This is a genomic window from Planococcus sp. MB-3u-03 (genome assembly GCF_002833405.1).
Taxonomy (GTDB): domain Bacteria; phylum Bacillota; class Bacilli; order Bacillales_A; family Planococcaceae; genus Planococcus.
In genome coordinates this window covers 2,928,569-3,159,254 of the sequence record NZ_CP025135.1, presented here as the reverse complement: position 1 = coordinate 3,159,254, position 230,686 = coordinate 2,928,569, and the positions used below count along the sequence as shown (strand labels likewise).

At 45.0% G+C, this 230,686-nt stretch carries 223 protein-coding genes, 13 pseudogenes and 4 riboswitches (1 of these 240 only partly in view); of the genes and pseudogenes, 159 read left to right on the top strand and 77 right to left on the bottom strand.

Translation table 11 applies throughout. The features are described 5' to 3' along the window. The 3 genes from CW734_RS17025 to CW734_RS17015 all read left to right on the top strand — a co-directional run. Positions 1–136, top strand: the 3' end of a protein-coding gene (locus tag CW734_RS17025) for a MarR family winged helix-turn-helix transcriptional regulator (RefSeq protein ID WP_101191933.1). Its footprint begins 290 nt before the window's first position; the window shows 136 of its 426 coding nt (coding positions 291–426); its start codon lies beyond the left edge, outside the window; the stop codon is at positions 134–136. Positions 137–362: 226 nt separating this feature from the next. Next, complete coding sequence (locus tag CW734_RS17020; protein WP_101191932.1) at positions 363–1,700, top strand: NtaA/DmoA family FMN-dependent monooxygenase; 1,338 nt, start codon at positions 363–365, stop codon at positions 1,698–1,700. Positions 1,701–1,818: 118 nt separating this feature from the next. Next, positions 1,819–3,255 carry a DHA2 family efflux MFS transporter permease subunit gene (locus CW734_RS17015; RefSeq protein WP_101191931.1) on the top strand — a complete coding sequence of 479 codons (1,437 nt, stop codon included), beginning with the start codon at positions 1,819–1,821 and terminating at the stop codon, positions 3,253–3,255. A gap of 192 nt (positions 3,256–3,447) precedes the next feature. On the opposite strand, the gene CW734_RS17010 is transcribed toward CW734_RS17015, so the two are convergent. Together CW734_RS17010 and CW734_RS17005 are read right to left on the bottom strand one after the other, a co-directional pair. Beyond that, complete coding sequence (locus CW734_RS17010) at positions 3,448–4,170, bottom strand: NADPH-dependent F420 reductase (protein ID WP_101191930.1); 723 nt, start codon at positions 4,168–4,170, stop codon at positions 3,448–3,450. A 595-nt stretch (positions 4,171–4,765) separates the two neighbouring features. Continuing rightward, positions 4,766–5,290 (bottom strand): cysteine hydrolase family protein, encoded by a 525-nt coding sequence (locus CW734_RS17005; protein ID WP_101191929.1) that lies wholly within the window; start codon positions 5,288–5,290, stop codon positions 4,766–4,768. 142 nt (positions 5,291–5,432) lie between these two features. Continuing rightward, positions 5,433–5,617: riboswitch (cobalamin riboswitch) on the top strand. Positions 5,618–5,722: 105 nt separating this feature from the next. Here CW734_RS17005 and CW734_RS17000 point away from each other — a divergent pair. Then, positions 5,723–7,243 (top strand): cobyric acid synthase, encoded by a 1,521-nt coding sequence (locus CW734_RS17000; protein ID WP_101191928.1) that lies wholly within the window; start codon positions 5,723–5,725, stop codon positions 7,241–7,243. Between the two features lie 314 nt (positions 7,244–7,557). Next, positions 7,558–8,040 (top strand): cyclophilin-like fold protein, encoded by a 483-nt coding sequence (locus CW734_RS16995; protein WP_198551097.1) that lies wholly within the window; start codon positions 7,558–7,560, stop codon positions 8,038–8,040. An 89-nt stretch (positions 8,041–8,129) separates the two neighbouring features. Here the strand turns inward: CW734_RS16995 and CW734_RS16990 are convergent, their stop codons facing one another. Next, the gene (locus tag CW734_RS16990) at positions 8,130–8,702 is read right to left on the bottom strand and encodes a DapH/DapD/GlmU-related protein (RefSeq protein ID WP_101191927.1); all 573 of its coding nucleotides are present in this window, start codon (positions 8,700–8,702) and stop codon (positions 8,130–8,132) included. A 31-nt stretch (positions 8,703–8,733) separates the two neighbouring features. Further along, positions 8,734–9,468 carry an SDR family oxidoreductase gene (locus tag CW734_RS16985; RefSeq protein ID WP_101191926.1) on the bottom strand — a complete coding sequence of 245 codons (735 nt, stop codon included), beginning with the start codon at positions 9,466–9,468 and terminating at the stop codon, positions 8,734–8,736. A gap of 123 nt (positions 9,469–9,591) precedes the next feature. On the opposite strand from CW734_RS16985, the gene CW734_RS16980 reads away from it, so the two are divergent. Beyond that, positions 9,592–10,473, top strand: a complete 882-nt coding sequence (locus CW734_RS16980) for a LysR family transcriptional regulator (protein ID WP_101191925.1) — start codon at positions 9,592–9,594, stop codon at positions 10,471–10,473. A 74-nt stretch (positions 10,474–10,547) separates the two neighbouring features. Here the strand turns inward: CW734_RS16980 and CW734_RS16975 are convergent, their stop codons facing one another. The 5 genes from CW734_RS16975 to CW734_RS16955 form a co-directional block, all read right to left on the bottom strand. Continuing rightward, positions 10,548–12,623, bottom strand: coding sequence for a GAF domain-containing sensor histidine kinase (locus CW734_RS16975; protein ID WP_101191924.1), 2,076 nt, complete (start codon positions 12,621–12,623; stop codon positions 10,548–10,550). Between the two features lie 492 nt (positions 12,624–13,115). After that, on the bottom strand, positions 13,116–14,585 hold the full coding sequence (gene nhaC, locus CW734_RS16970; RefSeq protein ID WP_101191923.1) for a Na+/H+ antiporter NhaC: 1,470 nt from the start codon (positions 14,583–14,585) through the stop codon (positions 13,116–13,118). A 245-nt stretch (positions 14,586–14,830) separates the two neighbouring features. Beyond that, the gene (locus tag CW734_RS16965; protein WP_101191922.1) at positions 14,831–15,598 is read right to left on the bottom strand and encodes an ABC transporter permease; all 768 of its coding nucleotides are present in this window, start codon (positions 15,596–15,598) and stop codon (positions 14,831–14,833) included. Further along, positions 15,595–16,485 carry an ABC transporter ATP-binding protein gene (locus CW734_RS16960; RefSeq protein WP_101191921.1) on the bottom strand — a complete coding sequence of 297 codons (891 nt, stop codon included), beginning with the start codon at positions 16,483–16,485 and terminating at the stop codon, positions 15,595–15,597. Before CW734_RS16960 ends, CW734_RS16965 begins: the two co-directional genes overlap by 4 nt. Continuing rightward, entirely contained in the window at positions 16,460–16,711 is a 252-nt protein-coding gene (locus tag CW734_RS16955; protein ID WP_101191920.1) for a PLD nuclease N-terminal domain-containing protein, read from the bottom strand. Before CW734_RS16955 ends, CW734_RS16960 begins: the two co-directional genes overlap by 26 nt. A 180-nt stretch (positions 16,712–16,891) precedes the next feature. On the opposite strand from CW734_RS16955, the gene CW734_RS16950 reads away from it, so the two are divergent. Beyond that, on the top strand, positions 16,892–17,410 hold the full coding sequence (locus tag CW734_RS16950; RefSeq protein WP_101191919.1) for a helix-turn-helix domain-containing protein: 519 nt from the start codon (positions 16,892–16,894) through the stop codon (positions 17,408–17,410). A gap of 129 nt (positions 17,411–17,539) precedes the next feature. Here CW734_RS16950 and CW734_RS16945 read toward each other — a convergent pair whose 3' ends face one another. Continuing rightward, entirely contained in the window at positions 17,540–19,198 is a 1,659-nt protein-coding gene (locus tag CW734_RS16945; RefSeq protein ID WP_101191918.1) for a M4 family metallopeptidase, read from the bottom strand. 409 nt (positions 19,199–19,607) lie between these two features. Between CW734_RS16945 and CW734_RS16940 the strand changes: the two genes are divergently transcribed. Continuing rightward, positions 19,608–20,078 carry a peptide-methionine (S)-S-oxide reductase gene (locus tag CW734_RS16940; RefSeq protein WP_101191917.1) on the top strand — a complete coding sequence of 157 codons (471 nt, stop codon included), beginning with the start codon at positions 19,608–19,610 and terminating at the stop codon, positions 20,076–20,078. 21 nt (positions 20,079–20,099) lie between these two features. Then, on the top strand, positions 20,100–20,492 hold the full coding sequence (locus CW734_RS16935; protein ID WP_101191916.1) for an ion channel: 393 nt from the start codon (positions 20,100–20,102) through the stop codon (positions 20,490–20,492). Between the two features lie 61 nt (positions 20,493–20,553). Here the strand turns inward: CW734_RS16935 and CW734_RS16930 are convergent, their stop codons facing one another. Together CW734_RS16930 and CW734_RS16925 are read right to left on the bottom strand one after the other, a co-directional pair. Then, on the bottom strand, positions 20,554–21,915 hold the full coding sequence (locus CW734_RS16930) for a GGDEF domain-containing protein (RefSeq protein WP_101191915.1): 1,362 nt from the start codon (positions 21,913–21,915) through the stop codon (positions 20,554–20,556). A 389-nt stretch (positions 21,916–22,304) separates the two neighbouring features. Further along, a complete protein-coding gene (locus CW734_RS16925) occupies positions 22,305–23,186 on the bottom strand; it encodes an amidase (protein WP_232787119.1) in 882 nt (293 codons plus the stop codon). Positions 23,187–23,230: 44 nt separating this feature from the next. Further along, positions 23,231–23,322, bottom strand: a riboswitch (cyclic di-GMP riboswitch). 634 nt (positions 23,323–23,956) lie between these two features. On the opposite strand from CW734_RS16925, the gene CW734_RS16915 reads away from it, so the two are divergent. From CW734_RS16915 to CW734_RS16900, 4 genes are all read left to right on the top strand, one after another. Continuing rightward, positions 23,957–25,888: a fructose-1,6-bisphosphatase gene (locus CW734_RS16915; RefSeq protein WP_145990625.1), complete on the top strand. Its 1,932-nt coding sequence runs from the start codon at positions 23,957–23,959 to the stop codon at positions 25,886–25,888. 457 nt (positions 25,889–26,345) lie between these two features. Next, positions 26,346–26,645, top strand: a complete 300-nt coding sequence (locus CW734_RS16910) for a TIGR04104 family putative zinc finger protein (protein WP_101191912.1) — start codon at positions 26,346–26,348, stop codon at positions 26,643–26,645. Positions 26,646–26,855: 210 nt separating this feature from the next. Further along, positions 26,856–27,089: a hypothetical protein gene (locus CW734_RS16905; RefSeq protein WP_145990621.1), complete on the top strand. Its 234-nt coding sequence runs from the start codon at positions 26,856–26,858 to the stop codon at positions 27,087–27,089. 39 nt (positions 27,090–27,128) lie between these two features. Further along, the gene (locus CW734_RS16900; protein WP_101191910.1) at positions 27,129–27,401 is read left to right on the top strand and encodes a hypothetical protein; all 273 of its coding nucleotides are present in this window, start codon (positions 27,129–27,131) and stop codon (positions 27,399–27,401) included. Between the two features lie 56 nt (positions 27,402–27,457). Here CW734_RS16900 and CW734_RS16895 read toward each other — a convergent pair whose 3' ends face one another. Further along, the gene (locus CW734_RS16895) at positions 27,458–28,351 is read right to left on the bottom strand and encodes an SDR family oxidoreductase (protein ID WP_101191909.1); all 894 of its coding nucleotides are present in this window, start codon (positions 28,349–28,351) and stop codon (positions 27,458–27,460) included. Positions 28,352–28,554: 203 nt separating this feature from the next. Here CW734_RS16895 and CW734_RS16890 point away from each other — a divergent pair, with 203 nt between their 5' ends. Together CW734_RS16890 and CW734_RS16885 are read left to right on the top strand one after the other, a co-directional pair. Then, entirely contained in the window at positions 28,555–29,040 is a 486-nt protein-coding gene (locus tag CW734_RS16890; RefSeq protein ID WP_101191908.1) for a tetratricopeptide repeat protein, read from the top strand. Positions 29,041–29,058: 18 nt separating this feature from the next. After that, positions 29,059–29,802: a MerR family transcriptional regulator gene (locus CW734_RS16885; RefSeq protein WP_232787118.1), complete on the top strand. Its 744-nt coding sequence runs from the start codon at positions 29,059–29,061 to the stop codon at positions 29,800–29,802. Here CW734_RS16885 and CW734_RS16880 read toward each other — a convergent pair. Continuing rightward, entirely contained in the window at positions 29,792–30,490 is a 699-nt protein-coding gene (locus tag CW734_RS16880; protein WP_374703204.1) for a CPBP family intramembrane glutamic endopeptidase, read from the bottom strand. The two genes, CW734_RS16885 and CW734_RS16880, sit on opposite strands and share 11 nt — an antisense overlap. Before the next feature lie 240 nt (positions 30,491–30,730). On the opposite strand from CW734_RS16880, the gene CW734_RS16875 reads away from it, so the two are divergent. The 9 genes from CW734_RS16875 (at position 30,731) to CW734_RS16840 (ending at position 35,966) form a co-directional block, all read left to right on the top strand. Further along, positions 30,731–31,582: a mechanosensitive ion channel family protein gene (locus tag CW734_RS16875; protein ID WP_101192241.1), complete on the top strand. Its 852-nt coding sequence runs from the start codon at positions 30,731–30,733 to the stop codon at positions 31,580–31,582. Positions 31,583–31,733: 151 nt separating this feature from the next. After that, the gene (locus CW734_RS20140) at positions 31,734–32,030 is read left to right on the top strand and encodes an RNA polymerase sigma factor (protein ID WP_101191906.1); all 297 of its coding nucleotides are present in this window, start codon (positions 31,734–31,736) and stop codon (positions 32,028–32,030) included. A gap of 328 nt (positions 32,031–32,358) precedes the next feature. Next, on the top strand, positions 32,359–33,015 hold the full coding sequence (locus CW734_RS16865) for a potassium channel family protein (RefSeq protein ID WP_101191905.1): 657 nt from the start codon (positions 32,359–32,361) through the stop codon (positions 33,013–33,015). Positions 33,016–33,188: 173 nt separating this feature from the next. Then, the gene (locus CW734_RS16860) at positions 33,189–33,743 is read left to right on the top strand and encodes a dihydrofolate reductase family protein (RefSeq protein ID WP_101191904.1); all 555 of its coding nucleotides are present in this window, start codon (positions 33,189–33,191) and stop codon (positions 33,741–33,743) included. A gap of 86 nt (positions 33,744–33,829) precedes the next feature. Further along, positions 33,830–34,033 carry a helix-turn-helix domain-containing protein gene (locus tag CW734_RS16855; RefSeq protein WP_101191903.1) on the top strand — a complete coding sequence of 68 codons (204 nt, stop codon included), beginning with the start codon at positions 33,830–33,832 and terminating at the stop codon, positions 34,031–34,033. A gap of 34 nt (positions 34,034–34,067) precedes the next feature. After that, positions 34,068–34,559 (top strand): immunoglobulin-like domain-containing protein, encoded by a 492-nt coding sequence (locus CW734_RS16850; protein ID WP_101191902.1) that lies wholly within the window; start codon positions 34,068–34,070, stop codon positions 34,557–34,559. A 130-nt stretch (positions 34,560–34,689) separates the two neighbouring features. Further along, on the top strand, positions 34,690–34,947 hold the full coding sequence (locus CW734_RS19790; protein WP_332871009.1) for a GNAT family N-acetyltransferase: 258 nt from the start codon (positions 34,690–34,692) through the stop codon (positions 34,945–34,947). A gap of 2 nt (positions 34,948–34,949) precedes the next feature. Continuing rightward, positions 34,950–35,186, top strand: coding sequence for a GNAT family N-acetyltransferase (locus tag CW734_RS19785; protein ID WP_332871053.1), 237 nt, complete (start codon positions 34,950–34,952; stop codon positions 35,184–35,186). A gap of 27 nt (positions 35,187–35,213) precedes the next feature. After that, the gene (locus CW734_RS16840) at positions 35,214–35,966 is read left to right on the top strand and encodes an SDR family oxidoreductase (protein WP_374703203.1); all 753 of its coding nucleotides are present in this window, start codon (positions 35,214–35,216) and stop codon (positions 35,964–35,966) included. 63 nt (positions 35,967–36,029) lie between these two features. Here CW734_RS16840 and CW734_RS16835 read toward each other — a convergent pair whose 3' ends face one another. Continuing rightward, entirely contained in the window at positions 36,030–37,361 is a 1,332-nt protein-coding gene (locus CW734_RS16835; RefSeq protein WP_101191900.1) for a TrkH family potassium uptake protein, read from the bottom strand. Positions 37,362–37,480: 119 nt separating this feature from the next. Then, positions 37,481–37,629, bottom strand: a riboswitch (cyclic di-AMP (ydaO/yuaA leader). Positions 37,630–37,875: 246 nt separating this feature from the next. Here CW734_RS16835 and CW734_RS16830 point away from each other — a divergent pair. After that, the gene (locus tag CW734_RS16830) at positions 37,876–38,715 is read left to right on the top strand and encodes an aldo/keto reductase (RefSeq protein WP_101191899.1); all 840 of its coding nucleotides are present in this window, start codon (positions 37,876–37,878) and stop codon (positions 38,713–38,715) included. Positions 38,716–38,734: 19 nt separating this feature from the next. On the opposite strand, the gene CW734_RS16825 is transcribed toward CW734_RS16830, so the two are convergent. Both CW734_RS16825 and CW734_RS16820 read right to left on the bottom strand, forming a co-directional pair. Further along, on the bottom strand, positions 38,735–39,649 hold the full coding sequence (locus tag CW734_RS16825; protein WP_180956226.1) for a GAF domain-containing protein: 915 nt from the start codon (positions 39,647–39,649) through the stop codon (positions 38,735–38,737). Between the two features lie 254 nt (positions 39,650–39,903). After that, positions 39,904–41,043: an MFS transporter gene (locus CW734_RS16820; RefSeq protein ID WP_232787117.1), complete on the bottom strand. Its 1,140-nt coding sequence runs from the start codon at positions 41,041–41,043 to the stop codon at positions 39,904–39,906. On the opposite strand from CW734_RS16820, the gene CW734_RS16815 reads away from it, so the two are divergent. The 10 genes from CW734_RS16815 to CW734_RS16775 all read left to right on the top strand — a co-directional run bounded on the left by CW734_RS16815 (position 41,028) and on the right by CW734_RS16775 (position 46,027). Next, positions 41,028–41,564 (top strand): hypothetical protein, encoded by a 537-nt coding sequence (locus CW734_RS16815; RefSeq protein ID WP_180956234.1) that lies wholly within the window; start codon positions 41,028–41,030, stop codon positions 41,562–41,564. The genes CW734_RS16820 and CW734_RS16815 overlap by 16 nt on opposite strands. Positions 41,565–41,696: 132 nt before the next feature. Next, the gene (locus CW734_RS16810; RefSeq protein ID WP_101805629.1) at positions 41,697–41,894 is read left to right on the top strand and encodes a hypothetical protein; all 198 of its coding nucleotides are present in this window, start codon (positions 41,697–41,699) and stop codon (positions 41,892–41,894) included. 52 nt (positions 41,895–41,946) lie between these two features. After that, positions 41,947–42,444, top strand: a complete 498-nt coding sequence (locus CW734_RS16805; RefSeq protein ID WP_101191896.1) for a DinB family protein — start codon at positions 41,947–41,949, stop codon at positions 42,442–42,444. A gap of 92 nt (positions 42,445–42,536) precedes the next feature. Next, positions 42,537–42,911, top strand: a complete 375-nt coding sequence (locus tag CW734_RS16800) for a YciI family protein (RefSeq protein WP_101191895.1) — start codon at positions 42,537–42,539, stop codon at positions 42,909–42,911. A gap of 119 nt (positions 42,912–43,030) precedes the next feature. After that, the gene (locus CW734_RS16795; RefSeq protein WP_101191894.1) at positions 43,031–43,564 is read left to right on the top strand and encodes a GNAT family N-acetyltransferase; all 534 of its coding nucleotides are present in this window, start codon (positions 43,031–43,033) and stop codon (positions 43,562–43,564) included. A gap of 57 nt (positions 43,565–43,621) precedes the next feature. After that, a complete protein-coding gene (locus CW734_RS16790) occupies positions 43,622–44,308 on the top strand; it encodes a phosphopantothenoylcysteine decarboxylase domain-containing protein (RefSeq protein ID WP_101191893.1) in 687 nt (228 codons plus the stop codon). A 46-nt stretch (positions 44,309–44,354) separates the two neighbouring features. After that, positions 44,355–44,708 carry a cupin domain-containing protein gene (locus tag CW734_RS16785; RefSeq protein WP_101191892.1) on the top strand — a complete coding sequence of 118 codons (354 nt, stop codon included), beginning with the start codon at positions 44,355–44,357 and terminating at the stop codon, positions 44,706–44,708. Between the two features lie 43 nt (positions 44,709–44,751). Further along, positions 44,752–44,907, top strand: coding sequence for a hypothetical protein (locus tag CW734_RS19780; RefSeq protein ID WP_332871008.1), 156 nt, complete (start codon positions 44,752–44,754; stop codon positions 44,905–44,907). Continuing rightward, positions 44,901–45,263: a GNAT family N-acetyltransferase gene (locus tag CW734_RS16780; protein WP_332871007.1), complete on the top strand. Its 363-nt coding sequence runs from the start codon at positions 44,901–44,903 to the stop codon at positions 45,261–45,263. Before CW734_RS19780 ends, CW734_RS16780 begins: the two co-directional genes overlap by 7 nt. Before the next feature lie 161 nt (positions 45,264–45,424). Continuing rightward, a complete protein-coding gene (locus CW734_RS16775) occupies positions 45,425–46,027 on the top strand; it encodes an MEDS domain-containing protein (RefSeq protein ID WP_157824185.1) in 603 nt (200 codons plus the stop codon). Between the two features lie 66 nt (positions 46,028–46,093). Here CW734_RS16775 and CW734_RS16770 read toward each other — a convergent pair whose 3' ends face one another. Next, positions 46,094–47,221: a 2-methylaconitate cis-trans isomerase PrpF family protein gene (locus CW734_RS16770; protein ID WP_101191890.1), complete on the bottom strand. Its 1,128-nt coding sequence runs from the start codon at positions 47,219–47,221 to the stop codon at positions 46,094–46,096. Between the two features lie 128 nt (positions 47,222–47,349). On the opposite strand from CW734_RS16770, the gene CW734_RS16765 reads away from it, so the two are divergent. Together CW734_RS16765 and CW734_RS16760 are read left to right on the top strand one after the other, a co-directional pair. Then, a complete protein-coding gene (locus CW734_RS16765) occupies positions 47,350–48,225 on the top strand; it encodes a LysR family transcriptional regulator (protein WP_101191889.1) in 876 nt (291 codons plus the stop codon). A 154-nt stretch (positions 48,226–48,379) separates the two neighbouring features. Next, the gene (locus CW734_RS16760; protein WP_058382540.1) at positions 48,380–49,687 is read left to right on the top strand and encodes a CitMHS family transporter; all 1,308 of its coding nucleotides are present in this window, start codon (positions 48,380–48,382) and stop codon (positions 49,685–49,687) included. Positions 49,688–49,957: 270 nt separating this feature from the next. Here CW734_RS16760 and yyaC read toward each other — a convergent pair whose 3' ends face one another. Further along, the gene (yyaC, locus tag CW734_RS16755; protein ID WP_232787115.1) at positions 49,958–50,557 is read right to left on the bottom strand and encodes a spore protease YyaC; all 600 of its coding nucleotides are present in this window, start codon (positions 50,555–50,557) and stop codon (positions 49,958–49,960) included. 266 nt (positions 50,558–50,823) lie between these two features. On the opposite strand from yyaC, the gene CW734_RS16750 reads away from it, so the two are divergent. The 3 genes from CW734_RS16750 to CW734_RS16740 are packed head-to-tail and all read left to right on the top strand — an operon-like array spanning position 50,824 to position 53,348. Next, positions 50,824–51,585, top strand: coding sequence for a hypothetical protein (locus CW734_RS16750; protein ID WP_145990619.1), 762 nt, complete (start codon positions 50,824–50,826; stop codon positions 51,583–51,585). After that, positions 51,582–52,808 carry a glycosyltransferase family 2 protein gene (locus tag CW734_RS16745; protein WP_101191887.1) on the top strand — a complete coding sequence of 409 codons (1,227 nt, stop codon included), beginning with the start codon at positions 51,582–51,584 and terminating at the stop codon, positions 52,806–52,808. The genes CW734_RS16750 and CW734_RS16745 overlap by 4 nt, the downstream gene beginning before the upstream one ends. Continuing rightward, entirely contained in the window at positions 52,809–53,348 is a 540-nt protein-coding gene (locus tag CW734_RS16740; protein WP_101191886.1) for a GNAT family N-acetyltransferase, read from the top strand. It abuts the gene before it with no gap. A gap of 89 nt (positions 53,349–53,437) precedes the next feature. On the opposite strand, the gene CW734_RS16735 is transcribed toward CW734_RS16740, so the two are convergent. Both CW734_RS16735 and CW734_RS16730 read right to left on the bottom strand, forming a co-directional pair. Beyond that, on the bottom strand, positions 53,438–53,848 hold the full coding sequence (locus tag CW734_RS16735) for a GNAT family N-acetyltransferase (RefSeq protein WP_101191885.1): 411 nt from the start codon (positions 53,846–53,848) through the stop codon (positions 53,438–53,440). A gap of 126 nt (positions 53,849–53,974) precedes the next feature. Then, complete coding sequence (locus CW734_RS16730; protein ID WP_101191884.1) at positions 53,975–54,733, bottom strand: alpha/beta fold hydrolase; 759 nt, start codon at positions 54,731–54,733, stop codon at positions 53,975–53,977. A 157-nt stretch (positions 54,734–54,890) separates the two neighbouring features. On the opposite strand from CW734_RS16730, the gene CW734_RS16725 reads away from it, so the two are divergent. The 6 genes from CW734_RS16725 to CW734_RS16695 all read left to right on the top strand — a co-directional run bounded on the left by CW734_RS16725 (position 54,891) and on the right by CW734_RS16695 (position 59,270). Beyond that, positions 54,891–55,523 (top strand): histidine phosphatase family protein, encoded by a 633-nt coding sequence (locus tag CW734_RS16725; protein ID WP_101191883.1) that lies wholly within the window; start codon positions 54,891–54,893, stop codon positions 55,521–55,523. A gap of 34 nt (positions 55,524–55,557) precedes the next feature. Beyond that, on the top strand, positions 55,558–56,106 hold the full coding sequence (locus CW734_RS16720; RefSeq protein WP_101191882.1) for a GNAT family N-acetyltransferase: 549 nt from the start codon (positions 55,558–55,560) through the stop codon (positions 56,104–56,106). Positions 56,107–56,361: 255 nt separating this feature from the next. Continuing rightward, a complete protein-coding gene (locus CW734_RS16710; protein WP_101191880.1) occupies positions 56,362–56,907 on the top strand; it encodes a nucleoside/nucleotide kinase family protein in 546 nt (181 codons plus the stop codon). 321 nt (positions 56,908–57,228) lie between these two features. Next, positions 57,229–58,653 (top strand): anion permease, encoded by a 1,425-nt coding sequence (locus CW734_RS16705; RefSeq protein WP_101191879.1) that lies wholly within the window; start codon positions 57,229–57,231, stop codon positions 58,651–58,653. Positions 58,654–58,708: 55 nt separating this feature from the next. Continuing rightward, positions 58,709–59,056: an ASCH domain-containing protein gene (locus tag CW734_RS16700; RefSeq protein WP_101191878.1), complete on the top strand. Its 348-nt coding sequence runs from the start codon at positions 58,709–58,711 to the stop codon at positions 59,054–59,056. 34 nt (positions 59,057–59,090) lie between these two features. Continuing rightward, positions 59,091–59,270, top strand: coding sequence for a hypothetical protein (locus CW734_RS16695; protein WP_101191877.1), 180 nt, complete (start codon positions 59,091–59,093; stop codon positions 59,268–59,270). A gap of 86 nt (positions 59,271–59,356) precedes the next feature. Here the strand turns inward: CW734_RS16695 and CW734_RS16690 are convergent, their stop codons facing one another. Beyond that, complete coding sequence (locus CW734_RS16690; protein ID WP_101191876.1) at positions 59,357–60,214, bottom strand: SDR family oxidoreductase; 858 nt, start codon at positions 60,212–60,214, stop codon at positions 59,357–59,359. Between the two features lie 187 nt (positions 60,215–60,401). On the opposite strand from CW734_RS16690, the gene CW734_RS16685 reads away from it, so the two are divergent. From CW734_RS16685 to proS, 6 genes and pseudogenes are all read left to right on the top strand, one after another. Then, positions 60,402–60,836 carry an Rrf2 family transcriptional regulator gene (locus tag CW734_RS16685; RefSeq protein WP_101191875.1) on the top strand — a complete coding sequence of 145 codons (435 nt, stop codon included), beginning with the start codon at positions 60,402–60,404 and terminating at the stop codon, positions 60,834–60,836. Positions 60,837–60,977: 141 nt separating this feature from the next. Continuing rightward, positions 60,978–61,683 (top strand): annotated as a pseudogene (locus CW734_RS16680) (class I SAM-dependent methyltransferase). Positions 61,684–61,721: 38 nt separating this feature from the next. Beyond that, entirely contained in the window at positions 61,722–62,969 is a 1,248-nt protein-coding gene (locus tag CW734_RS16675) for an MFS transporter (RefSeq protein WP_101191874.1), read from the top strand. Positions 62,970–63,028: 59 nt separating this feature from the next. Continuing rightward, the gene (locus tag CW734_RS16670; protein WP_101191873.1) at positions 63,029–63,523 is read left to right on the top strand and encodes a GNAT family N-acetyltransferase; all 495 of its coding nucleotides are present in this window, start codon (positions 63,029–63,031) and stop codon (positions 63,521–63,523) included. Positions 63,524–63,553: 30 nt separating this feature from the next. Then, entirely contained in the window at positions 63,554–64,045 is a 492-nt protein-coding gene (locus tag CW734_RS16665; RefSeq protein WP_101191872.1) for a GNAT family N-acetyltransferase, read from the top strand. Positions 64,046–64,370: 325 nt separating this feature from the next. Then, on the top strand, positions 64,371–65,801 hold the full coding sequence (gene proS, locus CW734_RS16660; protein ID WP_101191871.1) for a proline--tRNA ligase: 1,431 nt from the start codon (positions 64,371–64,373) through the stop codon (positions 65,799–65,801). A gap of 43 nt (positions 65,802–65,844) precedes the next feature. Here proS and CW734_RS16655 read toward each other — a convergent pair whose 3' ends face one another. Then, a complete protein-coding gene (locus tag CW734_RS16655; RefSeq protein WP_101191870.1) occupies positions 65,845–66,714 on the bottom strand; it encodes a cation diffusion facilitator family transporter in 870 nt (289 codons plus the stop codon). Between the two features lie 209 nt (positions 66,715–66,923). On the opposite strand from CW734_RS16655, the pseudogene bsh reads away from it, so the two are divergent. Further along, positions 66,924–67,897, top strand: a pseudogene (gene bsh / locus CW734_RS16650) (choloylglycine hydrolase). A 164-nt stretch (positions 67,898–68,061) separates the two neighbouring features. Further along, complete coding sequence (locus CW734_RS16645; protein ID WP_101191869.1) at positions 68,062–68,271, top strand: hypothetical protein; 210 nt, start codon at positions 68,062–68,064, stop codon at positions 68,269–68,271. A 115-nt stretch (positions 68,272–68,386) separates the two neighbouring features. Here the strand turns inward: CW734_RS16645 and CW734_RS16640 are convergent, their stop codons facing one another. Together CW734_RS16640 and CW734_RS18420 are read right to left on the bottom strand one after the other, a co-directional pair. After that, positions 68,387–69,928 (bottom strand): FUSC family protein, encoded by a 1,542-nt coding sequence (locus CW734_RS16640; protein WP_198551096.1) that lies wholly within the window; start codon positions 69,926–69,928, stop codon positions 68,387–68,389. Further along, complete coding sequence (locus CW734_RS18420) at positions 69,925–70,125, bottom strand: hypothetical protein (protein WP_157824183.1); 201 nt, start codon at positions 70,123–70,125, stop codon at positions 69,925–69,927. Before CW734_RS18420 ends, CW734_RS16640 begins: the two co-directional genes overlap by 4 nt. A gap of 602 nt (positions 70,126–70,727) precedes the next feature. On the opposite strand from CW734_RS18420, the pseudogene CW734_RS16635 reads away from it, so the two are divergent. The 11 genes and pseudogenes from CW734_RS16635 to CW734_RS19500 all read left to right on the top strand — a co-directional run bounded on the left by CW734_RS16635 (position 70,728) and on the right by CW734_RS19500 (position 82,611). Continuing rightward, positions 70,728–71,710, top strand: a pseudogene (locus tag CW734_RS16635) (ketoacyl-ACP synthase III). A 326-nt stretch (positions 71,711–72,036) separates the two neighbouring features. Beyond that, on the top strand, positions 72,037–73,374 hold the full coding sequence (locus tag CW734_RS16630) for a M20/M25/M40 family metallo-hydrolase (protein ID WP_101192238.1): 1,338 nt from the start codon (positions 72,037–72,039) through the stop codon (positions 73,372–73,374). A gap of 24 nt (positions 73,375–73,398) precedes the next feature. Beyond that, positions 73,399–74,844, top strand: a complete 1,446-nt coding sequence (locus CW734_RS16625; RefSeq protein ID WP_180956228.1) for a M20/M25/M40 family metallo-hydrolase — start codon at positions 73,399–73,401, stop codon at positions 74,842–74,844. A 198-nt stretch (positions 74,845–75,042) separates the two neighbouring features. Further along, positions 75,043–75,954, top strand: a complete 912-nt coding sequence (locus tag CW734_RS16620) for a DUF5996 family protein (RefSeq protein WP_101191867.1) — start codon at positions 75,043–75,045, stop codon at positions 75,952–75,954. Positions 75,955–76,152: 198 nt separating this feature from the next. Then, complete coding sequence (locus tag CW734_RS16615) at positions 76,153–79,197, top strand: cell wall-binding repeat-containing protein (protein ID WP_101191866.1); 3,045 nt, start codon at positions 76,153–76,155, stop codon at positions 79,195–79,197. Positions 79,198–79,265: 68 nt separating this feature from the next. Next, the gene (locus CW734_RS16610) at positions 79,266–79,556 is read left to right on the top strand and encodes a hypothetical protein (protein ID WP_101191865.1); all 291 of its coding nucleotides are present in this window, start codon (positions 79,266–79,268) and stop codon (positions 79,554–79,556) included. 12 nt (positions 79,557–79,568) lie between these two features. Further along, positions 79,569–80,114, top strand: a complete 546-nt coding sequence (locus tag CW734_RS16605) for a GNAT family N-acetyltransferase (protein WP_101191864.1) — start codon at positions 79,569–79,571, stop codon at positions 80,112–80,114. Positions 80,115–80,168: 54 nt separating this feature from the next. Next, the gene (locus CW734_RS16600; protein WP_101191863.1) at positions 80,169–80,549 is read left to right on the top strand and encodes a hypothetical protein; all 381 of its coding nucleotides are present in this window, start codon (positions 80,169–80,171) and stop codon (positions 80,547–80,549) included. Positions 80,550–81,365: 816 nt separating this feature from the next. Beyond that, positions 81,366–81,758, top strand: a complete 393-nt coding sequence (locus CW734_RS16595; RefSeq protein ID WP_058382602.1) for a hypothetical protein — start codon at positions 81,366–81,368, stop codon at positions 81,756–81,758. 77 nt (positions 81,759–81,835) lie between these two features. Further along, positions 81,836–82,453 (top strand): PAS domain-containing protein, encoded by a 618-nt coding sequence (locus tag CW734_RS16590; RefSeq protein WP_101191862.1) that lies wholly within the window; start codon positions 81,836–81,838, stop codon positions 82,451–82,453. 23 nt (positions 82,454–82,476) lie between these two features. Continuing rightward, the gene (locus CW734_RS19500) at positions 82,477–82,611 is read left to right on the top strand and encodes an STAS domain-containing protein (protein ID WP_257968679.1); all 135 of its coding nucleotides are present in this window, start codon (positions 82,477–82,479) and stop codon (positions 82,609–82,611) included. 55 nt (positions 82,612–82,666) lie between these two features. Here CW734_RS19500 and CW734_RS16585 read toward each other — a convergent pair whose 3' ends face one another. Beyond that, the gene (locus tag CW734_RS16585) at positions 82,667–83,275 is read right to left on the bottom strand and encodes a type 1 glutamine amidotransferase family protein (RefSeq protein ID WP_101191861.1); all 609 of its coding nucleotides are present in this window, start codon (positions 83,273–83,275) and stop codon (positions 82,667–82,669) included. Between the two features lie 91 nt (positions 83,276–83,366). Next, positions 83,367–83,606, bottom strand: a complete 240-nt coding sequence (locus CW734_RS16580; RefSeq protein ID WP_101191860.1) for a hypothetical protein — start codon at positions 83,604–83,606, stop codon at positions 83,367–83,369. Positions 83,607–83,908: 302 nt separating this feature from the next. Between CW734_RS16580 and CW734_RS16575 the strand changes: the two genes are divergently transcribed. The 3 genes from CW734_RS16575 (at position 83,909) to CW734_RS16565 (ending at position 85,822) form a co-directional block, all read left to right on the top strand. Then, complete coding sequence (locus CW734_RS16575) at positions 83,909–84,322, top strand: Rrf2 family transcriptional regulator (protein ID WP_101191859.1); 414 nt, start codon at positions 83,909–83,911, stop codon at positions 84,320–84,322. Beyond that, on the top strand, positions 84,319–85,170 hold the full coding sequence (locus tag CW734_RS16570; RefSeq protein ID WP_232787114.1) for an NAD(P)/FAD-dependent oxidoreductase: 852 nt from the start codon (positions 84,319–84,321) through the stop codon (positions 85,168–85,170). The genes CW734_RS16575 and CW734_RS16570 overlap by 4 nt, the downstream gene beginning before the upstream one ends. Before the next feature lie 100 nt (positions 85,171–85,270). Then, positions 85,271–85,822, top strand: a complete 552-nt coding sequence (locus CW734_RS16565) for a class I SAM-dependent methyltransferase (RefSeq protein ID WP_157824182.1) — start codon at positions 85,271–85,273, stop codon at positions 85,820–85,822. A 74-nt stretch (positions 85,823–85,896) separates the two neighbouring features. Here the strand turns inward: CW734_RS16565 and CW734_RS16560 are convergent, their stop codons facing one another. Further along, complete coding sequence (locus tag CW734_RS16560) at positions 85,897–86,472, bottom strand: alpha/beta hydrolase (protein ID WP_101191857.1); 576 nt, start codon at positions 86,470–86,472, stop codon at positions 85,897–85,899. A 42-nt stretch (positions 86,473–86,514) separates the two neighbouring features. Between CW734_RS16560 and CW734_RS16555 the strand changes: the two genes are divergently transcribed. Next, entirely contained in the window at positions 86,515–87,459 is a 945-nt protein-coding gene (locus CW734_RS16555; protein ID WP_101191856.1) for a VOC family protein, read from the top strand. Positions 87,460–87,522: 63 nt separating this feature from the next. Here CW734_RS16555 and CW734_RS16550 read toward each other — a convergent pair whose 3' ends face one another. Continuing rightward, complete coding sequence (locus CW734_RS16550; RefSeq protein ID WP_101191855.1) at positions 87,523–87,897, bottom strand: hypothetical protein; 375 nt, start codon at positions 87,895–87,897, stop codon at positions 87,523–87,525. Between the two features lie 142 nt (positions 87,898–88,039). On the opposite strand from CW734_RS16550, the gene CW734_RS16545 reads away from it, so the two are divergent. Beyond that, positions 88,040–88,339 (top strand): RNA polymerase alpha subunit C-terminal domain-containing protein, encoded by a 300-nt coding sequence (locus CW734_RS16545; RefSeq protein WP_101192236.1) that lies wholly within the window; start codon positions 88,040–88,042, stop codon positions 88,337–88,339. Positions 88,340–88,383: 44 nt separating this feature from the next. Here CW734_RS16545 and CW734_RS16540 read toward each other — a convergent pair whose 3' ends face one another. The 3 genes from CW734_RS16540 to CW734_RS16530 form a co-directional block, all read right to left on the bottom strand. Continuing rightward, positions 88,384–88,761, bottom strand: a complete 378-nt coding sequence (locus CW734_RS16540) for a hypothetical protein (protein WP_101191854.1) — start codon at positions 88,759–88,761, stop codon at positions 88,384–88,386. 163 nt (positions 88,762–88,924) lie between these two features. Further along, positions 88,925–89,320, bottom strand: coding sequence for a hypothetical protein (locus CW734_RS16535; protein WP_101191853.1), 396 nt, complete (start codon positions 89,318–89,320; stop codon positions 88,925–88,927). A gap of 57 nt (positions 89,321–89,377) precedes the next feature. Beyond that, positions 89,378–89,893, bottom strand: a complete 516-nt coding sequence (locus CW734_RS16530) for a TetR/AcrR family transcriptional regulator (protein WP_101191852.1) — start codon at positions 89,891–89,893, stop codon at positions 89,378–89,380. Positions 89,894–89,991: 98 nt separating this feature from the next. Between CW734_RS16530 and CW734_RS16525 the strand changes: the two genes are divergently transcribed. Together CW734_RS16525 and CW734_RS16520 are read left to right on the top strand one after the other, a co-directional pair. Further along, the gene (locus CW734_RS16525; RefSeq protein WP_101191851.1) at positions 89,992–90,813 is read left to right on the top strand and encodes an SDR family oxidoreductase; all 822 of its coding nucleotides are present in this window, start codon (positions 89,992–89,994) and stop codon (positions 90,811–90,813) included. Between the two features lie 136 nt (positions 90,814–90,949). Then, positions 90,950–91,258: a hypothetical protein gene (locus tag CW734_RS16520; RefSeq protein ID WP_101191850.1), complete on the top strand. Its 309-nt coding sequence runs from the start codon at positions 90,950–90,952 to the stop codon at positions 91,256–91,258. A gap of 46 nt (positions 91,259–91,304) precedes the next feature. Here CW734_RS16520 and CW734_RS16515 read toward each other — a convergent pair whose 3' ends face one another. After that, positions 91,305–92,078, bottom strand: coding sequence for a class I SAM-dependent DNA methyltransferase (locus CW734_RS16515; protein ID WP_101191849.1), 774 nt, complete (start codon positions 92,076–92,078; stop codon positions 91,305–91,307). Between the two features lie 176 nt (positions 92,079–92,254). Here CW734_RS16515 and CW734_RS16510 point away from each other — a divergent pair, with 176 nt between their 5' ends. The 6 genes from CW734_RS16510 (at position 92,255) to CW734_RS16480 (ending at position 96,060) form a co-directional block, all read left to right on the top strand. Beyond that, a complete protein-coding gene (locus CW734_RS16510) occupies positions 92,255–92,986 on the top strand; it encodes a metallophosphoesterase family protein (RefSeq protein WP_101191848.1) in 732 nt (243 codons plus the stop codon). Positions 92,987–93,088: 102 nt separating this feature from the next. Further along, the gene (locus tag CW734_RS16505) at positions 93,089–93,493 is read left to right on the top strand and encodes a DUF4181 domain-containing protein (protein ID WP_101191847.1); all 405 of its coding nucleotides are present in this window, start codon (positions 93,089–93,091) and stop codon (positions 93,491–93,493) included. 29 nt (positions 93,494–93,522) lie between these two features. Then, complete coding sequence (locus tag CW734_RS16500) at positions 93,523–93,795, top strand: hypothetical protein (RefSeq protein WP_101191846.1); 273 nt, start codon at positions 93,523–93,525, stop codon at positions 93,793–93,795. Between the two features lie 19 nt (positions 93,796–93,814). Then, on the top strand, positions 93,815–94,330 hold the full coding sequence (locus tag CW734_RS16495) for a hypothetical protein (protein WP_101191845.1): 516 nt from the start codon (positions 93,815–93,817) through the stop codon (positions 94,328–94,330). Positions 94,331–94,662: 332 nt separating this feature from the next. Beyond that, complete coding sequence (locus tag CW734_RS16485) at positions 94,663–95,109, top strand: GNAT family N-acetyltransferase (protein WP_101191843.1); 447 nt, start codon at positions 94,663–94,665, stop codon at positions 95,107–95,109. Between the two features lie 198 nt (positions 95,110–95,307). Next, a complete protein-coding gene (locus CW734_RS16480; RefSeq protein ID WP_101191842.1) occupies positions 95,308–96,060 on the top strand; it encodes a CPBP family intramembrane glutamic endopeptidase in 753 nt (250 codons plus the stop codon). 194 nt (positions 96,061–96,254) lie between these two features. Here the strand turns inward: CW734_RS16480 and guaC are convergent, their stop codons facing one another. Further along, the gene (gene guaC / locus CW734_RS16475; RefSeq protein ID WP_101191841.1) at positions 96,255–97,238 is read right to left on the bottom strand and encodes a GMP reductase; all 984 of its coding nucleotides are present in this window, start codon (positions 97,236–97,238) and stop codon (positions 96,255–96,257) included. Positions 97,239–97,361: 123 nt separating this feature from the next. Next, positions 97,362–98,156 (bottom strand): DUF817 domain-containing protein, encoded by a 795-nt coding sequence (locus CW734_RS16470; RefSeq protein ID WP_101191840.1) that lies wholly within the window; start codon positions 98,154–98,156, stop codon positions 97,362–97,364. A gap of 230 nt (positions 98,157–98,386) precedes the next feature. Between CW734_RS16470 and CW734_RS18415 the strand changes: the two genes are divergently transcribed. Together CW734_RS18415 and CW734_RS16465 are read left to right on the top strand one after the other, a co-directional pair. After that, on the top strand, positions 98,387–98,551 hold the full coding sequence (locus tag CW734_RS18415; RefSeq protein WP_157824181.1) for a hypothetical protein: 165 nt from the start codon (positions 98,387–98,389) through the stop codon (positions 98,549–98,551). A gap of 410 nt (positions 98,552–98,961) precedes the next feature. Beyond that, positions 98,962–99,996 (top strand): hypothetical protein, encoded by a 1,035-nt coding sequence (locus CW734_RS16465; RefSeq protein WP_101191839.1) that lies wholly within the window; start codon positions 98,962–98,964, stop codon positions 99,994–99,996. 277 nt (positions 99,997–100,273) lie between these two features. Here the strand turns inward: CW734_RS16465 and CW734_RS16460 are convergent, their stop codons facing one another. Further along, entirely contained in the window at positions 100,274–100,765 is a 492-nt protein-coding gene (locus CW734_RS16460) for a hypothetical protein (RefSeq protein ID WP_101191838.1), read from the bottom strand. A 39-nt stretch (positions 100,766–100,804) separates the two neighbouring features. Next, positions 100,805–101,182 carry a hypothetical protein gene (locus CW734_RS16455; protein WP_101191837.1) on the bottom strand — a complete coding sequence of 126 codons (378 nt, stop codon included), beginning with the start codon at positions 101,180–101,182 and terminating at the stop codon, positions 100,805–100,807. A 133-nt stretch (positions 101,183–101,315) separates the two neighbouring features. Here CW734_RS16455 and CW734_RS16450 point away from each other — a divergent pair, with 133 nt between their 5' ends. The 6 genes and pseudogenes from CW734_RS16450 to CW734_RS19295 all read left to right on the top strand — a co-directional run bounded on the left by CW734_RS16450 (position 101,316) and on the right by CW734_RS19295 (position 110,628). Continuing rightward, positions 101,316–101,714, top strand: coding sequence for a (deoxy)nucleoside triphosphate pyrophosphohydrolase (locus CW734_RS16450; protein ID WP_101191836.1), 399 nt, complete (start codon positions 101,316–101,318; stop codon positions 101,712–101,714). A 21-nt stretch (positions 101,715–101,735) separates the two neighbouring features. After that, positions 101,736–104,636 (top strand): annotated as a pseudogene (locus CW734_RS16445) (DUF3427 domain-containing protein). A gap of 219 nt (positions 104,637–104,855) precedes the next feature. Then, a complete protein-coding gene (locus CW734_RS16440) occupies positions 104,856–106,349 on the top strand; it encodes a type I restriction-modification system subunit M (RefSeq protein ID WP_101191835.1) in 1,494 nt (497 codons plus the stop codon). After that, on the top strand, positions 106,349–107,653 hold the full coding sequence (locus CW734_RS16435; RefSeq protein WP_101191834.1) for a restriction endonuclease subunit S: 1,305 nt from the start codon (positions 106,349–106,351) through the stop codon (positions 107,651–107,653). Before CW734_RS16440 ends, CW734_RS16435 begins: the two co-directional genes overlap by 1 nt. A 39-nt stretch (positions 107,654–107,692) precedes the next feature. Then, complete coding sequence (locus CW734_RS16430; RefSeq protein WP_232787113.1) at positions 107,693–109,720, top strand: type I restriction endonuclease subunit R; 2,028 nt, start codon at positions 107,693–107,695, stop codon at positions 109,718–109,720. 38 nt (positions 109,721–109,758) lie between these two features. Next, positions 109,759–110,628 carry a type I restriction enzyme endonuclease domain-containing protein gene (locus CW734_RS19295; protein ID WP_232787112.1) on the top strand — a complete coding sequence of 290 codons (870 nt, stop codon included), beginning with the start codon at positions 109,759–109,761 and terminating at the stop codon, positions 110,626–110,628. Between the two features lie 36 nt (positions 110,629–110,664). Here CW734_RS19295 and CW734_RS16425 read toward each other — a convergent pair whose 3' ends face one another. The 7 genes from CW734_RS16425 to CW734_RS16395 all read right to left on the bottom strand — a co-directional run bounded on the left by CW734_RS16425 (position 110,665) and on the right by CW734_RS16395 (position 119,685). Next, entirely contained in the window at positions 110,665–111,390 is a 726-nt protein-coding gene (locus tag CW734_RS16425; protein ID WP_101191833.1) for a M48 family metallopeptidase, read from the bottom strand. Between the two features lie 876 nt (positions 111,391–112,266). Continuing rightward, positions 112,267–112,566, bottom strand: coding sequence for a hypothetical protein (locus CW734_RS16420; protein ID WP_101191832.1), 300 nt, complete (start codon positions 112,564–112,566; stop codon positions 112,267–112,269). A gap of 408 nt (positions 112,567–112,974) precedes the next feature. Continuing rightward, positions 112,975–114,402, bottom strand: coding sequence for an SIR2 family protein (locus tag CW734_RS16415; RefSeq protein WP_157824180.1), 1,428 nt, complete (start codon positions 114,400–114,402; stop codon positions 112,975–112,977). Between the two features lie 416 nt (positions 114,403–114,818). Beyond that, complete coding sequence (locus tag CW734_RS16410; protein WP_101191830.1) at positions 114,819–116,636, bottom strand: M3 family oligoendopeptidase; 1,818 nt, start codon at positions 116,634–116,636, stop codon at positions 114,819–114,821. Between the two features lie 227 nt (positions 116,637–116,863). Then, positions 116,864–117,676, bottom strand: coding sequence for an AAA family ATPase (locus CW734_RS16405; RefSeq protein ID WP_101191829.1), 813 nt, complete (start codon positions 117,674–117,676; stop codon positions 116,864–116,866). Then, the gene (locus tag CW734_RS16400) at positions 117,669–119,111 is read right to left on the bottom strand and encodes a Mu transposase C-terminal domain-containing protein (protein ID WP_101191828.1); all 1,443 of its coding nucleotides are present in this window, start codon (positions 119,109–119,111) and stop codon (positions 117,669–117,671) included. Before CW734_RS16400 ends, CW734_RS16405 begins: the two co-directional genes overlap by 8 nt. A gap of 19 nt (positions 119,112–119,130) precedes the next feature. Further along, entirely contained in the window at positions 119,131–119,685 is a 555-nt protein-coding gene (locus CW734_RS16395; protein WP_101191827.1) for a recombinase family protein, read from the bottom strand. A 332-nt stretch (positions 119,686–120,017) separates the two neighbouring features. Here CW734_RS16395 and CW734_RS16390 point away from each other — a divergent pair, with 332 nt between their 5' ends. Continuing rightward, entirely contained in the window at positions 120,018–120,641 is a 624-nt protein-coding gene (locus tag CW734_RS16390) for an NUDIX domain-containing protein (RefSeq protein ID WP_101191826.1), read from the top strand. A 238-nt stretch (positions 120,642–120,879) separates the two neighbouring features. Further along, a complete protein-coding gene (locus CW734_RS16385) occupies positions 120,880–121,443 on the top strand; it encodes a recombinase family protein (protein ID WP_101191825.1) in 564 nt (187 codons plus the stop codon). Positions 121,444–121,473: 30 nt separating this feature from the next. On the opposite strand, the gene CW734_RS16380 is transcribed toward CW734_RS16385, so the two are convergent. Both CW734_RS16380 and CW734_RS20135 read right to left on the bottom strand, forming a co-directional pair. Continuing rightward, on the bottom strand, positions 121,474–122,247 hold the full coding sequence (locus CW734_RS16380) for a hypothetical protein (protein ID WP_101191824.1): 774 nt from the start codon (positions 122,245–122,247) through the stop codon (positions 121,474–121,476). After that, positions 122,244–122,549 carry a helix-turn-helix domain-containing protein gene (locus tag CW734_RS20135; protein ID WP_442956976.1) on the bottom strand — a complete coding sequence of 102 codons (306 nt, stop codon included), beginning with the start codon at positions 122,547–122,549 and terminating at the stop codon, positions 122,244–122,246. The genes CW734_RS16380 and CW734_RS20135 overlap by 4 nt, the downstream gene beginning before the upstream one ends. Positions 122,550–122,912: 363 nt before the next feature. Between CW734_RS20135 and CW734_RS16370 the strand changes: the two genes are divergently transcribed. Both CW734_RS16370 and CW734_RS16365 read left to right on the top strand, forming a co-directional pair. Further along, positions 122,913–124,079: a ThiF family adenylyltransferase gene (locus tag CW734_RS16370; protein ID WP_101191822.1), complete on the top strand. Its 1,167-nt coding sequence runs from the start codon at positions 122,913–122,915 to the stop codon at positions 124,077–124,079. Continuing rightward, a complete protein-coding gene (locus CW734_RS16365) occupies positions 124,069–124,452 on the top strand; it encodes a ubiquitination-like system serine protease family protein (protein ID WP_101191821.1) in 384 nt (127 codons plus the stop codon). The genes CW734_RS16370 and CW734_RS16365 overlap by 11 nt, the downstream gene beginning before the upstream one ends. 564 nt (positions 124,453–125,016) lie before the next feature. On the opposite strand, the gene CW734_RS19290 is transcribed toward CW734_RS16365, so the two are convergent. From CW734_RS19290 to CW734_RS16340, 5 genes and pseudogenes are all read right to left on the bottom strand, one after another. Continuing rightward, positions 125,017–125,316: a class I SAM-dependent methyltransferase gene (locus CW734_RS19290; protein ID WP_232787111.1), complete on the bottom strand. Its 300-nt coding sequence runs from the start codon at positions 125,314–125,316 to the stop codon at positions 125,017–125,019. Positions 125,317–125,579: 263 nt separating this feature from the next. Further along, positions 125,580–126,993: pseudogene (gene lpdA / locus CW734_RS16355) on the bottom strand (dihydrolipoyl dehydrogenase). A 229-nt stretch (positions 126,994–127,222) separates the two neighbouring features. Further along, a pseudogene (locus CW734_RS16350) lies at positions 127,223–129,600 on the bottom strand (heavy metal translocating P-type ATPase); the annotation flags it as partial. A gap of 47 nt (positions 129,601–129,647) precedes the next feature. Next, a pseudogene (locus CW734_RS16345) lies at positions 129,648–129,991 on the bottom strand (ArsR/SmtB family transcription factor); the annotation flags it as partial. A gap of 80 nt (positions 129,992–130,071) precedes the next feature. Then, positions 130,072–130,683 carry a CadD family cadmium resistance transporter gene (locus CW734_RS16340; RefSeq protein ID WP_101192235.1) on the bottom strand — a complete coding sequence of 204 codons (612 nt, stop codon included), beginning with the start codon at positions 130,681–130,683 and terminating at the stop codon, positions 130,072–130,074. Between the two features lie 447 nt (positions 130,684–131,130). Between CW734_RS16340 and CW734_RS16335 the strand changes: the two genes are divergently transcribed. After that, positions 131,131–131,979: a cation diffusion facilitator family transporter gene (locus tag CW734_RS16335; protein ID WP_101191820.1), complete on the top strand. Its 849-nt coding sequence runs from the start codon at positions 131,131–131,133 to the stop codon at positions 131,977–131,979. A 188-nt stretch (positions 131,980–132,167) separates the two neighbouring features. Here the strand turns inward: CW734_RS16335 and CW734_RS16330 are convergent, their stop codons facing one another. The 3 genes and pseudogenes from CW734_RS16330 to CW734_RS16320 form a co-directional block, all read right to left on the bottom strand. Beyond that, positions 132,168–134,081: a heavy metal translocating P-type ATPase gene (locus tag CW734_RS16330; protein WP_101191819.1), complete on the bottom strand. Its 1,914-nt coding sequence runs from the start codon at positions 134,079–134,081 to the stop codon at positions 132,168–132,170. Positions 134,082–134,362: 281 nt separating this feature from the next. Then, complete coding sequence (locus CW734_RS20130) at positions 134,363–134,491, bottom strand: transposase (protein WP_101191818.1); 129 nt, start codon at positions 134,489–134,491, stop codon at positions 134,363–134,365. Between the two features lie 464 nt (positions 134,492–134,955). Beyond that, positions 134,956–135,282, bottom strand: a pseudogene (locus tag CW734_RS16320) (ArsR/SmtB family transcription factor). A 330-nt stretch (positions 135,283–135,612) separates the two neighbouring features. Here CW734_RS16320 and CW734_RS16315 point away from each other — a divergent pair. Further along, positions 135,613–137,061, top strand: a complete 1,449-nt coding sequence (locus tag CW734_RS16315; protein WP_232787110.1) for an N-acetylmuramoyl-L-alanine amidase — start codon at positions 135,613–135,615, stop codon at positions 137,059–137,061. Between the two features lie 163 nt (positions 137,062–137,224). Here the strand turns inward: CW734_RS16315 and CW734_RS16310 are convergent, their stop codons facing one another. Continuing rightward, a complete protein-coding gene (locus CW734_RS16310) occupies positions 137,225–137,473 on the bottom strand; it encodes a hypothetical protein (protein ID WP_225218477.1) in 249 nt (82 codons plus the stop codon). A gap of 315 nt (positions 137,474–137,788) precedes the next feature. On the opposite strand from CW734_RS16310, the gene CW734_RS16305 reads away from it, so the two are divergent. Further along, on the top strand, positions 137,789–139,276 hold the full coding sequence (locus CW734_RS16305) for an alpha-amylase family glycosyl hydrolase (protein WP_101191817.1): 1,488 nt from the start codon (positions 137,789–137,791) through the stop codon (positions 139,274–139,276). 383 nt (positions 139,277–139,659) lie between these two features. Further along, on the top strand, positions 139,660–141,093 hold the full coding sequence (locus CW734_RS16300; RefSeq protein ID WP_101191816.1) for a murein hydrolase activator EnvC family protein: 1,434 nt from the start codon (positions 139,660–139,662) through the stop codon (positions 141,091–141,093). 402 nt (positions 141,094–141,495) lie between these two features. Here the strand turns inward: CW734_RS16300 and CW734_RS16290 are convergent. Further along, positions 141,496–141,869, bottom strand: a pseudogene (locus CW734_RS16290) (ArsR/SmtB family transcription factor). Positions 141,870–142,076: 207 nt separating this feature from the next. On the opposite strand from CW734_RS16290, the gene CW734_RS16285 reads away from it, so the two are divergent. The 13 genes and pseudogenes from CW734_RS16285 to CW734_RS16235 all read left to right on the top strand — a co-directional run bounded on the left by CW734_RS16285 (position 142,077) and on the right by CW734_RS16235 (position 152,820). After that, the gene (locus CW734_RS16285; RefSeq protein ID WP_101191814.1) at positions 142,077–142,643 is read left to right on the top strand and encodes a copper resistance CopC family protein; all 567 of its coding nucleotides are present in this window, start codon (positions 142,077–142,079) and stop codon (positions 142,641–142,643) included. Further along, positions 142,640–143,734, top strand: coding sequence for a copper resistance D family protein (locus CW734_RS16280; RefSeq protein ID WP_101191813.1), 1,095 nt, complete (start codon positions 142,640–142,642; stop codon positions 143,732–143,734). Before CW734_RS16285 ends, CW734_RS16280 begins: the two co-directional genes overlap by 4 nt. Before the next feature lie 28 nt (positions 143,735–143,762). Next, positions 143,763–144,449 carry a DsbA family protein gene (locus CW734_RS16275; RefSeq protein ID WP_101191812.1) on the top strand — a complete coding sequence of 229 codons (687 nt, stop codon included), beginning with the start codon at positions 143,763–143,765 and terminating at the stop codon, positions 144,447–144,449. Beyond that, the gene (locus CW734_RS16270; RefSeq protein ID WP_101191811.1) at positions 144,449–144,889 is read left to right on the top strand and encodes a disulfide oxidoreductase; all 441 of its coding nucleotides are present in this window, start codon (positions 144,449–144,451) and stop codon (positions 144,887–144,889) included. The genes CW734_RS16275 and CW734_RS16270 overlap by 1 nt, the downstream gene beginning before the upstream one ends. Positions 144,890–144,993: 104 nt before the next feature. Then, on the top strand, positions 144,994–145,701 hold the full coding sequence (locus tag CW734_RS16265) for a cytochrome c biogenesis CcdA family protein (RefSeq protein WP_101191810.1): 708 nt from the start codon (positions 144,994–144,996) through the stop codon (positions 145,699–145,701). Positions 145,702–145,729: 28 nt separating this feature from the next. Continuing rightward, positions 145,730–146,266 (top strand): thiol-disulfide oxidoreductase ResA, encoded by a 537-nt coding sequence (resA, locus tag CW734_RS16260; RefSeq protein ID WP_101191809.1) that lies wholly within the window; start codon positions 145,730–145,732, stop codon positions 146,264–146,266. 13 nt (positions 146,267–146,279) lie between these two features. Beyond that, complete coding sequence (locus CW734_RS16255) at positions 146,280–147,938, top strand: cytochrome c biogenesis ResB family protein (protein WP_101191808.1); 1,659 nt, start codon at positions 146,280–146,282, stop codon at positions 147,936–147,938. Then, positions 147,935–149,114 (top strand): annotated as a pseudogene (gene ccsB, locus CW734_RS16250) (c-type cytochrome biogenesis protein CcsB). Before CW734_RS16255 ends, ccsB begins: the two are co-directional and overlap by 4 nt. Before the next feature lie 371 nt (positions 149,115–149,485). After that, positions 149,486–149,626: a hypothetical protein gene (locus CW734_RS19285; RefSeq protein WP_232787109.1), complete on the top strand. Its 141-nt coding sequence runs from the start codon at positions 149,486–149,488 to the stop codon at positions 149,624–149,626. A gap of 33 nt (positions 149,627–149,659) precedes the next feature. After that, the gene (locus CW734_RS19280) at positions 149,660–149,914 is read left to right on the top strand and encodes a hypothetical protein (protein WP_232787108.1); all 255 of its coding nucleotides are present in this window, start codon (positions 149,660–149,662) and stop codon (positions 149,912–149,914) included. Continuing rightward, the gene (locus CW734_RS19275; RefSeq protein ID WP_232787107.1) at positions 149,911–150,186 is read left to right on the top strand and encodes a hypothetical protein; all 276 of its coding nucleotides are present in this window, start codon (positions 149,911–149,913) and stop codon (positions 150,184–150,186) included. Before CW734_RS19280 ends, CW734_RS19275 begins: the two co-directional genes overlap by 4 nt. A 497-nt stretch (positions 150,187–150,683) precedes the next feature. Then, positions 150,684–151,229, top strand: a complete 546-nt coding sequence (locus tag CW734_RS16240; RefSeq protein ID WP_232787284.1) for a recombinase family protein — start codon at positions 150,684–150,686, stop codon at positions 151,227–151,229. Positions 151,230–152,424: 1,195 nt separating this feature from the next. Continuing rightward, positions 152,425–152,820, top strand: coding sequence for a hypothetical protein (locus CW734_RS16235; protein WP_157824179.1), 396 nt, complete (start codon positions 152,425–152,427; stop codon positions 152,818–152,820). 248 nt (positions 152,821–153,068) lie between these two features. On the opposite strand, the gene CW734_RS16230 is transcribed toward CW734_RS16235, so the two are convergent. Further along, complete coding sequence (locus CW734_RS16230; protein WP_101191806.1) at positions 153,069–154,001, bottom strand: hypothetical protein; 933 nt, start codon at positions 153,999–154,001, stop codon at positions 153,069–153,071. A 539-nt stretch (positions 154,002–154,540) separates the two neighbouring features. Between CW734_RS16230 and CW734_RS16225 the strand changes: the two genes are divergently transcribed. The 5 genes and pseudogenes from CW734_RS16225 to copZ (CW734_RS16200) all read left to right on the top strand — a co-directional run bounded on the left by CW734_RS16225 (position 154,541) and on the right by copZ (CW734_RS16200) (position 158,975). Continuing rightward, positions 154,541–155,023 carry a hypothetical protein gene (locus tag CW734_RS16225; protein ID WP_101191805.1) on the top strand — a complete coding sequence of 161 codons (483 nt, stop codon included), beginning with the start codon at positions 154,541–154,543 and terminating at the stop codon, positions 155,021–155,023. A 1,305-nt stretch (positions 155,024–156,328) separates the two neighbouring features. Next, positions 156,329–156,466, top strand: a pseudogene (locus CW734_RS16215) (IS1595 family transposase); the annotation flags it as partial. 88 nt (positions 156,467–156,554) lie between these two features. Continuing rightward, positions 156,555–157,118, top strand: coding sequence for a hypothetical protein (locus CW734_RS16210; RefSeq protein WP_101191803.1), 564 nt, complete (start codon positions 156,555–156,557; stop codon positions 157,116–157,118). Positions 157,119–157,712: 594 nt separating this feature from the next. Then, positions 157,713–158,717 carry a type I glyceraldehyde-3-phosphate dehydrogenase gene (gene gap / locus CW734_RS16205; protein ID WP_068870869.1) on the top strand — a complete coding sequence of 335 codons (1,005 nt, stop codon included), beginning with the start codon at positions 157,713–157,715 and terminating at the stop codon, positions 158,715–158,717. A 51-nt stretch (positions 158,718–158,768) separates the two neighbouring features. Then, on the top strand, positions 158,769–158,975 hold the full coding sequence (copZ, locus tag CW734_RS16200) for a copper chaperone CopZ (protein WP_068870867.1): 207 nt from the start codon (positions 158,769–158,771) through the stop codon (positions 158,973–158,975). 441 nt (positions 158,976–159,416) lie between these two features. On the opposite strand, the gene CW734_RS16195 is transcribed toward copZ (CW734_RS16200), so the two are convergent. The 7 genes and pseudogenes from CW734_RS16195 to CW734_RS16165 form a co-directional block, all read right to left on the bottom strand. Further along, on the bottom strand, positions 159,417–160,121 hold the full coding sequence (locus CW734_RS16195) for a hypothetical protein (RefSeq protein WP_101191802.1): 705 nt from the start codon (positions 160,119–160,121) through the stop codon (positions 159,417–159,419). A 24-nt stretch (positions 160,122–160,145) separates the two neighbouring features. Next, positions 160,146–161,585: an MATE family efflux transporter gene (locus CW734_RS16190; protein ID WP_101191801.1), complete on the bottom strand. Its 1,440-nt coding sequence runs from the start codon at positions 161,583–161,585 to the stop codon at positions 160,146–160,148. Positions 161,586–161,907: 322 nt separating this feature from the next. Further along, a pseudogene (locus tag CW734_RS16185) lies at positions 161,908–162,105 on the bottom strand (asparagine synthase (glutamine-hydrolyzing)); the annotation flags it as partial. 188 nt (positions 162,106–162,293) lie between these two features. After that, positions 162,294–162,773 carry a TVP38/TMEM64 family protein gene (locus CW734_RS16180; RefSeq protein ID WP_101191800.1) on the bottom strand — a complete coding sequence of 160 codons (480 nt, stop codon included), beginning with the start codon at positions 162,771–162,773 and terminating at the stop codon, positions 162,294–162,296. Positions 162,774–162,989: 216 nt separating this feature from the next. Next, positions 162,990–164,072: a D-alanyl-D-alanine carboxypeptidase family protein gene (locus CW734_RS16175; RefSeq protein ID WP_101191799.1), complete on the bottom strand. Its 1,083-nt coding sequence runs from the start codon at positions 164,070–164,072 to the stop codon at positions 162,990–162,992. A 25-nt stretch (positions 164,073–164,097) separates the two neighbouring features. Then, positions 164,098–165,549 (bottom strand): UDP-N-acetylmuramoyl-L-alanyl-D-glutamate--2,6-diaminopimelate ligase, encoded by a 1,452-nt coding sequence (locus CW734_RS16170; protein ID WP_101191798.1) that lies wholly within the window; start codon positions 165,547–165,549, stop codon positions 164,098–164,100. A gap of 199 nt (positions 165,550–165,748) precedes the next feature. After that, positions 165,749–166,336 (bottom strand): YdhK family protein, encoded by a 588-nt coding sequence (locus CW734_RS16165; RefSeq protein ID WP_101191797.1) that lies wholly within the window; start codon positions 166,334–166,336, stop codon positions 165,749–165,751. Positions 166,337–166,715: 379 nt separating this feature from the next. On the opposite strand from CW734_RS16165, the gene CW734_RS16160 reads away from it, so the two are divergent. The 5 genes from CW734_RS16160 (at position 166,716) to CW734_RS16140 (ending at position 171,396) form a co-directional block, all read left to right on the top strand. Continuing rightward, entirely contained in the window at positions 166,716–167,423 is a 708-nt protein-coding gene (locus tag CW734_RS16160; protein WP_068872625.1) for a cytochrome c biogenesis CcdA family protein, read from the top strand. A gap of 38 nt (positions 167,424–167,461) precedes the next feature. Next, positions 167,462–168,007: a thiol-disulfide oxidoreductase ResA gene (gene resA, locus CW734_RS16155; RefSeq protein WP_101191796.1), complete on the top strand. Its 546-nt coding sequence runs from the start codon at positions 167,462–167,464 to the stop codon at positions 168,005–168,007. A gap of 322 nt (positions 168,008–168,329) precedes the next feature. Further along, complete coding sequence (locus CW734_RS16150) at positions 168,330–169,238, top strand: F510_1955 family glycosylhydrolase (protein ID WP_101191795.1); 909 nt, start codon at positions 168,330–168,332, stop codon at positions 169,236–169,238. A 99-nt stretch (positions 169,239–169,337) separates the two neighbouring features. Further along, positions 169,338–170,741: a sensor histidine kinase gene (locus CW734_RS16145; RefSeq protein ID WP_101191794.1), complete on the top strand. Its 1,404-nt coding sequence runs from the start codon at positions 169,338–169,340 to the stop codon at positions 170,739–170,741. Further along, on the top strand, positions 170,719–171,396 hold the full coding sequence (locus tag CW734_RS16140) for a response regulator transcription factor (protein WP_029595517.1): 678 nt from the start codon (positions 170,719–170,721) through the stop codon (positions 171,394–171,396). The genes CW734_RS16145 and CW734_RS16140 overlap by 23 nt, the downstream gene beginning before the upstream one ends. 59 nt (positions 171,397–171,455) lie before the next feature. Here the strand turns inward: CW734_RS16140 and CW734_RS16135 are convergent, their stop codons facing one another. Then, positions 171,456–171,788 (bottom strand): four-helix bundle copper-binding protein, encoded by a 333-nt coding sequence (locus CW734_RS16135; protein ID WP_084632964.1) that lies wholly within the window; start codon positions 171,786–171,788, stop codon positions 171,456–171,458. A gap of 263 nt (positions 171,789–172,051) precedes the next feature. Here CW734_RS16135 and copZ (CW734_RS16130) point away from each other — a divergent pair, with 263 nt between their 5' ends. The 8 genes from copZ (CW734_RS16130) to asnB all read left to right on the top strand — a co-directional run bounded on the left by copZ (CW734_RS16130) (position 172,052) and on the right by asnB (position 180,516). Continuing rightward, positions 172,052–172,255 (top strand): copper chaperone CopZ, encoded by a 204-nt coding sequence (gene copZ / locus CW734_RS16130; RefSeq protein ID WP_029336157.1) that lies wholly within the window; start codon positions 172,052–172,054, stop codon positions 172,253–172,255. 137 nt (positions 172,256–172,392) lie between these two features. Next, entirely contained in the window at positions 172,393–174,531 is a 2,139-nt protein-coding gene (locus CW734_RS16125; protein ID WP_101191793.1) for a heavy metal translocating P-type ATPase, read from the top strand. Positions 174,532–174,980: 449 nt separating this feature from the next. Beyond that, positions 174,981–175,280 (top strand): MATE family efflux transporter, encoded by a 300-nt coding sequence (locus CW734_RS19270; RefSeq protein ID WP_232787283.1) that lies wholly within the window; start codon positions 174,981–174,983, stop codon positions 175,278–175,280. A 362-nt stretch (positions 175,281–175,642) separates the two neighbouring features. Further along, the gene (locus CW734_RS19265) at positions 175,643–176,254 is read left to right on the top strand and encodes an MATE family efflux transporter (RefSeq protein WP_232787105.1); all 612 of its coding nucleotides are present in this window, start codon (positions 175,643–175,645) and stop codon (positions 176,252–176,254) included. Between the two features lie 158 nt (positions 176,255–176,412). Beyond that, the gene (locus CW734_RS16115; protein ID WP_101191792.1) at positions 176,413–177,123 is read left to right on the top strand and encodes a response regulator transcription factor; all 711 of its coding nucleotides are present in this window, start codon (positions 176,413–176,415) and stop codon (positions 177,121–177,123) included. Beyond that, on the top strand, positions 177,113–177,550 hold the full coding sequence (locus tag CW734_RS16110; protein WP_101191791.1) for a hypothetical protein: 438 nt from the start codon (positions 177,113–177,115) through the stop codon (positions 177,548–177,550). Before CW734_RS16115 ends, CW734_RS16110 begins: the two co-directional genes overlap by 11 nt. 31 nt (positions 177,551–177,581) lie before the next feature. Further along, on the top strand, positions 177,582–178,514 hold the full coding sequence (locus CW734_RS16105) for a sensor histidine kinase (RefSeq protein WP_198551095.1): 933 nt from the start codon (positions 177,582–177,584) through the stop codon (positions 178,512–178,514). Between the two features lie 70 nt (positions 178,515–178,584). Further along, a complete protein-coding gene (gene asnB / locus CW734_RS16100; protein WP_332871006.1) occupies positions 178,585–180,516 on the top strand; it encodes an asparagine synthase (glutamine-hydrolyzing) in 1,932 nt (643 codons plus the stop codon). 259 nt (positions 180,517–180,775) lie between these two features. Here the strand turns inward: asnB and CW734_RS16095 are convergent. Further along, positions 180,776–181,042, bottom strand: a pseudogene (locus CW734_RS16095) (metal ABC transporter solute-binding protein, Zn/Mn family); the annotation flags it as partial. A gap of 116 nt (positions 181,043–181,158) precedes the next feature. Then, the gene (locus CW734_RS16090) at positions 181,159–181,686 is read right to left on the bottom strand and encodes a GNAT family N-acetyltransferase (RefSeq protein ID WP_068870833.1); all 528 of its coding nucleotides are present in this window, start codon (positions 181,684–181,686) and stop codon (positions 181,159–181,161) included. 415 nt (positions 181,687–182,101) lie between these two features. Between CW734_RS16090 and CW734_RS16085 the strand changes: the two genes are divergently transcribed. Then, positions 182,102–183,394 (top strand): APC family permease, encoded by a 1,293-nt coding sequence (locus CW734_RS16085; RefSeq protein ID WP_068870831.1) that lies wholly within the window; start codon positions 182,102–182,104, stop codon positions 183,392–183,394. 81 nt (positions 183,395–183,475) lie between these two features. On the opposite strand, the gene CW734_RS16080 is transcribed toward CW734_RS16085, so the two are convergent. Both CW734_RS16080 and CW734_RS19260 read right to left on the bottom strand, forming a co-directional pair. Then, positions 183,476–184,603, bottom strand: coding sequence for a multicopper oxidase family protein (locus tag CW734_RS16080; protein ID WP_232787104.1), 1,128 nt, complete (start codon positions 184,601–184,603; stop codon positions 183,476–183,478). Beyond that, positions 184,576–184,821, bottom strand: a complete 246-nt coding sequence (locus CW734_RS19260; RefSeq protein WP_232787103.1) for a hypothetical protein — start codon at positions 184,819–184,821, stop codon at positions 184,576–184,578. The genes CW734_RS16080 and CW734_RS19260 overlap by 28 nt, the downstream gene beginning before the upstream one ends. 387 nt (positions 184,822–185,208) lie before the next feature. Here CW734_RS19260 and CW734_RS16075 point away from each other — a divergent pair, with 387 nt between their 5' ends. The 5 genes from CW734_RS16075 to CW734_RS16060 all read left to right on the top strand — a co-directional run bounded on the left by CW734_RS16075 (position 185,209) and on the right by CW734_RS16060 (position 189,816). Then, complete coding sequence (locus CW734_RS16075) at positions 185,209–185,475, top strand: hypothetical protein (protein WP_101191788.1); 267 nt, start codon at positions 185,209–185,211, stop codon at positions 185,473–185,475. 1 nt (position 185,476) lies between these two features. Further along, a complete protein-coding gene (locus CW734_RS20125) occupies positions 185,477–185,593 on the top strand; it encodes a DUF5348 domain-containing protein (RefSeq protein ID WP_157824200.1) in 117 nt (38 codons plus the stop codon). 185 nt (positions 185,594–185,778) lie between these two features. Beyond that, positions 185,779–186,075: a YolD-like family protein gene (locus tag CW734_RS16070; protein ID WP_157824178.1), complete on the top strand. Its 297-nt coding sequence runs from the start codon at positions 185,779–185,781 to the stop codon at positions 186,073–186,075. Between the two features lie 1,001 nt (positions 186,076–187,076). Then, positions 187,077–187,403: a nucleoside triphosphate pyrophosphohydrolase gene (locus CW734_RS16065; RefSeq protein ID WP_101191786.1), complete on the top strand. Its 327-nt coding sequence runs from the start codon at positions 187,077–187,079 to the stop codon at positions 187,401–187,403. Continuing rightward, complete coding sequence (locus tag CW734_RS16060; protein ID WP_101191785.1) at positions 187,396–189,816, top strand: DEAD/DEAH box helicase family protein; 2,421 nt, start codon at positions 187,396–187,398, stop codon at positions 189,814–189,816. Before CW734_RS16065 ends, CW734_RS16060 begins: the two co-directional genes overlap by 8 nt. A gap of 63 nt (positions 189,817–189,879) precedes the next feature. Here CW734_RS16060 and CW734_RS16055 read toward each other — a convergent pair whose 3' ends face one another. Beyond that, positions 189,880–190,479 carry a hypothetical protein gene (locus CW734_RS16055; RefSeq protein WP_101191784.1) on the bottom strand — a complete coding sequence of 200 codons (600 nt, stop codon included), beginning with the start codon at positions 190,477–190,479 and terminating at the stop codon, positions 189,880–189,882. Between the two features lie 188 nt (positions 190,480–190,667). Here CW734_RS16055 and CW734_RS16050 point away from each other — a divergent pair, with 188 nt between their 5' ends. Further along, on the top strand, positions 190,668–190,904 hold the full coding sequence (locus CW734_RS16050; protein ID WP_101191783.1) for a glutaredoxin family protein: 237 nt from the start codon (positions 190,668–190,670) through the stop codon (positions 190,902–190,904). Between the two features lie 146 nt (positions 190,905–191,050). Further along, positions 191,051–191,485: a DUF4357 domain-containing protein gene (locus CW734_RS16045; protein WP_101191782.1), complete on the top strand. Its 435-nt coding sequence runs from the start codon at positions 191,051–191,053 to the stop codon at positions 191,483–191,485. A gap of 164 nt (positions 191,486–191,649) precedes the next feature. Here the strand turns inward: CW734_RS16045 and CW734_RS16040 are convergent, their stop codons facing one another. Continuing rightward, entirely contained in the window at positions 191,650–192,633 is a 984-nt protein-coding gene (locus CW734_RS16040) for a DNA/RNA non-specific endonuclease (protein WP_101191781.1), read from the bottom strand. 355 nt (positions 192,634–192,988) lie between these two features. On the opposite strand from CW734_RS16040, the gene CW734_RS16035 reads away from it, so the two are divergent. From CW734_RS16035 to abc-f, 6 genes are all read left to right on the top strand, one after another. Beyond that, positions 192,989–194,104 (top strand): MBL fold metallo-hydrolase, encoded by a 1,116-nt coding sequence (locus CW734_RS16035; RefSeq protein WP_101192233.1) that lies wholly within the window; start codon positions 192,989–192,991, stop codon positions 194,102–194,104. Between the two features lie 97 nt (positions 194,105–194,201). Then, on the top strand, positions 194,202–194,555 hold the full coding sequence (locus CW734_RS16030; protein ID WP_101191780.1) for a hypothetical protein: 354 nt from the start codon (positions 194,202–194,204) through the stop codon (positions 194,553–194,555). Positions 194,556–194,767: 212 nt separating this feature from the next. Next, positions 194,768–195,835, top strand: coding sequence for an aldo/keto reductase (locus tag CW734_RS16025; protein WP_101191779.1), 1,068 nt, complete (start codon positions 194,768–194,770; stop codon positions 195,833–195,835). Positions 195,836–195,958: 123 nt separating this feature from the next. Further along, a complete protein-coding gene (locus tag CW734_RS16020; RefSeq protein ID WP_101191778.1) occupies positions 195,959–196,621 on the top strand; it encodes an HAD family hydrolase in 663 nt (220 codons plus the stop codon). Between the two features lie 94 nt (positions 196,622–196,715). Beyond that, positions 196,716–196,850, top strand: a complete 135-nt coding sequence (locus tag CW734_RS19495; protein WP_257721097.1) for a hypothetical protein — start codon at positions 196,716–196,718, stop codon at positions 196,848–196,850. A gap of 95 nt (positions 196,851–196,945) precedes the next feature. Beyond that, positions 196,946–198,568, top strand: coding sequence for a ribosomal protection-like ABC-F family protein (gene abc-f / locus CW734_RS16015; RefSeq protein ID WP_101191776.1), 1,623 nt, complete (start codon positions 196,946–196,948; stop codon positions 198,566–198,568). 54 nt (positions 198,569–198,622) lie between these two features. On the opposite strand, the gene CW734_RS16010 is transcribed toward abc-f, so the two are convergent. Next, entirely contained in the window at positions 198,623–199,273 is a 651-nt protein-coding gene (locus tag CW734_RS16010) for a hypothetical protein (RefSeq protein ID WP_232787102.1), read from the bottom strand. Between the two features lie 70 nt (positions 199,274–199,343). Between CW734_RS16010 and CW734_RS16005 the strand changes: the two genes are divergently transcribed. From CW734_RS16005 to CW734_RS15990, 4 genes are all read left to right on the top strand, one after another. Continuing rightward, complete coding sequence (locus tag CW734_RS16005) at positions 199,344–199,730, top strand: RDD family protein (RefSeq protein WP_101191774.1); 387 nt, start codon at positions 199,344–199,346, stop codon at positions 199,728–199,730. A 141-nt stretch (positions 199,731–199,871) separates the two neighbouring features. After that, on the top strand, positions 199,872–200,807 hold the full coding sequence (locus tag CW734_RS16000; protein ID WP_101191772.1) for a LytTR family transcriptional regulator DNA-binding domain-containing protein: 936 nt from the start codon (positions 199,872–199,874) through the stop codon (positions 200,805–200,807). Between the two features lie 137 nt (positions 200,808–200,944). After that, the gene (locus tag CW734_RS15995) at positions 200,945–201,790 is read left to right on the top strand and encodes an ABC transporter ATP-binding protein (protein WP_101191770.1); all 846 of its coding nucleotides are present in this window, start codon (positions 200,945–200,947) and stop codon (positions 201,788–201,790) included. Next, positions 201,787–202,497 carry an ABC transporter permease gene (locus CW734_RS15990; protein ID WP_101191768.1) on the top strand — a complete coding sequence of 237 codons (711 nt, stop codon included), beginning with the start codon at positions 201,787–201,789 and terminating at the stop codon, positions 202,495–202,497. Before CW734_RS15995 ends, CW734_RS15990 begins: the two co-directional genes overlap by 4 nt. A 74-nt stretch (positions 202,498–202,571) precedes the next feature. On the opposite strand, the gene CW734_RS15985 is transcribed toward CW734_RS15990, so the two are convergent. Beyond that, positions 202,572–203,852 carry an alpha/beta hydrolase gene (locus CW734_RS15985; RefSeq protein ID WP_101191766.1) on the bottom strand — a complete coding sequence of 427 codons (1,281 nt, stop codon included), beginning with the start codon at positions 203,850–203,852 and terminating at the stop codon, positions 202,572–202,574. 419 nt (positions 203,853–204,271) lie between these two features. Here CW734_RS15985 and CW734_RS15980 point away from each other — a divergent pair, with 419 nt between their 5' ends. Further along, on the top strand, positions 204,272–205,330 hold the full coding sequence (locus tag CW734_RS15980; protein WP_101191765.1) for an LLM class flavin-dependent oxidoreductase: 1,059 nt from the start codon (positions 204,272–204,274) through the stop codon (positions 205,328–205,330). Between the two features lie 46 nt (positions 205,331–205,376). Here the strand turns inward: CW734_RS15980 and CW734_RS15975 are convergent, their stop codons facing one another. Beyond that, positions 205,377–208,550, bottom strand: a complete 3,174-nt coding sequence (locus CW734_RS15975; protein ID WP_101191763.1) for a bifunctional diguanylate cyclase/phosphodiesterase — start codon at positions 208,548–208,550, stop codon at positions 205,377–205,379. 163 nt (positions 208,551–208,713) lie between these two features. Beyond that, positions 208,714–209,013, bottom strand: a complete 300-nt coding sequence (locus CW734_RS15970) for a hypothetical protein (protein ID WP_101191762.1) — start codon at positions 209,011–209,013, stop codon at positions 208,714–208,716. A 377-nt stretch (positions 209,014–209,390) separates the two neighbouring features. Here CW734_RS15970 and CW734_RS15965 point away from each other — a divergent pair, with 377 nt between their 5' ends. The 5 genes from CW734_RS15965 (at position 209,391) to CW734_RS15945 (ending at position 214,930) form a co-directional block, all read left to right on the top strand. After that, a complete protein-coding gene (locus CW734_RS15965) occupies positions 209,391–210,260 on the top strand; it encodes a DMT family transporter (RefSeq protein WP_101191760.1) in 870 nt (289 codons plus the stop codon). A 365-nt stretch (positions 210,261–210,625) separates the two neighbouring features. Next, entirely contained in the window at positions 210,626–211,534 is a 909-nt protein-coding gene (locus tag CW734_RS15960) for an SDR family NAD(P)-dependent oxidoreductase (protein WP_101191758.1), read from the top strand. 18 nt (positions 211,535–211,552) lie between these two features. Continuing rightward, positions 211,553–212,440 carry an SDR family NAD(P)-dependent oxidoreductase gene (locus tag CW734_RS15955; protein WP_101191756.1) on the top strand — a complete coding sequence of 296 codons (888 nt, stop codon included), beginning with the start codon at positions 211,553–211,555 and terminating at the stop codon, positions 212,438–212,440. Between the two features lie 149 nt (positions 212,441–212,589). Further along, entirely contained in the window at positions 212,590–213,228 is a 639-nt protein-coding gene (locus CW734_RS15950; RefSeq protein ID WP_101191754.1) for a Yip1 family protein, read from the top strand. 298 nt (positions 213,229–213,526) lie between these two features. Further along, complete coding sequence (locus CW734_RS15945; RefSeq protein ID WP_101191752.1) at positions 213,527–214,930, top strand: LVIVD repeat-containing protein; 1,404 nt, start codon at positions 213,527–213,529, stop codon at positions 214,928–214,930. A gap of 48 nt (positions 214,931–214,978) precedes the next feature. Here CW734_RS15945 and CW734_RS15940 read toward each other — a convergent pair whose 3' ends face one another. Beyond that, the gene (locus CW734_RS15940; protein ID WP_101191750.1) at positions 214,979–215,809 is read right to left on the bottom strand and encodes a DUF2382 domain-containing protein; all 831 of its coding nucleotides are present in this window, start codon (positions 215,807–215,809) and stop codon (positions 214,979–214,981) included. A gap of 298 nt (positions 215,810–216,107) precedes the next feature. Between CW734_RS15940 and CW734_RS15935 the strand changes: the two genes are divergently transcribed. Beyond that, positions 216,108–217,109 (top strand): cell wall-binding repeat-containing protein, encoded by a 1,002-nt coding sequence (locus CW734_RS15935; protein ID WP_180956292.1) that lies wholly within the window; start codon positions 216,108–216,110, stop codon positions 217,107–217,109. A gap of 133 nt (positions 217,110–217,242) precedes the next feature. Beyond that, complete coding sequence (locus CW734_RS15930) at positions 217,243–218,079, top strand: STAS domain-containing protein (RefSeq protein WP_101191746.1); 837 nt, start codon at positions 217,243–217,245, stop codon at positions 218,077–218,079. A 42-nt stretch (positions 218,080–218,121) separates the two neighbouring features. Here CW734_RS15930 and dapA read toward each other — a convergent pair whose 3' ends face one another. After that, positions 218,122–219,012: a 4-hydroxy-tetrahydrodipicolinate synthase gene (gene dapA, locus CW734_RS15925; RefSeq protein ID WP_101191744.1), complete on the bottom strand. Its 891-nt coding sequence runs from the start codon at positions 219,010–219,012 to the stop codon at positions 218,122–218,124. A 126-nt stretch (positions 219,013–219,138) separates the two neighbouring features. Further along, positions 219,139–219,317, bottom strand: a riboswitch (Lysine riboswitch). A gap of 150 nt (positions 219,318–219,467) precedes the next feature. On the opposite strand from dapA, the gene CW734_RS15920 reads away from it, so the two are divergent. The 8 genes from CW734_RS15920 (at position 219,468) to CW734_RS15880 (ending at position 230,616) form a co-directional block, all read left to right on the top strand. Next, positions 219,468–220,064 carry a class I SAM-dependent methyltransferase gene (locus CW734_RS15920; protein ID WP_101191743.1) on the top strand — a complete coding sequence of 199 codons (597 nt, stop codon included), beginning with the start codon at positions 219,468–219,470 and terminating at the stop codon, positions 220,062–220,064. A gap of 59 nt (positions 220,065–220,123) precedes the next feature. Then, entirely contained in the window at positions 220,124–220,966 is an 843-nt protein-coding gene (gene ypfJ / locus CW734_RS15915; protein WP_101191741.1) for a KPN_02809 family neutral zinc metallopeptidase, read from the top strand. 130 nt (positions 220,967–221,096) lie between these two features. After that, a complete protein-coding gene (locus CW734_RS15910) occupies positions 221,097–222,266 on the top strand; it encodes a TraB/GumN family protein (protein WP_101192231.1) in 1,170 nt (389 codons plus the stop codon). A 458-nt stretch (positions 222,267–222,724) separates the two neighbouring features. Beyond that, a complete protein-coding gene (locus CW734_RS15905; RefSeq protein WP_101191739.1) occupies positions 222,725–222,970 on the top strand; it encodes a hypothetical protein in 246 nt (81 codons plus the stop codon). Positions 222,971–223,077: 107 nt separating this feature from the next. Next, positions 223,078–226,185, top strand: coding sequence for an efflux RND transporter permease subunit (locus tag CW734_RS15900; protein WP_101191737.1), 3,108 nt, complete (start codon positions 223,078–223,080; stop codon positions 226,183–226,185). 175 nt (positions 226,186–226,360) lie between these two features. After that, positions 226,361–227,713 (top strand): DHA2 family efflux MFS transporter permease subunit, encoded by a 1,353-nt coding sequence (locus CW734_RS15895; protein ID WP_442956975.1) that lies wholly within the window; start codon positions 226,361–226,363, stop codon positions 227,711–227,713. Positions 227,714–227,839: 126 nt separating this feature from the next. After that, the gene (locus tag CW734_RS15890) at positions 227,840–229,051 is read left to right on the top strand and encodes a NupC/NupG family nucleoside CNT transporter (protein WP_101191733.1); all 1,212 of its coding nucleotides are present in this window, start codon (positions 227,840–227,842) and stop codon (positions 229,049–229,051) included. A 266-nt stretch (positions 229,052–229,317) separates the two neighbouring features. Continuing rightward, positions 229,318–230,616 (top strand): NCS2 family permease, encoded by a 1,299-nt coding sequence (locus CW734_RS15880; protein WP_101191729.1) that lies wholly within the window; start codon positions 229,318–229,320, stop codon positions 230,614–230,616. Positions 230,617–230,686: the final 70 nt, after the last annotated feature.

The following is a 230,686-nucleotide window of genomic DNA, read 5'->3' as shown; positions in this document are numbered from 1 at the left end:
CAAAGGAAAAGAGATAGAAAAGCCAGTTGACTTCAAATGGAAGCAGCAGCAAGAAAAATTGCTGAATGGCATTTCACCAGAAGAACGTTTGGTATTAAGAGATTTAATGAAACGTATGGAGAAGAACTTGTTTTAAGTTCTCTCTGGCTATTTACTTAGCAGGCTAACTTTTTAGGGCACTACAAAGTTGCTTGCAAGCTTTAATTTCGAGGTCATAAGGAATCAATTATTTAGCAAGCTAAATAAATCGAACTTAACTGTAAGTTCATTTAAGAAATATACAAAAAAGATAGGCAGACGAAAAAATCTGTACATGCCGATTTTAAAAAACAAAGCCTATCAACAAAAAGGAGAATACTAACATGACAAAACGAAAAGAGATGCAATTGGCGTTACAAATGGTTTCGGGCTATGGGGCTGAATTCAGCGCTTGGAGAATGCCCGGAACCGATCCGGCAGCTTATACCAATACGGACAATTATGTGGAACGGGCGAAGATAGCGGAAAAAGGAAAATTCCAAATGATCTTCATTGCAGATACACCGGCATTGACTGTCGACTTAGGCCCACAGACACCAAGTTTTCCGATGGATCCGATGCTGGCACTTATGGCGGTGGCCAGAGAAACAGAGCATATCGGCCTTGTGGCAACCCACTCCACAACGTTCAATTACCCTTATAATATAGCGCGGCAATTCAAGGCGCTGGATGTTATTAGCCGCGGACGTGTCGGCTGGAATGCGGTAACTTCATCTACTCCAGAAGCGGCAGCGAACTTCGGTATGCAAGTTGCAAGCCGTAAAGAACGATACGCCAAGGCTCATGAATCGATTCAAATTGTCCAGTCGTTATGGGGCAGTTGGCAACCAGACGCTTGGACATTGGATACAGAAGGCGGCAAATTTGCTGATATGGATAAAATACAGCCGATCAATCTTCAAGGACAGTACTACGCTTCCCGCGGCCCGTTGCCAATTCCGCCGTCGGAACAAGGACAGCCAGTAATTTTCCAAGCCGGCGGTGGAGCTGAAGGGTTGGAATTAGCAGGAAGATTTGCTTCTGGTGTCTACGCAAATCCTTATGACATCGAGTCGGCCCGGCAACACCGACAAGCGCTCCGGGAAAGTGCAGCTCGTTTTGGCAGAAACCCAGATGAGATCAAGATGTATGCCGGCTTTATGTTTTCAATCGGGGCGACGGAAGAAGAAGGTTTAGAACGGCGGAGACAGTTGATGAGTTTCAATCCCGATGAGATTCCAAGCCGTGTCAGCTACCTGGGATCCATGGTGGGACTGCGGCTATCGGTACACGCAGTGGATATCGATCAGCCCTTGCCGGCGGAGTTGCTGGAACGTACCTATGCTAGCCCTCAGGATCCCCGTTCCCCTAGAGCTTTGCAATTATTGAAACAAGGATTGTCCATTCGGGACGTTCTGGCGCACGGAGTTATCAATTACCATCCGGTCGTTGCCGGTACCGCAGTGCAAGTGGCAGATTTCCTGGAAGAATGGTTTTTGGCAGACGCGACGGATGGCTTTTCGGTTGTGCCGGATATCGCCTACGATGGAGTGGCCGATTTTGTGGAGCAAGTTGTGCCGATTTTGCAGGAACGCGGCTTGTTCCACAAAGAGTATGAAGGAAACACATTACGCGAGAATATGGGCGTTCCTTATCAATACGGAAGCGCTGAGACTAAGTAAGCGGGATAAAAGAGAATTCTCATGAGTAAAACACTTCAATTGCTTCAAATTTATATAAATAAGGCTTTGCAAAAAAATAAAGCATTATTAAGTTAATTAGCTTACTGGGAGAGAAAAAATGAAGAAACAATACAATACAAAAGCGATTTTATCGTCGTTGCTCATCGTCGGGTTTGTCGGCATGTTCAGTGAGACTGCCTTAAACATCGCCATAGTGAATTTGATGGACGTATTTGAAATTTCGGCGGCAACCGCACAGTGGCTAACGACTGGATTTTTGTTAACGCTTGGTATTTTGATGCCGATCAGTGGCTTGCTGCTGCAAATGTTTACCACGAGACAGATGTTCGTTGGTGCGCTTATTAGCTTAATTACGGGGACATTAGTTGGGGCACTAGCCGTCAATTTTGAAATGCTGATGGTGGCCCGGGTGCTGCAAGCTGCAGGCATGGCCTTATTGCTTCCCCTCATGTTCAACACCATTTTGGTCATCTATCCCCCTGAAAAGCGGGGAGCGGCTATGGGATTTGTCGGACTGGTCATCATGTTCGCGCCCGCAACCGGCCCGACTATCGGCGGTCTATTGATCGAATACTTAACATGGCATTATATTTTCTGGTTCTCGCTGCCATTCCTGATCATCGGCTTGTTAATCGGGCTGAAGTATTTGGAAAACGTAACTGAAGTGACAAAACCGCGGATCGATTTGTTTTCAGTTCTACTGTCAACTATCGGTTTTGGAGGAGTGGTCTTTGGCTTTAGTAAGGCTGGTGAAGGAGAAGCGGGATGGGGCAGTATGGTCGTTATCACTTCTATCATCATTGGTCTTATTGCCTTACTCTTCTTTGTGCTGCGCCAGAACTCAATGAAGGAGCCGCTATTAAACTTGAGGGTTTTCAAATTTCCAATGTACGTGGTGGGGCTGCTTCTCGTAATGATGAGCATGTTGATCATTATGTCGAGCATGATCATTCTGCCGATGTTCTTGCAAACAGGTGCTGGATTGTCTGTCTTTATTGCGGGACTCATGCTATTGCCTGGCAGTGCGTTGAATGGGCTATTGTCGCCATTTATCGGCCGGTTGTTTGATAAATTTGGACCGAAATGGCTCGTTATTCCGGGACTTATCCTCGTTACGACGATGCTGTGGTTTTTCACCACATTGACTACTGCGTCATCAGTGGCATTTATCGTGGCGTTGCATGTCGGTCTGATGGTTGGGATTGCAATGATTTGGATGCCTTCCCAAACGAACGGGCTAAATCAATTGCCGCCCGAATTATACCCGCATGGCACGGCGGTCATGAATACGCTGCAGCAAGTGATCGGGGCAGTCGGGACAGCGGTAGCCGTCAGTATTTTGACAGGCGGTATGGATAGCTATCTACACAGTTCTTCTGCACCGACACAGCCTGCGGAAATCGCCAATGCGATGGCTTCAGGATTGCAAAACGTCTTTTTGTTTACAGTGGGGATCGCGGTAATTGGCCTGGTCATGGGATTCTTTATCCGTCGGGTAGTAGTCCAACGCGAAGTAATAAATTCACCACATTAAATATATTGGATTAAGCCAATTAAGAAACATCTCACATAACATGACAAGCAGTTGGCTAAATTAAAAAACACAAAAAATGAAGCTCAGTGGCTTAAAAGACAGCTACTGAGCTTCATTTTTTTATCATGTTTATAGATGCATGAGAACATTTCTTCTTTGATCCATTCGTTTTTAACAAAAGGGTTTCCTGAATTAGGAATTATAGGTCTCGCGGTTGATTCTCACAATATCATCATGCGTCATGCCAGCTGAAAACTTCTCCATTACCTTATCCCGCTGGACGGGTGCTTTTTCTTTATCGGCCGTATTCAAGGCTTCGATCAGTTCTTCTTTTGTCAGTTCAGTGCAGTAGGCAGGAGTTCCGGGTTGTTCTCTCCAAGAGTCGCTTAACGAACCGGCATCCACTGCATCGAAGCCGAGCTCATTCACGACATCGATCAGCACTTGTTTTTGTGCGGGGTCATCACCGGCAATGGCCATGGCAATGCGGCCAGTCGTGCCTTCTGGAGTTCCTTTATTTTCTAATGTATACGCTAATTGATTACTGAAGGCTTTGATGACCGGTCTTCCTAGCTGCTTGGACACCCAAACACTTTCAACCATTCCGTTTTCGATTTCTTCGATTTCATTGTCTCTAAATGGATAATAATTGGATGTGTCTGCAATGATGACTTCATCCCCAACTTGATCGATGATCGGCCGAATGCTCGGCATGACATGGAGAGGGAGAGAGATTAACAGAACATCAATATCGGTGATCAGCTCTTTGACATCCACAGGTGTTCCTGCAATGTCCTTACCTTCCAAATGTTTAATGTCCCGGGCATCGGCAATTTTGACCTCATGTCCATTTTTCACTAATTTCTTAGTAAGACTGGCTCCAATGGGGCCTGCACCTATAATTCCAAACTTCATTTTTCTGCCTCCCATAATTTTATATATTCTTTAACTTATCTAAAAGAAAATTAAATCAACTGTACATTTACTTAACCAAATAATACATTTAGTAGACTAAGTAAATTTTAACATAGAAGATGAGTAAAATAAATACAGATGAACCATTCCACCCTAAAGCTTTCCACAAAAGGCTTTTTTCACCTCTTTGAAGAGAACAATGCCAAAAAGTCTCCGAAACATCACATAAATGTTGTGATTAGCAGACCGTGTGATGTGTAGCCAGTATTGGTTCGATGAGCACCATTATATAACCCCTTTTAATGAGGGTTCACTGATTGAGTTTTGAGGAATAACAAGAGAAGGTGAAATTGCTAGAAAAAATGATACATGCAATAGCCTGTTCCATAACACTTTAAAAGCAGAGTTTCATAATTATATATGTTTATATATGACGAATTACTGGAAGTGAAGAAACTCTAATATGAGTTTCTTCTTTTTTAGTGGACTGCATCTTATGCATAACTCAAAAGCTTCACTTTCTCATAAAAAAACTCCTCCCAAAATAAATTCCGGGAAGAGTAATTGTAATTTTTTATCGAGGTACGTGGGTTATTTAAGCTCGTCCCAAAAACTCGATATCCTTCGTCTCCTGCAAGGTGACAAACTCGCTTAATAGGCCATTATGGTGGTCGATAATTTCCTGTGCGCTCATTGTTTCCGAATCCCAAGTGCCGTGTGCGTCTTTGGCGAGTGTCACGTCAAATCCCAGCTGGCTGGCGCTGCGTGTGGTCGCATTTATACAATGCTCAGTCTGGTTGCCGGCAATGACAAGGTTTTGGATGCCATTGTTTTTCAATACCTCTAGCAACTTTGTTTCATGGAAGGAATCAGGCGTCCATTTTTGAACGACGGTATCCCTTTCTTCAGGAGTGACGGACGAATGGATTTGCCAAAAGTCGGTGCCTTCTACAAGGCCGGCGTCGTTATGCTGCACATAAATGACGGGAACATCGGCTGAACGCGCTTTTTTGATCAACGACTGCAAATTCTCCAGCAATTGTTCACTTTGATGGACGGGATTGGCTGGGTCGAACATCTCGTTTTGGGCATCAACGATTAATAAAGCTGTCTTTGGCATCGGGCATTCTCCTCTTCAGTTAGTGTTTTCTCTTATTTTATAGAGCGTGCGATTGCTTGTATAGCAGTTGGTGTAACAGATGAAAAAAGTAAAGCTAGTGAGGAAAGAATGACTGTGTATATAATGAAAAGAAAAATAGAGTTTGAATCCAATGCATAAAGTTGCTTATGTCTTGAACATGAGTTAAAAGGGAAGCCGGTTGAATTCCGGCGCGGTCCCGCCACTGTAAGTGAGAGCCATCTGAAAAAGCCACTGAAGCGATGCTTCGGGAAGATTCAGAAGGCGATGATCACGAGCCAGGAGACCTGCCTTTATGCGGATGCCCGTTTGCTTGCAAGGACAAGCTGGAAGTCAGCCTTTTTTTTGCTGTTTTTTCTCAATCCCTTGCGGCACGCGGGGGATTTTTCTATTTTGGCGAGTGGAGGGAAAAGTATGCCAGCAGTTTCGATTATGATTCAAGGAACAGCTTCCGATGTGGGGAAAAGCTTGATTTGTACAGCGCTATGCCGAATTTTTTCAGACGATGGCTTCCGTGTGGCTCCGTTTAAATCACAGAACATGGCGCTGAATTCGTTTGTGACAGAAGCAGCCGGCGAAATCGGCAGGGCGCAGGGCGTTCAAGCAGAAGCAGCCCGTATTCCGGCGACTTTTGATATGAATCCAATTTTGCTCAAGCCAAAGCAGGACATGGTGTCAGAAGTCATTGTCCATGGCCGGCACTTTATGGACATGAATGCAAAAACCTATCGCGACGATTTCTTGCAGCAAGTGATGCCGGCGGTCGAGCAGTCGATGCGCAGGCTGCAGCAGGATTTTGACGTGCTGGTACTTGAAGGTGCCGGTAGCCCTGCAGAAATCAATTTGAAGGATAAAGACATTGCCAATATGCGCATGGCCCACTTGGCAGATGCCGCCGTCATTTTAGTGGTGGATATCGACAAGGGTGGTGCGTTCGCCGCTATCGTCGGAACGCTCGCTTTGCTCGATGAATCGGAACGAATTCGTGTAAAAGGAATCATCATCAATAAATTCCGTGGCATGCGTGAGCTGCTCGATGATGGCATTGACTGGCTGGAGAAAGAAACAGGCATTCCGGTGCTCGGGGTCTTGCCTTATCTCGATGTCCAAATCGATGCAGAAGATTCTCTTGCATTGTCATCGCTGCGGTTTAAAAAACCGAAACCAGGAGAGTTTGCTGTAGATATAGCCGTCATCCGGCTCCCACGAATCTCGAATTTCACAGATATAGACCCGTTTTTCGATGAACCGGAAACGGGCGTTCGTTTGGTCGGAAAAGTCGAAGATCTCGGTACACCTGACCTGCTCGTCATTCCCGGAACCAAAAACACATTGGCTGATGCTGCGTGGCTCAAAGAAAACGGCTTTGATCGAGCGATTCAACAGCTGCACGAGCAAGGCACCAAGATCTTTGGGGTTTGCGGAGGTTTTCAATTGCTTGGGGAATCACTCGTAGATCATGAAGCGGTTGACGGGGAAGGCGGAGCGGCAAGCGGCCTTTCCTTGCTGCCGGTGGACACGGTGTTTGTCGGGGATAAGAAAACCGTTTTAATGACCGGCAAGCAAGTAAAAGACGGGCAAACGCTAACAGGCTACGAAATTCATTTGGGAAGATCAACTATCCGCGGGGAGGCTCTGCCATTTATGCAGCTGTCGGACGGCCGGATGGACGGGGCAGTCAGTGCAGATGGAAGCGTGATCGGCACATACCTCCATGGCATTTTCCATAACCGGAAATTCACGCGTGAACTAGTCAATGAATTGCGAGTCAAAAAAGGGTTAGAACCATTGGAAGACGATGTGAAACCCGATGCCCAGCGAAGGGAAGAAGCGTATGATTTTCTAGCGGCACAAGTTCGCAGCCATATGAACGTGGCAGCGGTTTACCAATTACTCGGCTTATCTGCTTACGCGGCCCACAAGAGCACAATGTAAGAAGAAATGTGTTTTTCGATACTACTAGAAAATAGTGGATGGTAAAGAACAAAAAGCCGGACTTCCTCTATGGAGTCCGGTTTTTAAATTGAAGGCATTTTTAAAGATCGTATGCCCAAAACATATACCGGACTATTTGATATAGGTATTGGTCATTTGAATTCCATCGCTTTATGATGATATTGAAAATATAAAATATCTATTTAAGACGAGTAAATCAGCCTACTTAATTTAGATTCAGTAAATTTCTCCATAGTCTCAACAGGAAGGGGAAATGAAAATGAAAAACAGCTTTGCCATTAGGTATCATCCTCATGGCTCTTGGCTTAAGTGCTTGTGATGCGAGCGAAACGGATGAAAGAGATGCGCCGAATGCTGAAGAACAACCAAGCAACGGGGATAACCAGGAAAGGGAGGAAGCGGAGATGGCAAATCTACTTGCTTTAGAATTGCAAATAGGGAACGAAGTGTTCTCAGCACAACTTTACGAAAGCGAGACAACCGAAGCATTGCTTGAATTGCTTCCGTTAACCATAGATATGGAAGATCTTCATGGAAATGAAAAGTTCTTTTATCTTTCAGAAAGGCTCCCAACAAATTCTGAGAGCCCAGGGCATATTAATGCGGGGGACATTATGCTTTACGGAGACGATTGCCTGGTATTCTTTTATGACAAGCTTTCAACTTCCCATCAATATACCCGTCTCGGCTATATCGAAAATGTGGAAAGATTTACTCAAGCGGTCGGAGAGGGGGATATCACGGTCGCTCTTGATTTCGCCGAAAATGATGGATAAAAGGCTTATATAGTTGAAGAACGCATCAAGTCCTAGACTCGATGCGTTCTTTTTATCGCTCATCCAATTAGTGAATAAATGATTCGCAGCTATTCCGTAATTTTCTTTATGGCCTTTGCCGGGACTCCTGCCACTACCGTGTTTGAAGGGACGTCTTTTGAAACGACAGCCCCTGCCGCCACAACGGCATTGTCCCCGATCGTCACGCCGGGAAGGATGGTGGCGTTTGATCCAATCCATACGTTTTCGCCGATAACTACAGGAGAGGGCGTGGTGGTGCCTCTTGTTTCCAAGGGCAAGCCATGATTCAAGGTAGCGATCGAGACATTCATGCCGATCAATGAGCCATTGCCGATGGTGATGCCGCCCCGGTCCTGGAACGAACAACCGGTATTGATGAACACATTTTTGCCAATGCGTATGTTCTTGCCGAAGTCCGTGTGGAAGGGAGGCAAACATAAAAACGAAGCGTCGACTGGTGCGCCTGTCAGTTGAGAGAACAGCGCGACGATTTCTTCTTGTGTGTTGAAGGTTGAGTTCAACTCCACCATGATTTTCAGGGCTTGAAAACTGCTTTGCACCAATAGGCCGTGCAATTCTTTATCCGTACTTGAAATGGGTTTGCCTGCTTTGTAAAAATCGATAAACTCTTGCATCTCCATCTGAAAACCGCCTTTCCTTATTCTATTCTCTTTATACCTCTTGAGCTGTCGGGCGAATGATCATATCGCTGACCGAAACGCGATCCGGTGTATCGATGACATAAGCGACTGCCTGGGCAATATCTTCTGCGGCAAGTCCCCACTCTGATTGGGCTTGGTGAAGAGCTGCCGATGCTTCTTTGTCATTGATGGTTGTATACAATTCGGTCAGGACAGCGCCCGGTGAGATAATCGTGGATTTGATGTTGTTTTCACGCTGCTCTTGTCTCAAGCCTTCCATAATGGCCCGGACAGCAAATTTGGTTCCGCAGTAAACGGCTGAATGCGGGTAGACCACATGCCCTGCCACAGAATCGGTGGAGATGATGTGGCCAGATTTTTGTTCGACCATCTTCGGCAACGCCGCTGCAATGCCATTCAGCACCCCCATGACATTGATATCCAGCATGTTTTTCCATTCGTCGCGTCGCGTTTCAGCCAACGGGGCGGTCGGCATAATCCCGGCGTTATTGAACAGTACATCCAATTGACCGTACTCGGCAATCGCCAAATCAATGACTTGCTGCACTTCTTCATGATTTGATACATCAGCTTTTCTGTAGACGATGTGTGCTTCCGGCAGTGATTCCTTGATCTCTTTCAAGCGCTCTTCTCTGCGCGCTGCCAATACCAACTTGGCGCCTTTTTCGGCTAAAATTCTGGCTGTTGCTTCTCCGATGCCGCTGGATGCTCCCATAATGATAATGACTTTTCCTTCAATTGCCATGTAGAATTCCTCCTTCAAAATAATTATCTATTCGTTCCCATCATAAAATGATAGGATTCAGATATCCAATACCTATATCAAATAATCTATTATGCTTTTTGAGCATAAGAAAAAGAGGCTATTATGGAACTTCGCGTATTGCGCTACTTTATTGCGGTAGCGAAAGAACAAAACATTTCGGCTGCGGCCAAACAGCTGCATTTGTCTCAACCGACATTATCCCGGCAATTGAAAGAACTGGAAGCGGAACTCGGGACGACTTTATTTGAACGGGGAAATCGGAAAATCACCTTAACGGAAGAAGGGCTGTTCCTGTTCAATAAAGCGAAGGAAATCGTGGAATTGACCGAGAAAACCGAAGCTAATTTGAAAGGGACGAAACAAGAGATTGGCGGGGAAGTTTATATTGGCGGCGGTGAAACCGAAGCGATGCGATTCATTGCGAAAGCATGCAAAGAGCTGCTCGAAAACCACTCGGGTATCCGTTTCCATCTTTACAGCGGCAACGCGGACGACATCACCGATAAATTGAAGAATGGCTTGCTGGATTTCGGTATTGTCATCGAACCGATGGACAAGCAGAGATACGATTATATAAAGCTGCCAGCGACTGACCGTTGGGGTGTATTAATGCGAAAAGACAGCCCGCTCGCACAACGTCCGTTTATCCAGCCTGAAGATTTGATGGATAAGCCCTTGCTGATTTCTCGCCAAACGGCGGTCAGCAATGAAATGTCCGGCTGGTTCGGGAAAAATATTGAGGACCTGCGTGTGGTTGGAACTTACAATTTGATCTACAACGCGGCATTGATGGTGGAAGAAAACATTGGCTATGCATTGTGTCTGGATAAGTTAGTGAATACTGGCGAAGACAGCAAACTGTGTTTTATCCCATTGCGCCCAAAACTAGAAGCGAACTTAAATATCATTTGGAAAAAGCATCAGGTTTTCTCCAGTGCAGCGAATTTGTTTTTGCAGCAACTTCGAATTCATTTACACAACTAGAGCTCTATAAATAGAAAAAAACATCAAGCTTTAATTGGCTTGATGTTTTTTCTACTTGTCGGGAAACTGAAATTTTATTTATTAGGCTCACCATCTGCCTTTGGTTCAACCGGAAACTTCGTGAAGAAGATGGTGCCTTCGGGTCCTGTTTCGATGGTGATCGTGGCATTATGGCGTGCCGCCACCGCGTAACAGATGCCTAGGCCGAGTCCCGTGCCTTCATCTTTTGTCGTATAGAAAGGCGTGCCGATTTTGTCGATGATAGCGGGATCGATGCCGCTGCCTTGATCCTGCACTGCCAGCACCACGTAATTTTCGTTTTCCGGATAGGTGCCGATGGTCAGTGTCTGCCCTTCATCCATCGCTTCCAGTCCGTTGCGGTATAAATTGATGATCAATTGCCGGATTTCATTATGATTCAATAGTAGTTCCGGCACTTCCTGCGTGTAAATATGGATTTGTTTGTTCTGATTGGCTGTATCGATTTTGATCAATGGTGAAATATCATCAAGGATGGTGTTTAAGCTCATCATTTTCATGTCCGAAGTGCGCGTATTGCCAACGGACAGAAATTCAGTGATGATGGCATTCGCCCGGTCCAATTCAGCGATCATCAGGTTGAAATGCGCAGCATGCGGCTCCAATTGTTCGTTCATGACCATCAGTTGCAGAAAACCGCGCACCGTTGTCATCGGATTGCGAATCTCGTGGCTGATTCCCGCCGCCATCTGGCCGATCAAATCCAAGTTGGCCAGCCGTTTTAGTTCTTTCTCGTACTGCTTCTTTTCCTTGATGTTTTTCAGCACGCAGCAAATGCCGTCATCAAACGGATAGGCGGTAATTTCAAACCAAAAGTCTTCCGCATCGGATTGCGACTCAAAGCGAACCGTCACCCGGTCGATCATGGCGCGATGGAACTCGTTATAGGTAAGTGTATCGACAGTTTCCGGAAACACATCCCAAATGTTTTTGCCGAGCACTTCGTCTGCTTTTTTGCCTTTCGGTAAAAAAAGATGCTGGTTGATGTAAGTGTATTCCCAGTTTTTATTGAGCACAAAAAAACCGTCCGTGATGCTTTCGATCACACTATTGACCCGCTTGTTCGCGGCGTACAATGCACTCGTCCGCTCTTCGGCCATTCCTTCCAATTGATCCATGTACAATAAATTCGAAAAAACCGGAGCGGTGGCCTCGATAATGGCTTGGGCGAAAGCAATCTGCAACTCAATGGCACTTTCTGATTCCGAGCAGCAGCATACCGCTGAAATCACACCGTGGACTTCTCCTATGGATATCATTGGAATTAGCAATAACCCTTGGTTCGTGCCCATATCAGTGCGGATTGGCTCTTTCTGTGAGACGGCATGTGTGACCAACTCCGAATAATTTTGGGTCCCCAGTTTAGCGAGATGCTCCTGCCATTCTTGTGCGACCATTCCGTCGGCTGCATGAAATTGGACCGACGTGCCGTCTTTCGTACTCGGCGATTTTATGATATGTGCGGCAAAATCACCCTCGCCGAACGCCTGTTTCAAATAGCCGAAGCAAACGTTCAGGCTTTCCTGGATCGTCGAACAGAAAGATAGTTCACGGGTAAGGTCGAGCAATAATTGCTTTTCCCTCAATAATTTCTCTTTTTGATTGAAGCTCTTCGCGTTTTGAATGGCGACCGCTGCCATATTTACATAAGCTTCGACACTTTCAATCTCTGATTGCGTCAAATTCATCGGGGTCCCGTAATTGAACAGGAACACCATCCCCATGAATTCCTTTTCAAAGGAAATCGGCAACGCCAATAAGGAATTGATTTGGAAGGCGCCTACTGGCTTCAAGTCCGGCCGGTTATCTGTTGATGTATCCGCTATATAAATGGTTTTCCGTGTCGCTATCAATTCCGCTGCCAGATTGTCTGTTTTCGGATCGATCACTTGCGATTGCAGTGTCACGCTGCTCATCATCTCAGGCTTTCCCGCAAAGCCGCGGTACGTGCCATCGCCTTCTGGCAAAAAGATCCCAACAGAATCGCATCGGACGATTTCCTCGGAAATAGCCGTCGTGACCTGCTGCAGAACTTCATGCAAATCCAGCTTTGTATTTACAATGCGTGTGATGTTCGCAAGCCTCGAATACCGCGATTGATCATTCACCATAGTATGTCTCCATTCTCGCCAACTGATCGTTGGGGCCTATCTGCAAGTGTCTTTAACATTTCTTTCCAAATTACTTTATATCTGTCTACAATATTACTATATCTGAGTAGTTACAATCCTTTTATTTGTTAATAAATGTTTGTATAAAAATTTTCTTTTGAATAGGGAATGGATGCCCGGCAATCTAAAAACATCAAGCTTTGATTAGCTTGATGTTTTTAGGTTGTCGAGAAAATGAAAAGTCGTATTTTCCGAAGCTTATCGCTCGCTTTCCGTGGGCTCGCGCCCAAGCCTCCTCAGTCGCTTTGCGCCTTGCGGGGTCTCGGTCGTCTCGCTTTACCACTGGAGTCGAGCGAACGCTTCTCCAAATACTTAGCTAGAACATTGATTTTGAATATAGAAAAGGGAAGCTCAGTATTAATTAATAGCGGATTATAGACTTCTTCAACAATCAAAAAACATCAAGCTTTGATTAGCTTGATGTTTTTTGAGTTAGGTCAGGACAGAATCTGAAGCATCGTTGTCGCCGGGTTTTGACGATTGCCGTGCTTCTTTTTCTTCCAGCGCTTTTAATTCCTGCTCGGTCAAGAATTCGACTTTCAGCCCAAAGAATGCCATGAAGATGGAGATAATCGGCACGGTATAGTTCAGAATCGCGTAAGGCGCATAGGCGAAGGTGCTGACGCCGAGAGTCGCCACGATAAACACGCCGCATGTATTCCAGGGAATCAAAGGCGAAGTGACGGTGCCGCCGTCTTCCAATGCCCGTGATAAGTTTTTCGAATGCAGTTTTTTGTCCCGATACGCTTTGGCGTACATTCTACCTGGGAGAAGAATCGATATGTATTGTTCAGAAGCGGTTGCATTCGTGAAAAAGGCCGAAACGATTGTCGCGGCAATCAGGCTGCCTGCTGATTTCGCGACCTTGAGAATTTGGTTGACGATCGCTTGGAGCATCCCCACTTGTTCCATGATGCCGCCGAAGATCATCGCGACAATCGTCAAGGACACCGTGTACATCATCGACTCGATGCCGCCGCGGTTGAACAAATTATCTACCATTTCATTGCCGCTCGAAATCACGAATCCGTCGTGAAGCGTATTGACGGCATCGGCCACGCTGCCGCCTTGGATAAACACATAGCACAGCCAGCCGAGCAACACGCCAATCGTCAAAGCCGGCAGTGCAGGAACCTTTTTCGCTACCAAGACGATGACCGCAAGCGGCACGAGCAACAGCCAAGGGGAGATGACGAAATTGCTTTCCAATGCGGAAAGGATGCTGTTGATGTTGCCGATATCCACGGCAGTGCCGGCAAACTGCCTGCCGAGAATAAAGTAAGCGACTAACGCAATGATGAGGCCAGGAATCGTCGTATACACCATATGCTTAATATGCGTGAACAAAGGCGTTTCGGTAATTCCGGCCGCCAAATTGGTTGTGTCAGACAGCGGGGACATTTTGTCGCCGAAATAAGCACCGGAAATGACCGCGCCTGCTACCATGGCAGCAGGGATGCCCATGCTCACGCCGATGCCCATTCCCGCGACGCCGATCGTTCCCATTGTCGACCAGGAACTGCCTATGGCCAAAGTGACAATCGCGCAAATGATGCAGATGGTCACGAGGAATAGGGAAGGGGTGATGATTTTCAATCCGTAATAGATCATCGTGGCCACAATCCCGCCGCCAATCCAAGCTCCGATGATCAAACCGACGAGAAGGATGATGACAATCGCCGGAAGCGCCATGCGGATGCCTTTATAAGCGCCTTCCTCGATGATTTCCCATTTATATCCGTAGCGCCAGCCGATCAGGGCAGCAATTGCCGCACCGATCAATAACGGGACGTGCGGGCTACCGCCAAATTTGATGATGGTAATTGCCATGATACTGATCATGACGATGAATGGAATTAACGCCATAACAAAAGGAATTTCTATTTTCTGTTGATTTTTCATGATTCATCTCCTCAATGCAAGATAATGAAAGCCTTTTCAACTATTTTGCCATGAGCTTCGAAGAGGTGCAAATGATTTTTTCAAAAATTTAAATATCTAAAATTTTTGCGCAAAATATTTTTGCACTATTTTGAAAGTGATTTTTTTGACGAGTATCCCGGAGGATGGTGATTTTAGGTGATCGAAAAAGAAGCCCAGCCCGTTATGGATGGACTGAGCTTCTGTAGTGCGCAAAGGGAACCCGCTTACTGTTTGTTCAGATTGATTTTGGCCAGCCAAATGTTAAACACAATGAACACTCCACACGACAGGATGCTGAAATGATTGACCTCACCACCCGGCAGCAATTGGTTTTCTGCGACGTTCAAGACGCCGCCTGGGGACAGCTGAAACACAAGATGGTTAAAGCTTTTGATCAGGATCAAGAAAATGGAGACGGCAATCGTCGTGACCGCGATGAGAATGGGCCCCTTGATGAATGTGCTGATTAGAATCGCTAGGCTGATGACGTAGAGAATCCACAAACTGTACATCAAAAGAAATAACAAGAAATCGGAAAAAGAGAACGAACCGAATAAAAAAATCGTGTAGCCGTAGGAAACGGCGGCTCCAATGGCAATGGCGAACATGCTGATGAGCCAGTGGCCTGCAAGCTTTGACAATAAATAAGACGGAATGGCAACCGGGCGGGTCAAGATAAAGTCCTGCATGCCGCTATTGCGGTCGGACGCAATGAGCCCCATGAAGCTGATGATTAAAATGATGAGTCCGATTTGATTGAACTGCCCGGAAATGGTCGACAGAAGAACTTCTCCGGAACTCGGTACCGGCCGGTTCGGGTCAATGGTGATGCCATCTGCGCCGCCTACGTTTTCGAGGATCACGTCCATATAGTTATTAATCAAAGGCTGGGTGACACCCAAAATGACGAAAAACAATGTCAGCCAAATAAATTTGTATTCTTTTGCGGCTTCCGCCAGCTCGGTTTGGGTTAGCGTATAAAAGTTGGTCATGTGTCCGACACCATCTCCAGGAAAATTTCCTCGATTCCTTTTTCATAAAACTCGATGGACGTGACATCCAGCTCTTGTGCATCCAAGTCATGGACGACTTTTTTCAAATCAAGTTGTTCAGTCCCTGTCAAAAGGAAAGCGGTAGGGGACAGGCGTTCAATATACGCCACGCCATCACCGGGCCAAATGCCGCTTGCTGGTGGAGTCTTCGCTGTCTTCACCAAAACTTGTGTACGGTCTGCATGCTGAAGTTGGCTGTCGATGGTTCCAGAAATCGCGCCATCTTTGATCACAATGTAGCGGTCGCAAAACGCACTGGCATCATCCAGGATATGTGTGGAAATAATGATGGTCATCCGTTTCTTCAAGCGGGCGATCAATTTTTTCACTTCGTTCCGGCCGATCGGATCGAGAGCTGAGACCGGTTCATCCAAAATCAATAATTGCGGCTCGTGCAAAATGGCTTGTGCGATTCCGAGCCGCTGCTTCATGCCACCGGATAATTGCTCCACTTTATAGCCCTCTTTATCCTTCAGGCCAACTTCCTCCAACACCGCGGGGATAGCCTCCTGTAAAAATACCGCATCCAGGCCTGATAGTTTTCCGAAGAAACGAAGCGATTCCCCGCAGCTCATCCACGGCTTGAAGTCTGTATGCTGGGACAAATAGCCGATATCTTGCTTGTGCTGGGCAATGGGCTTGGAATGGAAGGTGATGTTCCCTTGTTCATAGTGCAAAACGCCAGTCATGCATTTAATAAGCGTTGTTTTGCCGGCACCGTTTGGCCCCAATAAACCAATGCATTCCCCTTGTGCAACCGTAAAAGAGACATCGCTCAAGATTTTTCGTTTTTTGATCCTCTTATGAAGTTTCTCGACTGTAATCATGGCGAATGACCTTCCTTCCGATGACCAAATACAAGATCGGCCCTAATGATTGGAATAATAAGATGGCGGCGAGCCAAGCATACGGTGCCGCAATCCGATCTTTCCGCTTAAACCAGTCGTACAGTGCGACGCCAATGAGCAATAAGTTGAAAAAGATAATGGGCAAGGCGAACGGCAGGATTTTTGCCCAATCGATTTCCAGTAAAGCAGTAATATCAGTATTCATATTTATCACCCTTTCCATTATCATTATCAATAATGATAATGAAAACGTCAACTACTTTATGCATGCTCCGTATTTTAATCAGGTTTCGAGTTGCCAGCCGGCCATTTAGGTGGAGTTGGTAAATCAACGGAAAGAATATATAATAGCTAATTAAGCGCACTCAAAAAGGGGACATTGCACATGGAATTTGATTTATTTAAAAACCAAGTCAGGTTTAAAATAGCTTTGGAATTGATCGATGTTGATGAGGGCTTATCGATCCTGCAGCTGAATAAACTATTGAAAGAAGTGTCGCAAGCGACTTTGTACAGACACGTGAATTCCATGGTGGAGGATGACTTGCTGAAAGTGGTGGGCATAAACCGCAGCGGGAAAGTGGAAGAAAAACTCTATGCACTGAACACGCAAGCTTATAAAGTGAGTCAGGAAGACTGGCAGTCAGCTACTTATAGCGAGAGAATCCGGTTCATCACGTACTATTTCATGTACATTCTGCAAAACTATAAAAATTACCATGAGCGCAGCGTGGAAGAGCAGTCCCAGGATCAATCGACATTTTCTTTAGTGAAGCTGAATTTAACAGACGATAGATTCAATGATTTTCAATCGGAGCTTGGCTCATTAATGGAGAAATATTATAATGCGCAGGAGCCGGAACAAGGAACCGAACGCGCTGTTTCGTTGGTGATTATTCCATAATCCGAAAATAAATATGAACGCAATAAAGCACAGCTGAATGGGATCAGCTGTGCTTTATTTATTGAGAAGGCAGTGATGCGCAAATGAAAGCTGCACTTATAGCTGCGTTATGTTGCTTTGGCCGATCGATCAGTTAACCCCGACAGCCGAGAACGCTGCTTTGACGCTTGCGACTTCAGCGCTCGATGCGCCGTACAGATCCGTTGCCGCTTGGATGGTGGAAACGCGGAAATGGCTGTAGTTGGAGTTCGGCGTCAAGTATTGCGTCAAAGTGCGGTAGTAGATATCGCCCGCTTTGTCGTTGCCGATGCCAGCGACCGTCACGCCGTAATGCGTGCCGCCATTGGCGAGCAGGAACGCCGCTTTATTGCTGATGCCGGAGTTGATATGGACGCCGCCGTAATCACCCGTGCCGGTGTAGCGTTTCGAATAATGATCCGGGTCTCCGCTCAATGTCGGGTCTTCCATCGAGCGCAGTGCATCGCCCGCAACGTTCGGCGTATAGATATCTTCGCCTACTTGCCAGTCGGGCTTGTTATTGAAATGGTATTCAACAAGCGTTCCAAAAATATCGGACATCGATTCGTTGATCGCGCCGGATTCATTTTGGTAGATCAAGTCGGCCGTCGTATCGGTCACGGCATGCGTCAATTCATGGGCAATAACGTCCAGCGCTCCTGACAGCGGCACGAAGGTAGTGCCATCACCGTCGCCGTAGACCATTTGGGAACCGCTCCAGAACGCGTTGTTATAGCTGCGGCCGTAATGGACGGTGGAAATCAGCTCAGCGCCGTTGCCGTCGTAGCTATTGCGGCTATGGACGTCTTGGAAGTAATCGTAGGTTTGGCCAGCGTAAGTATGGGCATCGACTGCAGCGCCGTCATAAGCGGCATTGTAGACATTGTCGCTGTCGAGCCACAGTGTGCCAGGCGTGCGTGTGCGGTTTTTTGCGTCATACGTGAAAATGCCGCTGCCGCGCGTGCGGTCGACCAGGTAAGAGCCGTTGCTGTTGACTAAAGTATTGAACGATTTCGTATCGCCCAACACGCCTTTGCCGCTCGCAGTCGAATCTTCGCCGGTCAAACTCGCACCGCCGCCGGAAGGTTTCGCCTCATGGATCTGGTTATAGGAATCGAGGATGTCGCCCGTCTTGGCGTCCACGAAGTATTGATAATTACCCGGTTCCGGATAGAGGAACTCGAATTCAGCGCTGTAGGCAAAATACGCTTGCCCATCTTTGGAATAGATGACCAATTCCGGTGTAACTTCAGCTTCAAGCTCTGGGGAACTGCCGATTTTTTCTTCCAGGTCGGCCGCTGCTTTTTCGACTGCAGCCCCGGCTTTCAAAGTTGCGCCTTTCTTCAAGGATTTCTTATCGTATAATTCCGGCGCTAAATTGCCGGAGATGGAAGTGAGCACGCCGTCTTGGTCAACGTGGGCATTGATTACGGAACCGAAAACTGGCACGCCTTTGAATTTCTGCTGAAGCTTCACTTTGGTGAAGCCGAGGTCATCTGTTTCCTGGCTGATGACTTTGAAGCTGGAAAGGTCTTTTTTATCGATTTTGTACGTGTCTTCGTTTTCTTCTAAATATGTAAAGACAATTTCTTTTGCACCTTGATCGGTCGGTTCAGTCAACGTTCCGGAAATGAAATCAGGTGTCTGGGTGTCTTTATTGACATGGACTTTTTCTGTTGCCTGTTTAGATAGGGTATCGGCGGAAACCGTTGTGGCGGATAATGCGAGTGATGCTGCCAAACTTAAAGTCAGTAATTTTTTTTTGCTCATCAATAGTCACTCCTTCTCGTCTTACCGGAAATGCAACTCGGTAAAAACATCATAGCTATTTAATTATTCTGAATATATAGGGTAGAGTATGTATTTTGGTTAGCCGTTAAAAGTGAGGATTGCACCTCTGGAAATGGGGAAGAAAAGCCTTTTGGACATCTCGTGGGTCTATCGGTTCTATCACTGGAGCCATTTCGCTATGTAGAAAAGACGCAGGTGATCTTAACGGTTAATAATTCTCAAAAAGCGGTTTATTGAAACAATATATCCGGGCTTAATCAAAAGGTGAAATCGGGGAATTGACGAAGGTTCATGCGGCATTCCTTGAGATGCTATACTGAAGGAAACGGCTCGGCTTGTGTGCCAGAGCAAAAGAAAGATCCATTTACAGGTTGAGAGGAGTGGCAATATGGAGATTATCTATTTTGCAGGCGGATGCTTATGGGGCGTGCAGGCGTTCATCAAGACCTTGCCGGGTGTCGAGTCGACCGAAGCGGGGCGGGCAAACGGCAGGACGCAATCGCTAGAAGGCGATTACGACGGCTACGCAGAATGCGTCAAAACTACGTTCGCCCCTTCGCGCGTGTCGGTCCAACAACTGATGGGGTATTTCTTTGAAATCATCGATCCCTATAGCATCAATAAACAAGGCGAGGATGTCGGCGAGAAATACAGGACCGGCGTCTATAGCGAAAGCGCCGGCCATTTAACGGCAGCGAAAGCCTTTATTAATGAACGAACGGATTCGGAACGCATCGCAGTCGAAGTCTTGCCGCTTGAAAATTATATAGCGAGTGCAGCAGAACATCAGGACCGTTTGGACAAGTGCCCGGATGATTATTGCCATATCCCAACAGCTTTATTGACCAAGTATGCGTAAAGAAAAGAGCGTGATGACCCGGTGATTTCACTTATACTGACTTTGAAACGCTTGCTGTCGGCCATATTCCGGATAGGAAAAGAGCCCTTGTTCAGGACCTTACTGCTGACTTTGGCGTTCATCGTACTGTCGGGCACTTTGTTCTATTATCAAATAGAAGGCTGGGCGTTTTTTGATGCCTTTTATTTCGCCTTCGTCAGCTTGATTCCGACCGGTATTGAGACCGGTCTTGCGCCGACAGGCAATTTAAGCAAAGCTTTCACGATGATCTATTTGGCTGTCGGCGTCGGCGTGATGGTCATGGTGTTGTTGAGGCTCGCCTATGCGGTAGTGAAACTCGAGCGGCCTGAGCAGCTTGATGTGAAAGCTAACCAAGCTAAGTCTACACCTAAACAGAAAACCAAAGATAAATAGCAAAAACCCCGAACGGGCTGCTGTTAAAAGCAGTTGCCGTTCGGGGTTCTTTTTGTAATCTTTATTGTTCTTTTGTCGTCGTTTTTTTCCAGCTGTCGTCCATGACCATTTTGCCCGGCCATGTGTAAGCAGTGAGGCCGCCGTCCAGCAGGATCATGTAATTCTCATCCGGACGGTACCAGTCGGAATCGACCAGCGCGAGACCGTCTGCGTATTCTTCGATCTGGATATCGAAATCCTCCGCTTTCCAATTGGAAAATTGCTTGGCGACCAATTTGCGCACGAGTGAGTCGTCGTCGACAATGACAATATTCAGTTTGCGTTTCAAGTCGTGTTCTTCGGATTTATACACCATCGTCTGGTTGCGCCCGTTTCGTTTGTCTTGGTATAAAGCTTGGTCGGCTTTGTTGACGATCGTTTCCTGCTTGAGCCGGTATTCGCTGACTCCTGCGGAGAAGGTCAAGCGAATCGGCGCAGTGGCGTTGACGGCGAATTCCGTTTCAGATAGCGCCTTATGCAGGCGATCGATGAACGCAACGGCTTCCTGCGGTTTGGTTTCGGGGAGAATCAATGCGAATTCCTCTCCACCGTAGCGGAAGAACGAGTCCGAATCACGCTTCAAGTTCAACACAAATTGGCTGAACGATCGCAAAACTTCATCTCCGAATGAATGCCCATAGTCATCATTGATTTTCTTGAAATGATCCAGATCGAGCAATGCCAGTGTAAACGGCTTGCCGGTTCTTTCTGCGAGATTGGTCATTTGTAACAAGGCTTCATTAAAGGCTTGGCGATTTCCGGCTCCGGTCAACTCATCAATTCGCGTGCCTTGCAAGACGATTTCCTGGCCACGCAAGCGATTTGCTAAATACGGGAGGAAATACGCCATATTCAATGGCTTGGCCAAAAAATCAGTGGCGCCGACTTCCATTGCCCGGATTTGGTTATCGATCCGGTCATCTTCACTCATGATGGCGAGGGGAAGGTGGCGGCTTCTGCCGGCTTCGGCGATTCTTTCGGCCAGGCTGAACCCGTCAGCATCCGGCAGCATTGCATCCACTAACACCATCTGCGGATGCAATGTGTAAAATAATTCGGTGCCTTTTTGTCCATCCAGAGCAATGACGACAGGAATGCCTTTAGGCTCTAACGTCTCTTTGAGCTTCGCGGCAAATTCAGCATCAGAATCGATGACCAATACTAGGGCTTCATCACTCGAAAGTTTGCTCTCAGGCGTCTCCAATTCTATCTCTTTTTGGCTTGCAAGCTCTTCAGTTGCAAAGTAATTTCGGAATGAAGACATGAATCCCGTCAGCGAATCGACGTCCAGCAACTCAGTGCTGTGTTCTGAGAAAGCATCCAGCTCGCTTGCGCAAAATTCGGATAGCCCCATCATGCCGATCGTTCCAGCGGTGCCTTTCATCGTATGCAAAACCGATAGACTTCACGCTCTTGGATGGTACCTTGAGCAGCCCATTTCGAGAAATCCCGTTCCATTCGATTGGCAAGTAAAGCTTTATAATCTGTTTGGGCCAATTTTTTCACCGTCCTTCAGAGAATGTCCCGAACTTGATGTGGGACGACATGCGGAGTTTCGAACCCGCAAATGATGTTCCGTAATATGTCATTTAAATAGTTAAATAGATAATATTTTCCACTTATAGAATAACATCAATCAGCTTCCGCGTAAGTGATTTACCCTTTGAAACGTGACTTTCCAATGATGTTTTTCCAGTTCTCTGAAAAATAGAGTGCCAGAAATGAAAAAAATAAAAAGACACTTCCAAAAATCATGAGAAGTGTCTGATCTTTTCATGGCTTGAGCGTCATCCAACTGCCAACATGGTGGATAGCAATTCCTTCGTAGGCAGGGTACGCCGAGTAATCAGCGGCAACTTCAGCCAACTGCAGATTCATGAACGCTTCGCCTTCTTCGGCAAAGGTGATGATGCTGCCTTCATCGGTGACGCCTGTTTCTACGCCCACTACCACGTGTTTGCCGTATTTTTCGGCCATGGCAATTTCGTTTTTGACAATGTCGATGATCATCGGCGCGGAATCCCGGTAAGCCATCAGTGTTACCCCGTCCGTATTGGCGATAACCCATTCGGCCAATAATCCGCTGCCGAACGTATTTTTATAAGGAATTTCGTCGAACCAAAACGGCATATCGGCTTCAAGCGGCAAGTTCAATTGCGCGGAGCTCACTGCGGCTCTTTGCAGAAGCGATTGATAGGATTTCACCGTAGCAGCGCGGTTCGAATTCCATCCGCTGTATAAATAAGGTTCAACATCCAAATGGATTCCATCAAAACCTGCCTGTTCTGACGATCCGCTTTGGTAATTACCCAGCCAGTTCATCAACATGTTCTGGTTCGTATAGCCTTTTGGCGCAACCCAGGCCGGTGCTCCATCGAGTGCAAATGCGGCTATGCCGCGTGCATGCGCTTGCGTGACAAAACTGCGGTACGTATTTTTAGGAATGTCCCGATCGATTTGCACATAGACTTTATTGACGTTTTTATTTTCGAGAAAAGTGAGCACAGCTGCTTCATCTTCCACGAACATCCACGGATTCCATAGCCAAGTGGCACGGGTATCAGGCGCATCGCCGCTTGCCTGTACGTTTTCTGCATGGCTTAACGCTAACATAAGGGACATCGCGAACATCAACATCGCCGCTTTCTTCAACATATTCTTTTCCTCCATTCTGTCAGCCGAGGTCCACAGAATGGGTGCCTGGCAACCTGACAACCGTACACTGTGCGGGCAGTGGGTAGGCTCATGGCTTTGCGTCCTTCCTTTTCAGGTAAGTTTGCCTTTTTCAGTTTTTTTCTTATTATAATTCCAGTATGTTGCATTAAAATAGTAACTATGTACCTATTAAAGCTTTTACATGACACTTATCGAGAAGTTTGAAATAAAAAGCTGTGCCATGTCCTTTCTTTTCTTGATTTCGCGATTTTTAAAAAGAAGATTGTATGAGAAAGAGCGCGGACAAACCGAACAATGCAGCAACGGACATAAAAAGGATGCCCCCAGCAATTCGCCTCTTTCTGGCATCGTCGGCATATTTTTCTTGGATATAAGCGGCCCATTTCCAAACTAGAATGTGAGTTATCACGATAAAACCAAGAATGAGCAAGCTGGTAAGAGATTGTGTCATAACAAATCCTTTCCATTGAAAGTTATTTCCTGTTATTCCTCCTTACCCGTAAATGGGTGGATCACGCTAAACTTTTAGGAATGAAAAGTTTATAGTTCACCAGTTTGGCAATCAAGTATCAACGGCCTTCCAATTTCCTGCCGTCCTGCAATTAATACTAGAGCCTTCGCGGAAACTGCTATAGACTGGGAATATAGAGAAATTCCTTCCACATACCCGTTTGATCATTACGCTTTTCAGGAATTTGCTTTCAATTGAATTCGATTAAGACATATTACTTGAAGGAGGGTTCCATATGATCAGTTCAAAATACTTGGATCTACTGGCAGAAAAATACGACAGCGAAGAAAAAGTAGCGACGGAGATCATCAACCTGGAAGCCATCTTGAATTTGCCGAAAGGGACGGAGCATTATGTCAGCGATCTCCACGGCGAATACCAGGCATTCCAGCACGTGTTGCGCAATGGCTCCGGCAACGTCAAAGTGAAAATCAGGGATCTGTTCGAAGGTGAGATGGCAGAAGAGGAGCTCAACGAATTCGCGACGCTCGTCTATTACCCGGAAGAGAAATTGAGCCTGATCAAAAGCCATTTCAGCAGCAAGAAAGAATTGAGAGACTGGTATATCGAAACGATCGAGCGGCTGCTCAAGCTGGTATCTTACGCTTCATCTAAATACACGCGCTCCAAATTGCGCAAAGCCTTGCCGAAGCAGTTCGTCTATATTATTGAAGAACTCCTGTACAAAACGGATGAGTTCACCAACAAGAAAGATTATTACGCGAAAATGCTCGAACAGATTATTTCACTCGGGCAAGTGGATAAGCTGATCGTCGGACTCGCCTATACGATGCAGCGGCTGACCGTCGACCATCTTCACGTCGTCGGCGATATTTACGACCGGGGACCGGATCCGCATAAGATTATGGACACGCTCATCGACTATCATTCCGTCGATATCCAATGGGGCAACCACGATGTCCTGTGGATCGGCGCTTATTCCGGCTCCAAAGTTTGCCTCGCAAACATTATCCGTATTTGTGCACGCTATAACAACCTGGACATTATCGAGGATGTGTACGGCATTAATTTACGCCCGTTATTGAATTTGGCGGAGAAATATTATGAAGACAATCCGGCATTCCATCCAAAGCGCATTTCAGATGAACAATTAACGGAGCAGGAACAGCTGCAAATCACTAAGATTCATCAGGCGATTTCGATCATCCAGTTTAAGCTCGAAAGCCCGATCATCAAACGGCGCTCTTGTTTCGCCATGGAAGACCGCTTGCTATTGGAGAAAGTCGATTACGACAAGAACGAAGCGACAATCCACGGCAAAACCTATCCGCTGGAGAACACCTGCTTTGCCACAATCGACCCGGAACATCCCGACCGTTTGCTCGACGAAGAGCAGCAAGTAATCGATAAATTGCTGTTCTCCATTCAGCATTCCGAAAAACTGTCGCGGCATATGAACTTCCTCATGAAAAAAGGCAAGCTATATCTTCAATACAACGGCAATTTGCTGATCCATGGCTGCATCCCGCTCGAAGAGAACGGCGATATGAAACAAATGGAAATTGAAGGCGAAAGCTACGCCGGACGGGAATTGCTCGATGTTTTCGAAGAATATACCCGCTATGCATTCGCGCATCCAGAAGAAAGCGATGATTTCGCGACCGATATGGTGTGGTACCAATGGACAGGCGAAAACTCCTCGCTGTTCGGCAAACGCGAAATGACGACGTTCGAACGCTATTTCATCAAAGACAAAGAAACGCATAAAGAACGGAAAAATCCGTATTACCATTTGCGTGAAGATGAAGACATGTGCCGCAAGATGCTTGAAGAATTCGACTTGAATCCCGACTATGGCCGCATCATTAATGGGCATACACCGGTCAAGGAACGGGACGGCGAAGACCCGATCAAAGCGAACGGCAAAATGATCGTCATTGACGGCGGATTTTCGAAAGCCTATCAGTCAACGACGGGAATCGCCGGTTATACGCTGTTGTACAACTCCTACGGCATGCAGCTCGTTGCCCACCAGCGCTTCAATTCCAAGGAAGAAGTATTGCAAAACGGTACCGACGTCTTGTCGATCAAACGATTGGTCGACGAAGAACTCGAGCGCAAAAAGGTCCGAGAGACGAATATCGGGGAAGAGCTCCTGCAGGAAATCGCCAATTTGAACAGCTTGAGAAAGCATCGCTATATGAATTAACCGCATCAAGAGCAAGAACTGGCGTCCAGTTCTTGCTTTCAGACTGTCGAGAAAGGTAAGAAATCGTATTTTCCGAAGCTTATCGCTCGCTTTCCGTGGGCTCGCGCCCAAGCCTCCTCAGTCGCTTTGCGCCTTGCGGGGTCTCGGTCGTCTCGCTATTCCACAGGAGTCGAGCGAACACTTCTCCAAATACTTAAAGAGATCGTTGATTGTTGAATGTAGAAAAACGATTCCATTCTAATTCGTAATGAATTAATAGACTTCTTCAACACTCTGAGAGCAAGAACTGGCATCCAGTTCTTGCTCTTTTAGTGAAGATAGATTCGAGAGCTCTTAACTGAAACAGCGAAACCCAGTTAATTGGAATGTGTTGTGGGAATTTTGGTTATCTCTGTTAGTCTAATAAGGACAAGGTCTTAAAGAGTATGAATTTAAAAAGCTCACTAGGAGGGAGTCCATGCCGATTTGTCAAAATTGCCATAAGCAATGGAGTTGGAAGCAGACGGTCAAAAAGATGTTCACATTGGATACGGGAATGATTTGCCCGCATTGCGGGAAAAAGCAATTGCTTACTACCCAATCGAAAAAAAGGGCCGGTCTTACCAACTTTCTGACGCCATTGGCTATGCTTTTCGGGGTTTTATTTAATCTTTCGGTCATTACGATATTCATACTGATCATCGCCAGTGGGGTCATCGTTATAGCTGCCTACCCATTTTTAGTCGAATTGACAGAGGAGGACGAACCGCTTTGGTAAAGTAAGCGGGAGGAAGGACGTGTTCATATCTTTTATCCATTCAGTTTTTACATAGCCATTCTAATAGCCATCCTGTACTGCATAGTTTTGTGGATGCTGCGAAACCTGGGGAAATTCAGGGTTCCGCTATTCATCTATGGTGTGGTGGTTCAGTTGTCGTTTCTCGCGTTCTTTTTTGGGATGAGCCGTTATTTCAGGACCAGCGACAGTGTGAACCGGGATTATTTCGATGTCTTTGGGAATGGCCTCGTTATTTTCTATCTATTAATGGTTGTCCCACTCGTCGTTGCGCTATGGGTGCAGGTCTATAAAGGCGTATGGCGGCTTGATATCGGTAAAATTTCCAAAATCATCATGATGGTGTTATTTGTCCTGATGACTTTGGTAGTCGGGTTCTTCGGTTTTTATGCACATATCCTGTTCTACTACGGTTTTGCGCCGTGATGATTAACAGCGGGCTTTCTTGAAAAAGGGGGAGACGAGATGTTCAGTAAATATTCAATTGGACTCATCATTTTGGGAAGTCTATTGCTCATGCTCAACCGTTTGATCTCTGGGTATTCCGAGCCGCTTGCACTTATCGGTTTCCTGCTGCTGTTTGGAGCGGCGGGCACCGTTTTCATTGCCGTGTTGAAAAGAGAGCCGGGGCAATTGAAAGTTTGGTCGCTCTCTATTTTCTTCGTCATCCTTTTTGTCATCACCTGGGCAGAACCCTTCGAGATTTTGCGCCTGATGACGTGGCTCAAAAATATGTAATGAAAAAAGCGTGAGGCACCGATTGATTCGGTGCCTCACGCTTTTTGAATATTAACTTAAGCGGTCGTCATGCCGCCAGTGATGCTGTAGATCTGTCCTGTAACATAGCTAGCTTCGATGGAAGCCAGGAAGACATAGACAGAAGCGAGTTCTGCCGGTTGGCCTGCGCGGCCGATTGGCGTCTCTGGTGTGCCTTTGCCGAATTCAGGAATGTTTTCCTGAGGCTGTCCGCCGGAAATCTGAAGCGCTGTCCAGATTGGGCCTGGCGCGACGGAGTTGACGCGGATGCCTTTGTCCGCCAATTGTTTAGACAAGGATTTAGTGAAGCCGATGATCGCGAATTTCGTTGCTGAATAATCCAGCAGCATCGGGCTTGGGTCAAAGCCTTCAACTGAGCTTGTCGTGATGATCGACGCGCCTTCTGGTAGGTATGGAAGCGCCGCTTTCACTGTCCAGTACATGGAATAGACATTGACTTGAAATGTTTTTTCAAGCTGTTCTGTCGGAAGGTCGGCAATGTCTTTGACGGCTTGTTGCTTGCCGGCTACGAGTGCCAAAATGTCCAATCCGCCAAGTTCAGTGTTCGCTTTTTCAACCATTTCCTTGTTGAACGCTTCGTTGCTCAAGTCGCCGGGAATCAAGACGGCTTTGCGGCCTTCTGCTTCGATCAATTGTTTCACTTCATCCGCATCAGATTGCTCTGCCGGCAAATAGTTGATCGCAACGTCTGCACCTTCTCTGGCGTAAGCGATGGCAGCAGCGCGGCCGATTCCGGAATCACCACCGGTTACTAGCGCTTTACGGCCTTCAAGCTTGCCTGAGCCTTTATACGTCTTTTCGCCACAGTCTGGCACAGGAGTCATTTGGTTTTGTACGCCAGGGGCTTCCTGGTATTGTTTCGGAAAATCTTCCGTCGTATATTGTGTTCTAGGATTTTGGATATTCGCCATTTCAATCGCTCCTCAGGTTGGTAATAGTTGGTTTCTACCTTTATCTACCACCTGAAACTAGAGTGAAACCTCTTTTGGAAATGTAAGCGTTCCTTCGAAAAAATTTTTGAAAACGGATTGATGCTAGTATGCAGCGAAAAGTTACTTTCAACTTATTTCCAAATGGTAAACTGGCTATATGAGAATCTAAGGGGGCTGAAAAGATGAATCCAGACTTGAAGAAAGCAATCGGGCTAAGAGCTGCGGGCAAACAAGAAGAATCAAATCAATTGCTGATGGAACTGGCACAGCAATTCCCCGAACACCCACAAATCAATTACCAGTGCGCTTGGAGCTTTGATGTACTTGGAGAAGAAGAAAAGGCGGTTCCCTATTATGAAAAAGCTATCCAACTCGGGCTTGAAAAAGAGGATGTAGAAGGCGCAATACTGGGGCTAGGCATCACTTACCGGACCTTAGGGGAATACGAAAAATCAAGAAGCACTTTTATAAAAGGAATAGAACTTTTTCCATCCAATCGGGCATTGAAAGTCTTTTTGGCAATGACTTTGTATAACTTAGCAGAACATCAGCAAGCAATGGAAATATTGCTCAAGTGTTTAGCGGAAACTTCTGCTGATAAAAACATTTCAACTTATAAGAAGGCAATTGAATTCTATGCGGATAAATTGGATGAAACATGGATCTAAATTAAAGGGAGTGGCGATTTGGCACATCGTATGGTGAAAGAATACTTAACGACTGGAGAATTATCTAAGCGATTGAATGTATCTGTCCGGACCATACGCTATTACGATCAAATCGGATTGGTTGAGCCTTCGAGAAAAGAGGCGGGCGGAAAGCGCTGCTATTCCGTAGAAGATATCTTGAAGCTACAAAAGATTCTGCTGCTCAAGTCGCTGAATTTATCGCTGGAAGACAGCCGCAGCATTTTGGCAGAGCAATCGATCGATTCGATTTTGGCTGTCCATAAATCTTTGTTAATGAATGAAATCGACCAGCTTCAACATTCATTAAAGCACACCCAGTCTTTACTCAACCTGTTGGAATTGGAAGAGACAATTCATTGGGAAGACCTCATTTCGCTGGTTGCTGGGCCGCAGAATGAAAAAAATTGGAGCCATTATTTTTCATCACAGCAACAAGAGGTCTTGGAGAAGCGTTTGCCTAAACTTGAAAGCGGCGACTTGGCGACCAAAAAGTGGATAAACATCATCAAAAGAATTGAACTGTGCTTGGACAAAGGGATTTCTCCCTCTTCAAAAGAGGGGCAATTGATTTTAGCTGACGTTGATATTTTATCGGCAGAAACATTCGGCAATGATCTCAAATTGGCAGAAGCTTTTTGGGAAGCCAGGAAATCTGCGCAAGCTTCCGAAGATCTCGGGCTGTACGCCATCAATCCAGCCGTAATTGAATTCCTCGAATTGGCGGACAAGGCTAAGCGGTAGCGGTGAGGATTACAGCAATGCCATTGAAAAGTCCGTGCATCAAGATACATGGAAGGACAGAACCTGTTTTTTGATAGATCCATGCAAAAATAAGGCCAGAAACAAAGTTCACCGGAAGTGTATTGAAAGTTGGGATATGCACTAAAGTAAATATGGAAGCACTCAGCAGCATGCCTGCTCCTATGCCATAACGGCTGCTGAAAAAACGGTACAGAAAGCCACGGTAGAAAATTTCTTCGTAAATGGGCGAAATGACAGCGGCAGAGATAAATCCGATGAAGAAATTAAAGAGTGTCAATTGTGATTGCAGGCTGTCGGTTTTGCTGTTGTCGGTTCCAACGCCAAATTCCGACATGATAATTACTAAAACGATGCTCACCACAATCAATGCAATCGTCCAAACCACAATCCGCTTCCAGTGTCCGGATGAGAAACCTTGTACACCTACCGCTTTCCAAGACTGTCCATTTGGCTTAAGTACGATTAAATAAAGAGCAGCCATAAAGATAATGGACATGACTAAGCCAGTCATCGTACCTGCATGCAATTCATTGCCGAAAAAATTTACGAGGTAATGATATAAGCTGTATTCCACAAAAATTGGTACAGCTACCAATACAACGGTCAATAAGTATATTAATTCTTTCCAACTCCACATTTCCTTGCTTCCAAAAAAGGCTGTCGTCATTTTCATCACTCCTGTTTGATTAGCTATTTCAAACATAGATGGTGACGCAAGGTAACCTGCAAGCTATTTTAGTGAAAAACTTTAAAAAAAGATGTGAAGCGACGGTTCTGTGTCACAGCGGTAGAGCCCGAGAATGAAATGAGACCCTCATATATGTTATAAAGAAACAGGCAAATACCTATTGGCTGCGCCGCTTGGAGTTTATTGAATGCAGCGCAAGAAAGTGAAAGGAATGATTTTTTGTTTGATTTCATTGATATTGACTGGGGAAACCTATTAGTTGAGGCGGGGGTTATTACCGCTCAAGTCATCGGAATTTTAATCGCATTCGTGATTGTGCGTGCAATCGGGAAAAAGCTGATCAACCGCTCATTTGACCGCTTGACAAAAAAAGGCGATGTGACCAATGGCCGCGCATTGACGCTTCGCGCGTTGTCGGAAAACGTCTTCTCGTATGCTTTGATCTTTATTTTGGTTGCGACTTTGTTCAATATATTCGGACTGTCCGTCGCCAGCCTTATAGCCGGCGCAGGAATCGTCGGCCTTGCGATCGGTTTTGGCGCACAAGGCCTCGTCAGCGACGTGGTCACCGGCTTCTTCTTATTGCTGGAGAAACAGATTGACGTGAACGATTATGTAACGGTTGGAGCCATTGACGGCGTGGTCGAATCAGTCGGGTTGCGGACGACGCAAATCCGCAGTTTCGACGGTACCTTGAATTTCATTCCGAACCGCGATATTACGACTGTCAGCAACCATTCCCGTGGGAATATGCGTGCACTCGTAGATATTGGCGTATCGTATGACGAAAATATCGACAAAGCGATGGCCGTGCTGAAAACAGTATGCGAAAAAGTCGCGAAAGACAATGCCGCCGTCGTCGAAGGGCCGGATGTGATCGGCGTGCAGGCGTTCGGGGCATCGGATGTCACGTTGCGCATCATTGCCAAAGCGAAAAGCGGGGAGCAATGGGGAGTCGAGCGCGAGCTGCGCAAATCCATCAAAGAGGCACTGGATGCCCATGATATCGAGATCCCTTACCCACATCAGGTGACGATTCACAAGGGCTTGGAGAATCCCGTCCAGTCTTAATCAAATAATGCAGAGAGAAGGATCGGCGCTGTCTAATTGGTGCCGATCCTTCTTGTAATTGGATCCTGATTAATTATCCTAATATCATAATGAATATAGGGTTTCTTTTCTCTTCTTGTGGGTATTTTGAATAAGAAGAGAGAGGTGCTAAATGACTACGGATGGACGATTGTTGGAAAGACTGAAGTTTCGGGACAAAGCCGCCTTGGAATTAATATACGATGAATACTATTCATTGCTTTGGAAAGTCTGTTATCGGGAATTTAACGACCACGCGGTGTGTGAAAACGTCCTAACAGAAGTGTTTCAACAATTGTGGGGAAATCCGCAACAGTTTAGCGGGGATAAACGCCTGGTGTTCTATTTGATTGAATGTGTGAACGGCAAAATAGGATACAGAAAACGAACGCAAAGATGCCAACTCCAGATTAAAAAGACGTGTAGCTAAATATTTTACGAATTGGAATAATATTACTAATTAAGTTAAGTTTTTATCTATTATTGCTAATCCATTAGAAATTATATAGAAGACTCTTATCCTGCGCTGCGCATTGTGGGGAAGAGTCTTTTTTCTAATCGGTAAGGATAAAAACGGAAAAAACTTTCTATTGTTAATATTGACAACAATACTCAACCGATGTAGATTTTAGTCAATTGAAACATTAAAGCCGGTAAATGGTATAGAGGCTGACACGGAATTAAACGAAGGTCCATCAATAGCGCAACAGGCTTGAAATGGGGATCTTTTTTAAGGATTATAGAAATGAGGAAATGACTTGAAAAAGCAATTTATCGTAATCGGCCTTGGGAGATTTGGCAGCAGCATCTGCAAAGAGCTATTCAATCTGGGACATGATGTCATGGCAATCGATTCATCGCCGGAACGTGTCGACATGATGAGAAATTTTTCTTCCCATGCCGCTGTGGCGAATGCGACAGACGAAGCAAGCTTGAGGGAACTTGGAGTACGGAATTTTGAACACGCAGTCGTGGCGATCGGCGAGAATATGCAAACGAGCGTGTTGTGCACATTGATGCTCAAGGAAATTGGCGTTCCGCTCGTATGGGTCAAAGCGAAAGACGTGCAGCACCAAATGATTCTCGAGAAGGTAGGGGCGGACCGCGTCATCCAGCCGGAAAAAGAGATGGGCATCCGCATCGCCCATCATATGGATTCAGAGAAAGTCGTAGATTATATCGATTTATCGGAAGACTATAGCATCATCGAATTGGTGGCTTCCGAGAAATTGATGAATCAAAGTTTGCTCGAACTGGACATCCGTGCAAGATATCAATGCACAATCCTGGCTATCAAGCGCGGAGATGAAGTGAATGTCGCGCCGATGCCGGACGATCAAGTAAAGTTGAACGATGTGCTGGTCGCTATGGGACATCGTAATGATTTGAAGCGCTTTGAAGAAAAAGGAATTTAGAACAGCTATTGAATTCGGGCAAATCGCAAAAGAGAGGCACACTTCGATGGAAGTGTGCCTCTCTTTTTAATTGATAAAAATTTAAGTACTTAATATATAGAAGGAGAATGATGTGCGAAGAGGAATTGATTAGCAAAGAGACTCGTTGAACATTAGGAAGGGATGTGCGCGATATGGCAAAAGTCTGTTTTGGAATGATCACCTCTCTCGATGGGTTCATCAGCGACCGTCATGGAAAACTCGACAAGCTTTACGAAAGCTTCAAGCCCAATGATGAAATCAATGAGGTGATGGCGAATACAGGAGCGGTCATCATGGGCCGGCGAACCTATGATATGACGGACGACCCGGATGCCTATGCCGACGATTATGAATTCCAGGTGCCTATTTTTGTCTTGACGCATCATCCGCCGGCCAAGCATCCGAAAGAAAATGACAATTTGAGCATCACGTTCGTGACGGATGGCATCGAGACAGCCGTCCGGAAAGCAAAAGAAGCCGCAGGGGAGCAGAATGTGGTAGTCCTCGGTGCCGATGTCGGCCAACAAGCATTGCGTGCGAATCTGGTGGACGAACTGCAAATTGCCATCGCTCCAGTGCTTCTTGGTACTGGAACCCGCATGTTCGAACACCTGGATGATATGGAGATTCAATTGGAAAAAATCCGGACGATTGAGACGGATGAGCAAATGGAGATTTACTATAAAGTCATTAAGCCAACGTCATAAGAAATGTCGAAAACTATCCAAAGAATGTACAAAATGAAATAAGCCAATCCGTCGCGAGGATTTGATTTAAATAAGGAGTTGAAGCCATGGCTGTGCTGCAATTTTTGCAAGAGGAGATTGATTATAGGGAGGACCATCTGCAAAGTGAGCCTTCCATCAAAGCAATCGCAAAACCAGTAAATATTTCTCCTTTTCATTTTCAACGCATGTTTTTGATCGTGGCTGATATAACTATCGGAGATTACGTACGCCATCGCATATCTCTATGGCTTCGAAGCACCGGACTCTAGATGATTATTCAATAGTTGCCGAAAGGATGGGAAGATGGCTGGGAAAAAATTAATGATTCTTTTAGTAACTTCTATCTTATTACTGTCTGGTTGTTCACTGTTTGAAACAAGTCAAAAAAATGAAGTTCTAGAAAACACTTCCTCACATGAACAATTACCAGATAGCTTCACTAATGGGGAAACCGTATTTTCTGTGCAAAGCGATGAAGAAAATTACACTCTTCCTGTCGATGAGATAATATTAATCATTTCCAACTCGGGTTCAAGTACTGTCGGATTCGGTGAGCAGCGAGTGCTGGAGAAATTTCAAAAAGGCACATGGTATGAAGTTCCTTACCGAGAACAGTTCGCTTTTACGGATATTGGTTTGGGTTTGGGGGCGGGAGAGAACCTGGAGCAGGAGATGCCACTTGAGTTTTTGGACTATGAGCTGACGACTGGCACGTACCGAATCGTCAAAACTTTTTATATTAATGAAGGAGCAGAGGAGATTGCTCTAGCGGCGGAGTTGGAAATCAAGAAGTAGTCAGAGATATTGAAATATGGAATCGATTCTAGAGTAGAAAAGCGGTATATAGTTATACACTGATTATTTCCCAGGAAATATTAAAGCTGAATGAACTTGAAACGCTTTGTAACAGAATAGGAGTGTAACTGTGATTAAAATTCGAAAAGCTGACAGCCGCGACGCAGAACAAATCGTGGAGGTCATCAAAAACGCTGAGGATTCAGGATATATGATGTTCAATCCGGGTGAACGGCAAATTTCACCCGAATCGTTCGCAAAGTTCATCGAAGTGTTGAGTGCCAATGAAAAGTCAGGTGTTTTTATTGCGTGCGAAAAACATCAAGTTCTAGGATACTTGATTGTGCAAAATGAGAACCCCGACGAATTTCACATCGCGCTTATATAGTGATGGGTGTTCATAGCGATAGCCGCGGCAAAGGTGTCGGAAAGGCTTTGTTTTCCCATGTGATCGCTTGGGCAAAATCCGTCGATCTCCATCGTTTGGAACTGACAGTGATAGCAGAAAATGTATCAGCAGTCGCTTTATATCAGAAGATGGGACTCGAAATTGAAGGCGTGAAACGGGATTCGCTGTTCATCAATGATGGCTATGTGGATGAGTATTATATGGCAAAGTTGCTTTAATAAGCTGCACAAAAGGAGGCTATCAGCTTGGTGAAATCAAAAAGCACGGCATTGATCACCGGTGTCAGTAACGACACCGGAATCGGAGCGGCTGTATGCCGCAAACTGGCGCAGCAAGAAACAGATATTTTCTTTACCCACTGGCAAGCAGCGACTGGCTTTCCAGAGCGCTTCCGTTCAGAAATCCTGGATCTTGGCGTACGCTGTGAGTTTTCGGAGGTCGATTTAGCGCAACAGGATGCCGAAGCAGCTAACCTGACGCATATAACAAGCGCCATCGGATTTCCGAATATCCTTATCAATAACGCGGCGTATTCGATCGATTCCAACTATATGGATTTGACCGGCAAGATCTTGGACGATCATTATATGGTGAATATGAGAGCAACGTTTTTATTGTCCACGGAATTCGCAAAAGAATTTCAACAAACCGGTCGAAAAGATGGGCGCATCATTAATTTAACCTCCGGACAAGATCAGGGGCCGATGCCAGGGAATTTGGCGTATGCAGCAACAAAAGGCGCGATTTCGGCATTCACTTCTTCTTTATCCGCAGAACTCGCGGAACTGGGCATCACAGTGAACGCCGTCAATCCAGGACCGACCGACACCAATTGGATGGATGACAAGATCAGGGATTATTTGCGGCCGAAATTTGGCTTGGGGCGCATCGGGAAACCGGAAGATGCGGCGAACTTGATCGCGTTTCTGGCCAGCGAGGAAGGCGGCTGGATTACCGGGCAAGTGATTCATTCGGAAGGCGGGTTTCTGAGAAGTTAACGCCAAAAAAGCTGCGCTCCCCAAATTCGGGGGTGCGGCTTTTTCATTTGAGTTAATCCAAGGTCAACCTGTAAAGATATCGCCTTTCGGATGGCGAATGGGTTCCCGATGCTGGCGCGCCAACGCGAATGCTAGTGTCACAGGGCCGACTCGGCCGATGAACATCAAAATCATAATGACGAATTTGCCGATGTTGGAAAGGTCTCCGGTCAAGCCCATCGACAGTCCGACTGTCCCGAAAGCTGAGAACGCTTCAAAAACGATCCATTCGAAAGGCGCATTTTCGGTATAGCTTAAGATCAAAATGCCGGTAAAGATTGCGGTCATGCTGATGAACACAATCGCAAGAGACCGTTCCAGCAAGTGCGAAGGAATGGCGCGGTTGAAAATGACAGCTTCTTTTTTTCCATTCAGATAGGATGCGGTCACCAAAATGATAACTAGGAAAGTGGTGAGCTTGATGCCGCTCCCCGTCGAGGCACTGCCCGCTCCGATAAACATTAAAAGCGAAATAAGCACAATCGAACCGGTCTCCATGCTGCCGATATCGATGGAATTGAATCCTGCAGTACGCGGGGTAACAGCTTGGAAATAGGAAGCCCATATCTTATCACCGAGCGGCATCGACCCAAGCGTCTCCATATTGCCGTACTCCGACACGAATAGGAACAGCATGGCGAAGAGATTGACGGCGAGTGTCCCGGTCAGCATGATTTTCGAATGCAGCGATAATTGCCGGAATTCTTTGGCGCTCCACATATCGTATAGGACAGTAAATCCGATGCCGCCCGTGATGAACAGCATAGTGATGATAATATTGACGACAGGATCTCCGACATAAGCGCTCAAGGAATCATCCCACAACGAGAATCCTGCGTTATTGAATGCAGAGACAGAGTGAAAAGCACTGGTGAACAGCCCGAAGCCCCAGCCGTATTCGGGTACCCAGCGAACGGCCAAAAAGGCAGTAGCTATCGCTTCGATGCCGAAAGTGAAAAGAAGGATAATTCGCACAAGGCGGATCATGCCGCCGAGTGAATACTGGTTGAACGATTGTTGGACCAAGATCCGTCCCCTTAATCCGATCTTTTTTCCCAACAGCATGACGATTAACACGGCGAACGTCATCAAACCAAGCCCGCCGATTTGCATGAGCACCATGATGACGGTTTGGCCAAACAGCGTAAAATCATTTCCTGTGCTGAGAACGGCAAGGCCCGTCACTGTGGTTGCGGAAGTGGCGGTAAATAATGCATCCAAAAAAGAAATCGGAGCCGTAGTTGAGACAGGCAAGTACAGCAGGACGGCCCCAAAAAAGATGGCCACCAGAAAAGTGATGGACAGCACTTGTGGGGGTGACATATGGATTTTCTTCAATAGATAGGTTTTATTCATCTGTGTGGCCAGCTATTCTTCAGTATGTGGCATGATGTCCATCTCATTTCTCTTCCACTCTTTTCCCTTAAATTTGAGCACAAAAAAACCATTTCAAAGAAACGGTCTGAGATAGACCTTTTCTCTCTTTTCTACGCTTACGAGGTTAGCTGTCGGATTAGGGATGGAGAGTACCCCTTCTTCAAATTGAAGATTCACCCCGAGATCAAGTTGCGATCGAATTGGTTCCCCCGCACAGAAATTCATTCTGTCTCAGCGATAATAAAAGGTGGATTCTGTTGTACAAGCTAAAATATACGCCTCTATTTGAAAAAGTCAACGCTATTTGCGAGTCTAAGTTGAATTTTTTATCCAATTAGTGGTGGTTATAAATTACTTTTAAATAATAAATGGCCTAGTAGAAAAGAAATGATTATAGATTAACTATCGTATTTTCATTCGCATACGATAGTTTCTTAGGCAAGTGGGTATAGTAAGTTTATTGCTTTAGATAAGAAATAGGAGGACATCATTCATGAAAAACTTACAAGCTACTGTCACATTAAATAACGGAAGCGAAATGCCATGGCTCGGCCTGGGCGTATTCCGGGTAGAAGACGGGCCTGAGGCGACTGAAGCCGTCAAAACGGCGATCGTCAACGGCTACCGCAGCATCGATACCGCCGCCATTTACGGAAACGAGGAAAGCGTTGGGGAAGGGATACGCCAGGGAATCAAAGCGGCGGGGATCTCGAGGGAAGACTTGTTCATCACTTCGAAACTATGGAATGACGATTTCGGCTATACGTCCGGCATCCAAGCTTACGGGACGAGCCTGAAAAAATTGGGGCTGGAGTATCTGGACTTGTACTTGCTCCACTGGCCCGTTGAAGGCAAATACAAAGAGGCGTGGAAAGCGCTCGAGCATCTCTATATGGACGGGCAGGTCATCGCAATCGGCGTCAGCAATTTCCAGATCCACCATTTGAAAGACCTGATGGAAGATGCGGACATCAAGCCGGTCGTCAATCAAATCGAGTACCACCCGCGTTTGACGCAAGAGAAGTTGCTCGCGTTCTGCCGCGAACACGACATCCAGGCGGAATCCTGGTCGCCGCTCATGGCAGGCGAAGCGCTAGAACAGCCAGAGCTGAAAAAAATCGCAGCGAAACACGATAAATCGGTCGCTCAAGTTATTTTGCGCTGGAATCTGCAGAATGGCGTCGTGACCATTCCGAAATCGACCAATGAAGGGCGCATTGTGGAAAACTCACAAGTGTTCGATTTTGAATTGACGGAGGAAGACATGAAACAGATTTCAGCATTGAACGAAGACCGCCGTGTCGGCCCAGACCCGGACAACTTCGACTTTTAAAGGGAACTAGACACTGACATTAGGTGAGTGTTTGCCTTTCTGACCATAACAAAAGGAAGCGAAAAGCCCTTGAGCTTTTCGCTTCCTTTTGTTTTTCCAGTTTGTAACCGATTTTATTCAACGCTGATTCAATGTCGGCGACATACTCTGTCTTTAACTGTGATAAATGTGCGCTAACGCCCGGCATTTGAACGAGCCAAGGCGGGAGGCCGGTCATCATGACCTGGACGCCCATGACGTTCAAGCCTGACACCAAATTCTTCAAGACGTCCGGGAACTGGTTTTCCAGCAGCATCAATTGCGACAAGTCGATGATAAAGGAATGGATGCCTTTGTCGGCCGCATAATGCAAGGTATCTTCCATGATTTTCTGGGAACGTGATTCATTGATATTCCCTTGCAATGACAGGATCGCTAAGCCTTTTTTTATCGGGATAATCGGCACGCTCAACAGCTCGATGTCTGCCAAGGTAGAATCCAAATGGATGACATATGACAGCACTTCCGCCATTTGCTTGAGGAAATGAACGTCTTGGTCGCTAAAATCTTTTTCTTCTTTGTCCATGACGCATAAGGTGCCGAACACTTCGCCGTAGAAATCACGCAGCGTCACACCGAGAAAGCCTTTTACTTCAAGCTGCGGCGTCACTTCCAAGTCTTTTGTTAACGTGAAAGAGCCGAGGTTCTTTGTGCGCATTGCTTCCTGGTCGCTTTGGATGATCAGGCGGCAATATGTGCCGTCGTAATCCACGGCATAACCTTCGGGAATAATATAATGGTCTTTATTGAATGAGCTGATTACTTTCATCGCCGTCGGTCCGCGCTGCGTCACATAAGCAGTGTTGACGTCCAGTTCATCACTGATCACTTGGAATAATTTATAGGAGACGGCTTTCAATGAATCGTGTGTAGACATTTTCTGTGTGTCGTTCATCTTTCATTTCTCCCCATGTCCTGGGGGGACCCTGCCAGTCATCTTTGATGTATAGAGTCATTTCCTTTACGTGCAACTTGATGTCGTTCAGGTTTTCATAAAAACTCCACTTTTATCGTCCAGTCAGTAGGGCAGCCCCTCGTGTTTCTGCCCTTAAGACTATAGAAATCAGTTTTAGCGGTCAAGAAAAACATTTCGCATTCCGAAAAAATGAATCATGCAGCAAGGGGAGTTGCCCCATAGCACTGTCTCACTTATTGCTCGAGGCCAGCCTTGGCGCGTGCTGTGGAAAAATCATCCGCCCGGTCCAAGCGGGTGCTGAGAAACGCGAGCCCTGATGCAAGCAAAGCACATAATGCGCCGACCCAGGACAGATGGATATAGCCGCCTTGTGCGACGACGTATCCGCCGAGTGTCGCACCTAGCGCGATGCCGATATTCACAGCGACAGGCGTCAGCGAGGAAGCGAAATCTTTAGCTGCAGGTGAATAGACCGTAGCCAAATTCATCAAATACATTTGGATGGTGGCATTCATCGCATAAATCATGATGGCCATCAGCATGAGGCTGACGAGCCCTGCGAAAGTCGTTCCCATCGTGAAATACAGGGAAGCCAATATGACTGCTTGCACGATGAATACATAACGCAGCTTGCTGACGCCGTTGCGCCCGGCGATCTTGCCGGCCAATACATTGCTGAGAATGGAGAAGGCACCGTATGCGAGCAGGACGGCACTCACATAGCGTGTCGGGATGCCCATGCCGTCTTCCAAGATCGGCGTGATGTACGTATAAATGGTGTAGGTGCCGGCAATTGAAAAGGTCGGGATAAAGAAAGCCAAAATCATCCGTGGATTCGCCAACAATCCGAGCTGGTCCTTAGCGGAGGCTTTAACGACTTTCAATTTGCGCGGCAGGATGAAGATGGCCATCACTAAACTGATGACGCCGAGCAAGGTCGTGAACCAAAACGTCAGCTGCCAATTGCCGAGCTGGCCGATCAATGTGCCGAGAGGGACGCCGATGACATTGGAAATGGTGAAGCCGGCGAAAATAAGGGCGATGATCGGGCCTTTTTTGTTTTCCGGCATGATGTCGCTGGCAATGCTCATCGATAAAGCGACCAAGACGCCGCTGACGACGGCTGTAATGATGCGCGAGAAAATCAGCAATTCATACGATCCGGATAATGCGCTGAGGATGTTGCCGGCGGTGAAGATGGAGATCAAGGTCAGCATCAGCGGATATTTGGGAAAGCGGCTGACAAAAGCGGTCAAAAAGGGCGTTCCGATGGCATAAGCGATCGCAAACCCAGAAACGAGCGTCCCTGCAACTGCCAAGCTGATATTCAAGTCGGCCGATACTTCGGCGAGCAGGTGTGAAGGGCGCGGCACCAGAGTTTTTTCAATTCCACGTTTCTGAACAATTAAGCTATACGCTCGAGTTGTTCGCTGGAAAGCATATCGCCCTGCATAAACTGACACGAGCACAAGCGGTTGAGACCGGAAAGGCACTCGGTGAGATTTACCGGAAAACAGAAGAGATCCCGCACGGCTTGGACGGTTTCGGCTATCTGCATTGGACGGAAGAAAGCGGGCTGAGAGGCAGCATCACCGGAGATGTCCGCCGTTTTTTGAAAGAAGAAAGTGAAGAGCATTTGTCGGATTACCGGGAACTCAGCGATGCGCGACCTGAATTTCAGGACGCTGCGGTGAATGATGCTCTGAACTTGGCAGTGGAGCTCCGGGAGCGGGGCTTCACCCAGCCGCGCCTCAGCAATCAAGACGCTTCACCGGAAAATATATTGATCAACGGCACACAGATTTGCCTGATCGATCCGTTCCCAAATATTTACTACCCGAGGGGAATGGCGGGGAACTTCATGAACCTCTATGAAACATTCTTTATCGCATGATCGGAGACCGAGCGCTATAAAAAACATCAGTTTGCGGCGTGTGCAGTCAATCTGAAGGCCATCGCCGATGGGTTTTTGGACGGCTATAGCGATCGCGACAAACAGGTTGCGGCCGAAGTCAGGGGGGAACAATTGCTGCAGCTTCTGGAAACCGCCTATAGCCATTTTCATTTATTGTCTGGGAAACTGCCGGAAGAAGCGCGCATTCGCTACGGCGACAAGCAGCAAATTGAAGAGAGGCTCGCGACATTGGCGGGTGAATTGAAAGCTTTGGCTGCATCGCAAGTCGGAAATCTGACAGAAGCATTGGAGAACGAAGTAAGCCCTTAAATATATTCATGTGCTAGTAGGTAAAGAAATGAAAACCTTGAGGAGGGCTCGTATGAGCGGCATAGAAGTGCTTTCTATGTTTCAAAAGGAGCTTAGTACCTATTCACCTGAGCAGCTGCGGAGTATTCCCGAAGAAGGCGTATGGTCTATTGGCCAAATGTACGACCACTTAATCGTAGTGGCGCATGAGTATCTCGACAATGTGGCCGTTTGTTCGGAAGCAAAAGAGGATCCATTCTTAGAGAAAACCCCTGCTGGCAAAGAATTATTTCATAATAAGGGCTTTCCGCCAATCAAAATCAGGTTGCCGGACGAAATGAATGCTCCTCCCAATAATTCAGACAGCCAGGAAGATCTGATCAACAGGATGGAAAAGTTAATTCAAAGGGTCGAGTATTGGGAATCGCAAGTGGATGCAATCTCTCCAGAGCGTAAAGCGAAACATGGCGGGTTCGGCTGGCTGAACGCAAGAGAATGGCTGGATTTAGTGGAGATGCACTCTCGCCACCATCTGCGTCAAAAAGAAGCGTTGGAACGGTATCTGAAATAGATTGAGTCCAGCAAGTGTCTATGGCGGCTTACTTCACTTCCACAAATTTTACCGAAGAGCTTGGCAGAAGTTTTTATGAGGGAGGTTTTTGGATGAAATACTTGGGCTTGGGATATTTTGATAAGAAAAAAATGGACGCATTACCGAAAGAAAAAGTAGAGGCGATCATGCAGAAATGTCAGGTGCATCTCGAGGAATTCTATAAAAGCGGTCAAGTAGTGACAGATGTTGGCGTTGCTCAGGAAGCAAAGAGCTTACAGCGGGTAGACGGCAAGCTCCAAGTTGGAGAAAACCAGTTGACTCAGCTCGAAAAAATGATTGGAAGCGCGTTTATCATAGAAGCTCAAAATATCGAGGAGGCCATCGAAATAGCTTCTCTGCATCCGACAGTACAGGTCACAGAAGGAGAGCAATTAGCTTGGGACATCGAAATTCGAGCCATCGATTCTTTCTATATGAAAAACTAAAGCGGCTGCGGCCGCTTTAGTTTTCATTTTTGCTGTTTTCAGGAACCGTTCATTTAGAGGAAGCTAACTGAAATGCCGGAAGAGAAAGTAACTAGACAATTATAAAAGGAGACGGGGACATGGATTTTCGAGTATTGGCCACAGACAGGCTGGAACTCGTACATATCGAAAAACATCACGCCAAAAGCTTCTTTGACATCATGTCGAGAGACGAAGTGACTAAATATTACGGCATGAGCAGTTTAACGGAAATGGGCGATGCTGAAAAAATAATCGAGTCGTTCAGGCAAACCTTCGAAAGCGGCAGAGGGATCCGCTGGGGAATCATCGTGAAAGAAACAGGCGCTTTCATCGGGACAGTCGGGTTGAACAATTTGAACCTCAAAAGCAAAAAAGCGGAAATCGGCTTTGAGCTGCACCCGTCCTATTGGAACAAAGGTTATGTCTCAGAAGCCGTCAAAGAAGTATTGGCGTATTGTTTCGGCCAGCTCGGAATATTTCGATTGGGTGCTGTCACGTTTCCCGAAAATGGAGCGTCTATCGCTTTGCTGCAAAAATTGGGATTTGAAAAAGAAGGCATGCTAAGGGGCTATCTGTATCAAGACAATCGTTCCCATGATGCGTTTATCTTTTCGCTATTGGCTGATGAATAGATGTCAAACTCGATTTCGATAATTTCAAGTGTTTCTGGAAAATAAGAAGCAGTGATGATGATAGGAAAAACTATATTAATAACAAGCGGCGGCTGTTTAGAGAAATGGGATAAGGTACGAGGCCATACTAATTTAGCGACTGGAAACATGGGCAAGTTAATAGCTGAAGAATTTTTGCGACAGGGAGCGGCTGTCATCTATTTACATGGCTATTTTTCAGTAAAGCCAGTAATGGATGAAGGACAAAACTTAAAGTTGGAAAGGTTTGAAGGGATTTTAGATCTTGAGTCACAAATGAAAAAAATCATTAGCAATGAAAAAATCGATGCCGTAGTCATGGCCGCGGCGGGATCTGATTGGACCATAGATTACCTGACTGATCAAAATGGTGAAATCATATCCCAAGATGGGAAAATATCGAGTGAAAATCCTCCGATAATTCATTTGAAGAAAGCGCCTAAAATACTAAAGCAAATCAAATCGTGGGATACCAAACTGCTATTGGTCGGTTTTAAGCTAGAAAGCGATTTGAATAAAGATGCGCTCATCAAAAGAGCAGAAATTAGAATGCTGGATTCTGGTGCTGATTATATGGTCGCCAATTCTTCGGAGTCTCTTTTTACGCAAGAGACAGTGCATTATATATTCGATAAAGAAATGAACATACATGAGTATGTAAACAAAGTGGAAACTGCTAAAGGCATCGCAGAGGCTGTGGAAAAGGGTTTGTTGCAAGCTCATTAAGCGATTCAATTCCAATAGACAATAATTAGTTGAAGGGACAGGTGAAATGGAGCTTTTCAAATTCGATAGAAGCAATGGCAAGAAGATTTCCAAGTTCAACTCGGATTTCATCATGTCCCGAATTACTCAAACGGCCCAACCCGCTCATATCAGCTGTATGCATTTAGGCGAAGATGGAGTGGTTGGGTATCACCAAGCAACAAGCCCTCAGCTGCTTTTAATCGTGAGTGGAGAAGGACTTGTTAGGGCTGAACAAGAAGAATATTTCAAAGTCAAAGCTGGCGATGCAGTGTTTTGGAACAAAGATGAATGGCACGAAACAAAGACAAGCACAGGTTTGATGGCCATCGTCATCGAAAGCGAGGAACTAGTACCATCTATGTATATTTCAAGTATATAAATGTGTTCAACAACTTAAAATCTATCCATTAGGAGATGAGCCTATGGAAATCACATTGCATTTGCTCCAACGACAGGATGCAGAAAGCTTATTCCAGTTTGAATCTGAGAATCGCGAGTTTTCGAGCGGCTGGTGCCTAGCCGTGGAGATGATTTCTACGTCTTCGAACATTTTGTTTCAAGGCATCGTGAGTTGTTGAAAGAACAAGAAGACGGCTTTGCTAATTTCTACCTGATCAAGAACGATACAGGAGACATTTTGGGGAGAATCAATTTGGTGGATATGGACGAACTCAATAAAACGGCAGAAATCGGATTTCGCATAGGGGCGAAATACGGAGGGCAAGGGATCGGAAACCGGGCCTTGGGGCTCTTGCTTGGTACCGATTTAGGGTTGAGGAAAATATATGGGAAAACGACGACCGTTAACCATGGCTCTCAAAAAATATTGATGAAAAACGGATTTCAAGAAGTGGAGGTCGGGGAAGAGGAATTCGAAATGAACGGGCAGAATGTGCGCTTTGTGCATTATTTGTGGGAAAACGTCGAAAACTGAGTAGATTGTAAAATTCCTTTAGTATTTTTCCAAAACATGATATATTTTGGGAAAGCGATAGAACGTGTATTCGATAGACTCGTTTCAGTTTTTAAATTCGAATGCCGGAGCGTCATGAGGATAGGCAGGATCGCAAAAGTACGGGGAAAAGGAAGTGTAAGATGGAACAGCAGATACCAGCACTTACGTTAAAGATCAGAAACAGCTCCGGCGGCCACATCTTTTATCTAACAAAAGAAACGAAGCACTATATTAATAATATTGTCGTTTTCATTTTGGACGGCTTAAAGAACGATGAACATGTATTGATTGTGGAAAACAACCGTTTGACTCCTTTGGTCCGCAAACGGTTACAAGCGGTTTTGACGGCCGAAGAACTGGCTAAGGTCCATTTTTTCGATAGTTACAAATTGTATTGGCATAAAGGAAATTTCCATCCGAGCACGATCGTCGAATATTTCCAGGAAAGCTTCGACGTTTCCGTGATGTCCTGCCAGTATTTTCGGACTTGGGGGCATATCGAATGGAACACAGGTGACGGCTTGGAAGAAGAGCTGCTCTCGTACGAAAAACAGGTAGACGAGTTGATCACAGCACAAAATTTGATTGCGGTCTGTGCATACGACGCCATCCGTGTCGAGCAGCATTTGCAGGATAAGCTTGCCTTGTACCACGACTACCTGATGGAAGATGAAGAAATCGTATTTTCAGGGGGAACACGCACCTCCCAGCGCCCCTTGGTAAATGAGACAACCGGAAGATAAATGACTTCGTAAGTACGAAAAGGCTTCCCGAAAAGATCATGAAGATGATCTTGCGGGAAGCCTTTTTTAGACGGCTGATATAACGCGATGATAGCTGCCTTTAGTATGGACATAGCCTTCCAAGATGAGGCGCGCGGTTCGGACGACCTTGATATTGCTGATATGCCCGGCGATGAGGTCCACTTTCGTTTCGATGATTCCGGATGGGTGGCCGAGGCGGACGATATTGGCATCGATCCGGATCAGGTCATTCAGGATGGTATCGGGCAAGAAAGCTCCCGCTGTTGTGCAGATTGCACCGGTTATGGCCAATGCCTGATGCGGTTTTTGCATAGACATCATCCGGATCCGGCAATCCATGGTGTCGGCTTCCCGCCGAATGCCGTTGACGTCCGAGTAAGCGGCAGGCGGGGCTACGAGCGTCAACTTTGGCACTGCGGGGGATTTGATTGTTGCTTCTTCTTTCGAACAGAATCCACATAATTCTGCCGCAGCTGCCCGGATTTCCTCCAGCTGCCCGAGCATTTGCGGAGTGAAATCGGCAGGCAGTTCAGAGCCGGTCAATCCCACATCCTGCGCTTTGACGAACACCAAGGGATTGGCCACATCGATAATCGAGACGGCAACCGTGCCGAAAGCGGTCTTGATGTGATCGACTGGCTTGCCGGTCGGGAAAAGCATGCCTGTGACGGCGCCTTGCGCGTCGGTGAAAGATAAATAGATGGGCGAGCCGGTGCCCGGGACGCCTGGAATTTCACATTCACCTTCCGTTTTCACCTGCCCGTGTTCGACTTCTACTTCGGCGATGATCACTTTTTGTGTATTGGTATTGAAGATTTTGACGCTCGTCATCGGCTCTACTGCCGGAACGAGCCCTTGCTCGATAGCATAAGGGCCGACTGCGGAAGAAATATTGCCGCAATTGCCGCGGAAATCGACCAATTGATTTTCGATGCTCACTTGCGCAAACGTATACTCCACGTCAATATCCGGAATCGCCGATTTTTTGATGATGGCGGCTTTGCTCGTCAATGAAGTGCCGCCTCCCAAACCGTCAATTTGCCGTTGATCCGGGCTTCCCATGATATCCAACAGAAAACCATCCCACAGAGTTCGGTCTACGGGCATATCCTCAAAATTAATAAAAATCCCTTTGCTGGTTCCTCCACGCATTACTGATATTGGTACTTTCATGCTGCAGCCACCTTTCGTAAGTTCGATTGCTTATGAAAAAAGCTTATGGTATTTTTAGTCATAAGTGAAATAGATATTATTAAGGTGTTGTTCTAAAAAATACTTATAACCTGATTGGAGTGGACAGAATGGATGAGAAAGATTGGGAAGCCATGCAAGTGTTGCATGAAGAAAAAAACATCAGTCGCGCTTCGGAACGCTTGTATATTTCGCAGCCGGCTTTGACGTATCGCTTAAAGAATCTGGAGAAAGATATGGGGACAAAGCTTTTCTTCAAAACCAAAAAAGGCATTGAGCTAACCGCAGAGGGAGTCTATCTCGCCCAATACGCGGATGAAATGGTTACGAAATTGCAAAACGCCAAAGATTATATCCAGAATATGAACCAGGAAGTCCAGGGGATCCTGAGGCTCGGGGTATCGAGCAATTTCGCGCAGTATAAATTGCCGGCCTTATTGAAGGAATTCATCACGGCCCATCCGAAAGTACAGTTCAGCGTGAACACGGGATGGAGTGCGGACGTTATGGGATTGCTCAATTCATCGGAAGTCCATTTGGGGATTTTGCGCGGCGACTATAACTGGACCGGGTCAAAATCGCTGTTGCATACGGAACAACTGTTTTTAATCTCGAAAAATGAAGTGAATATGGAAGAAGTGCCTGAATTGCCGTTTATCAATTACAAAACTGACAGCTCCTTGAAAGACATCATCAATAAATGGTGGCACGATCAATACAACGAGCCGCCGATCATTACGATGGAGACTGACCGGCAGGAGACGTGCAAGGAAATGGTCAAGAACGACTTAGGAATCGCCATCCTTCCCGAAATTTGCCTGCGCCCTTCCGATGAGATCCATAAATATCCGTTGTTCTATAAAGACGGGGAACCGGTTATGCGGGATACGTGGCTGATGTACAACCAGGAATTTTTGAAGCTGTCGACCGTCCAAAAGTTTGTAGATTTCTTGAAAAACCACCCGTCGCTTCTGTCCGAAGTTTAGGTTATAAGTTTTTTTGTGTCTTTATTATAAATTCTCTCTATTTTACTTATTTTAAGTAATAGAATATTCTTAAAACTGATTCGTATCGCTAATTTGCCAAGTGGTGGGAAATTTAATTGTTATGTAAGCGAATACATTTAGAGGGGGAATTTATATTCTTACACTATTAGGGGTTTCCATGGTAATTGTATTTACGTATTTGATCATGGCGAAAAAAATGTCGCCGGTCTCCGCGTTGGTGGTGGTGCCAATCGTCTTTGCCGTCATCGGCGGATTTTGGTCCGGTTTAGGGACGATGATGATGGACGGGCTTAAACAAGTCGCCCCGTCTGCAGCTTTGTTGCTGTTTGCGATTTTGTTCTTTGGCATTTTGATCGATGCCGGGCTGTTTGATCCTTTGATCAATAGAGTTATGAAGCTGGTGAAAGGGGATCCGGTGAAGATTGCGATTGGGACAGCGGTCATCGCCATGATTGCTTCGTTGGATGGCGATGGCACGACGACGCATATGATCACCATTTCGGCGATGCTCGCTCTTTATATCCGCCTCGGCATGAACCCGTTGGTGTTGGCGACCATTTCCATTATGTCCGTCAGCATCATCAGCGGAATGACCCCGTGGGGCGGTCCGGCGACAAGGGCTATCGCTGCGTTAGGGTTGGATGCCAATGAATTTTTCATTCCCATTCTTCCAACGATGTTTGCAGGGATCCTGAGCATTTTGGGAATAGCGTATATGATGGGCAAAAAGGAGCGCGAACGGCTCGGCATCATTAAAGTGGAAAACATTCCTGCTAATTCCGAGAGCATGCTTCAAGTTGCCGCTACCCATGCATTGGACGAAGATTTGAAAAAGCCGCAATTGATCTGGGTCAACCTCGTGTTGGTACTGGCCGTCATGAGCGTTTTGGTAACGGGGATTTTGCCCGCTGCCGTCAGTTTCTTGATCGGCTTCGTGTTGGCGGCTGCGATTAATTATCCAGACCTGCAAATGCAAAAAGAACGCATTCTGGCGCATTCAGGTAATGCCATAACGGTCGTGGTGTTAGTCTTTGCGGCTGGTATCTTCTCCGGAATCTTTTCCGGAACTCAAATGGTCGATGCCATTTCCAACTCGTTGATTTCGATCATTCCGGCGTCTGTCGGCTCATACTACCCATTGATCGTTGCTATTACGAGCATGCCGTTTACGTTTGCTTTGTCGAATGACGCTTATTATTTCGGAGTGTTGCCAATCTTGGCGGAAGCGGGCGCTGCATACGGCGTGAGCCCTCTTGAAATCGCACGCGCTTCCGTATTGGGGCAGCCGATCCACTTCTTGAGCCCATTGGTGGCTTCGACCTTATTGGTAGTGGGGATGATCAGGAAGGATTTCGGGGAGATGCAAAAATTCGCATTCAAATGGGCATTCCTTTGCTGCTTATCCATTATTGCGGTGGCTTTCATTACCGGGGCCATTTAACTTTAGGGAATTTTAAGAACTCGTATTTTCCGAAGCTTATCGCTCGCTTTCCGCGGGCGGGAATCGAGCCTCCTCGTCACTTCGTTCCTGCGGGGTCTCTCAAACCCGTCGCTTCGCTGCTCCCGCAGGAGTCGAGCGAACGCTTCTCCAAATACTTAGGTAGATCATTGATTTTTGAATGTAGAAAAGATAATTCTTTTTAACTCATAGCGAATTATAGGCTTCTTCCATACTAAAAAAAAAATCCGCCCGGCTGGGACGGAATCTTTTTTATTGGCTTGCTTGTTGATCGCTTTCGGTGATGACGCGAGCGATTAATCGGGACAGCTTCATGACGGTGTGGAGGCGAGTGTCGTTCAGGAACTGGGAAGTCGGAAGGGGATCCAAATAATTCACGATTCCCTGGAAATGATAGTCGCCAGTTTCTGGAAGCATTCTCTCCAGCGCTTTCCCCGGCATCAGCGGAGCGTCTACAAACAGAACATCGCCTACTTGTTCTTTCGCGCCAAGGCTCGCATCTACGCAGATGATCAGCGGATGGTGATAGGTTTTTTGAATGTCTTTTAAAGCAGGCTTTAAATTGAACGCATGGATAGGCTCTTCCAATGTCCCGTATACGCGCTCGATTTTGGCGTTTTCTACAATCAAGCTCCCGGTGAGAGGCCCCAAGGAATCGCCGATATACCGGTCAGACCCGATGCACAAATAAACGATTTCGCGCTGCTCGGAACGTGCTTCGCGGAGAATTGCCGACAAATTGTCGATGATTGCCTGCAATGCTTCAGGTGCAGTCTGCTCATTAAACTGAAGCGTATTTTTGGGTTTGGTTGCAACTTCGTGGAGTTTATGTCTGCGGAAGGTATTCATCATGTTATACCACCTCTATACGTACTTTTATCGATTAAGTCCATTATAACCGGAATACTTCTGAGCGCATAAAATGAAGACATGCCCTAAGGGAAGAAAAGGGACATATTCGTCTTTTCTGAGCCATAAATTAAAAAAGTTAATAATTACCATATAATAGACTTAAAATACTCCCTTCCGAACAGAGTACTGATAGATAAATCGGCTCAAAATTAGTAAGCTATGTATAGGCGCCAGATCCGATTATGCGTGCTGGGAAGGAAATCAATATGATGAAGAACTTTGTTTTGACGGCACTTATTTTAGCGTTGCTATTCAATGGCTGGCTGGTGGCTTATTTTGCAGTACCCAATTATCTCGAGCTGATTGCCGTTGGGCTGTTGTCGCTTGTATTCATGTCCATTCTTAGTGAACGTTATATTTTTTTATATGCAATCACGATGGTTTTATTATACGGAGCTTATTTAACGGTAACCTCATTCGGCCAGTCATTGCCTGAGGGCATGCAGGTGCAATACATGTATAGCCATTTGCTATTCACCAGTTTTCATTTGAGTTTTTGGATGCTGATGAACGCTGTGAAAAAAATAGGCTATCAAAATTCAGATTTGCAGCATCAGGTCCAATTGCTCCAAAAATACAGACAAGGATCTCAAATCCTCACATTGACTGAGTTTAAAGATCAGGCAGAGTGGGTGTTAAAATCGACTGCCCGCAATGGAAAGGAATCGTATTTCCTGAAGGTTGAACTAGAGTCTGCGAAGAAGAGGACGAAACAGAATGTACAGGAAATGCTTGAAAAAGCCGCCCTTCAATCCATTCGTCAAAAATACGATTTAGTTTCAAGCGAATTTGGCATCATCTACTTCCTTTTAAAAGATACCCATCAAGAAGGCGCGGACATTGTCATGGAGCGCTTCCGGGAAAAAAGCCAAGCAGAACTGAATTTCATCATGCCTCCTTATCGATTTGAACAGGTTCATATTAAAGATGCTCAGCAGTTGAATGAGTTGTTGGGGGCAAGATCATGACACAAGTGATTTTGCTCATCATGCTGTTCTTTTGGATGCTGTTGATTTTTTATTCCATCCTGACTATTTCCGGCGTGTGGTATCGAATGCGATTTAAAAAGCCGCCAAAGCTGTCAGACTATCCTAGCGTCGCCGTGTTGATCCCTGCTCATAACGAAGGCATTGTCATGGAAGATACCTTGAGGGCAATGGCGAGGTTGCAATATAGCGGCCAATTGGATATCTATGTACTAGACGATAATTCGAAAGACGAGACTGCAGAGATTGCACAGGAATTCGCGGAAGTGTTTTCGAGAATCCATTACATTCCTGTACCCGTCAGTTCTCCTTCTGGGAAATCCCGTGTATTGAATTATGGGCTGAGTATTTCACAGTCGGATTACTTTGTTGTATACGATGCAGATAATGAACCCGAACCCGATGCAGTGAAGTTATTGGTAGAAGTCGCAGAACAGACTAAGAAAGCCGCCGGTGCAGTAGGTTATGTCAAAACCAAAAATGCACATACCAACACGCTGACCCGAATGATCGGCCTAGAGTTTCAAGTGTTTCAATTGTTGATGCAATGTGGGCGCTGGCAGTTTTTGAAACTCGGATCCCTAGCAGGCACGAATATGCTGCTTCGCAGAAGTGTGTTGGAAGAATTGGGTGGCTATGACGTCCATGCTCTAGCGGAAGATGCAGAGTTGACGGTGAGGCTTCACGCGAAGGGCTATGAGTTACCAGTAGTACCAGAATCAAAAACATGGGAACAAGAACCGGAAAAATTATTGACGTTTATCAAGCAGCGCACACGCTGGCTTACGGGGAATATTTATTTGCTGGAGAAGTCATTCAAGGACCTTTCTCATTGGAGGGGAAAAACTTTTTTCTTGAGCCTACAGCATGTACTGACGTATTTGGTTTTCGTACTCGTCCTTTTATTCTCGGATATCTTTTTCATCATGAGTATTCTGGGAATGGAATTGCCGAATATGGAAGCCCCATTACTGATGCTGTGGTTCATGAGCTATATTGTCTACACGGCCCAGTTATTGAGCGCATTGGTTGTGGATAGGAATGTATCTCCTAAAAACGTTTTCTTCATCTTCATCATGTATTTCACTTATGCCCAATTATTCATTATCCTATTGCTTCGCAGCGTGACGGTCTACATCTGGAGCCGTCTTCGCGGCAACACGATTGCATGGGACAAAACAAAGCGTTTTAAGGGAGTGGGGTAAATGGTGAGCAACTCGATTCAATTAAGAGAATTTAAGAAAAGCGATTGGGAAGATGTACACAAATACGCCTCTCTAGAAATAGTTTGCCGTACACAGCCATGGGGCCCGAATTCGGTAGAAGAAACGATCGAGTACGTCGATCAAATCATTGTGGATGCTGAAAAAATTCCGAGGATACGGTTTGCGTATGCTGTAGTTCATACAGAAGATGACGCAATGATCGGCGCTGGCGAACTTACTATCAAAAGCTTTGAGAACAGCACAGCAGAAATCGGCTATATTATTAATCCTGATTATTGGGGCAGGGGAGTCGCCACAGAAGTTGCTCAAAAGCTCATTGGTTTTGGTTTTGATAAATTAAATCTCCACCGGATTTATGCCACATGTGCACCTGAAAACATCGCTTCACGAAAAGTCCTAGAGAAGGCAGGTCTTTTGTTCGAAGGGCAGTTGAGAGAAACTTTGTGGGTAAAGGGCAAATGGAGAGATTCGCTTCTTTATAGTGTTTTGGAAAATGAATGGGATGGACAGGGAAAATAGGTTTTGACTTGCACAATAGACATTCTCATATCATCGACAAAAGCACATTCGGTAAAATTGAATGTGCTTTTTGTTATTTCAAACTCCCATTAATCCATTTTAGCAAAGGCTACGAGCGTCCCTACATCACATGAACGAAATCCGTTCTTTTCGTAGAAATGACGAACATTCGGCGCTTCTTCGGTTAATAGTACTTTTTGGCGTACTCCGCTGAATTTATACAAGGTTTGGTGCATAAGATCTGAAGCAATTCCCTTGTTTTGCTGACTTGCTAACACGAGAATATCTTGGATATAAACAATCGTTAACCCATCGCCGACTACACGAATCAGCCCGACTAACTTGTCTTTTTCCCATGCAGATAATACATACAACGAACATAATAGGGCTTGTTCCAGCTGATCCATATCCTTTGTATAGGCATACCATTCAGCATCTTCGTAAAGTGCTTTCAACTGCTCCCGTGGGATTTGCTTATGTTCTTTGAATATAATGGCCATTAATTTTCCTCCTCAAAATTATTATTTTGAAGAGCGTGAACGCAATTTTTCCACTGTCTTATGCCTCCTTTCAGAACTAGGCATCTTTATAAATTATTTTCGTTTATTCTCAAGCTAATGAGTTTTTCAGTCGCTTCCTGCTCCAGGATACTTCAACGAATCATACATCTGCTGAATTTCATGAATGACGGCTTGTGGACTATCGATATGAACGAAATGTCCCGCATCTTCCAGTATGACGTGACGGCTATTGGTGCTCAGACTGGCTAGGTCTCTCTGGAAATTCATCCAGTGATTCCAGGACTCTTCAGTATGATCAGGCTGGTTGCCGCCGGTTACGACGGTTAAGGGGATGTTGCCTAGCGTTTTGTATTTCCGCACTTGCTCCAAGCTTTCTTCGAATTCCGCTAAAGTGCCTTCTGCTCCAAACTGTCCGTAATAATCAGCTTGCATGTCAGGAGACAATTCATCAGCCATCAGTTTATTTTGATCTTCGTGGCATGAATCCAAAAGAATCAGTCCAGCTACTTCTTCCGGATACATGCTTGCGTAAAGGCGGACATTCAAGCCGCCGAAAGAATGGCCGACTAGTATATATGGAGGTTTTATTTCCTTTTCTTGAAGCAAGCTGCGCAGATTCGCAACATTTTGAAGGCTATGGTGCGGACGCGAGTCTCCAGTGCTCCGCCCAAGACCAGCTCGGTCGTAGATGAGCAGTTGAGAAAAAGAAGCGACTTCCGCCTTGATGCTGTTCCATCTCCTCGTGGGCACCCCATACCCTGAATCGAAAACAATTACAGGTCCATCCGTACGTTCCCCTAACACTTTGCAATAAAGCTGAATTCCTCCGATATCAACGCGTGCATCTTCCATCTGTTTCGTCATATACTTCCTCCATTTCATCGAACAATTCATCTGAGTAGTACTTGAAAAAATATTTCCCTAATTATACTACAATATTCTGTAAATTGGTTGGATGTATATACAATAATTGGATATAGTAAGAGGGGCAGTTAATTTACAAAACATACGAGGTGGGCGAATGTTAAGACTCTATATTACGAGGCACGGAGAAACACAGTGGAATATTGAAAAGAAAATGCAAGGATGGCAGGATTCACCTTTGACAGCCAAAGGAATTCAAAATGCATTATGGCTGAGTGAAAGAATGGAGCTAGTCGATATAGATGTAATTTATGCGAGTCCAAGTGGCAGAGCACAACATACTGCGGAACTGATTCGTGGAAACAAGCCAACTCAGATCGTATTTGATCCCAATTTGAAGGAAATCAATATGGGGGAGTGGGAAGGCCACAATGTATCAGCCATCAAAGAACAGGATCAAGCAAGCTTCCATGCATTTTGGAATGAGCCGGCCTCGTATAAGCCAAGTGGCGGTGAATCGTTCCCTGAATTGATCGAGAGAGTCGGGACAGCTTTAAAAGAAATCGAAGCGAAACATTCTTCTGGCAACGTCTTGATCGTCACGCATTCAGTCGTCATCAAAGCGCTATTCATGATTTTCAAAGACACAGAAATCGAACACTTCTGGGCACCGCCGTATATTGAGGACACCAGCCTCACTATCGTAGAAGTCGATGACACAGGCTATCGAGTAAGCTTGGAAGGCTGTACGGTACATAAAGAAAACAACGATGAGAGATTAAAACTTTAGGGTTAAGCGGATGCAGAAAGGTAGATAATAAATAATGGTTGAAATTAAAGGAAGAAAAATTGAGTTAATCGAAAATACAGCAGAGAGCTTGGATGAACTATATTTTTGGCGGTTTGAAGAAAAAGAGCAAGAAGCGAAAAAATGGAATGGGCCGTATATTCCTGAAGAATATATGAGCAAAGAACAGCACAGGAAAAAGTGGCTAAATGATGGGGAGATTGCTGCAGGCGTCCCGACGTCTCTTGCGATTAGGGCTGAAGGACAAGTGATCGGTTATGTAGGCGCATATTGGGTGGACCAGAACACCAATTGGCTCGAAACGGGAATCGTCATCTACGATAAAAATTACTGGAATGGCGGTTACGGCAGAGAAGCCTATACCTTATGGATCGATTTCCTTTTCGAATCGACGGACCTGCACAGACTCGGAATGTCGACCTGGTCAGGCAATGAAAGAATGATGAAAGTTGCAGAAAGGCTCGGCATGAAAGAAGAGGCACGCATCAGAAATGCGCGGATTGTGGAAGGGCAATACTTCGACGCCATCAAAATGGGGATGCTGCGAGAAGAATGGGAAAAGTAGGCACTGTTTATTTAAAAGAATCGATGCAAAGAAATATTTTAAGAGGAGTGTTTAGTTGAATAAAAAAACTCACATATTTTTAGTCATTGTCCTAGCGATCAATACGCTAAGATACGGCACTTATCTAATGGAAGGCGACACACATATCTATTACATCATTATGTTTTTGATCAATCTTATAGCTATGTTATTTGTCATTGTCTCTAGGTTGAATAGAAAAAGACCGGAAACTGATAGTTCCATAAGAGAGAGCCGGTGAACAATTTGAATAAACCCATCACCATAGCAATCGCTGGTGTTTCAGGCGGCGGTAAAACTGCGCTCACCACTCATTTGGCAACACATACAAATAACGCCAAAGCGCTGTTCTTTGATGATTACGACTTGGACGGGCCGGAAGATGTATTGGAATGGATCGACCGCGGCGCCCATGTTCATGAGTGGGATCTCGAGCCGATCGTTGCAGATCTCAAAGATTTGCTGAAGCAACCGTTGGAATACATATTTTTAGACTATCCGTTTGCGTATCAACATACGAAAATGAAAGAATTTATTGATCTGGCTGTCTTCATTGAGACACCGCTCGATCTTGCCCTGGCCAGGCGAATTAGTAGAGACTTTCAAAATAGTTCCGGAGAAGAAATAGTGGCACAAGTGAATCATTATGCAAGTCATGGAAGGCGCGCTTATCTCAACATGATCGAAACGATTCAGCCGGATTCTGATTTACTTGTAGATGGAACTTGGACTATTGAGACCCTTGCCGATCAAATCATGAAGAATGGAAGGCAACTGTCGTAAACGCCGTTTGAGAACTACAAAATTAACAAGTTGAATGAAGAAAATTTCGAATTTATGTGTCAGTTGATCATCGTAAAAACAGCCATCCCTATTGATAGCGCATACAATTTTTTGTGAACAAAAAGTCAAAATTTACAACAACACAAAAGCAGTTAAATGCCGTTCCCGCCGTTCCGGGGTTGAGGGCAACTGTCGGGTAAAAGTAAGCGTATTCCTGTTTCTGATCCGCATAAAATAGCCGAGCGGATATATTAATCCAACAGTCGGAAAGGCGTATAATCCTCCTTGCATAAAATACAGTATTTAAAAAGGAGAAGTAGGATGAATACTCAAAAACAAGGAGAAGTGAACTGGAAGTTGCTCTTAATTTGTGTCGGCATTGGAGCGATTATCTGGTTCATTCCCGCACCTGCTGGATTGGAAACGGATGCTTGGCATTTGTTCAGTATCTTTGTGGCTACGATTGTGGCATTGGTGATCAAACCGATACCGATGGGAAGCACGGCCATTCTTGCGCTGACGGTGATTGCGTTAACCCAAATCCTTACCTTGGAACAATCGTTAAGCGGATTTCAAAACACGACCATTTGGCTGATTGTCATCGCTTTTTTCATTTCCCGTGGATTTATCAAAACCGGCTTAGGGACACGGGTTTCGTATCTGTTTGTCCGGCTGTTCGGCAAGAAAACGCTCGGCTTGTCGTATTCGATGCTGCTGAGTGATTTGATCTTGGCACCAGCCATGCCATCGAATACGGCACGGGCCGGCGGAATCATTTTCCCGATCATTCGCTCGCTTTCCGAAACGTACGACTCGAGAGTCGGAGACGGCACGGAGCGGCGCATCGGGTCATTTTTGGTCAAGGTCTCTTTCCAAGGAGATATGATCACTTCGGCGATGTTTGTCACGGCTATGGCCGCGAACCCGCTCGCTGTCCAGATTACACAGGAAATCACAGGAGAGACAATCACTTGGGGCGGTTGGGCGCTCGCTGCATTAGTGCCCGGCTTGATCAGTTTGGCGCTCATTCCTTTTGTGATTTACAAATTGTACCCGCCTGAATTAAAAGAAACACCGGAAGCCTCTGCCATTGCGGTAGAGAAATTGAAGGAAATGGGGCCGATGAAAAAAGAAGAACGCTATATGATCGGCGTCTTCGTCCTGCTGTTATCGCTCTGGATTTTTGGCGGAAACTTCGGCATCAGTGCGACGACCAGCGCGTTCGTGGGACTCTGTGTGCTGCTGCTCAGCGGCGTGTTGACCTGGTCGGATATCAAAAAAGAGCAAGGTGCCTGGGATACGCTCGTCTGGTTCTCTGTACTTGTCATGATGGCGACGTATTTGAACGAATTGGGCATGATTCCTTGGTTTAGCGATTTGATGGGGAATGCCGTCGGACAAATGTCGTGGATGATGACCTTAGTAATCCTGGCGATCGTCTATTTTTACTCTCATTATTTCTTTGCCAGCAACACGGCTCACGTCAGCGCGATGTATGCGGCGTTCTTGTCGGTCATCGTGGCTTCAGGCGCACCACCGCTCCTGTCAGCACTGATTCTCGCGTTCTTCTCGAACTTGTTCAGCTGCTTGACGCATTACGGCGCTGGCCCGGCTCCGGTCTTTTTCGGAAGCGGCTATGTCAGCCAAAAGAAATGGTGGAGCCTTGGGTTCATCATTTCCCTTATCCACATTGTGGTCTGGTTTGGCGCAGGCGGCCTATGGTGGAAAGCGCTTGGCCTATGGTAATAAAGAATAAATTTCTCGAACTTTTTTCTACTAACGATGACTTTGGAGGATATCGATGGAGCACAAAATGAAACTTTACGAAGAACCTTTCCGGGCAATCCAGTCCGGAAAGAAAACGATCGAAATCAGGCTATACGATCCAAAGAGACGAAAATTGAAAGAGGAAGACACGATAGAATTCACGCAACTGCCCGGCGAAGACGAAAAACTAACGGTGAAAATCACAAAGTTATGCACATATCCTACGTTTCGGGAAATGTTTGAAGACATTCCTGCTGAGAAATTCGGAATTGTGGATAACAATATTGAAAAACGCGTGAAATCCATCCACACCCTCTATTCGCCAGCGCGTGAACAGGAATGGGGCAGCTTAGCGATTGAAATTGAGCTGCTTTCTTCTTAAAATGGGGGATAAGCTGTTGAAGGAGCTGTAGGAAATGACAAAAACCATGATTATGTTTTCCACAGGCTTAATAATGTTTATGGCAGGTATGTATATATCCACATACTTATCCACTTTTGCGGTGGCCGTCGGGACTGCGCTGGCTGTAGCAGGTGGGTGGTTTATGGGAAGCAGCGCCTTTTTCTTACTGAAAACCCAAAAGAGATCAAACTAGGATGCTCAATTTAATTAGAGGTGAGTTATGCACATAATAAAAAACGGAGCTGATCGACAAGATCAGCTCCGTTTTTTTTGTAGTTTTTATTTTGAAACCAGCTGCGCCAGACCATCGTTGATCGGTGTTAGCGGACGTCCGAGAACTTGTTCGAAATCGCTGTTTGCGACTTCGAGCGAACCGTTGCGAATGCTTTCCTGGATGCCGACGACAATCGGGATGGCGAAGTCCGGCACGCCGGCACTCTTCATGACCTCTGCGTATTCTTCGTCGCTTACTTGCTTCACTGGAACTTGTTTATCCAATACGTCACCAAGTGCCGAAGCCAGTTGTTCCTGTGTTAACAAGGGGCCGGAAAGTTCGTAAGTTTTGTTTTCATGGCCGCTGCCAGTCAATACGGCGACAGCTGCGTCGGCGTAATCCTGCTGTAAAGCCCAGCCGACTTTTCCTTCTCCAGCCGAAGTGACCCAAGGCGCGCCTGCTTCCACAGCTTGAATGCTGCCTATTTCATTTTCCAAATACCAATTATTGCGAAGGAATGTATAAGGGATGCCCGTTTTAATGATGGCAGCTTCTGTCGCTACATGCGGCGGAGCCATCAGGTTTTTGCTTTCTGTCGCATTGGCGAGGCTCGTATAGGCGATAAATTTAACCCCTGCGCGCTCGGCGGCGTGAACCGCATTTTCGTGCTGGCGGATTCTTGTTTCGTTGTCGCCGTCGGTTGAAATGATCAATAAGCGGTCGATTCCTTGAAAAGCTTGATCCAATGTTTCCGGAGCATCGAAATCACCGTGGCGAACGTCTACGCCTTGAGCGCGCAGGTCTTCAGCCTTTTCGGGATTGCGGACACTTACAGCAAGATCGCTAGCAGGTACTTGTTGCAATAAAGATGCCACTACTTTTGAGCCCAGTTTTCCTGTTGCCCCTGTCACCAAAATTTTCATCAATAATTCCTCCTGTTCATTTCTTCTTGTAACTGAATTGATTACACGTTTAGTTTATTCACTTGTAACCAACTTGTCAACAGGTTGGATTTAATATATTTTTAACTCGAAATTTGTTACAATTACTTGTAACCGAAACAATTACATCATGTGAAATTCAACATAAATAAGCAATGGAGGGCTCAACATGTCAATCAGCAGCCGATTTGCCGTCGGAATCCATATACTGGCGTTAATTGATTTGAATAAAGAAACCGCCTCATCTTCCGAATTTATCGCGGGCAGCGTCAACACCAATGCAGCGGTCATCAGAAAAATCATGGGAATGCTGAAAAAAGCAGGATTGATCGAAGTGCAGCCAGGAGTGGCGGGCGCTAAACTTTCGAGAGAGTTATCGGAAATCACGCTGTTCGATATTTACAAGGCAGTGAACGTGGTCGAGGTGAACGAATTATTCAGCATCCACGACAAGCCGCATCCCGATTGTGTGGTCGGCAAAAACATCCAAAGCACCATCGAGCCGATCTTCATGGCCGCTCAGTCGGCGATGGAAAAAGTGTTCCAGAACCTGACGCTCGAAGACATCGTGAAAGATATTGAAGCGAAAGAGCATATTCAGTGAAAAAGACATTCCAAGCGGATGTCTTTTTTTTATTGAGAAGAACTTTACCAGCATTTGAAATGATGTAAAATTCAATTATTACAAATGGCTCGTGGGAATTATTGGTATAATAATCTTTGGAATATGAAGGAGTAGTGAATCATGAAAAATCGAATCAAAGAAACCTTCAATAATCTTGCTGGCGCATATGAACATTCGACAGACACACAGAATTTATACAATAGTGAGTACGAAAGACCGGCAATGCTTGCCCAGTGGCCAAAGAATCTAAATGGCCAAAGAATATTGGATGCCGGATGTGCGGCAGGGTGGTACAGAGAACAATTGGTCGATAAAGGAGCGCAGGTGACTGCTGTGGATATGAGTCCAGAAATGACCGCTGCTACTAAGAGACGAATCGGGGAGAAAGCAGATGTCATGTGTTTGGATTTGACGGATGCTTTGCCTTTCGAAGAAGGAATATTCGATTACATCGTCAGTTCGTTGACGCTCCATTACATCGAAGACTGGGAGTTCACATTCAAAGAGTTCCGCCGCATATTAAAACCTGGGGGCGAGTTGCTGTTCTCGGTCCATCATCCGTTCACCGATATTAAGTTGTCACGTGATATGGAATACTTCTCAACAATTGATCGTGGACACATGGAAAAAGGAAGGAAAAGTCTACGAAGTCCCGTTTTTTAGAAGGCCGCTGGGCGACATCTTAACGAAAACACTGCAGCACTTTTCAGTAGAACAGGTCATTGAACCAAGACCCACAAAAAGGTTCAAGGAGCTGGATGCTGAGCGGTACGGACGTTTGATGAAAGCGCCAAACTTTTTGATTGTAAAAGCGACTAAACAATAGACTTTTAAACAATCGGCTCAGCGGAAAGGGGAAGTAGGATGGACAAAAAACTAAAAGGGTGGAAAGATCCAGCGGTTCTCTTGCTGTCACTTGGAATCGCAGGCATCGGGGACTTCATCTATTTAGTAGCGATCAATATCATCGTTTATCAAATGACGGGATCGGCTGCGGCTGTCGCTGGACTGTGGATTGTAGGGCCGATCGTCAATATTCTGACGAAGTTTTGGACAGGCAGTTTCATCGATTACCGAAGCAAGAAATCGGTGATCATCTTCACTTACCTGTTAAGGGCTGGATTCATCGCGCTGATTCCGCTGGCTCCTAATGTTCTGGTCATTTACGTTATTCTGGTTTTCCTGAGCATTGTGAAATCCTTTTTCGGCCCTTCCTCCGTGACCTACATCACGATGCTGGTGCCAACAGGGAAGCGGAAACGATTCAACTCGATTCACTCGTTTACGTCTTCCGGGGCGTTCATTATCGGCCCGTCAATCGGCGGTGTGCTAATTCTCAGCGGTACGATTGAGACGACCTTGTGGATCAATGCCTTATTCTTTGTTTTGGCAGCGTTATTGGTCATGAGGCTTCCGAAACTGGAAGACATCGATCGTGCATCCATCCCATCGCTGACCGTTTCCCAAGTGATCAGCGATTTTAAGGTCGTGACTGATTTCATCGCGCAAAATAAATACATCACATGTATTTATCTGGGCTTCACAGCTGTCCTTATCTTTTCCTTCTCAATGGATGCGCAGGAAGTGGTGTTCACCCAGCAAGTGATCGGCTTGTCGGAACTCGACTACAGCTTATTGATCAGCCTCACCGGCATCGGTTCGGTGAGCGGTGGCCTATTGCTGTCGGTATTTTCCGCTAAAATCTCTATCAGATCGATGATGGTGTATGGCTTGATTTTAACGACAATTGGCTACGTGGTCTATGCGTTTTCTTGGTCCTTCATCTCGGTCATGATTGGCTTTTTGATTTTGGGCTTTTTCATCGTCTTCATGAACGCCGGCATCGCCACTTTCTATCAAAATAATGTTCCGGTGGCGTTAATGGGGCGCATCACAAGCATTTTCCAGCTGTTTCAAAGCACCTTGCAAATTGTCTTTCTGTTGGGAGTCGGCCTGCTAGCGGATTTCATTTCATTAAGGATAACGATTGTCGTCTTAGCAGTAATTATGCTGGCAGGAGCTGTCGTGCTGGCGTTTTTTGTCATGAAACCAGGAAAAGCCGAGCTTTTTGAAGAAGAGGAAGGCATGGAAGAGAATGTGTACGTTCAGTAAAGGGGTGTTTGCGTCCATTGTCTTTGAATAAAATCTTGAAAATTGAAGGAGGATGAAAAATGCCGCATCTTTATACAGATAGGTTAGAGTTGATGACTTTCACGACAGAAATGATGCAAGCCGCGACCTCTACTCGGGACAAGCTGGAACAGGCCACAGGCTATTCCGTAGCCAGTGGGTATCCAAGTGAAACCTATAAAGAAATTCTTCCTTATAAAATTCAGCGCTACCGGCATTTCCCTGAGGAAAACGAATGGGAAGGGCTCATTATCCATAAGCAAGACCAGTGTGTCATCGGGGATATGGGCTTTCGGCGAAGTACCGACAATCCAAAAGAAATTGAATTGGGCTATAGCATCGTTCCCGCTTATGAAGGCTATGGATATGCGACGGAAATGGCCGAAGCAATTATTGAGTGGGGGCTTAAGCTAGAGGGAGTAGAGCGCATTATCGCGAGCTGCGACCCTAATAATGCAGGATCGGCCAGGGTTTTGGAAAAAGCGGGTTTCACCAGTTTGGGTGAGCGTGAAGGGAAAATTTACTGGTCGACATGAAGACCTTGGGAATGAAGAGGTGAAAAGCGGATGGACTATATTTTTCAGGCCATGACGCAGGAGCAAGCGGAAGATATTGCGGCAAGCTGGCGTTATCAAGGAGAATATTCCTTTTATGATATGAACGCAGACCCGGAGGACTTAGAGGAGTTTTTAGATCCTGAAAAACGCGAGGGCGTATATTTTGTGGTTCTTTCCCAAAATGAACTCATTGGGTTTTACAGCTTTCAACAATCTGATAAAGATACGGTGGATATTGGGCTTGGAATGAAACCGGAGTTGACCGGAAAAGGCAACGGCGCGGCATTCTTGGCAGCAGGCTTGGAGTTTGCCAAAATAAGGTACCGCCCGAAAAACATGACTTTATCAGTAGCGGTGTTCAATGAGCGGGCGATCAAGCTGTATAAAAAGCTTGGATTTAAGGAAACGGAATCTTTCGTACAAGCGACGAACGGCGGGCAGTATGATTTTGTGAAGATGACGTTGACTGGTGGAATTGCTTTCTTTGAAGAAATTACATAATTGAGAATTTTTTTAAAGGTTTTATTGACAACTTACGACAATTCAATTAATCTAATAAGAATTTAATTGCTAAACAATTTGTAATTTTAAGGACCAGTAAGCAAGCGGGGCTTTTCAAGAGAGGGGATCGAAAGCTGGAAGATACCCAAAGTGCCTTTGTTGAACCTGCCTTTCAGAATCTGTATTGAAAAATACAGCGGCCGATACCGTTATCCGTTGAGAGCGTAAAGCGTTGCTTTAAAGAAGGGTGGTACCACCTCCAAGGGTCCCTTCATTAGAGCGGCGCTTTTTATTGTTCAAAAATAAAACGAAAGAGGGAAATCCGATGAAAAAACAAATGGTTGAAAAAATCACGGCGATGGATGAAGACTTTGCACAATGGTATACCGACGTAGTGACGAAGGCGGAGCTCGTGGATTATTCGAGTGTACGGGGGTCGATGGTGATCCGTCCTTATGGCTATGCGATTTGGGAAAATATTAAAGATGCATTGGATGGGGAGATTAAACGCACGGGGCACGAAAATGTTTATATGCCGTTATTGATTCCAGAGAGCTTGCTTCAAAAAGAGAAAGACCATATCGAGGGATTTGCACCGGAAGTAGCTTGGGTGACGCATGGAGGAGATGAGAAACTGGCAGAACGACTGTGCATCCGCCCGACTTCCGAAGTGCTGTTCGCCGAGCACTATAAAAATATTATCCATTCCTATAGGGATTTGCCGAAGTTATACAATCAATGGTCGAATGTCGTGCGGTGGGAAAAAACGACACGCCCGTTCTTGAGAACCCTGGAATTTCTCTGGCAGGAAGGACATACATGCCACGAAACGGCAGAAGAGGCGCATGAAGAAACGCTCCGAATGCTCGAAGTATACGCGGATATCTGCGAACGGGTGCTGGCGATTCCAGTGATTAAAGGCCGCAAGACGGAAAAAGAGAAGTTTGCGGGCGCCGATTACACCTATACAATCGAAAGCTTGATGCATGACGGCAAAGCTTTGCAATCTGCGACTTCCCATAACTTGGGCACAGGGTTTGCCAAATCGTTCGGCATCGAGTTCCTTGACCGTGAAGGTGCCCTCCAGCCGGTCCACCAAACATCCTGGGGATTCACAACACGCATCATTGGTGCAATGATCATGGTCCATGGCGATGATCAGGGATTGGTCCTTCCGCCAGCGGTTGCTCCTGTCCAAGTAAGGATCGTACCGATTGCCCAGCATAAAGAAGGCGTGCTGAATGCTGCATATAATCTTAAAAACTCGCTATCATCCGATGTGCGTGTTGATATTGACGCCAGCGATAAAAAGCCAGGGTGGAAGTTCAACGAAACGGAAATGAGAGGCATCCCGCTGCGCCTGGAAATCGGGCCAAAAGACATTGAACAGGAAAAAGTGGTATTGGTCCGCAGAGACACCGGAGAGAAGATAGAGGTGGCGAACAACCAGATAGAAACGGAAATAGCTCGCCTGCTGGAAGAAATTCAACATGGACTTTACGAAAAAGCACTTGCGCATCGCTTGTCGGAAACAAGAACGGTACAGTCAATGGAACAATTCAGCGAGATTTTAAATGCCCAGGGCGGTTTCATCAAAGCGATGTGGTGCGGAAAACGTGAATGTGAAGACGCAATAAAAGAACAGACCCAAGCTACTTCTCGCTGTATTCCATTCGAATCGCAAGCGGTGTCGGAAACATGTGTATATTGTAGTCAACCAGCGGATGAGCTGGTTTATTGGGCGAAGGCATATTGAGAAATGCTTTAAATAGAAAAAGCCTCGGCAATTGCCGAAGCTTTTAATGGGGCTCCACATGCACATGGACTGCCGAAATATCATAGCGTTTCATGAGTTTGACTTCCACTTTGGTCGAGATGTCGTGTGCGACGGCAATGTCCAAATCACCTGGCACCAAAACGGTAACATCGACGACTGCCCGATTGCCGTAATTTCTGGCGCGGATTTCGCGGACTTCGGTGACGCCTTGCGTATTGAGCGCAGTTTCTTTGAACGATTTGATAAGTTCTTCGTCAAAGCCATCCGTCAGTTCGTGAGTCGCTTCCCAAAAGATGCCCCAGCCGGTTTTGACGATCAATACACCGACAAGAAGAGCCGCAAGCGGATCGAGCCATGGCAGGTAAAACTGGGCACCGACAATCCCGACGACCGCGGCGATGCTCACCCAGGCATCGGATAAATTATCTTTTGCGGCCGCCGCAACAGCTTTGCTATTGATGCGCTCCGCTAGCTTTTTGTTATATCGATATACCAAATACATGACGATAGCAGAAAATCCTGCAGTCCAGGCCGAGAGCAGCCCAGGTGTTTCGCTAGTACCTTGGAACATCGACACGACGGCTGAGTAGGTGACTTGCAGCCCAACTGCGACGATGATGAACGAGGCCACCAAAGAAGCCACGGTCTCTGCCCGCCAATGCCCGTAAGGATGGTTGGCGTCTGCCGGCTTTTGGGATAATTTCAAACCAATTAATACGGCTGTTGATGCCACAATATCCGTCACATTGTTCAAGCCATCCGCTTTTAACGCTTCCGACCCAGCCAGGTAGCCAACCCATAATTTAATAATGGATAAAATAATATATGTAGCAATGCTGAGCATCGCGCCCCGCTCGCCTAATTTCAGATTGTCGAATCGTTCTTGTTCCATCTTGAATTCCCCCGTCCTGCAAGTACTTGAGTAGGATACCACCCCGAAATCGAGTGTGTCTACGGCAAAGTTTTTTCAGTATAGCAACTGAAAAGGAGAGGGGAAAGAAAGTTTCGGGAGGGAAAACGAATGAATATTTAGCCAATGGAACTTTGGGTATAAAGGGAGTAGCGAACAATGCCACAAACCAGAAAGCGGGGCGGACAGTTATGTGCACAGCGATCAGCTTTGGGACAAAAGATCATTATTTCGGCCGCAATCTCGATTTAGATGTTTCCTATAATGAAATGGTGACCATCACACCGCGGAATTTTCGTTTTCACTTTCGTAAAGCCAAGGACATGATGAGTCATCATGCCTTGATCGGCATGGCAGCGGTTATCGACCATTATCCGTTATACTACGACGCCACCAATGAAAAGGGCTTGAGCATGGCGGGGTTGAATTTCCCGGGAAATGCTCATTTCCATCGAGAAGATCTGGACAAAGACAATATCGCGCCTTTTGAATTCATTCCATGGATTTTAGGTCAATGTGAAACGGTCGAGGAAGCAAAAATGCTGTTGTCGAAACTGAATTTGGCGGACATTCCTTTCAGTGAACAGCTCCCAATCGCACCACTTCACTGGACGATTTCCGACCAGCAGCAGTCAATCGTCGTGGAGTCTGTAAAAGAAGGGCTGAAAGTTTACGATAATCCAGTCGGCGTGCTGGCGAATAATCCCGAATTCGGCTACCATTTGTTCAATTTGAACCAGTATTTATCGTTGACAGCTTCCGCCCCTGAAAATCGTTTCTCGAAACAATTAGACCTCAAGCCTTACAGCCTCGGTATGGGCGGCATCGGTTTGCCGGGCGATTTGTCCTCGACTTCACGTTTTGTTAGGGCACATTCACCAAATTCAACTCGGCATCCGGCAGCAGTGAAGCTGACAGTGTTGGGCAGTTCTTTCATATCCTGAAATCGGTGGCGCAGCCGAAAGGGCTCAATGCGCTAGAGGACGGGAAATTCGAATACACTTTATATTCTTCCTGCTGCAATATGGACAAGGGGATTTACTATTACACAACGTACGACAATAGCCAGATTACGGCGGTGGATCTGCACGCCGAAGATTTAGACAGCGCACAACTCGTCTCTTATCCGCTCATTTCGAGCCAGCAGTTCCGTTTCGTCAATTGAAAACAGCGGAGCATGCCAGTGAGGAGCTGGACACTTGCCGCTTTGAGGTTGAGTCTATTCGGATTTATCAGGAAAACGGTAGTGGCGCCTATCGGAAATACATGGACATCCCACTAGGCATACAACAGAACTAAGATAAAAAATGACAGGAGAATGAGGCAAATATGTTCAAATCATATGTGGCCGCAATCGAAAAGTATCGGGGCTTCATTATTGCCTTCAACTGTTTGATCGTACTTATTTCTTCCGGAGGCAATAATTGGGCCCTGACATGGATCATGGTGGGTGGCCTCATCATTTGCCCATTGATTGGCATTTCGTATTTGAAGCAAGCTCGTGCACAGCAACATGACAGGTTAAACGATGTGCAATAATGAAAAGTCCCGCTGCAAAAAAGCAGCGGGACTTTATCTATTTAATAGAAAAAGCTAAAAGTTTAACCATCGCAATCAGTTGCTTAAAGTTTACATGCGCAAAAAAAGACGAAGCCTATTCCAAGGCTTCGTCTTGTTCGTGTAATTCGATTTTGCGTGTGCTCATTCGAACCGTTTCCTGCAAGGCGGCGAGTTCCTGTTCGATTTCCGGGAATCCCGGGATTTCCGGAATCACGTGCTCCGCAAATGGCCAATTGCCTTCCAACGCATTCGCCATCATTTCGAAAAACAAATGGAGCTGTCCGAGCTGAACGGGAGATAAGGCAAGCCGGTCTTTTTGCGCTGCATTTTCGAGCAGGAAGGCGAGCTGTTCGGAAGCGAAAAACACCTGCTGCAAGAGGGCGAGATTTGGTGGCCGTTGCGGCAATTCACCTTGAGCTGTGTCGAGTACCAACTTCAAATTGCTTAGGTTGGTGCGCATTTTCTTTTGTTCGATCGGTTGTGCCTCGATGTCTGGGCTATAGGGTGAAAACAGCAGGCTCATGAAGCGCTGCTGGCTTCGCAAAGTTTTGGACATGAGCGGAGGGAGCAACGTTGACGCACGGCGCCTGCCGATCAATAAGACCCCGATCAGCCCGATAGCAGAACCGATCAAGACGTCGACAATGCGCGCGGAAGCGAAATAGGAAAGGTCTCCGATCTGCGACGTGCTTTCCGCGATCATCAATGCGTTCGGCGTGATGAAGAATGCCGCAACGGCATAGTTCATCACAATCGCAAGCTCCGTGAGCGCCGTCAATGCAAAAATCATCAACGCAATGAACAGCCCATCCGGTTGAAAGGACAGAATGACAGCGGCAACTACAATGCCGACAATGGTGCCAGCCGACCGCTGAAGCGAGCGGTTGAATGTTGACAGGATCGTGGCGCCGGACATGACAGCGGCAGCCGACAATGGCACCCAATACGATGGGTCGATCGGCAAGAAGTGGGCAACGAATGCCGCAAACGCCAAGACGACACCGAAGCGGATGGCGGCGAAAAATACCATGGAATGTTTATTGAAAGCATTAGCAAAGACGGCCTTGAACGGTTCCGCTTTTAGTTCTGTATCACGCGTCCGTTTATCGCGCTGGCCTGTAAGAATGTCATAAGCTTTTCGAGTGCTTTCGGTTAAGGCATCTCCTGTTTCCGTCTGCAGGCGCGGTGCCGCGGCAAAGGATTTTTTGCCTGACGCTTCGACTGATGAAGCGATGAGCCGCAAATTCTCCACGGTTTCTTTCGATACGGCTGAATAGCGGTCGCCGCGTTTGATGATTTCGGCATAAACCGATGTTGCTTGCGCATGCAATAAGGTCAACTGGACGAGCCGGTTCGAGCGCGTCCATTTAGCGCTTGCATTGCTGAGAGCCGTTTCGGCGGATTTCAAGGTGGACCAGGCATGTTGGCGGACTTCATAGAACTCAGCGGACCCGGCCGATTCAGCCAAAGCGGTGAGTGCCACGTATCCCTGTTTCACGGCCTTTGCTTCTGCTGCATGGGGCTTGAAGGGATAAGCCCACATCGCCATCAGCCAGGACAGCATGCCGCCCAGGAACACGAGAAAGCCATGCAATAGGAATAGCGCCGGATTTTCTGTCATATTATTGTTGATCAAAACACCAGAATGAAAAAGATCGCGGTCGGCCCTGTGAATTGATAGGCGCCGAAGATGAACACCGCCAACGCGCCAATTAGACCGACTGCGATTGCGGCAAGAATTGGTTGTTGCGACAACAGCACGCCGAGCCCTGCAGAAAATGCTAAACCGAGTGCGGCGAAAAAGATTTTTCGATCGAAGCGCGTACGGTTCATTGAACATATAAAGAAATGCTAAACCCCGAGCCCTGCGATCAGCCCGTATTGCAACTGGCCCAATAAGACCCCGATCAGTACAGGAAGCCCGAGCTGATGCCGGCAGCCAATGCTTTGGCCCAAGGGAGGGAGCGTTGGTTGATGGCGAACGCCTGCTTCAGGAGCCTGCGGAATTCACCATTTTTGCGATTCGGTTTCGTTTCATTCCAGCGCCTCCTAACGAATAAATTTTCTTATGCCCATTATTCCACAGATCGATTTTGAAGGGCGAGTCCCAGCTGTTCGCTTGAAGAAAACTCTTTGTAACAGATCTGTTCATCATCAGATTTATTATTCATTTTTTAACGTTTTTCTTATCATTTTGAAGCTTTTACTTTTTACACAAACAACTAGAGAGCTGAGGGAATACCGAGAAAACAGTTACCACAAGATGCTGCAGTAGCATTAGGCTTCTTATTTCCTAGACAGTACATGACTTATGAATCGGAAAGCTACTAAAAATATTATGTAATTAAAAGTATTTACCCATTCATCTAAATTATTGGTACCTAATACTAATGTTAGGTGCTAAAATGAGGTGAGTAAGCTAAAGGGGTGTATGAATGAGCAGATCAGCAGCACGAATCACAGCCATCGGATCGTATGTACCCGAAAAGAGGCTGACGAATTTAGACTTGGAACAATTGGTTGAAACAAATGACGAGTGGATCCTCCAACGCACCGGCATCAGAGAGCGCCGCATTGCGGGAGAACACGAATTTACGAGTGATATAAGTGTGAAAGCGGCACAAGATCTGGCGGAGCGTTAAGGTAAATCGTTCGACGATGTCGATTTGATCATCGCCTGCACGATGACGCCAGACTTCAAAACGCCAAGCGTGGCCGCAATGGTTCAGGCGAAACTGAACATCCCGAATGCGGGAGCGATCGATTTGAACGCAGCGTGCGCAGGGTTTTCTTACGGCCTGCAGATGGCGAACGGCTTGATCACTTCTGGCTTGCATAAGAAAATCCTGGTGATCGGGGCGGAAACTTTCTCGAAGATCCTCGATTACACTGACCGCTCGACATGCATTTTGTTCGGCGACGGTGGCGGGGCGGTCCTGGTCGAACACGACGCAGACAATCCGAGCTTTATCGAATCGCATATGGGAACCAACGGCGCCTTGGCGAGCAATTTGTATTGCACAGACCTGGCAGGTGAAATGTTCGGAGAAGACTTGGCTGCCCGAATGTCGTTTGGCAAAATGGCCGCGAAGTATATAAATGGGCGGTCAATACGGTGCCAAAAGGCGTCAATGCCTTGATGGAGAAAGCAGGCGTAGCGCCTGGCGAAGTGGATTGGTTCGTGCCACACAGCGCCAATTTGCGGATCATCGAATCGATTTGTACAAGAAGCGGGCTATCGCTCGACAACACCATCTATTCACTCGAATATTACGGCAATACGTCTGCCGGCTCGATTCCGTTGTCGCTTGCCGAAGGCGTGAAAGACGGTCGCATCCAAGCGGGCGACCAACTGCTGCTGTACGGATTCGGCGGCGGCTTGACCCATGCCGGGATGCTGGTGAAATGGCCCATTTAACTGACAGAAGCACAAAATCCATAAATACTGAGCTCTGAACTCTCCTGGAAAGGGGAGTTTTTTCTATATGCAAATAAGCCAAATCATCCCCGCGACAGGATTAAAACGATCAAAGCTTTCCCTAAATTTTTTTGGAGTATTAGTTAAGTCCTAGGACACTTCCTGATTTTCATTAAGCTGGTAGTACTTTCTATTCTAATGACTGAATATTCTATAACTTTGTAACCATTTTTAATATTTCGGGAAGGGAAATTTTCGGGTAGAAGGGAATACTTGTTAGGGCTGTAACTAGAACCCATTAAAAGGAGGAAGATGAATTGAAAAACATGAAGTGGAAAACGGCGTTTTTATCGGCGCTGCTCGTCACGTCCAGTTTTTACGCAGCACCGACCGGCCTGTTCGAACAGCAGGCCGCGCAAGCAGCTCCAGGGAAAAGCGGCGCGGCATTCGACCAGAAAGTGATTGCGCGCATCGACCAGGAGCGGATGTATGAAGATGTCTACCATCTGACCGAAACGATCGGCCCGCGCGTCGCGGGAACCGAAGCGGAGAAAGAAACCGCGGATTTCCTGGAACAGCGCCTTGAATCCTACGGCTATGAAGTCGAGGTACAGGAATTCAGCATCCCGAATTTGGTGATTGGGCATTTGCATACCGAATCGGGAGATGAAGTATTGATCAATATTCCATCGGGTTCCGCGGCGACAGCTGACGCAGGCTTAACGGCGCAGCTGTATGATGCGGGACTCGGCTATCCGGCTGATTTCAGCGCGGACGCGTCAGGGAAAATCGCCTTGATCCAACGCGGTGGCTTCACCTTTGCGGAAAAAGTAAAGAATGCCGAAGCAGCAGGGGCTGCAGGCGTCTTGATCTATAACAATATCGACCAGGCGGGGCCGCTCAATCCGTCACTCGGCGGCAATGAAATGGCCATCCCGGTCGGCGGCATCACCAAAGCGAGCGGGGAAGCGTTGAAAACGGACGTCCTGGCAGCGGACGCAACTGTCACGTTGACCGTCCAGGCGTTTGAAGGCGCGACCTCGGAAAACATCATCGCGACACGCACGCCGAAAAAAGGCGGCAGTGACGGCATCGTCCACGTCAGCGCGCATTACGACAGCGTGCCGTTCGCGGCCGGTGCGAGCGACAATGCATCCGGTACGGCCGTGGCACTCGAAATTGCACGCGTCTTGAAGAGCTATCCGATCGATGAAGAAGTGCGCTTTGTCTTTGTCGGCGCTGAAGAAATCGGCTTGCTCGGCTCGCGCCATTACGTCAGCGAACTGACAGAGGACGAAGTGGCGAGAAGCATCGGCAACTTCAATATGGACATGGTCGGCACGTCTTGGGACAACGCCACGGCGATTTACATGAACACGCTCGATGGCCAGGCGAACATCGTCACGGAAACCGCGAAAGCGACCGGCGAACGCATCGGCACGCCGTCTGAACTGATTCTGTATCAGCGCGGATCGTCCGACCACGTGCCGTTCTACGAAGCGGGCATTCCGGCAGTGAACTTTATCCGCAGAGAGCCGGGCACGGCGAACCTTGAGCCGTATTACCACACGCCGCTTGATACGATTGAATTCATCAGCGCAGAACGCCTGAAAGAAGCAGGCGATTTGGTCGGTGCATCCGTTTACCAATTGATCCGAAAATAATCCAGACGAGGGAGTGGCTGTCGAATGAAAAAAGACCATCTATCAAATGAAGTGAAAACCACAGGGCTGAAAAAGAAATTCCTGAGCTATACACTGGCCGGGGCGCTCGTCTTGAGTGTCTCCCCAATGACCTTGCCGGTCGCGGATTCGGGCACGGCAAGCGTCGCCTATGCGGCGAACGGCAATTCCGGCGCAGCGCATGATCAGAAGATCGTCAACCGCGTCGATGCGGAGCGGGCGATTGAGCACATCCGCTACTTGTCTGAAGAAATCGGTTCCCGCCCGGGCGGACTCGAAGGGGAGAAAGAAGCGGCTGATTATGTGGCGGACACGTTACAAGGGCTTGGCTTTGACGTCGAGTACCAGTACTTCCCGGTAGCGGACCAGTATATCGGGGAAGCTGCATTTTCTGACGGCACCGTTTGGGAAATGGGCGCTGCGCCGAACGGCAAAGTGAGCCAGCAGGCAGTTGAGGCACCGGTCATTTACGTGGAGGGCGGCGCATCGGCAGCCGATTTCCCGGCAGATACCGAAGGCAAGATTGTCCTGTTGACGCGCGAGTCATCGACCGCTGCTTATCGTACACAAGTCGATAACGCGATCGAAGCGGGAGCAGCGGGCGTCATCCTGCAAAGTGTCGTCGGCGGCCGCGGCAACTACGGCTCGACGTTCAACCCGAACCTGACGAAATCCTATGACGTGCCGGTATACGGGGCGGCGTACATCCAAGGCGAATGGCTGAAAGAACAGCTCGCGGATGGGCCGGTCAGCCTGAACTTGACCGCGACGCATTATACGGACCTCGAATCGGTCAACGTCATCGGAACGAAAAAAGCGAAATCGAAAGATGCGGATGCTAAGGAAGTGCTGCTGACGGCCCATATGGATAGCGTCGTCGGTGCACCGGGCGCGAACGATAACGCGTCCGGAACAGCCCTGATGCTCGAATTGGCACGCGTCTTCAAAAGCTACAACACCGATAAGGACATGAAGTTCATTGCCTTTGGTTCTGAGGAGCGCGGCTTGCTTGGCGCACGTTATTACGTCGATCAGTTGAGCCAGGCGGAGCGTGACAAGATCGAAGCGGTCTACAATCCGGACATGGTGGCGACAAGCTACGAGAAAGCGGAAAATCTGTATGCGATGACCGTCGACGGCTCAAGCAACATCGTCACTGAATCGACCGTCGCTGCCGGTGCACGCCTCGGGAACTCGGACATCCTCCCAGGCCAGTTCGGCTCGAGTGACCATGTACCGTTCCATAATGCAGGCATCCCGGCCGCCCTCTTCATCTGGATGGGTATCGACAGCTGGAACCCTCTCGTCTACCACATTGAAAAAGTCTATCACACGCCACAAGACACTATTGAAGACAATGTCTCCGAAGAACGCATGCAATCAGCGCTTGAAGTGATCGGCGCAGGCCTGTTCGATGTGGTCCGGAAAGATGTGCCAGGGGTTAAGCATTGAGAAGTAAAACGTGACGCATCAACTTACGAAGCCGTTCCGGTATCATTTTCGGAACGGCTTTTCGTATGGCTTTTTTAAACCGGTATTTGTCCCTCTTTTTCCATCAATTGGATAGGAAAGTCAGCAAGCATGTCGAATATAAGGAGGAATAGAAACTGCCGGCGCCTATGGATTTGAAATCCAGAGGAGGAAAATAAAATGGATGTGATCAAGCATTCCGAATGGGCTGATACAAAGTTCACTTTGCATTTGATTTCACAGATCCTCGGCAAGATTAAACTCGAAACCGCCCAGCAAGAGCCGCAATGGGCACACGTCACACTCGCTGTGACGCCAAACGGGTTTACGACGGGCTTGTTGTTCCATCAAGATCGTGCGTTTCAAGTCGATTTGGATATTTACGAAAGCCGAATCTTCATTAATGTCGAAGGGAATGTTCAGTCCGTGGCACTTGAAACGGCCAAATCGATTAAAACTTATTTCGAAGAGATCTTCGAAGTGCTGGCATCGAAAGGCATTGAGTTGAAGATCAACCCGAAGCCGCAGGAGATGGCGTATAAGAACAATCTCAACGAAGACGACACGCCGCTAACCTTCAACTGGGAACAGGCGATACGCGGGCTCAAACTCTTTCATTTTGCGGCTGCTGAACAGCTGAAGTTTATCGGTCCGCTGCGCTCCCGGAAAATGAAGCCTGCTTTGTTCTGGGGAACCTTCGACGTTTCGTCACTCGTTTTGCCAGGCATCCGCCAGCCGTATCCGGAAGACAAAGTCATCGAAAAAGCGGCGTTCGATGAACATTTCATAGAGTACGGGTTCTGGCTCGGCGACGGCAATGTTGATGTGCCCGCGTTTTTTGTACTGCCGTACCCGTTCGTCAATAAAGAACTCGACAGCGAACGCTTAAAGCCTGCCGATGCGTATTTTGAAGCTTCGCTAAGCGAATACTTCCTGATGCTCGATAAAGTCGCCGACTCGTCCCAACCGACTCAAGCGATGCAGGAATTTTTCCGCTCGACTTTTGACATCCTCAGCGAAGAACTGGGCTGGCCGGACTGTTCGTATTACTTTACGCCACTCGATATGCCAGTGCAGAAAGCGAAAAAATGAGGGAATGGCGAGGAGAAGGTATGCCGATTCGAGCATGTTTTCTCCATTTTTCTATGCGCGATTCAGTTACACTTAACGGTATTTAAAAGGCGTCAAAAGTCCCGAAAAAATATTTTCGAAAGCATCTATTTTTATGTCTTCCGATGTGCTTTAATGGATTTAATGTAATTGTAAAAAAATTGAAATGGGGATGGTAGGATGGACCGCGCGTTCAAGATTGCGACGAGTTTTTTGATGGGTGTATCACTTTTTGGCGTTTTACCGGCAACACAAACGGCGCAAGCTGAAGATTTGGTGGATGCAGATGTACTGGAACAAGGAGACGACGTAAGCGATACTTTTTATGCTGAAGATAATGAGCATTGGTACCGGATTGACGTCGATCCTGAACAAGTCGCAGCGCATACGCATTTTGAAGTTTCCCTCCAGTCAGATGATGAATTGACTTTTACCGTCTATCCGGACGCAGAACGTGCGACCGCCGACCAGCCATTCGACCCGTTTAGCAACTACAGTTTTGCAGAAATGAAATCGACTGTGAAATTTCCGATCGCTTGGGAAGGCCCTTACTACATAAAGGTATCTTCATACGCTGAAGAATTGCCGGTGGAATTGCCTGAAGGCGGAGAAGTAGACGAAGCAAGCTACACAATCGGCTTTGACGGAGTCACTGTAAAAGCATCAAAACCGACTAACGACGAGCAATGCCCGGCGGAACTTGTCATGGGCGAAGCAGCTGGAGACCAGGCGCTGCTTGACCAATTGCGCGTCATTCGCGGAGAAGTGCTTTCACAAACAGAAAGCGGCAAAGAGCTGACTAAGCTTTACTATAAACTGGCGCCGTTTATCGGTTATCAGGCCGTGACGGATGCATCCGTCCGTGATTCATTGAAGAAAAACCTTAATCAGCTCGACGGCTTGATCACGAGCATTGCGGAAAATGGCTTCCAAAGTTCGAAAACGATCACCGCAGCTGACCAGAAAGCGATCAGCGAATTGTACGCGCTCGCGTTGAAAACAGCGCCTGCGAATTTGAAAGACGATGTGGAAGCGGCAGGACAAGCAATCAATATTAACAAACTGGCTGGAAAATCAGTCATGTCGGCAATGCTTCCGACTCCATACGTCGTAAAAGATGCTTCCATGAACAAAGTCATCGTGAAAGTAAAAGAAGGCGAAACGCTGACAAAAGCGGAAGCTGGGACAGCTGGCATCCAGTCGGTTTCAGAGTTTGACGCCGAAGCGCCGAAATTCGACCAGTTCTTCGTGGTGGATTTGAAGTCGGGCATGTCAGCCGCTTCAACGAATAAAACTTTGCAGTCGCTTGAAGACTTGCCGGAAGTCGAATTCGTCGAACCGGTACAGCAATACAAGCTTCATTCAGAAGACATCTATTATGACGAGCAATGGTCGCTTGAAAATAAGGGCGGCGGCTTTGGCATCGAAGACGCTGACATCGATTTCGAGGAAATGACGAAGCTGGCAGCTCCTCAAAAGCAAGGAGAAGTCATCACCGCGGTCATCGATACCGGCGTTGATTACACACTGGCCGATTTGAAGAACCAAATGATCAGCACTGGCTACGATTTCATCAATGATGACAACAAAGCGTTCGACGACCAAGGACACGGCACGCACGTTTCCGGCATCATTGCAGCGGAAGCGGACAACGATTATTCGATGACGGGCATTAACCAGTCGACGAAAATCCTGCCGGTGAAAGTGCTTGATGCGTCAGGTTACGGCGATACAGAACAAATTGCATACGGCATCCTGTACGCAACAGACCAAGGAGCCGATATTATCAACATGAGCCTTGGCGGCGGCTATAGCCGTGTCTTGGAATATGCGATGAGATACGCAAACGAGCGTGGCGTGACAATCGTCGCAGCTTCAGGAAATGACGGATGGGAAGAAGTTTCTTACCCGGCATCATCGAAATACGCGATCGCTGTCGGCGCAACGAATAAACTTGACCTGGTATCGGATTACTCGAGCTATGGCAAAGATCTTGACGTTGTCGCACCGGGTACGGACATCCCGAGTTTGCTGCCGGACGGTAATGTGACATTGATGTCTGGAACATCGATGGCAGCTCCTCACGTCGCGGCCGTTGCAGGTGTCTTGAAATCGATCAACCCGAATCTCACACCAGGACAGTTGGAAAATTTACTGACGGCTTCAGCGGATGACGTTGAGTTTATCGCAGAAGATGCTCCTCCTGGTTTCGAGGAAGATCCTTTCTTTGAAGAAGATTTCCCGTATGAAATGGAAGAATTGGCACCTGGCTTTGACCTTGTCTCAGGATGGGGCCGTTTGAACGGGGCACAAGCGATTCTTGCACTGAAAGATAAATGGAATCTCGCTGATCGCCTCAGCGGGGAAAGCCGCTACGATACAGCGGTAGAAGTTTCGAAAAAAGGCTGGAGCACATCCGGCAAAGCCGTGATTGCAACAGGCGGCGATTTCCCGGATGCCTTGAGTGCAGCTCCGCTTGCAGCGTATCAAAACGCACCATTGTTACTCACGAAAACCGATTCGCTTCCACAAGCGGTAAAAGATGAATTGAAACGTTTGAAAGTAACCGAAGTAACGTTGATCGGCGGACAGGGTGCCATCAGCCCAATGGTCGAAATGGAACTGAAAGACCTTAAGATTAAAACAACACGCATCAGCGGCAAAAACCGCTACGAAACATCAGTCAACATTGCGAAAAAAATGACGAACTCGACGCAAGCAGTCGTGGCAACCGGTTCAACATTTGCCGATGCCTTGTCGATCGCACCGGTCGCAGGCAGCCAGAAAATGCCGATCTTGCTGACGAAACCGAATGGCTTGCCAGCGGAAGTGAAAGCACACTTCGCGGCAAAAGCTTATAGCAAAACCTTCATCGTTGGCGGTAAGGGCGCTGTTTCTGACAGCACAGCAAAAGAAATCAAAAACCCGGTCCGTTTGTCCGGCGCATCACGCTACGAAACGAACAGCGCGGTCATCAACCATTTCAAAGCATCTTTCGATAACCAGAACATGTACTTGTCGACCGGCGCGAACTACCCGGATGCACTCGCTGGGTCCGTATTGGCAGCAAAAACGAAAGCACCACTTGTCTTGACTGCACCGAACGGGCCGAATGCGGCGACCGTGAAAACAGTTCAAACACAGCTGAAAACCGTCAGCGGCATTTACATCCTTGGCGGTGAAGGCGCTTTGCCGACGCAAAGCATCCAGCAATTGTTCGAGTAACACATGAAAACAGGCGGTTCGGATTCCGGACGCCTGTTTTTTTTATAACTCAATTAGGGGGAAATACTATGAAGCAGTTGATCGGTGGCGGTATCGGTGTCATTTCAGGTATTTTATTGTTCGGGTTTACTTTGGTCGCAGCGGCGGTGTACTCACCGCAATTAAAGGAAACTGGCTATTCGAGAGAATTTGGCCTGTATTTATCAGCCTTATGGGAAGTGGGGCTTGTTCCGATTATTTTGAGCGTGTTCTTTTTCATTATAGGGTTGGTACTTTTGTTCAAAGCGACAGACAATGAATGGAAAGCGAAATACTTTTTAGCGGCAGAGGAAACAAAGCCAGAGGAAAAAGAATTGTGAAAGGAAGATTGCATGAAGAACGGCTATTTATTCGAATCCGAACGGCTCGGGTTCAGGCGTTGGAAAACGTCTGACCATGCGCCGTTTGCGGCTTTGAATGCAAACCCTGACGTGATGGAGTTCTTTCCTAAAACCTTGAGCCGTACAGAATCGGACGCCTTGATCGAGCGAATCGAAGCGCATTTCGAGGAGAAGGGCTATGGGCTTTGGGCGGTGGAACGGAAAGAGGACGGGGCGTTTATCGGCTTTATCGGTTTATTGGATGTCAATTTCGATATCGGAATTGAAGACGCAACTGAGATCGGCTGGCGCTTGGAAAAGAAGTTTTGGAAAAAAGGCTATGCGACAGAAGGGGCGAATGCTTGCCTGGCGTATGCATTCGAAGAGCTTGGCAAAAGAGAAATCTACTCGTTCACTTCAACGGTCAACACACCGTCTGAAACCGTCATGAAGCGGATTGGCATGGAGAAAGCAGGGGAATTCGAGCATCCACGCGTTCCACAAGGCAGTCCGTTAAGAAAGCATGTTTTGTATAAAAAAGAGTTAACACAAGAATGAATAAGGTTTTCATGTACATTGAATCACGATAAAGACTGTTAAGGAGAGTGGCGCATGAAAAAAATGCTTTTACTGGCAGCGGTGACTTTAGTGATTAGTATCGGTATTTATGAATTCAATGATAGGGCGAGCTTTAAAAAAGTTCATATGCTGCCTTATGATGTTCAGGTAAACGTGGATACAGACCTCAGGCTCCAACAGATCTATCGAAACAATTATTCATTTATAGTGTTTCACAGCGCTGGAATTGTTGAACACGAACTGCAAGTAGAGGGTGATATGGTGAAGATGTTGCTGAATGTTTCGGATGAAGGAGCCCACAACGAGCTTCAGCAGTATTCGTACAAATTGGAAACGGGCGAAGAACACGATAAAATCGCTGTTTTTTTAGATGGCCAACTTATCCCCTTCGATAATGTTGTAGCAGGAAAATAAGGAAGCTATAAGTCAAAGCATAAAAACTGTTTGCATGCTCTCGCAAGCGTTTTTTCTGTTTATTGACATAAGATTTAATGACATCTTTAGCACATGGTAACTTCCTAAAAAAGAAAAGTCCGGAACGGAAATTTAGCTTCAAAGCAAATTCAGGAGTATCGGTTAACGCCTCAGAATGGAAAAGGAGAGATCATTCAGAATGAGGGAAGAGATTAGTAGAGGAATGGATAGAATGAAACATACTTTCTTAGCCATGCTTATACTGTCACCCTGATCACCTGGTATTTATCTTCTTTGATCTGAGAGCTTTTCTGTCGGACCTTTCGGCAAATTTAGCTGTCGCGGTACCTAATTTTGTATTGCTATCGGGCGTGATTTATTAAATCGGGCAATAGAGCTGGAAGAGGGATGCGCTGAACGATGGCGCATCCCTCTTTTTGGTGGGGCGACATTTCATAAGTTTTGCCAAGCTTTAATCTAAAATACGATTTTAGGCGTTTACTGAATAGAGTCGAAATAATACATACAATATCACCAATTCATTGTCGGGGAACTTTCCGAAAGCGAACTCGACAGTTTGAAAGAAGGGCCGGAACCGGATGAGGGAAGTTCCGGGCATCATCATTAAAAGCGATTTTGTTGCCGAAACCTTCTTCTCGAAACGCAGACAAAGTCCTGATTAACTAAAATTTTTAAAAGGGCATGAGTAAAAGGTTTAGAAAAATTTTCATTGAATGGGAAAAAAGCAATAATTTCGGGTATAGGACATTATGAAAAATTTTTGGATCCGCGGAACAGGACGAAAGGACGGTATAAGTGAACGAAGAGTTATTGATTGCTGATGAAGTACAAAGAACCTTGAAGGCACGCTGCGAATACCGTGAAGGAAAGTTCCATTTTACGAAAACCAAGAAACTGGACATTTTCCTCGGCTCCAGTCTTTTCGTTTTCAAACTGGATATGGAAATCAGCTTCGGGCATTTCCAGCAAGACGGGGCGGCTGTCAATAAAGCCCGCGTATACATCTTGCCGGAAGAAATGCTGGCTTTTGAAGACACCTTGCGCAAATTCCCGATTCCGCTGCCAATTGCATTTCGCCAGTGCATCCACATGAATCAAAACCTTGTTGAAATCACGATGGAATCGCTCGAGCCGCCGCGGAATTTTGCCTTGCGGCTGGCCGCAGCACTGAAAGAAATCGAACCATGATCCATCTCCGATTGAAACGGAATGAATGCCGGCATCGCCAGTGAAAAACCAACCCTTATAGATCGGGGAGAATCTTGATGAACCATTTAAAGACAGAGATTAAAAGCGAATTATTGGAAGCGATGCTGAACGGCAGCCGGGTAGCGGCCGTCGTCACAGACCCCGAACAACAAGACAACCCAATCATCTACTATAATGAAACCTTCGCACAACTGACAGGTTACGCAGAACACGAGATCATCGGAAAAAACTGCCGCTTTTTGCAAGGCGACAACACCGACCGTTTCACCATCGGAAAGATTAGGCAAGCAATTCAAAAGTGTGAAAAAATCACCGTGACGCTGGAAAACTGCCGGAAAAACGGCACGACGTTCTGGAACCGCCTGAACATTGAACCTGTTACGATGGACGGCCACCTGTATTTTATCGGCACGCAAACGGACATCACCCAGGAAGTCGAACAGCAAGTAGAATTGAACGAAAAAGAGCAGGAAATCAACGAACAGATGCTGCCGATCTTGCCAATCGACGATCATATCGGCGCAGTCGCGTTGGTCGGGAAAATGAACAATATGCGTTTTGATGCCCTCACGTCCAAATTGAGCCATTTCGTCCGCGACACGCGCACTCGGCACACATCATCGACGTCACGGGCGTGCTATGGGAGAAGAATTTTCTCTACACCAACCTATTGATGATCCAGGATGTGCTGAGACTGATGGGCAGCAAGCTGTACATTTCCGGTATCAGCCCGAAAACGGCGATAGAAATTGTCAGCATCAAAGGCGACGATCAAGACTTATTGACGTTTTCGACTGTTCAGCAAGTCATCCAGCGTTTGCAGGCGAACTAACCGATAAACTGAAAAATCCCTTTGTTCCAAACCGGAACAAAGGGATTTTTGCGTTCTATTGCTGCGACTTCAAGTAATCGTAATAGCCTTGCTTGAAAAAACCATACCATTCATCAATTTCCGGCTGCGGTGCGGCATTCAGCGCTTCCAGCACTTCTTTCCCGAATTCGAGGAAGGCGGAGCCGTTGGCGGTAATGAGCTGGCTGCTGCGGACCGCTTGCTGCTGGAGATAGTGCGCTTCATTCGTGTAGCGGTCGCCTGCAGTTTCCTGCAAATCTTCCAGATGATTGCTCGTATGCGGCACATCGTTTAACAAGCCGTTCTTTCCGAGAAATACCGAGGCATCGCAAATGGCGCCAAGCACGGCTTGCTGGCTGAGCACTTTGTCGACCAGCTCCATGACGCGTTCGCTGCCGTCTTTGCGCCAGGAATTGCCGCCGATCAGGATCAATCCGGCAAATTCCTCCGGGGCATCGTCGATACTATAATCCGGCAATACGGTGAAGCCGCCGATCGATGTGACCGGATCTTTCGTCAGCGATACCGTCTTCACATCGAATCTCCGCCCGTCGCATTCGGGCTCTTCATTCAACGCCGCCGCCAAAGACGCTGCTTCCCAGTCGGCATACTCATCCAGCAACACAAAAAGGACTTTTTCGTTCATGCTGTTCATTCCTTTCGCGTGAATATTCTCATAATAGTTAAACGAATTATAGCATAGTCATACGCGTTCGACGCCGGGAAGATACGATCGATCAGTGGCCGCCGGTGATTTCCAAGTAGAAGATCATAAACAGGCTGATGAGGCCGATGACTGCCATGATGCCATAAGCGATTTTTCGCAACATGCCTTCCTTGAAATAAGCGAACAAGACGAAAAAGTACAGCACCGCTGCCGGCACAAGGAATGTCAGAAAGCCGCTGACATCTTCAATGTGATGAGCGAAAATCGAGATTGCGAGTCCCAAGAACAGGGCAGCGCCGTAGAGTGTCATTTCTTTTTTAATCTGTTCTTCCTTTTTTTCACTTTTGTTCTCATTATTTTATTTCTTCACAATTTCCCTCCTTTTCTTCTTATTCTACTTTCTTTTCGCGTTCGCTTCCAAACGTTTCACTCTCAGTGTATTAAAGGAGGTGAATACCACTAGTTTGAGCGTAACTACAGCAGCTCATTCCCAGGAAATAACACAAGCCAGGCATTCCTTGTTGACGGAATCAATCGCTAATGGTAAATTGGTTTTAATTACAGACAACAAGAATCTTTAATATCCATGAAAGAACTTGAGGAGGATGCCCGATGAAATATTCGAATGCCACAAACTACGCCTTGCATACGATGGTGCAGCTGATCCGCTTGCCTAGGGATGCGTCGATCGGCGTGCAGGAGCTGGCGAAAGCCCAGCAGTTATCGCCGACCTACTTGTCGAAAATTTTGACGAAGCTGACGAAAGCTGGGTTGATCGAATCGATGCCGGGCGCAAAAGGCGGCTACCGGCTGGCGCGTGGCGAGCGGGACATCTCGTTTTTCGATGTCATTCAGGCGATTGAAGGCGAGAGCCATTTATTCGACTGCACGCTCCACCGCCACGAGGGCTGCCTGATCGAGAAAGTCATGCGCGACGCCGAAGCCAATATGAAACAAGAACTCCAGGAACAGCTGTTAGTCGATATTGCGGAACAGGCAGGACAACAAGGAGGCGACGGGAAATGAACGATTCATTTACGAACCAGGGAAATATGCTCGATTGTGCGATTATCGGCGGCGGGCCGGCGGGACTGAACGCAGCACTTGTGCTCGGCCGCTCATTGAAAAAGACGATGCTATTCGATGATAACCAGCCGAGAAACCGCGTGACGCACGAATCGCACGGCTTTTTGACACGCGACGGCATCAACCCACAAGAACTGAAACGATTGGCGCAACAAGAACTCACACATTATCCGGATGTCCAGATCAACACGAGTCGCGTTGCAACGGTCGCAAAAGAAGAGAAATCTTTCCGCATCGAAACAGAAGGCGGAGAAGTATTTCACGCGAAAAAAGTGATTCTTGCGACCGGATTCACGGAAACCTTGCCGGACATACCGCGCATGCAGGAATTCTACGGCACGAGCCTGTTCAGCTGCCCGTTCTGTGACGGCTATGAAATGCGCGGAGAGCCCTTGGTCATCGTTTCGGAAAATGAAGCGGCCGGGCATCTCGCAAAAGTCGTCTCCAACTGGACGAACAATTTGATCATCGCGACCAATGGCAAAAAACACATCACCCCGACTGAACAGAAAACGCTTGAGCATCACGGCGTCCTCGTCTACGAAGAGCCAATCCGCTCACTGGACGGCGAAAACGGCAAGCTGCGCGCCATCACGTTTGAAGATGGCACGACGATCGAGCGCTCCGGCGGATTCGTCACAGCCGAGTGGCACCAGTCCACATCGATCGCGAAAGATTTGGGCTGCTACATCAACGAGCGCGGCGGCGTGGAGACCGACCCGATGCAGCGCACCAATGTTGAAGGGGTCTTTGCCTGCGCGATATTTCCATGGGATCCGCGCAATTGATCATCGCAGCGGGACAGGGAAGCCTCGCCGCCACCAGTGTTGTCGCTGCCTTCACGGAAGAACGATTCGGCGAATGAACCATGCAGAAAAGAGGGAGCCTATGCACAAGCACCATAACAAAATCGCCTATTTGGACGATCCGCAGCGAAACGGCGGCCTGACAGCGGAAGCCTTGCTCGATCAGCTGCACATCCAAAAAAGTGACCGGATCCTTGATTTCGGGGCAGGCACCGGCTATTTCACTTTGCCGCTCTCACAGCGAATCGACGACACCGTCTATGCGCTCGACACGGATCCGGCAATGCTTGCACTGATCCGCGAAAAAGCACAAGCCCCGGCTATTGAAAACATCGAGCTCCTAAACGGCGAATTAACGAACTCAGCGCTCGCAGAAGATTCACTCGATGTCATTCTCGCTTCGCTCGTCTTGCACGAAATCACGCCGCTCGGCCCAGTACTCGATAACATGCACAGCTTATTGAAACCAGGTGGGCAATTGATTGCGATTGAACTCGAACCGAAAACCGGCGGGCCCAAAGCGCCTCGTTTGACGTCGAGTGGCTTGGAACAGCAACTCACAGGGTCGGGATTCAAAGTGGCGGAGAAATTCTTCCCGGCACCGTCCTTATATGTGCTGGTGGCGCGGAAATAAAAACGCATGAAAATAGCTCTCCGTAAGTGGAAGAGCCGAATCAGCTGATGTTGTTTTATACTATAAGAGAAGCTTCAGCGGGCGAGTGCATCCTTCAAATAATCGATTTCCTGTTCGCTCACTTGATGGGCACCGTCGAGTAACTGGAGGTGGGTGTTCGGAAACGGCGTCTCCAGCTGTTTCGCCAGTTTCATCACGTCTCCAGGAACCGAAATCGGATCCGTCGCCCCGGCAGTGAGGAAAATATGCGCATTGCTTCCTTGTGAAAAGTGGTAGCCGAGGTTCGACGGATGCATCAAGACGACTTTCTCTGCGATATCCGGTGCTTGTTCGAGCACGCCGAGCAAGAAGTTCGCGCCATTGGAGAAGCCGATGAACGTCGTGTGCAGCCCTGAATCCGGAAGCGCCCGCCATTCGTTGAGGAAATCCGCGACACGCTGTTCGAAATCCGCACGATCCAAGCGGCCTTGTGAGAGCGGGCGGAAAAACCGCCGTTCGGCCCCTTCGCCGACTGGTCCGGTGAACGATAAGATATGCGCGTTCGGATTGATATCCCCCGCGATTTGAAGCAGGCTGTACTCGTTTCCGCCGGTGCCGTGAAATAGCACAAAGCGCTCATCGGCGGTTCCGTCGATGCTGAAATAATCCATGAACTTTTCCTCCACTCAAAAAAATTTAAAGGATGTGTGCCTATGACCAGTCCGCTCATTCACCATGTGTCGGTCATCAACCGCGACAGCAGGCAATCATTTGAGTTCTATCATAAGCTACTCGGGCTCGATTTTCTATTGAAAACCGTCAACCAGGAAGACATGGAAATGTACCACTTGTTTTTCGGCGACACGACCGGAAGGCCCGGCACTGAATTCAGTGTCTTTGAGTTAAAGCAAGGCCAAGCGAAGGCCTACGGGACGAATGCGCTTGAGCGCACCGTTTTCGCGGTGCCGAGTGAAGCGTCGCTGACATTTTGGGAACAGCGTCTGCGGGAATCGGGCGTCTTTAATTGCGAGATCGAAGACTATCACGATACGAAAGTCTTGCGTTTCGAAGATCAAGACGGCGTCCAGCTAGGACTCCAGCCAGTCGACTGGGACGTGTCTGATCGCTATCCGTATACAGCTGGGGACATCCCAGAAGAGCACGCCATCTTCGGAATCAAAGCTGTCCATGCCCGCGTCCGCTTTACAAAAGCGTCAGCGCGCTCGTTCGGCGAAACATTCGGCTTGGAACTGACGGGTGAGTTCACGGACAATGGATACAAAGTCAGCGTCCTTACAAGCCGCGGCGCGTTGTTTGGGCAAGAGCTGCATCTGGTAGAAGACCGTGAGCGCAATCTCGAAGTGAACGGCGCGGGGGCAATCCATCACATCGCCTTGAATGCCCGCGATGACGGTGCGCTCTTAGCGGTGGAAAAAAGCATCGTGTCGAAGAACTTCCGTTATTCCGGCATCAAAAATCGTGAATTTTTCCGCTCGCTGTATTACCGTGAACCGAACAATCTATTGATTGAAGTCGCCACCGAGCAAACCGACTTTCAAAAACCTGAAGGCGGCACAGGCGATTTCAATGCGATTCCGCTGTACCTGCCGCCTTTTTTGGAACAGCGGAGAGGGTTTATTGAAAGTAAGTTGTATTAACGTGTAAGTTCAATAGCAAACAAACAGGCTCTCCCGCTGAGGAAGAGCCTGTTTTAATGGGTGTTATCCTTGTTGCGCTTCCTCTTCCTGTGCTTTCCGATAGGTTCTGCGGAACACAGCGAGCGTTACGATGACACCGATCCAGAGAATCGGACTCGTCAACGATAAGCCGCTCGCAGATTCGCCGCCGAGTGCTGTCAGGATAAACAGCAACAGAAGCGGATAGATGATCGAAACGATAGGGAAGATGATGAGGAAATGCTTTTCTTTGTCCGGTTTCAAGCGCAGCGCAGTCAAGACGATCATGGCTGCCATGATCGTAAACAACAGCCATACCGGGATGCCGAGTGCCTCGAGCGTGCCCGGGAAATAATCATTGATCAAAAGCAGTGATAAATTGAGCAGCAAGACGGCCGAGATAAGCCAATACGTTTTCATGCTAAAAATCCTTTCTGTGATGCATGGATAAGTCCTTTCAGTGTAACAAAATATCCGCTTCGGCAGGCGTCTTTCATTCGCATCAAACGCCAAAAATCATGTCTGGTGTTTTATAATGAAGAAAATGATGGGAGCGATGAACATGGCTGCAGAAAAGACATTGCGCATTTGCGATCACGGCCACCGCTACTACAAAAGCAGCGATTGCCCGACATGTCCGGTATGCAACAAAGAACAAAAGCCGCATCGTGGGTTTCTCCGGGAACTCAGTGCGCCGGCGAGAAATGGGTTGCTTGCTGAACAAATCGATACACTTGAGAAACTGGCCGACTATAGCGAAAAGGACATTCTCACGCTTCACGGCGTCGGCCCCGCGTCCATGCCGGTTTTAAGGCAGCATTTGAGGCAAGCGGGCTTGGCGTTCAAAACTGACAGCACATGAAAAAAGGCTCTCCCAAGTGGAAGAGCCTTTTTTCATGCAAAACTTTACGCTTTCTCTGCTTTTTTCTCGGATGCCCGCATGTACTCGAGCCAGGAAATCCATAATGCCGCTGCGGCGCCAATCCATAAGACCGGGCTCGTCAGCGAAATGCTGTTTTGGGATTCGCCGCCGATCACTGTCAAAACAGTGATCACCAGAAGCGGCACGCCGACCATCAATGCGGGAAAGATGATCATATAGCGCTTCTTCTCGCGGCGCGGTTTGACCGTTGCCCAGCTGAATGTAGCCATCAAGATGATAACCACGAACAAGATCCATAGTGGAATGCCGAGGTCAGCGAGAGTACCCGGGAAATAATCATTGATCAATAACAGAGATAAGTTTAGCAATAATACAGCAATAATTAGCCAATAGGTTTTCATCGTAAAGATCCTCTCCTAGCTGGCAAATATTCGCCTTCCTTTCAGTCTAACAAAAATAGTTTGAGATAAAAGGAATTGAACTGAATCCCTTGCCCGCTGTGAAGATTCAGTGACACCATAAGCCAGAAATGCAAAAAGCCCTCCAGCACTGGAGGGCTACGTTCTATTCTTTGGATTCTTGCATTTTTTTCTTGTATGCCTTTTTGTCATCGGAATAGCTGAACCATAAAAATACGGCCACCGTTATCCAAATAGGCGGATTTGAGAGCGAGTAACCCGTGCTCGATTCACCACCAAACAAGGTGAGTAGCACCATCAGCAAAATGGGATAACCTAATCCGATAGCGGTAAAGGTCAATTTTGAATACTTTCCTCTTTCTGGCGGTTGGCCGTCTCCACTCGGCGTAATGAATATGGCAATGACCAAGCAAGCGAGGGCGGCCAGAATGAGCCAAGTGGAAATTCCGAGCGTATTCAATGTGCTCGGGAAGAAATCAGTGATGAGCCAAAGCGTGAGAACCGTTAAAGCACTGAAGATTAAGATTCGATACAAGTTCATCACACCAGCCCTTTCGTTTTGCGGGTTAGCTTTCTTTTCTTCACTGCGAAAAATGGTTCAACTGCTGCGTTCCCGGGCATCCGCCAAATTCGCCGTCCAATCGGCGAAAATGATTTTCATCAGCTTGTCCGACGCTTCCTGCGGCGCCATCGCAAATCCGCCTTTGACCCAGGATGCCAAATAGCCGATTGTGCCCCAGCCCGCGAAGACGGCCAAGTCCTCATCGCCGAAGACGTGTTCAAGCTGGTCGGCAAAGCGGCTGGTGAGTTCATGGATGCGCCCGGCATCGGAAAATTCCTGACGGTAGAACGAACGGTAGCGGAAGACATGCCGGCAAATCTTTAAATTGATCGTCTCTGCATCCGACGGTTCGGCATAGATCTGCAAGAGACGTCCGTTCAATTGGCTGCGCACCGCGTCCATCAATTCGTATTTATCGGTGAAATGCAGGTAGAACGTGGAGCGGGAAATGCCGGCATAGGAGACGATGTCCTTGACCGACACGGCCTCGAAATCCTGTTCAGCAAGCAAGTGGATGAAGGTTTCGGTAATGGTTTGTTTCGCTGTTATCATTTATGTCACTCCATTAGACAATATCGTAGTAAATGTCTCGTGTTATTTACGGAAATTACGCTTACGCTAATTATAGTAGATAACAGGGGGAATTGCTCATGACGAAGGATGTTTATGTGATCACGGGCGGTTCAGAAGATCTGGCGATCGCATTGGCCCAGCACATCGGCCAAAAAGGCACGCTGCTGTTAGTGGATTCATGCGAAAAATGCCTCGAACAAGTGAAGCAGCAGCTTTTGCAACAAGGCATTACCGACGTCCACTGCGAGACGTCCGACCTGACATCGAAACGAGCGGTCGGAAATCTAGCGGAAAAAGCGTCGGAACTGGGGCAGTTGAGAGGGCTCATCCATGCGGCGGGCTTATCGAATGCGAACGATTCAAAACGCAGGATGGCCGATAACGTCATCTGCATGAGCCACGTGCTAGAAGCATTTTTGCCGCTGGCGAATGAAACGACATCCGCCGTCATGGTGTCATCGATGACCGCCTATATGGTGCCGCAAAACGGCCAGTATATGGATGCTTTGAAACAGCAGCTCGCGGCCAACCTGGTTGAGACACTTGACCAATTCACGCAAGGAGATGCGGGCGCTGCCAACAGCATGTCGAAGCTCGCCATCCAATTGATTGTCGAAGACCAAGCCTGGGCATGGGGCCAAAAAGGAGCACGGCTCAATTCGGTGTCGCCCGGCATGATGGACATGCCGGATGCTTACGAAGATATCAAGACGATGCTCGCCCATACGCCGTTGCGCCGAACAGCGGAACCGGAAGAAATTGCCTCCGCAATCGAGTTCCTATTGAGCGATTCGGCGTCCTATATCACTGGCATCGACCTGCGCATCGACGGCGGCACGATCGCCAATTACCCGCGCATGAAAACAGCGATGTCTCAGGAGAAGATGAAACGCTTTTAATACATAAACAACCGAACCCCGCTGACAGACAGCGGGGTTTTTGTATGAAGATATTTTGGGATTATTAATAACAATTTTTCCAATAAATGTTACCATCAATGGAAAGCCTACTAATGTAAATGAAGGAGGAAACTAAATGACGCTTTTAGACGGCCTTGCCTATTCGGTTGAGGGAATTTTTTATTACCTTTCAGTGTTCGGAGAGTTGCTTCTCATCACAAGCTGCCTGGCGACAATCGTTTATATCACAACAAAAAATCAATACCTTTCTTATTTGGCTGCAGGTCCAATCTATTTTGCACTCTCCCATATCTTCTACCACAGTTCGCAATTGTTCCTCGTCATTATCGCCATGTCGATTCAAGCGCTGGTCATCTTGTTTATTCAAAAAAAGGGCTTGCTTGGGAAATTGGCATCGAAAACGCAAGCGCAGGAAACGGAATAAATTATAAGAAAGCCGGAATGGAACTATCAGAGCAAATAATGGTTTATCACTTTTTACAGACATAAATCATTTCACTCGAGGAAGCATGTAATGGCTTTTTATCCCACGAACTATATGCTTCCAACACCTCAAAACCGTTGTCTGTGAGAAGCCGTTCCATTTCGAGAGGGAAGACATAGCGCAAGGAAATACTGTCTTGTTCTACAGAATTCTCATTGGAACCTTTGAGTATTTCCCGAACTGATGTGCAGTGCAAAATCTGGGATAATGGATGATAGGTTTCAGTATTTATTTCGCGGATCTTACGATGGCGCTTATCAGTATAAGTTCGTGTTGATTCTTCGACTTGTGCCAGTTCATTTAAAATAGGGAACCGTGTATTGAAAATAAAGACACCGTCATCACTTAAATGAGTTTTTACAGACTCAAGCAATTGGTTTTGTGATTCATTCGTGAGAAAGTGCTGAAAAGAATTTCCTGTCATATAAATAAGAGGTGCTTCAGTGTTCAAAGCAAGCTGCGTGCAATCCTGCAAAACCCAATCGATTGATAGATTGGTAGCGAATGTTTTTTCTCTAGCCCGGCCCAGCATACCCTCGTGCAGATCCACGCCAATTAATTGATGTCCTTGCTGAGCTAAAGGAATCGTGACTCGTCCTGTGCCACAGCCTAAATCAATAATAGGACCAGTCGATTTTTCAGCCCATTCGGCGAGAAACGGCACATCGCTTAAATAATTTTGATACTCCAGGTCGTAATATTCGGGGTCTTGATATTTTTCAAAGTTGCCGTTAAAGACATTTCTGCTTGAATTATTCAATCTCAGCCCACCTCTTTATTCTTTAGAATTGCACTCTTTCACTTAGCTTTAAAAAACTATTTAAATAATTAATTATTTTTTACATAATATACCATAATTTGAGTTAGAATATTCGGTTTTTTAGAACTTTAGATAAGCTTCACGAAATAAATGGTGAATTCGAAGAGAGGGATTAGATGAGTACAACGATCGCAGTTATCGCGGATGTCCACGGAAATAGCCGCGCTTTACTTTCAGTATTGGCAGAAATCGATCAGCAGCCTGAAGTGAAGCACATCTACTGTATAGGAGATATGGTCGGAATAGGGTACGAGACCAACGAAGTGCTGGAGATTTTGTTTTGCAGAAAAGACATTTCATTTGTTATCGGGAATCACGAAGAAGAATTGATTGCGATTTTGGAAGGAGAAGATGGCGAAAGCCAAGGCGGTGAAAAGCTTCATCACGAATGGTTGGCAAAACGATTCGATCACCGCCTGCTGCCTAAATTGAAACCCATTCCGAAAGAAATAGTGGCTGAGCATGAGGGTCACAAGATATTGTTTACTCATTATCCCATCGACGCCGAGCAACGATTTCTTCCCATCGACGCTGAGCCGACTGCTGAAAAGCTAGATCAGCTTTATAAAGAATCACCGTTCGATTTGGTCTGTTTCGGGCATCATCATCCGGTGCATCACTTTTCTTCAGCACAACGAACTTACTTGAATCCGGGCTCCCTTGGCTGTTATGACAAGCCGTCTGCCAGATATGCCATCATTGAATTAACGGCCAAAGAAATCAATGTCGCATTAAAGCAAGCTCCTTACGATAATCAAGATTTCCTCTTGGGATATGAACAATTGAATGTTCCTGAAAAAGAGTTCATATTAAAGGTTTTTCATGGCAATCAAACACTAAACAAATGAAGTCGGTCTAATTGTTGCACCCAGCCGTTGATAAAAGGTGCATTCAAGTTGGCGTGAATTATTTTTTTATCGACTATAACTCTAGAAAAAGAAGGTGCGCCCATGTGGCTAGAAATCGGATTGGTTATTCTAGGGGTTGTTGTACTCGTCTCCATAGTAAACATCATCCTAAGGAAACTATTGAAAATCGAAAAAGAAAAGAAGGATTTCTTTTCTTTTGATTACATTAACGAGCAGCACCGGAAGATTGAACAATGGGTGAGGTGGGGGTGGGTTCTGGTGAGTTTGATCGCCTTTTGGTTGGTTATATACCAAGAATTCCCGGTAATATTCTACCTTTTCTTATTCATTGTTTGGATAGCATCAGATGCCTTCGTCAGAGCCTACTTCCAATGGAAGCATTCCGAACAGCCAAAACAGGCCATCTTGACGCTGAGCGAGATGGTGATTTGGATATCGACAGTCACCTTGGTAATCTATTTCGACGTTTTTAACTTTTTAGCTTAAATTTCAGGCTTTTTGAAAGGAGCGGAAAGATGACAGAAGAAAAGAAAGTGCAGTATTTCAATATAGTTCTTTGCAAAGCTGGCATGTTGTTGGTTGGGCTAGGCCTCATTCGGGCGGCCTCGATTCACCAGGACCGACTCAGCTTCCTGCTTGGATTCATCGGATACTCATTGTTCTCTTTGCATATTCGAGCGCTCGAAAAAAAGTGGGGCATCCCGAAAAAGTATGTATGGATCAGCAACGGAATCTTTATCCTTTTGTTGGTGCCGCTTGCCTATTTGCTTGCTTTTCCTAGCCGATAATAAAAGATGGGGGACTGAGATGAAGAACATCCAAAAGTTCGTTATTGCAATTTTATTTATCATTCTGCTCACTGGCTGTTCCGCGCAGACTGAGCTCGAGTCGTACGAGGGAAGAGATTTGAGCATCGCAGTAGTGGGAGAGGCGCCGGATGTGGAAGAACAACAAGTCGAATTTGATGAAATTTCATTTGATGAATTTGAAGAAACGACTTTATGGAAATACGATGCGGTGTTCATCATGGAGGAGCATCTGGCGGAAGCTGCGGAAAGTGAATACACTTCAGTCTATATGGGAGTGCATATCCCGTTTTTCTTTTTTGGATCGAATGAAGGCGAAGGTCCTTTGCCTGATTTGGGGCTAGCATTCGGTGAGACGGAGAAAGATTACTACGCAACGAGTTTCTTGCAGAGGTCAAATAATGAACAATCTATTGCAAGATACGCTGTAGGCGACGAAGGAGAAACAGAAGAAAATATAAAAGCACTGTACGCTCAAATGTTTAGGTCAATTGAACTGAGCGATGGCGACAAGTAGAGCATGAATCGTCTGCTAATTTTATATTTTTAAACAGAGAAGAAAGGAGACTATATGAAACTAGTTTTAATGTTATACATATTCGGTTTATTGATGATGCTTGCGGGAGTTCTTACCGTCATCACATCCATTGCATCGGATGGAGAGAGCGGTCAATCCATTTTATATTCAGTCTTTGCCATACTAAACGGTTTAATCGCGATGGGAGTTGCTGAAATTTTAAAGATTGTTAGGGGTAGAACGCCAAATTAAGCTTAGTATTCATCGTTTTTAGTTCTTAGGAATACAGCAGTGGGCTTATATAATGATTTCAAAAAGAAAGAGGCATACTTATGAACATCCACTACCAAAAATTCAGTTCTGAACCGCCCCAAGGAATAGCGGAGGAAATCACCGCGCTGCATCGGCTGATCTTTGGCGGGCCGGGACATTGGCTAAAGCAGCTGAACCGCCAGGAAACGGCATGGACCTATGTGGCATTAGTAGACAATCGCGTCGTAGGCTATAAAATTGGCTACGCACTCGACGATCAAGTTTTCTATAGCTGGCTCGGCGGTGTCCGTCCGGATTGCCGGAAGCTCGGAATCGCCTCTGAACTGATGCGCAGGCAGCACGCAGACCTCCGGGCAACAGGCTACAAAATCGTCCGCACAAAGACGATGAACAAATGGCGCAGCATGCTGCTGCTCAATATCCAGACGGGTTTCGATGTCTTGAAGACGGAAATCGATCCACGCGGCCAGTTGAAGATTGTACTAGAGAAGAAACTGCTTTCTTGAAGCAAACAATCCGGACAAGTATTTCAGATCGTTGCAGCGTTTAACTTGAAAATTGGCACAAGCGAACAGGCAGGCCAGCTGTATTTTAACTTGGCCTGCCTGTTGCTGGTCGCTGCTCTACTTAGCAGTCCATAAGGAAAACAGTACACGGCAAGATGGTCATTGATTCGAAGGGGGAAGGAGGCGCTGTTTTTGGTAATGGCAATCGCGATATTGTTTTTCTTAGGAATTGCAGCTATTTCCTATCAGCTAGAAGTTCTTTCCTATCTTATATTAACGGGATTTGCGATTTTGTTATTCGTCAATAATAAAAACCGGTTCCTTGCCTCGCTATTGTTGTCGTTTCTCATCGGCTTTGCGGTATTTATGATTGCCAATGGTTTTGTTGAAACGATGGTCGTCCCACAAGAACTGAAGATTATCCTTAACCGCTTGTTTTTAGGTTTTATCCTCATCGGCATCGTTTTCAATCATCTGTTATTTAAGAAGAAGTTAGTTTGGTACAATAGAAAACCTGATTGGACCAATCCGATTCGTCTGCCATTTCATCAAGTGAATGTATTTTGGTTTTGGCTGATCGGGATTGCCGTGAATGGAATCGTATATTCGTTTTTCATCGCCCGACAAGACCTCGAGTCCATCCAATCGCTGCTGGTTTTTTGTTTAGTCTTTTCGCTGATCAATGCGGTGTTCGAGGAAGTCATTTGGCGAGGGATCATGCTTTCGGCTCTTAAGGAATGCGTCTCCACCGGCTATGCTGTTGCCGTTACGAGCGTCGGGTTCGGGCTTCTCCATCTCGCCATCGGTTTTCCTATCCTTCTCAGCTTGGTGATTGCACTCGCCGGAGTCATCTACGCGGTGATCACGTTGAAAACAAACAGCATCTACCCGAGCATTGTTTTTCATTTCGTCATAAATATTGGCATGGTGTATAGCGGATTGATCATCTGACAAAAAAGCTGCCTTAACTAAAAAAAGCTCAGCACCTTAAAAGAGGGCTGAGCTTTTAATATGTGTGAGTCCACGATGGAGTTGCGAACCTTATTCTAATTAGAAAATACTGTACTGTTCAACCGACCTTCCTAATCGCAATGGTTGGTTTTTTTTATTGCGAAAATCTTGCTGCTGCGATTCGATCTACTCGATTAATACACTTTATCTCCATTAAAGATCGAGTTCTTGACGATGACATAATCCACTTGGCGGATGGCGAGCAAGTGGTTGCCGCCTGCATAGGAAATCGCCGACTGCAGATCCTGTTCCATCTCAACCAAAGTATCTTTCATCGAGCCTTTGAACTCGACGAACATTTTCTTGCCTTCGACATTTTTCTTTTCGCCTTTTTGGAACTCGGACGCTGAACCGAAGTATTCCTTCAGGAGCTTGCCGTCCTGTTCGACGGTTTGCCCAGGGGATTCTTCGTGACCGGCGAACAACGAGCCGATCATGACCATCGAAGCGCCGAAACGCACTGATTTTGCGATATCGCCGTGTGTGCGGATGCCGCCGTCCGCGATGATTGGTTTACTGGCGGCTTTCGCACACAAACGAAGCGCAGCCAATTGCCAGCCGCCTGTACCGAAACCGGTCTTGATCTTGGTGATGCACACTTTGCCTGGCCCGATGCCCACTTTCGTCGCATCTGCGCCCGCATTTTCCAGTTCGCGCACCGCTTCCGGTGTCCCGACGTTTCCGGCGATCAGGAAGCTTTCAGGCAATAGCTTTTTGATGTGCTTGATCATATTGATAACGGAATCGGCATGGCCGTGAGCTACGTCGATTGTAATATACTCCGGCGTCACGCCTTCATCCACCAGCTGCTGGACAAAGTCGTATTCTTCCGGCTTTACACCGACGCTGATCGATGCGAAAAGTTCGCGCGCTTGCATGTCTTTTGCGAACGCCAAGCGTTTTTCCGGTTCGAAGCGGTGCATGATATAGAAGTAATTGTTTTCTGCCAGGAATTTGGCAATCTTTTCATCGACGATTGTCTGCATATTGGCCGGCACGACCGGTAATTTAAACGTGCGCCCGCCAAACTCTATGGATGTATCACATTCTGAACGGCTATTTACCACTGCTTTTGCAGGAACGAGTTGGATATCTTCGTAATCAAATACATTTTCCATTAATTACACCCCTAAACACGAATATTATTATATAGAACGAACGTGATTGTTCGTCCATATGATAATTTACTCCATTTATTGGGGAATGTCAAAAGTTCTTTGACTGGAGCGACAAATTTTCTATCAGCTTTCTTTTTCTGTTATCAGACTGGTTCGCGCGGGAAGTTGTAATGAACTTTTCACCCGCTTCAGCTGGGCGACGATGATCACCGAGATGATGACGAGCAAAAACCACGAGCTGATTTTGCCGATGTGGACGAGCGACCAGGCCGCTTCCTGGTTCGGATATTGCCACGCGCCGAGGAAGGTAGTGATGTTTTCCGCAATCCAGATGAAGAACCCGATCAATAGGAACGACAAGATCAGCGGCATCTTAAAAGTCTTCTCATCGATGCGAAACGTCACGACGGTGCGGAAGAAAATTAGCACCAATAACAGCTTCAGCCCCCAGCGGATATCATAGGTGAAATGATGCGTGAAAAAGTTCGCGTAGATCAACACGCTGATGGCGATGCTGTAAAAAGGCTTCGGCCATCCGTACATCTGCAGGTCGAAACGCCGCCACGCCTGGCAAATATAGCTCGCGACACTGGCGTACATGAAGCCGCTATAGAGCGGCACGCCGAAAAACTTGCTGTAGGCATCTTCAGGATACGCCCACGAGCCCATATGGACCTTGTACAATTCGAGCCCGAGCCCGATTGCGTGGAACACGAGGATGACTTTGAACTCGTCCCAAGTCTCCAGTTTGGACGTGAGCATGAACACTTGTGCTAGTATGCACACGAGCAAAATAAAATCATAGCGGGGCAGATAAGGAATCTCAATGTATTTCGACAAAGCTAGTGCCGCGAAAATGATGACGGGAAAAATGCAGCACAGCGCTTGCCGGTAGCCGAACAGCCAAAACGTTTTCATCACACAGCACCTCCTGGAAGTTGGGTTTTAAAAATGGACGCTGTGGGCATGGGGAAGTTGCCAGGGAAAAGTAGAGGAGGAAAATCTGCAAAATCATGAAGATGCTAAAAAACCTTAGTTCTGTGAATAAAAGGTTTTTGGTTTTGATTCAACTATTCGATTAGTTAAGTGCATGTATTAGAATGTTAGTATATGAACTTAAGTAATATATTCGATTGAGGAGGGGGTTGTTGAAATCAATAAAATTAATATTACTAGGAATCTCGTTTATGATTTTAGGAGGAATTCTTGTATTGGATATGGCTACAAGTCTCGGAGGGATTGAATACATAATCGTGCTGTTAGGTCTTGTAGTTTCTATTATAGGATTCCTCAAAGACGATGCTGTATCTTAACTCATTTTCATTAACTTAGTGGAATTCAGAAGCAAATGACCGACAGTTACGGACCGCGAGAAAGACAGGAAAGAATCTTAAAAATTACGAAGTCTCAAAAACCCCTTGGTCCCGGAACCGAGGGGTTTTTGCCGTTTAGCTCAACGGATCAAACACGATGTTTGCCCATTAAAAATCAAGTGATGTAAAAGCAGGTGAGTAAAAATAGTTCTTTAATGAATATGGAACAATTTACTAATAAATGGTAATATAAGAAAAATCTCGGTTGGCTCTTATTAAAATGCGCAATGTCCTTATTTTATAAGATAGATGTAATTATTACCGATAATGGGCTTTTAAATTGATGCTTTGCTTGAACGAGAAGTAGAGCCTTTTCTTTCTTCAACTAACATAAAGATTGGAAGTGTACGATGGACTGTGTCATTTGCGGGAAACAAGTAGTAAATGAAAATAATCGGTTGCAAAAGAAAGTGAAAGATTATTTAAGAACCACCAGCGAAATAGATGTAAAGCATCTGTGGATTAAACAGTGGAAAATTTGTTATGACTGTAGTGAATCGTATACGAATGACGAGCTTGTAAACAGTTCCGAAGTTCTACAAAAAATAGAGGAGCAGAACAAGCGCAAGAAACAACGAGGAAAAGCTAAAAGAAAACAAGGACCATCTGGAGTAGCAAGAGCACATTACATTGAGAGATATACGGATTATGCTACGTGTAAGGCGGAAGAAAATGGTCGTTATATAGCTAAACCAGCTCGCTTAATAAATAGTCAACAATACGATGAGGCGTATATTACCTATGTGAAAAGCAGCGCATCTACCGCTGTGTTGATTGTGCGAGATATGGCAGAGGATATAGACACAAAAGGAAAATGGATTGACGTAAGGCATTTGGAGAAACGATTTTTGTCTCATCATGAGGGGGATTTTTCTTTTATCATTGTAGAATTATTTTCTAGAAAACAAAAACCAACTTATCCGAAGAAAATGGCACAAGAGACTGATTCGGAGTACAAAAATCGAATAGCTTACATCACGTGGCAAATCGCAACAGCTGATATAGATCAACAACGAACTCAAGGGATAAAAGGTGATGTGTATATTGTGTTGCCTAGTTTGAGAAACGAACATGAGGGCATGTATGATAAGCACTATATCGTATGGGATGATAAGCGCCGTCACTTCAAGCGCGTTAGAGAAAGCAATCAATATGTAAGTATTATAAAGCCACCGAAATGGAGATATGATATCGGTGCTGCAAAAAAAATAAATCATCAACAGCTGCGTTATATTGAGAAAAACCTGAGTAAAATCATTAGTAAAACCCATAAGAAAAGGGCTATTACTCTTGCCGCATTCAGCCCGCAAAACCCGCAAAAGAAAAAAGAAGCTGCTTCAAAATTAAAAAAGGGTCTAAATGGAGAAAAGGATAGCGAAAACTGATCCGCATCCCGTTTAATAGACATTTTATAAAAAGGTGTCCTGCAGTTAGGCTGGTTGCTTCTTGTTTAAACTTGACCTAATCTTTAGAGTGACTAAAACGATTTAATGGGGCATTGTCGAGACAGCTTACCACCGAGGGATGTCGATGAGGTCAATTTCATTTTCTTCACGCGTTGTGGATATTTAGGACGGAAATAGTAAAAGCCATGATCGGAATGCATCATGGCTTTTCGAGGGACATTTTCATTTAACGCTTCCTTCAGTTAAATAAGAGCAGCTAGCTATTCGCTGGCTGCTCTTTTAAGGCTGCTATTCTCATGATTTCACCTAAGTTATAACCTATCCAAGCCCCCGCAAACGGGAAGGCGAAGTCAGACAAATTCCGATGGGAGGAATCCAAATCCGTATTAAAGGCCAACGCGGTTATGCCAATACCCAAACCTGTGTATAGAACAATTTCAATTATTTTATTGCGCTTCCATTTCTTCTCTCCCCAGCACTTTCGATCGAATGCCCGAATGCGCCTCGTATTCTTTGTCCCGATGATCGTTCCTGTTACCAAGGTATATAAGCTGAGAATGGTCAATATTAAGAGAAATATGATGAGTGCCCAGGTTACGAATAAAATTTTTCCGTTCCCCAATAAATAACTAAGCAACAAGAAAGTCACCAGCATGAAGAGGTTACCCCAGAGCAATTGCATCTTCTTTAACTTTTTTATTTCTTTTATCTCCTGTTGTGCTTCCGCCACTGTATCCGCCCTTTCCATTTAAGTACCAAGACCACCTATCATTTTGTATAAAAAAGTTTATTCCAGCGTTTGCTCATCCTGCTCTTTTTCCTTCTGATAATCACGCCATCCCAACCACAAAATGATTCCCCAGAAGATCCAAAGGAAGGGGCTTGTGACAGAGAGGCCGCTCTCTGAGTCGCCACCAAGTATCGTCAATAAAATCATTACAAGCATAGGGTAGACAGCCAACAATATTAATTCATGGAGTCTAAAGCGTTTCTCCAGTTCAGGGTTGTGCGTTAGTAAGCTTACAAGAACCAAAACCCCAAGTAGCGCATACAATGACCACTCCGGGATGCCCAAAGAACTGAGTGTGCCCGGAAAGTAATCGTCGACTAACAGCAACGTTATATCGATAAGCAATACGATGCCGAGCAGCCAGTAAGTTTTCATCAATTACTCTCCTTTCCGTGAATAAACCCATCTTTCTTCCAGTGTAACAGGAGATGGATCAAAATATTTAGAAAAGGGGATATTTTACATATGTTATTATATGAGTAATAGAGAACTGAAGGGAAGGATAGAAATGAAAAAAGATATTCATGTCGTAGGAGCGGTCATTATCGACAACGGTCGCATTCTATGTGCGAAGCGTGGAATGGAGAAAAGTCTTCCCGGTTTGTGGGAATTCCCAGGAGGCAAAATCGAGCAGGGCGAAACGCCACAGGAAAGCTTGAAGCGCGAAATTCAAGAAGAAATGCATTGTGAAGTAGAGATCGGGGAGCAAGTTGAACATACGAGCTACGAATACGATTTTGGCATCGTTCATTTGCAAACCTACTATTGTAAACTCACCAAAGGCACACCGGTATTAACGGAACACACCGAGATCAGATGGCTGGCGGCACATGAACTGCCGAGCTTAGACTGGGCACCGGCAGATATTCCGGCAATTGAAAAACTGGCGGCAACTTTCGCTAATTAAATCTTCACAAGGATAAGGGGAATGGGTATGGATATCGCAAAAGAATTGAGTGCATCCTTACAAAAAGGCTTTATCGACCGTGACTTTCAAACGACGGATCGCTTTAAGCCGAAATTGCTGATTAACAACACAGCTTCTAATCATTACGTGCTCAATACCTTATTAGAAGAGCTGGACCAATGTACCTCATTTTTGTTTTCCGTAGCGTTTGTCACAGAAAGTGGCCTCGCGACATTGAAATCGCATTTAGCGGATTTAGACCGAAAAGGAATCAAAGGTCGTATTTTAACATCGACTTTTCTAAGCTTTAACCATCCGAAAATCTTTAAAGAGCTTTTGAAAATTACCAATGTCGAAGTTCGTTTATCTAATAAAAAAGGCTTCCACTCAAAGGGCTACATTTTCACACATGACACCCACCAAACCTTGATCGTCGGCAGCTCCAATTTAACGGCTCAAGCCTTAAAAGTGAATTATGAATGGAATATCAAACTCACTTCTCACAGCAACGGAGAACTCATTCATCATTTCAACGAGCAGTTTGAAGCGGTATGGAACGAAGCGGAAGTGCTAACAGAAACGTGGATCCATAACTACGAAAAACAGTACGTCCCAATCGAATACCGTAAGGACGCCAAACAAGTTGCGGAGTTTCCAGAAGTCTACACACCCAATCCAGTAGAAGATGCCATACATATTGAGCCAAATAAAATGCAAGTAAGCGCATTGCATCAAATCGAAAGTGTACGCGAAGCAGGCCATCAAAAAGGCTTGGTCGTTTCTGCGACCGGAACAGGAAAAACTTATTTATCCGCCTTTGATGTTCGAAGCTTTGCGCCAAAGCGTATGCTATTTATCGTGCATAGAGAACAAATTTTGCAAAAAGCGAAACAAGATTATATGAAGATTTTAGGTGAAGTAGAAGAAGAGTTTGGCTTTTTATCCGGCAGTCGCCGGGATTTAAACGCACGATATGTGTTCGCCACAATCCAAACGCTATCGAGAGAAGAAACCTTGCGGCAATTGGATCCGAAAAGCTTTGATTATATTTTGATTGATGAAGTCCATAAAGCGGGTGCCCGTTCGTATCAGCGCGTCATCGATCATTTCGAGCCGCAATTTTTACTTGGTATGACCGCAACACCAGAACGGACCGATGATTTTAATATTTTTGAGCTGTTTGATTACAATATCGCGTACGAGATTCGACTGCAGGAAGCATTAGAAGAAGACATGCTCTGTCCGTTTCATTATTTCGGTGTGACAGAGCTCGAATACGAGGAAGGCGTTATTGATGAAGCGACTGCCTTTTCCAAGCTTGTTGCAGAAGAGCGCGTCGATCACATTCTGCAAAAAATTCATTACTACGGACATTCAGGCGAAAAGGTAAGAGGCTTGATGTTTTGCAGTCGCAAAGATGAAGCGCATCAATTGTCTCAGGCGTTTAATGAAAGAGGACTGAAAACCGTGGCCTTGACAGGTGATACCTCTCAAGAAGAACGTCTTCGCCAAGTCGAACGTCTCGAGAACGGCCTGCTTGATTATATCCTGACTGTCGATATCTTTAATGAAGGTATCGACATTCCAAGCGTCAATCAAGTCGTCATGCTGCGGCAAACGCAATCGAGCATTATCTTTATCCAACAATTGGGTCGTGGGCTCCGTAAGCACGGCTCAAAAGAATTTGTGACGATCATCGATTTCATTGGTAACTATAAAAATAACTATATGATACCCATGGCCTTATCTAGTGATCGCTCTCAAAACAAAGACAATATCCGCCGTTCGTTAAAAGACACTAATTACATCACGGGCGTTTCCACAGTGAATTTTGAAATGATCGCCAAAAATCGTGTATTCCAAGCGATTTCCAATAGTAAGCTGACGGATCTCAAGGTATTAAGAGAAGCGTATATCGCGCTGAAAAACCGCATCGGTCACATGCCTTCGATGCATGATTTTACCCTGCACAACTCGATCGATCCGCTCGTCATCGTTCAAAAATACAATACTTATCATCAATTCCTGTTAAAGCTGAAAGAAGTCGATCCGTTATGGGGGGCGTATGAAGAACAGGTCATGACGATGCTGTCGCTGGAGATCTTAAATGGCAAAAGAGTGCATGAAATTGTGCTTGCGGAAATGCTTTTGCAAAAAGGAGACGTTTCGATAGAAGAGTACCAGCAGCAATTAAACACTGAAGGCATTTCCTGGAACGACCAAACCTTCCGTTCGGTCATGCGCATATTCACCTTGGAATTTTTTAACCAAAGCGGAAAAACCAAATACGGCAAACAACCACTCGTTAAACAACAAGGGAACTTGCTAACGTGGAATGAACAAATCCAAACCAGCCTAATGGAAAACAGCTTCTTCCGAAATGCAGTAGGAGACTTGCTTGCTACCGCGAGACAGCACGGATCGCATTATAAGTAACAGCAAGCACTCACCCTGCATAAAAAATATACCCGCAAAGACGTCTGTCGCTTGTTGAACTGGGACAATGACGAGAGTTCGACGATTTATGGATATAAAACAAAGCATGGCACCTGTCCAATCTTCGTGACTTACCATAAAAGCGAGGAAGTCGAATAATCGAGTGTCGCCTACGGAGATGAACTGATCAACCAAGAAACGCTGCACTGGTTCACCCGCAGCAACCGCACACTGCAATCAGACGAAGTCCAAAAAATCAGTCGCGCCGAAGAACTCGGCGTGGACATCCACATCTTCGTCAAAAAAGATGACGATGAAGGCGGCGATTTATACTACCTGGGCCAAGCCTCACCCGATCAACACTCCATCCAACAATCGCTCATGAAAGACAAAAACCACCGGGACATCCCGGTGGTTCAGATGGATATGAAGTTGGAGAATTCAGTGGAGCAGAAACTTTATCGATATTTGGTGGAGTCTCTATAAAGTCTGTCTGAGCTTTCATATGAATAATAGTTGCTATTAGCCGTATAATTTTAAAAGATCTTTGTTTAAAAACTAAGTGGTTAAGATAACTTAAGTGTATTTAGTATAAATAATAGAGGATTGTCTTAACTTAAATCCAGAAAGCAACAAGTAAACCAATGTGGTAAAATTTACTATGAAACTGACTTTAGAATTGAGTAATATTTGGAGGGAAATGAAATGGCAAAATTGACTTTGCAAGAATTAGAATCACACCTTTGGAAATCAGCAGACATCTTACGAGGATCAATTGATTCCAGTGACTATAAAAGCTATATCTTTGGATTGCTGTTCATAAAGAGATTGAGTGATGTATTTACGGAGCATCGAAATGAATTACTAGAAGTTCATGGGTTCGAAATAGGAGAAATCCTAGCAGAAGATCCAGAACAGTTTCAGTTTTATGTGCCACAAGAAGCACGCTGGCACGAAATTCGGAAGCATGCGCAAGATGTTGGGACAGCTATCAATGTAGCATTTGAAGCGCTGGAGAATGAAAACAAGACGTTAGAAGGTGTACTCACACCAATCGATTTTAACCGGAAAGAAGTTTTAACGGATGAAATATTACAACGATTATTGCAGCATTTTTCTCTTTTAGACTTATCCAATGAAAACTTATCCGAACCGGACATGCTAGGGCGTGCATATGAGTATCTTATTGCTCAATTTGCCGATGATGCTGGGAAAAAAGGCGGAGAATTCTATACACCTTCAAAAGTGGTGGAACTAATTGTCAAATTGATTAAACCAGAAGAAGGAATGCGAGTGTATGACCCGACTTGTGGGTCTGGCGGGATGCTAATTCAGTCTGTCGATTTTGTAAAAGCAAAAGGGGGGAACCCACAATCTTTATCACTGTATGGCCAAGAGAAGAACTTGAATACATGGAGTATAGCGAAGATGAACTTGCTTCTTCATGGACTACCAGACCATGATATCCGTAAAGGAGATACCATTCGCAATCCTCGTCTTGTTGAAGACAACGAAATCATGTTATTTGATCGAGTTATTGCTAATCCACCATTTTCACTAAAAGAATGGGGACGCGAAGCAGCGGAGCATGATGCTTATGGACGTTTTCGTTTTGGTATTCCACCGAAGAATGCAGGCGATTATGCATTTGTTCAGCATATGCTCGCTTCCCTGAAGCATGATGGAATGGCCGGTGTAGTCATGCCGCACGGGGTACTTTTTAGAGGTGGGGCAGAAGGGAAAATCCGTCAAGGGATTCTAGAATCTGATTTGCTCGAAGCTGTAGTTGGATTGCCTTCTGGATTGTTTTACGGGACGGGTATTCCAGCGTGTATTTTGATTCTAAACCGTAATAAACCAGAAGAACGTAAAGGGAAAGTCTTGTTTATTGCTGCAGAAAGCGACTTCCAAGAAGGTAAGAACCAGAATCTATTACGTACCCACGATATTGATAAGGTAGTAAATGCTTTTGAACACTATGAGGATATTGAAAAGTATGCCCGCTTGGTCTCATTAAAAGAAATTCAATCCAATGACTTTAATTTGAACATCACTCGCTATATCGATAAATCAATTGAAGAAGACCAAATGGATTTGAATGCCATTATTCTTGATTTAAAACAACTCGAAAAGCAACAATTAGAAACTAAAGTTAGAGTGCAGAATTATTTAATAGAATTAGGGATTGGTGAAGCTTAATGGTTATTGAGTTTAAAAATACACCTGAAGGTTATAAATCTACAGAGTTAGGGGACATACCTTTAGATTGGAGTATAAAAAGTATTGATGAAATAGGAAGAGTTTATGGAGGATTGTCTGGTAAGTCAAAAGAAGATTTTGAAATGGGTGATTCTAAATTCATTTCTTATAAAAATGTTTTTGATAACTTTTTTATAGACACTAATAAACTGTTGCCAGTAAATATCAAATTAGGAGAAAAACAGAATAAAGTTCAGGAAGGCGATATAATTTTCACTGGCTCTTCAGAAACCGCTAATGAAGCTGGAATGAGTTCCGTGCTAATTAATAAAGTTAATCATGATATTTACCTGAATAGTTTTTGTTTTGGTTTGAGAACTAAACCTAACGTATTAAATCCTTACTTTTCTGGATATCTGTTTAGAAGTTTTAATTTTAGAAAAGAGATATTTTCTTTAGCTCAAGGTTCGACTAGATTCAATATTTCTAAATCAAATTTTTTGAAATTAAAAGTTATTATTCCACCAATAAAAGAACAGCAAAAAATTGCTGAAATCTTATTGGCTGCAGATAAGCAAATCGAAAAAACCGAGCTACTTGTCCAAAAAACAAAAGAATTTAAAAAAGGTTTAATGCAAAATCTTCTAACAAAGGGTGTAGGGCATACACAATTCAAATCCTCAGATTTAGGGGAGATTCCAATCGAATGGAACGTTGTTCAGTTCAATGATATTTGCTCAAGGATTATAGTAGGGATAGCTTCCTCTACTTCTCAGTACTATACTACAGAAAAAGCAGTGCCTATTTTACGAAATCAAAATATCAAGGAAAATAAAATAAGAGCAAAAGATGTTCTTTATATAACAAAAGAATTCGATGAAATGAATTACAAAAAGCGCTTAAGAAAAGGTGATATATTGACTGTAAGAACAGGATATCCTGGACTTACAGCAGTTGTACCGAGTGAATTTGAAGAAGCTCAATCTTTTACTACATTAATTAGTAGCCCGAATCCAGTATTAGCAAATTCCCATTACCTGGCTTACTATATGAACTCTGAAATAGGAAAAAAAGATTTAACAGGATTGTCAGCTGGTGGAGCGCAACAAAATTTAAACGTAAGATCCTTAAGTACATTTAAATTGAAGTTACCCCCTCTGGCTGAGCAAGCGCAGATAGTTGATGTCTTATCTTCCATTGATACACAAATCGAGATATATGAAAAAGAAAAAGGAAAACAAATAGAGTTGAAAAAAGCTTTGATGCAACAATTACTGACCGGGAAGTTACGGGTAACGGTGTAAACTGTTACCTTTTTCTATAATGAATGGGAGGTGGAGTAGATGCGTGACCCCTACGAAATGACAGAAGTCGAAGTCCCTTTGATTGAACAACTTCAAAGTTACGGTTATACATACTTAACAGGCGCAGAAATCGACGATCGCAAAGAACGAAGAGCCACAGGCAGCTTTGTTTTAGAGAAACGATTTGTGCAAGCTGTACGGAAACTTAATCCTTGGATAAATGAGTCTAACCTCGATAAAATACTAGGTGAATTCACCATCATTGCAGAACCGGATGATTTTGTAGCCAATCAATCGGTCCATAATAAACTTTTTGGACACGGTCTTGTGGCCCAACAAGACTTAGGTACGGGGAAGAAAAGTCATACCGTTCAGCTCTTTGATTTTGAACAAATCGAAAATAATGATTTCTTAGTAGTGAATCAAATTCGCTACGAAAATGCGAAAGGAACCATCAAGCCCGATGTGGTTCTTTACATCAATGGGCTTCCTTTGGTGGTAATTGAATGCAAAAGTCCAAAGTTAAAGTGGGACAAGCAATTGCCAGAAGGCGTCAAGCAGTTTAACCGTTATCAAGAAACACATCCCAAACTCTTCTGGTACAATCAGATGCTAATTGTTACCAGTCGGGACCGCGCGAGAATAGGAACTATAGGAGCGCGTCCTCAACATTACGGACTTTGGAAAGATCCGTATCCGTTAACAATCGAAGAAGTGGGAAGTGAACGTCCGCAAGATATATTAGTGGCTGCAACCCTGCGAAAAGAAGCAGTACTTGATTTGATGTGGAATTTCATCGTCTATGATGGCAAGGTAAAGAAGTTGGCACGGTATCAACAATACCGTGCCGTGAACAAAACCATTGAACGAATGCTGACGGAACATAAGCCGGAAAATCGTGGGGGTGTAGTATGGCACACACAGGGTTCAGGAAAATCGTTAACGATGGTTTTTCTAGCAATGAAATTAAGGCGCTTGAAAGAGCTTGAGAATCCAATGTTAGTGATTGTTACCGATCGTCAGGACTTGGACAATCAAATTACTAAAACGTTTAACAATTGCAATTTCCCGAATCCAACTCAAGCAAGGTCTGTTACGGATTTACAGCAACAGCTCTCAAAAGGGCCTGGAACCACCATCATGACCTTGATTCAGAAATTCCAAGGGGCGGAAGAGGATGGGACTGGTTTTCCGATTGTCTCAAAATCCAGCAATATCATTGTCATGACCGATGAATCGCATCGTTCTCAATACAAAGGCTTAGCACTCAATATGCGAAAGGCGTTGCCAAACGCTTCGTTTATTGCATTTACCGGAACGCCAATTGATCAAAAGAAGCGATCAACGACCGGAAAGTTCGGTTCATATATTGATAAGTACACCATTGAACAGGCCGTTGCAGATGGCGCAACGGTTCCTATTATGTACGAGTCTCGCTTACCCCAATTGCAGGTAAAAGGGGAAACGTTGGATGAGTTATTTAAACGGGTATTCCATGAGTACGATGAAGACGGTCGAGAAAGAATCAAACAGAAATACGTGAATGAAGAGTTGGTTCTAACGTCTCCAGATAGGATGGAGCAGATAGCAATCGATCTGGTGCAGCATTTCGAACAGCATATCTTGGTGAATGGCTATAAGGCTCAAGTCGTGGCGGTATCTCGTGCAGCTGCTGTGAAGTACAAAGAGTTGATTGATTTATATGCTGGTGGAAATTTTGAAGCAGCCGTTATTTTTTCTGCTGGTCAGAATGACGTCAAAGAAATGCGAGAGTATCACATTACGAAACAAGAAGAGAAGGATCTGATTGAGCGATTTAAGAAGCCGTTTCATGAAGACAAGCTGGCGATGCTGATTGTCTGTGATAAATTACTGACAGGATTTGATGCACCAATTGAGCAAGTGATGTATTTGGACCGACCATTACGAGAGCATAACTTGCTGCAAGCTGTTGCCAGGACTAATCGGAAATACGACGAAAACAAACATTACGGATTAATTGTTGATTACTTTGGTGTTTCTCGCTTTCTCGATGAAGCCTTGGAAATTTTAGTTCGAATGATGTAAAAGGTGCTTTGCAGTCAATTGATTCCGAATTACCGCGATTGGAACAACGTGATCGAACCGTCATGCGTTATTTTGATGGTCTCACTAAAAACCAACGAGAAGAAGCTATCTTACGTTTAAAAGACGAAGATGTCCGAGCAGAATTTGACCAAGCCTATAAACGCTTTGCAGAGAGTATGGATAAAGTTATGCCAAGTCCAAAAGCCGAGCCATTTATCAATGACTTAAAACATGCTGGGCTCATTCGGCAGCTCGCCAAATCTCGATTCTCAGTAGACGATGGATTGGACATTGCGGATTGCGGTGAAAAAGTACGTCAACTCGTTCATAAGTATTTGCTGTCAGAGGGCATTGAGGTACGGGATCCGATTCAATTACTCGATAGTCGGTTTAAAGAAGAAATTGAGAATAACACCAAACCGGAAACAAAAGCTGCCCAAATTGAACATGCTATTAAGAAAGAAATTAGTGTGAAAATTGAACAGGACGAAGTGTATTATACGAAGGTTTCGGATCGGTTAAAGGATCTACTCCAACGGTTTAAAGATCGCCAAATGACGATTGATGAATTGATTAAAGAACAATTAAACTTACGAGAAGAATTGGTTCAAAAAGCGATGGGAAAAACAGAAAGTGGCCTTACTTCTGAACAAGAACCTTACTTCAACAAATTAGTGGAAGTATATGAAGGCGAGCACGATGAAAGCACGTTAAAAGAATGGGCAATTGAAGTACATCAGTATTTTGAGGAACGAGTCACACAGATTCCGGACTGGAAATCGAAATTGGATTTCAAACGAAGATTGAATGCTGAACTGAAGATTTTATTATTAAAAAAGACTAAGAAGATGGACGATGCTAATATGCTGGTAGGATATTTCGGAGCTTTGGCAGAAACGCAATATTAAACCATGAAAAAAGAAGAGCAAACAAGCTCTTCTTTTTTATATATATAATTGATTGCTATTAATACGAAGCCATTCTTTGCGCTCTTCGTAATCAGGAATTAACATGCGAAGCGTTTCCCAGTAAGCAGACGTGTGATTTAATTCTTTCAAATGCGCGACTTCATGAGCCAGTACATAGTCGACCATAGACACAGGGGCCAAAAAGATACGCCAGTTTAATAAAATTTTTTGTTGAGGTGTGCAGCTTCCCCATCGTTTTTCCATGTTACGTACAGCAATTCCACTAGGTGCTTTTCCCAAGCGTTGAACGAAGCGTTCTACACGTTTCTCGGCAAAGTGCTGTCCTTTTTCTCGAATCCAATTCATATAGAGAGGATATAACTGGTCTCTTTGTTCTTCTAAGGATAAATCCTTATTGATAATTGCCTGGAATCTCCCCTGTGAAAAGGCTAAAGATGAAGTCGAAACAGCCGCTTTAGTTACATACAAGCGATAATGACGTCCAAGATAAGGGAGCTTTTCACCTGATTGAAAACGAATCTGCCGGCTATTTATTTTTATTTCTTCATAATCTGCAAGCTGTTTCAAAATCCATGGAGCTTTCTTTCGTATAAGTGGTTCATACACTTCAGCCTTTGTTCCTGAAGGAATAGTAATCAAAACTTGACCATCTTTAACGGCGATATTTAAAGTCTTTCGATTTTTAGAGTCGGATACAGTGTATAAAATTCTTGTGTTACCAAAAACAAGTGTTTGTTTCATAAATATCACGCCTTTTAGATATGTCTCAGAAGTTATTACTCAATATAACCAAAACCTAAGTAAAAGATAAATTGAGCTTTTAATTACATAAAGTATTCAACAAAGATTTCGAAATAACGTTTATCATTAGAAAACTTGATTCTCTTTTCAGGATTTCAATTATATGACTTCTCATATACTCATTCGCACTGATTTTTCTAGAAGAGGTTCTGAATAGTTTTTAACCAAGAAGGATAAACTCATTATAATTAAAATTTTGAGGATCAACAAAGAAATCATATTCTGGTTCAATTCCAATATATTCTCGCATTTTAGAGTTTGTTAATTTATCTAGAAAATACCAAATGCCAAATTGAGTGATATGGCTATCAGAAAAACGAATTCAATTTTACTTCTAGAGAAGAATTTTTAACTTTTGTTGCTCTAGGTATTTTAAAATGAGATCCTGATGTTCCGAAACATCTTCTATGATCCCAACTTTTACAGCTTCCATAAACCCATCAATAGTATCTAACTCTTTTAGTTGCATAATATGGTCTTTAGCTGCTGTTGTTAAGATAGGATAGAGAAAAAGATAAAGTTAACTTGATTTTTCTTCTCAATTGAAAGGCGTAATGCATTATTCGATAGGTGATCAGAAACAAAGTTTTCGTCGAAATGACGTAGCAAATAAATGAAATTTTTGAGCTGAAACCATTCGTTGAGTGTTCTGAAAAATTATTGTCTGCATATTTAGCAAACTGTAACACAAGAAAACTTTCAATTACAGGAATTGCTGCTTTAGGAAGACCATTACCTATTGTAAGTCTTTCAATCCATCGATAGCGTAGCCCAATATCTAACTCTTTTCAGGGAAATAAAATAACAGCATGTTAATTATTTTAACAAACCTTCCTCGGAAAGCTTTATATACTTAGCAAAGTAGAATGCTATTTTTGCCTCTGGAATCAACAAACTATAGTGTACGATATTCATTCCTTCCTTTGAAAACTGTTTTACTATTTCATCCGTCATTCGGAGCAAATAGTCTTCTATTAACTTATGATCTCGAAACTCAACCAGCTCTATTCGGCAACTTCTCTCAATATGTTTTACATCGTCTAGTTTGAATGATCTTGCTATGTTGAGAAAGTCAAAATAATCTACATAAAAGGATGAGTGTTCTGATTCCCACATTTGGCTCAATTCGTCCTTCGGTCGATTACGTTCGAACTCATTTTTCGAATTGGAGCATAAGTGAGTTACGCATATACTGCGTAAATTCTTGAAAAGAATGCGCCCATAAATAATTATCGTAAAGAAAGCGAAGGTTATCATTAAGTCGAAGCTGAGTTTCTTGTTCACCAGTTAAACCAAAAGAATGGGATTCTTTGCTGATTGCAGCTCGGACTTTATTAGTTAACTCAAAGAGTTTCACTATATCTTTATATAAAACTCGTTATCACTAAAGGAATTCCAATATTTTATATTTTTCTGGAATTCAAAGGGCATACTTTTGTAAACATCATCAATATCAAAATTTTCATTTCTCGTTCAATACGATCTAAAAATTTTTAGAAAATGGTCTGAATCTTATACCGTAAGCTAAAGCTCCTGTAAATCTAGTTGTTTGTCCATTTGAACTATAGATTGGTATATCCAAAATCTGTTTATCTGTGAAAGGTAATGAATCCACCAATTTGACTCTTCGATTGATTGCAGAAGAAGCTCGGAATATAAGTTGTATGCTTCTTCCCACTTGCCAATTGACGCTAAAATGAATGCCTTTCTATAATTTTCTTCGAGGTCATCATTTTGAATATGAATAACTTTTTCTATCTCATCTGTATCCCAATGATATGCTGGATTACTAATGTCAAAAGGCTTCATTTCAATTTCTGCTTCTCTGTCTCCTGATAAATGATAAACGCCATTCTCTTCAAAAAAACTTGAAATTTCATTGAACTGCGGTTTTAAATTATCGGAAAAAACTTCTCCGACACTTTTTTTGATTTCAAAAAACTTTTCCATGTAACCAAACGCTTTATTTTTAAAAGGTGTTACAGTTCCATGTACCGAAAAATCGTAGTCTTTTTCGAAAACATGGTTCAAATCATTCTTACGAATTGCTTTCAGCTTAAATAGAGGTTGAAGTTTTTCATAAAGGTAGCTAATGGCATCATCGTTAGTGGCTAATAAATTATTGTCACGTGATTCAATCAATAAATCCATAACACTGTTATAACGACCCGTATAGTCCGACTCAGCAGTATCAGCTATTCCGGCTGCATCTAAAATTCGCAACCCTTTTCTTTCATAATAAATTGCAATGTTCTCCTCGATGGGCGTAGGATCTGTTCGAATAAAAAATGGTTTATTGTATCCCTCTTTTTGCAGCGTTTTTACCCAATTGAGTAATGAATTAATATTGTAGTCCCCTAAACCATATCCAATAAAAACGATTGTATGTGTAGCCATAATCGTTTTCATAAGATTACTGATTAAGGGGCGATCTTGCTCGAAATTCATATAGTCACTTTCCTTTAAAACTATATGTTCTCCTGTATATCCTCTTCTAAAATCACCATGCACTTTTAACAAATACTTTGGAGAAGTAGCGTATGCTACGTCGTCTTCAGCGCTGATTACGCTGAAATACTTTCCACGTTTCCAGCAAGTTTTTTCAATCAAGTCGTCATAGTTAGTTGAAATAATATGTGCTGGATTCATAGCTAGTATCTTGTCATGAATAGGATTTGTCGATTTGTCTACTGAAAATGTTTCTTCAAGTATTTGATTATATGCTTCTTCTCCTTTTACATCATGGAAGATTTGAGGGATTCGTAGATAATCATCAGCTGAATATTTTTCTTTTTTCACTTTGCCGTAGAGTTCCAGGTGATACTTATCAACTAGCTTACTCCATTGAGGATAATCAGAAAGCGTTGAAACGCCAGCACCTACAAAAAACACAAGTTTTCCATTTCTTGAGGCATCGGTTAATTCTCGAACATATTGAAATAATTTATCCATGCAGAATCCACTCCTATATATGAGCATTACTTTCTATCGATAGAAATACTATACCATTCAAAGCCTCCAGCCTATAATCTTACTTGATCTTTAAATGGCGGGTTAGAATTCCATTTTTAGTTCAAAGCTTCAAGAAAGTGAACCTTTCAAAAACGATGGTTTTTGATAGAGATAAGGAGAAGGTGAAAACCTTCTTCTTGTAACTTTCACTGATATTTTGCAGTGATTTTAAGCGTTATCTTGCGCTTAATATTTCGTCGATTACATGACGTATTAAAATTGATTATGAAAAGAAAAGATAAAAATTAAGAAGAGGAGAAGCCTATGGAAGCGCTTCTCCTCTTCTAGTCATTAACTAGTTATAAATGCCTTTGTACAAGACCTCAAACTAAATTTATCTAAATTCTCTGTACCTATTAATTGATTTGATTGACTAGATCAACCGAAGAAAGTCTAATGAATTCTTCTACATCTTTGACGCAAAGCGCCATTCCTTTTTCCCAAAAACTCTCTTGTGTAATATCTTCTCCTAGATGTTTCATCGCCAATTCTTCAACTGTCATACTTCCGCTATCTCGAAGCAGTGACAAATAGCTCTGTTCAAATCCTTTTCCTTCTTCTTTCGCTTTGGCATAAATACTGACTGAAAACAGATAGCCAAATGTATACGGAAAGTTATAGAACGGAGAAGAGGTAATATAGAAATGCGGTGTTGAAATCCAGGTATGGATAGGCAGATGGCTCATGGAACCGCCATATCCTTCGGCCAAGGCATCACGCATCATTTCATTTAAACGTTCTGCAGCTACCATCCCATTTTTTCGCTCCTCATATAGTCTTTCTTCAAAGAGAAATCGAGCATGAAGATTCATAAAGTTCATGGCACTGCGCTTGATTTTTTCGTCCAAAAGAAAGAGTTTCTCTTCTGTGTTTTCTGTCTGATCAATTGCTGCATCCAATACGATCATTTCAGCAAAAGTAGAAGCCGTTTCAGCTGTTGTCATGCCATATTTCCGGTTAAGTGGATTTACTGGTTTCATGGCATGGTTATGAAAGGCGTGTCCTAGTTCGTGCGTCAGCGTCAAAAGATTTGTCATGGTCCCTTCATAGGTTAAAAAGACTCTCGATTCACCCGTAAGAGGAAAACCGGCACAAATAGCAATAGCCGATTTCCCAGGTCTGCTTTCAGCTTCGACCCATCCCTTTTCGAATGCCGTACGGGCAAAGTTCTCCAATTCGGGTCCAAATTGCTGAAACTGTTGCAGAATAAAATCAACAGCTTCGGGATAACGGATTGATGTTTTACTTGCCTTAAACGGTGCCCAGAAATCATAAGAGGGCATTTCTTTATTCCCGGACAATTTCGCTTTGTGGTTTAAGTAATTAGCAAACGATTGCTTGTGTCTCGTGACAACTTGCCACATCGTCTGTAATGTTTCTTCTTTCATTCGGTTGTCTTTTAGCGGTTGTTCCAAGCAGTTTAAGGTTCCTCGCTTTTGATCTACCTGTATCCGGAATCCGGTTATATGATTTAATATCCTTGCCATGATGTCTTCCTGCGCTGTCCACAACTGTTCCAACGCCTTGAAAGCTTCTTCACGCACCTGTTGGTCTACATGGGAACGCAAATTATTGGCTTGGCCAACAGAAAGTTCCTTCTTGGTTCCGTTCATATCTATGGATACTTTGAGATTATTCAGGATAGAACGATACAAATCGTTCCACCCATGGTACCCATCATACATCAAATCAGAAATCAGCTTTTCAGCTTCATTGGATAGTTTTGAATCGGCTTTTTGTCGCCACTCATTTAAGATAAAACGATACTCCTTTAAGCTTTCTGTTTCCAGCAGGTTAGTCCAAAGCTTTTGATCTAGTTGTGAAAGTAATTTCTGGAAACGCTGCAGAACAGCTATGTATTCGTTGTTCACAACCGAAGTCTGCCCTTGGAGGAAGACCACTTTTTTGTTATCGGGGTGCTCCGCGAGCAAACAGGCAGCAAATGACGTCATTTGTGACAGTGCTGTTTGAATTTTTCCCATATCCTCTAAAAGGCTACCTAGCATTTTCTCACCTAGCGGTTCTTTTGATACTTGAAGGGCATCTACCTTACGAACAACCTCTTTTATTTCGATTTTCGTCTGTCCGATTAATTTAATAAGTACAGGGGAATCGGAGCCACCTTCAAATATGCTGTCTAAATTCCAATTTTCTAAATAAGCTTCGTTATTCAATAAAATTTCCTCCTAATATTTTCATCATATAGAAACATATGTTCTTTTTATTGTACCTGAAGATGTAAGTGAAGTCGAAATAATTTAAAAACTTAAATGAAGTGATTTTTCTTTAAAATTATAAAACTACTGGTAGTTGGCACTACAAGGACTGTTTGAAACTTATTTACGCGTTATTTTGTATAAAAAAGCTATCTTCCTCTGTTATGGGAAGATAGCTTTTTTGGTTATTTAATACCGATAACCAGGCTGTCACGCGCAGCTTCGACTACTTCTGTTGTAATTGAAGTAAGTTGATTAATTTTAAGGATTCTTTCAATTTGTGAAAATAGCCGTTGAATAAGACGGAAATTCCCGTTTGTAATTTTGATTATACTGGCTAAGGCTTCATAATCTGAGAAGTCCTCCAGCTTAATAGGTAAGCCGAGTTCTTGCCATTTATAGGTCAACAAATGGTGTGTTTCATCTTTACTTAATCGGTCAAATTCATGAGCGAATCCAATTCTGGAGTACAGTTGAGGATAACGGGACAATCGTTTTTCGATGCCTGGCATGCCGATAAATATGATCGCTATGTCGTTTTGATCGTAAATATCCCGAAGTTGTTCTAAGTTTTGCAATTTTAAACGATCGATTTCATCTACTATAAGTAAGTCAATGTCCTCAAATGAATTGACCGTAAATTGTGGCTCTTCTTCAGTAACCATAGATTGATAGACAGACTTCACCATATTTAATTTGCTATCTATTAAACCAATCTCCCTTGTCATTCTAGAAGCACTGACTGCAGGTGCAGTATAAAAAAGCGTATGGCAATCGAAAATTTTTTCATCTGCATGGATGCCAATGGAATCGCTGTGCCGATAGCTGATTTGCTTCTCTAAATAATCCCAATGCGCATAATAGCGAGAAGAGAGGGTCTTTCCCACCCCAGGTAAACCATAACAAACGCCCATGTAGCGATATTTGATACAGGCATCACAGAATTCAGCAAAGCGCTTATATTCATTCGTTTCGATAAATAGCGATGTATTATTCATTGAAATACCTCTTCAAGGTTGACTTGAGTGGGGCAGGTTTTCCAGTATCTTCTACTGTTTGTTTAGACTGAACTATCTCTTCAATGACAGTGGTCTCCGGCTTAAGCTGCCCTTTCAACATACGTCTCCGTTGATTTCGGGCAGCTACAATTTCTTTTAGGTTGACTGTATAACCAGCAATTTCCGGACAGATGGCTGTACATAAATAGCGATCCTCATGAAAGACTCGGATTTCAGCTAGGTCACGTGGATCGTAACGAATCACAACCGATTCACCGACATACGCAGCAAGATTGGGATCGATGAAGCGCAAAGCTTGAAAGTGAATCCCGTCTGAGTGAACTTTTCTCGCTTTGGCAACATGCAACAGAAGTAAATCAAGGCTTTCTAAGCTCTCAGGCATATTCGGCAAAAATCCATCAGCATTCCACATAAGAATGGGTTCTTTTTTTGTTGTACTGTGGATACGCTGATGATAATTGTAAACAATGAACTCGCCGACTTTTTCTTCAAGCTCATTTAACGTCAGCAATTTCGCTTGAATCCCATTCCCCAAATAACCCGGTAAATCTTGCAACAGCAACTGGTTGATGCTTAAAAAGAAGCGCTCGATTTTCCCTCGTCCTCTTGGTTTTCCAATGGCCGAGAACACAAGGTATATTTTCAAGTCGATTGCTACTTGCTCTAAGTGATTCGATGTAAAGTCACTGCCATGGTCCGTATAAAATTGTTCGGGAATCCCACAGATGGACCAGTCTTTGTTTTGTTTACGCCAGATTGCCTGATGCAGTGTAAGTGCCGTTTGAATAGCTGAAGGTGCTTGGAAAGTTACATAAAAACCGGCTACAGCGCGACTAAACTCGTCTAAAATAACGGTTAACCAAGGTCGCTCTGGCTTTCCTTTTTCATTCATTACTAGAATATCGAGAAGTGTATGGTCGGCTTGCCAGATTTCGTTGGGGTAGCTGGCTTCTCTGCGGTGGATTAGATCAAACTGGTTTTCATATGCTTTTTGACCTTGATGGGCCAATACTTTCAAACTTTCCGAGAGCGACTTTGAAATTTTGTCCACTTGATAATAACTTGGTTGTTGCCAGCCTTTTTCCTGGCATTGCACACAGATCATTCGATGAATGGAGGTCAATGAACTTCTTCTGTACTTCAAAATCAATCGTTCAATCGCTGAGACAATTTCGGGACTGACCTGCAGAGAACCCGAATCGCTTCTCGTTTTTCGGATTAACCCTTTCAATCCGAACTGGTCGTAACCTTGAACCCAATAATGCAACGTTCTTTTGGCGATGCCTGTTTCTTTTGCAATACTCGTCAGTGTTTTCTCGGATTGCAGATAGGGTGCAATGATTTGATACTTGGCCATGGCTGTTTGTCGTTGTTCTTCTGAAGAGCCAGTTAAAGGAGGTGGTACGTTCTGCATAAGCAGCAACCTTTCCGATTTACTGTTTTTCCAAATAGCGATAAATGGTGGTTCGGGAAACATTCCATTTTTCAGCCACATCTTTGATTGGTGTACCGTTTTGAATCAAAGAACGCATCATTTCAATGTCTTTTGTTCCAAACTTTTCCGGTCGTCCACCAAGACGCCCTCTTGCTCTGGCAGCTGTCCGTCCTGCAGCCGAACGTTCCTCAATCAAGTTCCGTTCGAATTCCGCAAATGCCGCAAACAAGTGGAACATCAATTGTCCGGTTGCATTGCGTTTATCCATCGTCAAGTTTTCCTGCAAACTGTGGAAGGCAACCCCCCGTTCATTTAAGGCATTTACAAGTTGAATCAAATCCTGCATGTTTCTTCCTAAGCGATCCAATCGCCAAACGACAATCGTATCTCCTTCACGTGCATAGTTAATGGCTTCCTCTAAACCCGGACGTTGCTTTTTCGTTCCACTCATTTTATCGTAAAATGTTTTGTCGCAGCCGTAAGCTGTTAACGCATCCATCTGTAAATCCAAATTTTGTAATCCGGTTGAAACTCGTGCATATCCAATTAACATCCAATCACTCTTTCGTCTTTTTCTATGAATTGATTGTACCATAAGATAAAAATTGAATGGTTAGTGAACATAGAATAATGTACAGAGTTTTATTACACTAAACATATAAAAAAGATCCTTTTTAAATCGGCCAGCACCGTGTCCAGAAAAGGACGAGTTTTGTTACATGTCCACTCCAAAAGATAACTCGTAAATTACTGAATAATTCTAATTGGATATTTATGTTAATATGAATATTAACGTAATAGTTCAATTAAAGAAGATTGACAACTAGCATAAGGATTTAAGGTTTTTCACAAATTGGTCTACTAAATATTTCCTTGGAGGTTATTATGGAAAACGTATTAGGAAAAGTTACATGTTTTATTACAAGAGAAAAAGATAATCAGCAAGAACTTCTTTTAATTCAGCATCCAAATGCAGGTATTCAAATACCTGCAGGTACTGTAGAAATAGATGAGGACTATTATCAAGCTGCTATCAGAGAAGCCCGGGAAGAAACAGGTCTTAACGATTTTATTTCATGTAAGAATATTGGGCATCAAGAAAAAAAGTTAAAAGGCAGTTATATCACTTTTGATAAAGCAAAAATATTTTCAAGACCAGACATCGCTAGTTTTCAATGGGCGGAAATAAGAAGAGGTATCACTGTTCTATATGAGCGAACTCAAGGAGAATTTGTACAAGTAACTTATAAGGAAGGAGATAAATTTCCAGATCCCAATTACATTACCTATCAGATAACTGGTTGGACCGAACAGTCGAAGGTAGCATCAAAAGTATCAAGGCAATTTTATCATCTACAATCAAACAGTCACCTTGATGAATGGGAAATAGAGACAGACAATCACACTTTTAAACTATTTTGGTCTCCGTTAGAAAACTTACCTCAAATTATTTCGCCTCAAAATGAGTGGCTTGATATTCTATATAATGAGATTAACAAACTGGTTTAATATATTCTCCGATAATACAAAGAAAGAAGGCTCAAATTATCTTGCGGTAACAGTTGAGCCTTCTTTCATTTTATATATGTGCAAAATAACGGTTAAAATCATCGCAAAATATCAGTAGAAGTAACAGGAGATTTTCATCCCCTTCCAGACTCTATCAAAAACCATGTCAAAAACTATTCATCTTAAACGGGTATTTTTGATATAATTAATCTGGTAATTAAGGAGAAAGAGGGATTTTATGATTATCGGATATGCTCGCGTCAGTACAATTGATCAATCTTTGAATTTACAGTTGGATGCTTTACAAGAATTCGGTTGCGAAGAGATATTTCAGGAAAAATTATCTGGAGCAAAAGATGATCGTCCGGAATTATTGCAAGCGATTAAGATGTCACGTGCCGGTGATAAATTCGTCGTTTATAAATTAGATCGATTAGCAAGATCCACAAAGCGATTGATTGAAATTGCAGAACTACTTCGAGAAAAAGGAGTAGAGTTCGTCAGCATCCAAGACAATATCGATACAGGGACGGCTGCAGGAAAAGCGATGTTTGGAATGCTATCGGTTTTAGCAGAATTCGAGAGGGATATTATTCGAGAACGAACAATGGCTGGCCTAAAAGCTGCACGAGCGAGGGGAAGAAAAGGTGGACGTCCTAAAGTAAATCATCAAAAGCTGAATCAAGCACTTGCTCTCTACCATTCGCAGAGAATGAGCGTTAAAGAAATACAGGAAGCTACGGGAATTTCTTCAGCTACTTTATATAGAAGAATAAAAAGTGAAAAAAAAGACAGTCTCTGAAGTGGAGACTGTCTTTTATGATTATTAAATTTATCTATTCGATTTTGTTATTAATGTAAGGACAGAATTGTATTTGCGACTATAAACTGAACTCTCGTAAACTGTTTCTTCATCAGATACATTATTTATCCAAGCATTTGCTTTTACTAATCCTTCTTTAAATTCCTCTTCTTTAGTAGAGTATTTCAACAGCTCAAAAGCTTTACTTCTTTCGTCTAGTAAAGTACCTTTCTCCTTTAATGTGATACCACTTGAGAAAGGCTTTTTAATACCGTCCTCATCAGAGGTTACTACGACGAATCTATCACTATGCAGTTCAACCAGACGGTTGCACAAATTGGTTAAAGAGACATGGTATTTTTCTTCAGCAAGTTTTTTTAGTTCTTCTAGACTTACATTTTTTTCTTTATAAATTGAAAAATATTTTTCTAATTCTAAAGGTGGTGTTAGTAAATTAGTAGAGAATTGAGTAGCTTCTATCGTTTCTGTTTTGTCTGTAAGCAATGTAGAAGTTCCAAATTTTCTTAAGTGATATGTGTCTTTAATATGCCAAGGTATGACGAGGTGTCCAACCAAAGTAGTTATAGCGAAATTAATTCTAGTTTCAAGTTCTAGACGACTATCAACAATTATAACTTTACTTTTTTTAAATAATATGGCGTCTGCCTCTTCGTTAAGGTCTCCTTTTATTACGCGTACATTGAATTTCTCAGTTAATTTTGAAACGCTAATAGGAAAGATCTCATTAAATTCTGATTTATATATGATTTGCATATTGTTTTGGATCTGTTGAGTAAAAATCAAAATGTTTTTCTTGCCCTAACGAGGAGAGAACAGAAAAACGACATCTTCTTTTGTGAAGTCGAAAGACTTTGCGTAATTTTAAGAAGTACACTTTGTATCGGATCAATTGAATTATCATTACTAGCTTCACTTCCGGAAATTAGATAATCAGCACTCACACTTAAAGCGTTTGCTAATTTGAGGATAGCCTCGTAGGGAGGATTTCGCAGCCCGGATTCATACTGACTGATAGAAGGTGCGGTTAATCCAGCTCTCTTGGCTAATTCAGTTTGAGTTATATTGAGTTCTTTACGTTTTCGTATTAGTCTGTTTTTAATAACATAAAAGTCCCTCTCTTAGTAACATTCTGTTTCATTAAAATAACACATGTTATAATAGGTTGACAACTTAAATAACAAATGTTATAAATAAAGTAACACATGTGAATAAAAATGAAGGGGTGTAAGTTTATGAAAAATTAATTACAGTAATAATTAATGCTGAAGAAAAGAAATTGAAAAGAGGAAGTATTCTTTTCAAGAGGTCGTTGAATTAGCTTTTGTAGTTATAATGAATCGCAACAGTCATATACTATGGTATCTACAAAAAGAATGACGATGGCGGCAAACAAAAGCAGCACTATTCTTTTGGGGATACTATTGATATGAAAGAGGGGATGCGAATAAATGTCGACTCAACTAATCGATCTTAATGAAGATTTGAAAAAGTTAAAGGACGATGGGTATTCCACCTCTATAGTAGAGAGTAATCTAGTTGTTGCAGGAATACCTTACGTCAATGCAGAAAAGAAGATATTGTTCGGGGCCATCTTTTGCCCCCTAACGATATCTGGTGAAAGCATAGGGGCACCGCAGGATCACACTGTTTACTTTGCGGGAGAATATCCTTGCAATCAACTTGGTCAACCAAGCTCATCATTTGTAAATAGTGCTACGACAAATAAATTAAATTCAGAAATTTTAGGGAACTACTACTTGTCTTCTAAACCGGTTACAGGAAGTTATGCTGATTTTTATACAAAAATGACCAAGTATATTGAGTTGTTATCAGATCCAGCCAAATCTATCGATCCCGGAATTTCTGCTCAATATAGCAGTGAGTATACATTTAATGAAAGTAGCGTTTTTAAATATGCAGATACGCATACTGCCCGAGCTAATTTAACAAACGCTTCACAAAAACTACGGAATCAGAAAATAGCCATAGTTGGCTTAGGCGGTACCGGCTCGTATTTATTAGATTTTGTCAGCAAAACACCGGTTAAACAAATCTCTATATTTGATGGGGATGACATACTGAATCATAATGCTTTTAGAATGCCAGGAGCAATGACACTAAACGAGCTCAGAGAAAGGCCGAGCAAAAGTTCCTTTTTTAAAGAGAAATATGAAGCTCTCCGTAATGAGATAGTTGCTTATGATCAATACTTAAACGAAGCAAATGTTGATTTGTTAGGGGGGCATGATTTTGTATTTCTTGCAATTGATAAAGCAGAGGCTAAACGAACAATCATTTCCTATTTAATGACGCAGGGCATTCCCTTTATAGATTTAGGTATGGGAGTTACCTTGGTGAATGATTCAGTGAGAGGCACTGTAAGAAGAACACTTGTGACACCTGAAAATCAAACATATTTAAATAAAATTGCTATGTCAGAGGCTGCTGATCAAGACATTTACGCTCAAAACATTCAAATCTCTGAACTCAATGCATTAAATGCGGTACAAGCGGTTATAACATGGAAGAAAATGAATGGTTTCTACGCCACAGAAGATACTTTCTTTAATTCAACATTTATCATTGATGAAGAGGAATTTGGGCATGAAGCATAGATTTGTCGAATATATTCCTTCTCAGATGGAATCAGATGTTTTGTATATTTCTATTGAATTTGATGTTGCCAAGCATTTGTGTCCTTGTGGATGTAAATCTGTCATTGTCACTTCACTTTCACCTGCAAGGTGGAAACTAATTTATGATGGTGAAACAGTTTCGCTCAGACCATCAGTCGGAAATTGGACTCTTAATTGTAAATCACACTATTTCATCACTAATGACAAGGTAGAATGGGCAGGAGCAATTAATCAACAACAAGTAGATGCTGTGTTAGAAAGTGATCATTCTGCTATTAAAAAACATGTTGAAGGTCACCAGAAACCTTTAAGTATCTTTGAGAAATTAAAGAAGTGGTTGGGACTAAAATAAGCCCAAACAATATTACACTGATAAAGTGAATAGTCTTGTATTCATGAAAATATCTCTGTTCGTTAATCTACAGATTAATTCTGAACGTTCGTAAAGTGTTTTGACACTTTTACGAACGTTCTTTTAGGTTTTTAGCTATTTTCAATCGTTCGCAAACGTGTACTTTTACGAACGCTTTTCTAATAACCTTTTAAGTTTTGTCCCTCATGATTACAAAGTGAATTTAATGAAAATAGATATAGAAAATGCAAGTACGGTGAAAGAAAGTAGCGGAATATCGAGAAATTTATGCCTTAAAAGCTCTGTATGCCCGTAACGTTCCAACCACGGTTGAAAATTGCCCCGTCTCTTCAATTGCAGCAAATCCGGTTTCTTTCAAGAGAGTTGGAATAATGCCTTTGACATGAGGGGAAGTGGTTTCAAATCCGTCTAGGAATTGGACGGGGAAGAAGGCAACACGCATCAAGCCATTTTGCGGTTTATCGAAATCCAGAAGATGAAATTGACCGCCTGATCTGAGTGTCCGATGAACTTCTTCAAATGTTTCCTTCTTCTTCTCTAGTGTCAAATGATGAATAAATAAACTGGTAAAGACATGATGAAATAGATGATTGGCAAAGGAAGTCGATCAGAAAATCCTTCCTCAAACCGGATATGATGGACTTGATTTTCTTTACCTTCTTTTGGCGACGGATAGTATTTCGGGATCAGCATCAACTCCAACCACATGCACTCTGGGTTGTGAACGCTGAAGAAAAGAGCAAGCGTCCCTGTGCCACAAGCCAGATCCATTACCACTTCTCCGGATTGAAGGGCTGTTTGATGGACCAGATGCATTTTAATTTCTTTTCCTGCATTCCCCATTGAATTAACGGATCATAGAACCGGGTCATCCAATGGTATTTGAGTGCCGGTATATAGGCTCCTTTTTGTCTGTCTTCATGAAAATCCCATCCTTTTCAATTTAAGTAGATTTTTGTCATAAAGAACTCTTTTATAAGAACAGCGAGTAAATTGATTAGCTAGTCTGTTAAACATCGCCTTAGAAAATCACAAATACACCAATGTAAAAATCCGGCCTGCGCTTATGAATATGCAGGCCGGTCTCGATGATGTTTTCGCTAAAGTTATTTTCTGTTCAACATATGAATTGGGTGTCCCATGATTCCTTCCGCAGCTTCCATCAATGGCTCCGGCAATGTAGGGTGGGCGTGAATCGTCAGGCTGAGGTCTTCGGCAGTTGCTCCGGTCTCAATCGCAAAACTGCTTCAGCAATAAGAGATGATACTTCCGGTCCCACCATCTGGACACCCAATACTCTTTTGGTCTCTTTTCAGCCACAATCTGCACAAAACCATCGGCATCGGAAATGGATAAAGCGCGACCGTTCGCCTGGAACGGAAAACGACTTGAAACTGTCTCATAGCCCTGTTCTTTTGCCGCTTTTCGGTCAATCCGGTATACGCAACTTCCGGATCGCTGAAGATAACAAACGGCATCGCTTGAAAATCAATCACGCTTTTTGTCCGCTTGCCACTTCAGCCGCAATCTTGCCTTCATAACTCGCTTTGTGGGCAAGAAGGTCACCGCCTGCACAATCGCCGATTGCGTACACATGGTCAATCGTGGTTCGACATTGGTTATTTATCTTGATAAATCCACGTTGATCAAGTTCCACACCAATATTTTCTAAGCCGATGCTTCCTGTGTTCGGTTTTCTCCCGATGGAAACCAAGCAGTAATCGCCGGTAACGATTTCTTCCTTGCCATTCACTTGGAACCTGACATTGACTTCTTCACCTGTATTTTCACCGCCTTGGACCATGGCATTGGTTATGACGGTGATTCCTAAATCTTTTAAGTGACGTTTTACCACATTTGTCAGTGCAGAGTCCGTTCCCGGAAGAATGGTATCCGTTCCTTCCAGGATGGTCACTTTGGCTCCGAATTTGGCATACGCTGTTCCGAGTTCCAACCGATATACCCACCACCGACCACCACGAGATGTTTCGGCACTTCTTGGAGTGTCAAAGCTTCTGTTGATGAGAGAATCCGTTCTTGATCGAACGGCAGGCTTTTCAGTTCGGTCGGCAGGGAACCGATTGCCAGAATCAAATCTTTGTAGGTATAGAGCTGTTCTCCGTCTGCAGTTTTGACTTTTACCTGCTGGGATTCAGCCAGGTAAGCCTCACCGCTAATGACTTCCACGCCGTTACCTTTCAGCAAGGTCTGGACCCCACTCGTGAGTTTGTTCACGATGCCGTCCTTCCATTTTACGACTTCCGGCATGTCTACGACCACTTCACCCGAAACCTTGATGCCCATAGAGCCGGCATGCTGGATATGTTTTACTCGTTCAGAAGCACTGATCAGCGCTTTGGAAGGGATACACCCGCGGTTCAGGCAAACGCCGCCTAATTCGGCCTTATCCACCAACACCACTTTTTTCCCGAGCTGTGCAGCACGAATGGCCGCCACATAGCCGCCCGACCCGGCTCCGATCACCAATAGATCAATATCCTTTTTTGCTTCTTCAGTCATTTCTGTTTCCTCCTTTAGCATTTGGTCATTGAATAAAATGAGGATTCTGCTTATTTTATATCGCAAATGAGGACCTGCACTAACAAGGTGCTGCTTCGTGACAGGGTAGCCCCTTCTAAAACTCCATACCCTTTATCTCAAGAATTAAATAAGATCTTGCTGCAGACTGGATGAGCGATAGTATGTATTTCAGAAAAGAGCTTTCCATTTGGCTGGAAAGCTCTTTTCGTTACTCTTTTACGCGCATCAGCCGTAAACTGTTTAACGCGACCAGAAGGGTAGCACCCATATCCGACATAATGGCGATCCAGAGCGTCAACCAACCCGGGATGACCAATAGCAACGCGATCACTTTGATGCCGATTGCAAACGTGATGTTCGCTTTGATGATGTTCAGGGATTTCCGGCTCAATTTCACCGTGAATGGCAGTTTGCTCAAATCATCGCCCATCAAGACCACATCAGCGGTTTCCATCGCGGTATCGGTTCCGGCACCACCCATGGCAATTCCGACAGTAGAGGCAGCGAGTGCCGGAGCATCGTTCACGCCATCTCCAATCATCGCGACGTTGCCGTATTCAGCTCGTAAGCGTTTGATGAAATTCAGTTTATCCTCCGGCATCAGTTCGGCCTGGATTTCGGTGACGCCAACCTGCTGGCCAATGGCCTGACCGGTCCCTTTGTTGTCACCGGTCAGCATGATCGTCTTCTTGATGCCCATCTGGTGCAATTTTTGGATGACTTCCTTGCTGGATTCACGGACTTCATCTGCCACGGCAATGACCGCCAGGATATTTTGTTCCGTTCCGATGATCATCGCCGTCTTTCCCTGATTTTGAAGAGCTGTGACGGTTTGTTCCAAGTTCTTATCGGCACTTGCGGCGCCCAGCTCGTTGAAGAGAATCGGGCTGCCGATGTAGTACGTGATCCCTTCGACAGTTCCTTTAATCCCTTTGCCGGTAATGGAAGAGAAGTCCTCGACCAAGACCGAAGAATAAGAAATGTTCTCTGCGTCCGCTTTTTTCATGATGGCCGAAGCAAGGGGGTGCTGGGAGCGATACTCCAGCGCTGTGACGATGGAAAGTAGTTCTTTTTCATTGATACTCTTGGTTAATACCTCAAAGTCTGTGACGACAGGAACCCCTTTGGTCAGGGTGCCGGTCTTGTCAAACGCAATCGCTTTGATGGCACCCATTTCTTCCAGGTACACGCCGCCTTTTACCAAAACACCTTTTTTCGCTGCATTCCCAATAGCGGATACAATAGAAATTGGAGTCGAAATGACCAACGCACACGGACAACCTACGACTAGAACAGCCAGCCCTTGATAGACCCAGGTTTCCCAGTTGGCGTCAAACAAGAGGGGAGGGACAATGGCCACGAGTGCTGCAACGGCCATGATGATCGGTGTATAATATTTAGCGAATTTATCGACAAACGCCTGTGAAGGAGCCCGTTCGCCTTGCGCTTCTTCTACCAAATGAATGATTTTTGCAATGGTCGTGTCTTCGACTAGCTTGGTGACTTTGACTTCGAGCAAGCCTTCTTCATTCAGCGTGCCAGCGAAGACTTCATCATCCACTGTTTTGGCGACAGGTACGGATTCACCGGTAATTGCTGCCTGATTGACCGCCGAATAGCCGTTGACCACCATGCCGTCCATCGCAATCTTTTGTCCGGGTTTGACGATCATGGTATCCCCGACGGCAATGTCGTCCACTGAAATCAACTGTTCTTGTCCATTTCGTCGGACAAGTGCCTCTTTCGGGGCAATGTCCATCAACGAACGGATGGATTGTCGGGCCCGGTCCATGGAATAGCGTTCCAGTGCCTCACTGATCGCAAAGAGAATGACCACGATGGACGCTTCCGCCCATTCGCCGATAAAGGCCGCCCCGATGACCGCGACGGTCATGAGGGTCTTCATGTCGAAATCCAAGCGTATTAAATTCTGGAAACCGACTTTAAAGAGCGAGTATCCGCCAATAACAATCGCTGCCACGAACAGGAGGGACGTCATCAAGTTTTCTTCCCGTTGACGAACTGGGAAATGTATCCGAAGACAATTAACAGGGTGGAGTAGAGCAAGACGTTGTACTTTTGATAGAACGGCACTTTTTCTCTTTATAGCTGTCGCTTTATCGGTTTCCGTTTTCGAACCAGCTTGCCGACTTGTGATTTCAGGAGCGACCTTCAAGTTTTCAAAAGCACCGGCTTTTCCAATTCTTCAACCGAGGCCGCCCGTAAACGGAAATTTTCGAGGCCCCAAAATTCACTTTTGCATCTTGGACTCCGGGGATTTTCTTGACGTTGCTCTCAAATTTCCCTGCGCAGTTCGCACACGAAAAAGCCTTCCACACGGAAGACGTTTTTGTCTTCGACTGCCACGTTCACTTCAGGAGCCGCCTGGCGTTTCGGTTTTCCGGTGCCACTTTCAAATTCTCGAAAGCGCCGGCTTTTTCCAGTTCCTCGACAGTCGCCTCGCCGTAAACGGAAATTTTAGAAGCGCCGAAATTCACTTTCGCATCTTCCACACCGGGAATTTTTGACGTTCTTTTCGAACTTCCCGGCACAGTTGGCACAAGAAAATCCCTCAACACGATAGACAGCTTTTCCTCTTCTATCTTTGCTTTCTCAACCAACTTCAACAACCCCTTCTGATGAGCGAAGGCCACTTGAATCAGATGTTTCACATGTGCATCATCCAACGAATAATAGACCAATTTTCCTTCTTTGCGGTATTTTGCTAATCCCATATTTTTAGCAATCGTAGGTGATAGGAGGCGGTGGCCGTAGAAGAGCCGATGATATTGGCTACGTCGCAAACACAGAGTTTGTCCTCCAGCGATAAGGCATAAGCGATTTTGATTCTCGTATCGTCGGACAATGCCTTGAAAATTTTCGCCACTTCCAACGGATTTTGTTCTGCCAGCTGTTGCTGGACTCTTTCCACCTTTTCCTCGTCTACACAGACCACATCACAAATATCTTTTGCCAATTTCTTTCACTCCTTTTTCTGACTCGCTGTTTTACAGCAGTCTTTCTCTTCTATAGAAACAAAGAGCATTAAAAACCAATTCAGTTCATCAAACTCCAAAGGAAACGGAATGTCCCATTCTCCACCAGGATCATAATGCCCAATCCAATAAAGACAACCGGCACAATCCAACGTTCCCACTTTTCGATTGTTTCAGAGACAGCTTTAACGGATGCCAAACGGTAGCTAAGATAACACAAGACGGCGACCATGACGGCAAAGACAACCAGCATCACAACGGTTTCACTCAAGTTCAAGGTTGAAAAGTAGGGTATGTAAACGCCGATGTTGTCGCCGCCGGCCGCCAGTGTAATGACCGTGACGGTTACAAACAAGCGATTGGACTTTCCGGAAGATAAGCGGGATAAGATATCCTCTTCATCATTTTCTTCTTCTTTCAACCACACTTTAATTCCCAGATAAATCGGAATGAGTCCGAGTAGCCCGACCCAATGTTCTGGCACGAGGGCAAGGCCGTATGCAGCCAACAGACTGACGCCCACCAATATGGCTGTTCCCAGATATTGACCGATGACAATGGACTTTAACTGACCCTTTTTCATCGTCTGCGAAAACAGGATCAGCAAAATGATGACATAATCAATGCTGGTCGCAACGTAAGCTGCAACAGCGGAAAAAATCGTCGTAATCAGCACCACCAACTCCTTTATGGATACTAGAGCCAACTAATATCCTTCTAATAGTTAAACATTCAAACGAACGTTTGATTAATGCAAGTGTACAAATATTTCGCTAGATTGTCAATGATACATTCAAATGATTGTTTTAATATTTGAACATGCTTGTTAGAATGAACGAAGCAATAGATTTTACGATTATGAATACATTACGTGACGAATGGAAAACACCACCTGTAATCTATGGCAAATCAGTAGTGATAGGAAAACAAGTTGAATATTAATTTAGCCATTGAGTAAGCACGACCACATGAACGATTGGCCACTTATTAATGTTATGCATATTTTGATGTTTCCGGGGAATAGATGACTAAAGGACAGATGATTCTGCTGTGCATTTAGAATCCACGTAATTTTTCTAAAATCGAAACTAAAACAGGAGTCAGGGAAAGGGGACGTATCATGGCAAAAGCTCATAAATCCACCAAGAATATCAAGTTGGCTTTCATGATCAACCTTCTATTTTCAATAGGAGAACTCATTGGCGGCTTTTTAATTAACAGTGTCGCAATCATGTCTGATGCTATTCATGATCTAGGAGACGCTATTGCTTTAGGGATTTCTTGGTTTCTACAAAACTTTTCAAATAAAGAAGGGGATGAGAAGTTTTCGTTCGGCTATAAACGTTTTTCCCTTTTGGGCGCATTAATCAATGCAGCTGTTTTGATTGCTGGCTCTATTTATATTTTTACTCAGGCTATCCCTTTGCTGTTTAATCCGGAACATTCCAATGCCCAAGGGATGATTTGGTTTGCCATTGTAGGCGTTCTTTTAAATGGTTATGCAGCTTTCAAGTTACATAAAGGAAAATCAGTAAATGAAGGAGTCCTGTCCTGGCATATGCTCGAAGATGTTTTAGGATGGGTGGCAGTACTGATTGTCGGCATTGTTCTGCTGTTCAAGGATATTCATATCCTCGACCCGATTTTATCCCTGGCAATTGCCCTGTTTATTTTAGTGAACGTTGTGCGCAATCTTACTAAAACCATGAAAATTCTGTTAGAAGGCGTGCCCGAAGGAATTGATATAGAAGAAATACAGGCGAAAATCGAGAAAATTCCAGGGGTATTGTCTGTCGGGGATTTAAATATTTGGTCGATCGACGGAGAAGAGAATGCACTGAATCTACATCTTTCTGTTGAGGGAGATAACCTTGCGGATTCAGCCGCTATAAAAGAAAAAGTAAGAAAGGCTACTTCCGACCTGAGGATTGTCCATTCCGCCATTGAATTGGAATGGAAAGACCGCTAATAACCTTCCTTTTAGTGCGTATGATTTCTAAGGGAACTTTCAATAGCTTTCTAGGAGTTGCTTAAGTAAAAGAGAGAAAAGGGCAAATTTAAAAGCCTCTTTTCTCTCTTTTGGTCTGTATAAGTTTGTAAAAAAGTACTTTTACAAACACTTTATAGTAATCCTATTTTAAAAAAGTCTGGACCAGATTATCTAGATCTTAACAAACGAAGCCCATTGAGAATTACAACCAATGTACTTCCTTCATGAATAATGACGCTGATTGCTATATCCGTTAATCCTAATAAGGTAACGATAATTAGAAATGCTACAACTGTCATTGAGAAAATAATATTTTGCCAAATAACACGATTCATTTTTAAGGAAATCTGATGAGCTTTTACTAATTTGGATAAATCGTTTTTCATTAAAACTAGATCAGATACATCTACTGCAACATCCGTACCATCTCCCATAGCAATTCCGACATCTGCTTTCACAAGAGCAGGTGCGTCATTTACACCATCGCCCACCATAGCGGTTATGCCATAGTTTTCTTTTTGTTGATCTATAATATTAGATTTGTCTTCCGGCATAACATTAGCGATAACTTCATCCAGTCCTAACTGTTCAGCAACCGCCTTCCCGGTCATTTCAGAATCACCAGTAATTAAAGTAGTGTGTATACCTAGTTTTTTAAAATACTCAATAGTTTCTTTCGCATGTTCACTTGGAATATCCATTAGCCCAATCAGACCAATCACTTCTTCATCTTCTGCTACATATACGACTGTCTTACCTTCTGACGCCCATTCACTATTTAAATGAATATATTCATCTGAAACACCGTCAAAAGAAGTCGGCTTTCCTATTCGATAATTTTTACCTTTGTAATCTCCTGTCAATCCTCTACCAATCTGATTTTCTACTTCAATAGCTAGTTTATTTTTTTGTTCAAACTTTCTTAGAATAGCATCTGCTAAGGGGTGGTTGGATTCCTTTTCAAGAGCCACTACGATATCAATAATATTTTCTTCGTTTACAGAATTAGTAAAATAATAATTGGTTACTTCAGGTTTTCCTTTCGTTAAGGTTCCCGTTTTATCAAAGGCAATTGCTTGAATCCCGGCTAATTGAGACAAATATGAACTTCCTTTTGAAAGTACGCCTCTTTTAGCTAGGTTTGAAGTGGCTGACAAAGTTACGGATACGGTAGCTGCAGCTAGAGCACACGGTGAAGCTGCGACTAGAAGAACTAATCCTCTATAAGTACTTTGTGACCAAGTCCAATCCAAAATCATAGGAGTGAGTATAATGAAGAGCGGTATTGCCATTAAAACAACTGTAACGTATTTCGGTTCAAATTTCTGGATAATACTGGCGGCTTTTGTTTGATTATTTTGATTTTGATTGACTAGTTGTAAGATTTTTGAAAAGACAGTATCTTTATTTTCTTTTGAGACTTCCATTGTGAAAGTTCCTGTTCCATTAATCGTACTCCCAAAAACCACGTCTCCTTTTGATTTTTCTTTAGGGATACTTTCTCCATTGATAGAAGATTCATCAATGGAGGTATTTCCAGATAAAATGACTCCGTCAATGGGTACTTGATCTCCATTCAATACTTGGAGCCGATCTCCCACTTTTAATTCATTAACATCAACAATCTTTGTATTGCCATCAGAAATGATCAATCTGGCAGTCGTTGGATTCAGTTTAAGTAATTTTGTGATTTCTCGTTTGCTTCTACCTTCAGCATAATCTTCTAAAAAATGCGCACCAGAAAATATGAGAATCAGCAACGTTCCTTCCCAAAAATTCCCTATCAGTGAAGCACCAAGTGCAGCTAATCCCATTAAAATGTGGGAATTAGGTGTAAATTTATTTTTGGCTTTTGTATTTTCAACTGTTTCTCCAATTCCTTCAAGAAGAATGACATGATAGCCCGCACTAATTGTTGCAATTGAAAATAAAATGTTCTTAGTAATTGTATACTCTCCATTTAAAAATAAAGCAATAAGCGCTAGGGCTAAACCAATGAAGTACAAAATAATGGGCATCTTTCCGTGATCATGGTCATGGTTATGTGTTTCATGAGATTGTTGTTCTTTAACTGTCTCCATTTCTATCACCTCTTTAAATGTAGTCTCTTTGGTTTTCGTACACTTATTGTTTGTGTCCATAAATTTTGTGGACTTATTCCCTCTAAACTAAAAAAAGTGGCGTGTAATATCATCTATATAAGTTGAATTAATGTTTACTAATCTAACGCACAACCGATCAATCGTTTCTTTTTTCGGCGCATGACGTCCTGAAGAAACGCACTGATAGCCAGAATAATTTTCTGGACGTTGCCAAAGAATACATTGTTAATGACTGTTTCCTTTAACTATTTCCAGACACCTTACATTAACATTATGTTCAATATGGGACTACACGGAGGCAAAAAGACCATTTGAGGGCGACATCGATTTTCTTCCAAGAATGGCTGAATCAATTTGGCGTGGTGAATCCTAGCGTTGTCTAGAATCATGACAATTTTACCCGTTGATTAAATCGCTCAGATTCTCGAGAGGAAACGTAGAAAAGCATGGGCATTATACTATTCTTCTTCGATGCAGAAAATTGCACCGGTCTCATAATCCGCCGTACCAATCAGCTTCACGCCCTTATGCTGGCCATAGGTGGGAATGAGTCGCTGTTTTCCTTTGAGGAACCAGGTACCGGTCTTGGTAATCACGAATCATCTTCAAATACAGGTGATCAATCTCACCGTCTATCAATTTTTTTAAATGTTGGAAAGGTCTCTTAAACTAAAGTGTCTGGCTTTTTGGGATCCGATTTTTGAAGTGTATAAGTCGGTCGTGTATAACTTAATCCCATTGAATGCAGGAGATTGGAAGCATCTTTTTGTAATCGGTTATGATCATGTGCCATTTTTTTTACTCCTTTCAACGCATAGGATGTCCAGCTGTGAATCTTGTAATTAAACGTTTTTCAATGATGGATCGCGTGTTCAATGGCCTGCTTTAAAAGATTCATGACATGATTATCGTCTTCCTAATAGTAGAGTGTGGTTCCAGCTCTACGATATTTCACTAATCGCAACTGTTTCAGAAAACGCAGTTGATGCGACACCGTGGATTGCCCAAAATTCAACTTTTCTGCCAGGTCATTGACGGAGTATTCACCGGAACACAGCAGATTCAAAATGCGAATTCGAGTAGGGTCACTTAATGCTTTAAATGTTTGGGAGACGACAAAGAGGGTTTCTTCATCTAACCGGCTACTCGTGACGGAAACTTCTTTTTTTTCAAAATCCATACTCATCTTCTAAAGACCTCCAAAGATATATTTTAACCTTATAATCAATATATGAGCATATGTTCATATGTTGATTATAAGGTTTTCTTTTATTAATTGTCAAGTATATTCCCAGAGTATTCTTTTTAGCTTAAAATTATCGAATTGCACCCGTATAACCAGCTGAATCTCATTGGAAAAGCCAAATCTCTATAACGAAATGTATCTTTATGCCCAGGTGTTCCGATTAAAATGACAAAATAAAATAAAAATTAAATATAATGTCAGATGTGTATTCAAGTAGAAACAGTTTAAAGTATATTGTAGGTATAAAATAGGAGGTATTATGAGTTGAAAAAATGGATAATAATGCTTTTAATGATTTTGCTAGTCTCGATATACACGCCAAAAAGTTATGCAAATACAAATCTCACTTTCGTAGACGTAGCTAATCATCGAGCTCAAGCTGAAATCTCGTATCTCGTGACTCGTGGTTTTGTCCACGGGGTAACGGCAACAACTTTTGTGCCTAACCGACAGGTAACCCGAGGTGAAGCAGCCGCTATGCTCGGCAGAGCACTAGGGTTAAGTGGAGTTAAAAGAAATACCAAATTCTCTGACGTAAGAGTAGGCAACTTCGCTTCAGGGTATGTGGATGAATTAGTTCGGAAAGGGATAATATCAGGTTATCCCGATGGCTCGTTTCAACCATATAAAGTTCTATCTCGTGGAGAGATGGCTCTTCTGATAAATAGGAGTTTTAATTTGGGTGGAATCAGTATCTCTACTTCGGTGGACAACTTAATGCGAAAAGGAATTGCACAAGGCTTTCCTGATGGCAGTTTTCGAACGGACGAGACCATCATTCGAGCAGACTTTGCAATTTTTTTGGTAAGAAGCTTAAATGAAAATTTCAGAGTTAAACCGGAGGGTGTTTCATTTAGCAAGACAATGTATGTTAATACAGGTGCTGATGCTTTAAATATGCGTTCTGGTCCCAGCACTTCGGATAAAGTAATAAGCAGTTTGAAACATGGAACAACCGTTAATGTCGCTTCATCAAAAAATGGCTGGTCACATGTTCAGGTGAATGGTGTTATTGGTTACGTCAGTACAAATTATCTTGTAGCTTTAAAGCCAACTGTTCCAGCGCCAGTTTCCACTTCCCTAGGAACGAGTGATTTGAAAGTTATTATAGATCCCGGTCATGGAGGGACAGATCCGGGATCCGTCGCTAATGGTTTTCAAGAAAAGATGATTACTCTAAATGTCGGAAAACACATGAAAAATTATTTTGATCAAACACCGATTGCTACTACAATGACACGCAGTACCGACGTTTTCATTGAGTTAAGTGACCGTGCTAAGGCAGCAGCAAAAAATGATGGAGATGTTTTTGTTAGCATTCATACCAATAAATTTAATGGCGAAGTAAACGGACAAGAAACCTTTTACTATGCGAAAACAACAGCGACAAATCCGAACGTCCAAGAGTCACGTGCGCTTTCCATTTATCTGCAGGCACGCATGCAAGAAGCGTGGAAGTTGACCAATCGTCAAGTTAAAGTAGGGAATTTAGCCGTGCTGCGTGAAAACACAGTTCCTGCCTCCCTAACTGAAATAGGATTTATCGATAATTCGAAGGATCTTCAATTTATAAAATCGGAGTTGGAGCGTCAAAGAATGGGGAAAGCGTTATTTCTCGGTACACTGGACTATTTTTACCATTATGAAAAACGAACTGATGTATTGCCATACTACAAAAAAGCTGGAGCTTCGCTCAGCAAAAAGCTGCATTGAGCTACAACTATTTTTAAGTACTGCTTCTGTAATGAAGGAAAAGATTGAATATCTTGTATTTGAATAATTTTCAGCATTTTTCGCCAACTCTTTTTAATGGAGAAGGATGAGTTTTATATGAATTTACCGTTTGTCCTGTTCGGATTCGAAAGAAATTCTGTCATTAAGTTTTTTTAAAACTGTTTTTAGTTTCAGCAAGTTGTTTAACTAGTTGTTGGTGGTAAAACACTTTTGACCAAAGGTAAATAGCCAGTCCAATAAGCAAAATGGGCATTTGCCATCCCGTTTTATCATTCAAAACAAAATCATAAAGGGCCCAAACAAAGAGAGCCACACTATAAAAGAGGAATCCGTATGTTGAGGATCTCTCTTTTTTTTGTTTTCTTTTGTTCTCTTTTTTCGTTGCTGTCATCTTTTTCCTCCCTCACTTCTTCTGTTTAGGTATTTTTACTAACTGAACTTATCTCGTCAGGTAACTCTAACTCTAATGGATTTAGGCGATTAATCAACTAAGTAATAAGGCAATTCTATGAAAAAAGATATGTGCATTGGTACTGAACTGGATGGGGAATCAACCATGAAGCAAACATCTTTCTTCACAGTTTCGACGAAACTAAGCTAGAGATACTTGATTTTTGATAATATTGCATAGTAGCGATGCCTGCTGTTTGATAAACTAGACCGGACGTAAGGAAATCGATGAGTTTTACCGAAGGAGGAAGTTGGATTGAAAGCAAAGTGGTTTTTAGCAATTATAACTGGAATTTTATTAGTGAGCTTAGTAACTCCAGCAGCAGCAAAAGAAAAGAATTCACTGCAAGATGAAATCATATACGACCTGTTAGTCGATCGTTACTTCAATAAAGTTATACAGAATGACTATGAAGTGGATTCCCGGGATATAACCGCATTCAATGGTGGCGATTTTAAAGGATTGGCAAGCGAAATGCAGTACATCAAAGATATGGGATTTACAATGGTATCGATTGGGCCGGTATTTGCGACGGATACGTATGACGGAAAAGAAGTAATCGATTATCAACAATTTGAACGTCATTTTGGTACGGAGGAGGAGTTTCAAGAGGCCATTGATAAAATCCATGAGTTGGATATGAAAGTAATAATCGATATTCCAACTCAACGGGTCAGCAAAGAACACGTATGGAACAAAGAGAATCCGGAGTGGTTCTCTGAAAATGAAGATGGAACGATGGCACTGGATACAACAAATCCGGAAGCTCAAAGAAAATTAATTGATTGGTTCAGTGAATTTGTCGAAGAATATGAAATAGATGGAATTCGCCTACAAACCGCAGATCAATTGGATGAAGATTTTATTAGTCAATTTTCAGAAACCATGAAAAGTATTCGGGATGTCTATATCATAAGCGACTTAGAAATGGGACCTCAATCCGGACTGGATGCGGTTGTAAAGCCTGGTATAGAAGAGGATTTGCGAAGCAGTTATAAAAATTTCGATCCCCTTTCAACAACTTCTCCGGACTTTGAAGAGACGGCTGAGGGCCAATTAACTCGAGTGGATTCTCTTTTAAGCAATCGCTTTACATCTGATATAGTGGCAGTGAGAGGGTTTCCCCCAACGAGATGGAACTTATTGATGTTTCAGTTATTGACCATGCCCGGAATCCCGATTGTTCAATACGGCTCCGAGATTGCTATGAACGGAAGTGCCCCCCCTGAATCTCACTCTATTCTAAATATGGGGGTAGACGAAGAACTGATTGACCACATTACAAGTTTGACTTCGCTTCGAAATCAGTCGGAAGCACTTCGGACAGGAGAAACGGAAGTCTTGCATGAAAAGGATGGATGGCTTGTCTATAAACGGTCTAATAAGGAAGAGTCATGGATTATCGCTATTAATAATTCCTCCTCAACAAAGAGTTTGACGATACCAGCCGAAGTGATTGGTGACGACAAAGAAATGCGGGGATTATTTGAAAATGACGTGGTTCGTCAGAATGATGACGGTGATTACCAAATTACATTGGATCGTGAGTTAGGGGAAGCCTTCAATGTCATCGAACGAAAGGGATTTAATAAAGCCTATATTGCTGCCTTAATTCTTCTTTATACGTTGTTTATAAGTTTTCTTGTGTTGGCTTGGCGTAGAGGACGGAAACGGAACTTAGCTAAAGCAAATAAATCAAAGAATAGTGATGTTGAAGAATTCCCAAAGCCTAACCATGGGTAAAGCGAATTTCACATGTCAACGCCCAAAATTTGTTATAAGAGTAATGATAGTAAATAAGCATACAAGTAAGCAATCCGACTTATATTTATGAGTTGGATTTTTCTATCCCCTAATATTTTCAAGTAAAAATGTTAAATTGTTATTATTTTATACCAAAATGAAATGTGACTGTAACAAAGCAAACCGTATAGGGTGTTACAATAACAGAGCCGGAATTTGTAGGGAACTAAAAATAGTTAAACTAAACTGGGTTTTTAAACTCATGAAGTTAACTGATAGCTACTTCCTGAATGACTTTAACGGATGTACACGCATATTTTAAGTTTTTCTAAATAGAACGATATAGAGAGAAATGAATTGGGATTTGAAAGGGGAAACGAAACATGATATCGAAATGGATGTTGACTGGTTTGACTTCTGTATTGGCTTTATCACTGCTGGTACCAACAGCAAGTGCTGATACACTAAGTGAACTAGAGCAAAAGAAACAGCAAGTTGAACAGAGGCAAGGCGAATTAAACTCTGGAATCAACGAAAAGTCGAATGAAATATCTAAAAATAAGTCCACATTGGAAGAAATCATGGCACAAATTCAGGTACTTGATGCTAAAATTCAAGAAACTGGAGCGAAAATCGCTAGCGTTGAAGGCACTATTGCACAAACAAAAGAGGAAATTGAAGAATTAAAGGCTTCAATTGTTGAACTTGAGCAAAAAATTGCTGAACGTACGGAATTACTACAAGAACGGGCACGTGCCATCCAATTAAGTGGAGGCTCGGTGGATTACATAGATGTATTACTTGGCGCAAACAGCTTTGTTGATTTCATCGACCGTTTTTCAGCCGTGAATACGTTAATCGAAGCAGACCGTAACATCATGCGTGAACAGGCGGCAGACAAAGAATTGCTGGCTGAGCAAAAAGCACAAGTTGAAACAAAACTTGCTGAGCAAGAAGAACGTCGCGCAGAGTTAGAAACTCTTAAATCTTCACTTGATGGGCAAAAAGCGGAGCAAGCAGGTCTTGGGAGAGAATTACAAGCTGAACAAGAACGTTTAGCAAGTGAGAAATCCAATTTAGAGGGTCAGCGTGCTGAAGCTCTGGACATCAGTGCGGAACTGGAAACACAAATTGTGAATGAACAGAAGCGTCTTGCAGAAGTGGCAAGAAAAGCTGAAGAAGAACGTCAGCGCAAGTTGGCAGCAGAACGAAAAGCTGCGGCTGAACAGGCGGCGGCTGAACAACAAGCAGCTGAAGAAGCAGCTGCCGCGAGACAAGCTGAAGAAGAACGAAAAGCTGCGGCTGAGAGCAGTACAAAATCAGCAGCTGTAAAAACACCGAGCGTGGAAAAATCCGTAGAAGCGAATGCACCAGCCAGTGAGTATGAAGCTCCTGCAGCAGCTTCGGGGTCTCCGTTTATCCGACCAGCAGCAGGCAGAAACACCTCTAATTTTGGATGGCGTGATATTGGAGATGGACCTGAATTTACCGCAGGCATGGACATTGCTAATGTTCCAGGTACACAGGTAATGGCAGCAGCCAACGGCTACGTTTCAAGTGCTGGTACGATGGGCGGACTAGGTAATGCCGTTGTCATTACACATTCAGTCAATGGGCAAACGATGACGACGGTATATGGCCATTTGAACTCGATTGACGTTTCTACTGGTCAGGCAGTATCTCAGGGACAACGAATTGGTGGCATGGGGAATACCGGGCGTTCGACCGGACCACATCTACATTTCGAAACACATATCGGCATCTGGAACGGTTCAAGTTCCAATGCAGTTGATCCACGAAATTATATTGGATCTTAACAAAAACAGCCGACATCCCAAGAGATGTCGGCTGTTTCTTTATTTCATTTTCTCTTTAAGTTATCTTCTTAATATTTATTCTTCATCAGTCGAAGAGAGTTCAATACGACAATTAATGTGGTGCTCATGTCAGCGAAGATAGCCATCCAAAGAGTGAGCAACCCTGGGATGATTAAAAGCAACGCCAGTATTTTCAATCCTAGTGCAAAGGCACCGTTTCGAAAAAAAGGGTCAAATGATTTTCTCACTTTTTCCAACTGTTCATATAGAGGCTTCACCGGCAACTGAGATTTTCGAAGCGCCGCAATTCAACTGAACATCTTGAACAGAAAGAATGTTCCGAATGTTTTTCTCGAATTTTGCCGTACAGATTACGCATTTGATAACCATTCGTTTCTTTGCTCATTTGTATCGATCCTCTTTGGCGTGCTCCAACGCAATGCGTACCAGTTGCTTTACGTGATCATCTGTCAGTGAGTAAAAGACCAATTTCCCTCTTTTTTCATATTTCGCTAAGCCCATATTTCGTAAATAGCGAAGATGATGAGAGGCTGTGGCCGTTGTAGTCTCGAGAATATTGGCGACATCACATACACATAGTTCCTTTCCAGCGTTAACGCATAGGTGATCTTTAAGCGCGTTGCATCCGAAAGTGCTTTGAAAAGCAATTCAACTCCACTGATTCCAACGAGCTTGGGCTGAATTCGCTCAATCACTTCTTCGTCATAGCAAAAGGTTTGGCAAGTATCTTGTTTTGTTCCAACTTTAACTTTGATTTTATTTCATCCATGGTTCCACCTCATTCAAATGTTCGTTTGATTATGTCCAGTGTAGGAAAATTCGAAACTTTGTCAATCTTATATTCAAACGATTGTTTAAATGTTGTTGTTCGCCTGTTAGAATGAATGGGGAATAAAAAGAAAAAGTGCTGTAAAAGCATCAGTTTTACAAGAAAAAAGTTACGAGTAAAGAGGTGAAGTCTAGTGAAAAAAGTGGTCTTATTCCTATTATTTTTCTTATCTCTAACATCATCAGCCGTCTTTGCGCACACCGCATTGGAAAGTGCTAACCCTGCAGAGGGAGATGTAGTCACCGAGGAATTGCAAGAAATGGTATTGGAATTCAATACCGACTTGGAACAAGGAAGCTCTTTTACGGTGGAAGATGAAAGAGGACAGGAAGTTCCAATAGGTGTTGAAATTGGTGGACAGTCCATGACAGGGACGTTAGGGGCGGCAATAGCAAACGGCACCTATACGGTCAACTGGAAGATCATCGGAGCTGATGGCCATCCCATTGAAGGAACTTATGCCTTTACCCTAAAAGTCAGTGAGGACTTAATCTCTTCAGGGATAACAGAAGAAGCTACGCCGTCCACTGAGGACGAACTGGCAGACCAAGGGGAAACGGAAGAACCTCTAAATGAAAATCTAGCGGCTCCTCAGGAAACGACTAATGCACCTTATGTGATGGTGATTGTGTTGATGATACTGGCAGTGATTGCTGTTGGCACGTTGATGTGGGTGTCGAATAAAAGGGGAAATAAATGATTTGGATTTATGTAACAGAGACTCTGCTGTATCTATGCTTTTCCCTGTTGATCGGTACATTGGTGATTCAACTGGTTCCGTCTCACCTAAAGCCCCACTTGAAAATCAACAAACGTGTGTTGCAAGTGGCCATTCTGGGAATCGCCTTCTTGTCTGCGGCACCGGTCATTCGATTAATTCTGTTTCTCTATGAAGATATCGGTCTTTTAGTAACAACTCAAAATGTCATAGGAGAATTCGAAGTTGGGCAAGCCTGGACCGTAACTGTTTTTATTTCGGTATTTTTCTACCTTTTTGTGTCGCTTGTTCCAGTCTTTAAAAGAAAAGCATTTATAGGCATTGCGCTTGTTTTTTCCTTTATTCTGCTTTTGGCGGTGGGATGGGCAAGCCATGCAGCTTCCCTGACCGACTGGAGTGGCTTTGTTGTTCATACGCTGCATTTTACAGCTGTCGCGGTTTGGGTAGGCTTGTTGTTGGTGGTGAGTTGGTTTTCGACTACTGCACAAAACTGGCTGTCCTTTTTAAAATGGTATACACCGGTAGCCCTCAGTTGTTTGGCGATTGTCGTCGGTTCAGGAATTTTTATCATGACATTGGCGGTGGATGTAACGGAATATCAAGATGCTTGGATGATGCCCTACGGCCAGGCAATCTTGCTGAAGCATTTACTGGTACTCCCTGTTTTGTTGTTCGCTTGGATTAATGGGGTCTGGATGAGAAGAAAACTCCAACGTGGAGAAGACATAAATCCGGTTCCTTGGTCAAGGGCAGAAAGCGTCGTCTTGCTGTTGATTTTTGCGGCAACTGCCGTATTGGGCCAGCAAGAGCCTCCTCATTCCATTGAAGCCTACTTGAAGGGAAGTGGTGCCTCCGATCTCTTCCGTTACTTTTATTCGGGGCAGATCGATCCCGCGATGCACCTGCAAGTTGATTTCACTCTTCTGGGCTCGTTGTTCTTTGGGGTAGCTGTCATTTTTGGTTTTCTTGTTCTCTACTGCTTTAAGCAGAAGGCACCTTCATTCGTTTCCTTATTAATGAGCCTATTTAGTGTGTTGGCATTGTATGTAGGATTGATGATGAGTATTTCTTAAATAAACCTATACAGAAAAGAGGAAGATTATGAATAACAATCAGAAAAAAGCTAAGCCATCCGGCTTGAAGTTTGCGGTTCTCTTAACATCTTTAGCAGTTGTGATTTTGGTTGCGATTGTGGTTTTGACTAATCAACAAGAAGCGCCAGCAGTGGAAACGGCACAAATCGATCTCAGCGGACAGCCGATTTTAGGCGAAGAAGAAGCTCCAGTTACAGTCGTCGAATTTGGAGACTTCAAATGTCCTTCTTGCAAAGCGTGGGGAGAAACGGTTTATCCGCAACTCGTTCAGGATTACGTGGACACAGGAGAGGCGAAGTTTTCCTATATCAACGTTCTTTTCCATGGAGAGGAATCTACGTTAGCTTCTCTAGCGGCAGAATCCGTTTATCAGCAAAGTCCGGAAGTTTATTGGGATTTCCACAAAGCTCTATTTGCGGCACAGCCAGAAGTAAACCATGACGGGGCCTGGATCACTCCTGAAAAAGTTCTGGAAGTGACAGCAGTTTATCCATCAATCGATCAAACGAAATTGAAAGAAGATATGGAAAAGCAAGCCACAATGGATGCTGTGGAAGTTGACACAGCGTTAGTGGAAGAAGCTGGAGTTGCCCAAACACCGACGATTGTTATCAATGGGCAGACATTAGAAGATCCGTTTGACTATGAAGCGATTAAAGAGCTGATTGAACAAGAATTGATGGGTGAGGAGTAATGGAGAAAGAAAGAATACAATCCAGCCAAAATGCGATTTTGTTATACGGTGCCTGGTTTGTGGCATTGATTGCGACACTTGGCAGTCTGTACTTCAGTGAAATCAAAGGATTCATTCCTTGTGAACTTTGTTGGTATCAACGAATCGCGATGTATCCACTGGTCTTGATTTTAGGAATTGCCACATTCCGGAACGATGCAAAGGTATTTATTTACGTCTTGCCTTTATCGCTTTTGGGAGGAAGTATTTCGATTCTCCATTACCTGGAACAAAAAGTACCTGGCTTCGGGGGGATTAAACCCTGTGTTAGTGGTGTTCCCTGCAGCTCTGAGTATATCAACTGGTTTGGATTTGTGACAATTCCTTTCCTCGCGCTGATTGCCTTCATCTTGATTTCAGTAGCCATGGTGGTCTTAGTGGTCAAAAACAAGAAGGATTGACCTTCGATTTTTCAGCGTTACCTATCGATTCCGCAAGAAGTCCGTTTAAATCATAAGCAGGTATGACTGGTTCATGCTGTAAATTTTTATAAGGAGATGACCATGTGGCAGAAGTCAGTTTACTTCTAGCGTTTGGTGCAGGACTGTTATCATTTCTTTCTCCCTGCTCCCTGCCGCTGTATCCAGCTTTTCTCTCGTACATTACCGGTGTTTCAGTGAATGACTTGAAAACCGAAAAAGGCGTGATGAGGCGCAATGCGTTGATTCACACCATTCTCTTTTTAATCGGCTTTTCCATCATTTTTTTGGCATTAGGATTATCCACTTCATTTATCGGATCGTTCTTCTTGGAAAACCAAGCTCTTTTACGGCAATTAGGTGCGATTTTGATGGTATTTTTCGGTTTGGTACTTACAGGTATTTTGAAGTTTGATTTTTTGTTGTCAGATAAAAAAGTCCATTTCCAAAAAAGACCCTCTGGATATGCCGGTTCTGTTTTGATTGGTATTGGATTTGCGGCAGGGTGGACGCCTTGTACGGGACCGATTTTGGCAGGGGTCATTGCACTTGGCGTAGCCGATCCGGATAGAGGGCTCCTCTATATGCTGTTTTATGTGTTAGGCTTTGCGATTCCCTTCCTTTTGATGTCCCTGTTCATTGAGAAAATGAGCTTTCTAAAGAAAAAGAGTGCGCTTTTCATGTCAATTGGCGGCGCATTGATGATTCTGATGGGTGTTTTATTGTATTTTGATATGATGACAGAAATTATTGCTTTCCTTTCTCAATTCACAGGAGGATTTACAGGATTCTAACTGATTAGATAGAAATGAGGGTTTTTACATGACAGTTAAAAAGAAAAAGCGGTCTTATGTACGGGCGGCTATCTTACTGGTGATGGCAGGAGCCATCGTTTTTACGATTTACAACAGCTTTGCAGGTGAAAAAAGTGAACTATTGCAAGTGGGAGATGAAGCTCCGGACTTTGCCTTAGTGGATCTTGAAGGTAAAGAACATCAATTATCGGATTACCAAGGTCAAGGCGTGTTTGTGAACTTCTGGGGGACTTGGTGCAAACCGTGTGAGAAAGAATTTCCGCTGATGGAAAAACAATATCAAGTGTACAAGGACCAAGGCGTTCAAATCTTAGCCGTCAATATTGCTCAGTCCGATTATGAAGTGAGACAATTTGCGGAACAACGGGATTTAACCTTTCCGATTGTGATTGATAAAACCAAAAGTGTAATGGAAGCTTACAACATTCGTCCCTTGCCTACTACACTGCTGGTCAATCCTGAAGGGAAGATCACGAAAATCATTACCGGGGAGATGTCTGAAGAGGACATTGCCAGCTACATGGAAGAAATCAAACCCGAATAAGGAGATTTTTTAGATGGAAAACGTACAATGCCAATGTGGCCATACGAATCCTCCTGGCACGAAGCTTTGTGAGTCGTGCGGGCGCTCTTTGACTGAAAAAGATCAAAACAGCAAGCTAGTGGATATGCGTTATGAGGGCACAGCCAGACGTTCCCAAACCTATAATAAATCCATCATCGATAAAATTTGGAACTTCTTTTCAAGTGTCAAAGTAGGAGTCAGCATTATTGTCGTCCTGTTGGTAGCTGCAGCCATTGGCACGATCCTGCCCCAGCAAGCTTTTGTTCCAGCGAGTACCGAAGCAACGATCCAAGCTTATTATGCCGATACGTACGGCAGTGTTGGACGCGTCTATCATGCGCTTGGGTTCCATGACTTATACAGCTCCTATTGGTTTATCGCATTGGTCGGGATGTTGGCCATTTCGTTGGTAATTGCCAGCTTGGACCGTTTCGTCCCGCTTTATAAGTCGTTAAAGAACCAACGGGTTTTGCGCCATCCAAGCTTTATGGACAAGCAGCGCATTTATGGCAGCGGCCCTGGGGCTGAAGATGCACTGGAAAAAGCAGAAACGAAATTAAAAGAGTTGAAATACACTGTCCGGACAGAAAAAAATGGACTATTGGCTGAAAAAGGCCGTTTTTCCCGATGGGGCCCCTACGTCAATCACATCGGTCTGATTATTTTCCTTTTCGGCGTCATGCTGCGGATGATGCCCGGATTTTATGTCGATGAAACGCTTTGGCTGCGCGAAGGCGAAACCAGAGCGATTCCTGAAGTGCCGGGCTATTACCTGGAAAACAAAAACTTTAAATTGGAAACGTATACGGGCGAAGGAGAAGACGCGAAGTTCGGGGAAGCAATCGATCGGGTGGGAACGGTCGTGAAGAACTACCAAACAGATATCGTTCTTTATCAAGAGCCGGAAGATAGCCTGCCCGGTGCAACCGATAACTTGGAAGTCGTTCAAGAATACCCGATCCGTGTCAACCAGCCGTTGAAATTTGATGGCTATGCCGTGTATCAAATGGATTATAAACTGAATGAATTAAAGGCAATGACATTCGCGTTGACGAACAAAGAAACGGAAGAATCATTGGGGGAATTGACAATCGACTTGATTAATCCGGATGCACTGTACGAATTGGAGACTGGATCAACAGTAGAACTGCTTGGTTATTACCCAGATTTCTCTGGTTTTGAAGATGGAGAACCGCAAACTGCGACCCCTTTGCCAAACAATCCCGGTTTCCTGGTGGAACTGACTACCCCAGAAACACCGGAAGGGGAAACAAGCTTTATCACCATCCAGAATACGGTGGAACCACTCGGTGAAAATCAATACAAATTAACCTTTCAGAATGCGGATACGCGTAATGTCTCCGGTTTAACGGTTCGCAAAGACAGCACCTTGCCGATTCTTGGCCTTGGCGGTTTGATCTTCATGATTGGTGTCGCGCAGGGGATGTACTTTAACCACCGCCGTTTCTGGATTCAGCAGAAGGCTGATGGCACGATCCTGCTTGCTGGCCATACCAATAAAAACTGGTTCGGCTTGAAGAAAGACCTGGATCGAGTGGTTGACTCTGCTAAATTGCCTGCTTACACAGATCAGCAGGATGAAATCGATAAAAAAGAGAAAGCGGAAAAGGAAGGTGAGTCTTCGTCATGACATTAACCGAGATTAGCTCGAATTTACTGTACGCTGCGTTCTTTGCTTACCTGATTGCCACTTTCGTTTTTGGTGGAGCTGTTAAAGGCAATAAGAAAGGAACGTTCAACTCGGAACAACGCTGGGGAAAAGTAGCGATTACGATCACCGTGATTGGCTTTCTTGCAAACCTCGGCTATTTCTTCACCCGGTGGATCGTATCGGGACATGCACCTCTCAGCAATATGTTTGAATTTACGACAGCGTTCGGCATGACGCTTGTAGGAGGATTCATCATTCTTTATTTCCTCTATAAAACACCCGTTTTAGGAATGGTTGTATTGCCGGTGGCCTTGTTGATTATTGCGTATGCAAGCATGTTCCCGAGTGAAGTCAGCCCGCTTATCCCGGCGCTTCAAACAAACTGGTTGGCGATTCACGTCAGCACGGTTGTCATTGCGGAAGGGATCTTGGCCATGAGTGCGGCAGCGGGGTTGATTTACTTGCTCAAAGGGGTGGATTTGTCAAAAAAGTCAAAGCAGCGATTTTGGCTGGAAGGAATTCTGTATTTTTTGGTGCTAGTCGTAGGTTTTGTTATTTCAAGTTCTTACTTCACCCTAACAAATTATGAAAACACCTTTCAGTATGTGAACAAAGATGATCAGGAAGCCACGATTATTTATAACATGCCCCTATTTTCGGTATGAATGAATCGGTTCCAGTAACAGAGGATGCCATGACACCACTAGTCGAAACCCCAGCGTTAGTAGATGCTAGTAAACTGACGACTGTCACGTGGTCTTTGTTAGTTGGAACTGTTCTATATGTCCTAATTAGATTGATTACCCGCCGGAGAATATCGCAACTTATTCAACCACTAATGAAAATGTCAATCTTCAACTGATGGATGAAATTAATTACCGTGCAGTGATTATCGGCTTTCCATTATTTACTCTGGGCGCGCTGGTCTTTGCCATGATTTGGGCCCAAATCACCTGGTCCCGTTTCTGGGGTGGGACCCGAAAGAAGTCTGGGCGTTGGTTACTTGGTTATTCTATGCGGCCTATCTGCATTTACGTCTCGGTAAAGGCTGGCAAGGTGAAAATCAGCCTGGTTGGGGTAATCGGTTTCGCGATTATCATGTTCAATTTAATAGTTGTCAACTTGATCATTGCGGGACTACATTCATACGCGTAAAAAGGCGCCTCTAGGGCGCTTTTTACTGTTAGCTTTAATTTATGAACGACTCTGGAAGTGACTCAACCAAATTTCGTTGGCTTATGGGCAACTTATCAAAACACCTTCATTCGCTGCTTTATTGTGCGATTTTTCTTTTGTTTCAGAAACTCTAACCAAAACTAGCTACAACACAGAAAACTGAGGTGGAAATATGTTCAGGAAATTAGTGATTTTATTATTCGTCGTATTTTCATGATGCTGATTATTTTACAGCTATCATGTTTTGAAAAATGAAGTCGAGGTCTATTCGGACAAAGAAGTGACGTTGGCGATTGAAAGCCTATGTTCATCAACTTAAGTGAACCGGTAGCTACAGAAAAGGCAGCGATATGACAGTTGTCTATGACATGTCTTTGCTTGGCCTGAATGTCGGAACTTACACATTGGTCGAACGGACACTGGAAAATGGGACATCGCTCATTTTGAAGAAATTGAAAATACCGGATGGATTCCATATGCTCTATCCTTGAATATCAAAATCTGGCCGAGGTCGACTTCAAGTCATGGAACCCGGAAGCTGTGGCAAGCCTGGACGAAAAATTTATGGTCCCGATCCGACAACAAATCCGTATGGAGTCTTCACTAAAGGAAATACAGAAATTTTGCAGGGGAATGTCTTCGTTTCACGTAACCTGCAGCTGGGCAATGGGGACTGGGTACAAGAGCTTCGCCACGAAATCCCTGAATTTACTTTAGAGGAAGGTGTTTTAGCTAAAATTACTGGCTGCCGCCAAAACATCAGAGCCAAACCTGGATGATGATCGGGCAAGAACCATTGTTCGAAACGGAAGAAGCAGAAGATGGGTGGATCACTTTTTCGCTTGAAAACCGTCTAGCCCAGTTAAACTGGCTGACGCCTGAAGGGCCATTGGTCAAACTGCAGTTGACCGATGATCCTCGTACACAACTGGCTTATGGCTATACAACCGAACGGACAGCAAACGTAAGTTTCAACGAATGGAATGAAAACTCGCCTTCTCTGTTCTTTGAATCCATGATGTTGAATTCAGAAAACGACTTGCAGCGATAATCGATAAATTCGTTGAAATTGATACTTTGCTTTAGCAAGTTTCCAATTATGTACGGATGTTACCGCTAAGCCCATAACGACATTTAATTTCCATTCATTGGGATAGCTATCAAGGTTCCAAGCAGCACCGTCACATAGATATTCCCTTTTATAATTGAAAATCCAGATCGATTTGCAAAACCATTAGTTTTCTTATTTGCTAGACGAGTAAAAGTTTACATATGAGGGATTATCGGTAGTTTTCTAAATGAAATATAGATATAAAACCAGTAATCTTTATATAAGATTACTGGTTTTCTTAACTCCTGTGCAAAATATAGCTTAAAATTGATGCAAGTTATCTCTTAAAGTGACAACCTTCTTCTTTTTATACTCTTTTATATCAAAACTCATATCAGAAACTATCCATCTTAAACGAATGTATTTGATATAATTAATCTGATAATAGAAGTGAGAAGAGGGATTTTATGATTATCGGATATGCCTGAGTTAGCACGATTGATCAATCGTTGAATTTACAATTGGATGCACTAAAAGAGTTTGGCTGCGAAGAGATTTTCCAGGAGAAATTATCTGGAGCAAAAGATGATCGGCCGGAACTGCTACAAGCGATAAAGATGTCACGAGCTGGCGATAAGTTTGTCGTGTATAAATTAGATCGATTAGCCAGATCTACAAAGCGATTGATTGAAATTGCAGAACTACTTCGAGAAAAGGGCGTCGAGTTTGTCAGTATTCAAGATAATATCGATACTGGTACTGCAGCTGGGAAAGCGATGTTCGGGATGCTATCAGTATTAGCTGAATTTGAACGAGATATTATTCGGGAACGAACAATGGCTGGATTAAAGGCAGCTCGTGCGAGAGGAAGAAAAGGCGGTAGACCAAAAGTAAATCAGCAGAAGTTAAATCAAGCGATTGCTCTCTATCATTCACGAAGAATGAGCGTGAAGGAAATACAGGTAGCTACTGGAATTTCAGCTGCCACATTATATAGAGCTATTAATAAGGAAAAGGAATGCAAAAATAATTTACAACTCTAATAATGAAAATAGAATAGTGGATTAACAAACAAGTAATTAAAATTAGTAAAAGAGGTGCAGAGCATGATGGAAGGATTAACGATTGGTAGCATCTTAGCAGGAATGATAGCTTCTTTATTGATAGGGGAGGAATAGTATACAAGGTTATAAAAATAAAAAGAAAAGTAATAAGGGGATAGAACAGAACAAAGGAACAACTCAAATAGCATTGCAAAATCTAAAGGTAATTCAATAAATGTAGGAAAGGATATAAATAATGAAAAAGGGGATTGAACAGAATAACGGGATAGTCCAAGTTGGTCTTCAGGACTCTGATAACAATGAAGTGACAATAATAGTTACTCCGCGAAATAATGGAAAATTAATGGAACAAGGAAGACACGACGAAGCAATTGCAGAACTCAAAAATGCATGATATGGTAGGACAAAGTCATCCATTCTATCCTTATTATAAGTATAAAACTATACATTTTGGAAATAAGATGGTTTTACAACATGAACCTCTAGATCGGGAGGTAGCAGAACGATATCCGTTGATTTTAGAGGTAAAGCTACACTGTCGATGAGAATGAGTTTGAAGAAGGTGAATCTTTTGAAGAATTATTGGCAAGAAAGCGCCTCTCGCAAGAAATAATAAAAATTGATATGAAATTTTAGAAACTTGGATTGGTGAACAAAAGATTGAAAATGATTTCACTTTAGAGCAAGAAGCAGTAAAAGGTGGAGAATGGGTTATTATGCCTGAAAATTACCGCCTCCACTCAGGGTGAAATTAGCACTGCGCGGAGAACAAGAACATATAATAGTAGAATATTTAGAGCTTAGACTAACTAAATTAAGCAAAAAGAAAATTTAATAGTCATTAGTAACGAGCAACAAGAAAATTGTCCATACTTATTAAAGTTATTAATTGATTACAAAGATGAACAAGAACAAAAGGAAACATTTAAAGGAAAAGTCAATTTTTGTTAAGAGAAAACTTCAAAGGTTTAGTTAAACCGGAGAAAAATGCTAGAGTTTATAAAATACACAAGAATGTGACGTTCTAGATATTGTTGATATTGAAAGACAAAAATCTATATTTTGACTGAAGAATTTTCGTTAGATGATAAAGAGGATTTAAAGGTTATTAAGAGAAAATATCGTTTTAAATGAATTAATAGAAATTGAAGATTTCTTTGATGTGAAATTTAGTTTGGACTTAGAAATCAGCGCTGCTGATTTTATGAATATCGGTATTCTAAAATCGATAATAAAAAGAACCTATAAAATATACATTCAAGCAATTTCATTAATGCTAGGTGATAAGAAAAGTGCATTAGGTTTTTATCAAAATACAGTCGATGCAAAAGGGGTTCTAATTACAGCTGAAGAAAGGGAAGAAAAAGAAATTCAGTTATTTGAAGCTTCTATTAAAAATATACATACAAAATGGACTCTAGATAATGTGAAAATTGCAGATTCAGAAAAGCTTAGAAATAAATTAAAATATATGGAAGAAGGAGATACAGTAAAAGTTAGGTTTATTCCGGGTACAAAAAATGAAATTACCTATGAATATAGCTTGCAAGACTATAAAACAGAAGGATAAGATAAGTTTTTAGAAATCTTATCCGTAACCTTATAATGAAAATGATATAAAAAAACCTCTAACCGAAGTTAAAGGCCTACTAATTAAGCTATTGCGGAATTTCTGGGAGATCCATTCTGGTCCGTATTTTTAAGAGGCGTAGTGGTTCAATTAAGAACAGTTCAACATATTTTAGTCCAGTTCCTTCTATATATAGTGTCGCAAAAGCGAATATAAAATATACCCATTTAGTTTCTGCTACAAGTTCTTCACTCTGGGGCCTTTTCATCTTTTGTGAGTGAATACATGCTAATTCCCAAATAGATAAACAAAGCAAGGAGTTGGCTCAAGAACAAAAGAAGGATCAAAATCCTGGTTGCTTCATCATTGTAGGTTTGAAGTGGGTATGGAAGTAGCGTAACTGGATAAGCGATGCCGACGATACTAGCATATATGAGTACCATCAAGCCTCCCCACATGCCGTGAGGTTTTCCATAGTCTTCTAAGATTTTTTTCTGTTCAGAACCTTGTTGCTTTAAGGAACTAAGTTCATTTCTGTACGTATCGCGATCTCGAGACTTCTGTTGATATGCCTGTGCTGCAGCCTGTGTACTCATTGAATTCGAAAAGAGAGATGGAGGAACATCTATATCATAGATGGACGAAAAACCAAAAGGGTCAGTTTTCGGCTTTTTGGGGAGCCGGTACTGATATTCATCATACAACAATTCATACCAGCTTCTGCGTCCTTCTAAATCTTCTGATCTGATATTAGCGAAATCCCCAAAATCCTTTGGTAATTCAGTTGAGTATTTAATTCCACTACCTTCAAACATCGTTTTTAGGTCTTTATTTATTTGTATTATCTCATTAATAACGGGTTCAAGGTCATTCATAGATCTCTCTCTATATGAACCTTCCAAATTATCTATAATCACTTCCAACGGAACTTTATCGAATATCAATTCACTGTAATATTCATTGATAAAATCTTCTCGATCTTCTTCCAGTAAATTTTCTTCAACTTCATCGAGAAGTTGTTCCTTAGTTTTGATATCCAACATGATTTCGCGCAATCTCCGTCTAATGCCACTTTGTTCACTGGAAAGTGTAATAACTCGAGAGATAAGGAATCCGCCAATGATAGCAATAAGCGCTGCTGTAGCAGTGATTACGGTTGCAATTAATAAATTCAAGTCCATGTTTATCCCCTTTTTCAGTGATGGTCAGTTGTAGTAAAAGCTTTCCTTTACCTCCAGTTTATCATGACTTCTGGTAACAATTGGCTAGAATTAATTGGAGTTAGAAAAGTATGAGATTACATCAGGCATTATTTAGCGGTTTCGCTATATAATATGATGTGCTATTTACTCTAATAGATTTCTTTAGATCTGAGAAATGCTGACTCTAGCATGTAAACTTCCAGAAGGATTTATATAAGAAGTTATTCGTGCGTATATGTATCTGTGAGTATAAGAACGTTCGTAAAGTGTTTTGACACTTTTACGAACGTTCTTTTTGTGTTTTTTTACTGTTTTTTGAGCGTTCGTAAAGGTGTACTTTTACGAACGTTTTTTGGGGCCCTCTTCAAATTCAATAATCTACCAATAAGTATCTGTATGATGTGATAATCTATAATAAAATAAAAAGCAAAAATTTAGTAATTAGCAGATGTAAAGGATTTATTTTTCGATGATGGCATGCTAAAAGAAATTGAATTGTATGGGGAGGAAGAACGAGAATGAAATCCATACGTGTCACAAAGTACAATCCTAAAAACAGGGACGCGAAGGGTCTATACACCTTAGTGGATGAATGGACTAGTATATCTGATGTCGGGAAGACGTATCATGGCCAAATTTTTACGATGGAGCAATACTTGGAGACCGAAGAAAAATACATCCGAGCTGTTGAAGTACTCATGCAAAAAACTAGGGTCAATCATTTGAAACTGCTGGATCTAGAAAATCATTCACATGAAACCGCATTAAACTTGTCTGAAGGCAAGACCATTCCCATCATCTTGATCAAGGATTTGGTCAAGATGATTCTCAGGGAAGAGGTCTGGGCCAGACTGGTTGCCAAAAATCAGTTTGAGATCCATTTCGGCTGGGATTACTATATGTATTTTGTGGGCGAAAGCCTGACGGATGACATTATCGAGGAACTTAGAAAGATTGACGACTTGTATGTGGAAGATGTGCAATCTCCTCATCTTGATTAATGAAAGAAAAGTACTAACGCCAAAACAACAGATACTTCAGTGAAACGAATGTAACTTAAGTGCAGTTGAGTTACATTCAGTTCGGCTGTAAGTTAGAAATTATGATTTAAAAGTTAGGAGGAAACAGTAGTGGGAAGAAAAGCTAAATATATTCTAATTTTCGTTTCTGGATTTCTTGTATATTTTGTAATTACAACTTTATTAGCACTTTAATAATATTAGTTTTTGTGGTTGTGAATGTAACTTATTGTGAAGTAAGTTACATTCAAATTAAGAGAAAACAAATATTAAACAGTTAGTCTATATTTGATTTTTTTGCGTTACCTGATTTCTTGTTTGTATATAAGACATAAACAGCATTTAGAATGAACAATACTATTGCGGATATTAAAAAGCCAAGTATTCCAGGTATATTAGGCCCCGTTATTAAGAAGAAAATAGTAGCTAAAACAAATGCAGTAAAGCCAGCCATACTCATTTTCCATCGGGAATTATCTAGTCTTGACATACCAACGCTCCACCTTTCTCATACAAAGAATAGTTATCTCAAAAATTACTAGTTCTGAAACCTTAAGTTCGACTAGCTTAGGACAATTATCTTTTTTAGAAAGACAATTATTGTCTTTAGTATAACTGAAATAAAGAATATTTTTTAATAATTCTGAATGTAACATAATGGTAATTAAGTTACATTCAAAAGGCCAGATAAGAGAGCTCTCCTATCTGGCCTTCGTTGTTACTCTGCCTTATTTTCAAGCTCTATTTTCTTCTGAGCGTACTTTTTTACTAGGATATTTTATTCTCCAAAGGAAAAAAATCGTTAGCAAAATATAAGATACTGTAGCAATAAGAAAAAAGGGTTTATTTTGAGAATAAGAAAAGGAATCACTAGTGAATAAGATTATAAAATAAACAGTCCATAATCCTGCGATTCGCAGGATCGAGTTAGTAAGATTAGATTTAAACATTCCATCGTCCCTTTCACCAAAATATTTTAATAATTCACTTGATACCATATATACCATTTTTCTCCATTGAGGTTTCGTTTTTTCTCAAAATAGAGATTTTAATGTTTCTGAATGTAACTTATTAGCAATTAAGTTACATTCAGATTCCTCATTCCATTAACTTGATCAGAAGAGGAAGCGAAAGTGAACTTGTTAGGAAAAATGATACATTGGTTACATTTGATTTCAATGTGGTTGTTTTGTACGAAAGATAACTTATAAATTATGAAAGTACTCTTTTGAATTATTCGCTAAAAAAGCTACATAACTACTCTACATACTTAAAGGAACCGATAGCCTATCAAGATTTCAAGTGTTAGAAGGAATTCATCACCAAAGAAATGCAGTCACAATAAATGAATTTCTAATTAAAGGAAATTTGGTTCCAAATAAGGAAACATATGATACGCTTAGGTTATCTAATTTTATTAAATAATTAAATTTCTTATTCGATTAAAGAATTAGGTGAACAGATTAAAACCGTTCTTAATGTAGAGTGATATTTTTAGAGGGGGCGTTTTTTTTTGAGAAAAGAATTAATGGTTTTTATTTCTATGATTGTAATAGCAGCGTCAGGATATTCTTTTTATTATTTTAATCAATATCATATCGAGGATAATGATGTGTCGATTCAATCTAATTTAGATACCTGGTTGAACCGACCAAACAGTGAAGAAATCAATCCAGTAGTATTAAAGGTGGAAAAATTAGGGGATACAACTTCACATATTATTCTTTTTCAATTAGAAAATGGAGATTATGGGTATGCCCGTTTAGAAAAAGGGTTAAATGGGAAATTTAAGATTGATATTGCGGCATATGGTTCTGGGCAAGGTAGAGGGCTCCAAAATGCATCATATCGAGTTACAGACACCAGTGAAGGAGAGTATATGATTTTGTATGGGAAAAATCCTGATTTGAAAATTGACCATATTTTAGCAACTGCTCATACGGGAGAATATGATTTAACATTCAATGTTTCGGAGGATAAAACGTTTTTTCAATCAGCGAAAATTCCAACTGATGTAGTACAACCTTTTCCTGCTGAATTATCATTTTATGATAGTGACAATAATGAGATTGAATGATTTCTCTCTTAATGAATTAAAGATTAGCATGGATGGTAAAGCCATTATTAACAACAAAGCAAACTTCCACATAAATTAAAGTTTATTTATTGTTTTAAAATTAACCTTAAACTTTAATATAAACAAGTGAAAAAGAGATTAAGTATACCGAAGAAGTAACAATAGAATGGCGAGAGTGGTAATTTGAAATGTAGCTGATTAAAATGGTTTACATATCATGAATTATCGGAAGCTGCACAAAGAGGAAGGGACGGAAGATGCGCTTGGAATAGCATCTACTCTCCCTTTTCTCTATTGTTGTACTTTAAAATACAGTTTCGCAATTGTGTGGATATATCAATTTAAGCTGCAATTCAAATGTAGGATTCACCCCAGCAGAACGACTTATCATTCGCTGGATAAGTAACGTTATTCAGTGAAAAGCAGGAAATAAAACAATTAAAGAATTAATTTACGGAATGAAGGAGTTTTCTAAGTAGGAATAGAAAGATATGAAATGAAAGTCGTGCAATACTTGTAATAACTTAGTAGAATCGGGCTGCCTGTTTATTCGAGCTAAAAGATGTCTGAATCTATATTAGAGGAGGAAAATAAATGACCACTAGATTAGCTATTAATGGGTTTGGACGTGTAGGAAGAACAACATTAAGAAGATTAGTAGATACAAATTCGGAACTGGAACTGGTTGCTGTTAATGATTTAGCTAATATTGAAAACTTAGCTTATTTATTAGAATTTGATACAACTTATGGGCGATTAAAGCATGATGTTCAGGTACATGAAAATGTCTTGGTTGTTGGTGAGAAGGAAATTAAATTCTACCAAGAAGCTGATGCAAAAGATCTCCCGTGGAATGAGTTGCAAATTGATATCGTGTTAGAAGCAACCGGTATTTATAAAACGGCTGATAAGGCTCAGGCACATCTTGACGCAGGTGCTAAAAGAGTAATTATAACTGCTCCAGCAGATCAGGAAACGAAGATGATTGTTTACGGTGTTAATGAGAGCATTGTTACAAAAGACGACATGATCATTTCTTCAGCTTCTTGTACAACTAATGATTTAGCTCCAGTTGCGAAAGTATTACATGATAACTTTGGAATTATAACTGGTTATATGACTACAATTAAAGCCTATACACCTTCGCAAAAATTACATGATAGCCCTAATACGGATATGAGACGCGGACGGGCAGGAGCGATGAATGCAATTCCGACTTCTACTGGAGCAGCAAAAGCTGTCGGAAGAGTCATTCCTGAATTAACCGGAATTATTGACGGAACGGCAGTGAGAGTACCACTTTTAGGTGGGGCAATAGTGGAGTTTTATACAAACTTAGAAAGAAAAGTAACAATTGAAGAAGTGAATGAAGCCATGAAAGAAGCTGCGAGTCCCTCGTTTGAATACTCTGAAAAGCTAATTGTGTCCTCAGACGTTGTTGGAACTTCAGCCGGAGGTATTTTTGATGCCACATTAACTGATATCGTTGAAAATGGGGATAAGCAGCTTGTTAAAACTGTTTCTTGGTACGACAGCGAATATGGATTTGTATCTAATCTGGTTCGTTTGACTGAACATTTTGCTCAAGTCATTAAATAAATGTCAATTGAAATAGCCGGTTTTAAATCTTCAAAAAGGAGGTGAGAAAACATGCAAACCAAAACTTTAGATGTTAGGGGAATGACTTGTGGCCACTGCAAAATATCAGTAGAAGGCGCGCTAAAAGGTTTAGAAGGAGTATCTGCTGCAGAGGTAGATCTAAACTCTGGTAAAGTGAAAGTTACCTATGACGAATCAAAAGTTTCCTCAGAGAATATGAAAGAAGTTGTTGAGGAACAAGGCTATGACGTAGCATAAAAATAGATGATATAAGTGAGTTCCCTATATTGGAAGCTCGCTTTTTTTGAAACTTGCTTATTTGAGGTGGACGCCATCCAAACATCACCATCTGGGATGCCGGTTAGCAAAAGAGACCTCACCATCCGGTACGTTTTGCCTGCCTAGTTCCGTGACATTTAGGTTTCGATTTGCAATCTATTTGTGATTTGGTAAATTTCCATAATTTCCGCACTTGTATAGTTGCCGTTGCGCTTCATCTGGATGACATTGGATTTCTTTCTCAGGATAGAGTTGTTTCAGTACCCTTTTTTGACCCTTTTTTGAAGCTATACAGAAAAACGCCTTGCATAGAATTTTGGTATTTTCATACCTTTTTTCAATGCAAGGCGTTTTTTAGTTTTATGTTTTTAGGTTAATGTCCAAAGTGATACCGAATTAATTTATGCTCTTTCTTGCAAGTTAATTTCTATCAGCGACTTTCATGACAAATGGAAAAGCGAGAACGCCCGCGTCTGAGAATTTGAATTCAACCCATAGTTTATAAAAACCAGGTGAAGGGAACTGAGCTTCAAATACGGGTTTATCTTCTGATACTGGATGGACATGGATAAATTTTTCTCCTTGTTCATCCAGCACAACTACATGGCCTAATGCCCCTAAGTAAGGCAAAGGAGTTTCGCCGTTTAAATCAAAAGATAGAGCAGCTGATTTTCCGGCAGTCAGCTTTGGATGGTGAAACGTAACGGTTTTACCCTCGACTTTTTTTGTAGCACTATCCCTTTCCGCAAGCATCTCCCAATCGATGCTAGGAGTTTCAGTGACTTTGCCAACTGTTATCGTAATTGGCTCGATAACGTAAGTCATTCCTACCGGGGTGATATCCGCGAAAGCAAGGTAACGACCCGGAGGCAGTTCTACCTCCACTTCGAAATCTCCAGAAGCATTTTCGATGGGATGGACATGTAAAAAAGTTTCTAAACCTGCACTGGTAATAACCAGGTGCATTCTTTTTTCGTGAGTTTCAGTTAAAGCTACAGCATTGTTTTCTTTATCACGGACTTTAATCGTCACTATCCCGGAGTTATAAGTGGTATTTACTTGGACTTCAAGAAGTTTTTCATCCATATCATGATGTTTATGATTTTTGTGATGTTCATGTTCCAAAAGAAACTCCTCCTTTTTTCTCCATTAGTAGTTGTTTGCATTTGTAGACATGTTTTCTTTAGTTGTTTGTGGATGGCATTGTGCCTCAGGTTCTGGTGCTTTCTCAAGTGCCATCCATCTTCCGCGACTGAATTGAATTACTAATACTACTGCACGAAAAGCAATATCAATGCCTATCGCCAGCCACACGCCAGCCAAACCCCAGCCTAACTGTATTCCTAACAAATACACGAGCAGTGTGCGGATGGCCCACATCCCAAAAGCGGTCAAGTACATAGGGAATTTCGTATTGTTCGCGCCTTGAAACGCTCCGGTCAAAACCATGAGCACGGCAAGGAAAGGCTGGAAAAGGCCCGATATTTTTAAAGCGGTTCCGATATCTCTGATCACCTCGGGGTCTTCCGTAAAGAAAGTGGCGGCCCATTCTCCAAAGAAGAACAAGACTCCCCCCAATAACGTCATACATACTACCGTGAACTGAGTGGAAAGCTTCGCATACTTTTTGGCTTCTTCCAGATTGCCGGCACCGATCTGCTGGCCAACCAAAATCGTTGCCGCGGTAGCAAAGCCATATCCGATCATATAAGAGAACACTTCAACATTTCCAGCAATTTGATGAGCCGCAAAGGCATTGGTTCCAAGTGCGACGACGAAACCGAAATAGACAATCTGTCCGGCCCGCATGACCAATCGTTCTCCTGCTGCAGGAGCGCCAAGAGTAGAGAGTTCCATTAGATGTTGTTTGTCTGGCTTCCAATATTCTTTTCTGAATGCCAGCACTTTTTCTTTGTTGATGTAATAGAAAAGGGCTAGAGTGCCGATTAAACGGGAAATGACCGTGGCTATGGCAGCACCGGCAATTCCAAGTTCCGGAATGAACAGGAAACCGAATATCAACACATAATCAAGCAAAGCATTGATGCCGTTAATGACTATACTGATCTTCATAGGCGTTTTGGTATCACCGGCTCCACGCAGAATTGCACTCATTACAAACATCAAAGACATGATGACAGAAGGAATTCCGACAATCCGAAAATATTGCGAACCCAACTCCAGGACTTCATCTTCGATGCCCATCAGCCGAAGCAGCGGTTCTGCAAAGAACCACGTAGCCAAGCCGGTGAGAATCCCAAAAAGGATTGCCAGAATAATGGACTGCTGGGAAATGTGCCTGGCTTTTTCGGGTTGGTTTGCACCCAGGAAGTTAGCAATTCGAACATTGGCAGCGACACCGATTGCCATAAAGACGGCAAAGTAAATCGCAAGGACCGCATTCGTGATCCCGACTGCTGAAACGGCTGCCAAACTGATGTGTGAAACAAAGTACGTATCCACAAAACCCAGCAATGTTTGAAAGAAATTCTCTATTACAGCAGGTATAGCTAAAATGGCGATAATCTTCAGCCGTTCTCGATCTGTCTTAGGTTGGAGAGGTTGGTGGGCCAGCAACTGCTCGTTCATGGATTTCTCCTTTCCGGATCTCGCCCCTATAAAACAAAAGCGCACGTTAAGAGGAATGCGTGACCTTGCATAGTCTTACGTTTCGCATTAAGTGATTGATAAAAAGACGGTTTTTTACTTGAATTAAGAGCATCTTATTATTAAAAATGCGCCTGTCCACCAAACTTAGATTAGAAGGGTGTACCCCTGAATCTGTAGTCAGCAATAACACAATGGAATATCCATTCATCTGGTATTTATTTGATGCTATACAAACTTCTACCCATCCGTTCTCTTCGCAAACTCCATAGAAAATGCACATTTGCTTTTGACTGACCAGCTATGATTCATCTTCATTGTAAAGGGGCTGACTGTCTGCCTCTAAATCGATAATGCTGAGGCGGCGAAAGCCTAAAGCAGTTTTGTTATCAATAAACATACCAGAGGAATCAGGTCCACGGTGTATGATGGTGTTCATCATTTGTTCCAAAACGGCTGACGAATTACTCGTTTCGCCGATAAATCCAGTAAATCCACACATAATTTGTTGCTCCATTCAGTGTTTAATTTTTTCGAACCTCCGTATTATAAAGTTTTTATGTGCAGATTTTATGCATAAATAAAAATGTAATTTTAAAACAATTTATGGGGGTGTACTTTCATTTCATTGATTTTCATTTATGAAAAAGAGGAAGTGTTTATCGTAGTTTTCTCAAACAGTGGGTAAAATTACAAAGATTTTTTTCTTTTGTTCTTTGCCCAGATCAGCAGAAACGATAGAAAGATCAAAATAAATAAGCCGTACTGATAACCGGGAGGTATGGATTCTACAAGGCCATAAACAACAGCCACTTCAAGAGAAACGGCCGGAATTTTACCGATGGTGCTGGCAATGATGAATAAGCCACCTGGAATGGGCGTCAAGGCCGCCCCTGCTGTCACCAAACCTGATGGAACAAAAGGAATTAAGCGCAGCAAGATGATTGCCCAGAAGACGCGGCTTATTGAAGAACTCTGGATGTACCTCCAGAACGGCCGCTTTAACCACTTTGGATTAACTTTTGAAAACCCATATCGATATAGGTAAAATCCGACGATAGCGCCAAAAATCTCCCCCGACAAAGAAAGGATGACGCCAATGGTTAACCCTAAAGAACTGATATTGAGAGACGTGAGCAAAAAGCTTGGGAAAAAGCCAACTGCACCCATACTTATGTTGAAAATGAGAAGCAGCAGAAATTCTAAAACGGGGAATTGAGTATTTATGGTATGATCCGCCTCCTGTGCTGTTTAAAAATGGTGGTATATAAAAGTTCAGTTGAATGAAAATTTACGATAGAGAAGTGCGTTCTATATCCGTTTTTCGAACTCGGTAATACACTAATCCTGATAAGCCAACGACGAGGATTAACAAATAGATTGAACTTAAAATCCCAGGTGGGAAAATGAGCGAACGTCTTCAGGATTAGAAGGACGGTTTGTCTCAGAAGCACTGACAACGGGAAACTGATAAGAAGACAAAAGAGTGCCATCCTGATCAGTAATCCTTAATAGTCCATCTTCTTTTACAGCTATCGTCACTTGCTCATCTGTTTGGTGTGTATAAAAGAAATCGCCTGGCGTAATGTATTCCACATCACCGGCAAAAAAGCTGCTTTCTTTCGGAATGCTTACTGTTTCAAAATTTTCTAATCCAAAATCCAAAAGTTGAACAGTGTCAGCATAAGCTTCTGCCTCTGTGTCGCTTTTTAAGGTGACGACAATTAAATTCAAGTTTTCTCTTTTGGCTGTCGTGGCCAGCGTGACGCCTGCTTCTGGCACAAACCCGGTTTTACCACCCGTAACGCCTTCATAAGGTTTTTCCCTTAATAGTTTGTGGTGGGTATAAAGCGTGGTATCCCAGGATTCACCGTTCCAGGGCAGTTCTTTTGTTCCAAATATTTTCATGAATTCATCGTTCTTCATCGCATATCGGGTTAACTTCGCTAAATCTTCGGCTGTCGTAACATGCTCGGGATCAAAAAGACCGTGGGGATTTTCGAAGTTCGTATTCCGCAGGCCAATTACATCTTCTAAATATAAATTCATATCAGCAGAAAATAACTCAACGCTGCCGCTGATGTGTTCAGCAATGGCGACGCCGGCATCATTTCCAGAGTTGACTAAGAGGCCCAGCAACAGTTTTTCTAAAGTCACTTGTTCTCCCTCTTCCAAATAAACACGGGTGCCTTCCGTATTGCGTGCTTTTTTACTGATGGTTACAACATCATTTAATTTTCTGTTTTCAATTGCATAAATGGCTGTGGCAATTTTTGTTAGGCTGGCAGGATACATCTGCGACTGTGCATTTTTTTCATAGAGGATTTCTCCAGTCGTTGCTTCCATGACAATAGCTGCTTCACTGGATACGTTTGGCAGGGAAGGGTCATCAGTTTTACTGAAAACGGACGAAACGATTAAAGTGTTGATCATGATTAAAATGGTTGAAACAACACTTAGTTTTTTCATAACTACTCCCTCCTGAGTGATTATTTTAGTTCTGCTTTATTATATAATTGACGGTTTCCCGGTCCGAATCAGTCGGTAAATGAAAGGTTTGCTGGTATTTCTCGTGTCCTTTACCGGTAATCACAATCCAGTCGCCTTCCTTGCTTTCATGGATTGCTTGCTGAATGGCGAGTGTACGGTCTGGAACGATGCTGCCTTTTGAGTTGCCGTATGTTTCATTTAGTTGGTTTAAAACTTCCAGCATATCTCCTGGAGAAACATTGTTCAGGTCGTCCAACGTTAAAATGTAGCGGTCACTCATTTCAGCAGATATGGATAGCATGTGCTTTCTCTTGCTGGCATCTCGATTTCCACGAAAGCCGAAAATATGGGTTATTCGTTGGGCCCCTTGTGATTTTGCAGTTTCCAGGCAGTAAGAGATGGCATCCGGAGTATGGGCATAATCCACAATAACGATCGAGCCCTTGGCCAGTTTCGTGATCTCAAAGCGTCCATCGACTCCCTTGAAATGGTGAATGGAGTTTAAGAGCTTTTCTTTGGGGATACCCAGCAACAATGATGTTCCGTAGGCCATTAAGGTGTTATACATATTGTGCATTCCGGTCATCGCAGCGACCATTTGATACGTTTCGTTACTTTCAATCACCCGCATAGTGGAGGACAGTGAATGAAATTTTGCAACACGCAGGTTGCATTCAGTGGATGTGCCAATTGCATAAATCGGTTTTCCCTTTGTTTGCAGGATTCCACAGAGCTTTCGTCCCCACTCATTATCTGTATTCACTACAGCAATCCCATGTTCTTTCATCTGATTGAACATTGTAAGCTTCGCCTGAAAATATTCTTCCATGGAACTGTGATAATCCAGGTGTTCATGGTGAAGATTGAGGAACAAGCCGTAATCAAATTCAATGCCTTCTAACCGATACTGGGCCAGTCCATGAGAAGAAACTTCCATAATGACGACCTCATCCTGACTGAGGGTCAACAGTTTATGGAGAGCGAGTGAATTTGGTGTGGTGTTCGAGCTTTTCATTTTTTCGCCATTGATAATATTTTGGTTGGTACCGATGACAGAACAACTCATACCGTTGCTTTCCAGAAAGTGCTGGAGCATATAGCTCGTCGTCGTTTTTCCGTTGGTGCCCGTAATTCCAATCATTATTTTCTGGTCAGATGGACGGCCATAAAAATTCCTGGCCAGGATGCCAAGCGCTTTCCGGCTATTTTCCACCTGTAAATAAGGGACACCTAACCGGGTAATTCCTTGTTCTCCGATGACAAGGGCTGCCCCTTTTTCAATTGCCTGGTCAATAAACCCGTGACCATCAATTTCAAATCCTTTAATAGCAACAAACACAAAACCTTTTGCCACATCGCTTGAGTTATCGGCAATCCCCTTGATGTCTAATTCTAATATTCTGGAATCTAATCGGGAGATCAGACCGGATTCGTTCAAAAGCTGATTTGTTTTCATAGATTCGGTGACCTCTCTAAAACTATTTAAATTTGATTTATTCTATTACAAAAATGTTGAAAAAATGTGCAGAATTTATACGGGAAGCCGAACTACTAAAACTTAATGTTTTTGTAATACAAACGAAATCGAATCCTGTATGAACCATCACAGATAAAAACCCGGGATCTTGTTGACAAGATCCCGGGTATTGGCGCTTTTATTCGGGTGACAGTTCGCTTTCAGTCACCCATTTATGATTGGTGACTTCCTCGCCTCCGGTGGTCGGGACGAAATCAACCATATAGACGGTCGTTTCTTCGGCAGAATCAATCGTAGCCGTTGCGCCGTCCATTCCTTCCATATGGTCAGCGGCAATGGCCGCTTCATCGCCCGTTTCTAATGGTTCATCACCTGGATTTTCCAATTCTTCGTGAATCACCCATTTGTGATTTTCAACCGGCTCGCCTCCGTCCGTCGGCGTATAGGTCACTGCATAGGCGGTTGTATCATAAGCCCCGACAATTGTGGCTTCAGCACCTTTCATGCCTTCCATGTGATCGGCTTCAATAATCGCCTGGCTTCCAACTTCAAAGGTTGGATTTTCGGCTTCCTGCAAATCATCCGGGACTTCACCTGAACCGGAATGGTCCATGTTCATATGGCCGGAACCTTCACTCATATTTTCTTCATTGGCATTATCCATGTCCATCGATTCGTCGCTCATGTCATCGCCTGTATTGCAGGCACTTAGCGTGACAGCTGCTACAAGTGACAGCATCCCCATCATCCATTTGTTTTTCGGCATTGCAATCTCCCTCTTTCTGCGGTTGTCTGTAGTTACTCTACCCCTTAATTTTGCATATTGTGTGCAGGAATCATGACATTTTCTTATTCTGGGGTCCGGGTCGCCGGATTGTGGCAAGTTCGTGAACCGATAGGAGAAGTTCACAGTTTAATAGAAGAAACTGCACAGAAAATCAAGAATTAATCGGTAAACTGGATTGGTTGACGTCTTCTGGAACGGTTAAGCAAGCACGGGGAAGTAGAAGTTAAGAGAGGGGCTGTATTTAATTTTACATACCTTGAAATTCCCCGAGTCTTATATAGAAAATTTCATTTGATTCCTAAGGGATACAAAAATGATAAAGAAGAGGATTCAACTTACTGTAATAGGAGGTCTACAAGTGGCGGAAATTAGTTTGTATCTTGCGTTTGGCGCAGGGCTTTTATCATTTATCTCTCCATGCTCCCTTCCTTTGTATCCGGCTTTTTTATCCTACATTACCGGAGTTTCAGTCAATGAGTTAAAGACGGGCAAGGGAATGATGAGGAGCACGGCTTTGATTCATACGGTTCTATTTTTAATAGGTTTCTCCATCATTTTTTTAGCGTTGGGCTTGTCGACTTCGCTTATCGGAAACTTCTTCTTGGAATATCAAGTTCTTCTACGTCAATTGGGCGCTATTTTGATGGTGTTTTTTGGCTTAGTCCTAACCGGTATTCTGAAATTCGACTTCCTGCTGTCGGATAAGAAATTACAGTTCCAGAAAAGGCCCTCCGGATACGCGGGTTCTGTTCTGATCGGCATTGGCTTTGCAGCTGGATGGACACCGTGTACCGGTCCCATACTTGCAGGAGTTATTGCACTCGGAGTAGCGGATCCGGACAGTGGCTTACTCTATATGCTGTTTTACGTTCTGGGATTTTCAATTCCTTTTCTCTTAATGTCGTTTTTTATTGAGAAAATGACTTTCTTGAAGAAGAAGAGCGCTCTTTTCATGTCAATAGGAGGAGCATTAATGATTCTGATGGGCGTTTTGCTTTACTTTGACATGCTGACAGAAATCATCGCTTTTTTATCGCAATTTACGGGTGGATTTACAGGGTTTTAATGGACTCAACCCAGCATCTAGGAAGGACGTGACATTGTATGGCTGCTAAAAAGGATAAAAAGAGAAATCGCTTGATTATGAGGACAAGTATTTTGTTCATTCTGGTCGTCGCTATTGCATTTACTATCTACAACGGATTAACCAAAGAGAAAAACGAATTGCTGCAAGTTGGAGATTGGGCACCCGATTTTGCTTTGACGGATTTGAATGGGGAACAGCATCAGCTGTCTGAGTACAAAGGGCAGGGGGTGTTCGTGAACTTTTGGGGTACTTGGTGCAAACCGTGCGAAAAAGAGTTCCCGCTGATGGAAAAGCAGTACCAAGTATACAAGGACCAAGGTGTAGAGATACTCGCTGTCAATATTGCGCAATCCGATTATGAAGTGAGACAATTTGCTGAACAGCGAAATTTAACGTTCCCGATTGTTATCGATAAGGACAAAAGTGTTATGGAAGCCTATAATATTCGTCCATTGCCCACTACATTGTTGGTCAATCAAGAGGGAAAAATCGAGAAAATCATTACGGGTGAAATGTCCGAAGAGGATATTGCGAGTTATATGGAACAGATCAAACCGAGCTGATACAACTGAGTTCCCCAGAATAGTGCGAGCCACGTATTTTGAAAATTGATGCAAGGAAAAAACGAGAAAAAGACATTTCTTTAAAGTGGACTAAACCACAAGAAAAGCAATGTCAGGTGTAGAAAATATAAACAAAAATCAGGTAAAGATCCTACACCGGACTGATTGGAAGGTCTGTTCTTTTAGGGCAATTAGTAAAGGGTATGAATTACCTGTTTGAAATCAAGATATCTGCACAAAAAGTCGAAACTTTTTCGTTAAGCTATAAGAGGTTGATACTTATGGAAAGTATAGAAAATTGACATATTCGGAGGGCATCTACATGAAGAAAAAGAGAATGGGCATAGCGGTACTGTCGGCTTTACTTTTACTGGCCGGCTGCAGCAATGATACAACGGATTCATTTGAAGTGCCGTTTGAAGGGGAACTGAACCATGTCCATGGGATGGGTTATGCAGGAGAAGAGAACGGACTGTATTTTGCATCACATACTGGGCCAAAAATTTACCGCGATGGCGAGTGGTTTGAAACAGCGGATAATTTTTACGATTATATGGGCTTTAACGCCGTAGATGAGGGCTTCTATTCTTCAGGACACCCGAGTGCAGATTCAGATTTGCCCAATCCACTTGGGATTCAGCGAAGTATAGATGGCGGCGAAACTTTGGAAGAGATTGCATTCCAAGGAGAAACGGACTTTCATGCGATGGCGGTAGGGTACAACAGTCACGATATCTTCCTGCTCAATCCGGCAAAAAACTCTTTGCTGGAAGCCGGATTTTACAAAAGTAACGATAAAGGAGAATCGTGGGAACCTGTGAAGGCTGAAGGGTTGAATGGGGAAGTGACTGCGCTCGCCCTTCACCCGACTGATTCGAACTTCGTCGCTGCGGCTACGGCTGCAGGGGTTTATTTCTCGCAGGATGGCGGCGAAGTTTTTGAAGCGATTACAGCCGGAAATGAAACAGGCACAGCGGTGCATTTCACCGAAGACCAGTTGTATTTCGGAAGCTACGGGACAGCGGCGGCTCTGGTGAAGTATACTATGGAAAATGAAGAACTCGAGCCGGTGGATACACCGGACCTTTCACAAGATGCCATCGCTTTTATTGCACAAAACCCGATGGATGGAATGGAACTGGCGATCTACACATTTGAAGGAAATGCCTACTTGTCGGAAGACGGATTACAGACCTGGAAAACGCTGCTGGAAGAGGGGAAAACCAAGTAGAAACCAGCTAGCCGTTTGAAAGACGAACCGAATCCAACAGCTTTCGGCAGCAGTCTTTGTCTTGATTGCTGCTAACCAATCGACTTAAAGAGGGATGCCATGTTAAACAGGCTTGCATTGAAAATAGGTTTGCTGTTTTTTGTGTTTATTATCATCATTGAATCGGTTTTGTTTCTAACCCTGTACGTTACTTTTGTCAATGAACGGGTGGATGAAGTCATGACCAACCTGCTTGCAAGAGGGAACACCCACAGCGAAGTATTGGAAGACAGTTTTGAACCGGCGACATTGAACCATGTGGCGTTGATGGAATCGGCCTCCGATTTCATCGTCATCATCACGGATGCAGATGGCAACGAATTGACCCATTCCGATCTGATTGAACCTGAAATGAGGGAAGTGTTGGAACACACCGATTTTGATGAGGTTCTGCAGGGAGGGAAGGTCGTGGAAGAGCGATGGGACAAAAAAGAGTTTATTGCGACGGACAGCCCAATCACCATTGAAGGAGAACATAGAGGCCACGTGTTCATGTTTGCGGAAACCAATCATATCAAAGGGATGGTCAGTCATTTGCGAAACCAATTCCTGATTGTTGGCCTGATTGCTGTCGGGTTGACCGTCATCACAATTTTTCTGCTATCCCGATTGATTACGTTGCCGTTGATTCGGATGAAAGAAGCGACGGAACAGTTAAGCGAAGGGCACCACGAGGTCAGCCTGAATATTGGCCGAAACGATGAGTTGGGAGAGCTGGCGAACGCCATCACTGCCCTATCCAGTGACTTGGAACATTTAAAAAATGAGCGGAATGAATTTTTGGCGAGTATTTCGCACGAGTTGCGGACGCCGTTGACCTATATCAAAGGATATGCCGATATCGCGAGCCGGCCGGATGCATCCGAGGAAGAGAAAAAGGAATACATTGGCATCATCCGGGAAGAGACGGCCCATTTGACGGAATTGATCCGGCAGCTGTTTGAGCTGGCTCAGATGGATCATAACCAGTTCGCCATTCAAAAAGAGGGATTTTCACTGGAGATGCTTTTTGCATCCGTCGTTGCCTTGGTTCGGCCAGCTTTTGACGAGAAACAGATTTCATTGGCTGTCCATTGTGAACATGAGATTGTCGCCTTCATTGATCCCGAACGTTTTCAGCAGGTATTGCTGAATGTCTTGGACAACGCCCGCAAGCATTCTCCTGAAGGAACACAAGTGGTATTACAGGGAGTCCAAGATAAAGGTACCATCACCATAAGCATCCGTGATGAAGGAGAGGGCATACCGGAAAAAGATCTTCCTTTTGTCTTTGAACGATTGTATCGGGTCGATAAATCCAGATCCAGACAGTACGGAGGAAGCGGTCTTGGCCTGGCGATTGCGAAAGAAATCGTCGAATCGCACGGTGGTCTCATGACGCTTCAAAGTGAGTACGGACAAGGGACAACCGTCCTGATAGAATTGAAAAGGGGGGATTCGCTTGCAGAAAGTGCTGTTGGTTGATGATGAACAACGAATGCTGGATTTAGTGGCTTTATATTTGAAGCCGCATCAGTACCTCTGTAAAAAAGCACTGGGAGCTCATGAAGCCCTCGACTATTTGGAATCGGAACCTTTCGATCTCGTCTTACTGGATATCATGATGCCGGAAATGGATGGCTGGGAACTGTGCCGCGAAATCCGGAAATTTTCGGATGTGCCAATCATTATGCTGACGGCGCGGGAACAACAGGAGGATATTGTTAAGGGATTGAATATCGGGGCGGATGATTACATCACAAAGCCGTTTAATGAAGATGAGTTGCTGGCCCGGATGGGGGCGCTGCTTCGCAGGAGAACTCCGAAAAATACCATTGAAGTGGACGGTTTGGTGTGGGACGAAGACCGGTTTGAACTTACGTACGGCAAACATATCATCAAATTGACGCCAAAAGAATTTCTGATGGTGGGCCACCTGATGAAGAATGCCGACAAAGTGTTTACGAGGGAGCAGCTGATCCAGTTAATTTGGGGATTCGACTCAGAGACGGAAGGGCGGACCATCGATTCGCATGTGCGAAATGTTCGGGAAAAAATCCGCCAGTCCGGTTTTCCGGTCGATGATCATTTTCTCACGGTTTGGGGAATCGGCTACAAATGGATCCATGAAGCAGAATGATGCTTGATAAAAGAAAAGGTCCGTCGGAAAATATTTCCGACGGGCCTTTTTGAGTAAGGTTATGCGGCGTTACGGCAAGCTTCTGCACATCTACGGCAAGCTTCCGCACAGCGTCTGCAATGTTCATGATGATCGGCGTGCTTCTCACATTCCTCTGCGCAAGCTTCGCAAATGGTTGCGCAAACGGCTGCCAGTTCGGAAACGAACGGTGAATTGCGAGTAATGGCATGTTCCAAAAATGCACAAATGTCCGCGCATTCCCGGTCTAATCGAATGCACTGTGCTAGCATCTTCACATCGTCTTCCTGCAGACAAGCGTCAAAACAATGGTTACATTCCGCTGCACAATCATGTAATGCCCGAATCAATTCCTGATGTTGTTCATGAGCCATGTTAAAACCTCCATTTCTTATTTTTGCTTCATTTACTGGATTTCCCTCTCCAAACTAAACAGAAATACCGAAACTCCATAGAAACTGCACATTTTATAGACAAGTAATCAAATATTAAAATCAATGGTGCGGTTTTTGGGGTCATTGTGAACTTCTAAATTAGAGTCATGGAAACAGCGATAAAGTAAAATGATACTAAACTCTTGATATACCCTATATGGGTATGTTAAGTTTAAGGAAATATTACTTTAGGAGGAATAATAATGATTGAAACATTAAAAGTACAAGGTATGTCCTGCGGCCACTGTGCAAACTCGGTTGAAACAGGCGTCGGTGAACTCGAAGGGATTTCATCTGTGACAGTTGATCTTAAAAAAGGCGAAGTGGCAGTAGACTATGATACTGCCAAGACATCATTAAACGAAATTCAGAAAGCGATTGAAGAACAAGGGTATGACGTCGTATAAGGGTGCTTTCACAGCACTCTTTACTTTTAAATGAAATATACCCCCGCGTGGTATATTCGGCAAGAACTTTGTGAATGTTAAGAATGTAAATAGGGTTAAATAGGATAAGAACCACTAGTTTGGAGGAGGCGCACTGAATGGCTAAAAATGATAAAGACCATCACCACCATCAAGACGAACAGGTAGATCACAGTAAAATGGATCATTCCAAACATGTTGGGCATTCGTACCATGAAGACCAAGTGAAAGAAGGCATTCAAGACGACAGCAATCCTGCCAAAATTCATGATGATCATGCCCATCACAATCATGGTGGCCACGATCATAGTGACCATGGACATCACCATCATGGGAATTTCAAAGAAATTTTCCTGAAGTCGCTGCCCTTGGGCATTGTCGTTCTATTATTGTCGCCGATGATGGACGTTCGGCTTCCTTTCCAATTTACTTTTCCATACTCGGATATTGTGGTCGCTGTATTAGCAACTATCTTATTGGTTTATGGCGGAAAACCCTTCTATCAAGGTGCAATCGCTGAATTTAAGGAAAAAGCACCGGGCATGATGGCCCTTATTTCATTAGGGATATCCGTTTCCTATTTGTACAGCATTTACGCCGTGCTGGCACGCTACGTAACCGGCGATCACATCATGGATTTCTTCTTTGAATTCGCGTCCTTGCTGTTGATCATGCTCCTTGGACACTGGATCGAAATGAAGGCTGTCGGAGAAGCAGGAGACGCGCAAAAATCGCTCGCCGAATTGGTGCCGAAAGATGCACATGTGGTATTGGAAAATGATTCGATCGAGACGCGTCCCGTAAATGAGCTGAAAGTCGGAGACCTTGTACGGGTTCAGGCCGGAGAAAACGTCCCTGCCGATGGCATCATCAAAAGAGGCACCTCGCGGATCAATGAAGCTTTGCTGACGGGGGAATCTAAACCCATTGAAAAAGGAGCCGGAGACAAAGTGATCGGCGGTTCCACGAACGGTGCAGGCATCTTATATCTTGAAGTACAGGAAACCGGCGACCAATCGTTCATTTCCCAAGTACAAACCCTGATAAGCCAGGCGCAGGATCAACCTTCAAGAGCTGAAAATCTGGCTCAAAAAGTAGCCGGCTGGCTGTTTTATATCGCCATTGCGACGGCTTTCCTCGCTTTTGTCGTTTGGCTGTACATTGCTGACATTCAAACCGCTGTTCTTTTTACGGTTACGACATTAGTCATTGCATGTCCACACGCTCTCGGCCTTGCCATTCCGCTGGTTATTGCACGAAGCACCAGTTTAGGTGCAAGCCGCGGGCTGTTGGTGAAAGACCGCGAAGCATTGGAGCTGGCAACTAAGGCTGATGTAATGATACTGGATAAAACGGGTACATTGACTACTGGCGAATTTAAAGTTTTGAACATGGAAACACTGGATGGTCAACATACCGAAGCCGAAATCGCGGCGTTAATGGCAGGGATTGAAGGCGGGTCCAGCCACCCAATCGCCCAGTCAATCGTCCAATACGCTGAGAAACAAGGGATTCAGCCTGTCCACTTTGATTCGATTGATGTTGTGTCGGGTGCGGGTATAGAAGGAAACGCCAATGGCCGCAAATACGAATTGATCAGCCAAAAGGCACTTGGAAGAGATGTAGCGGTGGATGTTCCCAAAGGGGCAACATTAAGTATACTAGTTGAGGACGGGAATCCGATCGGTACGGTCGCATTAGGCGATGAATTGAAAGAAACGAGCAGAACGCTGATACAGGCATTGAAGCATTACAATATAAAACCGATTATGGCTACAGGTGACAATGAAACGGCTGCCCAAGGAGTAGCAGAGGAACTGGGCATTGAATACAGAGCCAATCAATTACCGCAAGATAAATATGATTTAGTGGAATCACTGAAAAATAATGGACAAACGGTTATCATGGTCGGCGATGGCGTCAACGATGCACCATCCCTTGCAATAGCAGACGTTGGGATAGCAGTCGGTGCCGGAACTCAAGTCGCCATCGATTCCGCTGATGTGATTTTGACTCAGTCGGATCCAGGCGATATTGAATCCTTTATCGAATTGGCCAATAAAACAACCAGTAAAATGAAACAGAACCTCGTGTGGGGAGCCGGTTATAACTTTATTGCCATTCCCATAGCGGCGGGTGTTCTAGCCTCCATTGGGATTACGTTGGCTCCTGCCGCAGGAGCAGTTCTGATGTCCGTGTCCACGGTTATCGTGGCTATCAATGCGATGACATTGAAACTAAGAAATAGAGCTGTTTAACACCGTGTTTAATTGTCGTACACGAAAAGTGCTGCCTCCCAAAAGTTGAATTTTCTTTAACCTTGGGGCACAGTTTTGTATTAGGTTAAAGTCAAACGGAGGTTTGAAGACTTTGGATAATTAAATATATTTTATAGTTAACATATGAAAATTATCGGAAAAGGAACTTCATTTGAAGTTCCTTTTCTTTCGTTTATGAAGTTAACCTTTGTGAACACTCTGAGACTGTGACTTTTGATAATAACCAGCGTATTAATAGAAAAAGTACAATTTGAATAAAAGAATTTTCACTTTACTTTGTTCGAGTCCATAATGGTATTAGTAGCTCGAAGGGAAGATGAAGTGGTGAAACCTATGGACGAATTGAGTGAACCTAAATCGAATAGCGAGAAAATCAAAATCATCTTGTTGCTGGCAGTGCCGGCGATGGTGGAATATTTTTGCAGACGGTGGTTGGCTTTGTCGACACATTGTTCATTGCGCGGATCGGGCTGCAGGAAGTTACAGCGGTAGGAATAGCTGGTGCTGTGCTGGCCATCTATTTGGCACTCTTTATGGCTTTAGGAGTGGGAACTTCTTCGCTTGTTGCCCGGAAATTGGGAGCCGGTAATCTTGGAGGTGCAAGGAAAGTTGCACAGGAATCGCTCAGGTTTGCCACGGTAGTAGCGATAATATTAAGTATCCTGACCTGGTTTGGTTCAGAGTTTTTATGTCTTTATTCGGTGCTGAAGAAAATGTGGTCCAAATAGGATCCGTTTATTTGAAGGTGGTGGGGGCGGTGCGTTGTTTCTTGCTTGGATGACTGTACTTAGCAGCATACTTAGGGCGGGGGCGATACCAAAAGCCCAATGAAAGTTGCGTGGATAATCAATATCATCCATATCCCACTAAATTATGTATTGATTTTCGGTATGGGGAGGAATGGATGGGGGTGAAGGGGCCGCATGGTCTACACTTCTCGTCCGAGCGGTCGGAACGTGGCTACTGTGGCGTTATTTGAAGAAATCCGTTCTGGCTATTTCGCTCGGCACCTTATTTTCATGGGACAAAAATACAAAGGAAATGATTTATTTAGCCATTCCGGCTGCTGTGGAAAGAATGATTATGCGGCTTGGCCCAAGTTGTTTATTTTGGCTTAATTGTAGTGATTGGGACAAAGACATTTGCTGCCCACACCATCGCAGGAAATATTGAGATGTTTTCTTATATGCCAGGGTATGGGCTGGCGCTGGCCGCGACAACTTTGGTCGGACATAGTTGGGGTGCTGGAAATTGGCGTGAAGCTTATCGCTATGGTATTTTGACAGCTGCAATCGGAGTGGTTTTTATGAGTTTTATCGGTCTTGCGATGTTCATCTGGGCTCCGTGGTATGCCTCGTGGTTTACAAAAGATCCTGAAGCGATAGAAATGGTTGCTATTGCTCTTCGCATTGATGCTTTTGCTCAGCCTGCGCTAGCTATAGGATTGATTTTAACAGGGGCGTTGCAGGGATTGGGAGATACGAAGTCGCCGATGTACAGCACAGCAATCGGCATGTGGGCAGTCCGGATAGTGGGTATTTATTTTCTCGGCATATATCTAGAAATGGGGATTGCAGGAATTTGGCTGGCGATTGCGGCGGACATTGCTTTGCGTGCGGTCTACTTATTCTTCAGGTTTAAGTCACAAGCCATGCAAAAGATAAAGCTAGAACAGGATCGTGACGAGAATATATTCAACTAATATGTAATCAGCTTTATTACAAACCGCAATGTATTTTAAGGAATATGTTATTCTGAGTAAAATTACGTACTTCACTTGAAACACGGGATTTATCATGATCAGGCGGTTTTCGCGGCAAACGTGTTAAGGCCCCGTGTTAGTGGGAAAGGAAGAAGCGAATGAAGCGCATTCTGGTAGTGGAAGATGAGAAATTGATGTGTGACCTTATCCGTATTCATCTCGAAAGCGAGTTCGATCTGGTGTTTGCCTATGACGGCGCTCAGGCGCTGCAGATAACAAAAGACCAGTCTTTTGATTTATTGGTATTGGATATCATGATTCCTTTCATGGGCGGGTTTGAAGTGTGTAAAGAAATCAGGCGCAACTCCACCATGCCCATCCTCATGTTGACGGCACGATCTGCTGTTGAAGATCGGGTTAAAGGACTTCAGCTAGGGGCAGATGATTATTTAGTGAAGCCTTTCGATTTCGAAGAATTAAAAGCACGCGTCTATGCCTTGTTAAGAAGAAGTGCTCAGGTTGAAAGAAATGTAGCTGATGATTTAATCATTGTGTTAAAGGATAAAAAATTAGTCGTCAATAAACAGGATAAACAAGTAGTTTTCTGTGGACAGAAAATGGAGCTTACGGCGAAAGAGTACGCCATCATTGAATTGCTCACAGGATCGCCGAACAAAATCTTCACACGCGAAGAAATGCTCGATTTGATATGGGATTATTCAGAAATCCGGGATGTAAGGGCCATCGATTCGCACATCAAGAACATCCGGCTAAAATTCAGGAAGCTTCAGCCGAAACTAGCCGTCATTAAGACAGTCTGGGGCTTAGGCTATCAAGTGGACTTGAAGGAAACGGCAGATGAGGCGTAAAGGGATTGTATTAAAGCTGGGTTTGCTGATCATGGTCCTTTTCTTGAGCATACTGATTCCGTTTGCATTCTTGATTGACCGGATATTCCTGAATGTCTATTCCATCTACCTAAACGATAATGTCAAGTCTCTCGCCCAAAGCCTGGAAGTCGAATGGATAGAAAAAAATCAATCTCCTGAAGAAATCTATCATCACTTGAATCTTTTCTTCGAACATGAAGTGATTTTTTTAAACCAGAACGGACACATCACGCATGGCAATATTATGGAGTTCAATGAAGGGAACCATCTTCCGGATGAATGGATAGCTCAGCTGCAAAATGGGGAAACTGTAGAAGGCGAACGTTATAACTCAGATACTGAAGAAAACTTTTATTATTTTGTCGAGCCAATTTTCAACGATGAGGCCTTTGAAGGGGAGTCATAATTTTTCTTCCATTGATGAGCTGCACAATAAGATGCACAACGTACGAGACTGGATGTTTCGGGCAATCGCAGCGACTGTCCTGATCGCCATAGGTTATACATTTTTCATTGTTTGGTATTTATCCAGGCCATTGGTCAAAATGGAGAAAGCGACACGCGAAATTGCAAAAGGCAATTTAACTACACGTGTGGAAGTGAACAGCCAAGATGAACTTGGCTCTTTGGGCAGTGCCATCAACGATTTGAGTGTGGAGCTGAATAATTACCGGAAAACCCGAAGTGAATTTTTAGCGAATATTTCTCACGAATTGAGAACCCCGACTTCCTATCTGATTGGCTATGCAAACCTTATTAAACAAGGAAAGTACGAAACACCCGAAGAGCTGGGCCGTTATGCATCGGTCATTGAAGGGGAAGCATCAAGACTTGCGAAATTGATCCAGGAGTTATTCGCTTTATCAAAAATGGAAGAAGGGGAATACACGCTTCAAATCCAAGAAGTGGACATGGAAGATTTTATCCAATCCTTGCATGCGAAAATGAAACTGAAAGCTGCCGAAAAAGGTTTGGCTGCAAATGTACAGTTAAATGGGAACGACCATGCATTCTTTACGGATGGCATGAAGCTCGAACAGATTTTGTTGAATCTGCTGGAGAACGCAATCAATTATACAGAACAGGGATGGGTCAACCTGCAAGTCGAGATGAAGGAGGAACATATTGAATTCATTGTCGAAGATACGGGGGCAGGAATACCGAAAAGTGATCAGTCTCTAATATTCGACCGGTTTTACCGCGTGGACAAATCTCGATCCCGTGCGACCGGCGGGACTGGGCTTGGCCTGGCTATAGCCTCTGAACTGGCCAAACAAATTTCAGGTGCCATTCAAATGGAAAGTGAAGAAAACAAAGGAACAAGGTTTATTGTGACGCTTCCATACAGCATCGAAAATCAGGATATGTAGAACTAAGCTCTTGGTGGTCATAAATCAGCAATTACTCTCCATATCTTCTCCATAATTCATTTCTATACTCATGTGTAACGAAATGGAAATGGGGAGATGTAGTATGTGTGGATTTATAGGGGTTATTCCTGGTTCTCCGGGGGCTAATGACGAAACTGTGCTGAATGCTATGTTGGACCCGATTGTCCATCGTGGGCCGGATAACCAATCAGTGTACAGTGATGGTCAAGTTGGGCTAGGATTCGCCAGATTGAGCATATTGGATTTACGAAGTGCTGCCAATCAGCCATTGGAAGCTGAAGAGGTGGTCCTTGTATTTAACGGGGAAATTTACAATTTCCGTGAAATCCGGACAGAATTGATGGAACTGGGATTTGAATTTTCAACGACTTCCGATACTGAGGTGCTGTTGAAGGGATATCTGCATTTCGGGGAGAACATTATCGGGAAATTACGCGGTATGTTCGCGATTCTAATTTGGGATAAACCGAGCGGAAAGTTCATTGCCGCAAGGGACCCATTTGGGATTAAGCCTTTATATTACACAAAAACCTCCGATGGCTCATTCTTGTTCGCTTCTGAGATCAAATCGTTCATGGAGCATCCAGGATTTGTGAAAAAGCTGAACAAACGGGCGTTAAAACCCTATTTAACTTTCCAGTACTCGGTGATGGAAGAGACATTTTTTGAAGGCGTATATCGTGTGCAGCCAGGAACTTATCTCGTGATGGAAAAAGGTGAAGAGACCCGTACGGTCGCTTATTTCTCCCGTGAATTTAAGGAACAACGTAAAAGTTACGGGGAATACATCGAAGACATCCAGCAAGCTGTCGCCGAATCTGTCGACGCGCATAGAGTAAGCGATGTTCCGGTAGGATCTTTTTTATCAGGTGGGATCGACTCGAGCTACATCACCTCTTTGCTGAAGCCACAAAAATCCTTTACCGTGGGATTTGAGGATTATGAAGATATGTTTGATGAGACCAAACTGGCTGTGGATTTAGCAGGGCAGCTGGGAGTCGAAATCGAACAGCGATATGTAAGTGCGCAGGAAAGTTTTGACGTCTTTCCCCAAATCCAATGGCATATGGACGAGCCGCATTCCGATCCGTCGATTATTCCATTGTACTTTTTGAATGAAATGGCCAGCAAAGACGTGACCGTTATTTTATCTGGTGAAGGGGCGGATGAATTATTCGGGGGATACGAATGGTATCAGCCTTCTAAAAAGCTGAATTCGTACCGGCGATTGCCGAAAGCTGTCCAACATACGCTTGCACAAGTATCGAATGCCTTGCCGCAATCAAACCCGTATCGAAAGTTTTTCCAAAAAGCCATCCAGCCGATTGAAGAGCGTTTCATTGGCCATGCGCTTGTGTGGAGTGAGAAAGATGCGCTTGGAATTTTGAAAACCGACTATCAAGCTGGCCCTTCTGTACAGGAAGTGGTGGACCCGCAGTATTCGAAAATGAATTATTACAATGAAACGGATAAAATGCAGGCGCTTGATTTGGAGTTGTGGTTGCCTCGAGCTATCCTTCTGAAAGCAGATAAGATGAGTATGGCCCATTCGATTGAGTTGCGTGTGCCGTTCTTGGACAAGAAGGTATTTGAAACGGCAAGGCAATTGCCGGAAAGCATGCGGGTCGATTATGGCAAGTCGAAAGTTGCTTTGCGGGAAGCAGCCCTGAAAAATCTTCCGGAAGATTGGGCTAAGCGAAAAAAATTAGGGTTTCCGGTACCGATCCGCCATTGGATGAGAGAAGAAAAGTTCTATAAAATGATTCACTCGACTTTCCAGCAAGGGTATGTTCAAGAGTTTTTCGATCAGGAGAAACTGTTGGAGTACCTCGAACGGCATTATAACAATGGGGAAAATTATGCGCGGTATATTTGGACAATCTACAGTTTCTGCATTTGGTACGAGCAGTATTTCTTGGACGAATCAAATAGACAGGAAGCCAAGAACCAAAATAAGCACCCAGTCTTGCAAGGACAGTAAATGAAACTTCAAATGTGCAGGAAACAACTTTCATTGGTCTTCCAATCAAAATTAGTTTGGACATCAAAAAACACCACGATTCATTATCGCGGTGTTTTTGTTATTTTAGCATCGTTTCTAAAGTTTTCAGGTTCTTTTGCATCAAAGTGAAGTAAGTTTTGTTATTGTCTTCATTTTCCGGAATGAGAACGCTTAGGTTATGAAGCTCCACAGCTCCGACTTCATTCTGAACCACTTCAGGCAGCTTGGAAGACACGTTTTACTCAAACGCAATGTGTTCGATGTTCTTCTCTTTTGCCAAGTCCACGATGGCCGTCAAATCTTTCTGCGAATGCTCATCTTGGCTATTCAACCCGGCAACCGGAACGTGTTCAAATCCGTATGTGTCCGTTATATAGCCAAAAGCATCATAGGAAACGAAAAATGTCATGTTTTCTGTGTTGCTGCCTAGTGCTTGATCGGATTCAGCCACTTGCTGCAGCTCGATAATCAGTTCCTCGTAATTTTCTTCATACGTCTCGGGACCTTCTGCATCAGCTTACACAAATAAATCTTTACAACGCGGTATAAAGGTAACTGGCAGTCATTTTAGTCGAGGCCGAATACAGACTGAGAGGAATATAAACCAAAGTTTATTCTTCTTTATAGTAAAAGAGTTAGTGATTGAAGAGGCAAATATTTCGCTGAAACAAACCGCTGAATTGGCCCAGGCCAATGATCGCGTTTGATTTCCACGTACTCGTTATTTGTATATTCAGATATGGTTTTTCGCCAAAACTTCTGTGCGGGAAGGTTGGTTTCGAGCTCAGCCACTTCCCAGACCCCTTGAAACAGGTCAAAAAGTTGAAATGCGGCTTGCTTGCCGATACCTTCCTTCCGGTATTTTTTCATGATGAAAAATTCGCATATCTTTAAATAGGAAGAACAACTTGAATCCTCAGACGCTATCTCGCGCACCAATGCAAATCCGGCAAGGTTTCCATCCACCTTGATTAGGAACGGGAAATGCGTAGGAATTGTCCAATAGTAATCCAGGTACTTGTAGCCAAACAAACCGTTTTCATCCACATCTTCGGATTCGAACTCGGAGAAGTCGTATTGATACAGTTCCATCAAGTTTTGCAATACATGCTTTTGTTCGATAGTCGGCTGAAAGATTTCAAGTTTCATGTTCCTTCCTCCATTCTGTCGATTTATTTATCTACTATAAATGTGAAATGTGTAAAAAGAATGGAGAAATGATTCTGAAGAATAAAATAATAGAAAAATTAAGAGTGGACTCTATAAAATTCGAAGTGGTGTAGAGATTGATGGGCTAAATTATGGTTGAGAGTAACGTTAGCATATTAGGGGATTATCGGTAGAAAACCTTCACTTGGAGCTTTTCTTTTTTGTAAATGACTTCTTTAGTAAAGATTTAAACCTTAACTATTGTATCTCGCCGAGTATTAAAATATGCAGTTTGTGTGGAATTCTTAACTTTCTGTTTAGCGGAACAGGGTCTAGGGAAAAGTCAGGTACTTGTTATCGATTTGATACTTAACATAAGTTAGCAATGTTTCTATACAGAATGGAGGAGTTGAGGATGGCAGATTATAAAAAGAATAGTATCTCCTTAATCGGTGCTGTAGGATTAGGAACCGGGGTGATGATTAGTGCAGGAATCTTTGCCTTACTAGGACAAGTCGCGCAACTTGCAGGATCATGGTTTCCTCTGATGTTTATAGTAGGGGGGCTTGTTACAGCTTTTAGTGCCTATTCTTATATAAAGCTAAGTAATGAATTTCCATCAGCCGGTGGAATTGGAATGTTTTTAGTTCAAGCTTACGGTAAAGGAACAATTACAGCTGCAGCTGCTTTGTTAATGGCCATTTCAATGGTCATTAATCAAAGTCTGGTTGCCAGAACATTTGGTACCTACACTCTACAACTTTTTGATATCAATCAATCAAGTTATCTTGTTCCGTTATTAGGAGTGGGGTTACTGACTTTTGCATTCTTGGTAAATATTTCTGGAAATAGCTTCATACAGTCGTTTACATCTATAGCTTCACTACTCAAGATTGCAGGATTAGCTGTTTTTGGGATAGGTGGATTAAGCGTAGCGGGATTTTCGTTTTCATCTGTAGAAAGTGGGGGAGATTCAGCAGACCCCACCATAGCAAGCTATATTGCTGCGGTAGCATTGACAATTTTAGCGTTTAAAGGGTTTACTACGATTACCAATAGTGGTTCTGAAATAACAAAACCGAAGAAAAACGTTGGCAGAGCCATTATGATTTCGATTTCAATTAGTTTGCTTGTGTATTTATTAATTGCATGGTCAGTTTCAAGTAATTTACCATTGGACCAGATCATTAAAACAAAAGATTATGCACTTGCTGAAGCAGCAAGACCTGCGTTTGGTGATTACGGTCTTTGGTTTACTGTCGGAATTGCCATCATCGCAACCATTTCCGGAATAATTGCAAGTGTCTTTGCCGTATCACGAATGTTAGCGATGTTAACAGATATGAAACTGATTCCTCATAAACACTTCGGTATGCCTGGTGATATACAAAAACATACCTTGGTTTATACAATCGTATTAGCTATGTTTCTAACCATCTTTTTTGATCTGAGTAGAATTGCTTCAATGGGTGCTATTTTATATTTGGTAATGGACATGATCATTCATTGGGGAGTGTTCAAGCATTTGAGAGAAAAAGTGGGAGCCAATTCAGTGATCGTATTGACCGCTTTGACACTAGATGCCATCATACTCGCTGCATTCATTTGGATTAAAATGAATTCCGACTTATTTGTGGTCGGTGTCTCCTTTATATTCATCCTGCTAATCTTTGCAGGAGAGCGTTTCTTTTTAAAACGTACAGCATAAACGATTTCAAAATGTTTTAAAATCGAGTTGAAAGACACCCGCAAGAAGTTCCCTAGGAACTTCTTGCGGGTGTCTTATTCTTCAATAGATTTCAATTTGTCCCATCATGCCACTATCTTCATGCTCTAAGATGTGACAGTGAAAAACATATACACCTTTCTCTGGAAACGTCACGAGCAATTTCACTTTTTCACCTGGATTAACTAATACACTATCTTTCAAGCCTTGTTCGCTAGGGTCTACTTCCTTGCCGTCACGAGAAATCACTTTAAATTGCGTCCCATGAATGTGAAACGGATGAATCATACCACCCATCATATCCTTCTTATTGTACACTTCCCATACTTCAGTAACGCCTTGTTCTTGGCGTAAGTCAATGCGATCGGCATCAAATTTTTTGCCGTTAATCGTTACCATATCCATCATGCCAAACAATTCAATGTTTTTTTCAATAGGCATTTCTTTTTCTTCCGGCGTTAAGAATGGCTCCTCTGTCGTCCACTTTTCCGTTGGATTTGCAGTAGCATCTTCAAGTTTCACATCAAATGGCAATAATTCAACGCCTTCATCGTTTATGATAGCGAGTGATTCTTCGGCTGTTAGTTTTGAAAAATCTATCAAAATTTCTGCGCGCTCTGATGCCGCTAATGTTAATTCTTGTATTTCTACAGGTTCATCGAGCAAACTTCCATCAGAAGCAATTTGAGTAAAGCTAGCGTCATTGCTTAAACTAAATGTGTAGTTTCGTGCATTCGATCCATTTAATACACGGAAACGCATAATTGGTTTTGTAATCGTTAATTTAGGATTGATTGTGCCATTCACGATAGAAACGTCTCCTAATGTGCCATCTTCATCCATAAGTTGGTTGTAATTCAACTGTTTGTCTTCACTAAAAAGGCGATCTTGGAAAATCAAGGGAATATCGTTAACTCCATAATCGTTAGGTATAGCTAGTTCTTCCTTATCGGAGCTATCGATAAGCAACATACCAGATAAGCCTCTATATACTTGCTCAGCGGTCATTTCATGAACGTGTGGATGATACCATAAAGTTGCCGCTGGTTGATCTGCTTCGAGCGTTATAATCCGACTTTCTCCAGGTTGGATTTCATCAAGAGGTCCTCCATCTATCTCACCAGCAACTTCAAGTCCGTGCCAATGAAATGTAGTAGGTTCGTTTAAGTCATTTGTAATTTTAACCTCCACTTTTCGCCTTCTTCTATTGTGAGAGTGGGGCCTAGTAAGTCGCCATTATATCCGTAAGTTTCCGTTGATATTCCTTTGTAAAACTCGGTAGTTCCTTGTTGGGCAACGACTTCATAATCATAATTTTGACCCTGCTGCTTTTCAAGCAATGGAGGTATAGTTAATTCATTGGAACCCTCAGAAGAGGCAAGGGAAGGTACATTCCCATGATCCATCATTGAACCCATTCCCCTTGATTCATCCCTCCCATACTTTGGTCAGAATCTTCTCCGTTCATCATATTTGAATCCATTCCACCACGATTACCAGAACAAGCAGATAGAATTAGTAACAAAAACCATGAGCCCGATCAACTTAAGAAATGCACGCATTGTTTACCCTTCTTTCGTATTTATTATATTGCTACTGTAAACCTAATATGTGAATATCTTGTGCAAAAATAGTGACAAAGTTATGGATAAAAGTTGAAAAATTTATCTGCACAGAAAATCAAAACTATTCTTTTATACTTATTCTAGAATCGAATGATAGAAAGTAGGAATACAGCAATGTTGAAAATTTAGGATCAATAATTATCATGAGTGCGGTAATTTTGTCGGGATGTAATGAAGAGAAAGAACCAACAAAAGAAATTCCATGCCTGCTTTAAAAGGATATCAAAAGAAGAAGAGTTTGAGCACGACCGTGAAGATCCGGAACAACGCTTTGAAGAGCGAGAAATTCGAAAAGTAACAGACCATCTGTATAGCTTAATTTATTCGGTTGAGTACCTTCAAAACCGATTCAAGCCAGTGAAAGAATTATTAAACGGTCGGATGGACGTTATGAAATCGAAGGCGCTGAAGATTACTTTACGTCGGCAGTCCCCTTGAAATCTGGGATGAATCACAAGAAATATACAAACGAACACGAATTGAGCATGATGGCAAGGATTACTTTGCGGTAGGCATCAAACAACCTTTGGAAGGTCTACAAGCAAGGTGTCGATAATATAAGAGACTCTTTCTGCAGCAACAGCAATAGACTTAATGATTTGATCCGAAAATAGCGAGAACCCATTTTCTTAGTCTTCAAGAGAATGGGTTTTGTGTGCTTATTTATAAAGGAGGATTCAGAGCGCTTCTAGAGTGGTATAATAAGAACGTATGTTCTTTTATTTGAAAGGAGGCAATAGCATGAAAACAACAAAACACACGAAACAAGTAGGGGCTGTCAGCGATCGAGGGTTAATCAAGTGGCAGGGGATGCTGCTGACAGAACACGTCCGGTTAATCAAAGCATTCTATGAGGAACAGGACCAGGTGCCGAAACCCGAATTGACCGAGTTTGATTTGCAAGCCATCCAGGAAGAAGTGGAAATCGCCATGAGCCGAAGATGTGAGGTCCAACTGAAGACATGGAAAAACGGCGCGTTTTACGCATACTGGGGTGATTCAAGAAATCGATTTGAGGAATGGGCAACTGGTTTATGAAGACGAATCGGACGGCAACGATTGCCGATTGAGAGCTTGGTAGGCATTCAGTTAGTGGATTGATTCAAATGATTAAAAGAAAATGACGGATGCAAGGTAGGTAGCATCGGTCATTTTCTTTTCCCTGCCATTCTTTTAGCGCAGCTATGAGGTTTGAAGAATTCCCTTACAAAAGGCAAATCCCGTGTCTGAGATTTGCCTTCTGAGGGATTTATCTTTTCTAAGTCGATGAACGGTGCCGTTCATTTTGTCTGAGAAGCCTGTAGGGACGGGGTTTATTAAATAACCCCGATTTCCCTCAAGGACACACCATCTTTTGGCTGACAATCAGTGAATCAATACTTCAATGCCAATCAGTTCGCCGGCATCCATCAATCGTTTGCTGACAGCTACGTCTTAATTTGCTCGATTTTGTGCAGAGGCAGTTGAGATGTTGTATATGCCTAGTGTTTGTTCTAACCTTTAGTTACATAGATATTACATTTTAAATTTATAGGCGACTAGAAAAACTACTCGATAAACTTTTGTTTATCTGTAAAATGTTATCTTAAAGGTAACTAGTTTTCTAGGCATTGTACCAAACCTTTCAAAAATGGTTATAAAGTTATTATTTATAAAGTGACCCATTCTACTATCGTTATTATGACTGTCTATTGAGTTCATTACAGAAAATCCTAAATATTTATCTGTAAATTTCACAATATTATGAAATGATGAGGGGTGTTAGTATGCATATTAATTTAATTTTAGGTAATTATATAGATTCTTTAATATGGTTTAAGAAGCTAAAAGATGAGAATGAAGAAGTAGTAATGATTTTAGATTATGATTTGAATGAAGATATTTATTGTAAAATGATATTATATACATTTCATCCGAATGTGCGAAAAAGTTAGCTAAAGAGGCTAGCTCAGTTAGCTATTTTAAATCTTTGTATGTGTATCCCGGAATGTATAGAGAATTGAGTTAATAGTATTTTTGAAAATGAAGGAGGATATAGAATGCCTACATACAACAAGTTAGTGAGAGACAAAATTCCGCAAGTAATCGAGAACAGCAACCTTCAATTTAAGACTCGCATTTTATCAGATGAAGAATACAAAACAGAAGTAACAAAGAAAATCACTGAGGAGCTTCGTGAATATGAGGAAACTGATAATCCAAAAGATGCAGTCGAAGAGCTTGCAGATATTCTGGAGCTAATCCACGCAGCCGCTGAACTCAATGGATCTTCATTGGAGGAAGTTGAAGAAGTTCGCGTGAAAAAAGCCGAGAAGCGCGGCGGATTTAAAGAAAGAATCTTTCTAATCGAGGTTGAAGATGAGTAAACTGCAACTGGTCACCTCGCAACTCGTGAGTCATTTGAGTCGGTTAGCACGAGAGGCTGTAGAGATCAATTGGATCACCGCGTTCGCGATGAAGTCAGGTGTACGAATCGTGACACCGTTCTTGAAAGAAGCTGCAGACCGTGGTGTGCCGATCAAATTATTAATCGGTGATTATCTTTTTGTAACGCAGCCGGAAGCACTCAAGATCTTGCTCGAAGAATTGCCTTCTGCTGAAATTCGTTTATGGAAAAGCGGTGGTGCTTCGTTTCACCCTAAGTCTTATTTATTTCGCGGAAAAGAAACTTCGCACCTGATCGTTGGATCGTCCAATCTATCCCGCTCCGCTTTAACCGAAGGAGTGGAATGGAATTTGATCGCTCCGACCTCAGTAGATGAGACGGTATTTGATGAGGCGACCGAGCAGTTTTTAGCGCATTTCTACGCGGATGAGACGATTCCTCTCAACAAAGAAACGCTTCAGGAATACAAGATGCTTCATGAAAAAGCGAATCTCAAACGGCCAATCAGCCCTGTGTGGTCGGAAGCGGAAGAAACGGGACTTATGCTAGGATCATCTCAGCCCCAGGAAATTGTTGAAACAGGAACATCCTACATAACTGAGTTAGAGCCTCGGCCTGCCCAACAGGAAGCGCTTGATGCTCTCGATACGGTTATAGAAGAAGAGTACACTCGCGCGATGGCTGTTTTGGCGACAGGGCTCGGGAAAACCTATCTCGCGGCGTTTTTCGCGAAGAAATTCAAGCGTGTGTTGTTTGTTGCACATCGCCAGGAAATCCTCCAGCAGGCAAAAGAATCGTTCCAAAAAGTTCACCCACATAAAAAATCTGCGTTCTACCATGCAACTGAAAAAGACACATCCGCGGATTTTCTGTTCGCTTCCATCTATACACTGGGAAGCGAGTATCACTTGGATCAATTCGAGCGGAATGCGTTCGATTTAATTGTGGTGGATGAATTCCACCATGCAGCTTCTCCGACTTATAGAAGGCTGCTGGAGCATTTCGAGCCGCAGTTTTTACTCGGAATCACGGCAACGCCGGACCGGATGGACAATCAGGATGTCTATGCCTTATGCGATGGGAACGTTGCGATTTCGATTCATTTCCTCGATGCCATTGAACGCAATTGGCTGGCGCCGTTTCGTTATTTTGGGGTATACGACAATACCGATTACTCAAAGATTCGCTGGCTCGGGAATCGCTATGATGAAGAGGAACTGCTTCAGGCGCAGTTAAGGGAAGAATATGCCGAAGCGGTTTTTGAAGCGTGGCAAAAGCATAAGCAGACGCGCACGATTGTCTTTTGTTCGACAATCCGGCAGACGCAATTTATGGACCAGTTTTTCAGGGAGCGAGGCATCCGTTCGATGAGTTTGTCGGGCGGTACGCCTGCAGAAGAGCGAAAAGCGGCGAGAGCACAATTGGATTCAGGAGAGTTGGAAATTATATTCACAGTCGATCTGTTCAATGAAGGTGTCGATATTCCAAAAGTCGATACTTTGCTGTTTATCCGACCGACCGAGTCGCTAACAGTCTACACCCAGCAGATCGGCCGGGGATTGCGCATTGCAGACGAAAAAGATCATTGCGTGATCATCGACTTTATCGGCAACTACCGCAATGCAGATTTGAAGCTTTCGGTATTTGATACAGCGCCTCAAGCTAAAGAAAAAACTCAAGGCGTCGAGCCTTTGGTTCCTGCAAATTGCGATTTCAATTTAGAATTGGCAGTCGTCAATCTGTTGGAAGAACTGCGGAAAAAGCGCGCTCCTAGAAAAGAATCACTGGTTCTTGCTTACCGTGAATTAAAAAGGGAGCTCGGAAGGCGCCCAACTTATTTGGAATTTCATCTCAAAGGTACGGCGGATTCGAAGACGATCAAGCAGGAGTTCGGCAGCTGGTTCGGTTTGCTCGCTTATGCGGCGGAGCTGAATGCAGATGAGATTGAAGTCTGGACCAAGCACCAGAATTGGTTGTTAGAAGTCGAGAAGACCGGAATGAACAAAAGCTATAAGATGGTAGTCTTGAGCTACATGTTGTCGAAAGGTGTGGAAAGCTGGCTGGAATCGATCACGCCAGTGGAAGCCGCGCCTTATTTCCACGAGTTCTTGACGGCGAAACAATACCGACTGAATGCTGACTTCAATGATGTACAGGGCAGAAAGCTCAGAGACTACGATGAAAAGAAAATTGCAGATCTGATTGAACGGATGCCGATGACGAAATGGAGCGGCAGTGCGAAAGACGGCTTGGTGACATTTGATGATAATTTGTTTTCATTGAATTTATCGCCAAGTAATGAACATCAGCGAATTCTTTATGAGTGGACAAAGGAAATTGCTGAATATCGGTTGCATGCTTATTTTGAGAGGAAAGCAGCGAATAGAAATTAAAAGGACCACAGAGGGAGCGGCTTCACTGCTACCTCTGTGGTCCTTTGATATTAATTTAATTTGTCATGAAAATTCTAGAAAGAAATCCCGATTGATGTCCTGTGTATCCATGTTAGTTTGGTTAGAAAGGAATTCACGAATTTTGCCAGAATCGTTTTCTGCCAAAAGTTTCTTGAAGATTGTTGTATTTTGTTCATAGCCTTGGAAATAAACGCTTTCGCTTTCAGGGTTATGATAAAGGTTTAAATATTCCTCGTAGTCTTTTGCGCTCAGTTTGCCTTCGATTTGAGATAATACCTGTTCCCATTTTTTGCTTTTCTTGTTGGAAAGAACGACTTTGGGCTTGGGACCACTTTTTTTATCTGGGTTCATTTGGAAGAGTGTTTTCTGAACATCGAGTTTATAGCTGACCAATTCGTTTCTTTGGCAGGTATCTAAGTTTGGTAAAATCTCGTCATTATATAACTTATATTGCTGCTCCAGATAAGGAGTTGATCTTGATGCGACTTTCTCGTCCTTGCGCTTATTTTGCCGTTTAGCAAATTGGTCAATTTTATCGACAGCAGGTTTAATGAGGTGGGAATTTTTAGCGATTTGGTCAACGACTTTCGGTCCGTGCTTTATTGCCAAATCGGCAACTAGTTTTACTGGTATCTTAGCCATGGTAGAAAATCCTCTCCTTTGTTTATAACTAGATTATAGTAAAAATGTTTCTTAAGGAAGGGCTATCTAAATTACTGCTGGGAATATAATCTTTGCGCTCAAATATGTAAGCAATCTACTTGAAGAAATATACCCCAAAGGGTATATTTAATTTATAAAATAATTCTACTCAAACAGGAGGAATTTACATGACTAACCAAGTAACTGTTTACTCAACCAACACCTGCCCTTATTGCACCATGATGAAGAACTTCCTAGATCAAAACGGCATTTCTTACACAGACATCAACGTCCAGAAAGATCCGGTAGCGGCGAGCCGCCTCGTTCAGGCCACAGGTCAAATGGGTGTTCCACAGACAAACATCAACGGCGAGTGGGTGCTCGGCTTCGATCCGCAGCGCGTCCAATCTTTATTGAAGCAGTAAAATTTCAATAGAAACACTGCTGCTTTGGGGTTGCCAAAATTCACAGCAAAATTATTTAAAAAACTTTCACAATCCTGTCTCCTTTTCCGCAGTTTCCATCTATCTAAGAGATGAAAGGCAATTTTCTTAGAATAGGGGGAAGGCTGATGGAAAAGGAGTTTTTTGTTGCGGCGATTGAGCATCCGGAGTTTGGGGAAGTGTACCGCTTTTTTGAGGTGGATCCGGCGACGGGGGAAGAGCAGTCGGTCGATCCGTTCGATAGCGGGATGGTGAAGCTTTATCACGAGACGCCGCCGGAATTGTTCTACATCACGTCGAAACGCGGGGCGGATGCGAGCGGGTTTTACCAAGGGGAGCAGTTTGTCGTGCAGCGCGGTTCGAAGTTTGCGGGCACGACCACGCCGAAATGCCCGAAGCGTTATTTGAAGCTTCGGGAAGAGCTATTGCTGTCGGGGAAACTGATGCCGCTCGGCCACCAGTACTTAGTGATGGAAGATGTGGAATTCGCCTCACCTTTGATTGCGATGGGTGTCGCGATCGGCGGTTGGGCGAAAGGCGCGCATGATTGGAAGAAGATTTAAGTATCGGGACATGTGAAGTCGATTGCCTGCGGATAATTGATAACGAAACGACAAAAGCATCGCCTGGAGCGGTGCTTTTTTGCGTTTTTCCGCAAAGAAAAAACACTGACACGATCTCAGTGTTTTCTTATGCTAATTTTGAGTTGCACTTACTGTACCTAACTTTATTCCCCAACCATCCCATCATTATCGTTATCGCGCATATGCGGATAGAGCCAATGATCGCTCATGATGGGCATGGTGAAGCCGGCGTCCTTCGCTTCTTGGATTGTCACTTGGCCATTGCCGTTTGCATCAACGCTCGAGACGTCACCGCTTGTGTCTGGACTGCTTGCTTCCGCTTCTGCGGGCTCGCTGTCCGTCAAGCCGAGAGAGGCGTTGACTTCATCGGAGTTGACGTTATCAAATGTGTCGACCACTTCGTTTCCTCTGACGGTATAGCTGTATTGGTAGCTGGAAGGAACTTGCGTTTCGGTATCGGGATAGGTGATTATGGCTTCAAAATCCGTGGCGCCGCCTGCATCGCGAATGACATCTTCCATATACGCCTGGTCGCCGTGGCGGTTGAGCGTGCTTTCTTGCGGGGTAATATTATAGGCGTTCGATACCCCGCCGAGTGAATCCGCGATGACATGCCCTTCGTCTAAGATGTCGCTCTCGACACCTGGCACTTTGGCTTCGTCTGAATAATAGCGGCCCGAGTCGAGGACTGGTTCGCTGCTGTCGTCCTGCAGCACAATCTCGTCCGCCGTGACGCGTTCTAATTGGCCGTGTTCATTTGTGAAGGCCCAGTATTCGCGGTCGCCGTAGCCGACTGACACGACGGTGTTCGCTTCACGGTATCCGGACAGGTCGCCGCCGTCCACTTCAACGAGTTCGTATCCTTCGAATTGTTCTTGCGTAGGTTCTGCGGCGGGTTCTTCTGCTTCCGGTTCCTCTTCAACTATCGTGTCGGCTTGTTCCGTTTCGCTTGCGGCAGCCTCTTCATTGGTGCTTGCTTCTGTCGCTTCGGCTTCCGCTTCTTCCGTTTCAACGGCGGCTTGTTCTTGTACTGCGGTTTCTGGAGTCGCGGCTTGTTCTGTTTCGGTACAACCAGCCATAAAGACGGCCAGCAACAGGACAATCCAATAATTCATTTGCTTTTTCACTTAAAGACACTCCTCTAGTTGTTCATTCTTCGGATTGGTTTCAACCGGTGATGGGATTCTTATTTATTTACGGGCCACCGTCAATAGTAAGAAGAAATATAATCCTTTTTTATTTATCATACCAATAATTTACAATGAATGCAGGGGAATTCCGCACCGAAGGCTGAAAGTGAAGACTTATCTTCTCGAGCTGCCGATCTAACCAGCTAACAGGAAAAGCCTGATCTTCTGTCGAAAAACGGGGAGCTGGGCTTTTTTATTGTGCGGACGGCTTCCGCATGTGCAAAACGGACGCTACTCCGTCTATACTGAAAGCCACGAAGCTTTTGAAATCTATTTCCATTCTGGAGGAGCCATGAAAAAATTTGCCTTGTATTCTCTTGCGGGCGTTGCGGCCGCATCTGTCCTATCGACTGTATTTTTGAGAACGCTTGCGCCGCTCGGGGCGACGCCGAATAAAGTGCAGCAGGCGTCGTTTGTGAAGCGCGGCCATTACCAAGACGGGAAATTCACCAATCTGGAACAAGCGGACATGAACATTAGTGCATCGGAAGGGCTGTCGATGCTAAGGGAAACTTTGTTTGCAAGCGACGTTGGACGATCGCCTGCTGCCCAATTGCCGGTGTCGGACATGGACTGGGAGGCCGTTGAAGACGCGCAAGACAGCGTCACCTGGTTCGGCCATTCGACGTTTCTGTTAAGTATCGACGGAAAAAAACTGTTCGTTGACCCGATGCTCGGAAAACGGGCATCTCCTTTGGCGTTTGCTGGAAGTGCGCGCTATAGCATGGACTGGCTAGAAATCGTCGAGCGGCTGCCGGAAATTGACGCGGTGCTGCTGACGCATGACCATTACGACCATCTCGATTACGGATCGATCCGTGCGCTTGAAAGTAAAGTCGGACATTTCTTTGTGCCGCTCGGCGTCGGGACGCATCTTGAGCGTTGGGGAGTGGAGTCGGCGCGCATCACGGAATTGGATTGGTGGGACGAAGCGGCGTTTGAAGGCTTGACGCTCGTGTTAACGCCGTCGCAGCATTTCTCCGGTCGCGGCTTGTTCAACCGCAATTCGACGCTGTGGGGCGGCTGGGTCGTGCTTGGCAGCGAGACCCGTTTCTACACGAGCGGCGACGGCGGCTATGGCAGCCATTTCAAAACCATCGGCGAGCACTACGGCCCGTTCGACCTGGTGTTGATGGAAGGCGGCCAGTACGATCCGCGCTGGGAAACGTCGCATATGGCGCCGGAGCAGTCGGTGCAGGCGGCGCTCGACGTTCAGGGAGACAAGATGATGCTCGTTCACTGGGCGGCGTTCACTTTGGCGTTTCATAGCTGGACAGACCCAGTGGAGCGCGCATCACAAGAAGCGCAGTATTTGGGTATGGAGTTGCTGACGCCAAAAATCGGCGAGACGCTTTCTTTGGCTGAGCTTGATTCCTACACATCGACGCGCTGGTGGGAACAGCGATAGCTGAACTTGTCGAGTTGATGGGTTTGAAAGATTTGAGATTCACATGCCAGTCTTCTAGAATAGGGGAAATACCAAGAAATCCGGAAAGAGGGATGACATGACTTTGACCAAAATTTCCATGCCGGACGCGATCCGCATCGAAAAGGTTCGCCGGGAAGGCGTAGAAATCGGCGACCTTCTGAAAAATGATAATTTCGCATCGCTTGGAAGCGAGCTTGAGGCGGTATTCCGCGACGGCTACCAAGTGAAATTCCTGACGATCAACGGCGCAAAGAATTTGCTGCGCATCAAATTCGACCAGGAAGCGGATCTTGACTACACAGAAACGGAATACGGGCTTTCGGGCATTTCCATGGACGAAGCGCAAGTGGAAGCGTTCCGGCCGATCCTGTCCGATAATTGCCGCTTGGAACAGGAACCGAGCGGATCGTATCAGATTTTATGGACATAATGAATAATATCTAAACCGAAACCGGGAACGAAGCAGAGGCTTTGTTTCCGGTTTTTTTTATTTAAGCGAGAAGTCGTTATGTATCTATTGTGTGGGGATGAAGTGTCCTTTTCGCATTGTATAAGTGCTGTGGCTTTGTTTAATGGGATTTGGAAAGGGTATTGAATCTTCATGAATTAAAAACAGGCAATTAACTAAGGAGGATTTCTTCAATGGATTATATTAATCTAGGCAAATCGGGGCTGCGCGTCCCGAAATACATTCTCGGCACCGTCCCGTTCAGCGGCACGAACGGCTTTGAAGCGGCGGGCAATATCCAGGAAAACGAAGCGAGCCGCATGGTCGATATGTCGCTTGATGCGGGCATCAATATGTTCGATACTGCGAATTTATATTCCCAAGGGAACGCCGAAAAGGTTTTGGGCGCGGCGATCCGCGGCAAGCGCGACAAAGTGTTGTTGACCTCGAAGACCGGATTTCCGTTTGATGACCATCAAAATTCACGTGGCGCCTCGCGAACGAATTTATTGAAATCGATCGATGAATCACTGTCTCGCCTCGGCACTGATTACTTGGATCTGTATTTCGTCCATTTATGGGACGGCCAGACGCCGGTCGAAGAGACGGTCGAGACGATGAACGACTTGATCAAAGCCGGCAAGATCCGCCATTGGGGCGTGTCGAACTACAGCGGGTGGGCGCTTGCGAAGACGCACACCTTCGCTGAACAGAACGGCAAAATCCCGCCTGCGACGCAGCAGATCTACTACACGCCGGAAGCGCGCGAAGCAGAGTACGAATTGCTTCCGGCCGGCGCGGAGCTTGGCGTCAGCTCGATGATCTGGAGCCCGCTCGGCGAAGGCTTATTGAACGGCAAAATCGGACGCGGCAAGGAAGCGCCGAAAGATACGCGCCAAGGCGGTGGCTGGCCGGAGCCTTGGATACAGGACGAAGAGCGTCTGTATCAGGTAATCGATGCGCTCGAGGAAGTGGCAGCAAACCATAACGCAAGCGTTCCGCAAATCGCCTATGCGTGGGTGCGCGACCGCCCGAACGTCGGCCCGATCGTCATCGCCGCACGCAACGAAGCGCAACTGCAGGAAAACATCGCATCCTATAAAATCAAACTGAAGCAAGACGAACACAGCTTGATCGAAAAAGCGGCGCGCCCGGTCCCAATCTACCCGAACTGGCACCGCGCGATGAGCGCCCCAGAAATGGCGAGCCCATCCGAGATCGGCTATTTGAAAGGCTATAAGGATTCCATGGGAATTAAATGATTTACCACATTCAGCCGGTGCGCAATTGCGTACCGGTTTTTTGAATTGAAAAGATTTCATCTTAGCATCTGGGAACTTTTTATAAGATTTGCGATCTTTATAGAAAGAACAGGAGGCAGGCAGATGAAAGCAATTATTTTTGATATGGACGCCACCTTGTTCCAGACCGGCAAGATTTTGGAGCAATCCTTGGAAGAAGCGTTCGCAGTTCTTCGCGAGCGGGGCGAATGGCAAGGTGCAGCGCCAATAGATGAGTACCGAAACATCATGGGCGTACCGCTCCCAGCAGTATGGGAAGCGCTATTGCCAGGGAAGTCTGAGGAGACTAAGCGCGAGATGGATGCGTATTTCCTCGAACGATTAATCGTAAATATCAGTGAAGGCAAAGGTGAACTTTACCCTGACGTTAAGGGAGTGTTGGCTGAACTAGTTGCAGAAGGCTACCGGGTCTTTATTGCGAGCAACGGGCTTGTGCGCTATTTAGCAGCGATTGTTGAGTATTACGGCTTGAATGAGTGGGTGACGGAGACGTTCAGCATTGAACAAGCTTCCGCGTCCGATAAAGGGGAACTTGTACGCATAATCAAAGAGAAATACGGCGTGACGGAAGGGGCGGTTGTTGGAGACCGCTTGTCCGACATCCGCGCGGCGAAAGCGAACGATTTGTTTGCGGTCGGCTGCCGCTTTGATTTTGCGCAGGAACAGGAACTGAAAGAAGCAGACGCTGTGATTGATAACTTGGCGGATTTGAGAGAAGTGTTGAAGCGGTCGCAGGTCAAAGGGTAATCAAGGAATTGGCGGAAAGGGCGCAATTGGATATTCCCTTCCACCAAGAGATGTGGTAATATTAAGACAATTAAACGAAACGGAGGTGACAAGAATGGAGAAATGTGCTGCGGTGATGGGTGTGAAAATGGAGGAAGCTTTGTATTTCACACGTGTCATTACGTTTGATTTGACGCCGACGGGAGAAGTCTGCCCTTTTTTAGTCAATTTCAAAATCACGCGCAGCTGATATCTGACATTCTTTTCACCACTAGAGAAGACTGCCCGATACGTGGCAGTCTTTTTTTTGTACCGATTTTCAGCTGCGCCCTGGAGGCGTAAACTATGCAAATCACAGCACAACAACTAACGAAATCCATCGGCGGCAATGAAATCTTCACGAATTTATCGATTGAAATCAATGACAAAGAACGGATCGCCGTTGTCGGCCGCAACGGTTCGGGCAAAACGACTTTATTCCAGCTGCTGGCAGGACTGGAAGAGCCGGATGCCGGCACAATTATCCGGACGAAAAATACCCAAATCGGCTATTTGCACCAAATTCCGGACTACCCGGGATACAGCGTGTACGAAGTATTGAATAAAAGCTTCAGCGAATTGCACGGGATGCAAAAGCGGCTCAGCGAACTGGAAATCCAGCTGTCGAACGGGGCAGACGAGCGTGTGCTGCGGCAATACGGCGAGCTGCAGGAGCAGTTTATGGAAGCCGGCGGTTATGAAACGGAATCCAAGATCGCAGCCGTGGCGAACGGCCTTGGCGTCGCAGCGCTTACCGGGCAGCGTTTTGATTCGCTGAGCGGCGGCGAGAAGACGAAAGTGATGCTCGCGCAGCTCATTTTGCGCAAGCCTTCTGTACTGCTTCTCGATGAGCCGACGAACCACTTGGATCTGTCGGCGATCGAATGGCTCGAACATTACTTGGAATACTACAGCGGTACGGTCGTCGTTATCTCGCATGACCGGCAGTTCCTCAATAACGTCGTGCACAAAGTCTATGAAATCGAAGACGGCGAGATCTGGGAAAGCAAAGGCGATTACGACGCCTATTTGCGCAATAAGCAGGCGAAGATGGAGCAGCAATTTGCGGCGTATAAAGAACAGCAGAAGAAGATCCAGAAGATCAAAGAATCCATACGCCGCCTGCGCCAATGGGCGAATGAAGCCTCGCCGCCGAATCCGGATTTGTTCCGCAAAGCGAAAATGATGGAGAAGATGCTCGAGCGTATGGAAAAAGTGAAGCGCCCGGCAGCGGAAAAGGCGATGAAGTTGAAGCTTCAAGCCAATGACCGCAGCGGCAAGCGGGTATTTGAGTTGCAAGATGTGTTCCACGGCTTCGGCGATGAAGTGCTGTTTGCCGATGTCGAGCTGTCCGTTTACTGGCAGGACCGCTTGGCAATCGTCGGCGACAACGGCACCGGCAAATCGACTTTACTGAAGATTCTACTGGGTGAGATCGAACCGGTCGGCGGGGAAGTGCGCCGCGGCAGCAATGTCAAAATCGGCTATCTCGCCCAGCAGTTTGAGGCGTTCGACGGAGAGGCGCGCGTTATCGAAGCATTCCGCGATAAATTGTCGGTGACAGAAGGCGACGCTCGCCATTTGCTTGCGCAATTCCTGTTCTACGGCCACGACGTCTTCAAGCGCGTCAAGGATCTCAGCGGGGGCGAAAAGATGCGTTTGCGTCTCGCGCAGCTCATGCAGGAAGATTGCAATGTGCTCATATTGGATGAACCGACCAATCATCTCGACATCGAATCGCGTGAAGTGCTTGAGGAAACCTTGAAAGAGTTCAACGGCACGATCATCGCGATCAGCCACGACCGCTATTTCCTGCAGAAGCTGTTCACGAAAATCGCTTGGATTGAAAACCAAACCCTCACGTTGCATGAAGGTTCTTACGAGTGGGCAGTGGACAAGCAGAAAAACGCTAACGGGATTCTGCAATGACCAACTGAATTACTGGACAAAAAAACGTTCCTGGCATCGTGCCGGGAACGCTTTTTAATGATCTTTAGTTGCCGTGCGGTTGAACAATAATACAAGAATCGGCCCGACCACCGGCAGCAAAGCCAATTGCTTGAAGTTCGCGTCCGGCAAGAAGCGGTACGTGGCATAGATCGACAAGCCCCATAGCACGAACCAGTCGATGGTCATGACCGACACCAAACTGGAAGTCTGGAACGCTTCCGCGTAGGCTTCTGGCGAAAAGCCGCGGAAGACGGTGAGGAAATTGATGATGCTGATGGCAGCGACAAAGATCAGCCACGCTTTCGAGCGCAGGATTCTGTGCAGCCAATTCGGGCCGCGGCGCTTTTTCTCTGGCGGCTTGTCGCCGAATGCGAAATACGGCAAGAGCGAGAATGCCCCGACTCCGAACGACACGAGCGCGAACGGCCACGCCGGCCAGCGGAAGCGGTCATTCGGCACAAGAAGCGTCAAAAAGACGAGCGGGAAGATGCCGAGCGAGTTGAAGACAGCGAGTATGAGCGGGTCGACCCCTTCCCAATCGCCCATGAGAAGCGGGCCGAACTCGATGCCGCCGGAACCCGAAGGCGCGAAAAAGACAGCGTATGCAATCATCATCAGCCAAATCACTAGAAATGCCATGCGTGTCACCTCGATTTTCCTTGGTTTTTCCTTATCATAACGCATACAGCTCCGGCTGTCTTTGCCGAGCCGAAACGGTATAATGGATATATTCAGCAATGAGGGGGAATGGAACATGGATGCATTGACGAAAAAACGCGGCAAGGCGATAGCGATTGATTTTGTGGTATCCGGTGCATTGACTGCAGTCGTGGAACCGCTGTTACGCAAGAAAATTAAACAAGAGTGGGTGCATGCGCTTGTGACGCCGACTGCGGTGTTCTGGGGACTCGAATACGTCCAGTTGAAGACAAGCGGGCAGACGCTCGGGCAAAAGGTGGCAGGCATTAAGATCGAAAATGCGGACGGTGGGGAACTGACGGATCAGCAAATCCTGAAACGCCTCGCACACCGCGATTCGATCATGCCGCTCCAATGGTTCAAACAACGCGGGCAGGACATGGGCGCACAAATGCCGCATGACCGATATGCGCACACCTTAGTACGTGAACTCGATAAGTAAACAGCAAGGCGGCATCCAATGGGGCGCCGCCTTTTTCGTGGAATAGAAAAAACGCAATTTCCAAAAACGAAACTGTCTCTAGCGGCAAAAGAAAGGTTACAATATATGTAAGAATTTTTTTTCGTTAGACAGGAGGAGCCTATGAACATTCGAGAAATGAACGTCAACGGACAGAAAATCATCCCGTCGCTGGAATTGAGCATGGAGAAAGGCAAAGTGCTGGGTATTCAGACCAATGTCCAGCGCAAGAAAATCCTCCTGGCCCAATTTGCAGAGCGGGGAGATGCCTATTTGTCGTTTGCGGAACAAGGCGAATACACGCGTTTGACCGTCGAGGAATTGCTGCGCTTTATGAAGTCGGTCAGCGGCCACGACAAGCCGGTCCGCTCAATGCTTCAGTTGTTTCAATTGGGCGACTACCACAAAGTGAAAATTGCCGATTTGCCGTCGTCGAAGAAAATCTATTTGTCCTTGCTGCGCGTTTATTACGCACAGCAGCCGATCATCATCTTGGAGGAGCCGTATTTTCAACTGGAAGAACCCGATCAATTGGCGTTTGCGCGCCTGTTGGAAGAATTGTCGGAAGAAAAACAGATCCTGATCCTCACCGCCAATCTGGAAGATGCGCTGATCAGCTGCGATGAAGTGTACCGTTTGGACGAAGCGGGATTGCATCTATTGGATATTGCGGATGCTGACGGTGAATTGGAAGGCCCTCATGAAACGAGCGAAGCGGAGTTCAAGATTCAAAAAATCCCGACCAAAAAGAATGATAAAACCATTCTGTTCAACCCGCCGGAAATTGATTATATCGAAAGCATCAATAGTTCGGCGGTGGTGCATGTGGCAGGAGAGACCTACACGTGCGCACTCACCTTGGCAGAATTGGAAGACAGGCTTCAGCATTACGGGTTTTTCCGCTGCCACCGCTCGTATATCGTCAATCTGCAAAAAGTGCGGGAACTGATCACATGGACGAAAAACAGCTATAGCCTGCGCTTGACGACCGGAAAAGATTCCGTCGTGCCGCTATCGAGAACAAAACTTGCCGAATTAAAAGAGCTGTTGAACATTTAATTTCCTGGGAAATAATCGCCGAATCACGGATTTCAGGGTACAGTTCGGCCGAGAAATGGTACATATTAGCGGAATCTCAAGGCAGCTGCTCCCTTTTCTTACTATGCTGGTGTTATCAACGAAAAGGAGTGGCGCACATGAATGCAATTTCCGTACAGAATATCCAAAAAGCATTTGGCGGCAATATGGCTTTGAAAAATGTATCCTTCGAAATTCCAAAGGGAGAGATTTTCGGTTTTCTTGGGCCGAGCGGTTCCGGGAAAACGACTTTGCTCAAGATTTTGACTGCCCAATTGGAAGCAACGGACGGCCATGCTGCCGTGATGGAGATGCCGTCTAGAATGATGCAAAAAACAGCCCAGAAACGGCGCTTCGGCATCTTGACCGATAATAGCGGCTTGTATGAACGGTTATCTATTGAAGAAAACCTGGATGTGTTTCGGCGTTTATATGATTTGCCAAAATCGTCTATTGACCAAGTGCTCCATTTCGTCAATTTGAATGCTGACCGCAAAAAGCGGGTCAGTGTGCTGTCGAAAGGGATGCGCCAGCGCGTCACCTTGGCGTGCGCGATCATCCACGAGCCGGAACTGCTGTTTTTGGATGAGCCGACGTCCGCGCTCGACCCGGTCAACACAGCGCATATCCATAAAGGCTTGCGCTATTTGAATGAACGGGGGACGACGATCTTTTTAACGACCCATGATATGACGGAAGCGGAATCGCTGTGTGAACGCGTGGCGATTTTGCATAAAGGGGAGATCCGTGCGATCGGGGCCCCGGATGAATTGAAAAAAACGCATCGAGACGGCACTTTGACCGTGGAATTGACTACAGGGCAGAAAGAGCGCCTGTCGATGGACGAAAGTTCGGCAGCGGCCATCGCCGGGTGGATGAGCAGCGGGAAAATCGACCGCATGTACACAAATGAGCTGAGCCTTGGCGATATTTTTATTAAACTGACGGGGAGTGAATTGGTATGAACGTGTCATTGAAGCGCATCCAAGCCATTTTCATCAAAGATTACAAAGAGTTCTCAAGAAATTATGCGGTGTCGATCATGATCGTGTTCCCGATCGTCTTTGCGCTCCTGTACCGGACGGAAGCGGGTGATCAGGCAGTGATCTATGCGTTCATCCTGAACTTTTCTCTGGCGATGCTCACCAGTTTCGTGCAGGCGTGCTTGATCGCGGAGGAGAAAGAGCGCAATACGCTGCGTTCGCTCATGATGACCCCGGCCTCGATGCTCGATGTGCTGATCGGAAAAAGTGCGCTCGTCTTCCTTATTTCAGCGGCTGTCCTGGCGTTCACCACCTACTTATTCGGTTACGAGACCTCGAATGTGATGCTGCTGGCGGCGGCGCTCGGGATTTCCATCTTGCTTTATACAGCGATTGGGACGATTTGCGGCTTGTACTCAAAGACTTTGCTGGAAGCCTCGCTATCGGTTTTTCCGGTGCTGATCATCTTTACAGCCGGGCCGTTTGCGTTGGCCTTTGAAGAACAGTATCCGTTTTTGGAAGTGCTGCGCTATTTACCGAGCAGCCAATTGAGTGAGTTGCTCGTGGCGATGGAAGTTGGAGCGGCTGCTGGGGAACTCGCCAGACCGCTTGTCATCATCTCGGTATGGGCAGTGGTGTTGACCATTATTTCGTTTATCCTTTATAAAAAGCGCTTGATGGACCAATAAAAAAATCCGGCTGAACCGAAAAGTTCAGCCGGATTTTTTATGGTTATTTTTAAAGGGAAGCCCGGTGCATGTGATTAGTTTTTCAAGAACTCCGCAATTCTGTCCACCAGACCGTCTGCAAGCGGCAGTTCGGGGTCGGCATAAGCTGCCATATTGGCTTGCTGGTCATCAGGTACGGGTTTCAATACGTGGTTCATGCCGTCGACAATCAATAGTTCGGAACCGGATTTCGCTTCGTGCAGCAGTTCCGCATCCCGTGCCGGCACTTGCAAATCACGTGTGCCGCCGACAAACAATGTCTGGGCGTCGAGTTTTTCGACTTGTGCGATCGGGTCATACGCCATCCATGACTGCAGGTACGGCTGAACGGATGGCCGGAAGATTTGCTGCAGTTCCGGGCTCACGTCATCCACCGTTTCGCCTTGTGCGAGTTGTCCAAGAATCGCATCCGCTTCCTCCCGTTGTGCAGCCGGCAAAGTACTGAGCTGTTCTCTTAACAGCTCATCGGCTGTTCGTCCGACGCCGGTCAGTGATACATAGGAATCGACACCTTCTTGATTGGCTGCGACGAGACCGACGAGCGCGCCTTCGCTATGGCCGATGACCGCGATATCTGTAAAGCGCTCGTCTTCTTTAGCGAAGCGGATCCAGGCAGCGGCATCTTCCGCATAATCGTCAAAGCGCAGCTCGGACTCATTTTTCGCGAGTGCCGCATTATCGCCGACACCGCGTTTGTCGTAGCGGATGACGGCGATGTCCTTGGCTTTCAATTCTTCAGCGAGCATCTTCAAGCTATTGTTTTTGCCGGTGAGCGTCAGCGAATTGCCGTCTTTATCGGTCGGTCCAGAACCGGCAATAAGGATCGCTGCGGGGTGTGGCCCGTCCGTATCAGGAATTTCTTCCAGCGCCTGCATCATGCCGCCCTCGACTTCCGTTTCGATAATTTTCTCGGGATCGGCGGCTTGTTCTTTCTCGCCCCGCTCGAGTTCAAACGGGAATTTCTGGTTTTGCTGCGTCATGTTGCCGGTGATTTTTTCTGTATTCAGTGCTCCTTCGAACACCAAACGTTCGCCTTGTATGGTAGTGTCAAAAGCCACTTCCGGATCATCAAACTTAACCGTCGACAAAGGATAGTTTTCGATGCCTTGCAGCGGAATACTCAAGCTGCCTTCGCCTTCAGTAAATTCAATCGAAAACGGGATCGGCTGTCCTGGAACTTCAATCGCGCCTTGCCAAAATCCATCGATTTTCGAAGCCGTTTCGCTTTCTGCGGTATCTTCGTTGTTATCGCCGGAACATCCGGCAGCGAGCAGGATTCCTGCAAGCACCAATGCGGCGGCTGTCCATTTTTTCATCTATTGGCCTCCTAATGCTATAACTTTGAGTTTGTTTTACAACGAATAGAATATTAGAGATTAAAGAATGGAGGGCGGCGACTCCTAAGGGAGCAGTGACGGAGCACAGCGAAGGAGCGACATGAGTCTGGAGACCCCGCAGGAAATAAATGGACGAAGCAAAGCTGAGCACATTTATTTGCGTCGCATCTGCTGTGCAGATGTGAAAGCACACGGTTTTCGTAGCGACCGAGGAGGCTCAAGCCATGCCCGCGGAAAGCGTCCGCCCAGAACGAGTTTAAGTTTTTCACTAATATACACTTCACTAGAAGAACCCTATTTTCCTCCCTCTTTTCAGCCGAATGAATGATTTCCACACCGTCGTGCGTACCGTTATACTGAAAAGGATTGGGAAAACGCAAGGCGAAAGGACGGAGAACATGGAACAATACCGCATCAATCCGAACAACGGCCTCGAGTTCGGCATCTATACACTCGGCGATCATCTGCCGGACCCACATACAGGAAAACGGCAATCGGAAGGGGAGCGGGTCCGCGAGATCATCCGTTTCGCGCAGCTCGCCGAACAGGCAGGGGTCGACTTTTTCAGTGTCGGCGAAAGCCATCAGGAATATTTCGCTACGCAAGCGCATTCGGTCGTCCTGTCGGCAATCGCGCAGGCAACTGAAAAAATCAAAATCTCAAGCTCTTCGACGATTATCTCCACCTCTGATCCGGTGCGCGTCTTCGAGGATTTCGCAACGATCGATTTGATCTCGGAAGGACGTGCGGAAATCATCGCTGGGCGGGCATCGCGTGTCGGGCTGTTCGATTTACTTGGTTACGATATCCGCTATTACGAGGAATTGTATGAAGAGAAATTCAAGCTATTGCTTGAAATCAACAAACAGGAGACCGTCAATTGGAACGGCCGTTTCCGCACATCTCTGAAAGATGCGCAAATTTTACCGCGTCCTGAACACGGTTCACTGCCGATTTGGCGTGCGGTCGGCGGACATCCGTCAAGCGCCGTTAAAGCGGGCCAGGCGGGTGTGCCGATGATGCTCGCGACGCTCGGTGGACCAGCGGAAACGTTCAAGATGACCATCGATGCCTACCGCAATGCCGCGACAGAAGCAGGATACGACACAGGGCAATTGCCGGTTGCGACGGCCGGATTCTTCAATGCCGCCGAAACGACTCAGCAGGCGCTTGCGGAATATTATCCACATGTGGATAAAGGCATGGTCAAAACCAACGGCCGGGGTTATCCACAGGAAGCATTCCAGCACGGTGCGACGAAAGAAAGCGTCATGAATATCGGCAGCCCCCAGCAGATTATCGAGAAAATCCTTTACCAGCACGAACTTTATGGCCATCAGCGCTATATTGCGCAAATGGATTTCGGCGGTGTGCCGATGGAGCGCCTTGAGCGCAATCTTGAGTTACTGTCGACTGAAATCTTGCCGGCAGTGCGCAAATACACGCGCAAAGATTAACTGGATACAAAAAGGCGCGCAGCCGGATAAGCTGCGCGCCTTTTTATTATTCCATTAGCTTTGCTGCAGTGCTTGTTGCTACGTAATCAGACTCGCTGAGAAAAGCGTCAAGGCTTCCCGGCGGCAGCGGGCGGCTGAATAGATAGCCTTGGCCGACAATGCCGAAGGGCTGCAAGAGTTCTGCCTGTTCTTCGAGTTCGATGCCTTCGATGACGATGCGGGCATCGAGGTTTTTCCCGACTTCGATGATGGCGGCGAGGATGAACAGGTTGCGCCGGTTGATGAGCACTTCATCGATCAAGGATTTATCGATTTTCAAGGTATCAATTTCGATATTTTTCACGACGTTCAGCGAAGAATAGCCGGCGCCGAAATCATCGATGGCAATGCGCAGGCCGAGTTCTTTAAGCTCGCAGATGATGCGTGCGGACTGTTCGATGTCGAGCATGACACTTTCAGTGATTTCGATTTCGAAGCGTCCCGGGTCGACTTGTTCCTGTTCGAAGATGGCACGCACTTTTTCGCTGAAGTCCGGATCCTTGAATTGGCGGGCCGAGACATTGACGGAAATTTTCTCCGCTGCCTGGCCAAGTGCGCAGAACTCCTTGCTGTCACGGCAGGCTTGGCGGAGCGCCCATTCCCCGATCGGCACGATGAGGCCGGTTTCTTCTGCAATCGGGATGAATTCAGACGGCGGTACATTGCCGAATGGCGATTGCCAGCGCAGCAGCGCCTCATAGCCGATCACTTCACCGCTCGCCAAATTCACTTGCGGTTGGTAATGAAGCGCGAATTGCTGTTCATCGAGCGCTTTTTTCAGCGCCTGCTCCATTTGGCTTTTGCGTGTCATTTGGCTGTCGAGTTCGTGGGTGAACACTTGCACATTATTTTTGCCGTTTTCTTTTGCAGAATACATCGCGAAATCGGCTTCTTTAATGAGTTCTTCTCCGTCACTTTCTGAACCGGTCTGGAAAGCGATGCCGATGCTTAGCGTCACCGAAAATTCCTGGCCGAGCAATTGCACCGGTTCGCGCATCACTTGGAGAATCGTCTGGGCAAGCGCATGGGCTTGTGGTTCGGTCGTGTTTTCCGACACGATAATGAACTCATCGCCTCCAAAGCGTGAAATTGCATCATTGGGACCGAGGCAGGAATGGATGCGATTGGCTACGATTTTCAGGAATTGGTCGCCGCCGAAATGCCCGAGCAGGTCGTTAACACTTTTGAAATCGTCGAAATCGACAAGCAAGACAGCGATTTTTTGGTGAAGTTCTTCTGTTCTCGAAAGCACTTCGCGGATGTTCTGGTAAAACCAATGGCGGTTCGGCAGCCCTGTGAGCTGGTCGGTGAACGCCAAATTATTGATTTTCTGTTCGCTCGCTTTTTTCTCCGTGATGTCCCGGACAATCGCGAAGACGCCGTCGATTTCACCGTTTCTGCGTTTTGGCACCGCATTGATATCGACTTCGATGATGTCCCCGTCTTTCCGTTTGATGCGCTGTTCGAAATTGACCGCTTCCCCTGACAGTGCCGTGGCGAAAAAGCCTTGCACGCGCTCAAGTTTTTCAGCGATGAGCGGGTTGAAATTAAGTCCAATCAGTTCGTCGCGTGTGTAATCGCTTAATTCCTCCGTCATCGAATTGGCATTGACGAAACATCCGGCTTTATCCATTTCAAAGACGGCATCTAAATTGTAGTCGAACAGTGAACGGTATTTCTCTTCACTTTCCGCTAATAGGGCCAGTGCTCTTTTTTCAGCTGAAATATCTTTGGCAATGCCGTAAACCCCTGTGACTTTCCCGTCCGTCACGATTGGCATATGGGTGATGCGCAAAGAAATGCGGCGGCCGGATTTATGGATGCCAAGTGTTTCGTAATTTTGCGTGACGCCTTCGAGTGCCAGCTGGAATTTCACCACGGTGACGCCCAGTTGGCATTCTTCAATCAGTTCGGATAAAGGGGTTTCGGTGATTTCGGTTTTAGAATAACCAAACAAATGCTCGAATGACGAATTGATATCGATTAAATTTCCGTCGGCATCCATAGAAAAAATGCCATCGGGATTGTTTTGGAATAAAGATTCATAGCGCTGACGGTTGTATTCAAGTTCACGCGCCACTTTCTTTTGGATGGTGATGTCACGAATCAAAAGCTGCACCGCTGCCTCACCTTCGAATTCGATCCCCATGCCGGTCACTTCGACTTCGTGCACGGAACCTTTGGGCGTGACCCATAATTGCTCGGCAGGTGGAGTGCTAAGTCCCTGGTTCATGGATGCGATGCGCGATTCGGCGATGTCCCGGTAGTTGGGATGAACATAATCGAGAACGGCTGTGCCAATCAATTTCTCGGCATCGGGTTCATCAAACATTTGCAGGCAGGCTTCATTGACATACAGCAATTTGCCGCCGCTATGGATGGCGATCGCTTCTGGAGATATTTCCGCAAGCCGGCGGAAACGACGTTCGCTTTCACGGATCTTTTTTAAATAGCGCTGTTCATTGATCAGCTGCTTGCGGTCGAGATAAGCTAAATAGCCGGCGATGGCAAGCAATAGCAGAATTAGCGCCGACACGACAAACGCCAGGCCCATATTGGTGAAAGAAGCGGGACCTGTGGCTGAAGTGGAGTAGCTGACCGCCAGCATTCCGATATAATGTACGGCAGAAATCGCTACGCCGAGAATCATCGCGCTTAAGAGTTTCCTGCCGGGTGAATCCGGACGCTTGCGATTGCGGGAGAAAATGCGCAGGGCGGCGATTGAAAAGCCAAATGCAACCACTATCGATAATAACAATGGCAGGAGGTGGAACTGTGGGGTGCCGGACACTTGGGCCGCGGCGTTGCCGATATAATGCATGAACAAAACGCCGAATCCGATAGCGAATCCACTGAAATACAAATGGCTTTTCGGCGGGTGGGAGCTGCGCAATACATAGAAAGCGGGAAATGCTGCCCCGATGGCCCCGAGCAGCGAGATGCTCAGCAAAATTGGATCGTATTGCACAGGGGCTGCGGAATGATGGGTCAGTATGCCGATAAAATGCATGGAAAAGATGCCCGTCCCGAAAACGAGCGAGCTGCCGCCGACCCACCACAATGGATGGGTACGGCTCCGGTCGGCGATGCGGCCGATCAACAGGAGGGCGATATAGGAAGCGGCAATGGCAGTCAAGACAGAAAATGCCATGAACACCAAGCGCGCAAATTCGAGAGGCATAGGGAACAGTCCTTTCGCGATCAGATTATGGGGACTATTATACCCCAGTTAAGCAGTACGAAAGTACAGAAAAAATACCCATAAAGCTTATATTTAAAAGAAATTTATGGCAATAAACAATGAAAAATAAAAACGGCTGCATGCGGCGAAAACCGTCAGGCAGTTATCCGTTTTTCCGTTGCCGCAGATAATCGATGGCGTTGGTGATTTCCTTGACGACTTCCATCTTTGTGCCCGTTCCTTGGATGCGCCGGCACCAGATGAAGGCAGAGACTGGCGTAGCGGGCGGATGCTCGATGACGAGAATGTCGTAAGGCGGGACTTCCGTTCCTGCTGTAGGAACAAAGTAAGCTGAGTAGAGCGTCGTCTCGACGACCGTCCGGCGAACGGGATAGTCTTCACCGAATGTATCGGGATTCAATTCCTTTATGCGCGAGAGGTCGGGCTGGTTTAATGGCGGCATATAGTTGCACCTGTCTTTCTGTAGAATTTCGTTTGGGTCTTTGTCCATACCCGATACCGAAAAATGTATGCGAAGCACCGCGGGTTTTTTGGGGTGTTATCCAAACAGCGCTGCCTTCGGGTCTTTGCCGGGATTGTGGGCAACCATCGCATGCGATTGGCCGCGATGATGGGAAGGGGGCGATGCGCCGGGCAACCGGCTAGTCCCTTTCAGCCGGCTGCACATTTCACTTGCATTTTCCTTGTGAAAAAGCGCCCAGCATGAAATCGGGACGAGAGAGTTTGCGGGGTGCTTGCGCTGGCAATAACAGGGGAAATGGGCAGCGCATGGCTGCATGTGCCGGCCGACAATACTGGGAACGGATAGGAGCTTGCTTTATGAAGTTTTCGGGAAGCGCGATGATCATTTTGGCTGCGATTTTTTGGGGAATTACAGGAGGGCTTGCAGATATTCTAATGGATAAAGGCTGGGATCCGCTGGTCATTTCATTTTACCGGGGAGCTGTCGCGCTGCTTTGTTTTACGGGCTGGTTTGCCCTTAGCCGAAAAGGCGGGAAAATATTCTCTGCTCCGTTGATTCTTTGGTCTATTGTGGCGGGCATCGGGGTAGCGGGGAATTTTACGTTCTACTTTCTGAGCATCGAGTCGACAAGCGTCCCGATTGCGGCGACCTTGATGTATACCGCCCCGTTATTCGTCATGCTCGCTTCTTTCCTGTTGCGCATCGAGCGTTCGACCTGGTTTAAATGGATGTGCATATTCAGCGTGCTGGCAGGCATCGTGTTATTGACCGAAGCATATGATACCGGTTCTTCGGCAGTGAATCTGGCGGGCGTCGCGACAGGCTTGGCAGCTGGCTTATACTATGCCTTGTTCATCTTCGGGTTCAAGAAGTCGGCGGAAGCCGGCGAGCCGCAGACGGTGCTGGCCTTGGCGTTTTTGGCATTTTGTGTGGCCTTGTCTTTCTTTGTGAACTTCGAGGAAGCGGCTTCGGTCTTGAAGTCTGGAGATATCGGCTGGTTTATCGCCATCGGCATCCTTGGCGCCGGCTTGTCGTTTGCGCTGTATACGATCGGCATCAAACGGACGGCGCCATCCACCGCTTCGATTATCGCAATGGTGGAGCCTGTGACAGCGGCCTTGTTCGGGATCGTGTTGCTTGGTGAGGAATTGAGCATGATGCAATTAGCCGGCATGGCGGTCATCCTTCTGACGATTACCGTGTTGAGTGTCAAAAAAGGCGATTGACTGCCAGCTTGCCCGGCGGTTGAGCGACCAGGTACAGCGGCATTCATATCGGAACCGAATCGCGAACATGCGCCGCTGCAGCGTGACATCCTCTTAGGCGCTGCAATCGATCCGGTGGCGTAAAAATCTTGGGCGGCGTCAATGCCTCTCTCCTAGAGCGTCATTCCACAAGTGCCGCTCTTTAAATATGGGGAAATCCGGTACCCAACCCTAACCTTAGGTAGGTGTTTGGGCGGGTCCCGTATAACAATGGCTAAACCCTTAGCACTGTTCTTTTCAACTCCCTCCGCGAAGCGTTTCCTGGGCGTTTAAAAGGGGTATTTAAATACAAAATTCTGCGCTTTTTTAAAAAGGAGGCGAGCGCTGTGGCGGCAAAGCATTCGAATCAAGGCAAAGTCGTGGTCATTACAGGAGCGTCAAGCGGAATCGGCCGTGGGTTGGCGGAGCGCTTGGCAAGTCAACAAGCAAAATTGGTCATTGCTGCCCGCAGGACACGGTTGATCGAAGAGCTCGCGGACTCGCTCGGGCCATTGGTCATTCCGGTGACGGCCGATGTCAGCAAGGTCAGGGATGTGGAAAGTTTGCATAGGGCGGCGATGAATAATTTCGGGCGCATTGATGTGTGGATCAATAACGCAGGAATCGGTGTTTACGGGCCGTTTATCGATACGCCGCTGCGCGATTTGAACCGGACCGTGGAAGTGAATTTGCTTGGCACCATTTATGGCAGTCATTTTGCGCTGCGCCGCTTCAAACAGCAGCAGTCCGGTATCTTGATCAATGTCTCGTCATTTGCGAGCAAGATTCCGATGCCTTACGGAGCAGCCTATACCGGCAGCAAATTCGGGGTCAGCGGATTATCGAACGGCTTGTACGAAGAACTTCGGCTGGGAGACTACCCGGATGTCCATATCTGTTCAATCGATCCTTGGGTTACCGATACCCCGTGGACAGAACATGCAGCCAATTATTCAGGACATGAAATCCTGGTCGGGCCGCCGGATGATCCGGCGAAAGTGATCGATGCCATTCTTGGTTTGATCGATGAGCCGCAAAAGACCTTGGAAGTCGGCGGCAAGGGCAAAGCGGCTGCCATTTTCGGGCAGTTCCTTCCAGCGGTTGCGAAGGGGCTCAGCGGCCACGAACTCAAAGAGATGATCGAATCAGCGCCAGCTGCGGAATTGACTTCCGGCAGCTTGCACGAGCCGATTGAAGAAGGGCGTGCGGTTTCAGGAGATTTGCGGGAACGCTTCGAACAACAAGAAGAACAGTGAAGAAAGGGGGGAGGCGGCATGGCACAGGAAAAATCACGGCGCGGCAAAACGATCGTCATCACCGGCGCCTCCAGCGGCCTCGGCAAAGAAGTGGCACGGCAATTGGCGAAGGATGGCGCGAATCTGGTCCTGGCAGCGCGGAGCACCGGCTTGATCGAAGCACTGGCGAGTGAACTCGGGCCAAACGCCATTGCAGTTACGATGGATGTCAGTCGTGAAGCGGACGTCGCTTGGCTATTCGAGGAGGCACTGACCAGTTTCGGGAAAATCGATGTGTGGATCAATAACGCGGGCGTCGGTGTGATCGGCCCGTTCACGGATATTCCCCTTGAAGACCTTGCGCGCATGGTGGAGGTGAATGTCAAAGGGACCGTCAACGGCAGCCATTTTGCACTTCGCCATTTCAAGGAAATCGGCAGCGGCACCTTGATCAATATCGGGTCGGTAGCAAGCGATGTCGCATTTCCTTATTTCACCGGCTATAGCGCCAGCAAACATGCAGTGCTCGGTTTCAGTTCGGCGCTCAACGAAGAAATGAAGCTGGAAGGATATCGCGACATCCATGTTTGTTCCGTGCTCCCATGGGCGACCGATACCCCGTGGTTCGAACACGCTGGGAATTACTCGGGCCATGTGGTCGACATGAAGCCGATGGATGACCCGATGCAGTCGGTCAAGGTCATTATTGATTTGATCGATGAACCAAAAGAAGTCGTTGAAGTCGGACGGAAGATGAAGACCGTGCGCATGTTGACGCGGATTGCGCCGAAGATGCTGGAAAAGCGCTCGGCAAAATTCATCAAGCTGAATTTAGAGAAAACACCGCCTGAAGCACCGCATAGCGGAACGCTTCACGAACCTGAACAGGCCGTGAAAGAACCAGAAGAGGGAAATCCAAAAGCTTAGGCAGCGACTGCTTAGGCTTTTTTTATTAGCGGCAGCAAGTTGTTCTCCTTCCAGTCATTTACAAGTATAGGAGAGTATGATTAGATGGGAATAAAAGGGGGAATTATTGATGAAGTATACAGAAAAAGGGAAACAAGGCGGGCTGCTGGATGAATGAGCCGACTGCGTACGCTGAACTGAACCCATTTACGGCCATTTGGACGCGCCCACGCGAGACGGTGCGCTACGTCATCGAAGAAAAAACCACCAGCTTTATCGTCTTGCTTTTGGTATTGGTTGGATTTGCAGGGGCACTTTCCGGGGCTTCCGGCGGAGAGGAAATGTTTCCGGCCATTGGAGTGATTGTTGGCGCCTTGCTGCTCGGGCCGCTTTCTGCAGTCGCTGGGATTGCCATCATTTCCGGCATTTATAAGCTATTGGGCAAACTATTTGGCGGTGTCGGAACGTATTCGGAAATGTTCCGTGCAGTCGTCACTTCAAGCATTCCGCAAATTTGGCTATTGCCGATGTGGCTGATCTGGCTCCTCACATCGCCTTCGACTTTCTATACGGAAATCGAACCTGGTGTGGCAGAACCTGACACGGGTCTCGGTATGGTGATCGGCTTTTTACTTCTAGCAGCCGTGATTATCGTTGGCATCTGGACTTTCGTTATCCAGTGCAAAGCAGTTGGAGAAGCACAGCGATTTTCAGCGTGGAAAGGGTTTTTCGTAATTGTGATCCCGTCCGTGCTGCTGGCAGTTGGGATCATTACCCTGTTAGCGATGTTCCTGTTTGCCGCATTCTAAATCATAATAAATGACCAAACAAAAGAGCCATCGCTTCTACGCGGCGGCTCTTTTATTAGCTTTGTGGGACCTCTTGTAGAACAGCTTTGGATTTACAGGAAAACTAAAACAAATTGCTTATCAGGCTGTTGATTGAAAAGAGTGGAGAGAAAAAGCTAGGTACAGAAACACGAGAGCTGTTGTGACAATTTATTTATCTTTTGTAATATTTAGAAAATTTTGGCGTATGCTATTGTACTGGGATCTTGCGCCCTCTATACTTTATTCGACTAGCGAACTAAACCTTGGAGGGATTCTATTGAAAATTCATAAACCGTTTTTAAATGTAGCTCTGGCTTCTGCTCTCGTCTTCTCATTTGCACCGTCTAGCATGGCGCATGATGCACTGGATGGCAGTGATTTGTCGAAAGGGGAGCGTGCTGTTTTCTCCAATGAAGAAATGCTGAATTTGAGCGACGCCAGCATGTCAGGGTCGAAAAATGTCTCGAACTTGACCGAGTCGGCTGCCGTGCAGATCAAGGAGTTGGCGGGCGTCCAGAATAACACGGCCGATGTCTACGCGCATAAAGGGTTTGCGTATCTTGGGACACATACAGCAAATGGCGGCAACGGCGGAGTCCGTGTCTTCGATTTGAAAGATCCGTCCAATCCGAAAGAAGTGTCGGTTTTCGGCCATGACGACGTAGCCGGAACTTGGCAGGAGAAAGTCATCGTCAAAAGCGTGAACACAGCTGATTTTAAAGGCGATCTGGCAGTGGTCAGCGTGCAGCAAAGAGACCGCCATGCGGATACAGCGGGAGGCTTCCTGCTATATGACGTAACCGATCCACACGCACCGAAAAAGCTAGGTTATTGGGAGACCTATGCGGATACACGCGGAACGCATGAATTGTATTTGACGATGCAAGGCGACCGCGCACTGGTATTTGCCTCGAATCCGTATGCTGATATCTACAGCGGCGGAGAAGAACACGATTTCCAAATTGTCGATGTTTCCGATCCGGCGAATCCTGAAACACTGTGGCAGTTCGATCCGCGAAGCCTTCCGGAAGTGCCTGACTCGTTCAATGGCTATAACTGGAACGCGCCGGACGGCAAAACACGCGCTGTCTTCAACCACAGTGTCATCACCGACCACAACGCGCAATACGCTTACGTCTCGATGTGGGACCTCGGCACTGTGATTTTCGATATCCAGGATCCGGAGAACCCGGTGTATATCGGCCGCACTGATTATTCTTCAGAACAGCAAGGAGCCGCCCATTCCGCAGCTCTTGCGAAAGGCGGAAATGTCCTGATTGAAACACGCGAAGTGTCGACGCCTGTCAGAGCAGGCTATGAAGAATCCTATGGCTATACGCGAATCTTCGATATTAAAGATAAAGCGAATCCGAAACTGCTAAGCGAATTCAAGACGGATTTGACGGAAAAAGTAGAGGATGGCCCGACATTTGCCAATACTGTGCATGACCCGAAAGTTCACGGCAATACGCTGTACTTGAGCCATTATGCAGGCGGCGTCTACATGGTGGATATCACAGACCCAAGCAATCCTGAGCAGATCGGCCAATATGTGCCGGAGCAGGCGGATGTATGGGGCGTGTTCGTCGACCGCAACTATGTGCTCGCATCTGACATGGGGCAAGGCTTGAAAGTGCTGCAAAAAGGAAAAGGCGAAAAGCCGAACCCGGCCAAGCATTAATCCATTGAAAAAGGTGATTCCGAAAATTCGGAATCACCTTTTTTGTATTTATGGTTTTTCGTAGCGCTGGACGTTGTTCTCATCAATATCAACTGTCTCACGCTGCACCGTTTCGCTGATATGCTTCGTCTCTTGTACTTTGCGTTTATGGACGATGATTTCCTCGCTGACGTATTTCACTTTGCGCACTTCCAGGCGTTCTTCGATGACGGGAATGTGCCAAAGGCCGTCTTTTTCATAAGTCTCAGCGGAGTGGCCGCTCGCTTCATATTCGGACAGCTCCTGATTGACTGGGCGGCGTTCGACTTCGACTTCTTCCCGTTCATACGGAACATCAAGTGTCTGTTGTTCTTCGACCGTGTTCTTGTGGATGTCGACGCTTCCGGATTCCACCCATTTCTTATCGACCGCCAAGCGTTCTTCGTGAAGTTTCATCGGTTGTTCGTCACTCAAGTCGGGTGTTTCGGTTTTTTGACTAGTATTCTCTGCCTGTCTGTTTGCAGATAAGCTAGCTGCCGCGGCATCGAAGTTCTGGTAATTCATGCCGTATTCACTGTCGACGTAAAGTATGATCTTGCCGCTTTGGATTTGTTTGTAATACTCGTCCGCTTCGGACTCAGAGAGGCCCATTTGTTTGAGCGCATCTTTTGTCGGGTCTTCCCCAGAAATGAACGATTTGAACTTGTCCATGAAATCGCCCTCATCCGTATTTAAATGGACATCCGTCTGCCCTTGCACCATCTGCAGCTGCTGTCCGTTCAAAGCGACGACATACATATCCTCTTCTTTATATCCCTGTGCTTTCAATTCACCGATTTCATGGATCACTTCCGCCTGCACATCGAATGTGCCGATCAATTTATGGCCGTGTTTTTGCATAATAGCATCCTCCTGTAAGGTCAATGTTTTGCCGTGTCTGCGTTATGGCTTATGTACCCGGAAAGCGAGAGTCCATAAACCTTGGCTTAGCATAGGGAGTCCGGAGAAAGGCGTGGCAGTTATGAACCGAAAGTAGAAGAAGAATCTATGGAGTTGTTGAATTGTTATTTAAATCTGGCTGAGGAAAAAGTATTTGTGCCTACCAAGAAATATTTTTGTAAACCTATTGTAATGTTCGTAAAATATCATATAATTGGAAAAGAAATGAATACATTACAGAATGGGGAAACGATTAACGATGATTTATAGCAAAGTTTTGACGACTGCGGCATTGACTGCAGCTTTGGCTCTTGGAGCAATTTTACCGACTGGTGCAGCTTCTGCAGTTGAACTTACTGAAGACAATTCTTACCGCATTTTTGGCAGCGATCGTTACCAGACAAGCTTAGAAGTTTCTCAGGCATGGCCTGACAACAGCGTTAAAACAGTGGTTGTAGCAACAGGCGGAGATTTCCCGGATGCATTGGCTGCAACACCACTTGCTGGCGCCTATCAATCTCCTTTGCTTTTGACGAAAAAAGATTCACTTCCTGCAGGATTTGCGGCTGAACTCAAGCGTTTGGGTGCGGAAAATGTAATCTTGGTAGGCGGTACAGGTGCTATTTCAGAGAAAGTAAAAAATGAACTTTCGACACTCAAATTCAATGTAGAGCGCATCAACGGAAAAACACGTTATGAAACTGCTGTTAACATCGCGGAAGAAGTGGGCATGGGAGATACTCTTTATGTAGCGACTGGCGCTAACTTTGCTGATTCACTGTCTGTTTCCCCAGCTGCAGGATATTATGCAGATCCAATCCTTCTAGTACCGGCAACTGGTGCTGTACCAACAGTTGTAGCTGATTATATCAAAGCGAATCAGCCAGAATGGCCAATCATCGTTGGCGGAGAAGGCGCAGTAGGACCGGCAGTTGAAGACTTGTTCGCAGAGCCGGTCCGTATCGCAGGCAAAACCCGTTACGAGACAAATAAAGAGTTCAATGAATTTGCATTAGAGTTTGGGTTCTTAGAAGACCAAAATGAAGTCTTTATCGCTACAGGGGCAAACTATCCAGATGCATTGTCCGGAAGTGCTTTGGCAGCTTCATACGGTGGGCCGCTAGTTCTGACTGCGAAAACGCCATCTGAAGCATCTAAACAACAAATCCAGAATTTCGAAACGCCAGATTCCTTCTACACAATCCTTGGCGGCGAAGGAGCCGTCTCCTCTGCAACATTGAAACAACTATTCGCAAAATAATACCTGAAAAATGCCTGCCATCCGGCGGGCATTTTTTTCTCGCTAAAAGCAAAAGGCTATTTCTTGTATAGAGGATTAGGTATAATGAATCTGCTGCAAGAAATAAAGCGAGCAGCAATTGACGGAGGTACCAATGGAAAAAGAAATGGTGTTATTCGGTAAACGAGTGGAAGAAGAAAAATATATGATTGCCCAATTGATCCAGGAAGAACGCCTGACCGCATTGCCGGAAAAAATGGTGGAAGAAAATCGGGAATTCTCGGAGCTTGTGTTGCAGGAACTGGTTCGCTTCATTGAACTGCTCGGAAAATCCTTGCAGAACAGCTGCCGTCAAGAAGAGATCATGGCGAATATGGCGAAGTGGGGGACCGCCACGGGAAACTTTTTCTTGGAGCATGGCATGACTTTGGATGTGGCGCTTGCTGAAACGGCGCTATACCGGAAGCACATTGCGACCTTGATTAAAAGTGAAGGCCGCCGCTTAACTATTTCCCCGGAAATAACTTACGACGCAGCGGAATTATTGCATGCGCTGTTGGACCATGCAACGTATTCCTACACGCATGCCTATACGACTTCCTACCAACGAAATCTGGCCACAGCGCGTAAGGAGTTTTTGGAATTATCGGCACCTGTTGTCCCGATCAGCGATTCGGTCGCCATTTTGCCGCTTGTCGGCAGCATTGAAATCGACCGGGCGCATTATATTTTGGAGCGCACGCTATTGTCGGCAAGTGAATTGAAGATCAACACATTGATTGTTGATTTATCAGGGGTCATCCGGGTCGATACGATGGTGGCGGAACAAGTCATCAAAATCATCCAGTCGCTCGGGCTGATCGGCGTCGAAGCGATTTTGACGGGGATCCGTCCTGAGACGGCGCAATCCTTGACGACACTCGGTGTGGATGTGCGGACATTGAACATCGGAGGCAGCTTGAAGCGTGCCTTGGAAAACGTCTATAACTAAAAAAAGCTTCGCGGACCCTAAAACGGATCTGCGAAGCTTTTTTTAATTGGTGACCGCGTCCTGTTTAGCGGACGGCAGGAATTGCTGCAAAGTGGCGGTTTCTTCTTCTGTTAAAGCGAGCATCGGCAAGCGCACGCCGCCAACCGGGACACCCGATAGGTTGAGTGCCGCTTTGACCGGGCTCGGGCTCGGTGCTGCGAACAAAGCTTTCATCGTCGGCAGCAATTTGCGGTGAAGCGCGGCGGCTCCAGCTGTATCGCCTGTGCGGAACAATTTAACCATCTCCTGCATTTCATTGCCGATGATATGCGATGCGACCGAGACGATGCCTGTTCCGCCGATAGAAAGCATCGGCAAGGTCAGGCTGTCATCGCCGCTGTAGACGGCAAAGTCGCCGCTTGTGCGTTCGATGATTTCAGAAGCGGCATCTAAATCGCCGCTTGCTTCTTTCACGCAGGTGATATTGTCGATAAGCGATAGGCGGACGATGGTATCGACCGATAGATTGACGACGCTGCGGCCCGGAATATTATAGAGCATGACCGGAAGCGTCGTCGCGTTTGCGATCGCTTCAAAATGGCGGTACATGCCTTCCTGTGAGGGTTTGTTATAGTAAGGAGTGACGAGCATGATGCCATCGACGCCCGCTTGCTCTGCCTGCTGGGTCAAGGCGACCGATGCGCGCGTGTTGTTTGAGCCGGTGCCCGCGATGATTTTCGCGCGCCCGTCTGCTACGGTGACGACATGGACGAACAGCGCCACTTTTTCGTCTGTCGACAAAGTCGGCGATTCGCCGGTCGTCCCGGCGACGACGATGCCGTCCGAACCGTTATTGATTAGATATTCCACGAGATTTGTTGTTGCCTGAAAATCGATTTCACCGTCTGAGTCGAATGGCGTCGCCATCGCAGTGATCACTTGACCGAATTTCATAGAGAACACACCCTTTTCTAAGTTTTTTTCAAAAGTTAGAGGTGGGGGCCGGTCCGGAGTAAACAAAAAGGCAGCAACGGGGGCCCGTTGCTGCCGTTAGAAACAATGTTTACCAATCGTTCCTGTTCGTCAGATAGCCCTCCATATAGTTTCCTATATGACAGTCCGGCACTTCTTCAGTGCAGAACCAGCGCACAGGAATATGAGCATCCTGCCGCTTCGGCAAATCCCCCTTTCGGCAATCGTCCTAAGAGCTCATACTCCTCGGATTGCGTACTGATGGTTTTTGCGCCTCTATCCTCGCTCCGCTAAGGAAGCAAGAAATTATTGAATTAGCTGTAATATAACAGAAAGAAATGGGAATGGCAAGAGAAAAAGCATTTTTTATTTTGCAAAATGTGGGAATAGTAAGCTGCGGCTTTAATTGATCTCACTGGATAAAAGGAGGCAATCAGATGGACGATCATCAAATGGACCGGCAATTGAATATCCAAACCGGTGGCGAACAAATGGGCTTTAATGCGTCGATGCATGAGCACCGTTTCGAAGTGACGCCCTATGCGTGGCTGGATAGATTGTTCAAGGCGCATCCGCTTAAGGGCAGCGGCAGGCTGGTCGATTTCGGCAGCGGCAAAGGACGCTTGAACTTTTTTGCGCATCGTGTATTCGGGACGCCGTCAGCGGGAGTGGAAGTCGACCCATCGCTGCACGAAGCCGCGCTGCGGAATTTACAGCGCTTTAAGGGGAAGGCGGACATCGAATTCATCAACGGCTACGCACAGGATTATGAAATCCATCCGGAAGATCGCTGGTTTTATTTTTTCAATCCGTTTTCCGATCCGGTGTTCATGACGGTAATAGATAAGATTTTGGCATCAGTAGCCGATCATCCCCGGGAAGTCGAAGTAATTTTATTTTATCCCGCACTCGAGTATACCGATTTCCTCGAACGCCGCACCGCTTTTGAATTGACCGGTGACATTGAGCTTCCAGTTGAAGCGGAAGATCCGCGCGAACGATTTTTGGTCTACCGCTTGCCGAGATGGGATTAAAGTTTCCGGTGAAACGGGTATAGCTTTATAAAAATGAATGCGGAAAGAGGGTTTCGGTTATGAAATGGAAAGGACGAGCGGGCAGCAGGAATGTAGAAGACAGGAGAGGGCGCGGTGTTGGCGGGCCGGTTCTTGCCGGCGGCGGGATCGGCGGCTTGCTGATTGTCCTGTTGATCACGTTTCTCGGGGGCGACCCAGGAGCGATACTCGGCGATGGCGGAGGAGCTTCTACTTCGGAACCGTATGTGGCAAGTGAGCGGGAAGAAGAACTTGCCGATTTCGTATCGGTCGTCCTCGCAGATACGGAAGAGGTTTGGGCGGAAGTGTTCGCTGAAGAAGGCATGGAGTATGTTGAGCCGACTTTGGTGCTGTTTTCTGGAAGCGTCCAGTCAGCTTGCGGCATGGCCGGCTCTGCGACGGGGCCATTTTACTGCCCGGCGGATTCCAAGCTGTATATCGATTTAAGCTTTTACGATGAGCTCGAGCGCCAGTTCAATGCACCTGGTGATTTTGCGATGGCGTATGTCGTCGCGCATGAAGTCGGCCATCACGTGCAGAACCTTCTTGGCGTGCTCGGGGATGTCCAGCAGGCGCGCAATCAGCTGAGCGAAACCGAATACAACCAATTGCAAGTGCGCCTGGAATTGCAGGCGGATTATTTATCGGGCGTCTGGGCGCATCATGCTCAAGGCATGGGCTATTTGGAAGAAGGCGACCTGGAAGAAGCTTTGAACGCAGCCAGTGCGGTCGGTGATGACACGATCCAGAAGCGGACGCGCGGCTACGCCGTTCCGGAAAGCTTTACGCATGGCACATCCGAACAGCGGAAAGAATGGTTCTACAAAGGCTTCCGAGCCGGTGATTTGAATGATGGCAATACCTTCAATGCACCGGAATTATAAGCTTTCGAAAAGATTGATATTTTGCGCTTGGTGATTCATTATAAAGAATAGACAGTCTTTTTCATCGGCAACTGTAAATGAAGAAGAAATCCTATTCTATGAAGGAAGTACACTCATGACACAAGAAATAATGACGGAAGACAATATCACCCGTCTCGAAGTGGACGGCAAACAATTGATTCTAATCGGCACCGCGCATGTGTCCAAACTGAGCGCAGAGCAAGTAAAGGAAGTCGTCGAACGCGAACGGCCGGATTCGGTGTGCATCGAACTCGATGCACAGCGCTATGAATCGGTCATGCAGGATAAGAAATGGAAAGAAACCGATATCTTCAAAATCATCAAGGATAAGAAGGCGAGCCTGTTATTGATGAACTTGGCCATTTCCTCGTTCCAGAATCGTTTGGCTGACCAATTCGGCATCAAGCCTGGATCTGAAATGATCCAGGGCATCCGTTCAGCAGAAGAGACCGGAGCAGAGCTGGTCCTTGCCGACCGCAATATCCAAGTGACCTTTTCGCGCATCTGGGGCAATATCGGGCTGATGGGCAAGGTCCAGCTCATTTCTTCTGTGTTCTTCAGCATTTTCAGCAAGGAATCGATTTCCGAAGAGGAACTGGAGAAGATGAAGCAACAGGATACATTGAACGCGGTGATGGACGATTTCACCAAAGCCTTCCCGCGCATCAAAAAGCCGCTCATCGACGAACGCGACCAGTATTTGGCGCAGAAAATCAAAGAAGCTCCCGGGAATAGGGTCGTCGCCGTTCTCGGTGCCGCGCATATTCCGGGCATCACACGCGAAATCCACCAAGAGCAGGATTTGAAGGCGCTCAACGAAGTGCCAAAGAAATCGAAATGGCCGAAGATCATCGGCTGGGCCATTCCGCTGCTCATCTTGTCGATCATTGCCTATACGTTTTATGCAAATCCGGCAGCGGGCTTTGATCAGGCGATCAGCTGGATTCTTTGGAACGGCACGCTTGCCGCAATCGGTGCCGCGGTCGCATTCGGCCATCCGCTTGCGATCCTCACTGCCTTTGTCGCCGCGCCGATTTCATCGCTCAATCCGCTCGTTGCGGCTGGCTGGTTTTCGGGGCTCACACAAGCCTTTGTCCGCCGGCCGAATGTCGGGGATTTCGATACTTTGTCGAAAGACGTGTTCACCGTAAAAGGCTTTTGGGACAATAAAGTGACGCGTGTCTTGCTGGTTATCGTATTGACCAATCTCGGCAGTTCGCTCGGCACATTCATCGGCGGCGCGGACGTTCTGCGGCTGTTTTCGAAAACTTATAATTAGATGTGGAGAAACTCCTGAAACCGTGTTTTCCGAAGCTTACCGCTAGCTTTCCGTGGGCTCGCGCCCAAGCCTCCTCAGTCGCTGTGAAACCCTTGTGCTCCCATCTGCGTGGCAGATGCGTCGCAAATGAATGAGCTCAGCTTAGCTTCGCTCATTCATTCCTTGCGGGTCTCGGTCGTCTCGCTAATCCACAGGAAGAGATAAGGTCGACCTACGGGAGAACTTATCTTTGCGAAAGTAATGCGCAGCATTATTGAGCAGCCAGGGGTTCCGAGCGGACGCTTCTCCAAACACTTCGAGACTCCACTTATTCTTCTAATAGGAAAAGCTTCCCAAAATTTAGGTGGAAGCTTTTTAATTCTAGATGCCCGCATAAAATGTAAAAAGTACTCTTAATGAATGATTTTATCAGAAAAGGAGTATAACTAAAGTATAAAACCGAACGGAGGCGCATGGAGATGGATTTCCTGTTGATGGGGATCTTGTTGTGGTCGCTGGTGATTGCTGCACTGCTGCTCGGATTGTACGGAGTTTGGAAAAGATCGTGGAAAGCGTTGTTTTGGGGAGGGCTTGCATCACTTTTGCCGATGGGCCTGATCTTTATGGGAGATGACAGCTGGGTGTTCAAATTGAGCATCTTGCCGCCGCTCTTGATGTTTATCGGAGCGTACTTCCTGAAACAGCGGCGTCCTGAAAAAGTTTAAACGAGAACCGGCCGAAAATTTTCGGCCGGTTTTTGAGTGTTTAAAGTGGTGCTTTCTGATTTCCGGTTATACAATAGTTATACAATAATCGGAGGGAGATAATCCTTATGCAGTACATACTCGAGCGCAGTAAATTATTCATCTTTTTGATTTTGATCCTCATGCTGGTCGGGGTTTACACTTTCCTGACTTTGCCGCAGCGTGAAATTCCCGAAACGCCTCCAGGGCTTGTGCTAGTCTCCACGATCTTGCCAGGCGCAGAGCCGGAAGAAGTGGAAACGAGCATTACGAATCCGATTGAAAGACAGATGCAGAGCATTGACGGAATCGCGTCGATGGATTCCATTTCAGCGAATTCGGCTTCCATCATTACACTGGAAATCGAAGACGGTGTTGAACCTGAGGGCTTGATCAATACGATTCAGCAGCAGGCACAGCGCGCAGCCGGCAGTTTCTCGGACCAGGCCCAGGACATCAGCGTTGAAAAGCTGGACCTGACTTTCCCGCTGGTTTCCTATATGTTCTACGGGGATGAAGCGGAACTTGCTGAACTCGAAGGGCCGCTTGCGGATCTCTCGGATGAAGTGGAAGCGGTATCCGGCGTAGCCGGTACGCAAATCAAAGGATTGAACGGCGAGCAGGTTGTCATCGAACTCGATGGGGATGCACTCGCAGAAAATCAATTGCAGCCATTCGAAGTGCTTGAAAGCCTGCAGCAAGCGAATCAGCCGCTGTCTCTTGGCACCCATAGCGACGGCGAGCAGCAATTCGTCTTGACCGTGCAGCAAAGCCAAGGCATCGAAAAACTGCGTGAGCTTCAGGTTGGCCAAGCAGCTGTTCCGCTTGCTGATGTAGCATCGGTCGAATTGGCTGAAGTTCCGGCGGAAGATATCGTCACGTTCGAAGGCGAGCCGGCGATTTCCTATACGGTCTTTTTGCAGACAGGTCAGGATGTGCCGTCTGTCGATGACCGCGTCAGCGAAGTAATCGAAAGCTTCAATGAAGACTTGCCTGCGGGCGTCTCGGCTGAACGCTATGTGTCACAGGCTGAAAACGTCAACGAGATTTTCAGCTCGCTTTATATTTCGCTCTTGATCGCGGTGCTCGCGGTATTGGTCGTCACGACTGCGGGGCTGACGCTGTACGGTGCGTTTGCCGTAGCGCTGACGGTGCTTGCTTCCGTCTTGATCGGCTTCATCCCGATTCCATCGCTCGGCGTCGATTTGAACCAGATTTCCGTCATCGGGTTGATCATCGCGATCGGGATATTGGTCGATGACAGCATCGTCGTCAACGATAATATCCAGCGCCGCTATAAGCTCGGCGACAATGCAATGGCAGGGGCCATCAATGGCGTTCGGGAAGTCTATCCGTCGATTGTGTCGTCCAGTTTGGCGATTGTCGTTACGTTCTCTCCGCTGCTATTATTATCCGGCGGAAACGGTGCGTTCATTAAAGCACTGCCGAGTATTTTGATTACCACCATCTTGGCTTCGACGGTATTGTCGATTACGCTTGTGCCGATGATGCAATATTTGCGCACGAAACGCAAAAAACGAAAAATTTCCGATACGCCGGGCTTCCTTGGCAAGCCGCTTGAAAAGCTTGCGCAAGTATATTCCGGAAAAGTGCTGAAAGGCGTCATGAAACGCCCTTGGCTAACAGGAATCGGCGGATTGGTGATTGCAACGGCGCTGCTTTCGCTCGCCTTGTTCACGCCGTTCGAATTCTTCCCTGAAGCGGACCGTGAAGAAGTGACGATGAACGTGCGTCTCGCGGAAGGCACAACCATTGAAGAAACCGATGCGTTCATCCGTGAAGTAACACAGGAAGTGGCGCAGGAAGACGGCAATGTCAACGAAACCGCGGTTTTCACCGGTGAAGGCCTGCCGAACCTCTTTGCTTCATCCATGGACAATACAGGCGCCAACACGGGCCAAGTAGCGTTCCGTGTCGACCGTGAAGCGACTTCCGCATCTGCGTTTATCGATAAATGGGAACCGGAACTTCGCGAACGTTACCCCAATGCAGAAATCTTCCTCGATACGATTGTCCAAGGGCCGCCGGTTGGTGCACCGGTGACCGTGACAGCGACCGGTGAAGATATCAATGAACTCGCAGCGCTGCGTGACACGCTCGAAGAAGAGATGCTCGCAAACGGTGCGACCGTCGTGACCGATAACCTCGGGGCTGCCGTACCGGCGATTGAATATGTGCCGGAGCAGGAGACGCTTGAAGACAATGGCATTGCCTTGTCGACGGTCACCAATCAATTGCAGCTTCTGACGCAAGGCGTCCCGCTCTATACATTGTATGAAGGGCAAACGCCTTACGAAGTCGTCTTGAAGCAAGCAGGCATCACAGAAGGCGAACCGATCGACCTCGCTGACTTCAGTTTGCCAGCATCCAGTTCTGCTGCGAGCGGCGATGAAGCCGGCGGCGAAGCGGGACCACCTGCTGCCGCACAGCCAGGGCCGCCTGAATTGATCGGGCTGGACGAGCTATTGACGGCACAGGAAACGACGGCGCTTGCACAAGTGCCGCATAAATCAGGAGACCGTGCCATCACGCTCCGTGCGTTCGGTGAAGCGGATGATTTCGAAGCGCAAATGCTCGATGTCGTCGATAATGCACGCGCCGACTTGCCGGCCGGCTATGAACTGTCGACTGGCGGCGAAAACTCCGATCAGGAAGCATTCTTCGCTGAAATCGGCATCTTGTTCCTGGTTGTGCTGTTGCTGGTTTACCTGGTTATCGCGTTCCAGTTCAAGTCGTTCGGCTTGCCGTTCCTCGTGTTGATTGCCGTGTATCTCGGCATTTCGGGCGCAATTCTCGGATTGTTCCTGACACAGACGCCGCTCAGCTTCCTTGGCGTCATGGGGATCGTCTCCTTGACGGGGATTGTCGTCCGGAACGCGGTCGTGCTCATCGACTTTGTCGAAGCGCGCCGCCTGACAGGAGATTTCAACATCGAAGAAGCGATCATCGAATCAGGATATGCGCGCATCAAGCCGATCGTGCTGACGTCCCTGACTTCGATTGTGGCCTTGTTGCCGGTCGCATTTTCCGGCGACCCTTTGTTTGAACCACTGGCCGTGACAATCATTGCGGGGCTCACGTTCTCCGGGTTGTTCACATTGGTCATGATTCCGGCGCTGTATCTTCTATTCCATCGCATCGTCATCGCGCGCAAAGAGAAGAAACAAGCCGCCTGATGGAAAGCTGCAGGGTCTTCGGACTTTGCGGCTTTTTGTTTTTTGGCAGGGCTGAGTAAAGCTTGCCTGATGGGGTAAGCAGGAGAGAAAGGGCAATTTTTGAGAAAAGGGGGCGATGCGCTTGGGGACATTGGAATTAGAAGCGCGGCATAGGAAGCCGTTGCTCGCGGTATTGATGGCCGGCGTGTTTGTGGCGATACTCAACCAAACGCTGCTTGCCACCGCTTTGCCGCATATTATGGAAGATCTGGACATCACCGCCAACACGGCGCAATGGCTGACGACGGTATTCATGCTCGTCAACGGCGTCATGATCCCGATCACGGCTTTTTTAATCAATAAATACACGACACGCCATTTGTTTTTTGTCGCAATGGGCTTATTCGCCACCGGCACGATCATCTCTGCGCTCGCACCCGGCTTTGCGACTTTGATGGTCGGGCGCATCGTCCAGGCATCGGGTGCCGGCATCATGATGCCCCTCGCACAGACGGTGTTGTTCGTCATCTTCCCGATTGAAAAGCGCGGGCAGGCGATGGGCATGTTCGGCTTGATCATTTCCTTCGCGCCGGCGATCGGCCCGACCTTATCCGGTTATTTGGTCGGTCAATACCCGTGGCGATCTTTGTTCTATATCGTCATTCCGATTGCGCTCATTGATTTGGTGCTGGCGTATTTCTTCCTGCGCAATGTGACGGAACGGACTTTCCCGAAAATCGATATTTTGTCGATTATGTTGTCGACCTTAGGGTTCGGCGGCTTGCTGTACGGCTTCTCGAGTGCGGGGGCAGCCGGCTGGGGCAGCGTTTCAGTCATCGCATCGATCGGTATCGGGGCTGTCGCTTTATGGTTCTTCATCCGCCGGCAGGGCAGGCTCAAGCAGCCGATCCTGGAATTCCGCGTCTTTAAATACGGCTTATTTACGCTGACGACCATCCTCAGCATCATCGTCTTTGTCACGATGATCGGCAGTGCCACGATCTTGCCGATCTATATGCAGGACATGCACGGATTTACCGCTCTTGAATCAGGGCTCATGCTGCTGCCGGGTGCGATCATCATGGGGCTCATGAACCCGATTGCGGGCCGTATTTTCGACAAAGTTGGCGGCAAATGGCTGGCGGTTGCCGGGCTGTCGATCGTCACCGGTTCGACTTTCCAGTTCACGATGCTGACGGCCGAGACGGCATTTGTTTATTTGACTGTCATGCACGCCATCCGCATGTTCGGTGTCGCACTCGTCATGATGCCCGTCACGACAGCGGGGCTCAATCAATTGCCAGACCATCTCATTCCACATGGTACGGCGATGAGCAACACGATGCGGCAAGTGTCGGGCTCGATCGGCACGGCGCTGCTGGTGACGATCATGACCAGTGCGGCGCTCGACCCGGACCGCTACGGCGTAGAAGGGCTGATCCGAGGCGTCAATATTTCGTTCATGGTGACAGGTGCATTGAGTGCCATTGGTATCGTATTGGCGTTCTTTATGAAAAATCCAAACGCCCAGGAGCAAGGCGAAGGATAAGTGGAAGATGTCACAATATGTGCATTTACTTCTCCTTTTAGATTTGGTAAGATGTCTGACGACAGACAATGAATGATAAAAACTTGTTCAATTTTCTGATAAAACTACTTTTAATGAGGTGAAGTTGTGAATTTATTGTGGGGCATCTTCGGTATCATCGTCGTTCTTGGAATCGCTTTCTTGTTCTCTGATGGGAAAAAATCCATCAAGCCGCGGACGATTCTCGGCGGATTGGCCATACAGATTACGTTTGCGTTCATGGTGTTGGAATGGGAACTTGGCAGACAAGCTTTGCTCGGATTGTCGCAAGGCGTACAAAACATCATCAACTATGCTGGTGAAGGGATCGCGTTTGTCTTCGGTCCTGCAGCGGATACAGAAGGATTCGGTTTCGTCTTCGCTTTCCAAGTGTTGACGATCATCATTTTCTTCTCATCTTTAATTTCTGTACTTTATTATTTGGGTATCATGCAATTCATTATCCGCATACTCGGCGGGGCGCTAGCGAAGCTGCTTGGCACAAGTAAAGCGGAGTCGATTTCGGCATCGGCCAATATCTTCGTCGGCCAGACGGAAGCGCCGCTTGTCGTCCGCCCGTTCCTTCCGAACATGACCAAGTCCGAATTGTTCGCGGTCATGACTGGGGGCCTTGCATCGGTTGCGGGTTCTACACTCGCAGGCTATGCACTCCTCGGTGTCCCACTTGAATACTTGCTCGCTGCCAGCTTCATGGCGGCACCTGCCGGCTTGATCATGGCGAAAATCATGATCCCGGAACAGGAAGAAATCGAAGAAAAAGAGTTTGTCATGGAGAAAGACGATCGTTCAGTCAACGTCGTCGATGCAGCTGCACGCGGGGCTTCTGACGGCCTTCAGCTGGCCTTGAACGTCGGGGCGATGCTTCTTGCGTTTATCGCGCTGATCGCATTGGCAAACGGTGTCCTTGGCGGCATCGGTGGCTGGTTCGGTGCTGAAAACATCACCATCCAAGGCATTCTCGGCTATATCTTCGCACCGCTTGCGTTCGCGATCGGCGTGCCGTGGGCAGAAGCTGTACAAGCTGGTAGCTATATCGGGCAGAAGCTCGTATTGAACGAGTTTGTCGCGTATACGGCATTCGCTCCGGAAATTGCGAACTTGTCTCCGAAAACGGTCATCATCGTCAGTTTCGCGCTTTGCGGATTTGCTAACTTCAGCTCACTCGCCATCCTTCTCGGCGGCCTCGGTGCAATGGCGCCAAGCCGCCGCCCGGATATCGCTCGCCTTGGCATGCGTGCCATTGCAGCGGGTATGCTTGCGTCGCTCTTGAGTGCGGCAATCGCAGGGATGTTCGTTTAAGTAATAGCTCAATATTCGATCAAATTAAAACCGTCCGTTCCCCTTTTCATCTAATGTGATGAGCGGGGAACAGGCGGTTTTTTGTTTAATAAAAGGTTTAATCGTCCTCTTGAAATCGGAAGGCAGGTGACTGCATATCCGCGCGTTTCCTTTCAAGAGAAATGCCTTGACAGCGGCTTTTTTTAAGATTACACTTCTATCTTGGCTCACCTGATTTTTAGGCAGAGCGGGTAGGGAGAGGGCTAATTTCATAGAAGGTATGTCTTATGGCAAATTGGATGGACCGGTTTTTCGGTCTTAACGAAAACGGGACGACCATCAAGCGGGAAATGACAGCCGGCTTGATCGGATTTTTCACCGTTGTGTACATCATCGCCGTCAACTCACTGATTTTATCGGAGTCCGGCATGCCAATCGAGTACGCAATCATCGGCACCATTGCCGCTTCCGTCATCGGGGCGTTATTGATGGGCTTTTGGGGCAATGCGCCCATCTTGCTCATTCCGGGCATGGGGATCAATGCATTGTTCTCTTATACGCTCGTCCAGTCGATGGGGCTTAGCTGGCAGGAAGCGCTTGCGGTCGTTTTCGTCTCGGGTGTCATTTTCGTCTTTGTCGCATTTACGCGCTTTTCGAAAATGCTCAGCGAGGCGGTGCCGAATTCGCTGAAAGAAGCGATCACGGTTGGGCTCGGGCTATTTCTGATGCTGTTAGGTCTTGAGAAAGGCGGCCTTGTAGCGCCAGGCGACGGTGCGATTCTTTCGCTCGGTTCGCTTTCAGATCCGCTCGTGCTGTCGACCGTCGTGACGTTTTTGCTCGCGATCATTTTATTCATCCGCAATGTGCCGGGAAATTTTCTGATCACCATTGTACTGGGAACGGTCATTGCGTATTTCTTCGGCATGATCGATCTCAGCCAATTGAGCGAACCGGGCGTCAATACGGCAGAAGCGTTTGCGGTGTTCGGTGCAATGTCGTTCGGCAATTTTTTGTCGACGACGTTCTGGGTTGCGGTATTTTCCCTGACGATGGTCTTGGTGTTTGAAAACATTGGCCTCGTCCACGGACAGGTGAATTTCATCGGCCGTCCGGAAAAATATTCGCGTGCATTCCAGGCGACGTCGGTCTCGACGATGGCTTCAGGATTTCTCGGCACGAGCCCGACGGTAGCCAGTGTGGAAAGTGCGGCAGCGATGGCTGCTGGCGGACGCACCGGTTTGACTTCACTGACGGCAGGCTTTTTGTTTATGGGTGCAGCGTTCTTCATTCCACTGATCAAGATCATTCCCGACAGCGCGATTGCGCCGATTCTAATCATCATCGGCGGGTTGATGCTTCAGAATATCAAGAATCTCGACATGAAGGACATGAGCGAGACCTTCCCGGCATTGTTGATCATCGCGCTGATTCCGTTTACGTACAGTATTGCGGACGGCATTGCGATCGGGTTTATCCTGTATCCGGTGCTGAAAGTGGCGATCGGCAAATGGCGTGAAGTTTCCCCGGCTCTTTATGTGATTGCTTGTCTGTTTTTCGTCAATTACGTGTTTCACGTGGTTGGTTGAAAAGCGTATATTTTTTAAGTGCTTTGAACAAGTCATTAAAATTAGAAAGCAACTAATTTTACACGACAAA

Coding starts and splice junctions, on each gene's coding strand:
- CW734_RS17020 (WP_101191932.1), top strand. CDS start 363: ATGACAAAACGAAAAGAGATGCAATTGGCGTTACAAATGGTTTCGGGC.
- CW734_RS17015 (WP_101191931.1), top strand. CDS start 1,819: ATGAAGAAACAATACAATACAAAAGCGATTTTATCGTCGTTGCTCATC.
- CW734_RS17010 (WP_101191930.1), bottom strand. CDS start 4,170: ATGAAGTTTGGAATTATAGGTGCAGGCCCCATTGGAGCCAGTCTTACT.
- CW734_RS17005 (WP_101191929.1), bottom strand. CDS start 5,290: ATGCCAAAGACAGCTTTATTAATCGTTGATGCCCAAAACGAGATGTTC.
- CW734_RS17000 (WP_101191928.1), top strand. CDS start 5,723: ATGCCAGCAGTTTCGATTATGATTCAAGGAACAGCTTCCGATGTGGGG.
- CW734_RS16995 (WP_198551097.1), top strand. CDS start 7,558: ATGGCTCTTGGCTTAAGTGCTTGTGATGCGAGCGAAACGGATGAAAGA.
- CW734_RS16990 (WP_101191927.1), bottom strand. CDS start 8,702: ATGGAGATGCAAGAGTTTATCGATTTTTACAAAGCAGGCAAACCCATT.
- CW734_RS16985 (WP_101191926.1), bottom strand. CDS start 9,468: ATGGCAATTGAAGGAAAAGTCATTATCATTATGGGAGCATCCAGCGGC.
- CW734_RS16980 (WP_101191925.1), top strand. CDS start 9,592: ATGGAACTTCGCGTATTGCGCTACTTTATTGCGGTAGCGAAAGAACAA.
- CW734_RS16975 (WP_101191924.1), bottom strand. CDS start 12,623: ATGGTGAATGATCAATCGCGGTATTCGAGGCTTGCGAACATCACACGC.
- nhaC (WP_101191923.1), bottom strand. CDS start 14,585: ATGAAAAATCAACAGAAAATAGAAATTCCTTTTGTTATGGCGTTAATT.
- CW734_RS16965 (WP_101191922.1), bottom strand. CDS start 15,598: ATGACCAACTTTTATACGCTAACCCAAACCGAGCTGGCGGAAGCCGCA.
- CW734_RS16960 (WP_101191921.1), bottom strand. CDS start 16,485: ATGATTACAGTCGAGAAACTTCATAAGAGGATCAAAAAACGAAAAATC.
- CW734_RS16955 (WP_101191920.1), bottom strand. CDS start 16,711: ATGAATACTGATATTACTGCTTTACTGGAAATCGATTGGGCAAAAATC.
- CW734_RS16950 (WP_101191919.1), top strand. CDS start 16,892: ATGGAATTTGATTTATTTAAAAACCAAGTCAGGTTTAAAATAGCTTTG.
- CW734_RS16945 (WP_101191918.1), bottom strand. CDS start 19,198: ATGAGCAAAAAAAAATTACTGACTTTAAGTTTGGCAGCATCACTCGCA.
- CW734_RS16940 (WP_101191917.1), top strand. CDS start 19,608: ATGGAGATTATCTATTTTGCAGGCGGATGCTTATGGGGCGTGCAGGCG.
- CW734_RS16930 (WP_101191915.1), bottom strand. CDS start 21,915: ATGAAAGGCACCGCTGGAACGATCGGCATGATGGGGCTATCCGAATTT.
- CW734_RS16925 (WP_232787119.1), bottom strand. CDS start 23,186: ATGTTGAAGAAAGCGGCGATGTTGATGTTCGCGATGTCCCTTATGTTA.
- CW734_RS16910 (WP_101191912.1), top strand. CDS start 26,346: ATGCCGATTTGTCAAAATTGCCATAAGCAATGGAGTTGGAAGCAGACG.
- CW734_RS16900 (WP_101191910.1), top strand. CDS start 27,129: ATGTTCAGTAAATATTCAATTGGACTCATCATTTTGGGAAGTCTATTG.
- CW734_RS16895 (WP_101191909.1), bottom strand. CDS start 28,351: ATGGCGAATATCCAAAATCCTAGAACACAATATACGACGGAAGATTTT.
- CW734_RS16890 (WP_101191908.1), top strand. CDS start 28,555: ATGAATCCAGACTTGAAGAAAGCAATCGGGCTAAGAGCTGCGGGCAAA.
- CW734_RS16880 (WP_374703204.1), bottom strand. CDS start 30,490: ATGACGACAGCCTTTTTTGGAAGCAAGGAAATGTGGAGTTGGAAAGAA.
- CW734_RS20140 (WP_101191906.1), top strand. CDS start 31,734: ATGACTACGGATGGACGATTGTTGGAAAGACTGAAGTTTCGGGACAAA.
- CW734_RS16860 (WP_101191904.1), top strand. CDS start 33,189: ATGGCAAAAGTCTGTTTTGGAATGATCACCTCTCTCGATGGGTTCATC.
- CW734_RS16855 (WP_101191903.1), top strand. CDS start 33,830: ATGGCTGTGCTGCAATTTTTGCAAGAGGAGATTGATTATAGGGAGGAC.
- CW734_RS16850 (WP_101191902.1), top strand. CDS start 34,068: ATGGCTGGGAAAAAATTAATGATTCTTTTAGTAACTTCTATCTTATTA.
- CW734_RS19785 (WP_332871053.1), top strand. CDS start 34,950: ATGGGTGTTCATAGCGATAGCCGCGGCAAAGGTGTCGGAAAGGCTTTG.
- CW734_RS16835 (WP_101191900.1), bottom strand. CDS start 37,361: ATGAATAAAACCTATCTATTGAAGAAAATCCATATGTCACCCCCACAA.
- CW734_RS16830 (WP_101191899.1), top strand. CDS start 37,876: ATGAAAAACTTACAAGCTACTGTCACATTAAATAACGGAAGCGAAATG.
- CW734_RS16825 (WP_180956226.1), bottom strand. CDS start 39,649: ATGAACGACACACAGAAAATGTCTACACACGATTCATTGAAAGCCGTC.
- CW734_RS16805 (WP_101191896.1), top strand. CDS start 41,947: ATGAGCGGCATAGAAGTGCTTTCTATGTTTCAAAAGGAGCTTAGTACC.
- CW734_RS16800 (WP_101191895.1), top strand. CDS start 42,537: ATGAAATACTTGGGCTTGGGATATTTTGATAAGAAAAAAATGGACGCA.
- CW734_RS16795 (WP_101191894.1), top strand. CDS start 43,031: ATGGATTTTCGAGTATTGGCCACAGACAGGCTGGAACTCGTACATATC.
- CW734_RS16790 (WP_101191893.1), top strand. CDS start 43,622: ATGATAGGAAAAACTATATTAATAACAAGCGGCGGCTGTTTAGAGAAA.
- CW734_RS16785 (WP_101191892.1), top strand. CDS start 44,355: ATGGAGCTTTTCAAATTCGATAGAAGCAATGGCAAGAAGATTTCCAAG.
- CW734_RS19780 (WP_332871008.1), top strand. CDS start 44,752: ATGGAAATCACATTGCATTTGCTCCAACGACAGGATGCAGAAAGCTTA.
- CW734_RS16775 (WP_157824185.1), top strand. CDS start 45,425: ATGGAACAGCAGATACCAGCACTTACGTTAAAGATCAGAAACAGCTCC.
- CW734_RS16770 (WP_101191890.1), bottom strand. CDS start 47,221: ATGAAAGTACCAATATCAGTAATGCGTGGAGGAACCAGCAAAGGGATT.
- CW734_RS16765 (WP_101191889.1), top strand. CDS start 47,350: ATGGATGAGAAAGATTGGGAAGCCATGCAAGTGTTGCATGAAGAAAAA.
- yyaC (WP_232787115.1), bottom strand. CDS start 50,557: ATGATGAATACCTTCCGCAGACATAAACTCCACGAAGTTGCAACCAAA.
- CW734_RS16750 (WP_145990619.1), top strand. CDS start 50,824: ATGATGAAGAACTTTGTTTTGACGGCACTTATTTTAGCGTTGCTATTC.
- CW734_RS16745 (WP_101191887.1), top strand. CDS start 51,582: ATGACACAAGTGATTTTGCTCATCATGCTGTTCTTTTGGATGCTGTTG.
- CW734_RS16740 (WP_101191886.1), top strand. CDS start 52,809: ATGGTGAGCAACTCGATTCAATTAAGAGAATTTAAGAAAAGCGATTGG.
- CW734_RS16735 (WP_101191885.1), bottom strand. CDS start 53,848: ATGGCCATTATATTCAAAGAACATAAGCAAATCCCACGGGAGCAGTTG.
- CW734_RS16730 (WP_101191884.1), bottom strand. CDS start 54,733: ATGACGAAACAGATGGAAGATGCACGCGTTGATATCGGAGGAATTCAG.
- CW734_RS16725 (WP_101191883.1), top strand. CDS start 54,891: ATGTTAAGACTCTATATTACGAGGCACGGAGAAACACAGTGGAATATT.
- CW734_RS16720 (WP_101191882.1), top strand. CDS start 55,558: ATGGTTGAAATTAAAGGAAGAAAAATTGAGTTAATCGAAAATACAGCA.
- CW734_RS16705 (WP_101191879.1), top strand. CDS start 57,229: ATGAATACTCAAAAACAAGGAGAAGTGAACTGGAAGTTGCTCTTAATT.
- CW734_RS16700 (WP_101191878.1), top strand. CDS start 58,709: ATGGAGCACAAAATGAAACTTTACGAAGAACCTTTCCGGGCAATCCAG.
- CW734_RS16695 (WP_101191877.1), top strand. CDS start 59,091: ATGACAAAAACCATGATTATGTTTTCCACAGGCTTAATAATGTTTATG.
- CW734_RS16690 (WP_101191876.1), bottom strand. CDS start 60,214: ATGAAAATTTTGGTGACAGGGGCAACAGGAAAACTGGGCTCAAAAGTA.
- CW734_RS16685 (WP_101191875.1), top strand. CDS start 60,402: ATGTCAATCAGCAGCCGATTTGCCGTCGGAATCCATATACTGGCGTTA.
- CW734_RS16675 (WP_101191874.1), top strand. CDS start 61,722: ATGGACAAAAAACTAAAAGGGTGGAAAGATCCAGCGGTTCTCTTGCTG.
- CW734_RS16670 (WP_101191873.1), top strand. CDS start 63,029: ATGCCGCATCTTTATACAGATAGGTTAGAGTTGATGACTTTCACGACA.
- CW734_RS16665 (WP_101191872.1), top strand. CDS start 63,554: ATGGACTATATTTTTCAGGCCATGACGCAGGAGCAAGCGGAAGATATT.
- proS (WP_101191871.1), top strand. CDS start 64,371: ATGAAAAAACAAATGGTTGAAAAAATCACGGCGATGGATGAAGACTTT.
- CW734_RS16655 (WP_101191870.1), bottom strand. CDS start 66,714: ATGGAACAAGAACGATTCGACAATCTGAAATTAGGCGAGCGGGGCGCG.
- CW734_RS16645 (WP_101191869.1), top strand. CDS start 68,062: ATGTTCAAATCATATGTGGCCGCAATCGAAAAGTATCGGGGCTTCATT.
- CW734_RS18420 (WP_157824183.1), bottom strand. CDS start 70,125: ATGAACCGTACGCGCTTCGATCGAAAAATCTTTTTCGCCGCACTCGGT.
- CW734_RS16630 (WP_101192238.1), top strand. CDS start 72,037: ATGAAGTGGAAAACGGCGTTTTTATCGGCGCTGCTCGTCACGTCCAGT.
- CW734_RS16625 (WP_180956228.1), top strand. CDS start 73,399: ATGAAAAAAGACCATCTATCAAATGAAGTGAAAACCACAGGGCTGAAA.
- CW734_RS16620 (WP_101191867.1), top strand. CDS start 75,043: ATGGATGTGATCAAGCATTCCGAATGGGCTGATACAAAGTTCACTTTG.
- CW734_RS16615 (WP_101191866.1), top strand. CDS start 76,153: ATGGACCGCGCGTTCAAGATTGCGACGAGTTTTTTGATGGGTGTATCA.
- CW734_RS16610 (WP_101191865.1), top strand. CDS start 79,266: ATGAAGCAGTTGATCGGTGGCGGTATCGGTGTCATTTCAGGTATTTTA.
- CW734_RS16605 (WP_101191864.1), top strand. CDS start 79,569: ATGAAGAACGGCTATTTATTCGAATCCGAACGGCTCGGGTTCAGGCGT.
- CW734_RS16600 (WP_101191863.1), top strand. CDS start 80,169: ATGAAAAAAATGCTTTTACTGGCAGCGGTGACTTTAGTGATTAGTATC.
- CW734_RS16590 (WP_101191862.1), top strand. CDS start 81,836: ATGAACCATTTAAAGACAGAGATTAAAAGCGAATTATTGGAAGCGATG.
- CW734_RS19500 (WP_257968679.1), top strand. CDS start 82,477: ATGGGCAGCAAGCTGTACATTTCCGGTATCAGCCCGAAAACGGCGATA.
- CW734_RS16585 (WP_101191861.1), bottom strand. CDS start 83,275: ATGAACGAAAAAGTCCTTTTTGTGTTGCTGGATGAGTATGCCGACTGG.
- CW734_RS16580 (WP_101191860.1), bottom strand. CDS start 83,606: ATGACACTCTACGGCGCTGCCCTGTTCTTGGGACTCGCAATCTCGATT.
- CW734_RS16575 (WP_101191859.1), top strand. CDS start 83,909: ATGAAATATTCGAATGCCACAAACTACGCCTTGCATACGATGGTGCAG.
- CW734_RS16570 (WP_232787114.1), top strand. CDS start 84,319: ATGAACGATTCATTTACGAACCAGGGAAATATGCTCGATTGTGCGATT.
- CW734_RS16565 (WP_157824182.1), top strand. CDS start 85,271: ATGCACAAGCACCATAACAAAATCGCCTATTTGGACGATCCGCAGCGA.
- CW734_RS16560 (WP_101191857.1), bottom strand. CDS start 86,472: ATGGATTATTTCAGCATCGACGGAACCGCCGATGAGCGCTTTGTGCTA.
- CW734_RS16555 (WP_101191856.1), top strand. CDS start 86,515: ATGACCAGTCCGCTCATTCACCATGTGTCGGTCATCAACCGCGACAGC.
- CW734_RS16550 (WP_101191855.1), bottom strand. CDS start 87,897: ATGAAAACGTATTGGCTTATCTCGGCCGTCTTGCTGCTCAATTTATCA.
- CW734_RS16545 (WP_101192236.1), top strand. CDS start 88,040: ATGGCTGCAGAAAAGACATTGCGCATTTGCGATCACGGCCACCGCTAC.
- CW734_RS16540 (WP_101191854.1), bottom strand. CDS start 88,761: ATGAAAACCTATTGGCTAATTATTGCTGTATTATTGCTAAACTTATCT.
- CW734_RS16535 (WP_101191853.1), bottom strand. CDS start 89,320: ATGAACTTGTATCGAATCTTAATCTTCAGTGCTTTAACGGTTCTCACG.
- CW734_RS16530 (WP_101191852.1), bottom strand. CDS start 89,893: ATGATAACAGCGAAACAAACCATTACCGAAACCTTCATCCACTTGCTT.
- CW734_RS16525 (WP_101191851.1), top strand. CDS start 89,992: ATGACGAAGGATGTTTATGTGATCACGGGCGGTTCAGAAGATCTGGCG.
- CW734_RS16520 (WP_101191850.1), top strand. CDS start 90,950: ATGACGCTTTTAGACGGCCTTGCCTATTCGGTTGAGGGAATTTTTTAT.
- CW734_RS16510 (WP_101191848.1), top strand. CDS start 92,255: ATGAGTACAACGATCGCAGTTATCGCGGATGTCCACGGAAATAGCCGC.
- CW734_RS16505 (WP_101191847.1), top strand. CDS start 93,089: ATGTGGCTAGAAATCGGATTGGTTATTCTAGGGGTTGTTGTACTCGTC.
- CW734_RS16500 (WP_101191846.1), top strand. CDS start 93,523: ATGACAGAAGAAAAGAAAGTGCAGTATTTCAATATAGTTCTTTGCAAA.
- CW734_RS16495 (WP_101191845.1), top strand. CDS start 93,815: ATGAAGAACATCCAAAAGTTCGTTATTGCAATTTTATTTATCATTCTG.
- CW734_RS16485 (WP_101191843.1), top strand. CDS start 94,663: ATGAACATCCACTACCAAAAATTCAGTTCTGAACCGCCCCAAGGAATA.
- CW734_RS16480 (WP_101191842.1), top strand. CDS start 95,308: ATGGCAATCGCGATATTGTTTTTCTTAGGAATTGCAGCTATTTCCTAT.
- guaC (WP_101191841.1), bottom strand. CDS start 97,238: ATGGAAAATGTATTTGATTACGAAGATATCCAACTCGTTCCTGCAAAA.
- CW734_RS16470 (WP_101191840.1), bottom strand. CDS start 98,156: ATGAAAACGTTTTGGCTGTTCGGCTACCGGCAAGCGCTGTGCTGCATT.
- CW734_RS16465 (WP_101191839.1), top strand. CDS start 98,962: ATGGACTGTGTCATTTGCGGGAAACAAGTAGTAAATGAAAATAATCGG.
- CW734_RS16460 (WP_101191838.1), bottom strand. CDS start 100,765: ATGGAAAGGGCGGATACAGTGGCGGAAGCACAACAGGAGATAAAAGAA.
- CW734_RS16455 (WP_101191837.1), bottom strand. CDS start 101,182: ATGAAAACTTACTGGCTGCTCGGCATCGTATTGCTTATCGATATAACG.
- CW734_RS16450 (WP_101191836.1), top strand. CDS start 101,316: ATGAAAAAAGATATTCATGTCGTAGGAGCGGTCATTATCGACAACGGT.
- CW734_RS16440 (WP_101191835.1), top strand. CDS start 104,856: ATGGCAAAATTGACTTTGCAAGAATTAGAATCACACCTTTGGAAATCA.
- CW734_RS16435 (WP_101191834.1), top strand. CDS start 106,349: ATGGTTATTGAGTTTAAAAATACACCTGAAGGTTATAAATCTACAGAG.
- CW734_RS16430 (WP_232787113.1), top strand. CDS start 107,693: ATGCGTGACCCCTACGAAATGACAGAAGTCGAAGTCCCTTTGATTGAA.
- CW734_RS16425 (WP_101191833.1), bottom strand. CDS start 111,390: ATGAAACAAACACTTGTTTTTGGTAACACAAGAATTTTATACACTGTA.
- CW734_RS16420 (WP_101191832.1), bottom strand. CDS start 112,566: ATGTGGGAATCAGAACACTCATCCTTTTATGTAGATTATTTTGACTTT.
- CW734_RS16415 (WP_157824180.1), bottom strand. CDS start 114,402: ATGGATAAATTATTTCAATATGTTCGAGAATTAACCGATGCCTCAAGA.
- CW734_RS16405 (WP_101191829.1), bottom strand. CDS start 117,676: ATGAATAATACATCGCTATTTATCGAAACGAATGAATATAAGCGCTTT.
- CW734_RS16400 (WP_101191828.1), bottom strand. CDS start 119,111: ATGCAGAACGTACCACCTCCTTTAACTGGCTCTTCAGAAGAACAACGA.
- CW734_RS16395 (WP_101191827.1), bottom strand. CDS start 119,685: ATGTTAATTGGATATGCACGAGTTTCAACCGGATTACAAAATTTGGAT.
- CW734_RS16390 (WP_101191826.1), top strand. CDS start 120,018: ATGGAAAACGTATTAGGAAAAGTTACATGTTTTATTACAAGAGAAAAA.
- CW734_RS16385 (WP_101191825.1), top strand. CDS start 120,880: ATGATTATCGGATATGCTCGCGTCAGTACAATTGATCAATCTTTGAAT.
- CW734_RS16370 (WP_101191822.1), top strand. CDS start 122,913: ATGTCGACTCAACTAATCGATCTTAATGAAGATTTGAAAAAGTTAAAG.
- CW734_RS16365 (WP_101191821.1), top strand. CDS start 124,069: ATGAAGCATAGATTTGTCGAATATATTCCTTCTCAGATGGAATCAGAT.
- CW734_RS19290 (WP_232787111.1), bottom strand. CDS start 125,316: ATGGGGAATGCAGGAAAAGAAATTAAAATGCATCTGGTCCATCAAACA.
- CW734_RS16335 (WP_101191820.1), top strand. CDS start 131,131: ATGGCAAAAGCTCATAAATCCACCAAGAATATCAAGTTGGCTTTCATG.
- CW734_RS16330 (WP_101191819.1), bottom strand. CDS start 134,081: ATGGAGACAGTTAAAGAACAACAATCTCATGAAACACATAACCATGAC.
- CW734_RS20130 (WP_101191818.1), bottom strand. CDS start 134,491: ATGATTCTAGACAACGCTAGGATTCACCACGCCAAATTGATTCAGCCA.
- CW734_RS16310 (WP_225218477.1), bottom strand. CDS start 137,473: ATGACAGCAACGAAAAAAGAGAACAAAAGAAAACAAAAAAAAGAGAGA.
- CW734_RS16300 (WP_101191816.1), top strand. CDS start 139,660: ATGATATCGAAATGGATGTTGACTGGTTTGACTTCTGTATTGGCTTTA.
- CW734_RS16280 (WP_101191813.1), top strand. CDS start 142,640: ATGATTTGGATTTATGTAACAGAGACTCTGCTGTATCTATGCTTTTCC.
- CW734_RS16275 (WP_101191812.1), top strand. CDS start 143,763: ATGAATAACAATCAGAAAAAAGCTAAGCCATCCGGCTTGAAGTTTGCG.
- CW734_RS16270 (WP_101191811.1), top strand. CDS start 144,449: ATGGAGAAAGAAAGAATACAATCCAGCCAAAATGCGATTTTGTTATAC.
- resA (WP_101191809.1), top strand. CDS start 145,730: ATGACAGTTAAAAAGAAAAAGCGGTCTTATGTACGGGCGGCTATCTTA.
- CW734_RS16255 (WP_101191808.1), top strand. CDS start 146,280: ATGGAAAACGTACAATGCCAATGTGGCCATACGAATCCTCCTGGCACG.
- CW734_RS19285 (WP_232787109.1), top strand. CDS start 149,486: ATGACAGTTGTCTATGACATGTCTTTGCTTGGCCTGAATGTCGGAACT.
- CW734_RS19280 (WP_232787108.1), top strand. CDS start 149,660: ATGGAACCCGGAAGCTGTGGCAAGCCTGGACGAAAAATTTATGGTCCC.
- CW734_RS19275 (WP_232787107.1), top strand. CDS start 149,911: ATGATGATCGGGCAAGAACCATTGTTCGAAACGGAAGAAGCAGAAGAT.
- CW734_RS16230 (WP_101191806.1), bottom strand. CDS start 154,001: ATGGACTTGAATTTATTAATTGCAACCGTAATCACTGCTACAGCAGCG.
- CW734_RS16225 (WP_101191805.1), top strand. CDS start 154,541: ATGAAATCCATACGTGTCACAAAGTACAATCCTAAAAACAGGGACGCG.
- gap (WP_068870869.1), top strand. CDS start 157,713: ATGACCACTAGATTAGCTATTAATGGGTTTGGACGTGTAGGAAGAACA.
- copZ (WP_068870867.1), top strand. CDS start 158,769: ATGCAAACCAAAACTTTAGATGTTAGGGGAATGACTTGTGGCCACTGC.
- CW734_RS16190 (WP_101191801.1), bottom strand. CDS start 161,585: ATGAACGAGCAGTTGCTGGCCCACCAACCTCTCCAACCTAAGACAGAT.
- CW734_RS16180 (WP_101191800.1), bottom strand. CDS start 162,773: ATGGGTGCAGTTGGCTTTTTCCCAAGCTTTTTGCTCACGTCTCTCAAT.
- CW734_RS16175 (WP_101191799.1), bottom strand. CDS start 164,072: ATGAAAAAACTAAGTGTTGTTTCAACCATTTTAATCATGATCAACACT.
- CW734_RS16170 (WP_101191798.1), bottom strand. CDS start 165,549: ATGAAAACAAATCAGCTTTTGAACGAATCCGGTCTGATCTCCCGATTA.
- CW734_RS16165 (WP_101191797.1), bottom strand. CDS start 166,336: ATGCCGAAAAACAAATGGATGATGGGGATGCTGTCACTTGTAGCAGCT.
- resA (WP_101191796.1), top strand. CDS start 167,462: ATGGCTGCTAAAAAGGATAAAAAGAGAAATCGCTTGATTATGAGGACA.
- CW734_RS16150 (WP_101191795.1), top strand. CDS start 168,330: ATGAAGAAAAAGAGAATGGGCATAGCGGTACTGTCGGCTTTACTTTTA.
- CW734_RS16145 (WP_101191794.1), top strand. CDS start 169,338: ATGTTAAACAGGCTTGCATTGAAAATAGGTTTGCTGTTTTTTGTGTTT.
- CW734_RS16135 (WP_084632964.1), bottom strand. CDS start 171,788: ATGGCTCATGAACAACATCAGGAATTGATTCGGGCATTACATGATTGT.
- copZ (WP_029336157.1), top strand. CDS start 172,052: ATGATTGAAACATTAAAAGTACAAGGTATGTCCTGCGGCCACTGTGCA.
- CW734_RS16125 (WP_101191793.1), top strand. CDS start 172,393: ATGGCTAAAAATGATAAAGACCATCACCACCATCAAGACGAACAGGTA.
- CW734_RS16115 (WP_101191792.1), top strand. CDS start 176,413: ATGAAGCGCATTCTGGTAGTGGAAGATGAGAAATTGATGTGTGACCTT.
- CW734_RS16110 (WP_101191791.1), top strand. CDS start 177,113: ATGAGGCGTAAAGGGATTGTATTAAAGCTGGGTTTGCTGATCATGGTC.
- CW734_RS16105 (WP_198551095.1), top strand. CDS start 177,582: ATGCACAACGTACGAGACTGGATGTTTCGGGCAATCGCAGCGACTGTC.
- asnB (WP_332871006.1), top strand. CDS start 178,585: ATGTGTAACGAAATGGAAATGGGGAGATGTAGTATGTGTGGATTTATA.
- CW734_RS16090 (WP_068870833.1), bottom strand. CDS start 181,686: ATGAAACTTGAAATCTTTCAGCCGACTATCGAACAAAAGCATGTATTG.
- CW734_RS16085 (WP_068870831.1), top strand. CDS start 182,102: ATGGCAGATTATAAAAAGAATAGTATCTCCTTAATCGGTGCTGTAGGA.
- CW734_RS19260 (WP_232787103.1), bottom strand. CDS start 184,821: ATGATGGATCATGGGAATGTACCTTCCCTTGCCTCTTCTGAGGGTTCC.
- CW734_RS16075 (WP_101191788.1), top strand. CDS start 185,209: ATGAAGAGAAAGAACCAACAAAAGAAATTCCATGCCTGCTTTAAAAGG.
- CW734_RS16070 (WP_157824178.1), top strand. CDS start 185,779: ATGAAAACAACAAAACACACGAAACAAGTAGGGGCTGTCAGCGATCGA.
- CW734_RS16065 (WP_101191786.1), top strand. CDS start 187,077: ATGCCTACATACAACAAGTTAGTGAGAGACAAAATTCCGCAAGTAATC.
- CW734_RS16060 (WP_101191785.1), top strand. CDS start 187,396: ATGAGTAAACTGCAACTGGTCACCTCGCAACTCGTGAGTCATTTGAGT.
- CW734_RS16055 (WP_101191784.1), bottom strand. CDS start 190,479: ATGGCTAAGATACCAGTAAAACTAGTTGCCGATTTGGCAATAAAGCAC.
- CW734_RS16050 (WP_101191783.1), top strand. CDS start 190,668: ATGACTAACCAAGTAACTGTTTACTCAACCAACACCTGCCCTTATTGC.
- CW734_RS16045 (WP_101191782.1), top strand. CDS start 191,051: ATGGAAAAGGAGTTTTTTGTTGCGGCGATTGAGCATCCGGAGTTTGGG.
- CW734_RS16035 (WP_101192233.1), top strand. CDS start 192,989: ATGAAAAAATTTGCCTTGTATTCTCTTGCGGGCGTTGCGGCCGCATCT.
- CW734_RS16030 (WP_101191780.1), top strand. CDS start 194,202: ATGACTTTGACCAAAATTTCCATGCCGGACGCGATCCGCATCGAAAAG.
- CW734_RS16025 (WP_101191779.1), top strand. CDS start 194,768: ATGGATTATATTAATCTAGGCAAATCGGGGCTGCGCGTCCCGAAATAC.
- CW734_RS16020 (WP_101191778.1), top strand. CDS start 195,959: ATGAAAGCAATTATTTTTGATATGGACGCCACCTTGTTCCAGACCGGC.
- CW734_RS19495 (WP_257721097.1), top strand. CDS start 196,716: ATGGAGAAATGTGCTGCGGTGATGGGTGTGAAAATGGAGGAAGCTTTG.
- abc-f (WP_101191776.1), top strand. CDS start 196,946: ATGCAAATCACAGCACAACAACTAACGAAATCCATCGGCGGCAATGAA.
- CW734_RS16010 (WP_232787102.1), bottom strand. CDS start 199,273: ATGCGTTATGATAAGGAAAAACCAAGGAAAATCGAGGTGACACGCATG.
- CW734_RS16005 (WP_101191774.1), top strand. CDS start 199,344: ATGGATGCATTGACGAAAAAACGCGGCAAGGCGATAGCGATTGATTTT.
- CW734_RS16000 (WP_101191772.1), top strand. CDS start 199,872: ATGAACATTCGAGAAATGAACGTCAACGGACAGAAAATCATCCCGTCG.
- CW734_RS15995 (WP_101191770.1), top strand. CDS start 200,945: ATGAATGCAATTTCCGTACAGAATATCCAAAAAGCATTTGGCGGCAAT.
- CW734_RS15990 (WP_101191768.1), top strand. CDS start 201,787: ATGAACGTGTCATTGAAGCGCATCCAAGCCATTTTCATCAAAGATTAC.
- CW734_RS15985 (WP_101191766.1), bottom strand. CDS start 203,852: ATGAAAAAATGGACAGCCGCCGCATTGGTGCTTGCAGGAATCCTGCTC.
- CW734_RS15980 (WP_101191765.1), top strand. CDS start 204,272: ATGGAACAATACCGCATCAATCCGAACAACGGCCTCGAGTTCGGCATC.
- CW734_RS15975 (WP_101191763.1), bottom strand. CDS start 208,550: ATGCCTCTCGAATTTGCGCGCTTGGTGTTCATGGCATTTTCTGTCTTG.
- CW734_RS15970 (WP_101191762.1), bottom strand. CDS start 209,013: ATGCCGCCATTAAACCAGCCCGACCTCTCGCGCATAAAGGAATTGAAT.
- CW734_RS15965 (WP_101191760.1), top strand. CDS start 209,391: ATGAAGTTTTCGGGAAGCGCGATGATCATTTTGGCTGCGATTTTTTGG.
- CW734_RS15955 (WP_101191756.1), top strand. CDS start 211,553: ATGGCACAGGAAAAATCACGGCGCGGCAAAACGATCGTCATCACCGGC.
- CW734_RS15950 (WP_101191754.1), top strand. CDS start 212,590: ATGAATGAGCCGACTGCGTACGCTGAACTGAACCCATTTACGGCCATT.
- CW734_RS15940 (WP_101191750.1), bottom strand. CDS start 215,809: ATGCAAAAACACGGCCATAAATTGATCGGCACATTCGATGTGCAGGCG.
- CW734_RS15935 (WP_180956292.1), top strand. CDS start 216,108: ATGATTTATAGCAAAGTTTTGACGACTGCGGCATTGACTGCAGCTTTG.
- CW734_RS15930 (WP_101191746.1), top strand. CDS start 217,243: ATGGAAAAAGAAATGGTGTTATTCGGTAAACGAGTGGAAGAAGAAAAA.
- dapA (WP_101191744.1), bottom strand. CDS start 219,012: ATGAAATTCGGTCAAGTGATCACTGCGATGGCGACGCCATTCGACTCA.
- CW734_RS15920 (WP_101191743.1), top strand. CDS start 219,468: ATGGACGATCATCAAATGGACCGGCAATTGAATATCCAAACCGGTGGC.
- ypfJ (WP_101191741.1), top strand. CDS start 220,124: ATGAAATGGAAAGGACGAGCGGGCAGCAGGAATGTAGAAGACAGGAGA.
- CW734_RS15910 (WP_101192231.1), top strand. CDS start 221,097: ATGACGGAAGACAATATCACCCGTCTCGAAGTGGACGGCAAACAATTG.
- CW734_RS15905 (WP_101191739.1), top strand. CDS start 222,725: ATGGATTTCCTGTTGATGGGGATCTTGTTGTGGTCGCTGGTGATTGCT.
- CW734_RS15900 (WP_101191737.1), top strand. CDS start 223,078: ATGCAGTACATACTCGAGCGCAGTAAATTATTCATCTTTTTGATTTTG.
- CW734_RS15895 (WP_442956975.1), top strand. CDS start 226,361: ATGGCCGGCGTGTTTGTGGCGATACTCAACCAAACGCTGCTTGCCACC.
- CW734_RS15880 (WP_101191729.1), top strand. CDS start 229,318: ATGGCAAATTGGATGGACCGGTTTTTCGGTCTTAACGAAAACGGGACG.